The sequence below is a fragment of the Nocardia salmonicida genome (assembly GCF_036142455.1).
Taxonomy (GTDB): domain Bacteria; phylum Actinomycetota; class Actinomycetes; order Mycobacteriales; family Mycobacteriaceae; genus Nocardia; species Nocardia salmonicida.
The window spans coordinates 3,270,665-3,499,932 of record NZ_CP108014.1; the positions used below are offsets into that span (position 1 = coordinate 3,270,665).

Sequence of the window (229,268 nt, forward strand, 5' to 3'; positions counted from 1 at the left end):
GAACTCGGCGCCGGAGACGAACAGCTGCGTCACGACCTGTGACATCAGCTCGTCCTTGCCGTCGAAATGGTAGGAGATCACGCCCTTGGAGATCCCCGCGTGCTCGGCGATCCGGGCCAGGGACGCGTTGTTGTACCCGACCTCGGAGATCACTTCGACGGTGGAGGCGATGATCTGCCGCCGTCGCGCCTCCTCGATGAACGAGCGCTGCTGTCCATCCGGCTTATTTTCTGGCCGCATGGTCAGAATTTAGCACGTACGGCCTGGAGCCGCGCCCTAGATGACGTCAGCCTGGGCCGATACGGCACAATGAGGGGCTCCTCCCCCGGAAAGGCAGCAGTGGTGACGCTCGACATGGCACTCGGCGACGCAGTCGCGCGCGTTTCGACGCCGTAGCGACGGACCGAGAATCGGCGTCGCGTCCGACGTCGGCGTAGTCGAGTCACCAGTACCGTCGATCACCGGGAGCAGCCCGTGTCCACCATCACATGGACCGAAGACCACAGTCAGTACACCGCCGTCTGGCATTCGGAGAACGGCGCGACCGCACCGCGCCTCGTCACCACGGCCGACGACCGGCTCTCGGCCGATCACGCGTATCGCCGCATCAGGGCGGGTGAGGCGCTGCTGTGGCAGGGCGATTACAACAATGGTCGTCAACTGTTACAAGCGCTGGGCCGACGCGCCGATCGCAAGCCGGCGAAGAAGCCCGCTACCGGCGATCTCGGCGCGCTCTACGAGCACGAACGGATCAGAAGGCGGACGCGGGCGGGCATTCTCGGCAGTCTCCTGATCCGGCTCGGCCCGGGCTACGACCTCGACCTGCGCCGGGCTCCCGATGTGGCGGCGGCGTGTGCGGCGGCATACGGCCCGGCGGACGCCGAACGCGTGGTCACCTTCACCGAACTGCTCGGTGTGGTGAGCGCGTATCGCTGGCAACAGCAGGGTGTCGACGTGCCCGCGCTCGGCGCGCGCGTGTACCCCGGCTACGGCGTATTCTCGCCCACCCGAAGCGAATACGTCGATCTCGTCGCCGACGCGCCACTCGATCCCGAGATCCGCACCGCGTTCGATCTCGGCACCGGCACCGGTGTACTGGCCGCGCTGCTCGCCTCCCGCGGCGTCCCCGAGATCGTCGCCACCGATATCAACCCGCGGGCGTTGCGGTGCGCGAAGGACAACGCCGAACGGCTCGGCTTCGGCCGGACGATCGCCGTGACCGGGCCCGCACTGTACCCGCCCGGCCGCGCAGATCTCGTGGTGTGCAATCCGCCCTGGCTGCCCGGCATGCCGACCTCGGACCTGGAACGTGGTGTCTACGACCAGGATCAGTCGATGCTCACCGAGTTCGCCCGCGATCTGCGCGCGCACCTCACCCCCCACGGCGAAGGCTGGCTGGTGCTGTCCGACCTCGCCGAACTACTCGGCCTGCGCCCGGCCGACCACATACCGCGCCTGCTCGACGACTCGGGTCTCTATGTGCTCGGAAAGCTCACCACGCGTCCGCGTCATCCCCGCGCGACCGATCGCGACGACCCCCTCGCCGCGGCTCGCACCGCCGAGACGACCACACTGTGGCGATTGCGGGCCCGCTAGCGAACTCCCGATCGCCCGCCGAGCGGCCCGAAAGCACAGAATTCTGTGTCGATCACACGACGAGCGGACCGGATCCGGTGGTCTCTCCCCACGCGGGCCGGTGCGGCTGGCAGGATGCGCGGTACATCGTCCGGTAGCACCCGCTCTCGAGGAGATCCCGCCAAGGTGACCAGCATTTCGCAGGACCGACCCTTCATTCGCGCGCTCTTCGGTATCGGCATCGCCGCGGCCGCTCTGGTGGCACTGGCCCCCGCCGCGCAGCCCGTACCGAATCACCAGGCCGTGATCCCCGGCTGCGCCCCTGCCGCGGCGGGTCAGGCCAACGGCAAGCAGTGGCCCACCGAACCGGCGCTCACCATCGACACCGCCGCGAGCCACACCGCCACCCTCGAGACCACCTGCGGCACCGTCACGATCGCGCTCGACGCCGCCGCCGCTCCGCGCACGGTGAACTCGTTCGCCTTCCTCGCGAGCGAGGGCTACTTCGACCACACCCGCTGCCACCGGCTCACCACCCAGGGCATCTTCGTGCTCCAGTGCGGCGACCCCACCGCCACCGGCATGGGCGGGCCCGGCTACAAGTTCAGCGACGAGAACCTCGCGGGCGCGGTCTACCCGGCGGGCACCGTCGCGATGGCCAACGCGGGCCCCGCCACCAATGGCAGCCAGTTCTTCCTGGTCTACCGCGACACCCAGTTGCCCCCGAACTACACGCCCTTCGGCACGATCACCGAGGGTCTGGACGCGCTGACCACTGTCGCCGACGCGGGCGTCGCGGGTGGCGGCGCCGACGGCACCCCCGTGGCCGATGTGGTCTTCAATGCCGTGACCACCACACAGGGCTGATCAACGACCGAGGGCCGCGTCTCCGGGTTCGGGAGACGCGGCCCTCGTCGTGGGGCTGGTCGATCAGCCGGCGCTGATCGAACTGAACAGGTTCTGGATGGTCTGCAGGATGATCTCGGTCAGCAATTCAGCGGCGGAACCGGCCATGTCAACGCTCCTCGTATGTCCTCATCAGGTGAAACGAACAAGTGAAGCGTGCCCTATTCACTTGTTGTCGCGCAGCGTTTCGGCGAAAAAAGTGAACAGAAACGCGAAAACCGCGCCCCACCGGGACGCGGCCTTCGCAGATCGTGACTACAGGTACTGACCGGTGTTGGACTCGGTGTCGATCGCCCGGCTGGCCGAGGCGTTCTTGCCCGTGACGAGCGTGCGGATGTAGACGATCCGCTCACCCTTCTTGCCCGAGATCCGGGCCCAGTCATCCGGATTGGTGGTGTTGGGCAGGTCCTCGTTCTCGGCGAACTCGTCGACGATCGAGTCGAACAGGTGCTGGATCCGCAGACCCGGGTTACCCGTGTCGAGCACCGACTTGATCGCGTACTTCTTCGCCCGGTCCACGATGTTCTGGATCATCGCGCCGGAGTTGAAGTCCTTGAAGTACAGGACCTCCTTGTCACCGTTGGCGTAGGTGACCTCCAGGAACCGGTTGTCGTCGCTCTCGGCGTACATCCGCTCGACGACCTTCTCGATCATCGCCTCGACGCACGCCTGCTTGTCGCCGTCGAACTCGCGCAGATCGCTCTCGTGCAGCGGCAGCGTCTCGGTGAGGTACTTCGAGAAGATGTCCTGCGCCGATTCCGCGTCGGGACGCTCGATCTTGATCTTCACATCGAGACGGCCCGGCCGCAGGATCGCGGGGTCGATCATGTCCTCGCGGTTGGACGCGCCGATCACGATGACGTTCTCGAGCCCCTCCACACCGTCGATCTCCGAAAGCAGCTGCGGCACAACGGTGGTCTCCACATCGGAGGAGACACCGGAACCGCGGGTGCGGAAGATCGAGTCCATCTCGTCGAAGAACACGATCACCGGGGTGCCCTCGGAGGCCTTCTCGCGCGCCCGCTGGAAGATGATCCGAATGTGGCGCTCGGTCTCGCCGACGAACTTGTTGAGCAGCTCGGGGCCCTTGATGTTGAGGAAGAACGACTTGGCTTCCTTGGCATCCTGACCACGCGATTCGGCGATCTTCTTGGCGAGGGAGTTGGCCACCGCCTTGGCGATCAGCGTCTTACCGCACCCGGGCGGACCGTAGAGCAGCACACCCTTGGGCGGGCGGAGCGCGTACTCGCGGAACAGATCCTTGTGCAGAAACGGCAGTTCCACCGCGTCGCGGATCTGCTCGATCTGACGGCCGAGACCACCGATGTCGGTGTAGTCGACGTCGGGAACCTCTTCCAGCACAAGGTCTTCGACCTCGGCCTTGGGAACCCGCTCGAACGCGAAGCCCGCTTTGGTATCGACCAGCAGCGAATCACCTGGCCGCAGTTTGCGAATCGGCGAATCGGGGTCGGCCATGTCGTCGTATTCGGCGATCTTGGACAACGGACCCGACAGCCACACCACCCGCTCTTCGTCGGCGTGACCGACCACGAGGGCGCGCCTGCCGTCGTCGAGAATCTCACGCAGCGTACCGATTTCGCCGATGGCGTCGAAATTCCCGGCCTCGACGACGGTGAGCGCCTCGTTGAGGCGCACGGTCTGGCCGTATTCCAGCGCGTCGGCGTCGATGTTGGGCGAGCAGGTGAGGCGCATCTTGCGACCGGAGGTGAAGACGTCGACCGTCTGATCCTCGTAGGCGTGGATGATGATGCCGTATCCGCTCGGCGGTTGGCCGAGGCGATCGACTTCCTCGCGCAACGCGATCAGCTGTTGGCGCGCTTCTTTGAGCGTGTCCATCAACTTGCCGTTGCGGATGGTCAGCGAATCGATCCTGGCTTCCAATTCGCGTGCGCGATCCGGCGAATCGGCGAGTTGCCTGCGAAGAGCAGCCGACTCGGCGCGTACCGCCTCGAGCTCTCGCCAGGCCGCCGAATCCGAATTCTCGTTGGGGCTCATGATGCTGCTCCTCCCAGTCCCGGTCTATCAACGCTACCGGGCGCGGTCCGTTCTCGCTTTCCGACATGGTTTCGTCGTGATCACATCTTGTACGGTCGGTACGACATCAACCACACATTTGCACCTGTTAGGCTCCCCTAACACCCCGTACGGGGCACTCGCCATCGAGTCGAAAGGTTGCCGAACATGCTCCTTCCTCCCCGCACGATCCGGGTCGCCGTCGCCACCGCCGCAGCGGCGCTCGCCGTCACCGTCGGACTGACCGGTTGCGGCGACTCCGACGATTCCTCGACGAATGCCACCACGAGCAGTACCAGTATCGCCGCCGCTCCGTCCAGCGTTTCGGCAACTCCGGCACCTTCGGGTGACAACGCCGCCGCACCCACCGCCGATTCCCTGAAGGCGACGCTGCTCGAGTTCGCCGACCCCGCGGTATCCACCGACGACAAGGCGAAACTGATCGTCAACGGCGATTCGCACAAGTCCAACATCGATCAGATGAACGGCATGCTGGCCGGCTACACCCTGACTTTCGCCGTCGACAACGTCGCGACCAGCGGCGACACCGCCACCGCCGATGTGACGATCACCTCTCCCCACGGCACGGCCCCCGCGTTCCCGGTCACCTGGCAGAAGGAAGGCGGCACCTGGAAGCTGTCCGACGCCAGCGGCTGCTTGCTGCTCGGCTTCGCGCAGGCTCCCTGCACGCCCGCCTGATCGATCGGCACGACCGGATGACGGCGAAGCACCTTTGCGACAGCGCGGACGCCCTGCGAGCCGAGTAGGCCACCGAGATCACTCACGGTGAATGTCCTGTGGGTAGGACTTGCTAGCGGCGCGACGTGCGGGCGCACGCTCGAGTAGTTCCACCCGACGAACGGGTAGTTCCGCGCTGTGCCCGCGGGTGGTTTCCTGCGATCGTCGTGCCATGAGTGTTGTCCCCAGCGTCGCGGTGGTCGCCGCGAACACCCCGGCCGATCGTGATCGGTTCCTGGACCTGCTGCGCATTTCGTCGCTGGTGGTGGTCGTCGTCGGCCATTGCCTGATGCTGACCGTGACGGTGTCGGGCACCGAGGTGCATTTCGGCAACGTGCTCGCCGACCTGCCGATGCTGCAGCCGCTCACCTGGGTTCTGCAGGTACTTCCGCTGTTCTTCTTCGCGGGGGTCGCCGCGGGTGCGCGCGGCCTCGGGCCCGGGACATCGTGGGGCGCTTGGCTTTTCCGGCGCGCCCAGCGGCTGGTGCGACCGCTCGGATACTTCGTCGGCGCCTCGGCGATGCTGCTGGTGGCGGCCGATCCGGTGCTCGCGCCGGGATGGCAGCGTCCGCTCGCGGTGACGAGCGTGCAGCTGCTGTGGTTTCTCGGGATGTATCTGGCGGTACTGGCGTGTGTTCCGTTGCTCGCGGCGCGGGTCACCAGTGGTCGCCGGATGTTCGCTGTGGTCGCGGTGATCGTGGTGATCACGGCGGCCGTCGACGCGGTGCGGCTCACCGGTGGGCCGATGGAACTCGGCTACCTGAATCTGATCGTCTGGCTGGTGCCCGCGGTGCTCGGGATCGGCTATCTGCGCGATCTCCTGTCCCGGCGGACCGCGGCGGTGCTGGCCTGCGTGGCGCTGGCAGCCGATGTGCTGTTGGTGGCGCTCGGCCCGTACGAGACGAGCCTGGTCACCGTGCCGGGCCAGCGACTGTCGAATCTGGCGCCGCCGTCACTGCTGCTGGCCGGGCACGCGGTGGTGCTGTGCTGCGCCGCCGTCGCGGTAGCGCCCTGGTTGCGCCGTCTCGCCGCGCGCCCTCGGGTCTGGTGGGCGACGGTCATCGGCAACACCGGGGCTATGACGCTCTATCTGTGGCACATGCCCGCCCTGCTCACCGTGCTTGTGCTCAGTCATCTGGCGGGCGTTCACCGCACCGCACCGACCGAGTCCGGGTTCTGGCTGCTCACGACGGTGCAACTCACCGCGACCGCCGCGCTCACCGGCGCCTTGTTCCTCGCTTTGCGCGGCCTGGAGAACACTCCCCTGCGCTGGTGGGACGGGCCGGTTGCCGTGGTGCGTGGTGTCCGCTCGGCCGCCACCGTGTTCGCCGTGATCGCGGCCGGGCTAGCGATCCTGCAGGCCACCCGATGGGGCCTCACCGTGGACGGTGGGATCTGGTTCGCAGGCGCGGCGGCAGCGTTGCTGGCCGCGCGCCTGCTCACCCGTGCGTGATCAGCCCTTGGACGGGCGCCGCTGCGGCTTGGGCGTGACAGTGCCCTCGGCCAGGCGTCGCGCGCTCACCAGGAACGCGGTGTGACCCTGCATGCGATGCTCAGGCCGCACGGCCAGACCGACGACGTGCCAGCCACGCACCATCGACTCCCACGAGCGCGGTTCGGTCCAGCATTCCTGCTCACGCAGCGCCTCGACCACCTTGGACAGCTGGGTGACGGTGGCGACGTAGACCACGAGCACACCGCCGGGAACCAGCGCCTTCGACACCGCGGGCAACGCGTCCCACGGCGCGAGCATGTCGAGCACCACACGGTCTACCTGGGGGCCCTCGTACTCGGCCACGTCGGCGATGGTGATCGACCAGTTCGACGGGCGCTCACCGAAGAAGGTCTCCACATTGCGCACGGCGTGTTCGGCGTGGTCGTCGCGGATCTCGTAGGAGATCACCTCGCCCTCGGGCCCGACCGCGCGCAACAGCGAGCAGGTCAGCGCACCCGAACCGGCGCCGGCTTCCAGCACTCGCGCACCCGGGAACACATCACCCTCGTGCACGATCTGGGCGGCGTCCTTGGGATAGATGACAGCGGCGCCGCGCGGCATCGACAGGACGTAGTCGGTGAGCAGCGGGCGAAGGGCCAGATAAGGGGTGCCGTTGACCGACTTCACGACGGTGCCCTCGTCGTTGCCGATGAGGTCGTCGTGCTTGATGCCGCCGCGATGGGTATGGAATTCCTTACCCTCTTCGAGCACCACCGTGAAGAGGCGACCCTTGCCGTCGGTCAGCTGCACGCGGTCCCCGATAGCGAATGGGCCCGTTCGTCTGGCCGTCAATGTATCTCCGTTCTCCGTTGGAGTAACCAGCCTGCCAGGTCCGACGACCCCGACCCGAACAGGGTGACGGCTCCGAGCTACTTCGCGGCAGCCAGAACCCGCTGCTGCTCGCGTGCCGCCGCGTGAGTCTCGTCCTGGGTCTTGCCCCAGACCTCCGCGACGTAGCGTCCACCGGTCACCACGCAGACCCTGGTCCTCGGCGAACAACAGGGCGCCGTGCTGCCGATAGGCGCCCCGGCCGGAACTGTTGTCGCCGACCGACAGCTCGAAGATCGCGTCCGGGTCGTAGGGCAGTGTCGCCAGCTCGCGCTCCGGGGTCGGGGTGAACGAATCCAGCAGTGGCCGTTGCTGTTCCAGCGCCTTGACGATCGTCCGTTCGATATCGGGCCGACCACCCGCGCGCACCTTGGTGAACACGACGAACTCGCCCTGCGGCGTGAACCCCATCCCGGTGAGCCTGCCACGGTCCTCGAGCAGGACGAGCCGTGTGGAAGGCGAGCCGGGAAGTGTGGCGGGAGTCCACTCTCCGGATCGCAGCAGGCCGCGTTCCTCGGTGGCGGCGACCGCGAAACCGCATCACACCGTGGGTGAGCCAGTCGGTGTCGGCGGTCCCGCTGCCCCGTTGGACCGCTCGGAGACGAACCCGGTGATCAGACCGTGCCGGTCGGCAACTGCGGCGATCGCGTTGTGGTGCCCGGCCGAGACCTTCAATCGCGCGGAGTGGAGCACACTCGAGTTGCCGTGGCGACGGTAGGCGGGATCGATGTCGGCGGGCAGCGCCAACACCAGTTGCATGCCGCGATCCTGGCAGAACCAGCCCACGACCGCCGAATCCCGAGTCCGCCACCGCGCCTGAGCCGGATCGGGCAATCCTGTCAGTGGCTGCCGTTAACCTGCGAAATATGTCAGCGCCCTTGTCCGTGCCCCTTACCGATGTCACCGCCGCCGCGCCGGTACATCGGTCGCGTCCGGCGTTGTCGCCCTCGCGGGCAAGCGATTTCAAGCAGTGCCCGCTGAAGTACCGGTTGCGGGCGATCGATCGGGTACCGGAACCGCCGTCGCGCGCGGCGGTGCGCGGGACCGTGGTGCACGCGGTCCTCGAGGATCTGTTCGGGTTGCCCGCGGCCGAGCGTCAGCCGGAGCGCGCCGCGGAGCTGGTTCCCGACGCGTGGGAGCGGGTGCGCGCGGAGCGAGACGGGGTGGACGAGCTCGTCGCCGAAGGTGGGCCGCAGGCGCTGTTCGACGAGGTCCGCAAGCTGGTCGCGAGCTACTACGAGCTCGAGGACCCGCGGCGATTCGAGCCACACGCGCTGGAGGAGCGGGTCGAGGTCGACCTCGACGGCGATATTCCACTGCGCGGTTTCGTCGACCGGATCGATGTGGCGCCCAACGGCCTGCTGCGGGTGGTCGACTACAAGACCGGTCGCTCGCCCGGACCGATGCACGAAGCGCGCGCGCTGTTCCAGCTCAAGTTCTACGCACTGATGATCCTGCGCACTCGCGACATCGTCCCGGCCCAACTGCGCCTGATCTACCTGGCCGACAAGAACATCCTCACCTACACGCCCGAGCGCGAGGAATTGGATCGTTTCCAGCGCATTCTCACCGCTCTCTGGCAAGCCATCATCGACGCGGGCAAGACCGGGGACTTCCCGCCCACGCGCAATTCGATGTGCAAGTTCTGCGACTTCAAACCCCTGTGCCCCGAGTACGGCGGCACCCCGCCGCCGTATCCGGGTTGGCCGGTCCAGACCCCGATCCCCGCCGACCTGGTGACAGAACGCCTCCCCGAAGACGTGTGAGCGCGATCGGCCGCATCGGCTCGGGTCGTCCGGGTTAAGCTGCGAACACCCTATGCAACTCGTTGAATATGAGGTGAGCTGACAGATGCATCCTTTCCGCGCGGCGGTCGAAGCACGAGACGTTGCGGCCATCGAGGCACTGCTGGCCGAGAATGTGGTCTTCACCAGCCCCGTCGCCTTCCAGCCCTATCCCGGCAAGGCCATCACCGCGGCCATCTTGCGCGCCGTGATCCGCGTGTTCGAAGACTTCCGCTACGTGCGCGAGATCGGTGAGGGGCGCGATCACGCCCTGGTGTTCGAGGCGACCGTGGACGGCAAGCAACTCACCGGATGCGATTTCGTCCACCTCGACGAGGACGGCAAGATCGACGAATTGATGGTGATGGTCCGGCCGCTGTCAGCCGCGAACGCCCTGGCCGCGCGGATGGGCGCGCAGTTCGAACAGATCAAGGCCGAGGCGACCGCGAGCAGCCGGGCTGATTCCTGAGGCTGCCCGCGGCCGCCACTCAGACCGCGAAGTCGCGGAACAGCAGCACCGAAAGACCGAGGCCGACAGCGAGATTCACGATCGCCGCCGATCCGAAGACCACGATCGGCCGCCAGCCGGCTTCACGCAGCCCACGCAGCGAGAACTCCAGGCCGATGGAGACGAAGGCCAGGATCAGGAACCAGGTGCGCAGGTCGTTGATAATGGCGATGTGCGCGGCGCCGGTCAACTTGTCGACCGACTGCAGATACAGCGTGCCGATGATCGAGGCGGCGATGAACCCGAGCACGAATTTCGGGAACCTGGCCCAGAATTCGCCGATGCTCGGACGAGCGGCGCCCTCGGTGCGATCCACGCGGAACGCGAACCAGGCGGTGAGCGCGATCGCCACGAGACCGATGAGTGCGTTCTGAGTGGTCTTGACGATCGTCGCGATCTGCAACGACTGCTCACCCGCCAGCGCACCCGCGGCAGCCACCGCGGCCGTGGTGTCGATATTGCCACCGATCCACGCGCCTGCCACCGCATCGGAGAGCCCGAAAACATCAGCGAGCCAAGGCAACAGGAAGATCGACGGCAGCGCGAAGATGATCACCAGCGACGCCGCGTAGGCGATCTGCTCGCGCCGCGCCTGCACCGCCCCCGCCGCCGCGATGGCCGCGCTCACCCCACAGATCGACACCGCCGACGACAGCAGCGCCCGCAGCTTGTCGTCGAGCCCGAGCACCCCGCCGAACCACCAGGTGAATCCGAAGACGATGGTGATCAACGCCAACGCCTGCACGATCGACGGAGCGGCGGCGGTCACCAGGATCTTCAGATTGATCGACGCGCCGAGCAGCACCACGCCGGTCTTGATGAAGAACTCGGTGCGGAACCCGGCCGAAAGCCGTTCTCGCAGCCCCAGTTTGCTCGATACCACATTGCCGATCAAGCCGATCACGATCGCGTAGACCGGGTACTCGACCGTCTTCGCGACCCGCTTGAACGGCGTATCCGCCGCCCACTGCGGAACATGGGTGTCGAAGAACCGCGTCAACGCGCCCAGCACGAGCACGAGCGCGATCCCCGCCACGATATCGGCTACCGCGGGCCGCGAATTCCCCTGCAACGCCGCAGTTTCCGACGTCGTTCGTGTCTCCCCCATCACGGCACCAGCCAATCCGGGATCGCACCGACCAGCACGAGGCCGATCAGAACGAGCCCGACGACGGTAGCCAACCAGTCTTCGTTCCAGCTGAATGCGCTGCCCGGCCGCGGCTCGGGCTCTGTCTGCGACACGCCTGACTCCTTGCGTTCCTGTCGAGAAACGCAAGGTAGCAACGGGATAGCGCGAATACACCGATTGCACTCGCGCTGAATCAATCGTCGAGATCGCGACGGAGGCGCCGCGCGGAATCTACCGCAGTCGACGTTCCTCTTCGGCCTCCAGCCGGCGCCGCTCCTGTTCGCGCTCGACCTGCTCCTGCTCGATCTTTTCCTCGTGCTCGTCCTTGTTCGACATGTTCGCCCCGATCATGGATTGTCCGGACAAATCTGCCGTCCAGCCTACTCGCGGCAGTCTGCCCGGCCGCGGCGTCGACCGGCACACACTGTGGCGGCCACCTGCCCCGATATTCCGGGTCTCCCGGTAGCACCTCGCCCCCCGTAAAATGCAGGTCGCGGGCCTACAGCGAATCCCGCACGGCGAGGAGAACTGATGAACCGCAGCCTGTCCCGGACCGTCGCAGCCGCCGGAATCGCGCTGGCGATGGCAACCTTTCCAGCTGTCGCTTCCGCGAGCTCGGCCACAGCGCCGACCGTCGCCCAGCCCATCGTCAACGGTGCGCCGACACCACCGTTCGACCCGATCTGCCCGTTGTGTTTCGTGCGTGAGGCGCTCGAGAGTCTCTCGGCGCAGTAAGTTCAGGCACCGACAACACGAAACCCCTCACCGGAGTGAACACAGGTGAGGGGTTTCGGCGGTAACGGCTCAGAAGGCTCGGCAGGAGCGGATGTCGGTGGCGAGGATGGCCTTGGCGCCGAGGTCGGCCAGCTGGTCCATCAGTTCGTTGCCCTGCTTGCGCGGAACGAGCGCACGCACAGCCACCCAGTCGGGGTCGGTGAGGGGCGAAACGGTCGGCGACTCGAGGCCCGGGGTGATCGCGACGGCCTGGTCGAACAGCGACTTGGGGCAGTCGTAGTCGAGCATCAGGTACTGCTGGGCGAAGACGACGCCCTGGATGCGGTTGATGAGCTGGTTGCGGGCGCGGTCGTCGCGGTCGGAACCGGTGCGTTCGATCAAGACACCCTCGGAGTCGCACAAGGACTCGCCGAACGCGATCAGGTTGTGCTGACGCAGGGTGCGGCCGGAGCCGACCACATCGGCGATGGCGTCGGCGACGCCGAGCTGGATCGAGATCTCGACCGCGCCGTCGAGGCGGATCACCTCGGCCTCGATGCCGAAGCGGGCGAGGTCGGCGCGCACCAGGTTCGGGTAGGAGGTGGCGATGCGCTTGCCCGCCAGATCCTCGACCTTCCAGTCCTCGCCGGCCGGGGCCGCGTAGCGGAAGCTGGAGCGGCCGAAACCGAGCGAGAGCCGCTCGCTGACCGGGGAGCCGGAGTCCAGGGCCAGGTCGCGACCGGTGATGCCGAGGTCGAGCTCACCGGAGCCGACGTAGATGGCGATGTCCTTGGGACGCAGGAAGAAGAATTCGACCTGATTCGTGAGGTCGAGGACGGTGAGATCACGGGAATCGGTCCGCTTGCGGTATCCGGCCTCGCTCAGGATGGAGGTGGCGGATTCCGAGAGCGAGCCTTTGTTGGGAACGGCGACGCGCAACATGGGATGGGGGTCCTTTCGGGGGGAAGTGGAGGAAGTGTCGATCAGGACGGATCAGCCGTCACAGATGTCGGTACACGTCCTCGAGCTTCAGCCCACGACCCAGCATCATCACCTGGACCCAGTAGAGCAGCTGGGAGATCTCCTCGGCGAGCGCCTCATCACTCTCGTGCTCGGCGGCCAGCCAGATCTCGCCTGCCTCCTCCAGGACCTTCTTGCCCTGGAAATGAACGCCTGCGTCCAGCGCGGCCACGGTGCCGGACCCCTCGGGACGGGTCTGGGCACGCTCGGTCAGCTCGGCGAACAGGGATTCGAAGTTCTTCACGAGTAGAGATTGTTTCATACCCGACCCAGCGGTTTTCCCGGCGCACCGCGAGGTGCGGCACGCCGGGAAACGATCACACCGGTTCGGCGAGCAGTTGGCGCAGGTCGGCTACTGCCGTGCGGAGGTGGTCGGCGAAGGCGTACATCTGGTCGGCCACCGACTTCGGCGTGGCCAGGTAGATGTTCCACCGATCCGGCAGCAGCACGTAGGCGATGCCGATGCAACGCGGACTGGTCGAGCCGAAACCGAAGTAGCGGATGTACTTCGACGGCGCCGAGCTGGTCGAGAGGTAGTCGTCGCGCATGGTCGTCCAGCCGGGGCTGTCGAACAGCGCGATCCGCTCATCGGCGACCCCGAGCTGTTCGCCGCGACGACGCTGGATCCACTCCAGTTCCCACAGGTGCTGCTCGGGCGCCTGCCCGGCCTGGCATTCCTTCGCCCGCGCGACGTGGGCGGACGCGGCGGTGCGCGCCGCGGCCAGCTTGGTCGCGGTGTCGGCCTCCGCGGACACCATCGCGTCGACGAACGACACCATCTCCGGGGTCACCACGCGCATGGCCTCGGTGCGACCGTTGCGGAACTGCCGGGTGGCGATGGATTCGTAGGTCGCGCCGGTCAGGCCCTTGCTGCGCCGGTGGGCGAGCTGGTAGCTGAGCTGAGCGAAGGCATCGGGTGAGATGCCCAGCTTCTTGGCCTCGCCGGTGCCGAAGTCGTCGAACGACACCAGCGAGGTGGCGGTGTCGGCGGCGAAGCGGGCGAAGTCGGCGCCCGCCGCGGCGATGTCGGCGCGGGCGGCCGAGTCGAGCACGAACTCGATCGGCTCCACCGAGGGCAGCCCCTGCGATTGCGCCCCGCTGGTCGCCGCGTGGTCCTGGGTGGTCCGCTCGAGCAGCGCGTCGACGAACGACAGCACGGTGGTGCCGTCGAGCCCGCAGTGCTCGACGTTGATGCCGGCCTGACCGTCGGCGAAGACGATGAACGACACCGACTTGTCGAAGTAGCGGTTGCCGCTGTCGCCGTGCAGGAGCTGATCGCTGGCGTGCAGTTCGTCGCGGGGCGCGAAGTCCTCCAGGCACACCGAGAACAGCGCCGTCTCCACCGCATCGAACGCCACGACATTGGCGGGCTCGGTGCGCAGCACTTCCCGGCTGCGCGCCCATGCCGCACGGGCTTTCGTGGTGAGATGCCCGACCGAGGTGTCGGTCGCGGCGGGCTTGGTGCCGCCCTTGATCACCGCGCGCAGCCCGTCGACCACGTCGTCGAACGCGTACGGCGTACCGTCGGGTCCGACAACATCCATCCGGAAGATGTTGCCGCGGTAGAAGACCGCGATATGGCGCGCGTCCGAGGGACCCGGCCATTCCGGGCTGTAGGGCTTGCGGACGCTGTCCTGGATCTCGCCCGGAATCCGGGTTTCGGAGAACAGGTACTTGTTCTGCCACATCGACAGTGCCTGGCCGCGCTGGGTCACCGGCGGGATCTTCTCCGCGTCCAGCGCCAGCTTGTAATCGACAGCCGCGCCGATGATCGCGGCTGCCCGCTCGGCCTGCCCGGCGACGGTCGACGCCGCGAGGGGGGTGTCGTCCCGGAACAGGAACACGAAGTTGGCGTTGATCGCGATCCGGTCCCGACGGCCCAGATACCGTGACGGCCAGAATTCGTCGAGCCAGCTGCCGACGCCGGGGGTGGCGTCGTATTCGGCCAGTGCGGCATGCAGGGCGCGCCCCGCCCCACCGGGGCGCAGCAGCTCGGCTACCGCGCCCTCGGTGGTGGCGTATTCCTCGGCGCCGAGCAGTGGCTGACACCACTGCAGGAACCGCGCGCAACTGTCATCCAGTGTCGGCAGCGGTACCCGGGGCAGCGTGTCTTCGGCGGCGAACGTGGGTTGGTTCAATCCAAGTCCTCAGGTCTCGATGGGATGCGGGCGGGACAGGAACAGGTTGGCGTAGAGCCAGCCTTCGGCTTCGTGGTCGGTGGTGTCGATTCCCTTGGCCGCCAACGCATCCAGCACCTGTTCGCGTTCCTGTGCCGAGGCGAACCTCCGCTGCTGGAACATACCGGGACGCTGCTCGCTGCGATAGCCGAGCGCGGCCAGTTCCTCGGCGATGGGACCGAAATCGAACATCCGCAACACGAAATGTGCCATCCACGGTCGCTTGCGCGGATCGGCTTGGGCGACCCTGGACAGGGTTTTCTCGGTGATGTAGCCGACGCATCCGGTGGAGATCACCAGATCGGCGGAGGCCAGCACACGCCGCTGCGCCTCGGTGGGCTCGGTGGCCTCGAGGTCGGCGTGCACGTAGTCGTGCAGGAGTCCGGCGGCGTGGGCGTAGGTCAGCGCCGGGCGTGCGGCGTCCATCCCGATGAAGCGTACGTCGGGCATGAGATCGCCGCGCAACCGCTCCCGGTCCGCCGCGATCAGCCCGATCTTGTCGGTGTCGGCGTGATCGCGGTAGTGCCCGGCCAATTCGTCGACGGTGGTGTCGCTGCGCAGCAGTGCCGCGTTCACCCCGTAGGAACACCCGAGGTCGAGGACGGTCGGAATCCGGTCCGGCCGTGCGGCCCGCAGCTGACGCAGCTGTTCGGCGAAGTGCGGCTTTGCCAGTTCCGGGATCCGGTAGTCCAGATCGTTCATCCGCTCGAAATATGCTCGCGGATCTGGACTTTCGTAGATGTCGTCGAAGGATGCTTTGCCGGTGGTGTGCAACGGAACGGACATGGGCGGTTCCTCTCAGTCGAGCAGTCGGTCACCTCGGACGGCGTCGGCCGCGGCGGCCACATGGTCGGGCAGGACACGGCCGAACAACTGTCTGGTGCGTTCGACCGTGCCGATCACCCCTGGTCGGTCCGTGTAGGCGAAAATCGCCGAATGTCGTTGCCCCGCACCGGCTACCTCGGTGACTCGATGCAGGGAGAAGCGGCCCTTGAACAGCTGCAGGTCGCCGGGGCGCAGTTCCAGCGAGCGGATGAGCCGGGCGCCGTCACCGGTGAGCACGGCACGGACGTCGTCGAGATGCTCGGCGTAGGGATCGCGGATATTGGGGCAGTACTCGAACACGCCGCCGGCTTCGGGCTTGCGCGTGAGCATGCTGACGGTGAATTCGTTGGTGTCGAAATGCCACGGATGCGACATCCCCGGCTCGACGACGTTCAGGCACAAACCGGCCAGGGGGTCGGCGAATTCGTGCAGATCGTCGAGTTCGAAGCAGTCGGCGACGAACCGCTGGAACACCGGATCGGTGTAGAGACGCTGGATCAGCGCCTCGGCGGGAATGCGGTCGCGGGCCACGAAGGCATTGCCGCGGTCGAGCACGATCCGCGCCGGATGGTCGGCGGGCAGGTCGGCGTCGAGGGGAATGTTGTAGGCGTTGACCCGCTCCACTTTGTAGTGAGCGTGCGGTGCGATCGCCTCCCCCTCGGTGCGCAGCGTCTCCAGCAGCTGCGGCCGGATGAACTCACGCAGGACCGTGCAGCCGTCCTCGGCCAGCTCGGCACGAGCCGCCTCGATGGCCGCCTGCCTGCCCGAACCACCGAGATCGGTGAGTGGATACCGTGCGATGTCGACGATTTCGTCAAGCCCCCGCGTGCCCGTCATGTACTCAGTTTGCGGGAATATTCGGGCGCGCGCTCGCGGTTTCGACAAATCGGGCATATCCCGGGAAGATCACAATCGTGCGAATTCAACTGTGCGGCAACAGTTTTCGCAGATTCTACCCAGGTTTCGGTCTTATCACGGTAGACTATTACGCCCTATCACGGTGAGCCCTCATCTTTTTCAGACGCGGGCGTCGAGTGCGGCGCGCAGATCCGCTACCGACAGGCCCACCAGCGACTCCCGAAATACCCGCCCCGGCGCCTCGGGAACCGCGATCTCGCACGGAATCACGATCAGACCGCAGCCCGCGCCCTGCGCGGCGAGCGAACCGGTCGGCGAATCCTCGATCGCGACACAGTCACTCGGGTCGACCCCCAGCAGTTGCGCGGCGCGGCGGTAGATGGCCGGATCGGGCTTGCCGTGCGCCACCTCGTCGCCGCACACCGAGGTGTCGAAGTAGTCGCGGCCGAGGGTGTCGAGGCCGTATTCGGTGAGCGAGCGCTTGGTGTTGGTCACCAACGCGCACCGCATACCCGCCTCGCGCACCATCGCCAGCGCGTCCTTGGCGCCGGGACGCCACGGGATCGGGCCGAGCATCAACTCGGTGACCCGGCGCTCGAGGAACTCCCCCGCCTCGACGATCGTCTCCGGCGTCGGCACCACGCCGATACCGTCGAAGAGCATGCGCAGCGCGTTCGGCCCGGAGGCGCCGATCAGGGCGTGGCGAACCTCGTCGGTCAGCTCACGGCCGTGCTCGCGGGCCAGTTCACGAACCGCTATGTCCCACAGCTTCTCCGAATCGAGCAGCGTGCCGTCCATGTCCCACAGCACCGCGGCCGGTCGCGCGCTCACCTGTTCACTCGCCTCGTTCTCATCACATGTCACCCGGTGACCGGCAGTCGCCGAGCCCCGTTCAGCGTAACGGGTTCGCCTCAGACGCCCGATCCGGCGATCTGCAGGTTGCCCGCGTCGCCTGCGACCTGGATCCAGCGGTTCTCCGAGGTCACGGTGCCATTGGCGAGCTGGTAGGTGAGGGTGACCACCGCGCGGTTGGGCCCGCTGGGGGTGATCGAGCCGACAGTCACCGACCGCACCGACGACCAGAACGACGAGTACTGCCCGAACCCGCCGGTCTGCGCCTGGTACCCGGGAGCGAGCTGCGCCCACGCCCCGCCGATATTGCCGGGCAGCATGCCGTAGTACCCGGCGATGAACTGGTTGATCCGGTCCGGGGTGGGCGGGCCGAACGGTGTGGTGGTGACGGTCGTGCTGGTCGGTTTCGGCGTGGTGGGGGTGGGCTTTGCCGAGGTGCTGGTCGGGGTCGCGCCGGTGGTCGTCGCGCCGCCGGGCACGGCGGCGGGCGGAGCCGACACGGTGATCGTTTCCTGCTCCGGCACGATGACGACGGTGCTCACCTTGCCGTCGACCATCGTCGTGACGGTGACCGGCGATGCCGGGGCCTGTGCCTGCTGATCGGGCTCGCGGCCCCGGTCGCGGGTGACCACCAGCACGACGAGCATGACCGTGAAGGCAGCGACGGCCGCAGCCAACAGCAGGACGGCACGACTGTTGTTCGCGCGGTCGGTGCGCGACGGTGGGATGGGGAACGCCGGATGCAGGCCGGAACCGTCCGTCGGCCCGGCTGCCGCCTTGGCGCGCAACTGCGCCTGGGCACCGGCACGTTCGACACCGTCCGCGGCCGAGGACGCGGCGTCACGCGGCCGAACGAGGCCGGGATCGCCTGCCGCTGCCTGCCGCACCGCGCCTGCCTGCCCGACCCCGCCTGCCTCCGCTCGGCCGATTGCTCCGTCCGGTCGGCCCGCTACGTTGACGACCGCGCCCGATGCCGGGGTTCCGCTCGCGTCCGATGCCTGCGGCGCACCCGAGGACGCGCCGGTCGAATTTCGGCCCGAGATGGCCGAGCGGGCAGCCTTGGCCCTTGCGAGACCGCTGCCGAACAACGCGGCCGCACCCGACTTCGCCGCCGCTCCCCCGTTCGCGGGGGCGCCGGGCTGCGGAATCACGGTCGTCGCCGCCTCACCCACCGGCAGGATCTTCGTCGCGGAGGCAGGCAGTGCCGGAACCCGGCCCGCGGCAACGTCTTCCAGCGCGATGCGGGCCTGCGCCATCGTCGGCCGGTCATCGGCCGACGCGGTCAGCAGCCACATCAGGACCGGGGCCAGCGGGCCCGCGTTCTTCGGCGCGGGCACCACGCCGCGCGCGACGGCGTGCAGCACGGCCAGGGGGTTGTCGCCCTCACCGAACGGCGGGGCGCCTTCGGAGGCCGCGTACAGCGTCGAGCCGAGGGCGAACACATCGGCGGCGGGCTTCGGGCTGTCGCCGCGGGCGATCTCGGGCGCCAGGTAGGCAGGGGTGCCCGCGAGGAACCCCGTGGCGGTGACGGTGACGTCCCCGGTCGCGTGCGAGATCCCGAAGTCGGTGAGCTTGACCGTGCCGTCGTCGCCGACGAGCAGGTTGGCCGGTTTCACGTCGCGGTGCATGATCCCGGCGTCGTGGGCCGCCGACAGCGCCGCGGCGGCCTGGGCGCCGATCCCCGCCACCTCGATCGGGGGCAGCGTCACTCCGCCTGCCAGCTTCGCCGCTAGGCTCGGCGCGTTCATATACTCCATGACCAGCCACGGTTGGCCGTCCTCTTCGGCGACATCGAAGACGGTGATGGCGTTCGGGTGGTGCAGGCGGGCAGCGATCCGGCCCTCGCGCATCGCGCGCAGTTTGCCTTCCAGCGCTTGCGTACCGGTGAGACCGGGCGCGAGCAGAACCTGCTTCACCGCGACGGTGCGCCGCAGCCGGACGTCGGTGGCGCGCCACACGACCCCCATCGCGCCCGTGCCGATCGGGTCGGTGAGTCGATAGCGTCCCGCGATCAACCGATCCGATGTCATATCTGTGCCCCTCCTGCTTACCGCTGAGTCGTCTCGCCCTCCGCGCCACAGCGGGATGAAACTTTTCGAGAATTCTACGTGCTGAACTGCTTCGATCCTGTTGCGAGACAGCCCGGCCCGTGGACCCGGCGCCCCATCGTGACCATACTCACAAGCGCCACAACGACAAACGGACCGGCCCGCGGGACCGATCCGATCTGCCGACGCCTCTATCTCGTGCCTGCAGTGTGTCAGGCGTTGAAGTATTTCGCCTCCGGATGCAGCAGCACGAACGCGTCCGTCGACTGCTCGGGATGCAACTGCAGCTCTTCCGAGAGCGTCACCCCGACCCGGCCCGCGTCGAGCAGGTCGACCAGCTTGGCACGATCCTCCAGGTCAGGGCAGGCGCCGTAACCGAAGGAGTAGCGCGCGCCCCGGTAGCCGAGCTTGAAGTAGTCCTGCACGTCTGCGGGATCCTCGGCCGCCACGGACTTGCCGTCGACGGTCAGCTCTTCGCGCACCCGGCGATGCCAGTACTCGGCCAGCGCCTCGGTGAGCTGCACACCGACACCGTGCACCTCGAGATAGTCGCGGTAGTTGTCGGCGGCGAACAGCGCGTTCGCGAAGTCGGCGATCGGCTGACCCATGGTGACCAGCTGGAACGGCAGCACGTCGACCTGTCCGGTCTCACGGGCCTTCTCCCGCGAGCGGATGAAGTCCGAGATGCACAGGAACCGGTCGCGCTGCTGACGCGGGAAGGTGAACCGATACCGTTGTGGCGCATCGGGATTCGGCTCGGTCAACACGATGACCTCGTCGCCCTCGGACACCGCGGGGAAGTACCCGTAGACCAGGGCCGCGTGCTGGAGCACTCCCTCGGTGGCGAGTCGCTCGAGCCAGGCACGCAATCGCGGACGACCCTCGGTCTCCACCAGGTCCTCATAGGTCGGCCCTTCGCCGGCCTTCTGACCACGCAGACCCCACTGGCCCAGGAACAGCGCCCGCTCGTCGAGCAGACCCGAATACTCCGCCAGCGGCAGACCCTTCACCACCCGTGTGCCCCAGAACGGCGGCGTCGGCACCGGCAGGTCCGCGGCGACGTCGGAACGCTCGGGCACCACGATCGGCACCTCGGCGGCCTTGCGCTCGGCCGCGATCCGCTTGGACCGTTCGTGGCGGGCCTTGCGCTCGGCGGCCTTCTCCTTGGCCGCGATCGCCGCGGGGCTGTCGGGATCGAGGCCACCGCCGCGCTTGACGGTCATGATCTCGTCCATCAACCGCAGGCCCTCGAACGCGTCGCGGGCGTAGTACACGTCGCCGTCGTAGACCTCGGTCAGGTCGTTCTCCACGTAGGAACGGGTCAGCGCGGCGCCGCCGAGCAGCACCGGGAACTGTTCGGCGACACCCTTGGTGTTGAGTTCGCCGAGGTTCTCCTTCATCACCACCGTCGACTTCACCAGCAGCCCGGACATGCCGATCACGTCGGCCTTCTTGTCCTGGGCGGCGTCGAGGATGGTCGCGATCGGCTGCTTGATGCCCAGGTTCACGACCTCGTAGCCGTTGTTGGACAAGATGATGTCGACCAGGTTCTTGCCGATGTCGTGGACATCGCCCTTCACCGTCGCCAGCACGATGCGGCCCTTGCCCGCGTCGTCGGTGGCTTCCATGTGCGGTTCCAGGTGCGCGACAGCGGTTTTCATCACCTCGGCCGACTGCAGCACGAACGGCAGCTGCATCTGCCCCGAACCGAACAGCTCACCGACGGTCTTCATGCCCGACAGCAGCGTCTCGTTGATGATCTGCAGCGGCGGCACCGTCTGCATCGCCTCGTCCAGATCATCGCCCAGACCGTTGCGCTCACCGTCGACGATGCGCCGCTCGAGACGCTCGAACAACGGCAGCAGAGCCATCTCCTCCGCACGCGAGGCCCGCGACGATGCCGTCGAGACACCCTCGAACAGCGCCATCAGCTTCTGCAGCGGGTCGTAGTCCTCGCCGCGGCGGTCATAGATCAGGTCGAGGGCGACCTGCTGGTGCTCCTCGGGGATCCGGCTCATCGGCAGGATCTTCGAGGCGTGCACGATCGCCGAGTCCAGACCCGCCTGCACACATTCGTGCATGAACACCGAGTTCAGCACCTGCCGGGCGGCCGGGTTCAGACCGAAGGAGATATTCGACAGGCCAAGGGTGGTCTGCACCTGCGGGCGGCGGCGCTTGAGCTCGCGGATGGCCTTGATCGTCTCCTCACCATCCTTGCGCGACTCCTCCTGTCCGGTGCCGAGGGTGAAGGTCAGGGTGTCGATGATGATGTCGGACTCGGCCAGGCCCCAGTTGCCGGTGATGTCGTCGATGAGCCGCTCGGCGATCGCGACCTTGTGATCGGCGGTGCGCGCCTGACCCTCTTCGTCGATGGTCAACGCGACGACCGCGGCGCCGTGCTCGGAGACCAGGCGCATGATCTGCTGGAACCGCGAATCCGGGCCCGCGCCGTCCTCGTAGTTCACCGAGTTCACCGCGCACCGACCGCCCAGATGCTGCAGACCGGCCTGCAACACCGGCACTTCGGTGGAGTCGAGCATGATCGGCAACGTCGAGGCGGTCGCCAGCCGCGAAGCCAGCTCGTTCATGTCCTCGGCGCCGTCACGGCCCACGTAATCGACGCACAGGTCGAGCATGTGCGCGCCGTCGCGGGTCTGGTCCTTGGCGATCTCGAGGCAGCGCTGCCAGTCTGCGGCCAGCATCGCGTCACGGAAAGCCTTGGAGCCGTTGGCATTCGTACGCTCACCGATCATCATGATCGACGCGTCCTGCTCGAACGGGACAGCGGTGTACATGCTCGACACGGCAGGCTCGTGCTCGGGGTGGCGGCGATCCGCGATCGGGGGCAGCGTCTTCTCGACCTCGCGCACCGCCTCGGCGACCTGCCGGATGTGCTCGGGGGTGGTGCCACAGCAACCACCGACCAGCGACAGCCCGAACTCGGAGACGAACCCGCTCAGCGCGACGGCGAGCTCTTCGGGGTCGAGCGGGTACTCCGCGCCGTTGGCCCCGAGCACCGGCAGACCCGCGTTCGGCATCACCGACACCGGGATGTTCGCGTGCCGCGACAGGTGCCGCAGGTGCTCGCTCATCTCCGCGGGCCCGGTCGCGCAGTTCAGACCGATCATGTCGATACCGAGGGGTTCCAGCGCGGTCAGCGCCGCGCCGATCTCACTGCCGACCAGCATCGTGCCGGTGGTCTCCACGGTGACGTGGGTGATGATCGGGATCCGGCGACCGGCGGCGATCATCGCCCGGCGGCTGCCGGTGATCGCGGCCTTGACCTGCAGCAGGTCCTGGCAGGTCTCGATGAGGATGGCGTCGGCGCCGCCGTCGAGCATGCCGAGCGCCGCTTCGGTGTAGGCATCACGCAGCGACACGAACGGCGCGTGACCCAGGGTCGGCAGCTTGGTTCCCGGGCCCATCGAGCCCAGGACATAACGCGCAGTACCGTCGGCCGAGGGACCCATCTCGTCGGCGACATCGCGGGCGATGCGGGTGCCGCGCTCGGCCAGATCCCGAATCCGGTCCTGGATGTCGTAGTCGGCGAGGTTGGGCAGGTTGCAGCCGAAGGTGTTGGTCTCCACCGCGTCCGCGCCTGCGGCGAAGTAGGCACGGTGGATCTCGGCGAGCACATCAGGGCGGGTGTCGTTGAGGATCTCGTTGCAACCCTCGAGGCCACGGAAGTCGTCGAGCGACAGATCCGCGGCCTGCAACATCGTGCCCATCGCGCCGTCGCCGATGACGACACGCCGCCGCAGCGTGTCGAGGAGCGTGGTATCGAACCCGGTGGGCAAGGACGCAGACATGATTCAAGACTAGAGGGCGCCCCCGACGAACAAGACCACTGTGGGTGAATCAAGTGGCCTGCGCCACTGTCCGCGGCGGAAACACGCAACACCGTCGGTCACCGCAAAACAATTCGCACGAGACACTAGGCTGACCGGGTGGATGCCAGTGAGACCCCCGAGACGGAACTGCCGACCTTGCGCAATCCCGTCATGGTTGCCGCCTTCGAGGGCTGGAACGACGCCGGCGATGCCGCCAGTGGCGCCATCGAGCATCTGGAGTTGATCTGGGATGCCGAGCCGCTGGCCGAGCTCGATTCCGAGGATTACTACGACTACCAGGTGAACCGGCCCACGGTTCGCCAGGTCGACGGCGTGACCAGGGAGATCCAGTGGCCCTCGACGATGCTGTCGGTGTGTTCCCCGCCCGGCAGCGACCGTGACGTGGTGCTGCTGCGCGGCATCGAACCGAATATGAAATGGCGCAGCTTCTGCGACGACCTGCTCGAGTTCATCGAGCAACTGGGTGTGGAGACCGTGGTCATCCTCGGCGCGCTGCTGGCCGATACCCCGCATACCCGGCCGGTGCCGGTGACCGGTTCGGCCTACAGTCCCGAGGCCGCCGAGCGGTTCAGTCTGGAACAGACCAGGTACGAGGGCCCGACCGGGATCACCGGTGTGTTGCAGGACCAGTGTGTGAAGGCCGGTGTGCCCGCGGTGTCGTTCTGGGCCGCGGTCCCGCACTACGTGTCGCAACCGCCGAACCCGAAGGCGACCATCGCGCTGCTGCACCGGGTCGAAGACGTCCTCGATATCGAGGTCCCGCTCGGCGAGCTGCCGAAACAGGCCGAGGAGTGGGAAGCCGCGGTCAACGAGATGACCCTCGGCGACGAGGAGATCAGTGAGTACGTGCGCTCGCTCGAGGAGCGCGGTGACGCGGCGATCGACCTCAACGAGACCATGTCCAAGATCGACGGCGACGCCATCGCGGCGGAATTCGAGAAATACCTGCGCAGGCGCGGTCCGGGTAGCTTCGGCCTGTAGCCCTCGTACACCGGGAGTTCGTCGGAGCCCGCAGTTGTTCGTGATGGTCGGCCGCACCGAGGCTGCCGCCCGAATGGCCTACCTACCATCGAAATAGGCGGCCGAGTACTCTCACGGCAGCGAAATCCCCATTCCGGGCGGGCATTTCACCCTGACACCGCCGCGACGACAGCGCGGCACCCGGCTCATAGCGGCGACACTCCCCGATCGACATCGATTGCGATATCGATCGGGTGCACGCCGCGACGGCAGCGCGGCGGAACGCCGAGGTGTCGGTTCTGCCTGCCGGGCATCTCGGCAGGCCTGCCCGGCCGCTACCGAGATGGCGGATCGGCGCATGCGTCGGATCCCATGGCTAACGCTCCAGGGTCAGTACCTGAGCGGCCGCCTCGTGCGCCAGCTTCGCGATCAGCAGGTCACGCGGAATCGTCTGGCCCGCAAGGTGATCGAGTGACGGCACCACCACGTGGTGGGCATCGGCCCGCTTCAGTTCCTGGGTGAGTTCGGCGAACGCCGCACCGTCACCCGCGGGTGCTTCGTGGAACGTCGCGGCGAAGCACATGCCCGCGGTGCGCGCGAGGCTGCGTAGCGCATCCTCCAATTGGTCGCTCTGGCCATCGGCCAAATCGTCCCGCAAGTATCCATAGATCAACGCTTCCACCCGAACCTCCGTTGGATTGGGATCGCTGTTCTGTTGTCGGACCTGTTGTTTACCGGTCCCCCCGCGTCGCGCGGTGCGCCACGCGGGGGTACTGCGTTGCCCTGCAAGCTCTCCTGCACAGCGGGAACCCGGTTGTCATGCCGAGCACCTGCTTACATCATGAACACTCGCGGCCCCCGGCAGCAGATGTCAATCCGATGACATCTACATGCCCTATCCGGGACGCCGAACGTTAACTGGTGGAATACTACCGCCGTGACCGCAACTGATGATCGACCCGTATGGGCTGTTCGGATGCGCTCGGAACGTGACGCGAGGGGGTGGTCGCAAGGCGATGCCGTTCGCGCGATGCGTGCCAAGTCCTCCCACAACCTGCCGACGGACAGTACCTTGCTGCGCAACTGGCGCCGCTGGGAATCCGGGGAATCGCGACCTGACGAGTTCTACGCGCCGATCATCGCGGCCGCGTTCGACACCGTCCCCGCCGCGTTCTTCCCGAAGTCCCGTCCCAACCGCGATGACGAGCTGTTATCGGCAACCGGTATGGACACTTTGGAGTTCATCGGACGACTCAGGATGTCCGACGTCAACAGCGCCACACTGGACGCGGTGCGGATCACCGCCGAACGGTTGTGCTGTGAATACGCCTATGCCGACCCACATGCGCTGCATACCGAGGGGACCGCGTGGCTGCGCCGGATCACCTCGCTGCTCGACGGCAGACTGACGCTGAGCCAGCATCGAGAGATCCTCGTGCTGGCGGGCTGGGTGGCGTTGCTGGTCGGTTGCGTCGACTACGACCTCGGCCGCAGAGGCGGTGCCGAAGCCACCCGCCGGGCCGCCGATTCCCTCGGTCGGGAAGCGGGCAATCCGGAGATCGTCGGGTGGGCCGCGGAGATGTCGGCGTGGTTCGCGTTGACACAGGGCAACTTTCGTGGCGCGATCGATGTCTCGGAGAAGGCGATGGCCGGTACCACGTCGTCGAGTGTCGGGGTGCAGTTGGCCGCGCAGCGCGCCAAGGGCTGGGCTCGACTCGGTGACCGTCGCGCGATGCAGACCGCGCTCGACGAGGGCAAGGCGATTCTGTCGCGGATGGGTCACCCGGCCGATCTGGACAACCACTTCGTCGTCGACGCCACCAAATTCGACTTCTACGCGATGGACTGCTGCCGGGTGGCCGGCCAGGATCGACTGGCCGAACGCTACGCCCGGCAGGTGATCAGCGATTCGACCCGACCGGACGGTTCGGTCCGCAACCCCATGCGGGTCTCCGAGGCCCGGCTGACCCTGGCTGTCGTCGCGGTGCGCGACCGCGATCTCGAGCGCGCGGTCGAGGAGGGCGTCGCGGCGTTCTCCGCGGGTCGCAAGTCGCTGCCGTCGCTGGCGTGGATCGCGGGCGAGGCGGCCAGGGAGATCATCGAACGCTACCCAGGAGATCAGCGCACCCAATCGTTCCTCGAGCAGCTGCGATCGCTCAATGTCGGATGAGCTCGCCGGGCGATGCCACGCCGATCGGAGACGGGTCCGGCGGAGCACGGGAAGGCCACCACTAACCTGTCTACGGTGACCGACTCCGCCGACGGCCTGCCCAGCGCCGTACCCGCCCTGTGGGACGAACGTCTGCGGTTGTTCTCGTTCGCGACCGCCGAGAAACGCGCCGACTACCTGCGGGTGCTGCGCGCCTTCGACAGCGCTCGTGCCGCCTACGTGGTGTTGTTGCACGCCGACGACGTCGCGGAGTGGATTTCCCGGGTCGAGGCGGGCGGCCGGGTCGAGGCGGCCGCGGGTGTCCCACTGCCCGCGGTCGAGATCGGCCCCCTGCTCGAGCAGTTGCATCGCTGGGGCGTGCTCGAACGCAGCTACGACGGCACCCGGGCGGCGACGCTGGCCGAGTACCGCAACCGGCACTACGTCTACCAGTTCGCGCAGGCCGGTTTCCAGGCCTACCGAGCGGTGGCCGGGGTGCTCGCGGCCCGCATGGAGGACGCGTCGCTGTCGCGGCTCGTGCTCCCCGAGTTGCTCGCCGACCTGCGCACGCTCGCCGCCGCCAACCGCGACGGCGATGCCGAGCGGGTCTACACCACCCTGCGCAGGCTCGACGCCGCGCTCACCGACATGGCCGCACGGGCCGCGCATTTCTACCTGTCACTGGGCGATCTGGTACGCACGACCGAGATCACCCCGGAATCCTTTCTCGCGCACAAGGACGCGTTGCTGGCGCACATGCGGGAGTTCAGCATGGATCTGGCGCGGTTCGCGCCGCGGCTGGCCGCGGCGATCGGCGAGGTCGAGGAGACCGGAGTCGAGCAGTTGATCGGTCGCGCGGCCGGGTGTGACGAGCGGGTGTTGCTGAGCCTGGCCGAGCGCGAAGCGGATTGGCGTTCGCGGTGGGACGGGTTGCGCACCTGGTTCGTCGCCGCGGGCACCGAGTCGGCGGAAACGTGTGAAGCCGACCGGCTGCGCGAGGCGACGATGAGCGCGATCGCGGCGGTGCTGTCGCTGTTGCGCCGGGTCACCGAGACCCGCCGCGGCGGCATCAGTCGGGAATCGGCGTTGCGGCACCTGGCCGAATGGTTCGTCGCCACTCCCACCGCGGGCGGTGCGCACGCGCTCTACGACGCGGTGTTCGGGCTCGGCAAGCCGCGTCATCTGTCGCTGGAACATCCCGATGCGGAGCTGATCCCGACCAGCCGTTCCTGGTGGGACGCACCGCCGTTGGAGATCTCGCGCACCCTGGCCGAGACCGGGCGCGCACCCACCGCGGGCGCGCCCGCCCGGATCGCGCGCAACGACGCGGGCGTGCGGCGGTTGCGTGAGGCCCAACTGGCGGCGCAGCGGGACCGGGCCGCGGCCGCCGCCTCGCTGTCGAAGGGCAATGTGCACGAGCGGGTGCTCGATCAGCGTGAGACCGAGGTGCTGTTGCGCCTGCTCGACGCGGCTTCCACCGCCTGGGTGCCGGTGAGCGGAAACGTCGACGGCACAACAGGTTCCGACAACGGTGTGACGTTGACGGTGCGGCCGTGCGACGGGTCGACGGTGATCCGCACCGCGGTGGGACTGCTGCATCTGAACAATCGCCGCCTCGAGGTACGCAGTGGTTCGGCGCGACGGGGGGTTGCGCGATGAAGCGGCAACGGATCGACGCGCTGGCACTGGACAGCTATCAGCGGGCGGCGCGGGTGATGCTGGCCAATCACCTGGTCACCCGCGTCTACCCCGATCGGATCGCATTGCCGTTGATCCGCCGCTGGGCGACCGAGCTCCGCGAGGACCTGGCCGAATTGTTCGGCTACCGACTGGAAGTCACCGAGACCACGGCCCGGCTCTACCCGGTCCACGATCGACTCGACGATGCCCGGCCCGCTCGCAGCGTCAACGACCGCGTCTTCGACCGCCGCCGCTATGCCTACCTGTCGTTGGCGCTGGCCGCCCTCGGCCGGGCGGGCGACCAGATCACCCTCTCGGAATTGGCCGAGCACGTCGCCGATTACGCGAGCCGGATCGAGGGCATCGACCTGTCGACCGAGCGGGCCGCCGATCGCGACGCCTTCGTCGACGCCGTCGGCTGGCTCGGCGCACGTGGCGCGCTGACGTTGGCCGACGGCGACGCGGGGGGCTGGGCCAGCGACCCGGAGGCGGGCGAGGCGCTCTACGACATCGACCGACCGGTGGTGTTCGCCCTGTTCCGGCCGCCGCGAGCACTCCAACACCTGCACAGCGTGCGCGGTTTGCTGGCCGATGACGCCGACCAGGCATCGCCCGATCAGGCCCGCCGGGTTCGCCGGGCACTGGTCGAGCGCCCGGTCGTCTATCTCGACGAACTGTCGGACGCCGAGCGGGCGCTGCTGGGCCAGGACCGGCTGGTCGGCGAGGTCGAATACTGCACCGGCCTGCGGGCCGAACGCCGGGCCGAGGGTGTGGCGTTGATCGACACCTCGGGTCGGCTGTCCGATACCCGCTTCCCCGGCACCGGCACCCTGGCACAGGTGGCGCTGCTACTGATCGGTGAGATCGCCGACGCGGTTCTCGACATCGACAACCCGGTCGCCCGCCGTCCCGGAGCGCTCGCCCCTGACAACACGTTGCTCGAGCAACTCGATGCGTCCATCCCCACCGCGGGCGTGTTCGCTCCGCTCGCCGACGACATCGAAATAAATACTGCCGCAACAGATTTCGATGACGATGAGACCGATTCTCCCGAACCGGTTACCTATCCGTTCCTGGACGACGCCTGGGTGCGCGCCACGGTCGTCGCGCTCACCGACCGCTACGGCGCGACCTTCGCCGCGCAATGGCAGGCCGATGTCGGCGGGCTCACCACCGAGGTGCTCGCGCTGCTCGCCAAGCTGCGGCTGATCCGGCCGGTCGTCGACGGGCTGCTGGTATTGCCCGCACTGGCCAGATATCGGGGCGCGGTGGTCACCGTGCGAGTGCGCAAGGCCGAGGAATTGTTCGTCACCGCCGCCGATACCGACGGCAGCACCGGAGAGGCAGGGGTCTGAGCATGTCACTCATTCACGGCGGAGTGCGGTTCGTCCCGACCCGGGCGGGCATCGTCAATCTGTGGGACTACCGCGATCAGGAGTTCAGTTTCGCCGACGGCCGTCTGGTGCTGCGCGGACCCAACGGTTCCGGTAAGACCAAGGCGCTGGAGGTGCTGTTCCCGTTCGTGCTGGACGGGCGGATCGAACCGCGCAGGCTGAACCCGTTCGCCGGTGAAGAACGCACCATGAAGTCGAATCTGCTGTACCGCAAGCAGGAGTCGGCCTACTCGTATGTGTGGATGGAGTTCGCGCGCGGCAGCTGGGACGATCCCGAAACCGTCACCGTCGGTATCGGCATGCGCGCCACCCGCTCCTCGGACAAGGTGACCCGCTGGTACTTCGTCGCCGACGGCCGCGCCGGGGTGGACTTCTCCCTCATCGGCCCCGACGACCGTCCGCTCACCCGTAAGCAACTGGCCGAGCAGATCGGCAGCGACGCCATCGTCGACCGTCCCGTCGAGTACCGCGCGGCGATCGACGCGCGCATGTTCGGGCTCGGCGTGCAGCGCTACGACCAGCTGATCAACCTGATTCTCACCCTGCGAAGGCCCCAGCTCGCCAAGAACCTCGACCCACGTGGGCTCTCCCAGGCCCTCACCGACGGCCTTCGCCCTCTCGACGAGCAGTTGATCCTCGATGCCGCTCGCTCGTTCAGCGATATGGAAGAGGTGGGCCGGACCCTCGACGGCCTCGTCCAGGCCGACACCGCTACCCGCCGTTTCGTCGACGTGTACCGCAAATACCTCGCGGTACAGGCGAAAACCGATGTCGACCAGCTCCGCACCCGCCTCGACGCCGTCACCAACGCCTCCACCGCGCTCTTCGCCGCGACGGCCCTGCGGACCCGTCGCGAAACCGACCGCACCGAAGCCGAGACCAGAGCCGAAAACGCCGATCACGCCTACGAACAGGCCATCGCCGACCGCGAGAACCTCCAACGCTCCAGCGCCTACGAGGGCAAACAGCAACTCGACGACCTGGCCGACGCTGTCCGCCGCCTCGAAACCTCCGCCGCGGCCCACCGCGACAAGGCCGCCGAAGCCGCACATACTCTGCAACGCCGCGCCGAAGAAGCTTCCCGGGCCACCGAAGGGGTGCGCACCGCGGCAGCCGCCCTCGTCCGCGGCGAAGACGCGGTCCGCGCCGCCGCCGAAGAAGCAGGCATCGAATGGACTCCGCCCAGCGCCGAAGGCCGGGGCGACCAGTTCACCGCGGCGGTCCGCGGCCACGCCGAAGAACGCGACGCCGATGTCCGCGCCGTACGAAAGGCACTGGGCAAGTGGGAAACCGCCGCAGCGGACCGCACCCGTTCCGAGCGCCTCGCCGAACGCACGATCGAACTGCGTGACTCCGCCGCCGCGGAAGTTGCCCACGCCGAAGCGGCGGTTGCCCTGGCCCGCGGCGAATCCGCGGCTGCCCTGCGCACCTGGTGGAACACCAACACCGAGGTTTTCACACCGGTCACCGAACTCGAAGGTGTGCCCTTGGAAGCCTCCGGAAGCGCGCCGCACACCAGCGGGCCGGTCGACGCCGCGGCCGACCGAGGTCGTGCCGAGGGCTTGTTCGAGGCGCTCGACGCTGCCTTGGCCGGCGCGGGAGTGGCCGACATTCCCTCGGCATCAGAGGTTTTGGCCGAACGATGCGAGCCACTGCAGGAACAGATTCGCACCCGACGCCAGGAAGCCCGGTCCCACGCGAACGCTGCCGCTGCGCGCCGCGACGCGCTGACTGCCGAACGTAAACAGATCGCCGCCCAGCGCGACGACGCTCCCCCACCGCATCCCATCAGAACCGTTGCCCGAGAAGAACTTCCGGGTGCTCCGCTCTGGCAGCTGGTGCGGTTCGCCGACTCGGTGTCCGCTCAGGACGCGGCCGGCATCGAAGCGGCGCTGCAGTCCGGCGGCCTGCTCGACAGCTGGATTTGCGGCCCGACCCTGCCCGCCGACATCGACTCCGACCACTTCCTGCTCCCCTTGCCGGTAGACCAGCGGCCACCCGGCCGCACGCTCGCCGATGTCCTTGTCGTCGAAGAGGATTCCGCCGCGCTCACGGTTCCCACCGAGACGGTCGCCGCCGTGCTGGCCTCCATCGCTGTCCACGACGCCGGCCCGGACTCGACGACGCGCGCCACCGCGACCCCCGGCGCAGCGTCGTGCACCGGGGCAGCGCTCACCGCGCTGACCACCACCGACACCCCGCACGTCGTGGTCGGCCTCGCCGGATCCTTCCGACAGGGCGTTCTCGTCGGCCACCACCACAAGCCCGAGGCCGAGTTCATCGGGACGACCGCGCGAGCCCGCAGGCGTGAGTCCCGCCTCGCCGAGATCGAAGCGGCGATCGAGGCCGCCGCTGCCGAGCACGACGCCGCGCGGGCCGAAGACGCTTCGGCCACTGCGCAATTGGCCGCGTTGTCGGCAGCTGCCAAGGCTCTGCCGCGCCCGTCGGCGGTGACCTCCGCCTTGCGGGCCGTAGCCGAGACCGCCGGTCTGATGCGTTCACGGGTGGAGGCCGCGACGCAGGCCGAGCGCGAACTCGACCAGGCCGTCGCCGAAGTCGCGGCCCTGGACAAGAAGGTTCGCGCCGCCGCCGCGGCACACCGAACCCCCCGCGAGGCGCGCGAACTCGACGCGCTGGCCGCCGCTATCCGGCATTTCGAGAACACCGGCACCGGACTGCTCCGCCTGCGCGCCGAGCACGAGCGGGAACGCGAACGCGAACGCGAGGGCGCCGACCGGCACGACGAAGCGCGGGCCCTGGCCGAGGCGTTCGCCGAAGAGGCCGAGGCGGCCCGGCTCGGCTATACCGAACAGCAACGCAAACTCGAAACGCTGCGAGAGGCGTTGGGCGCCAGTGCTGCCGACATCGACCGCGACCTCGAGCTGGCCCGTGGCGCCATCGAGGCAGCCAAGGCCGAACAGCGGGCCGCGCGCAAGGCCGCCAATGCCGCCATCGAGGCGGTCGGCGACGCCGAGGCCGCCTATCGCACCGCCAACGAAGCGCTCGCCACCGCGCTCACCGAGGTGCTCGGCGAGGTGCGTTCGCTGGCCCCCTACGCCCGCCCCGACCTGCTGAGCCTGCTCGGCGCCTCGGTCGAACACCGTTGGCCCAGCAGCGATGCCGCGTGGTCCACCCCGGAACAGCTGCAGTACCGCATCGTCGCCGCAGGCCCGGAAACCGACCCGGTCGTCCTGCCCGACGAGGTGGCGGCCCTGTTCGCCGACCTCGACACCGCCACCAGCCAGGTGCGCGCCACCGAAGCCGGTCGCAAGTCCACCCGGTCCGCGGTGACCAGCGCACTCCAGGAGTTCGATGCCGCGCTCACTGCATCCGGTCGTGACTACCGTCTGAACTGGGACGCCGCCGACGGGCTCACCGTCGTCGCCGTCCACGACGAGAACGGCCAGGCCGCCCTCGCCGACTTCGCCGCCCGCATCGACGCCGCCCGCCGTGACCAGGAACTACTGCTCACCGACGCCGAACGCCGCATCCTCGAAGACGCGCTGCTCACGGGCCTGGCCCAGCAGATCCACGAACGCACCACCGACGCTCGCGAACTCATCTCCCGCATGGGCGCGGAGATGAAGCAGCGGCGGATGTCGTCGGGCAACACCATCGGCGTACACTGGATCCTCGCCGACGGACTGTCGGAGTCCGCGCGCTCGATATGCAAACTCCTCGACCGCGACACCACCGCCCTCAGTTCGGAAGACCTCGGCTCGGTCCGCGCCCATTTCGCGGCCGAGATCCGCGCCGCCCGCACCGCGCACCCGGAACGCTCGTACCCCGAAATCCTCGCCGCCACCCTCGATTACCGCACCTGGCGAGTCTTCTCGTTCACCCTCATCTCCGGCGACGGCACCGAGGACAAACTCACCGTCGCCCGCCACAGCGCCCTCTCCGGCGGCGAACAGTCGGTCTCGCTGCACCTTCCCCTCTTCGCCGCCGCCCACGTGATGCTCGACTCGGCCGATCCGCAGGCTCCGCGCCTGCTGGCCCTCGACGAAGCCTTCGCCGGCGTCGACGACAACGGTCGCAGCGAATTGCTCAGCCTCAGCGTGCAATTCGACCTCGACCTGTTCATGACCGGTTACGACCTGTGGATCACCTACGCCCACGTCCCCGGCTGCGCGCATTACGACCTGGCTCATTCCACCGCCGAGAATACTGTCAGCGCGACACTTCTCGTCTGGGACAGCGGTGAGCTCCTCGCCGAACACGACGGCGGCGACCTCACCACGGCACTGGGCTCCCCCAACCGCCGTCGCGTTGCCAACACCATCGAGGGCGGGTTGACGCTGGAGGGCATGCCCGGCGAACCGGCATCGGTGGGCTGAACTCGCGGGTCCCTGCGGCCCATCAACTGCCGGATGACGTTTCGTAGCACGTGGCGAGCGCGGCGGCTCGCTTGCGCAGGGAAGTGCGCAACCACGGTGGGGTCAGCACCTCCGCGTCAGTGGCGAGCTGCCACATCGCCCACTCGGCATGTCTGGAATCCTGGAAGGTGACCTCCAGCCGCAGCACGCCATCGTGGTCCGCTTCCTCGCTGTGGACGGCCAGCGCGGTGCCGACCAGTTCCTCGCGCCGCGTCGGGTTCACCCGAACCTGCACGGTGACCAGATCGCCACCGGCGCGGAACTGCTCGCTGCGTTGCTGCCATGCCTGATCCAGATCGACCCGGTCCGGTCGCTGTGCGGGTTCGTCGAGCTCCTCGGCGGCCACGATCCGCGACAGTCGGTAGGTGCGGTCCGCGCCGGATCTCGTCGCGAGCAAATAGCCCTGGCGTCGGACGGTGACCAGGCCGATCGGGTCCACCGTGCGCCATTCGGCGCCATGGCCGACGGCCTCGTAGTTGATGCGCAGCTTGTGTCCGGCGAGCACCGCGCGCCGGACCTCGGTCACGATCGTGTCGGACAGGTCCTCGGTGTCCAGCCGCCGCGACAGGAGGTCGGTCTCCGGGTCGATGAGCAATCGCTCGGCCGCGTCGCTCGCGATCTCCCGATAGTTCTCGGGCAGCGCGTCGACCACCTTGAGCATGGCCGACGCGAGCGCCGAGCCGAGCCCGAACGCCTGTGCGCCACGCCGTGATCCAGCGATCAGCAACGCCAGTGCCTCGTCGTGATTCAGCCCGGTGAGCTCGGTCCGGAACCCGGGCAACAACGCGAACCCGCCGTGCCTGCCGCGTTCGGCGTAGACAGGCACGCCGGCGGTGGACAGCGCCTCGATGTCGCGCAGCACGGTGCGGGTGGACACCTCCAGCTCGCGCGCGAGGGTTTCGGCCGACAGCCGACCGTGGCGACGCAGCAGGAGCACCAGGGAGACCAACCGGTCAGCTCGCATAGGAAAAACTATGCCAGGAATACACGACACAGGATGTCGTGTATTCCTGGCAGGTTCATCGGCATGACGAACACCGAGCACGCACCCCGCCCGACCCACACCGTCGTCAACCCCGACGGCCTACACGATCCGATTCCCTTCGGCTACAGCCACACCGCCGTCGTCCCCGCGGGAACGGAGCTGGTTCTCGTCTCGGGTCAGTACGGCTCCCGACCCGACGGCGCGGTCGTCTCCCCGGACTTCACCGACCAGGTCGACCAGACCTTCCGCAACATCGCCACCGCACTGGCCGCCCACGGCCTCGACCTCGGCCACGTCGTCCAGCTCCGGACCTACGTCGTGCATCACGACGTCACCAAACTCGGCCCCATCGCGGCCGCGGTACAGGCGAACTGGGGCACGACCCCACCCACTCAGACCCTCATCGGCGTCGCGAGCCTCGCCACTCCCGATGTGCTGTTCGAGGTCGAAGCCCTCGCCGCCCGCCCCTGACCCGGCTCGGGTGCCGTAGCGCGGGGAGCGCGTCACCGGACACCCGGGGTCGTTCGATCAGGAGTCGCCTCGTAGGCACACGGCCGCTTACGAGGCGCGGGCGACTGGTCGAGCCCACCCGAGGACATCGTGGATCTCGACGAGCAAGTCGAGCAGGTCGAGATCCACGGTCCGGTCGAATGCCGCGGTCACAGCTTCCATGGCAGACCCATCGCTGAGCCAGCCGACCAGTTCGTCGTACGCGACCCAGCCGCGGTCCCAGTAGGAGTTCGTCGGAATCACCCTGCTGTCCGCGAGCCGGCATCCGTGCACGACGAACTCGTGCAGATTCCGCACCGACAGCGCAGAATCGAGCAGCTCCCACTCCGCGAGCCGCGCGGCGATCGTGGACTCAGCCGCACCCAGTGCGCAGAGGACGACAGCGATGCCCGTTCGTGGATGCGCAGTGGTGAACATGCTGTGCCACCACGCGTCCAGCACCTCGGCGATCGCGTCGGCCTGTGGCCACGATTGCCAGCCGACGCTGCCGAGTTTGCAATACACGACCTCCATATCGGGCATGTGCGGATCGTCGGTGTGGAGCAGTTGCAGGATGCGACCGGTCAAGTAACGCAGATCCGCCTCCGACCCCACCGTGCCCAACACACGAAAGGCATAGACGCCCAGCTCGGTTCCGGTGAGCTGATGGCGCGGCTTGTTCAGCAGTACCGCGTAGTCCGCCGGATTCCGGCAGCACGAGCAAGCCTCGATAGCGGTCGGCGGACCTAGTGCTGCGAACGCGTCATCGAGTGCGAGCAGCGCTCCTGCGAGCGCGCGATCGACCCCGATGTAAGTCGACCTGCACGGCACTCGCGAGTCATCGACCACCCGCCTCACACTACAAGCGGTTCGGATTGGCCCCCGCTGATCTGGGCCGGCTGAGAGCTCGCTGGACAGCGGCGGCCGCAACGACTCAGGCGAGAGTGTCCTCGATGGTCGACGCGGTAAGAATCTGGTCGGCCCAGCGATGCAGATCGCCGGGGCTCGCCGCCCTGACCTGACGAATGGTCGATTCGGACAGTTCACCGAACTTACGCCCGAGCAGTCGGATCAGAAGGTTGGCTTCACCCTTGGCTTCGCCTTCAGCGCGAAGCATCTCCCCGGAAGTCACAATGACCTCCTTCGCCCGCTACCCGCCATAGCCATAACCTACTCTGCGGCCGGCTCGGCGAGGGCGCGATGGTGGCCGGGTTACCCGGTCGGCAAGGCGGCGGTCAGGCGGTGCACGAGGGTGCGCATACTCGCGGCCAGTTCTGGCGAATTGCGTACGTGGAAGGGGACACCGAGGGTGGTCAGCTGGGTGGCGAGCCACGCGGGGTCGTCGTCTCGGGTGGCGGTGAGACGGCACGTGGCGTCGCTGACGGGGTGCAGGGTGTTCGGTTCTTCGCCGAGGCGGCCCGCGATGCGACCGTGTGGTGCTTCGATGGTGACGTCGACGTGGTATTCGGGTGTGGCCCAGTCGGTTCGGCGGCCTGCGACGTAGTCGGCCGGATCAGCGGCGGGGAGGTCGCGGGGGGTGATGCGGGCGCCGGTGGGGTGGGGGGTTTCGATGCGGTCGGCGCGGTAGCTGCGCCAGGCGTCGCGGTCGAGATCGTAGGCGACGAGGTACCAGCGGCGGCCCGCTGCGACGACACCGGCGGGCTCGGTGTGGCGGCGGGATTCGGCGCCGGTGGCGTCACGGTAGGTGAAGCGCAGGCGTTCTCGGTTGGTGACAGCGGCGGCGAGGGTGGTGAGGACCTCGGGGTCGACGGTCGGGCCCTCGCCCGCGCGGACCGCGACCGCCGAACCGACCACGCGCACCCGTCTGCGCAGTTTCGCCGGCAGGACTTGCTCGAGTTTGGTCAAGGCCCGCACCGAGGCGTCCTCGATGCCCGCGACCGCTTGTCCCGCAGCGACTCTCAGCCCGACAGCCACCGCGACCGCCTCGTCCGCGTCGAGGATCAACGGCGGCAACGCCGAACCCGCGGTGAGCCGGTACCCACCGGCGGCACCCATCGCCGCGACCACCGGGTACCCCAGCTCCCGCAGCCGGTCGACGTCGCGTCGCACGGTCCGGTCGGTGACGCCGAGCCGATCGGCCAGTTCGCTGCCCGGCCACTCCCGTGGCATCTGCAACAGGGAGAGCAAACGGAGCAGGCGGGCGGCGGTGTCGGTCATGTTCTCGATTCTGCCGGATATCTAGGACCGAAGCTGTCCTAGATGGTTCGTAACGTCGGAATCACACCGACACCGAGGAGTTCCGATGAGCACCATTCGCCCGTTCCGCATCGACATCCCCCAGTCCGAGATCGACGACCTGCACGACCGGCTGAGCAGGGCGCGCTGGGCGGCTCAACTGCCGGGCGAAGGCTGGGAGCGCGGCATCCCCGCCGAGTACCTGCGCGAGCTCGCCCAGTACTGGGTGCACGAATTCGATTGGCGGGCACAAGAAGCCGCGCTGAATGCGTTTCCCCAGTTCCTCACCGAGATCGACGGCCTCGACGTCCATTTCGTGCACGTTCGCTCCCCCGAGCCCGACGCGGTGCCGCTGCTGCTGACCCACGGCTGGCCCAACTCGTTCGTGGAGTTCACCCGCACCATCGGCCCACTCACCGATCCGCGCGCCCATGGCCTCGACCCCGCGCTCGCCTTCGACGTGGTGATCCCGTCCGTCCCCGGCTTCGCCTTCTCGGCGGCGCCGCGCGAACCCGGAATGACCACCGCACGGGTCGCCGCGATGTGGGCCACTCTGATGGACCGCCTCGGCTATGACCGCTACGGCACGCAGGGCGGTGACCTCGGCGCCTACATCGCGCCGGAGATGGCGCTCGCCGCCCCGGAACACGTGATCGGCGTGCATCTCGACGGCGGGATCGGCATGCCGACCGAGGCAGACGTGCCCGCGATGTCGGCCGAGGATCGCGCGCAGTGGGCGGAAATGCAGCAGTGGATGACCGGCGGCGTCGACCACCACGCCCTGTTGCGGGCGGCGCCGCAAACCTTCGCCCTCGGCTGGAACGATTCGCCGGTCGCACTGCTGGCATGGATGATGCAGAAGTTCCAGGAGTTCGCCTACATGGCCGACCGCGCCGAAGACGTGATCGAGCGCGACCACCTGCTGACCAACATCGCCCTGTACTGGTTCACCCAGACCACCGGCACCTCGTCCTGGCCGATGTACGACGGACTGCGCGACGGTGGCGGATTCAGTTGGCCCACCGACCAGAACCTGGTGCCGACCGGCGTCTACGGCGGCGGTTCACCGCTCATGCGCACCCTCGCCGACCGGGGCAACAAGATCACCCACTGGCCGTCGGGAAATCCGGGCAACCATTTCGTCGCGATGGAGGAACCCGTCGCCCACGTCGCCGACATCCGGACATTCTTCGCCGCGCTGCGCTGAACTGGTTCCGCTCTAGCGTTGGCTCGCGTCCGGTACCCGAGGCGGACACGGTGTGCCGGGCGCGGTGACCAACTCGAAATGCCACCACTCGTTGTCGAAGGTGCGGCACAACCCCCACCGGTTGCCGTTGTTCTCGAGCCACTGCGCCCCCACCTGCGGGCCGACATCGACGGCGCGACCGGAGACATGGGTGGATTCCTCCGGCGGCAGCACCCAGCGGCGCGCTTCCTCGGGGCTGCCGTAGGTGGCGAGGCCGTCCTGCCAGAGCCATTGCTGCTGCTCGTAGGTGCGATGGCCGGAGGTGATCGACAGCGGCACATCCTCGGCATGGGCCTGCTTCTCGGCGAGGGTGTAGGCGGCGGCGAGCGGTGGGTCGAGGCCTTCGGTGCCCGCGGCCGATTGGAACTGTTCGCGCGGCTCGGGCTGGGCGCCGACGGTGCCGATGCCGACGGCGGTCACTGCGGCGGCGGCCGTCATCGTCACCAGGATCCGGTCGGCCGCGCGGCCGAGCACAGTTTTCATAGGCGGATTCTATCGACCCGCCCGGTCGCCGAGACCGAGGCGCCACTGCTGGATCACCCGGCCGGTTTCGGTCTGCGGAGGTTCGTCGTAGAGCCATTCGCGGGCGAGCTGATGCCAGTTGGCGGTGGCGCGCAGCTGACCGAGGGTGGCGAAGGTGAACAGGTCGGCGCGACGGGAGAACACGTGTTCGGGCGGCAACAGCTGTTTGTGCATGCCCTGGAAGTCCGACGAGCGCGGATCGATGGCGAGAAGCAGTGCGCCGGTCGCCAATTCGGGGGTGATCGTGACGGCCTCGTCGAGCAGGTGCCAGCCGGTGGCGGCCCAGACGTAGGCCAGACTCTCCTCCGCGGTGACCTCGGAATCGGGGTCGATGATCCCCCTACCCACCCACGCCGCGAACAGATCCTCGCCCCGGCCTTCCGCGGCTGCCCGCAGGACATCACGTTCGAATTCGACGTGATCGGGGTCCATCTCCTTGTAGAGACCGAAGTCGACGAAGGCGAGCTTGCCGTCGGCGGCCAGCAGCACATTGCCCGGATGCGGATCGCCACAGAACTCGTTGTCGGCGAACAGACCGGCGATATAGAAGCGATAGATCAGTTCACCGAGCCGGTCACGTTCGGCGGCGGGCAGGGTCTGGATATGCGAAAAGGGATGCCCCTCGACGAATTCGGTGACCAGCACGTTGTGCGTACAGAATTCCTCGATGCTGTCGGGCACGGTGATGAACGGATGGCCACGATAGCGCTGCGCGACCCGATGCTGAGTTCGAGCCTCGCGCTCGTAGTCGAGTTCGCTGCGCAGATTGCTGGCGACCTCCTCCAGCACGCCCGTATCGGCCAAGCTCGGCAGCGCCGTTCTCGCCATCTTGGCGAGGAACTCGAGATTGCTGATATCGGCGTGGACGGCGCGCTCGACCCCGGGATACTTCACCTTGACCGCGACGACACGCCCGTCGTGCAGACGTGCCCGGTGCACCTGGCCGATCGACGCCGCCGCGATCGCTGTCTCACCGAACTCGACGAAGGTCCGCGACAAGGGACCGAGATCGTCCTCGATCACCTGCCGCATCGTCGAGAACGGCATCGCGGGCGCCCGGTCCTGCAGGGCCGCGAGCTGGGCACGGAACTGCTCTCGATGGGCTTCGGGCACGAAGTCGAGATCGAGCACCGACCCCATCTGCCCGAGTTTCATCGCCGAGCCCTTCATGCTCCCCAGGACCGCGACGATCTGCTGGGCCTTCATCATCGCCGACCTCTCGGCCAGTACCTCCCGCGCCTCGTCGGTGCGGCCTATCATCGACAGCCGCCGCCCGACTTCCCGCATGGCCTGACCGGCGGCGAACTGCCCCAACTTCGCGCTGCGCGTCACCCGCCCCCTCGGCACTGAACCGCTCACCAATCCGCACCCCTGTCAGGCCCTGTCCGCCGTATGTCGGGCGTCACATTACACCGGGTGACGGGCACCGCCGAGCTCGCGAAACAGACGAAACCCCGGCACCCGCCGCAGCGGATACCGGGGTATCGGAGCCGGATGACTACACGCGTTCCTTGGAACGGGTGCGCACGCGCAGGGCGATGGGCTTGGAGGTCTCGGCGAAGAAGTCGTTGCCCTTGTCGTCGACGACGATGAACGCGGGGAAGTCTTCGACGTCGATCTTCCACACGGCTTCCATGCCGAGTTCGGCGTATTCCAGGACCTCGACGTTCTTGATGCAGTCGAGGGCGAGGCGGGCGGCGGGGCCGCCGATGGAACCGAGGTAGAAGCCGCCGTGTTCGTGGCATGCCTTGGTGACCTGGGCCGAGCGGTTGCCCTTGGCGAGCATGACCATGGAGCCGCCCGCGGCCTGGAACTGGTCGACGTAGGAGTCCATCCGCCCGGCGGTGGTGGGACCGAAGGAGCCCGAGGCATAGCCCTCGGGGGTCTTGGCCGGACCCGCGTAGTAGACGGCCATGTCGCGCAGGTACTGCGGCATGGGTTCGCCCGCGTCGAGGCGTTCCTTGATCTTGGCGTGGGCGATGTCGCGGGCCACGACCAAGGGACCGGTCAGCGAAAGACGGGTCTTCACCGGGTATTTCGACAACTCGGCGCGGATCTCGTCCATCGGGCGATTGAGATCGATCTTCACCACGTCGCCACCGAGGATGTCGGCGGTCTGCTCCGGAAGGTACTGGGCCGGTTCGGTTTCCAGCTGCTCCAGGAAGATGCCGTCCTTGGTGATCTTGGCCAGTGCCTGGCGATCGGCCGAGCAGGACACGGCGATCGCGACGGGGCAGGACGCGCCGTGGCGGGGCAGGCGGACCACGCGCACGTCGTGGCAGAAGTACTTGCCGCCGAACTGCGCGCCGATGCCGAACTCACGGGTGAGCTGAAAGACCTCTTCTTCGAGCTCGACGTCACGGAACGCGTGACCGGTGATGGAGCCCTCGGTGGGCAGGTTGTCCAGGTAGTGCGCCGAGGCGTATTTCGCTGTCTTCAAGGCGAATTCGGCGCTGGTACCGCCGATGACCACCGCGAGGTGGTACGGCGGGCAGGCCGCGGTGCCCAGCGAGCGGATCTTCTCGTCGAGGAACTCGAGCATGCGCTCGGGGTTCAGGACGGCCTTGGTCTCCTGGTACAGGAACGACTTGTTGGCCGAGCCGCCGCCCTTGGCCATGAACAGGAACTTGTACACCGGGTTGTCGGCGTCGCCCTCGGTCGAATACAGCTCGATCTGGGCGGGCAGGTTGGTGCCGGTGTTCTTCTCGTCCCACATGGTGATCGGAGCGAGCTGGGAGTAGCGCAGGTTCAGCTTGGTGTAGGCGTCGAAGATGCCGCGGCTGAGCCATTCGGCGTCGTCGACACCGGTGAGCACGCCCTCGCTCTTCTTGCCCATCACGATCGCGGTGCCGGTGTCCTGACACATCGGCAGCACGCCGCCGGCGGAGATGTTGAGGTTCTTGAGCAGGTCGAGCGCGACGAAACGGTCGTTGCCCGAGGACTCGGGGTCGTCGATGATCTTGCGCAGCTGGCGCAGGTGCGCGGGCCGCAGGTAGTGGCTGATGTCGTGGATCGCTGTCTCGGTCAGCAGCCGCAACGCCTCGGGCTCGACCTGCAAGAAGGTGCGCCCGTTGTGCTCGAAGGTACTGACCCCCTCGCTGGTGAGCAGGCGATAGGGCGTCTCGTCGGCGCCGATCGGAAGCAGATCGGAATAGCGGAACTCCGGCGCGGTCACGGATCGCACTCCTTCGGGCAGGGCGGGCACCGCAACACTGCGGAGCACCAGGCAGGGCTGGTCACAAAGCAATCCGCAGCCTAACGACCACCCACACCCGCACGGCGGTTAGGCAACCCTATGTGAGGTTCCTGACTGACCCTAACTAATATCGAGGTTGCACGTTCAACCCAAACGGTGCTACCCATTCTCCGGGCGGTGGCGGGAGTGCACCGTTCAATCCGAAGCCTGCACCTTCAGAATCTGGAGCTCGATCGTGACCGATCCACAGTGGCTCGATGATGTCGAAATGCGTGCCTGGCTGGGCTATGTCCGGACCCGCGACCTGATCGCCGCGGCGATCGGACGTGACGCAGGCAGGGCAGCCAACCTGAGCTATGTCGAGTATTCCGTCATGGTCTACCTAGCCGACGCACCGGGCCAGCGGCTCACCTTCGCCGATCTGGCCTGCGCGCTCGAATGGTCGCAGAGCAGGCTCTCGCACCAGATCACCCGCATGCAGAAGCGCGGCCTGGTCTCACGCGAGACGATGCCGCACGACCAACGCCGCACCGTGGCCAAGCTGACCCCGACCGGCGGACAACTGCTCACCACGGCCGCGCCCGCGCACGTGCGCAGCGTGCGCAAACACATGATCGACGTGTTGGATCGCGACCAGCTCGCCACCCTGGCGGAGATCTACGACGTGCTCGTCGACCATCATCGCGGCGCGAAGGCCGACGACCCGGTCGGTCGCCTGCAAACCGCCGCGCCCGGCGAGGACTAGGACCCGGCGCTGCCGCCGCCCCCGCCGGAGGAATCGGGGCGGGTCTTGCCCAGACCACCGCGCGCGACGGTGCCGCCCTTGGTCGGTGCGCCGCGATCGAAGATCTCACCGCTGGTCGGGCGCAGGAAACTGCCCGCCGCCAGCGCGACCGCGACGCCGATCGCCGGGTACACGAAGGTATCGGTGTGCTGGTACCAGAAGCGCGAGTACCTGGTGCCCGCGGTGTCGCACTGATCGTCGGCCACCCGGACGTCGGTCGTCGTGTCCACACAGACACCGACGGACGCCGGTTGGGCGGCGGCCGCGGTCGTGGTGGCCGTCCGGGAAGTCGTCGTCGGGGGCTTCGAGGTGGTCGTGAGCGTGGCCGACGCCGCGCGCGGTGCCGGTTTCGGGGTGGCGGTGCCACATCCGGCCGAGACCAGTGCCACCGCCACCACGGCGGGCAGCGTGTAGGACACGCTGCGCGACATCATGATTCGCCGACGCGAACCCTCGATATCCGAAACCACACTCACGAAATCCCCCTCCGGCGGTGCTGCCCAACCGCCGATACTAACGAGGCGCGGCGCCGCTGACGACCGTTGCGTCGGTCGTGAAATCCCGGTTGCCGGAATCGTTTTGCCCCGAACCCACCCCCAACGCGCGCTCGAAACCGGCCGGGATCACGATGTCGTCGCGCGTCAGGTCGGTGATCGAAGTCTTGCGCAGACCCAACAGCGCGGAATCGATGCCGCCACGCAGGACGTCGAGAACGTTCTCGACACCGGCCTGACCGTTGGCCGCCAGACCCCAGAGGTACGCGCGCCCGATCAGTACGGCACGCGCACCGAGCGCCACCGCCTTCACGACATCGCTGCCGCGCCGGATGCCGCCGTCGAGGAGCACCTCGATCTGGTCGCCCACCGCGTCGGCGAGCACCGGCAGCGCGCGGATGGCGGCGGGGGTCCCGTCGAGGTTGTTGCCGCCGTGGTTGGACACCGAGATGCCTGCGACGCCCGCGTCGACGGCGCGCAAGGCGTCGTCCACCCGCATCACGCCCTTGAGCAGCACAGGACCGTCCCATTGCGCGCAGATCCAGGCGACATCGTCCCAGTCGGGCGCCGGTGTCTGCATCCATTCGCCGTAGGCGCCGAAGAACCCGGGCGCCGCGCCGCCGCCGACCGCCATATTGGGTGCGGTGAGGTCGGGGATGCTGCCCGAGCGCAGGTAGGTCGCGAGCCAGCGCGGGCGCGCGAGGGTCTGCGGCGCGAATTTCATCATCGTGCGCAGGTTCAGCGATTCCGGGATCACCGGGCTGCCCCAGTCACGGCCGTGCGAGAACGACCAGTCCAGGGTGAGGATCAGGCCCACCGCGCCCGCCTTCTTCGCCCTGGCCATCCGCTCGAGGATCTGGTCTCTGTTGCCACACCAGTACAGCTGGAACAGGGTCGACGGGTTGGCGGCGATGACCTCCTCGACGGGCTTGCTCGCGAAAGAGCTGAGCCCCATGGCGATTCCGCGTGCCGCCGCGGCGCGCGCGACGGCGACCTCACCATCGGGATGCACCGCCTGCACGCCGGTCGGCGAGATCAGCACCGGCATGGAGACCTGCTGGCCCAGCACCGTGGTCGATTGGTCGCGTTCACCGATCGGGCCCGCGCAGTGCGGGGCGAAACCGAGTTCGGTGAACGCGGTCTGATTGTCTTCGATGGTCTGTCCGCGTTCCGAACCCGCGATCAGCGCGCCGTACACCGATTTCGGCAGGCGCTTGCGGGCGCGCCGTTGCGCCTCGGCAACGGTCTCGAACCAGGGATTCATCGGGGTCCTTCCTCATGATCCTGCGGCCACCATCGGCGCAGGTCTTCCAGCAATGCGGTCGTGGCGACCCGCAACAGATCGGCGCCTTCGTCGGCACTCGATCCGGTGGGGTCGCCGAGGATTCCATTGGGGCTGGCTGCCCGCACTCCGCCCGCGCGCAGCAGCGGCAGCAGTTCGGCCAGCGGGCGGCAGTCCCCCGGCTCGGCCAGTTCGGTGCGCACCAGTTCGGGACTCAGCGCGAGCTGGATCGAGGTTTCGGTGCGCCCGGCGTGCGGGTCGCCGCCGTAGCCGGGTGAGAACACCCGCACGTCGCGCGACTCCGACCGCAGCAAGGCGACGGCTCGGCGCAGTGTTTCCACATTGCCGCCGTGCCCGTTGACCAGCACGATTCGTGAGAAGGTGTCCGTCGCGGAGCGACACAGTTCGACGACGAGCAGTTCCAGCGCCGCCTGCCCGATCGACAAGGTGCCCGCGAACCCCGCGTGCTCGCCGCTTGCCCCGTAGGTCACGGCAGGCGCGATGAGCACGTCGGAACGCTCGGCGGCGGCCCGTCGGCACACCGCCGAGGCGATATCGCTGTCGGTCGACAGGGGCAGATGCGGGCCGTGCTGCTCGGTCGCACCGAGCGGAATGACCAGGATCACTCCCTCGGCGGCGCGCACACCTGCCTCGGGCGATGTGAGGTGCGCCACGAACATGGCGCCAACATTAACGTCAGTCACTGACATAATCAATAGCTCGTGCAGGTCGAAAGCTCGCGGAGTCCCTATCCTGTATCCATGTCCGCCCCGCCGCCGCGCGCACCGATGTCGATTCCGAAGCCGTCGGGGCATCGCGGGCGTCCGCCGCGCACCACCCGTCGCGAGCTGGAGGTGATCGCGATGAAGCTGTTCGCCGAACACGGGTTCGACGACGTCACCGTCGAACGCATCGCCGCCGAGGCCGGGGTGAGCGAGCGCACCTTCTTCCGCTACTTCCCCACCAAGGCCGAGGTGCTGTGGCACCAGTTCGACAACGAGGTCGACGACCTTCGCGCCGCGTTCGCCGCCGTCCCGGCCGACGAGCCGATGATGGCGGCGGTCCGTCGAATCGTGGTGGCGGCCAACAGGTATCGCGCCGAGGACATCCCCGAGTTGCGCACCAGGATGCGGCTGGTGTCCGGGGTCCCCGCGCTTTCGGCGGGCGCGGGGGCGCACTACGACGCGTGGGAACACGCCGTCGGCGAGTTCGCCGCGAGCCGCCTCGGGGCGGGTGCGGGCGACCTGATACCCCTCGCCATCGGGCGCACCACCCTGGCCGCCGCGCGTGCCGCGTTCGACGCGTGGCTCGAGCGCGGTGATACCGATCTCACCGTGTATCTGGATCAGGCGCTGCGCGCACTGGAACGCGGGTTCGCCCCGGAATAGCCGGGCGCGCCACGTTTGGGCAGCACCAGGAAGGGGGTATGAGTAGGCTCAGGCTCAACGCGCACTGTGCGCACCGAAAACGTCCGTCGTCGAAAGGGGCAGGGGTTTCCATGTCCGAGGTGTCCACGAGTCTTTCGGCGGATTCGCTGCCGGCGCAACCGCTCGACAACCTGCTGCCGCAGTTGGTCGAGCATCTGCGGCAGAACCGCACCGGGCTGCGGGAAGAGTGGGCACGGCGTATCACCGAGGCCGAACTGCTGACCGCGATGACCCCGGAGGAGATCTTCTCCGAGGCGACGTCGATGTACGACAACTACGTCGAGGTGCTCGTCACCGGTAGCGTCGAGGCACTGCAGGCCTATGCCCGCGACCTGTCCGAGCGCATCATTCCGCGAGGCGTCGAGACCGACGAGGTCATCGGCATCGTGCTGCTGCTGCGCGATGTGCTGGCGCGCAGCCTCTTCGAGAAGTACCAGTCCAACTTCGAGCTGCTCAACCGCGTGCTCGACGCCTACGAACCAGCCGCCAACCGCATCGCCAACACCGTGGCCGTGTCGTTCGTGCAGGAGCGCGAGCGCGTCATCAGCCGCCAGCAAGAGGCCATCCGCGAGCTGTCCACCCCGGTGCTGCAGGTGCGCGAGCAGCTGCTCATCCTGCCGATCATCGGTGTGCTCGACTCCCAGCGTGCCCGCCAGCTCACCGAACAGCTGCTGCGCGCCATCCGCGCCAATCGCGCCAAGGTGGTCGTCATCGACATCACCGGTGTGCCCGCGATCGACTCCGTGGTGGCCAACCACCTCGTGCAGACCGTCGACGCGTCCGGCCTGATGGGCGCCAGCGTGATCATCACCGGCCTGTCCTCGGAGATCGCGCTGACCCTGGTCACCATCGGCCTCGATCTGTCCAAGATGAATGCCGTCGGCGACCTGCAGGGCGGTATCGAAGAGGCCGAGCGTCTACTCGGGTACGAGGTCTCCCGGGTCACCGAACGCTTGAGCGAGCGGGACGGGCGCTGACCAAGCCACCATGCCGGTACCTATTCTCAAGCAGGGCACGTACCTGATCGCGTCCGTGCAGTCGGCGTTGACCGATGCCGACACCGAGCGGTTACAGGACGACCTGATGAAGCAGGTCAGTCGCTACCGCGCGACCGGCATCATCGTCGACGTCACCGCCATCGACGTGATGGATTCCTTCGCCGCGCGCTCGTTGCGCACCATCGCGCACATGACCCAGTTGCGCGGCGCGGAAACCGTCATCGTCGGGTTGCAGCCCGAGGTGGCCTTCGCCATGGTGCAACTGGGCCTTACATTCGAAGACATGCACACCGCGCTGGATCTCGAGGAAGGCCTCTCCTGGCTGAATCGGCACCCGCGGCGACGAGACGGTCGCGACAGTGGCCGCTGAGCAGGTGGCGATCGCGGTCAAGGTGTCCGAGGACATCGTCACCGCCCGGCAGGCCGGGAGCGAGTTGGCCGGTGACCTCGGTTTCACCCTCACCGACCGCACGATGATCTCCACCGCCATCTCCGAGATCGCCCGCAACATCACCAGTTACGCGGGCAGCGGCGAGATCAGGTTGCTCATCGACTTGCGCGAGGGTCGCCGCGCGCTCGTCATCCAAGCCGAGGACCAGGGCCCCGGCATCCGTGACATTCCCCGCGCGCTGGAAGACGGCTATTCCACCGGCCGCGGACTCGGACTCGGGCTGCCCGGCGCGCGCAGACTGATGGACCGCCTCACCATCGATTCCGCCCCGGGCCGCGGGACGTTGATCGAGATGTGGAAGTGGGTACCCGACGTTGCATGAGGACGGGATCATCGGGCGCATGGAGTGGTCGACGGCCGGCCGGGCTCTGCCCGGCCAGGACGTCTCCGGCGACCGCGCGCTCGTGCTCGACACCGGCGCCGGCGTGCTGTTCGCGGTGCTCGACGGGCTCGGTCACGGTGCTCCCGCGGCCGAGGCCGCCGATCGCGCGATGGCCATCCTCACCGAGAACTGCGGCGAACCGCTGGACGTGCTGATGGTGCTCTGCCATCGCGCGATGGTCGAAACCCGTGGCGCCGCAGTGTCATTGGCGCTGATCGAGCCGGGCGAGACGTTGCAATGGCTCGGCGTGGGCAACGTCGATTCGCGATTGCTCACTCTCGGCCCGGCCGGTCCGGAGCTGCGGGCGACGATGCTGCTCACCGGCGGCATCGTCGGGTACCGGTTGCCCTCGCACCTGCAGCCGCAGACCCTGCCGATCCGCCCCGGCGATCTGTTGCTGATGGCGACCGACGGGATCGTCGCGGTCGGCCCGGAATCGCTCGACCTGGCCAAAACCGCCACTGCCATCGCGGGCGATCTGCTCGCTCGCGATGCGAAGGACACCGACGACGCACTGGTGCTCGCGGCACGTTTCCGCGGGCCGTGCCCGTGAGGCCCCGACATCGCACCACTGCGTGCGCCCCTGTTCCGTGGACCTCTTTCCCGAGGCCACGACACCGCGGCCTGTTCCCCCGAACCGGGCCGATGAGAGGTTGCCGATGAGCGCGGTCCTGGTCGCATTTCTCGACGACTATTCGGCGGCGATGCGCCGCCACGTCGCCGCGCCAGGCCAGGCCGGCCTCTCGGAGGGATACGACCTCGGCAGACGGGCCCTCGTCGAAGGCATCAGCCTGCTCGATCTCACCGAGCATCACTTCCGCGCTGTTGCCAAGGACAGCGAAACGCAGGCCGATCCGCGCCGCGCCGAGGTAGCACTGGAATTCCTGCTGCAGACCATGGCGGCACTGGACATCGCCACCCGCGGTTACCTCGACGGCACCCGCCGCTACGAGCAACAGCGTTCCCGCGCCGAGGATCTCGAAGGCCGCGACGCCTTTCGCACCGCACTGGTCGAATCGTTGCAGGACGGGTTCTTCGTCGCCGACGACGACGGCACCATCGTCGAGGTGAACTCCGCGTTCGGGGTGCTCACCGGATACGGCGCCACCGAGGTGCCGTTCCGGCTGCCCCATCCGTGGGCACTGACCGATCGCGCCGGATACCCCCAGATCGGCACGGAGGCTTCACGATTCGTGATGCCGGTGCGTCATCGCGACGGCCGCGAACGCTGGCTGGCGGTGAGCGCCAGCTCGCTGGTGAAGCAGGAGAACGACGAACGGATCTTCGTCGGCACCGTGCGCGATGTGACCGCCGAACACGACGCGCAGGCCCGCGACCAGGCCGCCTCCCGCCTGGCCACCGCCGTCGGCGCGGCGACGAGCATGGTGGAGGTCCTCGCGGTCGGACTCGACGAACTGCGCCGGACCATGGGTGCCGAGACCGCGCTGGTCGCGATCTGGCCGAGCCGGACCGGACGCCCCGATGTCTACTCCTGTGGCGTGACACCGTCGAGCAAAGAAGCGGAGCCGACACCCGAAACCATCGGTATCGCATCACAATTCACCGTGGCGCCGATGCGGCAGAGCGGCCCGCGCGCCGACGGCCCCGTCGTGCTCGACGACGACACCCAGGCCCTGCTCGACCGCTCACGCAGGCAGTCCGCCCGTGGGCTCTCGGCCATCACCGGTGACGAGGGCGGGGTCGACGCGGTCGTCGCACCGCTCGGCGAGACCGGAGACGCGGCGCTGTGGGTGCGCTTCGGTGCGCCACGCGCGGTCAGCGCCGCCGACTGGGCTCTGTACTCACTGCTCGTCGGTCATCTCAGCGTCGCGCTCCAGCGCGCCCGCAACTTCGACCAGGCCCGCGCCACCTCGCTCACCCTGCAGCGGGCGATGCTCGGGCCGATCGAACTGCCGCCCCGGTTCTCGGTGCACTACGAACCCGCCTTGCCGCCGCTCGAGATCGGCGGCGACTGGTACGACGTGGTGCCGTTGCGCGACGGCACCATCGGCGTCGTCGTCGGTGACTGCGTCGGTCGTGGTCTGTCGGCCGCCGTGGTGATGGGCCAATTGCGTACCGCGGCAAGGGCTCTGCTGCTGCGTGGCGCCGGACCGGCACAGTTGCTCGCCGAACTCGACGCCGTGGCCTCCCGGATCCCCGGCGCCATGTGTACGACGGTGTGCGCGGCCGTGCTCGACCCCGAGCGCGGGATGGTGCGCTACTCGAACGCGGGCCACATGCCGCCCGTCCTCGCACCGCCCGGCGGACCGGGCCGCATCCTCGAAGGCGGACGCGCGGTCCCCCTGGCCACCTTCGATACCCCACGCAGGCCGGAAGCCACCACGGCGCTCCCACCGGGCGCCACCCTGGTGCTGTTCACCGACGGCCTCGTCGAACAGCGCGGGTACGACATCGCCGAGGGCTTCGTCAAGATCGCCGACGTGCTCAGCGAAACCGGTGCCGCACTCCCCCGCGATGTCGCCGACGCGGTGCTGTCGCGGCTGTGCCCGCCCGCGGGCTACGACGACGACGTCGCCATGGTCGTCTACCGGCAGCCCCCGGAGCCGCTGAGCCTCGACTTTCCCGCTGCCGCAACCGAACTGGCCGGTGTGCGCCGTGGTCTCTACCGCTGGTTCGCCACCGCCGCGGTCCCGCACGATCTGGCCGCCGACCTCGTCGCCGCGGCCAACGAGGCCTGCAGCAACAGCGTCGAACACGCCTACCGCGACACCGAACCCGGCCGCGTCGGTCTCACGGCCCGCTGCGACGGCGACCGGGTGGTCCTGGAGATCGCCGACCACGGCAGCTGGATCCCCACTCCCACCGACCCCGGCTACCGCGGTCGCGGCGTGGAGATGATGAGGGTACTCACCGAGGATCTCACCTTCGACCACGATGAGACCGGCACCCGGGTGCGCATGTGGGTGACCCTGCCCTCGATCACCTTCCCCACCGCGAACCCGCTGCGGGCCTCCTCGCGGCCGCCGACCGTCAGCTCGCGGCAGAATTCATTCTGACCGGGTCGTCTCGTAGGCCTCGACGTCGAAGGTCTTCAGCATCCGATGGAACCGGTAGCTGAAATCCGGCCACAGGGTGGCGTTATGGCCGTTCTCGTCGACGAACCAGCTGGTGCATTCGCCCGTGTTCCAGACGGTGCCGTCGAATTTCTTCTGCAGGTCCCGGTTGTAGGCGGCCTGCACGTCCTCGCGGACCTCGACGCTGCGCAGGCCACCGGTCGTCATCGTCGTGACGGCGTCGATGATGTAGTTGATCTGGGATTCGATGGTGAACACCGCCGAGGTGTAGCTCAACGCGGAGTTCGGGCCGATCATCACGAACAGATTCGGGAAGTTCGCGATGGTCGTGCCCTTGTACCCGCTGATGCCCTCGGCGCCGAATACCTCAGACAGGGTGCGCCCGTCACGCCCGCTGATCAGGTCGTAGGTCGGCGAGTCGGTGATCCGGAAGCCCGTGGCCAGCACGACGGCGTCGACTTCGCGTTCGGTGCCGTCGTCGGCGACGATCGAGTGTTCGCGGATCTCGGCGATGCCGTCGACGACGACCTCGACATTGTCGCGGGCCAGCGCGGGGTAGTAGACGTTCGAGATCAGCATGCGCTTGCACCCGAGACGGTAGCCGGGGGTGAGCTTGCGGCGCAGCTCCCGATCCCGGATCACCGACCACATCTTGATCCGCGCACCGAACGAGAAGAAGTCGGCGAGCGGTGGGTACTTGGACTGCCAGAGCACGAAAGACTCACGCACCCAGTACACCCCGAGCCGGGCCAGCCGCTGCGCACCCGGAACTCGCCGGTAGTACAGCCGCTCCAGCCAGGTGTACTTGCGGCCCATCCGCGGCAGCACCCACGGCGCGCTGCGCTGATAGAGGTCGAGCCGGGCGACCTCGCCCGCGATCGACGGCACGATCTGGATCGCGGACGCGCCGGTACCGATGACCGCGACGCGCTTTTCCGCGAGCTCGAACTCGTGATCCCAGCGCGCGGAGTGGAAGATCGGACCACGAAAAGTGTTGATGCCCTTGATATCGGGCAGATTCGGGGCACTCAGCGGGCCGGCCGCCGACACCATGATCTCGGCGGTGTAGGCGCCGTCGCCGGTCTGGATCTCCCACCGCGCGGTGGCGTCGTTCCACCGCGCGTCGGTGACCTCGCACTCGAGGACGACCGCATCGCGGACCCCGTGCCGGTCGACCACGTCCTGGATGTACTGCTGGATCTGCGGCTGTGTCGAGAACGAGTGCGTCCAGTCCGGATTGGGGGCGAACGAATACGAATACAGCTGCGAGGGCACATCGCACCCGGCGCCGGGATAGGTGTTGTCACGCCACGTACCGCCGACATCACTGCCGCGTTCGAAGACGACGAAGTCGGTGATACCCAACTGGCGCAAGCGAATAGCCACACCCAACCCGGCGAACCCGGCACCGATGATCGCGACGCGGGTGTGGCGCCCCTGCGATGCGGTCACAGTGTCTTCGTGGTGGTGTCGTAGGCGTCGATGTCGAACTTCCGCACCATGCGCCGATATTTGAAGCTGAAGTCCGGCCACAGCGCGGAGTTGTTGCCGTGGTTGTCGAGGAACCAGCTGGTGCAGCCGCCGTTGACCCACACGGTGCGGGCCATCTTCGGCTGGAGCTTGTTGTTGTATTCGACCTGTGCGTCCAGGCGGACCTCGAAGGACTGCAGGTTGCGCTGCTCCATCGTGGTGATCGCGTCGACGATGTAGTTGATCTGGGATTCGATGATGTAGATCAGCGAGGTGTAGTTCAACCCGGAGTTGGCGCCGAGCATGAAGAAGATGTTCGGGAAATTCGAGACGGTCGTGCCCTTGTACATCTGGTAGCCCTCGGCATCGGCCGCCTCAGACACGGTCCGGCCGTCGCGGCCGGTGTACAGGTTGAACGTCGGCGAATCGGCAACGTGGAAACCGGTGGCGAGCACGATGGCGTCCACCTCCCGCTCCGTGCCGTCCTCGGACACGATCGACCCGCTGCGAACCTCGGCGATGCCGTCGGTGACGACGTCGACGTTGTCGCGATCGAGCGCGCCGTAGAACTTGTTCGACACGAGCATGCGCTTACAGCCGATCCGGTGCTGGGGCAGCACTTTTCGCCGCAACTCCGGGTCCCGGATCTCGAAGCGCATCTTGAATCGCCCGACCGTTTCCAGCACGATGCCGGTCCACGGGTACTTCACCTGCGTGATCACGAACAGCTCACGCGTGATGTAGATCAGCGCCCGGATCAACCGTTGCAGACCCGGAATCCGCTTGAAGGCGAATCGTTCCAGCCCCAGGTACGGCCGCGAGATCTGCGGCATCACCCAGGTGGCGGTGCGCTGGTACACGTCCAGGTGCTCCACCTCGGGCGCGATCGACGGGACGATCTGCACCGCCGAGGATCCGGTGCCGATGACGGCGACCTTCTTGCCGGCCAGAGTAGCGTCGTGGTTCCAGCGCGCGGAGTGGAAGACCTCGCCCTCGAAGCTCGAGATGCCCTTGATATCCGGAAGCTTCGGCTCGGCGAGCACGCCCGCCGCCGAGACGATGAAGTCGGCGGTGAAGGTGCCCTTGCTGGTCTCGATATCCCACCGGCGGTCGGCATCGTTCCAGCGGGCCGCGGTCAGCGCGCAGTCGAAGATGTGCTTGTCGCGAACGCCGTAGCGTTCGGACACGGTGCGCAGGTACTGCTCGATCTCCGGCTGGGGCGAGAACGACCGGGACCAATCAGGATTGAGCGCGAACGAATACGAGTACAGGTGCGAGGGCACATCGCAGCCCGCACCCGGATAGGTGTTGTCGCGCCAGGTCCCGCCGACATCGGGGCCGCGTTCGATGACCACGAAGTCGGACAGGCCACGCTGGCTCAGCCGGATGGCGGTGCCGAGGCCGGACAGCCCACTGCCCACGATCATGACCTGGACGTGGCGTGTGTCGTTACTGCTCATGGGGCGACCTCAGCGGGATTCGTAGATGCGTTTGTGACCGGAGACGGCGGCGAGCCGGTACGGGCGGCGAGTCTCCTCGACCATGGCGTGGTAGGCGCCGTCGCTGGGCGAGGTGGCCTCGTGCAGGTCCCGGTAGCGCTCGTACCCGAGCAGCTCACGCGAGCTGATCGTCGCCAGGTTCGCCTCTGTCCGCAGGTGCGCGCGGTAGCCGGGCTGCACGGTGCCACTGAAGAATTCGGCGACGCTGCCCGACCCGTAGCTGATCATGGCCAGCGCCTTGTCGGTGAGGTCGTCGGCGTGGTCGAGCAGCGAGGCCAAGCCCAGATAGAGCGAGGCGGTGTAGCTGTTGCCGACCGTGCGGTTGTAGGTGGTCGTGGCGCCGATCGCGGCCTCGATGGCCTCGGCATCGGCGGTGTGGCCCTGGCTCTCGAGCAGGTGCCGGTGTGCCTTGTAGGCCATCTTGGTGAAGGGCTGGTGGTAGCAGAACGCGGCGAACTCACCGAGTTCACGACCGCCCTGGCGGCGGTAGTCGGTCCACGCCTCCTGGGCGGCCTTCTGGTAGGCGTTGACCGAGGTCTTGCCGTCCACGATGGCTTCGGTGCGGTAGTTCGGGCGCCAGAAGTCCATGATGTCGGCGCTGTAGAGCCCCGAGATCGGGTCGAGTGCCAGGATCGCCGGGTCCGCGGTGACCAGCATCGCGACGGCGGCGGCGCCCTGGGTCGGCTCACCCGGGGTGTCGAGTTCGTACTTGGCGATGTCGGCGGCGATGACCAGCACCCGCTGCGACGGGTCGCGGGCGATCAGGCCCGCCGCGAACTGCAGCCCGGCGGTGCCGCCGTAGCAGGCCTGCTTGAGCTCGACGACACGGGCGGCGTTGGGCAGCCCGATCAGCGAATGCAGGTACAGCGCGGCGGCTTTGGACTGGTCGACACCGGTCTCGGTAGCCAGCAGCACGGTGCGGATGTTGTCGGTGCCGTGCCGCTCCAGAATCGGCTTGGCGGCAGCCGCGGCGATGGTGACGATGTCCTCGTCGGCGGCGGCGACGCTCATCTTCTCCTGGCCGATGCCGAGGTAGAACTTGTCGCGATCCACGCCGAGTCGCTCGGCGAGGACGGCGTGATCGAGAGCGTAATGGGTGGTGGCGAACGAAAGGTCGTGGATACCGACCGGCGTAGTTGTCATCGTGAGATTCCGTTGCTCGTGGTGGACCGCTCGAATTGGGTATGGGCACGCATCAATTCACCGCGATTGGTCTGTGCCGCCATCAGCGACAGCTCCCCGCACAGCACGGTGGCCGCTCCGATCACCGCGAGGCGTCGGGCGTTCTCGCCGGGCTGCCGGTCTTCGCGGCAGCCGAGGCGTTCCAGGTTCTCGTCGACGAAACTCGCGTGCTTGCCGTTGCCGACCGTGCCCACGATCAGGTTGGGCAGGGTGCACGAGAAGTAGAGGTCGCCGTCGCGATCCTCGGCATGGGTGATGCCCTGGGATCCTTCGACGATATTGGCGGCGTCCTGACCGGTGGCCAGATAGAACGCGAGCAGCATGTTGGCGTAATGCGCGTTGGCGGAACGGATTCCACCCGCCAGCAGGGTGCCGATCAGGTTCTTGCGGATATTGAGCTGCACCACCTGCGCCGCGGTGGTGTGCAGCCGCTGCTCGACCACCTCGCGTGGGATGAGCAGTTCGGTGATCACGTTCTTACCGCGACCCAGGATGCCGTTGACCGCGGTGGCCTTCTTGTCGGTGCAATAGTTGCCCGAGATCGAGCCGTAGCGCACACCGGGCATGGTCGACAGGATGTGATCCATCAGGTGATCGCTGGCCAGGGTCGCCATGTTGTGGCCCGACGCGTCACCGGTGGTGAATTCGAAGCGCAGAAACAGTAGGTTGCCGGTGATCTGATGGTGCAGGTCGATGAGCCGGGCGAAACGACTACTGCCCGAGACCACCTCCTGGAGCTCGGCCATGCGGCCTTCTAACTGCTGGACCGTGGTGTAGGCGGTGTACGCGTCGTCGGCCTCCAACAGGATCGAGCGCGTCATCCGCTCGTCGATCAGCGTCGCGACGATGCCCTTCTCCGCCAGGGTGCTGATCCGCGCGCCGCGTCCGACCGAAGGCCACAGCGGGGTCTCGTAGGTGGCGAGAGGAACGTCGACGGCATCGTCGACGACATTTCCGGTAATGCGCACAGGTCCCACCCACTGCATCGGCACCGCCGCGTACGACATGTCATTCATGGGTGACTCCCTCTCGATGTTCGGATTCACGCCACCAGGGGCTCCGGTGGGCAAGTGCCGCGGCGTCGATACCGCGAAGTTGGCAGAAGCTCGCGACCTCGCCGGTGATGAGCAGGTCGGCGCCGACCAGATCCGCCGGCGTGCGGGCGCCGAGCACGGTGAGGATGGTGCGCAGTTGGTCGAGCCAGATCCCGATCTTGTCGACCAGGGCGGCGGTGTCGTGGCTCACCAGGGTTTCCAGGAACGCGCCCGCGACACCGGTCGCGTCGGCGCCCAACGCGAGTGCGCGCGCGATGTCCAGTGGCGAGCGGATGCCGCCGGACGCGGCGATATCGATGCCGGGGAGGTCGGCGCAGTCGAGCAGGCAGTTCGGGGTGGACTGGCCCCAGCTCTCGATGAACCCGAAGTCGCCGCCTACTCGCCGATCGTTCTCGATGCGCGCGAAATTGGTACCGCCGCGCCCACCCACGTCGGCCACGGCCACGCCCGCGTCGCGCAACCAGCTGACGGTCTGCCTGCTCAGTCCGAACCCGACTTCTTTGACGAAGACCGGCACGGCGGTAGCGGCGACGATTTCCTCGATCCGACGCGGCCACGACCCGAACGAGCGGTCACCCTCGGGCATGACCACTTCCTGCACGGCGTTGAGATGGATCTGCAACGCATCGGCTTCGAGGAGATCGACGGCGCTGCGCACCTGGTCGACGGTCGCGTTCGCATTCACATTGGCCATCACGAATCCGTGCGGATTCTCCTGCCGCAGCACGCGATAGGTGCCCGCGACCGACGGATCACGGAAGTAGGCGCTCATCGATCCGGAGGCGATCGGGATGCCGGTCTCGCGGGCGGCGATGGCGAGCTGGCGATTGATCTCGCCGGTCTTGGTACTGCCACCGGTCATCGCGTTGACGAACAGTGGTGTGGCCCACTGCTTTCCAGCGACGTCTACCGCGAGGGAGACCTCGTCGGCGTCGATGCCCGCGAGTGCGTGGTGAACGAAAGTGACGGAGTCGAAGTCACTGCTACCGGTGGCCTGGCGTTGGTGGTTCACCGCGTGGCGGACGTGGTCGTCCTTGCGATCGGCGATCATCGATGGTCCCCTTCGACTGGGTGGGTTCGCAGGGGCAGCGGACGGATTCCGGCGGTGATCCAACGGCCGGTGAGTTCGGCGATCGCGGCGGGACGGGTGCGCTCGATGAGCGCGATTCCGCAGTCCCCACCACCGGCACCCGAGGGTTTCGCGGCAGCGCCGACCGCGGCTCCCGCATCACACAACGCGTGCAGCCGAGGCGTCATGATGCCCAGGCCCGACATCGCGTCGAGGTCGACGAGCAGTGTTCGCGCGCTGTCGATTTCGAGGCGCACAGCCTGGGAGTCGTCGGCCTCGATGGCGGCGACGAGTCGTTCGACGCACTCGTTGCTGTGCGACCGGAAGGCGGTGCGGTCACCGTCGAGTCCGGCGACCAGGGCAGGCGTGGAGGCCGGGTTTCCGGTCCAGCCGACCTGCAGGGTGAGCTCGGTGGGGGTGGGCAGCGGGCGAACCGACAGGCCTGGCCACGGTGCGCGCAGGGTGGCCTCGACGCCGTCGCGGGCCAGTGACGCCGCCACCTGCGCGCGGTCCGGGGACCGGTAGGCGAGCCAGCCGCCCCAGGTGCTCACGGCGATGTCGCCGCCCGAGGCGCGGGGATTGACCGCGATGGTGGCGAGCATGGCCAACCGGTAGCGATCCATCGCATCGAGGCCGAGAGCGAAGTGTTGCCCGAGGGCGGCGACGGTGGCCACCGTGACGGCCGCGCTGGAACCCAAGCCGAACTTGCGACCGTCGGCGTCGCCGAGGTCGGCGGTGACGCTCAGGTGGAAAGACGATACGAGGATCGCACGCTCCACGAGCAGACGGTGCACTACCGAAGCCGCCGCGAAAACGTAGGAGAATTCCTCTGGCACCACAGCATCGGGAGTGGGTATCAACTCGTCACCGTGACGACGGCAGGACAGGGCGATCCCGCCGTCCAGATCCGAATACAGGGTGATGTCCTGGTCGGAATCCACTCCGGTCACCGTGGCGGTGGCATAACGATCGACCGCCGTGAGCACCGCGAGGTGTCCCGGCTCGACCACGGCGTATTCACCGGCGATGAAGAGCTTGCCGGGAGCGCGACAACTGGTCATCGATCACCACCCGTACCGGGCACCGTCAGGGATGCGCCGGGACCGATGTGCGCGGTCCGGGTGGTGACGAAGTCGCCGAGGCCGTCCAATACGGCGTCGACCCGTGGCGCGTCGGCACGGGTGCACAGCACTTTGACGTTCGGGCCCGCATCGATCGTGGCGTACGCCATGATCCCGTCGGCACGCAGTGCGAGCACCGCGTCGAGGATGGCGATCGAATGCGGTGACAGGTAACGGATTCCGGGCCGGGCGGTGAGCATGGTGGCGTGCATGCCGAGGGCATTGCGCTCGGCGATCTCCCCGATCGCGGGAAGATCCTGCCGCGCGACGGCCTTGCGCATCTCCGCCAGATCCAGCACCGACGATTCCGCCCATGGGCGATAGAACGGTGACGTGGCGGTGGTCTGCCGCATCGCGACACGGCTCGAGACCGCCTTCGCGCCCTGATTCACCACGGCGACCACCAGGGCCGGATCCAGCTCGTCGCCGCCGATGGGCTCCGCGTACGAACTCAGGTCCCCCGCTTCGCCCTCCCCCTCGCCGGCATGCCAGACGACGAATCCACCGAAGATCGAGCGCGAGGCGGAACCGGAACCGCGTCGGGCCAGTCGCGACAGGGCGCGCGGGTCGGCGTCGAGCGCGTAGGCGGCCGCCGCGGCGGTGGCCAGCGCCGCGAACCCGCTCGCCGAGGAGGCCAGACCGGCGCCGGTCGGCCCGGCGTTGGCGGTGACCACCATCGCACGGTCGTCACGATTTGCCTTGGCCCGCACCAGATCCAGGAACGATTCGATGCGGACGCGTGCGGCGCCGGTCGCCGTGACACCGTTGAACTCGACGACATCGGCCGGTCCGTCGATCAGCCGCACCGAGGTGGTGGTCGGGAAGATGTCGAGGGTCATCGACAGGCTGCCCGTGACGGGCAGGAACAGCTCTTCGTCCCGCTTACCCCAGTACTTCACCAGGGCGATATTCGGATACGCGACCGCGACAGCCTCGGCGGACGGCCCGGTCACGGCGCCACGTTCGGTAGCCGCGGGTGATGCGGGAGTGAAAGTCATGGGTTGGCACCGTGTTCCGATGTCGAGGCGGATAGGGACTGCGCGCCGGACCGCAGGCTGCGGGTGGGGACCGTCCAGGTCTGTACCGCGCCCGCGCGGCGCAATGCGGCGCTGACGGTGCGGGCGTCACCGGTCTCGGTGAGCGCGAGGACACAGCCGCCGAGGCCGGCGCCGGTGAGTTTGGCGCCGTACGCGCCCGCGTCGAGCGCCGCGGCGACGAGGGTATCGATGTGCGGAGTGCTGACGCCGAGTTCGGCGAGCAGGTCCTGGAAGTCGAGCATCACTCGCCCCAGCGAGTCGGCGTGCCCGGCCGAGAGGTCTGCCGCGGCACCGCTGATCAGCTCGTCCGCCCTCGCCAGGAGTCGGCGTGCGGAGCACGGATCGCGCTCGAGCGTGCGGCGTACTCCCCCGACCGCGTGCTGAGTGGACCCGGGCACCCCGGTATCGGCGATCACCAGGGCGGCGTCGAGACCGATGTCGAGCGCGGTAGCGGTTCCTTCGTGGAACCGGATCGGGCCGTCGGCCAGCACCGCGCTCGCGTCGATACCGCTGGCCCTGCCGTGCGCGACCTGTTCACCGCACTGCACGAGTTCGTAGAGCGTGACGGAATCGACGGTCCGGCCGTGCAGGTCGGCGACCGCGCGCACCGCCGCACCCGCGCAGGCCGCACTCGATCCGAGCCCACGAGCGAGTGGAATATCGCACTCCATCACCACATGGGCGATGTGACCGGTCAGGCCCCAGCGCCGCAACGCCTCCTCGACCGCGACGCGCGGACCGGACAGCGAGTTCTCCACGGCGTTCGGGTTGCCTGCGACGAACCCGAAATGTCCTTCGGGAACCTCGATGACAGAACCCGGCGTGCCGGGACGCGCGATCGCCCGCACCGACAGGGTCGGCAGCGGGAACGCGATGGCGGGCGTGCCGTGTACCACGGTGTGCTCGCCCAGCAGGATCGCCTTGGCGTGGGCCCGACCCACGCCACGGACCGGGCCGGTCGCTGTGGAGCTGTGTTCAGTACGTTCTCGAACGGGACTGTTCACGACGATTCCTCTCCAGACTCGGCCCGGCCGTGCCGGTTACCGAGACGATCGGCCGAAAATGGCGCGCACGGACGGGAAGAACGCGGGTACCTGCGCGGCGTAGGCACGATAGGACGCACCGAACCGAGCAATGAGATCGCGCTCCTCGAGGTAGGTTCCGAGCAGGATGTACCCGGTCAGCCCGAGAGCCCACACCAGATGCCCGACGGTGAACTCACTGGCGAACCAGAACGACACCAGCAATCCGGTCATCAGCGGATGACGAACCAGTTTGTAGACGCCGTTCACCTGCAGGCGGTCGACCGTCGCGTCCGGTACCTGGATCACGTACTGGCGGTAGGCCTGGCTGATGCCGAGCAGGTGAAAGTGGTTCAGCAACAGGGTAGCCGCGTAGACCAGCACGAAACCGATCCAGAATCCGGTGTCGAGTGCCACCCCGACCGCACCGTCGGCCGACCACAGCACCTGCGGCACCGGCTGCCACGCCAGCATGATCACCCACATCACCAGGCACACGCCGATGATGTAGACGGTCCGCTCGAGCGCCTCGGGCACCCAGCGGGTGATGAAGGCCTTGAACGAGGGCCGAGCCATCCCCGAGTGCTGCAGCGCGAACAGCGCGAGCAGCACGAGGTCGATCGCGATCGCCGAAACCGTGGACAGGTGCGGTCCCTTGTCCACCGTCTTCGGCAACCACCAGCCGCCGGCGAACAGCAGCATCAACGGCACCGTGATTCCGGCGACACCGTAGACGGCGAAGGAGAACAGGAACGGGACGAGCCGCGAGGGGGTTTTCACCACGCCCCGAACCTGTTGCGGTGTCATCAGATCCATGCGAACCACGGCAGGAAACGCGAACGAACGGTGCCCGCCTCCAAACGCGTCTCCAGACGCGCCTTCCACTTGTTGCCGTAGCCCTCGTTGAGGAAGCCGCCGGGCACGACCAGACGCCAACCCGACTGCGCCACCATCCAATACGGCACGATGACGCCGGGGTTCACGTCGCGCATGTAGTCGAGCTTGTCGGGGATCTGGCTCCAGTGGATGCCGGGGTAGCGGTGGTGCACGCTGTGGTAGCCCTGGTTGAAGATCAGGAAGTTGAGGATGTTGCCCGCGTTGTTCAGCGAGGTGCTCGGCTCATCGGTGAATCCACGCGCAGGAGCGTGGCTCAGCCAGGCGAAGTAGCCTGCGTTGACCTGGGTGATGAGGAACGGCACCCAGTAGAAGAGCACGAACTTCTCGAAGCCCGCGACGTACCAGACCGAACCGATCACGACCGCGTACACGGCCAGGTCGAAGATGAACTGGTGGCGCGTCTTCCGGCGACGCGGCGCCGGGTTCGCGGCGAAAACCGTACGCACCGTGTGGATCTTGACGACCATGCCGTAGCGGACCCAGTACCAGAGGGCACCGATGCCCTTGTCCAGACCGGTGGTCGCGGTGACATCACCCGGGCCGTCGTTGAACCGGTGATGGTTGAGGACATGCACCTCGCGCATCTCGGCCGCGGTCAGGTTGCCGGGCAGGCAGCACAGGATGTCGACCACCCGATTGGGGAACTTGGACACGAACAGCGGGCGATGGGTGTGCATGTGCATCACGCCGATGGTCAGCGAGAGGTTCAGCAGCGAGAGCACGATGATCAGTGGCACCGCGAGGTACCAGGCCGAGGTGCCTGGAATGAACAGCGCGGCCGAGGTCATGCCCATCCACAACGCGATGTGGAGCAGCGGGCCGACGTTGGATGCGTGCTCGAGTTTGAACACGCGCCGGCTGAACGGCGGTTTCTCTGTGGGCGCGACGGGCGTTCCGGTGCTCATAGGAGAGCTCCTTCGCTAGTAGTGACGATCATCGAGGAGGTGTTCCTCGATTACTGGTGGCTGCTGTTGTCGAGAGCGGCGAGCTGCAGCCGTGTGGCCAGCGCCCGGATCGCGTCGGGTTCGTGGTTCGGTACCCGCTCCATGGCACCGAAGGCGAGGTGATCGGCGATCATCATGGTGCGGATCGCCGAATCGGAGAGTTCGCCGGTCAAGCGACCTTCGGGCAGCGTGTGTACCAGCGCGAAGGTGGTGTCGACGATCAGCGGCATCAACGAGGTTTCCGTCGAGGCGAGGTCGCCCGCACCGAGCACCTGCGACGCCGAAGCCGAGCCGGTGGTGAAATCCGGTGAGGCATCCAGCATTTGATGGATCGCGGCGTCGCCGCTGCGGCGTACCCGCTCGAGCATCTTCGTCCAGTACACCGGTGAGGCGGCGGCCAGCGCGGCCGCGGCGACCGGGCGCCGGAAGGCAGGCGGCGCGTCGACGGCACGGCACAGGAATGCCGAGGTCGTGATCGTCATGTACGCCATCGCCGCTCGCGCGCCCACACTCGGCGTGCCGGGACCGAGCTTGGCCAGTAGCGCGAAGCCGCCGAGGGCGGGGGTGAGCTGGCGCAGCATCACCATCCGCGTGAGTTCGTCGCGGTCGGCGGCGCCGTAGATCGCGAGCTCGTTGTCGCGCAGGTCGTTGGCCGACTGGGCGATCACGGCGACGCAGCCGGTGAGCTCGCGCAGATCCGCTTCGGGCAGCACATCTTCGGCGACCAGGGCGCACGCGTAGTGGGTGATCCGGCCGAGCACGCCCTCGCTGTAGGCGACGCGGGTCAGCGGTGCGTCGATATTGCGGGCCATCACCCGGCCGACATCGGTGAGCACGTGGCCGACACGCTCACGGCCACGCTCGGACAATGCCGTGAGCAGTGCCCTGATGTCGGCGATGCGCTCGGCGAGTACCCGGTCGACGGCTTCGCTGTCGCGGATCTCGCCCTCGAGCGCGGGTAGCGGCGTCGGGAGGGTGTCGCTGACACCGTTGAGGTAATCCGCCGCCGCCAGCACGGCACCGCTGGCCACCGCACGGTCGCTGAGGTCTTCGAAAGCGTCGAGCACGCGACAGGCGAGCAGCGCGGCGGTGGCTTCGTCGCGCAACGTCGCGGGCAGCAGGGTGACGGCGATACCGAGGTTGCGCCCCGCCGGGATCAGGGCGAGCGCGGCCAGCTCCCGCGGTGTCCGCGCGGCTCGCAGTGCAGCCAGATCCGGTGCGCGACGCAGGTGCCGCAGGCCGCGGATCAGGAGGGGAAGGCGTGGTGTGTTCATCGGGATATCACCTGCTCGAGGAGCTCGCGCAGGTCGTCGCGCGCGAGGGAAGGCGGGAAGACGTCGAGGGCGCGGGTGGCCTTCTCGGTGGCGTCCATCGCGACCAGGCGGGCGGCTTTGGTCGCACCGCTCTCGACCAGGTCTTCTTGCAGGGTCGCGCTGGAAATCTCCGCGTCCAGCCACATTTCACGGGCTCCGGGTCGCGTGCCGAGCCATTCGATGACTGGCCAGGTCGGCACGCGGCGTTCGAGGTCACCGCCCGCGTCCTTGCCCAGGCCTGGTCCGCCCTCGATGTCGCGGACGTCGTCCATGATCTGGAAGGCGAGCGCGAGCTGGTCGGCGTACTCCATCAGGGCGTGCAGCCGATCGAGATCGACTCCGCCCGCGGTGCCGCCGTAGGCGCAGGACAGCCGGAACAGGGTGCCGGTCTTGGCCCCGGCCACGAGTTCGTAGTGACGGCGCAGCGCGAGCTCGTCGATCGAGGGCGGCAGGGTCTCGATGAGCTGGCCGTAGGACAGGTCGGAGAGCCGATCCGCGTAGGTGATGCCGGGTGCCTCACCGACCCGCGCGAAGGCCTCCGGATTGTCGGTGAGCACCCGCGCGACCACCTGCATCGCGGCGCCTGCCAGGTGAAACCCGGCCCGCGCGCTGGTGCGGACACCGAACGCGGCGGGCACCGACGGCGCGTCACGGCGCAGCAGCGAGCCGTCGCAGATGTCGTCGTGGACCAGCGAGGATTCGTGCAGCATCTCCATCGCGCAGGCGAGGTCGACGGCGTCGCGCAGCGGGGCCGCGGTATCGATGGCATCGGGCAGCAAGCCGGCGCAGGCCAGGACGAGCCGTGCCCGCACGCGTTTGCCGGGCGCGGCCAGGATGTGGGTGTAGATCGCGTCGAAGTCTTCACCGGTGATGAGCAGTTCCCGCAGCCGTTCGGTGACGAGCGCCAGTTGCTCGGCCGGTCCGGCCGGCCTTGGCATGACCACCACTCGGTCGCCTGAGTGCTGGTCACCGGAGTGTTGTGCTGCGGGTAGCGCGGGATTATCCATAGCGCTGAGCTCCTTTGGTGTGATCACGATGCGGAGAGGTTCCCCGGCGACTGCCGGACACGGGTTTACGGACATTTCCGGTGGGGCAGTCGTAGGGAGTCACCTCTCGCAGCCGACGGGGTCGAGCGTCCCGTTCGCTGGCTACCGACGGGTAGTTTTGTGGAGGAAGCTCGAGATGTCAAGCATTCCAACATGTTCCAGGTTTGGATTCGACAATTGTCCTGTACCACAATGGTTTACAAGATTCATGGGTGGGCAACACAGCAGTTGTGGACTGCCGACGTTTACCCCTGTGCGGCGTAATCGCCTGCACGACAAAGGCTTCCGCGTCGTCGCGGGGCATCCTGGCACGAACTCATGGCTCGCCGGGCACCCGAAGGCGAGACACCTCGGGATCGACCGGCTCGCGGTCGCTTCGGAGCCACAACGTCAATGTTGTTGATACACAGCAGATTCAGACCAGATTGACACGAACTGTCAGGTCGTCAACAGCTCCGGCGACGGGGGCAGCTCTGCCTGAACCATACAATCCGAAGTGCCTTCCCGCGAGCCGAGAAGCGATCGGGATGCGACTCGCCGCACGCACGACGATCCGAACTCACGGCGGCTGTCACATTGAAATACGCTGCAGCACTGTTAGTTTCGCTAGCAACGCACCAGGACGCGGAGGCATCGAAGCGAAAAGGCGCGAAAGCCGGCAGTCCGTCACCGACCACACGTAGGATCAGACACCGCGTGTCGCTCGGTCACGCAACTGGAACGGGTCAGCGGGCGGCGGTACTGCCGAGGTTGCCGAGGACCAGTTGGTCCGGCATCGGGTGGTCCACGAGCGGAGCCGTGGAACGAGCCGGGGGGCGCATGATCGTGCAGCGACGAGCCAGCAGAGTGCCGCAGGTTTTGACGGCGGTGGTGATCATGTCTTCGGCCAGGGGAAGGTCGTCTTCGCGGTAGGCGAACACCGAGAAGCGCACCGTGTGCTGATCGTTGAGCGGGTCGGCCTGCTGAACCGCTTCGGCGGGGCAGCTCGACAGGAGCATGACCGCGGCGGCGAGGTCGGCGCAGGGATCACCGCCGACCAGCGAACCCGAGGCGAAGGCGGCGAACAGCGTGCGCAGGCACGGCTGTTCCGGCCGTTGCTGGGAGTCCTGGATCTGCGACCAACGGCGCAGGGCCGGGTGATCGGCGATATCGGGTCTGCCCTGCCAGCGCCGACGGGCGCAGCCGAGCAGGCGGGCGGCGGTCGAGTCCCACAGGTCGGGCGACTCGATCCGGGCGACGATGCGCAGGCGGCGGCATTCGTTCGCAGCGGTGGCTGCGGGCGGTTCGATGAGCGGCGTCGCCGCTTGTCGTTGCGTCTGCATGTGTCGACCTCCTACCGCGCGAGAGAAGAACCGAACGAGTGCTGCCGCGCGGCGGCGGCGGAACCGCGCTGCCACGCGAGGCGGAATGCCCACACCGAAGCCAGTGCCGACATGACGACGACGGTCGCGATGGCCCCGAAGAGCACCCCGCCGGACCAGCCGACACCGTTACTTCGCGCGATCAACGCCAACGCGAGAATCGGCCCCGCCGTGATGAATACGGGAATCAGCAAGATCAACCCGAGAGTCACCAGACCCGACGGCGTCATCGCTGTTTTCGCTGCGGAGAAATCACGTCGGGAGATCATGGTGTGCGGCCCCGACGGCTGCGTGACTGTAGCCATTTCCGCCCTCTCCGTTACCTGAATGGAACCCAGCGAAACTCTCGAGCCCCAAACGTACAGCCCCTATCCGGCATTGCGCGTACATCGTCATGAAACAGTGATAACTCAAAACTGAACCCGATCGAATCATCCGACATACGCCCAGTTCAGACACCATTTTTTGGATAGCTTTCGATTTGCTACAGTCAGATTTCATTCAGATCGGGTAACAATTTCGGAGAACGATTGCGCACCCTCACCGCCTCATCGAGCAGGTCGAATCCCATCGAGAATGAACTCGACAAACGCACGGCTCCTCGACGAGGCCGTTGCCGCCGATAAGTAGCCGGTAATACAACTGCGCAGAGAACAGTTCGACTATCTCCCTGATCGAAATATCATTGCGCAATTACCCAGAGAATCCGGGTATTTCGAGTCTTGAGAATGGAATACCTTGCCGCCCATCATATTCGCGAGTCCTGATCACCGGACGCCTCCGACCACACGAACACCACCTCGGTGCGATGACGCAGTTGGGGCAGACGATGTACGGGCAGATGTGCAGGAAGGCTGACAAGCCCGGACAAGACGAGAGCCCCGGCATCGCCGGGGCTCTTTCCACTTTCACTGTATAGCGCATGTGGGGACTTGCGGCAAGGCCCCGTGGGTGCTGCACAATCATCCGGTCGCAGCCGAAAAAGTACAGTTAGGGGCCTATGTCAGCGCACGGGTACGAAGAGGAACGTCGGTCCGAGCGGAGCTATGTCGCCGGGTTGTACTCGCGCCTCGATGCCGAGCGGGCACGGGTGAAGGGCCGCTACGGCGCGGCCCTGCGCTCCAAGGGCGACTCCCCCATGGAGCGCGACAACGAGGTGCGGGCACTGGGCAAAGAAGTACAGCGCCTCGACGTGGCCGACAACGGACTGTGTTTCGGCCGACTCGACGCGGCATCGGGTGAGCGGTCCTATATCGGCCGGATCGGGCTGTTCGACGAGTCGAACGAGCTCGAACAGCTGCTGCTGGACTGGCGGGCCCCGGCGGCGCGCGCGTTCTACGTCGCTACCGCGGCCACTCCGGAGGGCATGCGCAGGCGTCGCCAGTTCCATACTCGCGGCCGTCAGGTGGTCGATTTCACCGACGAGGTGCTCGGCCGACCGGACGGGAGCGAGGGCGGAGCGGACGCCGCTCTGCTCGCCGCCGTCGACGCGCCCCGCGGGGACGGGATGCGCGATATCGTCGCGACGATCCAGGCCGAACAGGACGAGATCATCCGCCTCGAGCACCCCGGCGTGACCGTGATCGAGGGCGGTCCCGGCACCGGCAAGACCGTGGTGGCCCTGCACCGCGTCGCGTATCTGCTCTACACCCAGCGCAGGCGGATGGAGCGCCAGGGTGTGCTGGTGGTCGGCCCGAACCCGGCCTTCCTGAACCACATCGCCCATGTACTGCCCTCGCTGGGCGAGACGAATGTCGTGTTCGCGACCACCGCCGACCTCGTGCCCGGGTTGCACGCGAGCGCGGAGGACACCCCCGAAGCCGCCCGCCTCAAGGGCTCGCTGCCGATCCTGGACATCCTGGCGGCGACGATCGCGGATCGCCAGCGCCTGCCCGAGGCGCCGCTGACGATCGCGCTCACCGACGTGACGGTGCGGATCGACGCCGCGACCGCGGAGTGGGCCAGGCAGGAAGCGCGAGAGAGCGGCCGTCCGCACAACGAGGCGCGCGCGGTGTTCACCGAGATCATCACCTACGTCCTCACCGAACGCGCGATCGCTCGGATCGGCGAGGGGTGGCTGACTCGTGACGACACCGAGGCGTGGGAACAGCTGCGGGCCGACCTGCTCCGCGAGCTCGCCGAGACCGACGAGTTCACCGCGGCGATCGATCGGTGCTGGCCGGTCCTGCGCCCGGAAACCGTGCTGTCCGAGCTGTATTCGTCGCACGATCGTTTGCGCGCGGCGGGTGCGGACGAGGTGCTGTGGCGGGCCGACGGTGGCGCGTGGACGGTGTCGGACGTGCCGCTGCTCGACGAACTGGTGGACCTGCTCGGCCGCGACAAGGCCGCCGACGACTCCGCCGAGCGCGAACGCAAAGCCGAGGCCGAGTACGCGGCGGGCGTGCTGGACACCCTCATCAGCCGCGAAGACCTGATGGACGACGAAGACCATCTGCTCGCCCAGGACATGCTCTTCGGCGAAGACCTCGCCGAACGCTTCCTCGAGCGCGACACCCGCGAACTCGCCGACCGTGCCGCGGCGGACCGTGATTGGACCTACGGGCACGTGGTGGTCGACGAGGCCCAGGAACTGTCGGCGATGGATTGGCGGGTGCTGATGCGGCGCTGCCCGAGCCGCTCGTTCACGATCGTGGGCGATCTCGCGCAACGCCGGTCGGCGGCGGGCGCGACCTCGTGGGCCACGATGATGGAGCCCTATGTCCCCGGCCGGTGGATCTATCGCTCCCTCACGGTGAACTACCGCACCCCGGCGGAGATCATGGCGGTGGCCGCCGACGTGCTCGCCGAGTTCGCACCCGACGTCCGACCGCCGGATTCCGTGCGGTCCTGCGGTGTCGCACCCTGGTCCCGCCGGATCACCGCCGACGAGTTGCCCACGGCGATCGAGGAATTCGTGCGAAACGAGGCGGGCCGCGAGGGGACGAGCATCGTGATCGGCCCGCCGGGTGTACCCGGCACGGTGCCCGCGTCGGAGACGAAAGGCCTCGAGTTCGACGCCGTGCTCGTCGTGGATCCGCAGCGAATCCTCGCCGACGGACCACGGGGCGCCGCCGAACTCTATGTCGCGCTCACTCGCGCCACCCAGCGTCTCGGCGTCGTGCACCAGAGCCCGTTGCCCGAGTCGATGCGTGGACTCACCGCGGCCCAACCGGCAGAACAGCTGCAGGCGTAGCGATTTCAGCATGTTCGCCTCGTGTGAGAACCGTTGCGGGACAACGGCTCAGAAGTAGCGGATCCAGACGTAGAGCCAGGCGATGAAGCAACTGAGCATCGTGACCGACATGCCGTACTTCGTGAACTGCCAGAAGGTGATCCGCTGCCCAGCGCGAGCGGCGATCCCGAGTGCGACCACATTGGCGCTGGCCGCCACCGCCGTGCCGTTCCCACCGAAGTCGGCGCCCAAAGCGAAGGCCCACCACAGCGATCGGCCGGTAGCCGGATCCGGCGCACCCGCGACGATGTCTTCGACCACCGGCGCCATGGTCGCGGTGTAGGGGATGTTGTCGACGAACGCGCCCAGGATCGCCGAGCCGAAGACCAGGGCTGTCGCGGCCAGGAAGTAGTCGTCACCGACCCACCCGATCGCGGCGTCGCCGATCGTGGCGATCACCCCGGTGTGCACCAGGCCGGCCACCATCACGAACAGGCCCATGAAGAACACCAGCGTGGGCCACTCCACCTCCTGCAGGATGTCGCCGATGTCGAGGCCGGAGACCAGCACCATGATGCCCGCGCCGACCAGCGCGATCACCGACGGCGCGACATGCAGCACACTGTGCAGGCAGAAGCCGACGACCACGCCGGTGAGCACGACCATCGAGCGCACCAGCAGCTTCGGATCACGGATCGCGCGTCGTTCCTGCAACGCCATCACCGTGTCGACCGAGGTGGGATCGGTGCGCAGTGCCGAGCGGAACAACACCCGGGTGAGCGCGACGAACAGCACGAAGGTGATCACCACGATCGGCGCCATGTGCACGAGGAAGTCGTTGAACGTGAGCCCGGCCCGGCTGGCGATGATGATGTTGGGCGGGTCGCCGATCAGCGTCGCCGCGCCGCCGATATTGGACGCGAGCACCTCGGCGATCAGGAACGGTTGCGCGGCGAGGCCGAGGCGTCGGCACACCACCAGCGTCACCGGGGCGACCAGCATGATGATGGTGACGTTGTCGAGAAACGGTGACGCGACCGCGGTGATCAACATCAGCATCACCATCAGGCGATACGGGTTGCCCCGCGAGCGCTTGGCCGACCAGATCGCCAGGTAGTCGAACAGGCCGGTCTGCTTGATGACACCGACGATGATCATCATCCCGAGCAGCAGGAAGATGACATTCCAGTCGATGCCCTCGTGGGCGGAATAGAAGACTTCGTCACCGGGGATCAGGCCGAGCAGGGCCATCGCGCCCGCGGCGATCAGTACGGTCTTGACCTTGTCTGCCTTCTCCGTGGCGATGAAGAAGAAGGCGACCACGAAGATGACGACGGCAAGAGCTGCGGCCATGCGCGGCGTGGCGTTCAGTCGCCGGGGCCGACGACAGCGAGGCTGGTCAGCAACCGTTCCAGGGTGATCGCGCCGCGCAATGTGCGCGAGCGGTCGACCACGGCGATGAGCGGACTGTGCTTGCGCGCCATCAGGATCGCGATTTCCAGCAGGGTCGCGTCGGGCGTGACGGTGACCGGTTTGCTCGCGCCGTCGGGCAGACAGTCGCCGACGGTGAGGCTGCCCGGTTCCTGCCAGAACAGGTCGGCGTGCACCTCGTCGATCGTGCGGACCAGCGTCGGGTCGTCGTGGTAGGAGGCGGGAATCGCCAGGCGCAGCACCTGGGTTCCGGGCAGGACCGCCACCGGCCGGTCCAGCTCGTCGACGACGATCAGACCGGGCAACCGGTTGACGACCATCAGCCGGACCGCGCGGGCGACGGGGTCGCTGATACGGACGGTCGGCAGGTTCATCGCGATATCGCGTGCACGCATGGCATGACTCCGGGGGGATTCGACTGTGCTCACGGGTGTGCCTTCCGTCCGGTCAGGAGGTCGAGGCGTTGTTCGAGGCGAGTGAGCCGGTCGCCGAACGGCCGCGAATGCATGAGCTCGGCGACCTGATCGGCTTCGTCGGGTTCCAGCTCGATGTCGACCGTTGGTTCGTCGCTGCCGCTCGCGTAGGCGAGCAGGCGTCGCGCTCCCGACGAGTGCGTCAGCAGGGCGAAGCGGGTGCCGTGGCGGGTGTGGAAGCTGTGCAGCACACCTGCTCCCGGGATCGTCGTCCGGTCGATATCCATGGCCGGCGGTCCTTCCTCGGCTCGTCGAAAGCGTCTGATCCGAGTCTGGTTCGCGCAGGTCGCGGGCACTATCGGCGGTGACACCCATTTCGTGGACCGGTCCGGCGGGGTAAACGGGTGCGGGATGGGTGCGGGGCACCATGGACAGAAGGTGAAAGCGTCAGCATGCTGGTGTCATGAACCGTCTCGCAACGCTGCGAGCAGGACGCTCGCGGCGAATCCGAACGCCGGTGACGGCGTTGTTCTGGCGGATCTGCTTGCTCAACGGCGTGATCTTCACCCTCGGCACACTGATCCTGGCCTTCTCCCCGGCTACGGTGTCGGCCCGGCTGCGCCTGACCGAGGTACCGGTGCTGGTGATCGGACTCGCGGTGATCCTCACGGCGAACGCCGTGGCCCTTCGCACCTCGCTGGCTCCGCTCGACGAGCTGGTCGCCTCCATGCGCCGCGTCGACCCGCCCCGGCGCGCGGTCCGCCTCGAACGCGGTGCGAGCGGGGACTTCCATCAGCTGATCGAGACCTTCAACGCGATGCTCGACCGCTTGGAAGCCGAACGGTCGGTGGCCGGTGGTACCGCGCTGGCCGCGCAGGAGGGTGAGCGTCGGCGCATCGCCCGCGAACTGCACGACGAGATCGGCCAGAGCCTGACCGTGGCGCTGTTGCGTCTCAAACGCGTCGTCGACCGGGCGCCCGCCGAGCTGCGTGCGGAGGTCGAGGCGGCGCAGGAAACGGTGCGTGGTTGTCTGGACGAGGTCCGTGGGATCGCCTCGCGGCTGCGGCCCGATGTGCTCGAAGACCTCGGTCTGCACAGCGCGATCACCGCGCTGTGTCACGAATTCAGCCGCACGGCAGGCATTTCCGTGCGTCGAGAGGTCGATCCCGCGATCAGTCGCCTCGACCCCGATATCGAACTCGTCTGCTACCGGGTCGCGCAGGAGAGCCTGACGAACGTATTGCGCCACGCGGGCGCCGACGAGGTGACCCTGCTGATCGCGGCACGCGAGAACACCGTGATCCTCGAGGTCACCGACAACGGTCGCGGCGGCGCGGTCGAGGACGGGGCGGGCATCCGTGGAATGCGCGAGCGCGCCATGCTGATCGCCGCGACGCTGACCATCACCTCCCCGATGTCGGGCGGCACGGCGGTCGAGTTGGTCATCCCTGTGCTGTCCCGTGATGAGGTACCTGCATGAACGCGCCCACTCGGATCCTGCTGGCCGACGACCACGCGCTGGTGCGCAGCGGTTTGCGGATGATCCTGGACAACGAGCCGGACCTGCTCGTCGTCGCGGAAGCCGCCAACGGACTCGACGCGGTCACCGCGCTCGCCGACGACAGCATCGACCTGGTGATCCTCGACATCGCCATGCCGCGGATGACCGGCATCCAGGCCGCCCGCGAAATCACCAGGAACAACCATCCGGTACGCATCCTGATGCTGTCGATGTACGACAACGAGCAATACTTCTTCGAGTCGCTCAAGGCCGGCGCCTCCGGCTACGTCCTGAAGTCGGTGGCCGATCGCGACCTCATCGAGGCGTGCCGGGCGACGATGCGTGGTGAATCGTTCCTCTACCCCGGCGCGGTCACCGCCCTCGTGCGCGACTACCTCCAACTCGCCCGGCAGGGCTCGGCGCTGCCGGAAACGATCCTCACCCCCCGTGAGGAGGAAGTGCTCAAGCTGATCGCCGAGGGGCACTCCGCGCGCGAGATCGCCGCCGAGCTGGTGATCAGCGCGAAGACCGTCGACCGGCATCGCGCCAATATCCTGCAGAAACTGGGCCTGCGTGACCGGCTCGACCTGACCAGGTACGCCATTCGCGCCGGACTGATCGAGCCGTGAGAACGCCGAAGGCCCCCGCGAACGATCGCGAGGGCCTCGTCGAGGTCGGTCATTCCGCGAGCGGGTCGACCTGCACACGCTGCTTGCGACCGACCACCAGGCGCATCACCGGTTCCACGATGCGGGCGCCGATCGGGCCGATGATGGCCATCAGGAGCACGTACGTGGTGGCCAGGGCGGCGAATTCGTCGGGTACCGCGCCCGCGGCGACCGCGAGGCCCGCGATGACGATCGAGAATTCACCGCGCGCCACCAAGGCGGTACCGGCGCGAGCCCGGCCCAGTTGCGAGGCCCCCGCGCGCTTGGCCGCCCACCACCCGGTGGCGATCTTGGTGACCGTGGTGACCACCGCCAGCAGCACCGCCCAGCCGAGCACCGGCGGAATACTCGCCGGATCGGTGCTCAAACCGAACAGCACGAAGAACATCGCCGCGAACAGGTCGCGCAGCGGTTCGAGGATCTTGGTGGCGTCGTGCGCGGTCGAATCCGAGATCGCGATACCGAGCAGGAACGCGCCGACCGCCGCCGACACCTGCACCGCCGAGGCGATACCCGCCACCAGCAGCGCCGAACCGAGCAGCTTGAGCAGGAAGATCTCCCGATCCTCACTGGCCACGATCGCCGAGACATATCTGCCGTAACGCAGCGCGACGACGAGCACCACGGTCACCGCGACCAGCGCGATTCCCACGGTGGTCATCCCGGCCACGAACCCGACACCGGCCAGCACCGCGGTGAGCACCGGCAGATACACCGCCATCGCCAGGTCCTCGAACACCAGGATCGACAGAATCGTCGGCGTCTCCCGGTTGCCCAGTCGACCCAGGTCGTTGAGCACCTTGGCGACGATGCCCGACGAGGAGATGTAGGTGACGCCGGCCATCGCGATCGCCCCGGTGGGCCCGAGGCCGAGCATCAGCGCCACGATCACACCGGGTGTCGCGTTGAGCACCAGGTCGAGCAGACCCGCGGGCCACGATTTGCGCATGCCGGTGACCAATTCACCGGCGGTGTATTCCAACCCGAGCAGCAACAGCAGCAGCACGACGCCGATCTCGCTGGCGATGTGGATGAAGTCCTCCACCTCGTGCAGCTCGATCAGCCCGCCGGTACCGAAGACCAAACCCCCGAGCAGGTAGAGCGGGATCGGCGAGAGGCCGATGCGAGCCGCGATGCGCCCGAGTACGCCCAACCCGAAGAACACAGCCCCCAGCTGGATCAGTGCCAGCGCGGTTCCACTGATCTCCACCGGCTCAGCCGTCGGTGAGGATAGAAGCGGCGGCGTCCAACCCGGCATTCGTGCCGACCACGACGACCATATCGCCACTGGCGAACACGAACTCCGGTCCCGGCGAGGCCAGGACCTGCCCCGCGCGCAGGACCGCCACGATCGAGGCGCGCGTCTTGGTTCGCAGCTCGGTATCGCCCAACCGCCGCGACGCGTACGGCGAATTCGGCGGAACCAACATCGATCGCGTGCTCACTCCGTCGAGTTCGCGATGTTCTTCGCGCAGCTGCGCGACCAACTGGGGTGCGCCGAGCAGGCTCGCCAGCGTGCGGGCCTCGACAGCGGACAGTGGAATCTGGACGGTCGAATCGGGGTCGCCGACCTTGGTGAAAATCAGGTCGGTACCACCGTCGCGGTGGTCGACGATGCCGATGCGGCGGTCCACCTTCGACAGTGAAAACTCTTTGCGGACACCGATTCCCGGCAGGGACGTCACTTCTACATTCATGGGATCACCTAACCTCAGCTAGGGATACCTTACCTGCCCTTTACTATCCGTATGGATTCTCAGCCCGCGCCGAGCAGCCTTCCGGCGGCGTCGAGGCCCTCGTCGGTGCCGATCACGACGACCAGGTCACCGGAGACGAAGGTGAAATCGGTCCCCGGTGAAGGAGTTACCTCACCCGCGCGCACCACCGCGACGACCGAGGCCTTGGTGCGTGTGCGCATCTCGGTGTCACGCAGGGGGCGACCGTCGAAGGGGCTGCCGCGGTCGATCGCGAACTGCCTGGTCGACAGCTCGCCCGCGCTGTGGGTCTCCCGCGTCTTCTGCACCACCTGCGGCGCGCCGAGTAACCCGGCGAGCACGCCGATCTCGGTGTCCGACAGGGGAATCGACGTCGTCGAGTCGTAGTCACCGGCGCGCGAGACAACCAGGTCGACGGAGCCGTCACGATGCTCGATCACGCCGATCCGGCGACGCGCCTCCGCCAGCGGAAAGTCCTTGCATACGCCGATTCCCGGTAAAGGCGTCACATCGATGTTCACGCCCTCACAGTACGACGACATCGGAATAACACCAGCCCCTACCCTGCACACCCTCGTACACCGGCCACGTCCCCGACCTGACGCATAGTTAAGGTCAGCGATTGCCGGATCACCCGGCACCTGTCAGGGAACGGAGTTCGGGATGGCCGCGACGGCACCTCGATCACATCGAGACGACATCTCGGTGCTCGCGGCGCTACGCAGCCCGAGACGACTACGGACCGAAGTGCTGGGCGGACTGATCGTCGCGCTGGCCCTGATACCCGAGGCGATCTCGTTCTCGATCATCGCCGGGGTGGATCCGCGAGTGGGGCTGTTCGCCTCGTTCACCATGGCGGTGACGATCGCGTTCACCGGCGGCAGGCCCGCGATGATCTCGGCGGCGACGGGCGCGGTGGCGCTGGTGATCGCGCCGGTGGTGCGCGAGTACGGGATCGACTATCTGATCGCGACGGTGCTGCTGGCAGGGGTGTTCCAGATCGTGCTGAGCGTGGTCGGGGTGGCCAGGTTGATGCGCTTCATTCCGCGCAGCGTGATGGTCGGATTCGTCAACGCGCTGGCCATCTCGGTCTTTCTGACTCAGCTCCCGTACCTGATCGGGGTGCCGTGGCTGGTGTATCCGATGCTGGCGGTGAGCCTGGCGATTCTGGTGTTGCTGCCGAAACTGACCACCGCGGTGCCCGCGCCGCTCGTCGCGATCGTGGCACTCACGGCGGTGACGATGGCGTTGTCCCTGGATGTACCGAATGTCGGTGACGAGGGCGCACTACCGAAGAGTCTGCCCTCGCTCGGGATACCGGACGTGCCGTGGAATCTGGACACACTGCGGATCATCGCGCCGTTCGCGCTCGCGATGGCGCTGGTCGGGCTGCTCGAATCGCTGATGACGGCCAAGCTCGTCGACGACATCACCGATTCGCATTCGGACAAGACCCGCGAGGGCTGGGGCCAGGGCGTGGCCAATCTCGTCACCGGGTTCTTCGGCGGGATGGGCGGGTGCGCGATGATCGGCCAGACCATGATCAACGTCAAGGTCTCCGGAGCGCGGACCCGGATCTCGACGTTCCTGGCCGGTGTCTTCCTGCTCGGGTTGGTCGTCGGACTCGGTGGACTGGTGGCGCAGATACCGATGGCGGTGCTGGTCGCGGTGATGATCATGGTGTCGGTCGGGACCTTCGATTGGCATTCCATCGCACCGAAGACATTGCGGCGCATGCCCGTCGCGGAGACCACGGTGATGCTGGTGACCGTGCTCGTCACCGTCGTCACGCACAATCTGGCCTACGGCGTGATCGTCGGGGTGCTGGCCGCGATGGTGGCGTTCGCGCATCGGGTCGCGCACTTCACCGAGGTCGTGCCGGTGCCCACCGCCGACGACATCCGCGTCTACAAGGTGCGCGGCGAGCTGTTCTTCGCCTCCAGCAACGATCTCGTCTATCAGTTCGACTACGTCGACGATCCGGCGAACATCGTGATCGACCTGTCCGAGAGCCACATCTGGGACGCCTCCACCGTCGCCGCGCTCGACGCCATCACCACCAAATACGCGAGCAAGGGCAAGCAGGTGGAGATCATCGGGCTCAACGCCGCGTCCGAAGCTCGCCACGTTCGCCTGTCCGGCCTCGGCGGCGGCGGGGCCTGAGGACCCGACGCGCCATTTGCCGACGGGGTTCGGGCACCATCGGCGCACGTCCGACCGCGGTTCTGCCCGTAAAGGCGCTGGCCGAGCAGGTCGACGACGGTCGAACACGCGCGGTCGAGTACCTCGGCGCGACCGCGGCCGATCATGGCGATCGAGCGGCGAACACCCCTGTGGCTTGCGTATTCGGGCGAAGTTGTGTGTTGTTGAACAGTGACCAACTCTTCCGGAGACGCGTATCCACTCACGGACACGATGACCACCACGACGGCGGTACACGACGGCGTCACGGTGCTGACGGTGACCGGCGAGGTCGACCTGGCGACCGCACCCGCCCTCGACGCCACCATCGAGGCCATCCTGGCCGATAAACCGGCGGCGCTGGTGATCGACCTGACCGCGGTCGGGTTCCTGGCGTCGGCAGGCATGGCGACGCTGGTCGCCGCGCATCAGCGGGCAGGCGAGACCACCTCGATCGCGGTCGTGGCCGACGGACCTGCCACCAGTCGTCAGCTGAAGATGACGAGCCTTGACCAGGTGTTCGCCATGCACACCACCCTGGACGCCGCGTTGGCGTCGTTCACGTCCTGACACAACACAACGCGCCGCCGCCCGGGAATCTCCGGACGGCGGCGCGTTTGTCGTCGGTGGGTGTCAGCAGAGCGAGCGCAGCTGCTCGATCAGCTTCACCCGGCCTGCCGCGTTCTCGGCGATCGGCGTGACGTTGAGCGTGGTGACGCCCGCCTCGGCCATCGCCGCGATGCGCTCCTTCACGAAGCCCTCCGGACCGATCAGCGACACGTCGCGCACCAGTTCGTCGGGCACGGCCTGGGTGGCCCCCTGCTTGTCACCGGCCAGGTACAGCTCCTGGATGCGGTCGGCGGCTTCGCCGTAGCCGTACTTGGTGGCGAGGGTGTGATAGAAGTTCTTGCCTTTGGCGCCCATGCCGCCGATGTAGAGCGCCAGGTGCGGCTTCACGAACTCGAGCAGCGGAGTGACGTTCTCACCGATCGCCAGTGCGGGACCGGCGAAGATGTCGAGCTCGCCCAGCGCCGGATCACGCTTGGCCTTGCCCGCGGCGAGCGCGTCGCCCCACACGTCGTTCGCCTTCTCCGGCAGGAAGAAGATCGGCTGCCAGCCGTTGGCGACCTCGGCGGCCAGCTCCACGTTCTTCGGGCCGAGCGCGGCCAGCAGCACCGGAATGTCCGCGCGCACCGGGTGATTGATCAGCTTGAGCTCTTTGCCGAGGCCGGTGCCACGCTCGGCGGGCAGCGGGATCTGGTAGTACTTGCCCTGGTAGTTGAGCTTCTCGCGGCGCCACACCGTGCGGCAGATTTCGAGCAGTTCGCGGGTGCGGCCGATCGGGGCGTCGTAGGGAACACCGTGGAAGCCCTCGATGACCTGCGGGCCCGAGGCGCCGATGCCGAGGATGAACCGGCCGTCGGAGACGTAGTCCAGGCCCGCCGCGGTCATCGCGGTGAGGCTGGGGGTCCGGGTGTAGAGCTGCAGGATGCCCGAGGCCAGCTGCACTCGCTCGGTGCGGGCGGCCAGGAAGCCCAGCGCGCTCACCGCGTCGAACGAGTACGCCTCCGGCACGAAGACGATGTCGAGGCCGGCGCGTTCCAGGTCGGCGACCTCGGCCGCCGTCTCCTTGAAACCGTCCGTGTAGTTGATGCTCAATCCGATCCGCATGCACCCAACATAGCCCCGGACGACGCGCCGACCCCGACCGGTCGGTCTGTCGGCACAGGTGCTGGTCGAGCGGGGTGCGTGGGCGGGCACGCGGTAGCGTTGGGAGAAGATTCCACGCAATTCTCGCCGCATCGAAAGGCCACCCCGTCGTGTCGCAGCCCACCGTGTCGCCGCAGCAGATCGCCCCCTCCTTCGGTTCGGTGACCTTGGAGCACTACCTGTCGGAGCTGGCCGCGAAGGTGCCCGCCCCCGGTGGCGGGGCCGTGGCCGCGCTGCATGCCGCGCAGGCCGCCGCACTGGTGGCGATGGTGGCGCGCTACACCACTCGGGCCAAGGACGCGGACAACCGGCCGGTGATCGACCAGATCATCGTGGCCGCCGATGCCGCGGTGGCCAGGTCGCTCGCCCTCGCCGATGCCGACGCGGCCGCGTTCACCGCCGTCGGCGCCGCCTACAAGCTGCCAAAGGACACCGACGCCGAGATCGCCGCCCGCACCGCGGCGATCAACGCCGCCCTCGTCGAAGCCGCGCGCGTACCCGCCGCCGTGGTCGACGAGGCCGACGAGATCCTCTCCCTGGCGGCCGAACTGCTGCCGATCGGCAATCCGAACGTGGTCACCGATATCGGTGCCGCCGCCGACGCCGCCCGCGCCGCGGCGATGAGCTCGCAGCTCAATATCGAGATCAACGTCGGGTCCCTGCCCGCCGACCTCGGCGACCAGTTCGCCGCTGCCCTGCTGCACGTCGAGACCATCGCGGCCCGCGCCGACGCCCTGCACGGCGACGTGCTGCACGCCGTACGGGGCTGAGTCAGCGGTCCGCGGTGAGCACGAGCTTGCCGCGGACCCGGCCGGATTCGCTGCGCCGATGCGCGGCGGCGAGTTCGGTGATCGGCAGGATCTCAGCGATGTCGACGGTCAGCTCGCCGCGGTCGACCGCCGCCGCGAGCTCGTCGAGCGCGGCGGTCGTCGGTTCGACATAGAGCCGATGCACTCGCGAATCCGGATGTGTCGGCGGACCTTCGGCGGCCACCACCCGACCGGTATCGCTCAGCACGGTCAACGACCGGTCCGTGTAGTCGCCGCCGATCAGATCCAGCACCAGGTCGACCTCGCGCACCGCGGTGGTGAAATCGGTGGTCGGGTAATCGATCGGTTCGGTGACGCCGAGTCCACGGAGATAGGCATGGTTGCCGCTGCGCGCGGTGGCCGCGATCCACGTGCCGCGCCGGGCGGCGATCTGCACTGCCAGATGCCCGACCCCGCCGGCCGCAGCGTGCACGAGGACCCGCTCCCCCGACCGCACCGAAGCCAGTGCCTGCCAGGCGGTGACCCCGGCCACCGGAAGCGCGGCCGCGTGGACCGGGTCGATCGAGACGGGGACGCGCGCCAGCCGACTCTCCTGCGCCAGCACGTATTCCGCGTTGGCGCCGCCGAACACCATGCCGTACACGGCTTCTCCCGGCGCGAACAGCGTCGCGTCGTCGCCCACCTCCGCGACCACGCCGGACACATCGAGTCCGAGCACGAGCGGTGGCTCACCCAGGCTCCGGATCAGGCCGCTGCGCACCTTCCAATCCGCGGCGTTGACGCTGGTCGCCACGACCCGCACCACCACCTCCCCCGGACCTGGCGTCGGGCGCGGCGCCTGCACGCGCTCGAAGACGTCGGGTCCGCCGAATGATCTCTGCACGATCTGCCACATACCGTCGAGTCTGCGCCGACCGGTGTCCCAGCGGTAGTAGGCACCTTTCGGATACCGTGGTACCTCATGGATACCGTGGGTGAGCAGAGTTCGGTCGAGGCGTTCCTTCGTGACTGCCCCGCGCGGCAATTGCTGTCGGTACTCGCCGACAAATGGGTCCTACTGGTGCTCGGCAGCCTGCGCGAGGCCGGCGGGCCGGTGCGTTTCAACGAACTGCGCAGACGCCTGGACGGCATCACCCAGAAGGTGCTCACCCGCACACTGCGCGACCTGGAACGTGACGGCCTTGTCCGACGCGAGGTGTTCCCCACCATGCCGCCCCGAGTGGAATACGGCATCACCGCGCTCGGGGCCGATCTGGGGCGGATCAGCCAGGCGATGGGCGCCTGGGTGGTCGAACACCACGCAGAGATCACCGCCGCCAGAGCCGAATTCGATGCCGCGCGCAGCGCCGAACCGGCCCCGGTGCCGCAACCGGGGCGCTCGGCATCACCGATCTCGAAGTGAGAACGTTCCATCGGGGCCCCGACCTGCGCGAACGCAAGACGACACACCGGTGGACCCGACGGCCGTTACCACTTCGATAGGTCGAGTTGATCATGGCGGCCTAGACTTGGAATCCGCCTACGAGTGAGTGAAGGGGTGGCGTTTATGAGGAGCGCATTTCGTTTCCTGTTCGTCGCGATCATGGCGGCAGTATTAGCCGCGTCCTGGTCGGGAGCCGCGTCCGCGGACCTGATCGGAGGCCAGCGCACCCAGTACGGCGGTGGCACGTACGCAGAGGCGAATCTGTCGACGCACACCTTCACGGTGAGCCAGGGTGGACAGGTTGTGCGGGTGATGCCCGCGTCGATGGGCAAGCCCGGTTTCGAGACGCCCACCGGCACCTTCAGCGTGCTCGAGAAGGATCGGGCGGTGGTGTTCGACTCACGCACGATCGGCATTCCGCTCGACGACCCGGAGGGCTACATCGTCGACGGTGAATACGCCGTTCGCCTCACCTGGGGTGGCGTGATGGTGCACTCGGCGCCGTGGTCGGTGGACTCGCAGGGCAACGCCAATGTGAGCCACGGCTGCATCAACCTCGCCCCCGACGACGCCGCCTGGTACTTCGAGAATGTCGGCATCGGCGACGAGGTCTATATCCACTGGTAAACATTTTCCCTCGTGGCATTCGGCGAACGCGCCGTCAGGGCAGTATCGTGCCCGTAACGAAATCGTTGCGGGACATACCCTGACGGCGACGAGCCTGATGAAGGTGGGGCGATGGATCGACCGGATGCGCACAGACCGATCGGGGCTCGACAGCACGACCCGGGATCGGCAGGTGCTCCGCTCGCTGCTGTCACCCCGATTCGGCGCTCACGCGACCTCGGCGCGCCACGGCCTCGTCGGCTGAGCGAGCAGCCGACGAGCGGTGCACGTCATCGCATCGAAGGTGGACCCACGACACCGGCCGGTATTCCGGTCATCTCGGCGGCCGCCATTCGAGAGGCCGAGACCAGCGGGGTCGTTCCGGCGGACGCTACCGTCACCGATCGGCTGCCCGTTGTCGGCGGAAAATTCGATCCCGGTGCGCGTCACCGTCTCCCGGACACCCCGTTCTCGATGAGCGACAACGGACCCGACACCGATCAACTGCCGATCATCACCTCGCCGACCCCGGGGTGGGCGACCCTCGAACATCCCACACCCAGCTACGGCGCTGCGGTGACTCAGCATTCGCGTTCCACACCCGAGGACCGTGGTGCGGACACCTTCCCACCGCGACCGTCGTCCGATTACCGTGGTGCGGACACCTTCCTGCCGCGACCGGCCTCCCCGTACCGTGGCACGAACACCTTCCCACCACGCCCCGCACCCGATTACCCCGACACGGACGCCTTTTCGGCACCCGCCCCTTCCGAGGACCGCGGTGGCGAGAATGAGCCTTCGCGTACCGCACCCGACTACAACGGCAACGACGAAGTCTTCGCGCGGATGATCGATCGCTCCAAGCGACGGCGCGTGCCCCGATGGGTCGCACCGCTGGTCGCCTCGGTGGCAGGCGCCGTCCTTCTCGGCGGCACCTACGTCCAACTGCGCGGGCCCGCACCGGCATCCACGGCGGCGAGCACTCCCCTGGCCCCGAGTTCGGTGAGCCCGGTGACGGCCGAGTGCCCCACCGAACAGATCGGCGCCATGTCCCGGGGCAACGGCGCGGGCGGCACCGAGTCCGGCATCGCGGCGATCCTGGCCTTCCAATACGCCTATTACGTGGCGCGGTCCGGTGATCAGGCTCGGACCCTCGTGGCTTCCGATGCCGTCGCGCCCTCCGCGGCTGCCATCCAGGCCGGGATCGACTCCACCCCGGTGGGCACCACGCACTGCGTGGAGATCACCCCGGGCGCCTTCGCCGATCAATACCTCGTCAAGATCACCGCGTTCCGACCGGATTCGGCGCCGAGCACCTACACACCGCAGCTGGTGGGGACCGCCGAAATCGGCAACAAAACGTTGATCACCTCGTTCGGAGCGGCACCGCGCTAGACCCGGACGAGGGCCCGCCTCACGACGCGGCCTCGGCAGCCGAACCGTCAGCGGTGGGGCGGTACCACAGCTCTCTCGTGAAAAGTGTTCAGGCGCGGGCTTTTTCGGCGGCGACGACCACATGGCGCATGAGCAGCGCGGTGGTCACCGGGCCGACACCACCGGGAACGGGGCTCAGCGCCGCCGCCTTGCCGATGACCGACGCCGCGTCGACATCGCCCACGATGCCGCCGTCTTCGGCTTCGTTGGTGCCCACGTCGATCACCACCGCACCCTCGCCGATGTGCTTGCCGGTGACCAGGCCGATCCGGCCCGCCGCGGCGACAACGATGTCCGCGGGGGTGGTGACCGCGGCCAGGTCGGCGGTGCGTGAGTGCGCGACCGTGACGGTCGCGTTCTCGGCGAGCAGCAGCTGAGCCAGCGGCTTGCCGACGATATTGGAGCGGCCGACCACGGTGACGAGACGCCCCTGCAGCGCGATGCCGTGATGCTTCAGCAGCTCGACGACGGCTTCGGAGGTGGCGGGGACGAAACCGTCGAGGCCGGAGGCGAGCAGGCCGAGCGACAGCGGGCTGACGCCGTCGACGTCCTTGGTCGCGGCGATCGCGGAACTCACGTCGTCGAGGTTCACGCCGGCCGGCAGCGGGGTCTGCAGCATGATCGCGTCGGTGGCCGGGTCGGCGCTGCGCGCGCTCAGTTCGGCGCGAATCGTCTCGGCGCTCGCGTCGGCGCCGAGATCGATGCGCTCGCAGGCGATTCCGAGTCGTTCGGCGGCCTTGCGCAGGGAGTTCACGTACCAGGCGCTCGCCGGGTCGTCGTTGGCGACGATCAGCGCCAGCGTCGGCGCGGTGCCCGCGGCGGTGAGCGCGGCCGCGCGCTCCTTCGAGTCGGCGTTGATGGCGGCGGCGAGTTCCTTGCCGGTCAGCGAAGCGGTATCCACGGTGAGTCACCTTATCCGCCGCCGGGCCGACGGCCTGTCGCCGGGCCGCGACCCGCGCAAGCTGGTCGAGATCCACCGGGCGCCGGACGAACGGCCGTAGGGTGTCGGCAGCTCTGCTCTGCCAGCACGTACCGAACCGTTCGCGGGAAGGGTTGCGACTGACTTGAAGATCTCGAGGAACTGGAAACAACTGGCCGCCGCCGTCCTGGCGACCGCCGCATTGACGGGCGTCACCGTGGGCCCAGCCGCCGCGGAAGCCGATGTGACAGCGCTCTACAACTCGGCGCAACGGCATTTCACCGACGGTGACGACGCCGCCGGACGTGCCGACCTCCGCGCCCTCATCGCCGCCGATCCCCATGATGCCGACGCGCTCGCCCTCCAGGCGATCTGGTCGCACTACGCAGGCGATCCGGCCGCGGTCGGTGACGCACTGACCAGGCTCGGCGGAATCGACGCGGGCATGGCGGCGCGCACCAACCACGTGCTGCACGCGGTGACCGCTGCCGCCGCCACCCTGCCCAACCCGCTGCCCGCGCTGGTCGGTCCGCAGACCGGCATCGTGGTCCTGGGCTACGGCCTGCTGCCCGACGGCGCGCTGCGACCGGAGTTGGAGAACCGGCTCACCGCGGCGTGGATACAGGCGATCGCCGCGCCGTTCTCACCGGTCATCGTGACCGGCGGCAATCCGCAGAACGGCATCTCCGAGGCCGAGGCGATGCGGCGCTGGCTGACCGCGCGCGGGCTGCCAGGCGATCGGATCCATGTGGAGGATCGGGCCGGGTCGACGGTGCAGAACGCGCTGTTCAGCACCCGGCTGCTGCGCGATCTCGGTGCGACCAGCGCGGTGGTGGTGACCTCCCCGAACCACATTCGCCGCGCGGTCGCCGACTTCATCGTGGCGGGAACGCAGGTGGTCGGGGCGATGACCTCGCTCGAACAGCTGGTTTCCCAGTTGCCCCCGCCCGCGCGCAGCGCCCAGCGCGGGATCTACCTCGACGCGACCCGCACCTTCGAACTGGACACTTCGCGCTGAGCCGTCGCGTCGCGACCACCGCCTGCGGTGAAAATTCGTTTGCCAGGTCAGGAACAATCGGCGCATGAGCGGTTCCGGTTTTCCCGAGGTGGTCGTGACGTTGCGGCGTGCGGGATGCGTGTTCGCCGAGGACGAGGCCACGCTGTTGATCGAGGCGGCGGCAGGCGATCCTCGACGGCTGGACGCGTTGGTGGGACAACGGGTCTCGGGGACTCCGCTCGAATATCTGCTCGGCTGGGTGGAATTCCGGGGACTGCGGGTCGGCGTGCGACCGGGGGTTTTCGTGCCGCGTCAGCGCACCGCGTTCCTGGTGGAGCAGGCGGTCGACGGTGTCGCGCCCGGCACGAAGCGAGCCTGTGTGGTCGACCTGTGTTGTGGCTGTGGGGCGCTCGGGCTGAGCGCGGCGACCGAGCTCACCGCGCGGGGGTGCGATGTCGAGCTCGTCGCCGCTGATATCGACCCCGTGGCCGTCGCCTGCGCCCGCGAGAATCTCGCACCGATGAGCGCGCCGGTATTCGGCGGCGATCTGTTCGACGCGCTGCCGGGTGACCTGCGCGGGCGCATCGACGTCCTGCTCGCGAACACACCGTATGTGCCCAGTGCCCGGGTCGCGGACCTGCCGCCGGAGGCACGCGAGCACGAACCGCTCACCGCGCTCGACGGTGGCGAGGACGGGCTCGATATATTCCGGCGGGTCGCCGAGGGTGCGGCCGCATGGCTGGCGCCGGGCGGCACCGTGCTGGTGGAAACCGGTGCGGGACAGGTCGATATCGCGTGCTCGGTGCTCACCGCGCACGGTCTCGTACCCCATGTGGCGGAGTCCGAGGAGTATTACGCCACCGTGGTCATCGGTACCCGAGATCCTCGCTGATCACGACCCCACCACCGCCGCCGCCCGAAAAACGACGATGCCCCCGTCGAACGATCGCCTTGCGACCGGTCGACGCGGGCACCCGCACCGAATGTCTACTTGCGCCCGGTGAACTGATCCATCGAGTGGTACACGCCCACCGCGTTCAGGTAGAAGTCGCGAATCTTGATCGGCAGCAGACCGGTCAGTGCCCGGTTCATCCGCGAGGTCCACGGGAGCACCACCAGGGCGCCGCCCTTCTTCATCTCCGACCACGAGGTGTCGACGACCTCGTGCTGCTCGAGCATCGGCGTGAACAGAATGCCCTTCGCGCCGTCGAACATGCCGGTGTTGATGTAGGTCGGACAGACCGTGGTGACCTTCACGTGGTCGTGGCCCGCCTGCTCGAGCTCGAGGCGCACCGAATCCGACCAGCCCAGCGCCGCCCACTTCGACCCCGCGTAGACGGCCATGCGCGGGTTGGCGACCAGACCGGCCGACGACGCGATATTGAGCACGCGCGCCTGGCCCGCACCGGCGACCATGCCGGCCAGGAACTCCAGGGTGACGTACATCGGGGCCAACGAGTTGATCGCCATCGTCTTGTCGATGTCGGCGCGGTTCTCGGTTTCCCAGAAGTAGGTGTTGCCACGCACGATGCCCGCGTTGTTGACGAGGATGTCGATGCCGCCGACTTCCTTGCGCACCGCCTCGCCAGCTTCGCGGATCGAGTCCTGTGAGGACACATCCACCACATAGTGGTGCACCTTGCCGCCCGCGGCGGTCAGCTGCGCCGCTGTCTCGCGCAGCGCCAGCTCGTTGACATCCCACAGCACGACCGCGTCGGCGCCTTCGGCAACGGCCTTCTCGGCGAACAACTTCCCGAGCCCCATCGCCGCGCCGGTGATGAGAACCCGCTTGCCTGCGACCGTTTCCAACTTCATCTCTCGCTACCTACCCCTGCTCGTGTTCGGCTACTTCTGGCGCAGTGTCTTCATGACACCGAAAACCACCGTCATCGTCTTGGCCCACATCTGCTCGGACATGCCGGGCAGCGGCGCGATCGGCAGCAGCCGCTGGACCGCGATGGTCTGGGTGTCGATGTACTTCAGCAGGCCTTCCGGACCGTGGCGGCGCCCCTGACCGGAGATACCGAGACCACCCGAGGGCGCGTCGACGCTGCCCCAGGCGGCGCTGAAGCCCTCGTTCACGTTCACCGAACCGGCGTTGATCCGGGCGGCGACTTCCTTGCCACGGTTCACGTCCCGGCTCCACACACTGGCGTTGAGGCCGTAGGCGGTGTCGTTGGCTGCCTCGACGGCGGCCTCGTCGGAGTCGACCTTGTACACCGAGACGACCGGGCCGAAGGTCTCCTCGCGGAAGACCGTCATGCCGGGCGCCACGTCCGCGAGCACGGTGGGCTCGTAGAAGTACGGACCGAGATCCGGGCGGGCCCGGCCACCGGCGAGCACCTTGGCGCCCTTGGCGACCGCGTCGTCGACGTGCCCGCTGACGGTGTCGAGCTGACGCTGGAAGGTCAGCGAACCCATGTCCCGGCTGTAGTCGAGTTCGCCGCCGAGCGACATGTTCTTGACGTTGCCGACGAATTCCGCGACGAACTGGTCGTAGACCGAGGCGTCGACGTAGATGCGTTCCATCGACTCGCAGAGCTGACCGGCCGACGAGAAGCACGCGCGCACAGCCAGTTTCGCCGCCTTGGAGACATCGGCGTCGGCCAGCACGAGCAGCGGGTTCTTGCCGCCGAGTTCGAGGGAGTAGCCGATCAGACGTTCACCGGCCTGCTGGGCGATGGTCCGGCCGGTCGCGCTGGAACCGGTGTAGTCGACGTAGTCGGCGCGCGCGATCACGTCGCCGCCGATCTCGCGACCACGGCCGAGCACCGCCTGCCACAGACCGCGCGGCAGCCCGGCCCGCTCGGCGGCGTCGATGGCCCACAGGGCGGTGAGCGCCGTCTGGTTGTCGGGGCGCGCGATGACCGCGTTGCCCGCGAGCAGAGCGGGCAGCGCGTCGGAGGCCGCCAGCGCGAGGGGGTAGTTCCACGGCGAGATGACCGCGACGACGCCCTTGGGCCGATTGTGCACCTCGACCGAGGTGAGCACCGGCAGCACGCCGCGCGGCTTGCGCTCGGCGAGCAGTTTGGGGGCGACTGTGGCGTAGTAGCGCGCGTTCAGCGCCACGTCGGCGATCTCGTCGAAGGCGTGCGGACGGGACTTGCCGGTCTCGGTCTGCACGATGTCGAGGATGGTGTCCTGCTCGGCGAGCACGATGTCGTGGAAGCGGCGCACGATCTCGGCGCGCTGCTTGACGCCCACCTTGGCCCAGTCCCGCTGCGCGTGCCTGGCGACGGCGAAGGCGCGCTCGATATCGGCGACCGAGGACTGCGGCAGGTCGCCGATCTTGTGGCCGGTAGCCGGGGCGAAGACCGGAACCGACGGGGCGCCGCCGGCGACTCCGCGTTCGAACAGGGGCTTGACCAGCGCGGCGGGCAGCGCGGCGGGTTCGGCGGTCAGCTCTGGGGCTGTCGTCATTGTCGGCCCTTCTCCTCAACAGATGGATCGCGCGGAACAGGTCGCGCACGTTCAGGTTATTTACTGAACACTAGTGTTAGATTAATGCCAGCGCCAGGGTTCGTGTCAAGCTTTCAAGGTGTGTTCACCAGCGGTGAGGGAGGTGCGATGACCGAGGAATCGACGGCGGTGCGTCGCGGGCGCCCGCCGCAGACCCAGGAGCAGGCCGAGGAAGTGCGCGCCAGGATCGTCGAGGCGACCGCAGCGGTGTTCGCGCGCACCGGCTCGCGCGGGTTGAGCGTGGCCCAGATCATCGAAGAGGCCGGGCTGGCCAGACCCACTTTCTACCGCTATTTCGGCAACGCGTCCGAGCCGCTGCACGCGGTGCTCGACGCGTCCAACGACGGCCTCGTCGGCGGCATCCGCGAGGCACTCGCCGGGACCGACGAACCGGTTCAGCTGGGCATCCGGCTGATCGACGCGTATGTGGACTGGGCCCGTGGGCACGGCCCGATGCTGCGACCCTTGTTCGCCGAGCTGCACGATCCCGCTTCGGTCGTCTCGGGCTATCGCGAACGCGCGCTCGACGATATCCGCGATCTGGTGCGCAAGACCTTCGGCGACCTCGGCCGCCCGGTACCCGCACCGCTCGACCTGGACGCGGCGCTGCACGTGTGCGAATACATCGTCTACCGGCTCACCGCAGGCAGCGAGCCGGGCAGCGATCCCGATCCGGCGCTGGCGTCCGAGGCCAGGGTGACCATGATCCGGGTCCTGCTGGTCACCCTCGGCACCCGCGACGATCTCGCCTACGCGATGGAACTGCCCGGTCTCTTCCCGGATCCGTAGCGCCTCGGGTTCCGCGGCAGCGGGTGCACTCCACACAGAATCTCCACATTTGGCGTCGCAACCCTCCACACCCGCTCGCTAGGGTCGCACCATGGACAACAGTGGGGGCGGGACAGGACAGGCGGTACGCCGGATCCTGGTGGTCGATGACGAGGTGACGATCGCCGAGTCCGTGGCTGCCAGGTTGCGGGCCGAAGGGTTCACCGTCGACCTGGCACACGACGGGCCCGCCGCGGTGGCGGCGGCCCTCGCGGGGGAACCCGATCTGGTGGTCCTCGACGTGATGTTGCCGGGGTTCGACGGGCTGGAGGTGTGCCGTCGGATTCAGGCCGAGCGCCCGGTGCCCGTCCTCATGCTCACCGCGCGCACCGACGAGACCGATCAGCTCATCGGACTAGGTGTCGGCGCCGACGACTATCTCACCAAGCCGTTCTCGATGCGGGTACTCGCCGCCCGCGTGCACGCGCTGTTGCGGCGCGTGGAACGGGCCGCCGAGCGCGGCGACCACAGCATCATCGTCGGTGATCTGCGCATAGATCTCGCCGAGCGCCGGGTGTGGCGCGGCGACACCGAGGCACGGCTCACCCCACTGGAATTCGACCTGTTGACGCGACTCGCGCAACGTCCGCGGGCGGTACTCGCCAGGGAACGGTTGCTCGAAGACATCTGGGACTGGTCCGACGCGGCGGGCACCCGGGCGGTGGATTCGCATGTGAAAGCGTTGCGACGCAAGCTCGGCGCCGATCTCATCCGTACCGTGCACGGTGTCGGGTATGCCCTGGACGCCCGATGACGGCGCCGGAACGCACCACGGCGTTGATGGATCGGATCGCCGACGTGCTGCCGCGGCCACTGGACCGACTGCGGTCGATCAAGCTCAAACTGGCCGTGTTGATGTTGTGTTCGGGCGGTGTGGCGTTCGGGTACTTCCGGCTGAAGATCGGCTGGCTGCCGCCGCGCACCACCGTGGCCGCGATCGGGATCGCGCTGCTCACCTCCCAGTTCCTCGCGCACGGAATCACCCGGCCACTCCGCGAGATGACCGCAGCAGCGCGGCGGATGGCTCAGGGCGACTACAGCTTTCGCGTGCGGGCAACCTCGCAGGACGAAGTGGGTCAGCTGGCGACGGCGTTCAACCAGATGGCCGCCGACCTGGCCGCCGCTGACCGGCAACGTCGTGACCTCATCGCCAATGTGTCCCATGAGCTGCGCACCCCGGTGACCGCACTGCACGCCGTCCTGGAGAACTTGGTCGACGGCGTGAGCGAACCAGACCCGGCGACGCTGCGCACCGCGCTGGCCCAGACCGAACGCCTCGGTCTGCTCGTCTCCGAACTCCTCGACCTGTCCAGCATCGAAGCGGGGGCGTTCACGCTGGATCGCGAAGTCCTGCCGCTGACTCCGCTGTTGGCGGAGGTGATCGCCGAAGCCGAGGTGATGACCGCCGCGCTCGGCCGCGGTGTCCGGTTCACCACATCGATCGAACCGGCTTGCGCGACCGTGTTCGCCGACCGGGCGCGCCTGCACCAGGTGCTGTTCAACCTGCTCGACAACGCGGCCAGGCACGGTCCGTCCGGCGGTGAGGTCCGCGTCTCGGCGTCGACCGGACCCGAGGGGACCGTCCTCGAGATCCAGGACGACGGCCCCGGCATTCCGGAAGCCGAGCGCGCCACCGTCTTCGACCGTTTCACCCGTGGCGGGCGCACCGACGGCGGCGGCACCGGTCTCGGCCTGGCCATCGCCCGCTGGGTGATCGACCTGCACGGCGGCTCCATCGCCGTCGCCGACCCCGGCTCCCGCATGCGCGTCGTCCTCCCCACGGACTGACTCCTACATCCACATCACCCTCCCGGCACCTCGGTGCCGGGACGAATTCGCACACCTCCAGGAGGGGAAAACCATGTCCGACAAGCCGATAGCCGAGGGACCGATCCCGGCTGACAGCCGAAAAGCCGCAACACAGGCCGTTGCCGGTCAGCACGGCACCGAGACGACCACGACTGTTTCGCCTCCCGGCGCCGTCGAAGGTGGTGCCGTAACAGGCAGCGGCACAACGGGATCCGGAAAGTCGGCAAACGACCCAGCGAACAAGCCGAGCGTGCCCGACTCCGGCGTTCCATCCGATGCCGGGAGCGATCCGCAGGTGGGTGGCGGTGCGACAAGCCTCGGTACCCAGTCGACTGCTGTGCTCACCAAGACCGCGGCGCCGGACGGGACATCACCTGCGACGCAGAGCCCCGCCGACTCGGTGCCGTTCGCGACCCTGCTCGCCGCGAGCCGCGCCACCGTTCATCCGGGGCCCGACGCCGCACGAGCCGCCGCTTGGTCGACTATGTCGCCGGTCATCGCCATGCCACCGCCCATTCCGCCTGTCCCCCCACGCTGGCAGCGCGTAGCGCGCCCACCCGGTGTCCTCCCGGCCGCGGCCATCGCCGGAATCGTCGGGGCCACCGTGATCCCGCTCGATCGTCCCGGCATCGGCTGGCTGATCACGGGTGTCGCCATCACCGGGGCCCTCTGCGCGGTCGACTATCGCGCCCGGTCGCGCGGAACGCCCGAGGAGAGCGCAGCTGATTCGGCTCCGACGGACGGAGGGCTACCTGCGACCGCTCCGCCCGCGATGGTGCCGACCACGACCGAAGGTCCTGGCACGAAACCTGTTGAACCACTGCCACCTTCAGCATCCGATGACCCCGCAGCGCCGAACACCGAGGGGGCCGCGGCAGCCACTGAAGGTACCGAATCAGGCCGCACCGTGGACACCGGCACAGGCGACAGTGCCACGACTGCGAACGCCGCAACGAGCGACGGACGCACGCCCATCGATCGGTCGGCCGATTCCACCGGCGACCGACCCACGGTTGAGGTCGGTGCGGCCGACAATGACACGAAGTCCGCGAAACCCGCTGCGAAGACTGCTGATTCGGTTGCGACCGGCGACGACCCGTCTGCCGCAGCAGCACCTGGCACCGACCGCGCAACGTCGTCGAACGAGGTTGCTTCCCACTCCGTTTCGATCAGTGATCGGGCTTGGTGGGCGACGGCGGCGATTGTGCTGCTCGGCGTGGGGACGGTCCGGGCGGCGGGATGGCTGTTCGTGCTGTGCGTGATCGCGGCGTGTGTCGCCGGGTCGTTGGCGGTGCTGGGACGACGCAGTGTGCGTGGCATCGTGCACGACATGTTCGCGGTGCCGTTGGCCTCGTTCGGCGCTGTGCCGTGGGCGTTCTCGGGGTTGCGGGAGTCGCGGTCGACGGGGACCTCCACTGTCCGTCGGTACGGGGTGTCGGTAGCCGCGACCGCGGCGTTGCTGGTGGTGTTCGTGCCCTTGCTCGGCGGGGCGGACGCGACCTTCGCGAAGCTGTTGAACGGGCTCGTGCCGACCGTGGACGGTCCGGCGGCGTGGCAGTGGATCTTCCTGTTCGCGGTCGTCACGGTGGGCGTGCTGGCGGCGCTGTATCTGCTCGCGGGGCCGCCTGCGCACGCGGCGGATTCGGCGCGGCCGGTGCGGCTGTGGTCGCGCAGTGAGTGGATGCTGCCCGTCGGGGCGTTGACCGTGCTGTTCGCGGTGTTCGTCGGCGCGCAGTTCGTCGCGCTGTTCGGCGGCGATGGTTACGTGCAGCGCACCGCGGGTCTGACCTACGCCGAGTACGCGCGCAGCGGGTTCTGGCAGTTGTCAGCGGTGAGCATTCTGACGCTGGCCGTGATTCTGGCCGTCTTGCACTGGTCGGTGCAGGACACCGCCGCCGACCGCCGGTCGCTGCGCATCCTGTTGAGCGCGGTGAGCGTGCTGGCGCTGGTGATCGTGTGCTCCGCGCTCGGCCGGATGTGGACCTATCAGCAGGCCTACGGGTTCACTGTGCTGCGACTGCTGGTGACGACGTGCGAGCTCTGGGTCGGCCTCGTCTACGTCCTCGTGCTCATCGCCATCGGGCGACTGCGCTGGGGCTGGGTGCCGCGCGCCGCGATCGGCACCGCACTCGGCACCCTCATCGCCTTGGCGCTGCTGAACCCGGAACACCGTGTCGCCGAACGCAATATCGACCGTTGGCAGACCAGCGGCCGCTTGGACGCGGACTACCTGAGCAACCTCTCCCCCGATATCCTCCCCGCCCTCGACCCGCTGCCCGACAACCTCCGCACCCGGATCGAGACCCCCGTCCTCGACGACCTCGACGACGACCAGTGGTGGTCCTGGAACTGGTCGCGCAGCTCAGCACGCTGACCATCGCAGAGTACGGTCCGGTGAGCGACTATTCCTGTGGCGCAACGGTTCTGGACAGGCCGCTCGCGCGCAGAACGCGGCGGCCGATCGCGGCGCGGATGGAGTCCTCGGCGCCGATGATGCGGACGTGGGTACGGGCCCTGGTGATGGCTGTATAGAGGAGTTCCCTGGTCAGCAGCGTGGATTCCGGTTCGGGGAGCACAACCGAGACGGTGTCGTACTGGCTGCCCTGGCTGCGGTGGATGGTCATGGCGAACACCGTGACCACGGCGGGGAATTGAGTCGGGTGAACCAGATAGGGCTCGCTGCCGCGTTGCAGGGCCGCGCGCAGCGAGCCGTCGGGGCGGCGGATGATGACGCCGGTGTCACCGTTGTAGATCCGGGCCTCGTGGTCGTTGGCGGTGACGAGCAGCGGCTGGCCGGGGTACCAGACCGATTGCGGCCCTTCGGGTCCCGCGCCACCGGCCGCGGCCCACTCGGCCGCCATCCGGTCCCAGCGTTCCACGCCGAAGGGGCCCTGGCGATGGGCGCAGAGCAATCGGTGCGACTCCAGCGCGGTCAGCGCCCCGCTCGCGTCGCCTGCCTCGGCGGCGGCCGTGACGGCGAGGGCGGCGGTTGTCACATCCGCCCGGACAGCGCGGGTGTCGTCGGGGGCGCACAGCGACACATCGTCCCCGCCCGCCCGCAGAATGGCCAGCGCCGTGTCCGCGTCGCCCGCGCGAACGGCCACGGCCAGGTCGGCGATGCGCCCGCCGAACCGTCTGCCCCTGGTCAATCGAACGATCCCGCCTTGCAGACGCCGCTGTTCGAGGTCGGTGAGCGAGGGCGCCTGCGCACCGGGCACCGACGCCGCCGACGAACTCGGGTCGACCACCTCGGGCAGCTCCACCTCACCCAGCACCTCACGCAGCGCCTGGTTCGGCGCACCACTGACCGGCCCGGCCACGAGGTCGGCCAGCACCGCACCCGCATCGACCGAGGCGAGCTGGTCGGGATCGCCGACGAGCACCAGGCGGGTATCGGGGCGCAGGGCCGAGAACAGGTGACTCATCATCGTCAGCGACACCATCGAGGTCTCGTCGACCACCACGACGTCGTAGGGCAGGCGGTTGTGTTCGTGGTGGCGGAATCGGGTGGTGCGGCCACGTTGCCAGCCCAGCAGACGGTGCAGGGTCGAGGCGGTGAGTTCGGGCAGGCCGAGGGCGGCGGCTTGTTCGCGCACCGCTTCCTGCAGCCGGGCCGCCGCTTTGCCCGTGGGTGCGGCGAGGGCGATGCGCAGGGCCGGCAACTTCGGCGAGGCGTCGCGGTGGGCGGTGAGCAGGGCGAGGATGCGGGCGATGGTGTGGGTTTTGCCGGTGCCGGGACCACCGGCGACGACGGTGGTCCAGTGGGTCGCGGCAAGAGCCGCGGCCAGGCGTTGCCGGTCGGGACCGTCGCCGAGGGGGTCGGCGAAGAGCCGATCCAGTTGTGCGCGCACGAGTTCGGTATCGATCGCGGGGTGGTCGGCACTGCGTTCGGTGAGCACTCGTCGCAGGGTCTGTTCCTGCTGGTAGTACCGGTCGAGGTAGAGCAGCGCGCCGCCCTGGGCGTCGGCTTCGACGAGCCGCAACGGGCGCAGTGGACCGGACTGCCCGCCACAGATCAGCGGACTGCGACGCAGAGCGGTGAGCACCCGATCGATGTCAGGCCACGGCAGGGTCGCCGGGTCGATTCCCGTGGCGCCGTCACGAGTTTCGTCGGCGTCGATGCCGATCTCACGTATCCGAGCCAGCTCGAGGCACACCGATCCGGAGCGCACCGCGCGCACGGCCAGGGCCGCCACGAACAGCACGTCCTCGCTGTCCTCGCGCCCCATCCGACCCAACCGCACCGCCACGTGCACGTCGGCGGCGGACAGAACGCCCGCTTCGTTGAACACCCGCAGCAGTCCGGTCCCCCGCTGCGCCACCTGAATAGAGGTCATCGCTGCCCCGCGAGCAGATCCGACAGCGCGACAACGAGTCGCGCGGACGGGTACCAATCGAAAACACCGTGGCCCGGCGGTGTCGACGTGCCGATCATGCCGCGCACGAACAGATACCTGGCCCCACCCAGATGGCGGGCAGGATCGTAGTCCGGCAGCCGCCAGCGCAGATAACGGTGCAGCGCAACGGCATACAGCAGCGCCTGCAGCGGATAGTGGGAGCGGATCATCTCCGCGACCATGTGGTCGCGACGGTAGTGCTCGACGGTGAGGTCGCCGGTGCCGAGCCGGTTGGTCTTGTAGTCGACGATGAGATAGCGGAGCCCACCCGTTCCGTCGGGCACCCGCAGGACGGCGTCGATGCTGCCGGTGAGATAGCCACGTAGCACCGTATCGGGCAGTGCGGCAACATGATCGGCGTACCCGGCGAGATCGTCGTCGGCGGGCAGGTGGGTGCGCAGCAACGCGGCGATGGCGTGCATCCCCGCCGAGCGCGCACCGGGGGTATCGCCACCACCGAGCGGCAGTTCGAATTCCAGTTCGTTGAGCCGGTCCCGGGTCGCGACGGCGGCCAGGGAACCGAAATCGGCCGGGGTGCGCAGAACTTCGAGCAACGCTGACGACAGGACCTCGACGTCGAGCTCGGCCATCGTGTGCTCGACCGCCTCGACACACCGTCGGTGGACCTCGGCGGCGAGATCGGGCACCGACGTATCGACCGTTTCGAGGACGCCGTGGACCAGCGTGCCGAACTCGGCGCCATAGGGCAGATCGTTCATCAACGACGGAGCGGCCGTGCTGCCGGTGAGTGCGTCGACCGGCGCCTCGGTCGGCTCGTCGTCCGGACCCGGGCCGTCCTCGGGTTCCTCGTCGTTCACCCCTGGCGCGTCGTGCGCGCCGGCGGTGAGCGCCGAGTACGAGGTGCGCCGCCACTGCTGGTCGAGCGCGCGGGTGAACCCCGCGGCCGCCAGCTCACCGGTCGGCAGCTCGGTGCGCACCCGCCGGGGCGCGACATCCTCGGGGCGATCGACCATCGTCACCGAGATCACGTCCGTAGCCGAGGCCGCCCACTCGGAAATCCTCTGCGCCGCAGCGGTATCGGCCGGTATCTCCGCCCGGCGCGGTACCTGCGCCGAACCCGGCCGCCGGCCCAGCATCATGCGGTGCAGCGGGGCGGCGCCGGTGGTCACCGCGGGCGCCCACCACGCGACGACCTGACACATCGCACGGGTCAGCGCCACATACAGCAGCCGCAGCTCCTCCCCCGATTCCTCGGCCTCGCACCGCAATTGGCGCTCGCCGTAGCCGGGGGCCTCCTTGCCGCCGATATCGAGGACCCTGGTGCCGTTGTCGTCGTGGAACAGCAGCGTCGCGGGATAGGGGTTCTTGGCGCTGTCCCAGGTGAAAGGCAGGTAGACGATGGGGAATTCGAGGCCTTTGCTGGCGTGCACGGTGGCGATCTGCACTGCCGCCGCGTCCCGATCGAGCCTGCGGCTGCGGCCGCTGATACTGCCGGCCTCCGGGTCGCGCACGCGGTCGGCGAGCCAGCGGGTGAGCGCGGTCAGGCCCAGCCCCTCGGCCAGCGCGACCTCGTCGAGCAGCTGCGCGAGATGGCGCAGATCGGTGAGTTCGCGTTCGCCGCTGTCCACCGCGAGCAGGCGCGGCGCGAGATCGGTTTCGGTGGCGAGCTTGTCGAACACGGCGGCGAATCCGGCGCGCGCGAACAACCGGGCGGCGTCGCGCAATTGAGTCGAGACCCGGCCGACGAGATCGGCACCGCCCGAGTCGATCTCGGCAGCGGTCACGCCGAGGATCGGTGTGCACGCGGCCAGGCGCACCCGGTCACCGCGATGCGGCTGTTCCAGAGCCCGCAGCACCCACAACCAGTCGGTCGCGGCGACGGTCGCGAAGACACTGGTGCCACCGGCGAGGACGGAGGCGACCCCGACCCGGTCCAACGCCGCACGCACCACGTCGATCTGGGATCGGGTGCGGACCAGCACCGCGATATCGCCGGGTCCGATCGGCCTGCGCACCCGGCCGTCGCCGACCTCGCTGAGCGAATGATCGCCGCCGCGTAGGGGTTTGGCGTCGATGGCGGTGCCGGATTCGAGCAGGGTGACGATGTCGGCGGCCAGGTCGTCGGCGACCTTGGCGCGCTGCCTGCCCACCGACGGGAACCCCGACCGATTGCGCGGACCGGCCCCGGTCCGAGGCAGCACGCGCAGTCGCAGCGGACTGATCGTCTCGGGTTCACCGTGCAGGCGGGTCGTCGGGCGGGTCGGGGTGACCGGATACACACTGATCTCGGGGTGACCCAATTCCGCACCGCCACACAGGTGGTCGATGGCGCGCAGCAGTCCGGCATCGCTGCGCCAGTTGCGGGTGAGCTCGCTGCGGCGGTCCGCCAGTGCCACGGCGTCGAGGTAGCTGAGCACCTCGGCGCCGCGGAAGGCGTAGATGGCCTGCTTCGGGTCGCCGACCAGCACAAGGGTGGCGTGCTGGTGGAAGGCCAGGCGCAGGATGTCCCACTGCAGGGGATCGGTGTCCTGGAATTCGTCGACCAGCGCCACCCGGTACCGCTGCCTGATCCTGGCGCAGGCGCGTGGGCCGTGGTCCGGGTCGGCCAGCACATCGTGCAGCAGCACGAGCAGATCGTCGAAATCACGCAGTCCCGCACGGCGTTTGCGGCGTTCGGTTTCGGCACGCACGGCGCTCGCGAAGGCCACACGCTCCCCTGCCGCACCGTCGGTGCGCGGCGCGAGGTCGGCGTGGCGGTCGTGCACCGCCGCCAGGGCGAGGGTGTGGGCATCGCGCAATGTGAAGGGGGCGCGGTCGCGGGCGTAGCGGGCCAGATACAGGTCGTCGGCCACGGTGGCGACGAGTTCGTCCACCGATTCGACCAGCCGGGCGCCCGGATCGTGTTCACCGGCCAGACCGAGTTCGTCGAGCATCCGCTGACAGAACGAGTGGGTGGTGGCGATGGTGCCCGCGTCGAAATCGGCGAGTGCGATGAGCAAGCGGTGCCTGCGCAGCCGCACGGTCGCGGGGTCGGCATCGGCCATCGCCCGGACGAGTTCGTCCTGGTGGTGGCGTGCCGTGTCGGGCTCGGCCAGTGCGGTCGCCACCGTGACGAAACGATCCCTGGTGCGTTCACGCAGTTCCTGGGTGGCCGCCCGGCTGAACGTGACCAGGAGCAATTCGGTGATCGCGATACCCGCCTCGGCGACGTAGCGCACCGCGAGCCCGACGATGGCGTGCGTTTTGCCGGTGCCCGCGCTGGCCTCGAGCACGGTGGTGCCCTGGGGCAGCGGACCCGTGGCGTCGAACGCGGTCGGTGCCGATACGGTGCCCGTCACGGCTGTCCCTGACTCTCGGCGGCGAGTAGCGGCGCCCACCATCGGCGCGCGAGGGCTCCGAAGTGGGTGCTCTCCGGCTCACCCGGTCGGCTGGGTTCGGTGGCGAGACCGGCGAATCGGGGTGCGCGGCCCCACACATAGCGCAGGTAGCGGTCGGTGTGGTCACCGAACTTGTCGGGCCCGTTGGGGCCGCCGTCGAAGGAGTGTTCGGCCGCGAGCAGGGCGTCGGCCACGCTGTCACCGCGGAATCGGCGCTCGGCATAGGCGGCGGTGGCGGCGGGCGCGCAGGGCAGCGGTTCGCACAGCCCTTCGTCGCGCAACCGGACCAGGTCACGCAGGATCGCCAGTGCGGCAGGCGCTTCGGGTGCGGTGATCACCGATCTGGCCACCGGCCTGCTGCGGAATTGACCTCGTCCCGTACTGATCGCCTGCCACGAACGGTCTTCGGTGGCGGCGAGGGCCAGCAGCGAAACCCAGGACGCGAGGCGGTGTTTCGGCGCCAGACGCGAGTAGGTGGTGCGCACGAGGGTTTCCCCACGGACCTCGGGCACGGTGCCCGCGAGGGTGCGGCCGTTGCCGAGGTCGATGGCGATGTCGACGGCGCGCGGCGGCGCTTCGTAGTCGGGCAGTGCGGTGCGGACGAGAGTGTCGACGGTGCCCTCCACTTCGTCGAGCACCTTGGCCCCGAAACCGAAGGGGGGCAACGTTCCCCGACGCCATTCGGCGGCGCGCAGCCCCGCCGGGTCGGCGCCGGTGAGGCGGGCGGTCAGCATTCGTTCGCCGAGGTCCCATTTCGCCAGGCCGTCGAGTTCGATCGGGAGCTGATCGGCGATGTCCTCGGATTCCTCGGGCACCCGCAGGCCGAGCCGCTGCCACAGGAACGCGCGCACCGGATGCTCGGCGAACGAGATCAGTTCCGCCAGTGCGACATCCGTGGCGGGAGCGGGCGGCAACGGCGCGGTGAGCAACGGTGGCCGCGGCCGTGACGGGCGGGCGGCGGCGCGCGCACCGGCCAGGGCGACGGTGTCGAAGCTGCGCGGATTCTCGGGGGCGAAATTGCGGCGGTCGAAGGCCTGCAGGGGGTGACGGAGGTGGACCGCGTCCATGGCCGCCGGTCCCACGTGGCAGGCGAGCACGTCGAGGAGTTCGGCGACCGGGACGGCGGGCGGACGCGCGGCGCCGGTGACCGGGTCCGCGCCGGTGTGCAGGACCAGCAGAGTGTCGCCTGCCGCCATCACGGCGTCGAGGAGGAGTTGGCGGTCCTCGCTGCGCGCGTCGCGTTCGCCAACCAGCGGGTCGCGGGCCAGCAGGTCGTCGCCGTCGACACTGCCGGGCCGCGGGAAGACGTCGTCGTCGAGGCCGAGCAGCACCACCACGCGGTGCGGCACCGACCGCATCGGCACGAGGGTGCACACGGTGAGTTCACCGGTGCGGAAGTTCGCGCGGCCGGGGCCGCCTGCCAGACGACTGGTCAGCAGGACCGCCACGTCGGCCAGACGCAGCGGGGTGTCGCCCGCGTGTTCGGTGGCGGCGACGATCTCGCGGCGCGCTTCGGTGCGGATCCACGACTGCGCGTCGGGCACATCGGTGAGCAGTTCGACGGCCCGCAGCAGCACGGCGGTCCACTCGACGGCCGGGCGTGGACCGCGCAGGTCGCGCAGACAGACCGCGAGTCGGTCGATGAATTCGGCGAAGCGGCCCGCGAGGTCGACGTCGTTGGAGTCGACATCATCGAGTGGCAGCGCCAGATCGAGCCAGTCGTCACCGGATTCGTCGGCGGTGACGCCGAGCAGGATGCGGTCCACCGCGGCGTTGAGGGTGTTCTGGGCGAAATCGGCGAGGCCGAACGCCTCGCGTTGACGCTGCCCGATCCCCCACCGCGCGCCCGACTCGGCCGCCCACTCGCGCAGCCGTTCGATGTCGTCGTCGTCGAACCCGCAACGGCGGCGCACGGTTTCGCTCGCCGCCAGGTCGAGCACCTGCGTCACCGTGACGCGACCGTCGGCCAGGTCGAGTAGCTCGATCACCACGGCCAGCATCGGGTTGGTCACCGCCCGCCCGCGATCGGCCAGCCGCACCCGCAACTGGTGCGCCGGATGTTCACCCTCGACCGGCAGGTCCACCCCGGTGCCGCGCTGCCCGAACGCTGCCCGCACCAGCGGCGCGAACGCCTCCACGTCCGGGCACATGATCAGCACGTCGCGCGGCTCGAGCGTCGGATCCGCGGCGAACGTCGTGAGCAGCAGATCCCGCAGCACCTCCACCTGCCGCGCCGGGCCGTGACACGCGTGGACCTCGACGCTCCCGTCCGGCGACGCGCCCGGTTCGGGGGCGCGGTCGGCACGCACGGCAGTCTGCACGGCACCGAGCAGTGAATGCGTGGCCGTCTCACCGGGAAGGTGAGTGTCGCTGTCCGACAACGGATTCAGGCGCTGTTGCAGCTCCCGGACATCTCGGGCCAGTCCTGACAGCAAGGGGTGGGAGACCAGATCGGCGGTGTGGTCGCCGACGCGCGGACGAACCGCACTTCCGACCGTCCCCTCGTTGTTCGCCTCGACGTCGGCGACCGCGCGAGCATCACTGAGCGCGGTCCACATGGCCGGGCTCGGGTGTGCCATCCAGAGGTGGACGTCGCGGTGGGCGGCGAGGGCGGTGATGACAGCCAGTTGGTCGGCGGGGAGTCTGGTCAGGCCGAAAAGGGAGAGTCGCTCGGGCAGGTCGATCGAGTTCGGTTCGGCGCGGAGCCGGGCGCAGGCGTCAGCGAGTCGTTCGGCGGGACTCGGGGCATCGACCGCCGTGCGCAGCGCGCGCCACAGTTGCGGCTGCCACGCGAGATCGTCGGGCACCGGCCCGCCCGCACCGTCGGTGTCCGCGCCCTCGGTCCAGTCGAGCAGCACCTGCGGGCGTTGGGCGGTATAGGAGTCGAACAACGCGGCGAGGTGGGCGGCGGTGGCGTAGCGCCTGCCGACTCGGTGATCGGTCCCCGGAAGGCCGAGATGACGAGCCAGCACCGCGGCCCACGGCTGGTCGGCGACCTCGTCGATCACCCGCAGCAGGGTCCACACCAGTCGCTGCCCGGCCCACGGATCGTCGGCGGGCGCGATCCCGCTCGCACCGGCCAGCACCTCGGCCACCAGCGCGGTAGGCGCGGGAAAGGCGATATTCGCGGCTATCCCGTCACCGACCTGGCCACGCCCGCCATCCACTACACCGAGCACACCCGACAACCGTTGCGCCAACCAGCGCTCCACCCCTTTGGCAGGCACCGCGACCACATCCGCGACGAACGGATCGGCGGGCACCGCCCTCAGCAAACGCCCCAGTCCGTCGGCCAGCGCGTCGGCGCGTTCGGCGCGATGGAGGTGCAACGGCATCCGTTGTTTATACGCCCAGCGACCGACCCGCAATCGCGCGACCCCGCCACCGCCACTGGACCGGGCTAGTGAAATACGCCACACCCCAAGGCGTCCCGGCCACGCCTGCGGCAGCCTCGACGCCGACCGTGGGATCGTTGCCGTTCGGGTGGGACAGTACGGCCGCGGGCGAAAGGCTGGTTTCGTTTCATGATCGCGCAGGTGTTTCCCCTGGTTCCCGGCGGCGGCTTCGTCGTCCGCCGAGTGGGCGCGCGCTGGGAGTTGGTCAATTCCCGGCGCTACGGGCCTGATCAGGTACTGCATTCGTGGCCGCTGGACCGGCACGGCGAAGCGTTCGAGCACTGCCATCGCCTCAACGGCTGCACCATCGCCACACCGCACGCCGCGCATCACTGACACGCAATTCCCGTGCGCCGCAACAGCGCTGTCGCCGAGGGCCGGATTTGGGGTGAAGTAGTGCGCTCGGGCGTTCGGTGTGCGAGTGTGGTCCATCGTGCGTGACCGTTCTCCTTCCCCTCGTGCCGTTTCCCGAGTAGCAGCAACAGCCTGTCTCCTCGCCGCCGCCGCCGTCCTCACTCCGGGCGTCCCCGTACTCGTCACTCCGGCCTATGCCGCGCCACCCGCGCTGACCCAGGTGTCGGTGCCCGGGTTCGACGCCGACATGAGCTCCCGGATCGCGCGGGCCGACGCCTATCTAGCCGGTCGCCCCGGTGCCGTCGGCTATGTGCTGCGCGACCGTAAGACCGGCGGCATCTACGCCAACGAACACGCCGAGAACCAGGTCTGGACCGCTTCCACGATCAAACTGGCCATCGCCGCCGACCTGCTCAACCGGGCCCGCGTCGGCGCCATCGGCCTGTCCCCCGACGACCGCTTCAACATCGAAGCGATGCTGGCCACCTCCAACGACCACGCCACCGACGTGCTGTGGCAGAAGTACATCGGCTTCGACCGGATGGCCTACAACAACGCGTTCCGCGCCTACGGCATGGTCAGCCTGATCCCGCAGCCGACCACGACCGCGGTGTTCCCGGACTGGTCGTTCCAGAAGTGCACGGCCGCCGACCTGGATCGGCTGATGAACACCATCCTCGACACCATGCACCCCGACGATCTCGCCTACCTGCTCGACCGGATGCGCTCGGTCGACTCCAATCAGCACTGGGGCGTGTGGGGCGCGGGTTCGTCGATGCGGCCCGGCCTGAAGAACGGCTGGTCGGCCGAAGCCGATGGTTGGGTGGTCAACTCGGTCGGCGTCGCCGGGGCGGGCGAGCGGTACACGCTCTCGATCATGAACGCACTCGGCGCAGCGGGCGGCTACACCGACGGCGCCGAGACCGACACCCGGGTGGCCGAGCTCCTTCTCGCAGGTCGCTGACTCGGCGCGTCCCGTATCGTCGATCTTGTCTGTGATGAGACGCCGCATCACACGCCGCGATCGAGTTCTTGTTGCGACGTCACATCCGGAGCCGACTACGGTTAACCCTGTCACCACCACCGCGGGGCCCACCCCAGTCTGTCGAGGAGCGCGACGATGAGCACTGAGTCTGTCGAGAAGCGGCACCACGTTGTGGTGATCGGTTCCGGGTTCGGCGGTTTGTTCGGTACCCGGCATCTGCGCCGGGCCGATGTCGACATCACGCTCATCTCCAAGACGTCGACCCACCTGTTCCAGCCGCTGCTCTACCAGGTGGCCACCGGCATCCTCTCGACCGGCGAGATCGCCCCGGCCACGCGCCTGGTGCTGCGCAAGCAGAAGAACGCGCAGGTGCTGCTGGGCGACGTCGTCGACGTGGACCTGGCGAACAAGAAGGTCACCTCGCGACTACTCAACCGCGACACCGTGACCGGCTACGACAGCCTGATCGTCGCCACCGGCGCCCAGCAGTCGTACTTCGGCAACGACCACTTCGCCACCTACGCGCCCGGCATGAAGACCATCGACGACGCGCTCGAATTGCGCGCGCGCATCCTCGGCTCCTTCGAACAGGCCGAGCTGGCGACCACCCAGGAAGAGCGCGACCGGCTGATGACCTTCATCGTCGTCGGCGCGGGTCCCACCGGCGTGGAATTGGCCGGGCAGATCGCCGAACTCGCCGACCGCACCCTCGACGGGACCTTCCGCACCATCGATCCCCGCGACGCGCGCGTCATCCTGCTCGAGGGCGCGGGCGCGGTGCTCGGCCCGATGGGGCCCAAGCTGGGCGCCAAGGCGGCCAAGCGGCTCGAAAAGATGGGCGTGGAGATCCAGCTCAACGCCATGGTGACCGATGTCGACGCGCACGGCGTCATCGTCAAGGACGCCGACGGCAGCACCCGCCGGATCGAGGCCGTGTGCAAGGTGTGGTCGGCGGGCGTGCAGGCCAGCCCGCTGGGCAAGATGATCGCCGAGCGGTCCGAGGGCACCGAGGTCGATCGGGCGGGGCGCGTCATCGTGGAGCCCGACCTCACCGTCAAGGGTCATCCGAACGTGTTCGTGGTCGGCGACCTGATGTCGGTGCCCGGCGTGCCGGGGCAGGCACAGGGCGCCATCCAGGGTTCGGTGTATGCGGCCAAGGCGATCAAGGCCGGGCTGGGTGGTCAGACTCCGGAGGAACGCAAGCCGTTCAAGTACTTCAACAAGGGCTCGATGGCCACGATCTCGCGGTTCGATGCCGTCTGCCAGATCGGCAAGCTCGAGTTCAGCGGGTTCCTGGCCTGGCTCGCCTGGTTGGCCCTGCACCTGTACTACCTGGTCGGCTACCGCAGCCGAATCGTCACGGTGATCGGTTGGTTCGTGTCGTTCCTGGGCCGCAACCGCGGTCAGATGGCGGCGACCGAACAGTGGATCTTCGCGCGGCTCGCGATCGAAGAGGTCAACGCCGATCAGGCCGAGGCCAGGGAGCTCGCGGCCGAGGTGGGTGCGCCGCCCGCCACCGCCGAACCGCTCACCGCCGAACAGCGCAAGATCGGCTGATACAAGCTCGACGTAGGCCGGGTGGTTCCGTCGAACCGCCCGGCCTTCGTCGTGCCGGTCACCTTTCCGCGTACCGATATTTGCGGGTTGCCGACGTTTCGGACCCATCCGACTCGAGCACCGGTCCGAATGTCGGAGGTCATATGTGTGACCAAATCCCCAGGATGAAAGGTGATCTATGGCGACGGGGAAACACAGGGCGCCGAGTATGCAGCGACAGAAGGTAGGTTCGGTCGTCGCAGCCGGAGCGGTACCCCTGGTCATGGCCCTGATCGGCACGGGCACCGCGAATGCCGATCCCGCGCAAGCGGCGGTGACACAGCCCGAGCATCAGGCCGGACCGGAGTTCGACGCGGTGGCACCCAACGCCACCCCCTACGTGGGCCAGCCGATGCCCGCGAACACCCGCAGCGCGCTGCAGTGGTCGCGCACGGGGCCGGAAATGGACTACCTGTCCCCGGTGGGACCGCTGCACGCACCGACCGCGGTCGCGCCGGTGCCGCCGATCCTGCCGCCGCCGGGCCAGTTCCGCTTCGGTGACCAGCAGATTCCGGTACCGGACTTCGTGCCGGTGGACACCTCGATTCACATCAACGACGTCGCGGCCACTACCGAGGCCAACCTGGCGACGTTCCTCGACTCGGTCGGCCTCGAGCGCAGCCGCTCGGACCGGATCGCCGCCGAGACCCTGGGTTCGGCTGCCAGGGGCGCGGCGGTCGGTTCCACCGTGGCGATGCCGTTCGCGATGATGGCCAGCACGGGTGGTGCGTTGGCCGGGCTCGTCGCCGGACTCCCGCTGTTTCCGGTCGGCTTGGTCGCGGGCCCGATCCTGGGTGGCATGGCCGCGTACATGGCCGTGTCGATCCCCATCACCGTGGTCGGCGCCGGTATCGGTGCGGCGGTAGGCGCGGCAAGCGGATTTCTCGCACCGCCGCGTGCGGCGGCCCCCCAGTCCGTCGATACCGAAGCCGAGCTCGTCTCCGCTTGATCGAATTCCCAGCGGTGGGAGTCGGGCCATCGGCTCGGCTCCCACCACCATTTGTGCGGCTAGGCGTCGGCGATCGCGAGCGCGCGCAGTCGGCTGGTCGTCCGGGTGGCGAGTGAACCACCCGCGGCCAGCGGGAGCCGAACCTCGTCCACACTGCCCGACCAGACCGGACGGTCATCCGGATAGACCAGCTCGCTGTCGAGCGCACGCGGTGCGGTGAGCCGATCATCGGTCGACGCACCCGCGCCGAGTTCGAGCCGGTGCCGCAGCAACGGCACATCGCCGACGTCGGCCAGCAGGTCACCGCGCCACCCGCCGCCGTCCTCGCCACTGCGGCCCACCTGCACCCGCTCCCGCAGCCGCAGCCGCGCGTCGGGTGCCACCTGCACCGTGGTCACCGTGTGATGGCGTGCGCCCCCGGCCACGATCGTCGGTTCCGGGTCGAAGTCGAGTTCGGCGCCTTCGCCGATCTCGAAGCGCCAGTGCGCGTTCGACAACATGGTGGCCGCCCCCGGCAGGGCGATCGTCGCCGCCACCGAACGAACCACCAGCCGCGCACCAGGGTGCACGACGATGGTGATGTCGAGTTCGTCGCCACCGAGCGGGGTGGCCGCGGTACCGATCAGGTGCACGGTGTCGACGCCGGTGTGCCGCCCGGCCAGGCCCCCGACCGCATCGATGCGGGGCAGCCTGCCCGGTGCGGCGACAATGCTGAGTTCAGTGCGCAACGCCGGCGGCCGTGTCCTGTTCGGCGGCGACCCGCAGTTGCTCGCGCACCCAGGCCAGGACCGGGGTGGCGGCCGGGTCGTCGGTCAGCGAGACCAGCGCGGTGGGGCGGCCGTCGCGGACCTTGGCGGCGTCGCGCTCCATCACGCCCAGGTCGGCGCCGACCAGCGGGGCGAGGTCGGTCTTGTTCACCACGAGCAGGTCGGAGAAGGTGACGCCGGGGCCGCCCTTGCGCGGCACCTTGTCGCCACCTGCCACGTCGACGACGAAGATCTGCACGTCGATCAGGCCGGAAGAGAATGTGGCCGTGAGGTTGTCGCCGCCGGACTCCACCAGGATCAGATCCAGCGGCGGGTTGGCCGCGACGAGGTCGTCGATGGCGTCGAGGTTGGCGGTGATGTCGTCGCGGATGGCGGTGTGCGGGCAACCACCGGTCTGCACGGCGGTGATCCGCTCGTCGGGCAGCACGGCGTGGCGGCGCAGGAAGTCCGCGTCCTCGGTGGTGTAGATGTCGTTGGTCAGCACCGCGAGGGACAGTTCGTCGCGCAGTTGCCTGCACAGGGCGGCGACCAGCGCGGTCTTGCCGGAGCCGACCGGGCCACCGATGCCGATGCGCAGTGCCTCACCCGCGGCGCGGTCGCGCTTGGGTCGGTCGTGGCTGTGATCGTGCGGTTCGCCATCGATCAGATGGGGAGGCATGGGGGCTCCTTCTCGGGTTCGGGGTCAGGATGCGAACAACGGCATGTCGCGGTGGAGGTGACGTTCGGCGAGCGCGTCCTGCAGTGGATCCGACAGTGCGGCGAGCCCGGCGGCGGCCTCGGCGGCGATCCGGTCGCACAGCGGCGCCAAGCGCAGGGTGCACTCGGCGATGGCGGCGGGATCGAGGGCGAGCAGTCGTTGCGCGGCGGTGGCGGCGCCGGTGAGCGTCGTGTAGACGACGACGCCGGCCAGCTGGTCGGTGCTCGCTCCGCTCGCGGCGCCGACCATGCCGAACACCGTCGACAGATGGGGGCGCGGTCCTACCGCAGCCCAATCATGGTGCGGCCACAGTTGTTTGGCCAGGCGAAGCAGCCCACGGCCCTGCGCGCGCGATGCCGTGCGCGCGGCGGGCGACGGGGTGCGGGCGTCCGCCTCGAGCTCGGCGCGTTCGGGCGTGAGCGACCCGCCACACACCGCGGCGGCCAGCGATGCCGTGACGAGTCCCGACGTCGAGATCCGGCGCCGCAGATACAGCTCCACGCTCGCCTTGTCGCGCAGCAACCCCGACGACACAGCTTCCTCGACGCCGCCGGAGTGCACGTGCCCACCGATGGGCAGGCGCGAATCGGCCAGGGCGAGCAATGTCGCCAGTCCCGCCGCACCCTCGTTTCGCATCCGACGATCCTATGCAACGAACATGGACGTCCGCCCGGTGAGGCCGACCAGCACGGCACACCGTGGCGGCGATCACCCCGACCGGTGGTCGGGTGCGACCCGCCGATCGACCGCCGGACGATTCAGTGTGCCTCGACGGTCGCCGTCTCGGTGCGGGTCGAGCGCCAGGCCAGCACCGCCATCGCGATCAGCAACAGCGCGCCGCAGGTGGTCGCGATGTGCATTCCACTGACGAAGGATTCGCGGGCCGCGTGGATCAGCCCGTCGTCACCGGATGACTGCACAAGGGTGTCGCCCAGGGTCTCGCCGAAGTCCCCGCCGGAGCGGAACACCAACGCGGCCACCGAGCCGAGCAGGGCGAGACCGAGCGCGTTGCCGAGTTCGAAACTCGTTTCGGAGATACCGACCGCCGAACCCGCCCGCTCGACGGGCACCGCCGACACCGCGACATCCGAGACCAGCGTGAACGAGAAGCCGTAACCGATACCGGCGATCACCGAGCCCGCGATATACCAGCCGAGGCCGCCGTCGACACCGACGCCGAGCAGCATCAGGTTGCCGATCGCCGACAGCATCAGCGCGAGGGTGAAGGTGGCTCGCACGCCCAGCCGCATCCCGAGGCGCGCGCCGCTCATCGAGCACACGAACACCGCGATCGCCATCGGAACGCCGAGCAACGCGGCGGCCAACGGATCGCGACCGGTGACCGACTGCAGGTAGATGCTGGTCAGGTAGCTCAGCGCGGCCAGCGACATCATGCCCGCCATGCTCGCCCCGATCGCCACCCGGAACAGCGGCCGCGTGAACAACGACAGGTCGAGCAGCGGTTCGGCGAGATGACGCTGCCTGCGCACGAACAGCACGAGCAGTCCGACGCCGATCACGGCGATCACCGACGACACCGCGTCCAGCCCTTCGGCGGCGATGTGTTTGATCCCGTAGATCAACGGCAGGATGCCGCCTATGGACAGCGCGACGCTGGGCAGATCGATCGGCCCCAGCGCGGCGGAGCGATGTTCGGGCAGCAGGATCGGCCCGAAGATCAGCAGAATCGCCAGCACCGGAATGTTGATCAGGAACACCGAGCCCCACCAGAAGTGGTGCAGCAGTACACCGCCGATGATCGGCCCGACCGCCGAACCACCGGCGAAGAACGCGGTCCAGATGCCGATCGCGGTGGCCCGTTGCCGGGTGTCGGGGAACAGGGTGGAGATCAGCGCCAGGCTCGACGGCAGCAGCGTCGCACCACCGATGCCCATCAGGACTCGGGCCGCGATGAGGACCGGCGCGGTGGGCGCGAACGCGGCGAGCACCGACGCGACGCCGAAGATCGCGGCGCCGACGAGCAGGATATTGCGTCGGCCGATCCGGTCGCCGAGGTTGCCCATCGTGATGAGCAGACCCGCCAGCATGAACCCGTAGATGTCGAGGATCCAGAGCTGCTGGGAGGCAGTGGGGTCCAGGTCGGCCGTGAGGGTCGGCATGGCAAGGAAGAGAACCGAGATGTCCATCGACACCAGCAGCACCGGCAGCAGCAGCACGCCCAATCCGAGCCATGCGCGGCGTCCACCGGCGACTACGGTGGGCACCGCCGGTTCCAGCTTCGTCATTTTCCGACATCCTTCCACGGTGTGCGTACGCCGTACGCGGGAGCTGGGTACAGTGTACGCATGAAGGTTGTATTACGAAAGCGAGTCATGGGATGACCGAGGCGAAGCTCACCCGCACCGCGATCGTCGACGCCGCGATCACCCTCGCCGACGCCGACGGACTCGACGCGGTGTCGATGCGCCGCATCGCCGACCGCCTCGAGGTGGGCACCATGTCGCTGTACCGGCACGTGGCGAACAAGGACGAACTCATCGCGGCCATGACCGACGAGATCGCCGCCCGCCACCCCTATCCCGATCCGGCCGGTCGAGGGTGGACGTGGCGCGACCGGGTGCGCATCGCCGCCGAGGTCGATTGGCAGCTCTACCAGCAGCATCCCTGGGTACTGCTCACCTTCGCGGTCCCCCGCTACAGCTTCGGCCCGCAGGGCCTGACGAGCCTGGCCTGGCTGGTCGAGGGCCTGCGCGAACTCGACGTGACCGCCCGTGAGGCCACCACGATGGGGTTCTCCGTCTGGAACTACATCTCCGGCGCCAGCTTGCCGGTGGTCGGCGGCGCGCTACTCGCCGAAAAACGCACCGCGACCGACGACACCAATGGACTGCGCGACCTCCTCGAGGGCACACCCTCCTTCCCCGTGCCGCCGGCGCTGGCCGAACTGGAAGGCGCGGGGGTGAGCGATCTCACCTCTGAGGACCTGCTGTTCCTCGGCCTCGAGGCGCTCTGCGACGGCTTCGCCGCCCGCGCGGCCCGTCGAGCCCCGGAGTCGCCGAACCGGCCTTGACCTCGAGCACCATTCAGGTTGAAGACTGATTTCATGCATGCGATCCAGCTCCACGAATTCGGTCCCGCCGAGAACCTCCGCCACGAGTCGATCCCCGATCCGGAACCGGGCCCGGGCCAGGTGCGCATCGCGGTAGCGGCCGCGGGTGTCCATCTGGTCGACACCGCGTTGCGCCGCGGTGAGCCCGGCCCGTTCCCGGTGCCCGAGCTGCCGACCGTCCCCGGCCGCGAGGTCGCCGGGGTGGTGGACCGGGTAGGCGAGGGTGTCGACGACAGTCTGCTCGGCGCACGGGTGGTCGCTCATCTGGGAGCTGCCCCGGGCGGCTACGCCGAGCTCGCCGTCACCGAAGCCGAACGGCTGCTCGATATTCCGGAGGGCGTGAGCGTCTCCGCGGCGGTAGCGATGGTCGGCACCGGGCGCACCACGCTCGGCATCCTCCAATTCACCGAACTCGATGCCGACAGCGTCGCGGTGGTGACCGCGGCGGCCGGGGGAATCGGCACGCTGCTGGTCCAGTACGCCGCTGCCGTAGGCGCGACGGTGGTCGGGCTGGCCGGTGGGCCGGACAAGGTGGCGATGGTGCGCGACAACGGCGCCGATATCGCGGTCGACTACACGCTGGCGGATTGGCCGGAGAAGGTACGGGCCCAACTGGGCGGACGGACCGCGACCGTCGTCTTCGACGGCGTCGGCGGCCCGGTCGCCGACGCAGCCGTCGACCTACTCGGCCCCGGCGGCACCCACCTGGTCTTCGGCTGGTCCGCCGGGGCCCCGACGCACGTGGACACCGCCGCTCGCGGCATCACCTCCCCCAGCGTGCTCGGCCCGCCGATGATCGAGCGTGCGGGTGGCGACCTGCGCATCCTGTCCGAACGCGCCCTCGCCGCCGCGGGTACCGGCCTGTTCCGCCCCGCACTGACCGAATTCCCCCTCGCCGAGGCCGCTGCCGCCCACCACGCCCTCGAATCCCGTGCCACCACAGGCAAAGTCGTATTGGTCCCCTGAGGGCTTCGGACTCTGGTGATGCTGACTCGGCCGGAGTTTCCACCACCAGGGCCTAGTGATCAATCGACCAGATCGCTCACCGTCGGGCGAGTCGGGCGAATGTCGGACGACACGGTGGTCATCGGTGGTGAAGACTGGACCTATGACCGACGCGCAGCCGTCCGCCGATCGTCGCCTCGCCGCTCAGGCACTGGCCGCGAACGATCCGACCGGATGGTTCGAACCGCTCTACGCCGAGGCCGCGGCGGGGACCTCGGTCGTCCCGTGGGACCGCGCCGAGCCCAATCCGCTGCTGGTCGACTGGCTGCGTAGCGCCTCCCTCCCCCAGTGCGCGAGGGGCCTGGTGATCGGCTGTGGCTACGGTACCGACGCGGAATTCGTTGCTGCCCAAGGTATCCGAACCACCGCGTTCGACGTCTCTCCGAGTGCGATCCGCGGCGCCCGCGCCCGCTTCCCGAATTCGCCGGTCACCTACAAGGTCGCCGATCTGCTCAACCCACCGACGTCCTGGCGCCACTCCTTCGACCTGGTCATCGAGTCGATCACCGTCCAATCCCTCCCCCTGGACGTGCGAGCCCTCGCCATCACCGGCATCCGGGACCTCCTGGCCCCCGGCGCGACCCTGCTCGTCATCGCCGACATCAGCAAGACCCCCGCCACCGTCGGCCCACCATGGCCGCTCACCCGCGCCGACATCGACTCGTTCACCGCCCCCGACCTGACCCAGGTCGTCGTGGAAACAGTCCCTCGCGCCGACACGTCGGGCCTCAACCGCTGGCGGGCCGAATTCCATCGCCCGGCGCAGGCCGCCGACTGACACTGGCCGACGACGTCCGCCAGGCCGGGACGGTCCAGTACGTCGCCGCCCGCAGCACCCATTCCACCGGCCCGTACGGATGGCGGCTCAGCCACCAGGCGCTGAGCCAGAGCTGGGCGACAAAGGTGACCATGCCGACCGCGATCACCACTGCGGGCGACAGGTCATCGGCGAGGGCAAGGCCATAGCCGGTGTAGACGAGCATCAGCACGATCGACTGGCCGATGTAGTTGGTGGCGGCCATGCGCCCGGCCGGGGCGAGCAGGGCGGTGTAGCGGCCGAGGCGGGCGGACTGTGCTGCCAGCAGGATCGCGGCGACGTAGGCGAACGTCATGGCCGGGTTCACCAGTATCTGGAGGCCGTGGATCACGGCGGGCGCATGCCACCAGGTCATCGTCTCGGCGAAGGTCATCGCCGAGATCGGCAATCCGAGGCCGAAGCCGATCACGAGTGCGCGAAGAGACCAGCGGCGCAGTGTGTCCGGGTCCGCGAACAGGTTTCGTTTGCCCGCCGCCATGCCGATCAGGAACATCGCCAGGCTCGGCACGCCCTGGCTGAACCAGATCAGCAGCAGGAAAACCGGCGCGAGGGCGGTCTGCGCGGAGAACGTCGAGGCGAAGGTGTCGGTGTAGTCGGCGGAGATCGCGGGCAGGTCGACGAAGTCGCCGAACGCGAGAAGACTGTTTTCTCCTGGCAGAAAGCTCCATGCCGACCAGATCACATACAGCACCACTCCGACGATCACCGCCGTTCGCGGTCGCAATTTACGCAGCGCGATGAGGACCAGGCACAAGAACGCGTACAGGGTGAGGATGTCCCCGATCCACAGCAGGTAGACGTGTACGAGACCGATCACCATCAGCGCGGCGCACCGTCGGAGCAACCGCCCTACCGGCGAAGCCCCCGCGCGGTGGGCGGCCGCGATCTGCAGCGTGAACGAGTATCCGAACAGGAAGGCGAACAGCAGATAGAACCGCCCGGTGAACAGGGCGTCGACGGTGGCACGCACCAGCAGATCGACGGTGCCCCCGAAGCGCAGCACGGGGTCCTCGCGAGTGCCGACCACCGACCACAACGAGGTCGCCACGACCACATTGGTGATAAGGATCCCGAACAGGGCGAACCCGCGCAGGATGTCGACCTCGGCGATACGCGATCCGGATCGCACTGCGGGCGAACGTGTTCCGAGTGCGTCTGCCATGAACCGAGCGTACGCACGCCGACCGCCCGCATTCGTCCACCGTACGAGCTATTTTCGCCCCCGTACCGGGGTGATCCGCTGTCAGCCCTGCGGCGTATTGACAGCCGGGCCCGAACGACCACCTGAGCGGCCCATGACCGCCACGGTGCCACAATGGAGCACGATCACGCTCGGCAGGGACTCGCAACCACCACGGAGGCGGACATGCAGGCAGTTGTCATCGATGAATTCGGCGAACCGAAGGACGTGCTCACCGCACAGCAGGTGCCGACCCCCGAACCAGGGGAAGGTGAGGTGCGGATCGCGATGTCGCTGTCGCCGATCCACAACCACGATCTGGCGATCATCCGCGGCGTGTACGGCTACCGGCCGCCGCTGCCCGCGATCCCGGGGACCGAGGCCGCCGGTGTCGTCGAGGCGATCGGCCCCGGCGTCGACACCCTCCAGGTCGGGCAGCGGGTAGCGATCGCGGGCGTGCGTGGGGCCTGGGCGGATTCCTTCGTCGCCCGTGCCGCACAGGCGGTGCCGATGCCGGATTCCGTGCCCGACGAGACCGCCTGCCAGTTACTGGCCATGCCGCTGAGCGCGCTGATGCTGCTCGACGACCTGCAGGTGACGTCCGGTCAGTGGATCGTGGTGAACGCCGCCAACGGCGCGGTCGGTCGACTGCTCAACCTGTTCGCGAAGGAGCGCGGCGTGCGGGTGCTGAGCCTGGTCCGCGGCCAGTCCTCGGTGCAGGCGCTCGAACAACTCGGCTACGGTCCCGTGCTCGATACCGAGTCGGTGGGCTGGCTCGCCACGGGCGCCGACATCACCGGTGGTGAACCGATCGTGCGCGCCGTCGACCAGGTCAGTGGGCCCGCCGCGGGCGATCTGATGGCGTTGCTCGCCCCGCGCGGTGAGCTGATCTCCTTCGGCGCGCTGTCGGGCAAGCCGCTGATCATCGACACCGGCGCCGTCATCTTCAAACAGGCTGTGGTGAAAGGGTTCTGGGGCCAGCAGCGCAGCTCCGACATCGACCGCGCCGATTACGCCCGGTTGATCACCGAACTCGTCACCCTCGCCGCCGACGGCACCCTGCGCCTCGATGTCCAGGCCGATTTCGCGCTCGATCAGGCCGCCCAGGCCGCCGTGGTCTCCGAAACCCCCGGTCGTAACGGCAAAGTGGTCCTGCACGCCGGAACTCGCTGAGCTCTCGGCCGGGCGGTGCGACGAGGTCGCCCCGCCCGGCCGGACTCTTTCCAGACCCCCAACAGCAGGCGAAATCTCCGCGATCGGCTGTTCCCGCGCGGCGTCAGCGGGCAGGATTCGCCGCATGACGAGCAGCGACGGTCCACCGCCCAACCCCGACTTCGCACAGCTGGTTCCCAGCGTGGTGCTGTCCATGCCCGCCGCCGCCCACCTGGGTTTCCACTTCGGCAAGGTCGAGCTCGGCGATGTCGAGATCGTGCAACCCCACCGCCGCGAACTCACCCAGCACGACGGCTTCTTCCAGGGCGGAGTCCTGGGCTCGCTCGCCGATTTCGCCGCCGGTTCGGCCGCGGGAACGCTGTTGCCTGTCGGCTGGGTGAACATGACCATCGACTACACCGTGAAGATCCTCGCGCCCGCGAAAGGCCCGACGGTGGTCGCTCGCGGGCGGGTGATCAAGCCCGGCGCGCTGCTCACCATCGCCGCCGCCGACGTGTTCTCGGTGGAGGAATCCGGCGAAGTCCTCTGTGCCACAGCGCTGGTGACGATGCGCAACGTGCGTCTCGCGGCGGCCTGAGCACCGGGAGCGAGTGATCTCATGCCGATCATCCCCGTCAACGATGTTCCGATCGCCGTCACCGACACCGGCGTTCCCACGGGTCGACCCGATGCCGCCACCGTGGTCTTCGGCCACGGATTGTTGTTCGGCGGCTGGATGTTTCGCGCCCAACTCGAGGTACTGCGACGCGACTATCGATGCGTCACCCTCGACTGGCGCGGTCAGGGCGATACCCCACCCACGGCCGACGGCTACGACATGGACACGCTCACCGCCGACGCGGCGGGTGTGATCCGCGCTCTCGACGTGGGACCCGTGCATTGGGTGGGACTGTCCATGGGCGGCTTCGTCGGTCAGCGACTCGCCGCCAGGCACGGCGACCTGCTGCGGTCGCTGACCCTCCTCGATACCAGCGCGCGAGCCGAGGATCCCACCAAGATCGGCGAATATCACCGCCTCGCGTGGGCGCTGCGCTGGTTCGGCATCCGCCCCATCGCGGGCCAGGTGGCCACTCACCTGTTCGGCCCCTCCTTCCGAGCTTCCGGCACCGGCAAGGAAGTTGTCCGCGAGTGGTCGCGGCGCCTGGCCGGGATCGACCGCGTCGGTCTGCGCCACGCCGTCCACGGTGTCACCGAACGCCGCGCCGTCGACGACGAACTTCCGGCGATCACCGTCCCCACCCAGATCATCGTCGGCGCCGATGACGCGGCCACCCCGGTTCCGCACGCCCACCACATCGCTTCGCTCGTCCCCCACGCCCAGCTCCACACGATCCCCGCGTGTGGGCATTCGAGTTCGCTCGAACAACCACAGGCCGTCACCGACCTGCTCCACAGCTTTCTGGCGTCGATCGAGTCGAACACGTCGACGACGGAGCCGCACAACACCTGACACCCGGCCCGTGCAACGAATTCGCGCTTGCTACAAGGATTTCCGTGCTGTCGTTGTCCAACGTCGATGCGCATCCCGCCCGGCGCGAGTACCGTCGATTCGATGGCCGACCTCACCGCCTCCGCCCCTGTCGAGTCCATCGACGCCGACTTCTTCGACGATCCGCACGCGCAATACCGCCGGTGGCGCGCCGAGGGTCCCGTCCATCGGGTTCGCTTCCCCGACGACGTCGTCCGCTGGGTGGTCGTCGGCTATGCCGAAGCCAAGATCGCGCTCGCCGACCCGCGATTCCGCAAGGATGTCGTCCGGATCGACGCGATCCTGCACAGCAAGCGCGACACCACGGCGACGGACCCGAACATCGTCGCGCTGCTGAGCCATATGCTCGGCACCGATCCACCCGCGCACACCCGCCTGCGCAAGCTCGTGAACAAGGCTTTCACCAGCCGCCAGGTCGCGTTGCTGCGCCCACGCATCGAACAGATCACCGAGTCGCTGCTGGACGCGATGAGCGAGCGCGACGAGGTCGATCTGATGAGCGAGTTCGCCAATCCCCTTCCGGTGACGGTGATCTGCGAGCTGCTCGGCGTCCCGTTCGAAGATCGCGCGGACTTCCAGGCCTGGACGAAGGCTTTGGTCACCGTGGTCGGTGAGGGCGAGGAGGACGAGCGTCCGGCCGCGTCGGCCGCGATGGTCGGCTATCTCGCGAAACTGGTGCGTACCAAGCAGTCCGAGCCCGCCGAGGATCTGCTGTCCCAGCTGGTGCTCGCCGATGACGAGGGCGATCGGCTCACCGATCATGAACTGGTGTCGATGGCGTTCCTGCTGCTGGTCGCCGGCCACGAGACCACCGTGAACCTCATCGGCAACGGGGTGCTCGCCCTGCTCCGCAACCCCGAACAGTGGCAGGCTCTACGCGCCGACAGCACCGGGGTGCCCGCCGCCGTCGAGGAATTCCTGCGCTTCGACGGCCCCGTCGACATGTCCACCGCCCGCTTCACCGCGGAACCGGTCACCCTGGGCGAGGTCGAGATCCCCGAAGGCGAAATCGTCTACGTCGCCCTCTCGGCGGCCAACCGCGACCCCGCCCGCTTCCCCGCCCCCGACACCCTCGCCACCGACACCCCCACCGCGGGCCACCTCGCCTTCGGCCACGGCATCCACTTCTGCGTCGGCGCCCCCTTGGCCCGCGTAGAAGCCGAAATAGCCTTCACCGCCCTCCTCCACCGCTTCCCCCGCCTGACCCTGTCCCCCACCGCCGACCTCCACTGGCAGACCAGCACCCTCATCCGCGGCCTCCTCGAACTACCGGTCCGCCTGCGCTGAAGCAATCCGCGCTGCTGGACAACCAGCACTGACAGTGCCGTTCAGTCGTCTCGGTAGTGCCTAGACGATTGGACCGATCGACGTTCACTATCGCACCGGCGCGCGCGCCGTAGCGGGCTCGACACTGGGCGCATGGCACGACTGCAGATCGAAGCGGTGTCGAAGAAGTTCGATGCCGAGTACGCGGTGCGCGAGGTGAGTCTCGACATCGCCGATGGTGAATTCATGGTGTTGCTCGGCCCGAGTGGCTGCGGCAAATCCACGCTGTTGCGGATGATCGCGGGGCTGGAGGAGCCGAGCGCGGGGCGGATTCTGGTGGGTGGCACCGACGTGACGGACGAGGCGCCGCAGCGGCGGGATCTGGCGATGGTGTTCCAGAGCTACGCGCTGTATCCGCATCTCTCGGTGGCCAAGAACATCGGGTTTCCGTTGCGGGCCAGACGAAGGCCGCGGGCGGAGATCGCGCAACGGGTGGCCGAGGTGTCGACCACGCTGGAGATCTCGGCGCTGCTCGAGCGTCGCCCGGTCGCGCTGTCGGGCGGGCAGCGGCAACGAGTCGCGTTGGCGCGGGCCATGGTTCGCGATCCCGGCGCGTTCCTGATGGACGAACCGCTGTCGAACCTCGACGCGAAACTGCGCAGCGCGACCCGCGCCGAACTGATCGCGCTGCACCAGCGCCTCGGTGCGACATTCCTCTACGTCACCCACGACCAGGTCGAGGCGATGACGATGGCGACGCGCATCGCACTGCTCAACCAGGGCCGCATCGAACAGTGCGGTACCCCCGAGGAGCTCTACGACCGCCCGCGGTCGACCTTCGTCGCCGGCTTCCTCGGTTCGCCCCCGATGAACCTGTTCCCCGCCGTCGTCACCTCGAGCGACGGCCACATGAAGGTGATGGCCGACGGCATCGACGCCGCGCTGGACATCGCCGAGGATTCCGGCGGCGCCACCGCCGTCGTCGCCGGAATCCGTCCGGAACGCCTGCGGATCGACGACACCTCGACCGATGTCCGCGGCCGGGTACGGATGGTGGAGAACCTCGGCAGCGAGGAACTCGTGCACCTCGACTCCGGTCTGTGCGTGCGCGCGGCTCGTCCGGCCGGTGTCCGGGTGGGCGAGGACATCGCCTGCCGCGTCGACCCCGCCGACATCCACCTGTTCGACCCCGACACCGGCCTCCGGCTCACTTGGCAAGCGCCCCAAATCCATTCGGACGCGGCCATCGACGCGGCCGCTGTTCCCGTCCCCTGATTTCGGCACCACCCCGATGAGGAGTTCCATCATGAAACGCACACTGCCCGCACTGGGCGTGGCGATCACCACCGTCCTCGCCCTCACCGGCTGCGGCCTCGGCACCACCGGGTCCACCGAAAGCACGAGCACGGCGCAGATCCCCGAACTGGGTGCCGACCAGCAGGTTTCGATCGTGTTCGAGTCCTACAGCTACGGCGTGGCCGGCGCCTGGACCGACACGTTCAACGCCCTGATCGCCGACTTCAGCGCCAAGCACCCCAATATCAAGGTCACCGCGCAGAAGCCGCAGGGCAACAGCCCCAACCCGGCGACCGACACCGTCTCCAGCATCCAGAACCAGATGGTGGCGGGCACCCCGCCCGATGTCGCCCAGCTCGGCTTCTCCGACCTGGACTTCACCATCAACCAGCTCAAGGCCAAGCCCCTCGACCAGCTGGTCGGCGCGCCGGCGGTGAAGCAGAACTTCGACGGCGCCCGCCACGCGTACGCACCGCGCGCCCGCACGCTCGACGACTGGGACGGCCACACCTACGGCGTTCCGTTCGTGTTCTCCACGCCCGTGCTGTACCTGAACGCCTCGCTGTTCACCGAGGCCGGTCTCGATCCCGCCAAGCCCCCGACCACCTGGGACGAGGTCACCACCGCCGCGAAGGCGATCGCCGACCGCACCGGCAAGGGCGGGGTCTACATCGACTGCCTGACCAAGACCGCCAAGGACTGGTGCTTCCAGTCGCTGGTGCGCTCGAACGGTGGTCGCGTGATCTCCGAAGACCGCAACTCCCTCGCCTTCGCCGACGCGCCCGCCGTCGAGGTCACCAAGATGGCACAGAACCTCGTGAACACCGGCAGCATGCCCAAGCTCAATCAGAAACAGGGCTACGAGGCGTTCGGCCGCGGCGAGATCGGCATGATGCTCGAAACCAGCGCGCTGCAGAGCATTTTCGTCACCGGATCCAAGGGCAAGTGGGACCTGCGTTCGGCGCCGATGCCCGGCTTCGGCACCAAGCAGGCCGTTCCGACCAATTCCGGTGCGGGCCTGCACATCCTGTCCAACGATCCGGCCAAGCAGCGGGCCGCGTGGGAACTGATCAAGCACCTCACCAGCGAGGATTCCTACAAGAAGATCGCGCAGAACATCGGCTACCTGCCGCTGCGGACCGGCCTGCTCGAGGAAGCCGGTGGCCTCAAGGAATGGGCCGATCAGAACCCGCTGCTGCGCCCGAATGTGGCGCAGCTGGCCACCATGGAGCCGTGGGTTTCCATGCCGGGCAACAACTATCTGCAGATGCGTGACGGCATGATGGACGCCGTCGAAGCCGTCGTGTTCCAGGGCGCCGACCCGCAGTCGACGCTCACCGCGGCCCGTACCGCGGGCACCGAACTCATGCCGAAGTCATGAGCGAACTCACGATCGTCCAGATCACCGACACCCACCTGCGGCCCGAGGGCGAACTGCTCCACGGCGTCGACACCGCCGCCAACCTGACGGTGGTGCTCGACCGGCTGCGCGAATTCGGGCAGCACGTCGACGTGCTGATCTTCTCCGGCGATCTCAGCGACAACGGATCACCCGAGGCCTACCGGCGGCTGCGGGCCGCCGTCGAGCCCGTCGCCGCCGAGCTCGGTGCCGAGATCGTCTATGCGATGGGCAATCACGACGAACGCACCGCCTTCGGTGTCGAATTGCTCGACCGCGACACGGTGGACCCGGATCTCCCGCACGACCAGTGTGTCGAGGTCGCGGGAGTGCGGATCGTCGTGCTGGACAGCACCACGCCGTTCCAGCACGACGGCAAGCTCGAGCCGGAGCAACTAACCTGGCTGGCAGGCATTCTGCGCACGCCCGCCCCGCACGGCACCGTGCTGGTGGTGCACCATCCGCCGCTGCGCTCCCCACTGGCCACCCTCGACTTCCTCCGGCTCAAGGATGCCGAACAGCTGGCCGAGGTCGTCGCGGGCACCGATGTCCGGATGATCCTGTGCGGACACAACCACCTCACCGGCGCGTCGGCGCTGGCCGGGATCCCGGTGTGGATCGGTCCCGCGATGGCCTACCGGGTGGACGCGATGGCACCGGCAGGCAGGCACCGTGGATTCGTCGGATTCGGGTACAGCCGCATCGACGTCATGGCGTCAACGGTGCTGGCCACCGCGATCGACGCCGCCCCGGCACCGACGGTCTACGACCGGCCGGAAGCGGAGATGCTCGCGCAGATCGCCGCGATCGTCGCCGCCAGGGCGGCGGTGAAGTAGATGTTCGTCATCGATGCGCCTGCCTCGCCGACACCGCTGGTCGAGGCGAAGCCGGTACGCCGCCCGCTCACCCGACGCCGGGTGGCCCGGTTCGTCGCGCCGTATCTCTACCTGAGTCCGGCGCTGTTCCTGCTGGTCGTGTGGACCTATCAACCGCTGGTGCAGGCCCTGCAACTGTCCACGTACTCGTGGAACCTGCTGCCGACGGCTCCGATGACACCGGTCGGTACCGCGAATTATGAACGGCTACTGGATCTTCCGGCGTTCTGGGGCGCTCTCGGGCGCACCGGGACTCTGATCCTCGGTCTGCTGCCGTTCACGGTGGTCCTGCCGGTCGTCATCGCGATGGCGAGCAGGCGGGTCACCGGCCGGGCGCGCACGGTCTATCAGGCACTGGTGTTCGCGCCGTTCCTGGTCGCGCCGGTCGCGGCGGCCGCGGTGTGGCGCTGGTTGCTGCATCCGGGGACGGGTTTCCTCGCCCAGGTCACCGGATCCGACCGCAACTGGGTGTACGAGACCGCGACCGCGCAGGGTGTGATCATCGCGATCACCGCCTGGCACCTGATCGGCTTCGCGGTCCTCGTGGTGTGGGCGGGGCTGGCCGGAATCAGCGGCGACTACGACGAAGCGGCCAGGGTCGACGGCGCCTCACCCGGTCAGATCCGGCGCTGGATCACGCTGCCGCTGCTCTCGCCCACCGTGCTGTTTCTGGTCCTCACGACCGTATTGCTCAGTCCCACCCTGACTTTCCCGCTCATCGACTCGATGACCCAGGGCGGTCCGGCGCAGGCCACCACCAATATCTACTACCTGCTCTGGGACTACGCCTTCCACAGTTTCGACGCCGGTCTGAGCGCCGCGGCCGGTGTGCTGCTGTTCTTCGGCTTCGGTCTGGTGGCCGCACTGCTGGTCTGGATTTCGGAAAAGGTTGCTGTCCATGACGATTGAACGACTGCGCGGGGTGGGCAGCCATCTGCTGCTCGCCGCGACGGCACTGGTGTGCGTGTTCCCGATCTACTGGCTGTTCGCGACGTCGCTGCGCAGACCCGAAGACGTCACCTCGCTCTCCCCGATCCCGTGGCCGCTGTCGACGGCCAACTACCTCGACGCGGCGCAGAAGGTCGACATCGCCGGTCTGATCGCCAATACGTTCTTCGTCGCGGTGCTCTCGGCGGCGGGCCAGCTCCTCATCGCGCTGCTGGCGTCCTACGCGTTCGCCGTCTACACGTTCCCGCTGCAGAACCTGCTGTATCTGGCGTTCGTCGGGGTGTGGCTGGTGCCGTTCCAGGTGACGATGCTGCCCAACTACATCCTGCTCAACCAGCTGGGCCTGATCAACACCCTGATCGGCGTCGTGCTGCCGACGCTGTGTTCGGCGCTGGCGGTGCTGCTGCTGCGCCAGCACATGTCGGCGTTCCCGAAGGAACTCATCGCGGCCGCGAAGATCGACGGGCGTTCGTCGTGGTCGATCCTGTGGACCGTGGTGGTGCCGAATCTGCGGCCCGCGCTCGCCGCGCTCGGCATCCTGCTGTTCATCAACGCGTGGAACGAGTACTTCTGGCCCGCGGTCGTACTGCGTCAGTCCAACAGTGTCCTGCAGCTCGGGCTGCGCAGTTTCATGGGCTCCGAAGGTGATCAGTGGGGGCCGATGATGGCGCTGGCCGGCCTCGCCTGCCTGCCGGTGCTGCTGCTGTACCTGGTGCTGCAACGCCACATCGTCAACGCGTTCGTGCGGTCGGGATTGAAGTGACCGACGACCTCAGCTCGTCAAGACCTGGTCGTCGTCCAGGGCAGGTGCCGTGGACGCGAGGCAATCCAGAAACATCGCCACCGCCGGATTCTGCTCGTCGGCCCGCCACACCACGTGCAGATCCAGGGTCGGGACCGGATCGACCAGTTTCAGTGCCACCGCGTCGGTGCTCGCGGTACCCATACCCGCCGACACCGCCCGTGGCAGCGAGGCGAACCCGACCAGTGGGCGCACCGACACGATGTGGGCGGTGGCGCCCGGATCATCGGCGATATGGGTGATGTTCAACGAGATCCGGGTCTGCGCCGCCGATCGCAGGATCGTGTCGTACATCGCCGGGCACTGCTCACGCGCGAACAGCACGCACTCCTGATCGCGCAGCTCAGCGAACGGCACATGCGAGCGGTGGGCCCAACGGTGCTGTCGGCCGACCACCGCCACCAGCGGGATCCGGTGCAGCAGCCGGCGGTACCGGAAATCGGCGGTGCTCGGGTGGCCGTAGACCATGGCCAGGTCGAGGGACCCGTCAGCCAGGGCGGCCAGCTGCGGTCCGGTTCGCTTCTCCCACAACGACACCGAGATGCCGGGGTGGCGGTCGGTCAGCTGGGCCAGCGCGTCGGGCAGCACGTGTTTGCTGGCGGGCAGGTTGTAGCCGATGTTCAGGCTGCCCGCGCGCCCGGCGGCGGTGGCCTTCGCCGCCTTGGCGGCCCGGTCGAGCTGGGCGACGATCTGGCGGGCCTGCAGCTCGAACTCCCGGCCCGCGGGCGTCAGGCGCACCTCGTGCGAGTTGCGCGCGACCAGCTGCACTTCCAGGGATTTCTCCAGCTTCTGCAGCTGGGCGCTCAGGCTGGGCTGGGTCAGATGCAGACGTTGCGCCGCGCGCCCGAAATGCAATTCTTCGGCGAGCGCGATGAACGAGACGAGATGACGGATTTCCATGACGGCGGCTCCTGAAGTCGAACACTCCCACGCTAGCGGCAGCGAACAACACCCTCATGAATCCCGGACGCCCGGCAATGACCATCCGCATTGCCGGGCGGTGAAGTTCAGGAATTCGGACCGGTGACCACGGCGTAGGCGAAGCCGTCCCATCCTTTTGCGCCGACGGTCTGGATGACGGTCGCATCGACGCTCGGTTCGGCGGCGAGCAATTCGATCAGGTCGCGGCTGGCCCGCGCGTTCGGGTCCTCGGTCTGCTCGTCGGCCACCGCGCCCGCGCGTACCACGTTGTCGACGATGATCACCGAGCCCGGATGGGTCAGGCGCAGTGCCCACTGGACGTAGTTGGAGTTGTTGACCTTGTCGGCGTCGATGAAGACCAGATCGAACGGCTCGGTCAGATCCTCGGCGACGCCGGGCAAAGTGTCCAGAGCCGCGCCGACCAGGATCTCGACCCGATCGCCCACCCCCGCACGGTCCAGGTTCTCGCGTGCGACCTTCGCGTGACGTGGTTCGAATTCGAGAGTGACGACGAGGCCGCCGTCGCCGACCGCGCGCGCCAGCCACTCGGTGCTGTACCCGCCGAGCGTGCCGATCTCGAGCACCCGGCGTGCTTTCGCGGTGCGGGCCAACAGGTTCAGCAATTTGCCCTGGGGTGGGGAGACATCGATGGCGGGCAGTCCCGCGTCGGCGTTGGCGGTGAGCGCGGGCACGCCCTCGTCACCCACGAGGGTGGTGACGATATAGCTGTCGACATCGGTCCAATCGTTGGTCGTCATATCGGCAGTCTGCCACCGAGCGCGGCCCGACACCGGCAACGCCCGGGCGATGAGCGCCGGGGTGGCCTAGCCCACCCCGGCGCCGGTTCAGAAAAGGAAGTAGCGCTGGGCCATCGGGAGTTCGGTGGCGGGTTGTTCGGCCCAGACTTCGCCGTCGATGCGGACAGTGAAGGTGTCGGGGTCTACTTCGATGCGGGGCATGGCGTCGTTGTGGGGCATGTCGGCCTTGGTGACGCGGCGAGCGTTCTTGACCGGCACCAGCTTTCGGCGCACGTTCAAGCGGTTCGCGAGGCCGTCGTCGATGGCCTGCTCGGAGACGAAGTGCAGCGAGGTGGCCGCGGCGGCGGGGGCCGCGGCGCCGAACATCGGGCGCGGGAGTACCGGCTGCGGGGTGGGGATCGAGGCGTTGGCGTCGCCCATCGCGGCCCAGGCGATCATGCCGCCCTTGAGGACGGCATGCGGGCGGACGCCGAAGAACGCGGGCTCCCACAGCACCAGATCGGCGAGTTTGCCGACTTCGATCGAACCGATCTCGTCGTCGAGCCCGTGCGAAACCGCCGGGCAGATCGTGTATTTGGCGATGTAGCGCTGCACGCGGGCATTGTCGGCCGCGCCGTCGCCGGGCAGGGCGCCACGGCGGCGCTTCATCACGTGGGCGGTCTGCCAGGTGCGCATCACCACCTCGCCGATGCGGCCCATCGCCTGGGAGTCCGAGCCGATCATGGAGATGGCGCCGAGGTCGTGCAGGAGGTCTTCGGCGGCGATGGTGGACGGGCGGATCCGTGATTCGGCGAAGGCCAGGTCCTCGGGGATCGACGGACTCAGGTGGTGACACACCATCAGCATGTCGAGGTGCTCGTCGAGGGTGTTGACGGTGTGTGGCCTGGTGGGGTTGGTGGAGCTGGGCAGCACATTCAGATGTGAAGCGACAGTGATGATGTCGGGTGCGTGGCCGCCGCCCGCACCCTCGGTGTGGTAGGCGTGGATGCCGCGGCCCGCGATGGCGGCGAGGGTGTCCTCGACGAAGCCCGCCTCGTTCAGCGTGTCCGAGTGCAGCGCCACCTGCACGCCCGCCGCATCGGCGACAGTGAGGCAGGCATCGATCGCCGCGGGGGTGGAACCCCAGTCCTCGTGCAGCTTGAAACCCGATGCGCCGCCGCGCAATTGCTCCCACATCGATTCGTGGCTGACCGTGTTGCCCTTGCCGAGCAGCACGATGTTCATCGGCCAGTGATCCAGTGATTCCAGCATCCGCGCCAGATGCCAGGAGCCCGGCGTGACGGTGGTGGCCTTGGAACCCTCGGCGGGGCCGGTGCCGCCGCCGATGAGGGTGGTGATGCCGCCGCCGAGCGCTTCGTCCATCAGCTGCGGGCAGATGAAGTGGACGTGGCAGTCGATGGCGCCCGCCGTGAGAATACGGCCGTTACCCGCGATGATCTCGGTCGACGGACCGACGACCAGATCCCGGTGCACGCCCGACATCGTGTCGGGATTACCGGCTTTGCCGATGCCGCAGATCCGGCCGTCGCGGATGCCCACGTCGGCCTTGATGATGCCCCAGTGGTCGATGATGACGACACCGGTGATGACAGTGTCGGGGGCGCCGTCGGCACGAGTGGCGCGCGACTGACCCATCGACTCGCGCAGTACCTTGCCGCCGCCGAACACCGCTTCCTCACCGGCGAGACCCGGTCCGCCACTGCGGTCTTCGGTGATCTCGATGAGCAGGTCGGTGTCGGCCAGGCGAATACGGTCGCCGGTGGTCGGCCCGAACAGTTCGGCATAGCGGGCGCGGCTCAGTTCGGTCATCGACTCTCTTCCGGACGTCGCGGTGAATCATCTGCATCCAACTGCCCCGGCGGGTTCATGCTGATGCCGTGGACCTCACGGGTTCCGCCGAGCGGAACCAGCGAAATCCGCTGCGGCAGACCGGGTTCGAAACGAACTGCGGTACCTGCCGGAATATCGAGCCGGTGCCCGTAGGCAGCCTCGCGGTCGAACTCCAGCGCGGCGTTGGACTGCGGGAAATGCACATGACTGCCCACCTGAACGGGACGGTCACCGGTATTGACCACCTCGAGCTCGACACGCACCGCGCCCGCGTTCAACTCGATCGTGCCCTCGGCACAGAGATATTCACCGGGAATCATGCGCGTCGCCTATCCGATCGGGTGGTGCACGGTGACGAGCTTGGTCCCATCGGGAAACGTCGCCTCGACCTGCACGTCGTGAATCATCTCGGGCACCCCGTCCATCACGTCCGCACGGGTGAGCACCGACCGCCCCGAAGACATCAGTTCCGCCACGGTCCGCCCGTCCCGCGCCCCCTCGAGCACATGATCGGTGATCAACGCGATCGACTCGGGATGGTTCAGCTTCAGCCCCCGCGCCTGCCTCCGGCGCGCCAGCTCGGCCGCATAACTCAGCAGCAACCGTTCCTGCTCGTGCGGCGACAGGCGCATGCGTTCTCTCCTCGGCGGGTCCGTGGTCGGTGAGCGACATTCTGGCACGTCCCGCGTCCACACGGCGACCGCCGCCGAGCGCGACCGGGGACGACCCCGAGGTGGTTAACGAGATGTTAACGAATGGCCCATCACTCGACCAGGAAGCGGCCGCGTCACCGACCGAGCGGCAATCGCGCCCGCTCCGCCGGACCCACGCCCCCGCGAATATCCGCTGGAACGCACCATCGCGCGCCCGTACCGTCGCATCCATGAACGAATGGACCGGCCTGCTCAACGTGGTCGATGTGGAAGCCACCTGCTGGGCCGGCGACCCACCGGCCGGGCAGACCAACGAGATCATCGAGATCGGGATCACCGTGGTCGATCTCGCCACCCGAACCAGGGTGGGCAAACACGGGATCATCGTGCGGCCGACCCGGTCCACGGTGAGCGAATTCTGCACCGAGCTCACCACGCTCACCCAGGAGCAGGTCGATCAGGGTGTCGAGTTCGGCGAGGCGTGCCGTCTACTGGGGAGCGAGTTCGCGGCGGGCACGCGGCCGTGGGCGAGCTGGGGCGATTACGACCGCAAGCAGTTCCGCACCCAGTGCGCGGCGACCGGCGTCGAGTACCCCTTCGGCCCCGAGCACACCAACGCCAAACAGGTGTTCTCCGAGTCCTACGACCTGCGTCGACGACCGGGCATGGACCACGCGCTGCGAATCGCCGACATCCCCCTCGAAGGCACGCACCACCGTGGCGACGACGACGCGTGGAATATCGGCGCGCTGGTCGTGGATGTCCTCGGCCGTGGTGGGTGGCGGGTCACCACCGTCGACTGACGCGCAGTTCCGCCCTGTCGTGGACTGCGGCCCTCCACGAACGCCGAATCTGCCTTCACAGCCGAGCGAGCAGTCCGGACGTGTCGTCGAAAAGCCTCGCAGCCGCCGCGGTATCGAAGGCGGGTCCGGCGACATCGAGCCGTGCGCCCTGCACGATCGCGGTCAGCGCCTCCGTCGGCGGTTCATCCAGTACGCCCAGGATCGGACCGATCGCCTGGTCGATCGATTGCGCGGTAGCGCGCATCGTCTCGACTCTGGCTGCCATCTCGGCGTCGTAGTCGCCCGACAGCCCGGTATCGACCACGCCTGGATGCAGCAGGACATAGCGAACGCGGGAGGACGATCGGCGCGCGAACTCGATACCCAGGAGATCGTTGAGCTGTCCGCCCTGGGAGAGGGCGCGCAAGCCGTGATAGCCACGCTCGAAACCCCAATCGTCCCAGCGGATCTCGCTCGTCCCACTACCGGGGCCGGCCACGTTCAAGACGACCGGAGTCGCGGCGGAATCGAACAGGTCGAGGAGTTCGTAGCTCAGCACGAACCGACTCAGATAGAACAGGGCGAAGGTGTATTCGAACCCCTCAGCCGTGACCAGTCGTTCGGACCGGTAATGCCGCGCGCACAGCACCAGAGCGTCGATTCGGGTGAAGTAGCCCCGAACGGATTCGATCGCGGTGCGCGTCTCGGCGATCGAGCTCAGATCGGCCCGTACGAAGTGCGCGCGTCGGGCCGCGCCTACGGCCGCCGCAGCGGCAAGCAACTCCGCGCCTTTTGCCGGATCGCGCCCGATAACGATGACGGCATCACCCTTGGCCAGTCGATCCAGCGCGACTGCCCGCCCCAAACCGTCGGTCCCGCCCGCGACTACAACGTGCCTCACGGGAAGGATCCTATCGGCACGATTCACCGATGTCACGATAACGTTCAGTGAATTGAACCAGCGGGTTCACCAAGGATCGCCGGGCTCCCCTTGTTCCACAGAACGCTAGACGGCGAGGTTCTGGAGGCGGACCTGGCCGCGGGCGACAGTGCGACCGTCGGCGTCGGTGATGACGACGACCCAGAGCTGCTGGCTACGGCCGCGGTGGATCGGGGTGGCCTCGCCGGTGAGGACGCCCTCACGGACGGCGCGCAAAAAGTCGGTGTTGTTGTTGACGCCGACGACCGATCCACGCTCGCCGAACCAGACGCCGCCGCCGACGCTGGCGAGGGTTTCGATGATGGTGCAGTAGACGCCGCCGTTCTGGATACCGGCGGGCTGGTGCAGCTCGGGGCGCACTGTCCATTCACCGCGCACCCGATCAGGGGTGACCTCGGTGTAGCGCAGACCGATGAGGTCGGTGAAGGTGCCTTCGCTGGCCTTGGTCATCAACTCGGGGGTGACATCGGCCAGGGACAGGGGCGTTTCGCTCATACGGTCCGGTTTACACCATCCGAAAACGTGCGCGGCAGCCGGTAAGACGTAGCGGCGGGCTCCGCTCGAAAACGGAGCCCGCCGCGGCAGGATGGCGGAGTCGACCGCAGCCCTCGGGACCACCGGCTCATCCGTACGCCGAGATCAGAGTAGGTCAGGCTTACCTAAGTAGTCAAGTTCCTGTCGTTCCGTCTCATTAATGTCTCATAATGTGTCTCATAATTAGTCTTTCAAGTACCGATAAACCGTGGCCCGTGACACGCCGAGGACGGTGGCGATCTCCGTGGCGCTGCGCTGCTCGATCCGGCTCATCCTGCGCGCAGCGGCAACGCCCTCCTCGTCGAGCAGCGCGGGTCGCCCTCGTTGTGCGGCAACAGTATTCAACTCGGCGGGGTACAGCAGATCCACGCCGGCCAGCACTTCCGCGCGCAGAGCGGCCGGCGATTCGTCCGCGAACAACACCACCGGGTCGCTGAGTACGCCCAACGCCTGCACCGCGCGCACACGATCGGACAACGTCGGATTCGGGCCTGCGACGAGCACGTTCGCCGCCAACACCAGGTCGCGGAACCGCTCGAAGATGCTGCCCGACGCGGCCAGCGCGAGATCGTTGACATTGAGGCGCAGCAGGTACCGATGCTCGATGTACACATCGAGAATGCCTTCGAGAGCCCGTCTGCGGGCCACCCGAGGATCCGGATCGACTGCGGCGGCCATGGCGTCGGCGAGCGCGACGAGCAGCGGCTCGGCCAGTCCGGCGAGGATGTCGTACTTACTCGGAAAATGGTAGAGGACACCGGCTTTGGAGATTTCGAGCTGGTCGGCGATCGCCCGCACCGTCGTGCGGTGATAGCCGTGCGCGCTGAACAGATCCATCGCCACGGCAAGGATGCGCTCCCTGGTTCCGACCACCACGTCATCACTCATCGGCGCATTCTATCCCTTGACTGACCAACGGTCAGAGGCCTAGCGTAACTACTGACCAACGGTCAGTCACTGAGGAGTCGTCATGTCGACCAATCCCCGCATTCTCATCTCCGGCGCCAGCATCGCCGGACCCACCCTCGCCTTCTGGCTCGCCCGGCACGGCTGGCGTCCCACCGTCGTCGAGCAAGCTCCGACGCTGCGCGCGGGCGGCAACGGCGTCGATCTGCGCGGTGCGTCGGTCGGCATCGCCGCAGCCATGGGGGTGCTGCCCGCGTTGCGCGAGCGCGCCACCGATATCCGGGCGCTCACGTTCGTCGATGCCGATGGACAACGGGTCGCCTCGATGCCGACCAGCACCTTCGACGAGCCCGGCGACCTCGAGGTGATGCGCGGCGACCTGGCGCGCGTCCTCTACGACGCCACCGCGAACGATGTCGACTACTGCTTCGGGGATTCCGTCGACACGATCACCCAGGACGGCAGCGTGGTCCAGGTCGGTTTCACCGGTGGAACCAGTGCGGAATTCGATCTCGTGATCGGCGCCGACGGATTGCATTCGCGCGTGCGCAATCTCGCGGTGCTGTCCGAAAAGCAGGCGGCGTATCCGCTCGGGCTCGGATTCGCGAGCGCCACCGTCGACGTGGCCTTCGGCGCACCGCGAGCGGTGACCCTGCACAACGCCCCGGGCCGGGTCGCCGGTGTGTACCGATCCGGCAATCACACCGCGGCACAGGCGTTCTTCGCTTTCCGCACGTCGCGCGATGTCGAGTTCCCGCGCGATCGGCCGTCGCAAGTCGACCTGCTGCGCGACCAGTTCACCGGCGCCGGGTGGGAAATCCCCGCCCTTGTGGACGCGGCCACCGCCGACCCGACCTTCTACCTCGACGCGATGACCCAGATCCGCATGCCGACCTGGTCGCGCGGCCGAGTCGGCTTGGTCGGCGATGCCGCCTATTGCCCCACCGCGTTCTCCGGCGCGGGTGCCGCCCTGGCCGTCGAGGGCGCCCACCTCCTCGCCACCCGACTCGTCGCGGGTGATCACGAGGCGGCCTTCGCCCACTACGAGCGCACCTTGCGACCGATCGTCCGAGCTCGCCAGCGCTCGGTCGGCCCGGGCAGTGCCATGCTCGTCCCCGCGACGAACACCCGGATCTGGCTGCGCAACCAGCTCACCCGACTGATGGTGTTGCCGCCGTTGGCCGCCCGGGCGTTCCGGTCGGACCGCGCCGCCACGGCATGAATCGATCCTCGGCATGTGACGCGCCGGTAGCCGCGCCCAGGGCTTGCTCAACACGATCGTAATACTCCATGATCGCTGTACCTCCTATGTTTCCGAGGCTTGTGTCGATGGTGAAAGCTCATGTTCTGGGCGTACGACGACCAGGGGTGGGCGCGGCGAGAGAGGCAAGATTTCGTGAGTAGTAGTCGTATTCCCCGGTGGGCCGTGCAGGCGGCGATGTGTGTGGCCGTGGTCGGGGCCGCGGTCGCAGCACCTGTACAGGCCGAACCACTGTGGCCCGGCGGGCCCGATGTGCCCGGCGTGCCCGCCATCATTCCCGCGCCGCCGCCGGAGCCCGTGGTGGCACCGTGCAGCGAGAAAGCGCGTGCGTGCCTGCAACTGTCGACCAATAACGCGTGGTTGATGGACAACGGCAAGGTCACCTTCGGGCCCAGCCCGATGTCACACGGCCGTCCCGGCTACGAAACGCCCCCCGGAGTGTTCAAGGTGGCGTTCAAGAAGCCGTTCCACTGGAGCACCCTGCACAACGCCCCCATGGAATACGCGGTCTTCTTCAACGGCGACATCGCCTATCACATCGGACCCACCGAGGAGCAGTCCCACGGCTGCATCCGCCTGACCCCGGAAGGCGCGAAGGCGCACTACGAGTGGCTGGAACCGGGCGACATCGTCGAAGTTGTTCCCTGAGTTCTGCTTCGAGCAAGGGGAGGCCGGCCATCGGCCTCCCCTTTTCGCGTCACCGAGGCGGTCAGGGCGTCGAAGAGCCAGAGTTGGGCGGCGCCGGTAGTGACGGCGGAACCGGTGCAAGTTGTTGTCAGATACCAATATCGGCGGATTCGGCGATCTGCTCCCGCGGCGTCGGTGAGGAGTTGGCGGCGGAAGGTCGGGGTGTCGCGGCGGTCGCGGGCGGTGGCGTGGATGCCGACATAGTGGTCGAGTTCCGCACCGGGCTGGGGCGGGCGACCTTCGGCGACGAGGGGCGCGACGGCTACGCAGGCATCGGCTACCTCGAACAGTAGGCGGCGTTCGTCGCGGATTCCGGGGGTACCGCGGTGGCGGATGGTGTCGTACATGGCGGTGGCGACGTCCGGATTCGCTACGGCGGCAATCAGTTCCGCGTAGGCGATGAGCTGTTCGGGGTGAGCGTCGGCGGTCAGTTCCGGGACGTTCATGCTGAGGAATCCGTCGATGGCCGAGGTCGGTAGCGGCGCGAGTTGGCGGCGCCAGAACGCGACGAGCACGTCGTGAGCGGCCCGCGGATCGACCACGGCGGCAAGCAGATTCAAGTGTTCGCTGTGCCTGTCGGGGGCCGCCGATTCGACGGCGCGCAGTAGCGCCCGGCGACGGTTCAGTGCGTCGAGTTCGTCGTCGACGGCGACCCGTTCGGCGGCGATCACCTCCGCGATCGACCGGGTGCCGTCCAGAACGTCGTGGATCGCCGCAAGTCCGATGCCGAAGGAGCGCAACCGGCGCAACAGCACAAGTCGATCGACCGCACCGGGTTCGAACACCCGGTGACCGGTGGGCGAGCGCGCGGCATCCAGCAGGCCCGCGTCGCAGTAGTACCGGACCGTTCGCACCGCGACGCCGGTGCGGGCGGCGAGCTCGCCGATCGTCAGATACGTGATGTGGGTCACTTTTCCTGGCACCTCCACCTCGGTGGAACTCCTACGGTACCGAGGACGCCCACGCGAAGGAGACTCGACGATGACCGGACACGACACGATGAACGACACGATCTGGCAGGCGGTGGCCGAGGAGCGCACCACCCTGGTCGCTTTGCTGCGCGAGCTGCCCGAATCGGCGTGGGACACCGAGACATTGTGCGAGGGGTGGCGCGTCCGCGACGTCGTGGCCCATCTCGTGTTGGCCACCCGGGTCACGATCGCCTCCTTGGTGGTGAACCTGATCCGCGCTCGCGGCAATACCGACCGTCTCATCCACGACACCGCCGTCCGGCTCGCCGATCGAACATCGACCGCGGAGTTGCTCGCCGAACTGCACGCCACGATCGACTCCAGAGTCATCCCGATCGGCACCACACCGATCGACCGGCTGATGGATCTACTGGTACACGGGCAGGACATCGCCGTCCCGCTCGGAATCGAGCGGGTGATGCCGACGGCGGCAGCACAGCTGTCGCTGGAGCGGGTCTGGACGAGGGGTGCACCGTTTCACGCGCGGACTCGACTCACCGGATACGCCCTCGCCGCGACCGATACCGGATGGACGTCCGGTGCGGGTACGACGGTCAGCGGCACGGCCGCAGAACTACTCATGATCGTCACCGGCCGCACCACTCCCGGACGCTAGCGACCACTGAAATGCACTGCGGTACAACCGCACTCGGCAATGCAGTAGGCGATCCGCAGATGGATCCAAGCGCTGCGGCGCCGGGATCTGGTCAGCGGAATTCCGGCCCGTATCCGGTGCAGCCGACCTGAGGAGGATTGACAGCGTCGCGGACCGAATTGCGGAGGTACGTCACTCGGATGCAGAGCGGAAGAGTGAAACATCAGCTTGCCACACTTCCCCGGCGGGAGATAAGTTACCGGCATCACATCCGATACCGCCGGTAATGACCACCCGAACAGGCTCGCAACACGATGAAGAACGTAATGCTCCGCGCGATCATCTCGGCCGTCTGTGCCGTGGCGGTCGCCTCGACGCCCGTCTTCGTAGACGCCACGGCATCGGCCGCCCCCGGCGCGCGGCTGGTGAGCCGGACGCAGACCGACCGGGTCGCCGATATCAGCGTCTACTCCCCCGCGATGGATCGCACGATCGCGTTGCGGGTGCTGCGGCCGAGCGACACCTCGGCGCCCGCACCGACGTTGTATCTGCTCAACGGCGCGGGCGGCGGCGAGGATTCGGCCAATTGGCCGGGTCAGACCGATGCCGGCGGGTTCTTCGCCGACAAGCATGTCAATGTCGTCATCCCGATGGAAGGCGCGTTCAGCTATTACACCGACTGGCGGCGACCGGACGCGGGCCTGGCGAAGAACCTCGACAACAACGGCAACAACATGTGGACGACGTTCCTCACCGAGGAGCTGCCGCCCGTGATCGACGCGGCATTCGGTACGAACGGCGTCAATTCCCTGGCCGGCATCTCGATGGCGGGAACCTCGGTCCTCGACCTCGCGATCCAGGCGCCCGAGCTGTACCGCAGCGTCTCCGCCTACAGCGGCTGCGCGATGACCAGCGATCCGATCGGCCGAGCCTTCGTCTCCCTCGTGGTGCGGATGGGCGGCGGGAACACCGAGAACATGTGGGGTCCGGATAACGACGCCGCATGGCGCGAGCACGATCCCTACGTGCAAGCCCATCGGTTGCCGAATATTCCGATCTACATCTCCGCGGGCAGCGGATTGCCGGGTCCACACGACACGCTGTCGAATCCGCGCGTGCACATCAACGGCAAGAACCCGACGTCGATTCTGACGAATCAGATGCTCGTCGGCGGCGGCATCGAAGCCGCGACGGCGTATTGCACAACGAATCTGGCACAGCGGACGCGAGAACTCGGCCGCACGAACATCACCTACAGCATCCGCCCGACCGGCACTCATTCCTGGGGCTATTGGGAGGACGACCTCCACGCCTCATGGCCGATGATGGCGACAGCCCTCGGCCTACCATGAAACCCTGGTGATCGACTGTCCGAGTAGCGCTCTCGTCAGCGCTGCAGGCAACTGCTGCGGCGAACCGGGAGGCCCCGTTCCTCGAACGCGGCGAGCAGGAGTTGGCCACGCCGCGCCCCCGCGGACACGTCGGCGCGCGCCAGATCGGGGACGTAAGTCGCTGCGCCGATGATGGATTCACCGACCAGGGTCCAGAAACGGCGAGCGGGCAGACCGGAGCAGCGGGTGAGAACCGACTGCAACGGGATCAGCGAGGAGGCACAGCGGTGGGCGAGCCAGACCGCCATGGCGGCTTCGCAGGGGAAAGCGACCGCGCCGGGTTCGGGGTCGCAGTCGACGACGCGAATCCTGGTGTCGGTCAACCCCGCCCAGTCGATGCCGCCGTCGTTGTCGTGGTGGATCCACAGGTTGTCGCGGCCGGGGTCCCAGGCCTGCGCGTCCATGACGAACAGGGCGGTGACCCGACCCGCTACGGCGTGGATGAGCGCGGTGGCCACCACTTCGGCGGCGATCTCGTCATTGATCATTTCCGCGGCGTGACGTCGGTACATCAGTTCGACGCGGCCCTCCGAGAGCCCGTTGGGCACATGCCACCATCGCCGTTTGCCCTGCCCGCTCATCGCCGCGACGGCATACACCCGCGGATGCTCGGGTTGCAGCGATTGCAACCTGGCACAGGCGCGGTCGAACGCGGCGGTGGTGCGGGAAGTGGCGGTGGTGACGGGCTCGGACATCGAACCTCCTCGAACGTTGGTTCCCGTGACGATGATGTCTCGGAACATAGGTTAGGCTTACCAGACTTCACAAGTCATGTCCGGTTTCGAGGCAGGAGAAGTTCGTCGCCGTGATCCACCCTGGCACCGTCAGACGTCGTCGTCTGACCGGGCTTCTGCTGCTCGTTGTCTTGCTCACCGTGGCGGTGGTGGCGAGCATTGCCGTCGGCACCCGCTCGCTCGCACCCACCACGGTGTTCGACGCCGTCACACACGCCCTCGGCTGCGTCGGCGGCCCGTTCCACTGCCCGGCCCGCTCCACCGCCGAGGAAATCGTGCGTGAGCTGCGTCTGCCGCGCACCGCATTGGCCCTGTTCGCCGGAGTGGCGTTGGGCGTCGCGGGCGCGCTCATCCAGGGGTATACCCGGAATCCGCTCGCTGATGCCGGATTGTTAGGACTGAATGCGGGCGCCGGTTTTCTCGCGGCGCTGAGCATCTTCCTGTTCGGGTTCACCGCACCCGCGCAATACATCTGGTTCGCCTTCGCCGGGTCGGCGATCGCGGGGGTGATCGTGTTCGGGGTCTCCTCGATCGGCGGGGGTAAGGCGAGTCCGCTGAGCCTGATCCTGGCCGGCGCGGCGGTGACCGCCTTCCTCCAGGCGATGACGAACGCGATCATCGTGCTCGACAACGCGGCGCTCGACACCTATCGGTTCTGGGTGGTCGGCAATGTGGCCGGGCGCGAAGCGGAAGTGTTCTGGGAGGTGCTGCCGTTTCTGGTGGTCGGCGTCGGCATGGCCGTGGCCGCGGCACCCAGCCTGAATCTGCTGAGCCTCGGTGACGATGTCGCCCGCGGACTCGGCGTGGACGTGACCCGGGCGCGGGCCTTCGGTCTGTTCGCGGTGGTGCTGCTCAGCGGCGGGGCGACCGCGGCGATCGGGCCGATCGCGTTTCTGGGGCTGGTGGTTCCGCATATGGCGCGGACCATCACCGGACCGGACAACAAGTGGCTGATCCCTTATTCCGGGCTGCTCGGCGGCCTGCTGCTGCTCGTCGCCGACGTCGTCGGACGGGTGATCGCACGGCCCGGTGAACTCCAGGTCGGGGTGATGTTGGCCGCGATCGGCGCGCCGTTCTTCATCGCCCTGGTGCGTCGTAAGAAGTTGGTGTCGCTGTGAGTGAAGTGGAGATGGGCAAGGCCGTCGACCGGGTAGCCGCCGAACCCGCGCGCGCCGACCGAACGGATCGAGCGGTGACCGAGCTGCGCAGGGTGCGCCCCGCGCTGCGGGTCGGGCCGGTGTCGTTGGTGCTGCGGCCGGTCGTGTTCGGCATCGTGCTGGCGCTGGTGGTCACGGTGTTCGCACTGTTCTGCCTGGACATCGCGGTAGGCGATACCCATATCCCCCTGGGTCGCGTACTCGACGTGCTCGGCGGCGGCGGCACGCGATCGCAGCGCTTCATCATCATCGAATCGCGATTGCCGCGTGCGCTGACAGCCGTGGTCGTCGGAGCCGCGCTCGGCTTGTCGGGCGCGCTGATGCAGTCGATCCTGCACAACCCGCTGGCCGGGCCGGACGTGCTCGGCATCACCACCGGCGCGAGCGTCGGCGCCGTCGCGGTGCTGGTCGGCAGCGGTGGCGCGACCACCGGACTGCTCGCGACCGTCGGAGCCCCGATCGCCGCGCTCACCGGCGGCCTGCTGACCGCGGTCGTCATCTATCTGCTGGCCTGGGGTCGCGGGGGCAGCGGCGAACACGGCGTCACCGGATTCCGGCTCGTACTCATCGGCATCGGCGTGAACGCGGTCCTGTTGTCGGTGATCAGCTGGCTGCTCACCCGCGCCAGCCTGACCGATGCCGCCCGCGCCCAGCTCTGGCTCACCGGCTCGCTCAACGGAGCCGATATGTCGAGGGTCGTGCCCGCTGTCATCGCCCTGGCGGTGGTGACCGTGGTGTCGCTGGTGTCGGCGCGCACGCTGGCCGCGCTGCGCCTCGGCGAGGACTCGACCCGGGTGCTCGGTGTGCGGATCCAGTCGCAGCAGGCACTGCTCATCGGCGCGTCGGTCGTGGCCGCCTCGGTGGCCACCGCCGCCGTGGGGCCGGTCGGATTCGTCGCCCTCGCCGCACCGCAGATCGCGAGAATGGCGCTGCGGACCGCGGGCGAGCCCCTGATCGCCTCGGCGCTGACGGGCGCCGCCCTGGTCGCGGGCGCCGACGTCGTCTCGCGCGCGCTACTGCCCGTCGACCTGCCGGTCGGTATCGTCACAGCCGCGCTGGGTGGACCGTTCCTGCTCTACCTGCTCGTCCGCATGAATCGGAAGGCCACGCTCTCATGACCAGCCCCGTCCATCGCCTCGCCGCCGACGCCGTGTCCCTCGGCTACGGCGAACGGGTGATCGTCGACGAGCTCAGCCTCGACATCACGCCCGGCGTGGTCACCACCGTCATCGGACCCAACGGCTGCGGCAAGTCGACACTGTTGAAGTCACTGGGCAGGCTGCTTCGCCCGCGCGAGGGCCAGGTGGTGCTCGACGGCAAGGCCATCTCGTCGATGAAGACCAAGGACGTGGCCAGGGTGATCGGCATGCTGCCGCAGACACCGGTCGCGCCCGAGGGGCTCACGGTCGCCGATCTGGTCGCGCGCGGACGTCATCCGCATCAGTCCTGGTTGCGGCAGTGGTCGGCCGACGACGAGACCGAGGTCGCCGCCGCACTGGCCCAAACCGGCATCGGCGACCTGGCCGACCGCACCCTCGACGAACTCTCCGGCGGCCAACGTCAGCGGGCCTGGATCTCCATGGCGCTGGCCCAGGGCACCGATATCCTGCTGCTCGACGAACCCACCACCTACCTCGATCTCGCGCACTCGCTCGAGGTCCTCGACCTCGTCGACCGGCTGCACGCCGAGTACGGGCGCACGGTGGTGATGGTGCTGCACGATCTCAACCTCGCCATCCGCTACAGCGACGAGCTCGTGGTCATGCGCGCGGGCCGGATCGTCGCGCAAGGCAAGCCGGCCGACATCGTCACCGCCGACCTGCTGGCCGAGGTGTTCGGACTCGAGGCCACGGTGCTCACGGACCCGGTCTCGGGGCGGCCGATGGTCGTCCCGATCGGCACCCGACATGTGTACGGCGCGGCCGACTATGACGAATAACACACAGCAAACACTCCGTTACGACAATCTGTAGTACGCATGTTTGTCGTTGAGGCCGTAAAATCGGTGGGATGGCAGGTCTCGGCGAACTCGAAAAAGCGGTCATGGACCAGTTGTGGTCGGCCGATGAGCCACTCACGGTGCGGCAGGTACACGAAGCGCTGGCCGCGCGGCGCGAGCTCGCGTACACCACGGTGATGACGGTGCTCCAACGACTGGCGAAGAAAGATCTCGTCGTGCAGCGACGCGACGATCGCGCCCATCGATACGCACCGGTTCACACCCGCGACGAACTCGTCGCGAGCCTGATGGTCGACGCCTTGCAACAGGCCGACGCCGCAGGTAGTCGGGCTGCGGCGCTGGTGCATTTCGTGGAGCAGGTCGGCAAGGACGAGGCCGATGCCCTGCGCGAGGCACTCGCCAAGCTCGAATCCGACGAAAACAGCGGCTAGACTCCCTGGCGGCTCTCACAATGGAGTGAGCGCCCCTGGCCCCACAACGCAGTGAGCAGAGTCGATGAACGCAACCGCGGCAGTCTTTGCTGGTCTCGCCTTGCTTCTCGCAGGGCCGGTACCAGCGCTGCTCAGTCGCGCTACCTGGGTGCACCGCAGCCCGCGCGCGGCACTGGTGTTGTGGCAGGCGATCGCCTTGGCCGCCGTGCTCAGCGCCTTCGGATCCGGGCTCGCCATCGCCAGCCTGCTGCTCGTACCCGGCCCCGACGGTAGGCCGACCACCTCGCCCACCCAGGAGATCGACGCGCTCGGTCTGCCCCTGTGGACGCTGTATGTGCTGGTCTTCGCGCTGACTTTGATGGTCGGCGCCCGGCTGATGTTCTCTATCGTGCGAGTCGGTGTGCACACCCGACGCCGCCGTTCCCGCCATCGCATGCTGGTCGACCTGCTCGATCAGAGCGGCCCGGTGCGCCGCGCCGCCGATATCCGCGTGCTGGCCGCCACCGAACCCATCGCCTACTGCCTGCCTGGTCTACGCCAGCGGGTCGTGATCAGCGAAGGCACGCTCACCAACCTCGACGACTCCGAGGTCACCGCCATCGTGAGCCATGAGCGCTCGCATCTACGCGCACGCCATGATCTGGTGCTCGAGGCGTTCACGGCCGTCCACGAGGCGTTTCCCCGCGTGGTCCGCAGCAAGGCCGCGCTCGGCCAGGTGAAGCTGCTGATCGAACTACTCGCCGACGACTCCGCTGTGAAGGTGACCGGCCCCAAGCCTCTCGCCCGCGCCCTGATCGCCTGTGCCAAGTCCACCGCTCCGCAGGGCGCGCTCGCCGCGGGCGGACCGAGCACGCTCATCCGCATCCAACGGCTCGCAAGCACCACCGGAGACGTGAGAGTCGCCACCGCTGCCTACCTCGGCTCGGCCGCGATTCTGGTCGTACCGACACTGGCCGTGGCGGTGCCGTGGCTGCAGGAACTCAACCGGCTCTTCCACGGCTGACCTGGCGATCAACCACCACCGCCGCTGCCCGTTCGCGACGCGCCGACCACGCTGTCGGTCGGCGTCTCACAGCGGAACAAAGGTTGCCACAACCGCCGACCTGACCAGCCTGTTTACCCACCCGAGGCCGAACACGCCTATCCTGGGAGACCGGTCCTTCCTGCTGGGCCGCACCCCGCTCACGCCGAGGCGCGTATTCGGGTAATCGGCGCCGACCATCGTTCGGCGCGATTCGCAGCCCAACGAAAGGCCACCTTGACCAACTCTGCCGTGCCCAACGAACCGACCTTCGCCGAACTCGGCCTGCCCGTCGAACTGGTGCAGACCCTGCGCAACGCGGGCATCGACAAGCCCTTCCCCATCCAGGCCGCCACGATCGGCGACGCCCTCTCCGGGCGCGACGTGCTCGGCCGCGGCCCGACCGGCTCGGGCAAGACCCTGGCCTTCGGCCTGCCGATGCTGACCCGCCTGGCCCAGGGTTCGCCCTCCAAGCCGGGCCGCCCGCGCGGTCTCGTGCTGGTGCCGACCCGCGAACTCGCGACCCAGATCGAGAAGGCCCTCGAAGAGGCAGCCCGCGCGCTGGGCCTGCGAGTGGCCTCCGTCGTCGGTGGAGCGCCGATCAAGCGTCAGGCCGATCGGCTGGCACGTGGTGTCGACCTGCTCATCGCGACCCCCGGCCGCCTCGACGACCTGATCAAGCAGCGCAACGCCGACCTGTCGGACGTGTCGATCACCGCGCTCGACGAGGCCGACCACATGGCCGACATGGGCTTCCTGCCCCAGGTCACGCGCCTGCTGGACCGCACCCCCAAGCAGGGCCAGCGACTGCTGTTCTCGGCCACCCTCGACGGTGACGTGGACAAGCTGGTCAAGCGCTACATGCACAACCCGGTGACCCACTCGACCGCGCCCGCCGAGGCGTCGGTCAGCACCATGACCCACCACCTGCTCTACGTGCGCGACAAGAACATCAAGCGCACCGTGGCCACCGAGATCGCCGCGCGTGAGGGCCTGACCATCATGTTCGTGCGCACCAAGCACGGCGCCGACCGCCTGGCCAAGCAGCTGCGCGGCTCCGGAGTCGACGCGGGCTCGCTGCACGGCGGCAAGGCTCAGAACAACCGTGTGCGCACCCTGGCGGCCTTCGCCGACGGGTCGGTGCCGGTACTGGTCACCACCGATGTCGCCGCGCGCGGCATCCACATCGACGGCGTCTCGCTGGTCGTGCACTTCGACCCGCCCGCCGAGCACAAGGCCTACTTGCACCGCGCGGGCCGCACCGCGCGCGCCGGTGAAGACGGCGTCGTGGTCACCCTCGTCACCGACGAGGAGCGCAAGGATGTCGCCGCGATGACCCGCAAAGCGGGCGTGCGGACCGACGGTGTCGACGTGCGCCCCGGCGACCGGAACCTGGTGGAGATCACCGGCGCCCGCAAGCCCAGCGGTATCGCACTGGCTGCCCCGGTCGCACCCGCGCAGCCGACTCGATCGGCGACCGGCGGCGGGCGCACCCGTCGTCCGCGCGCCGGTGGCGCACCTGCCGCCGAGGCGGGACGTGGTGGCGCTCCGCGTCGCGAGCGTCCGGCACACGAGTCGCGTACCCGCAAGCCCGCGGGGGCCGGTGGACACGCCCGCAGTGGCGACACGCCGACGAATTCTCGTCGTCGCGCCGCGCGTCCGGCTTCTCCCGCCGTCTCCCGCAACCGCACGGCAAACTGAGTTATCGCGTGGCCGAACCGATTACGGTTCGGCCACGCGTCTGTTTCCAGGTGCGGCGAACACCGCGACTTCCCGTCGTGGATCAGCGCCCAGAAGGGCCGGATCCCGCACACTGAGCCCGTGACGAACCATGAGATCGCCACCATCGTGTGCGCGCTGATCGCGGCCATGTTGATCGCGGTGGGCGCCGTAGCCCAGCAGCGGGCGGCCGCGGCGGTGCCCGAAGACGCGTCCCTCGTCGGCGGTCTGCTCCGCAGCCCACGCTGGTGGTCCGGAATCGTCGGCGACGTCGGTGGTTACGGCATGCAGGTTCTCGCGCTGACCTTCGGCGCGGTGCTGGTGGTACAACCGATTCTGGTGAGCGCCTTGGTGTTCGCGCTCCCGCTGTCGGCGCGACTGAACGGGCAGCGGATCACCGCGCGTGCCGCCACGATCGCCCTGATCCTCGTCACGGCGCTCGTGCTGTTCCTGATCGTGGGCGATCCGACCGCGGGCGAGGACACCGCGCCCTTCCGAGAGTGGTTGGTGCCCTTGGTGATTCTGCTCGGCGTCGTCGCGGCCGCGACCGTCACCGGGCTGGTGATCAGCAGCCGATCGGGGCAGGCGCTCGCGCTCGGTCTCGCCGGTGGCGCCCTGTTCGGCATGGCCGCCGCACTCACCGACCGTGTGGTCACCCTGTTCGGCGACGGGATCGGCGCGGTGCTCGGCGGGTGGCAGACCTGGACGCTGGTCGCCGCGGGACTGCTCGGCGTATACCTGCAACAGCGCGCGTTCCAAGCCGGACCGCTGTCGGCCTCACTGCCCGCGGCGACCATCGCCGAACCGCTGGCCGCCGCGTTCCTCGGGCTCACTGCCCTCAACGAACACCTGCGCACCAACGGTTTCGGCCTTGTCGTCGTCGGTGTCTGCGTCATCGTGATGTGCGTGGCGACCGTGGCCCTGTGTCAGACCAGGGCGGTCGCCGCCGAGCCCGCGCGCTGACACATCGCCGACATTGCCCACCGCGGTGCTCACAGGGCTACTATCAATCAAGTGCGATTTCTTCCGGGACCCCAGCCGCCGTATGACCTGACCTACGACGACCTGTTCCTGGTCCCGAACCGGACCGAGGTCGCGTCCCGGTTCGATGTGGACCTGGCCAGTGTCGACGGGTCCGGTACTACCATCCCCCTCGTGGTCGCGAACATGACCGCGGTCGCGGGCAAGCGGATGGCCGAGACCGTCGCCCGCCGCGGCGGCATCGTGGTGCTCCCCCAGGACCTGCCGATCCCGGCGGCCGCCGACACCATCGCGTTCGTCAAGAGCCGCTCGCTCACCGCCGACACCCCTGTCACCCTCGATCCCGATCGTTCGGTGTCCGATGCGGTGGCGCTGATGCACAAGCGTGCGCACGGCGCCGTCGTGGTCGTCGAGGGCGGTAAGCCGGTCGGTGTGGTCACCGAGGCCGCCTGCGCCGATGTCGACCGGTTCGCGCGCCTGCGCGAGGTCGCCTTCACCGATGTCGACCGGTTCGCGCGCCTGCGCGAGGTCGCCTTCACCGATTTCGTCCAGGTGCCCGTCGAGGCGTCCCCGCGCGACATCTTCGACCGTCTCGCCGAAGCCCATGCCCAGCTCGCCGTGCTCACCAACCCCGACGGCACGCTCGCCGGCGTGATGACCCGCACCGGCACCGTCCGCGCGGGTATCTACACCCCCGCCGTCGACGAAGCGGGCAAGCTGCGCGTCGCCGCCGCCGTGGGCATCAACGGTGACGTCGCCGCCAAGGCGAAGGCGCTGGCGGAGGCGGGCGCCGACGTGCTCGTGCTCGATACCGCGCACGGCCACCAGACCAAGATGCTCGAATCATTGCGCACCGTCGCCGATCTCGGCCTCGGACTCCCCTTGGTCGCGGGCAACGTGGTCTCTGCCGAAGGCACCCGCGATCTGGCCGAGGCGGGCGCGACCATCATCAAGGTCGGTGTCGGCCCCGGCGCCATGTGCACCACCCGCATGATGACCGGCGTCGGTCGCCCGCAGTTCTCCGCCGTGGCCGAATGTGCTACCGCCGCAAAGGAACTCGGCGTGCACGTCTGGGCCGACGGTGGCGTTCGGCACCCTCGCGACGTGGCCCTCGCGCTGGCCGCGGGTGCGTCGAACGTGATGATCGGTTCCTGGTTCGCCGGCACCTACGAGTCCCCCGGCGACCTGCGCGTCGACCGCGACGGCAACAAGTACAAGGAGAGTTTCGGCATGGCGTCCAAGCGCGCTGTCGCCGCCCGCACCGCCGCCGACAGCAGCTTCGACCGCGCCCGCAAGGCGCTGTTCGAGGAGGGCATCTCCAGCTCGCGGATGCGCCTGGATCCCGAGCGCCCCGGTGTCGAGGACCTCATCGACCACATCTGCTCGGGTGTGCGCAGTTCCTGCACCTACGCCGGTGCTCGCTCACTGCCGGAATTCCACGACAAGGCCGTGCTCGGCGTGCAGTCCGCGGCAGGCTTCGCCGAAGGTCGGCCGCTGCCCAGCGGCTGGTGAACCCCGCGCACGGCGGCCGATCGAACCCTCGATCGGCCGCCGTCGCCGTGTCAGAGGCCGCGCCGCTGACACATCATGGGAGGGCACCGATTACTATGGAGTAGCCGATCACGGCACATGCTCGACTCCCGCCCCGAAAGGATCCAGTTGTCACCCGCGTCTCAGGGCGCCACACAGGAGGGCTCCTCTACGGAGCCGGGTGACAAACCCGGCGTCCTCCTTTCCGCAGCGTCCGTTCGATCTCCCGGTTTCCCTGTCGCGCCCCTCGGGTGGTGCTGAGGATGTCCATCGTTCTGACCGTGCTCAGCCTGCTCGGCTTCGTCGCCCTCACCCTCGGAACGGCCCTGTTCGTCGCCGCCGAGTTCTCCCTCACCGCCCTCGAACGCAGCACCGTCGAAGCGGCCGCCCGCGAAGGTGACACCCAGTCACGGTTGGTGAAACAGGCTCATCACACCCTGTCCTTCCAGCTCTCCGGCGCCCAGCTCGGCATCACCATCACCACCCTGATCACCGGCTACATCGCCGAACCCGTGCTGGCCCGACTGCTCGACCCCCTGCTCGACGGCATCGGATTGAGCGAAAGCGCTGCGCACGGTGTCTCGTTGGCGCTCGCCTTGATCATCGCGACATCGCTGTCGATGATCTACGGCGAATTGGTGCCGAAGAACATCGCGATCGCCGAGCCGATGATGGTGGCCCGGGTCACCGCGGGCCCGATGATCGGGTTCTCCGCCCTGTTCAAATGGCTCATCCGCTTTCTGAACGGCGCCGCCAACTGGGTGGTTCGCAGGCTGGGCATCGAACCCGCCGAGGAACTGCGCTCGGCCCGCTCACCCCAGGAACTCGGTTCGCTGGTACGCACCTCCGCCATGCGCGGCGCGATGGATCAGCGCACCGCGCAGGTGATGGACCGCTCGCTGGAATTCGGTGAGCGCAGTGCCGAGGACCTGATGACGCCACGGGTGAAGGTCGAATCGCTGGACCGCGACGACACCATCGCCGATCTCATCGCCGCCGCCGCGCGCACCGGTTACTCCCGGTTCCCGGTGGTCGACGGCGACCTCGACAACACCCTCGGAGTGGTGCACGTCAAGCAGGCGTTCACCCATCCGGGCGAGCTGCGCAAGCAGATCCCGCTCAGCAAGCTGGCCGTCGCGGTGCCGATCGTGCCCGCCAGCTTGGACGGTGACGAAGTCCTGGAGCGGGTCCGCGCCGACGGCATGCAGGTGGCACTGGTCGTCGACGAATACGGCGGCACCGCGGGCATGGTGACCATGGAGGACCTGATCGAGGAGATCCTCGGCGACGTGCGCGACGAGCACGACGAGGAGGAGCGCGATGTGCGCCGAGTCTCCGACGGCTGGGACTGCTCGGGCCTGATGCGCATCGACGAGGTGTCGCGCGCGACCGGCTACGACGCACCCGAGGGCGAATACGAGACCCTCGGCGGGCTGGTTCTGGCCCAGCTCGGCCGCATCCCGGTGACCGGTGACGACGTGGTACTGCCCGCATCCCGCGGTTCCGGCGGCGGCTGGATCGCCCGCGTGGAACGCATGGACGGACGGCGTATCGACCGTGTTCGGCTGATTCCCGTCGACGCGGCCAACCTCTCGGCACGGGAGAACACTCATGGGTGACCTGTTCGGAATCTTGCTCACCGTCGTACTCCTGGCAGGCAACGCGTTCTTCGTCGCCGCGGAGTTCGCGCTCATCTCGGCCCGCCGTGACCGCCTCGAAGCCCTTGTCGCACAAGGGAAGAAGAAGGCCCAAACAGTGATCGAAGCAGGCGAGAACCTGTCGATCATGCTGGCCGCGGCCCAACTCGGCATCACCATCTGCTCGATCCTGCTCGGCCGAGTGGGCGAACCCGCGATCGCGCACCTGATCGAGCGTCCGTTCGAATTGCTCGGTCTGCCGGAGCAATTGCTGCATCCGGTCGGCTTCACGCTGGCGCTGACCATCGTGGTGATCCTGCACATCCTGCTCGGCGAGATGGTGCCGAAGAACATCGCCCTCGCGGGCCCGGAACGGTCGGCGCTGCTGCTGGTGCCGATCCACCTGATGTGGTTGCGGATCGCCCGGCCGCTGATCGCGCTGTACAACCTCGCCGCGAACATGACGCTGCGAATGCTGCGGATCGAGCCCAAGGACGAGCTCGACGCCACGGTCTCGACGCTGGAACTGGCCGAGATGATCGGCGAATCCCGCTCCGAGGGACTGCTCGACGAGGAAGAACACCGCAGGCTCACCCAGGCCCTCGGTACCTCCGAACAGATCGTCGGCGATGTGATGGTCCCGTTGGCCCAAGCCAGATCGGTACCCCTGATCGGCAACGGAACCACCCTCGGCGAGGTGGAGGCGGCGGTCTCCGAAACCGGCTTCTCCCGCTATCCGGTCGCCGCCTCCGACGGCTCCCTGGTGGGCTACCTGCACATCAAGGATGTCCTCGACGAGGTCGCCGACGACAACGCGGGCCCCGACACCGTCATCCCCCGCACCGACATCCGCCCACTGCCCACCGTGAGCACCGGAACTCCGCTGTACGAAGCGCTGGCCCGGTTGCGCCGCACCAGCAGCCATCTGGGACGGGTGGTCGACAGTCGCGGCAACACCGTCGGCGTGGTCGCGTTGGAGGACCTGATCGAAGAGTTCGTCGGCACCGTACGCGACGGAACCCATCGCATCGCCGATTGAGTTCCGTGCTCGACGCCGCACTCTGACACCGGGCCGCGCGGGCGATCCGGTTCAGAGCCGAGCTTGGGAGCGGCGAACGGTGTCGGGATCGATCTCCTGGATCTGGATGACGACACCGTCGGGGTCGGTGACCCGGATACTGCGGCCGAAGTCTTCCTCGACAAGGGTGTGCTCGTAGCCGCCCGCCACCAGCCGGGCGGCGACCTCCTCGAGCGGCTCGTCGGTGGAGAAGCCGAGCTCGACCGTCCCGGGCGCTTTCCCCTTCGAGACAGCGGCGTCATGGATACCGACCGCGCCGGCGGCCGCGTCGAGCTGTGCCCAGACAGCGACGCTGCCGTCGGCGCGATAGGCGAGCCCCAGTCCTTCGTAGAAGCGGCGCGAAACGGCCACATCGGCAACGTAACGGATAGGCAGAACTGTCAGCACGGGGTCATCTCCTCAAAATCGAGCGGTCCGGCTCGGCCGGGCGACCCGTCGGTGGGCCACGAACTCACTGTGCTTCGTGCGCCGAAGATCGTCGTTCACGCGGCCTCCAGTCGGCGGATATTGCCACTAGATTGACGGCTTGTGGTGGAATCAGTCAGCCTGGACCCCGATGACCGGCGGGTGCTGCACGCGCTACAACTCGGCCCGCGCACATCGTTCGCCCGGATCGGCGCTGTACTCGGACTGTCAGAGCGCAGTGTGTCCCGCCGCTATCACCGGTTGCGTTCCGAGCTGATCCTGCGCGTCGTCGGCCTCACCCGCCACGACCAGCCGGACCAGGCCGACTGGATCCTCCAGATCGCCGCGCCGCCGGCCTCGGTGGATACGGTTGCCCGCACGCTGGCCGCACGCGCTGACACGTCCTGGATCGCCTCGCTGGCCGATACCGGCGGGCTTTTCTGCATCCTGCGGACCACGCAGGCCGACTGCCATCCGCTCGCCCAGCTCCGAAGAATGCCGAACGTCGACGTCGTGACGGCCCAACGGCTGCTCGCTCCTGTCGCCGGTGTCGGCGGGTGGCCGGGACGGCTGCAAGCCCTCACCCAGGAGGAACGGCAGGCACTGCTCGAACACCATCATCGCGACTACCCACAGCCGCTGTCGCCACGCACCGACGGTGACCAGCGCCTGCTGGCACTGCTGGCCATCGACGGCAGGATGAGCGTCGCACGGCTGGCCAGGGCGTCGGGCATCGCCGAATCGACTGTGCGCCGCCGGATCACCGAGCTCACCGCGCACGGTGTTCTGATGTTCGAAGTCGAAGTCGATCCCAAGCTGTACGGCCGCAGCATCGACGTCATCTGTCGGCTCGATGTTCGCCCGGCGTCGCTGCGGGCCGTCACCGACGCCCTCGGCGCACACGCCGAGGTGGCCTTCGCCGCCACCACAACCGGTGAAAGCACTGTGCTGGCGCTTCTCGAACTCACCGACACCGTGGCGCTGCACAACTATCTCGCCGACAGCATCGGCGCACTGTCCGGTGTGCATCGGGTGCACACCGAGATCGTCGCCGACTGGATCAAACGGGCAGGCCCCCTTCCCCTTCCCCGCCGCTGAGACCCGCCGTGCGGGGCTCGACTACGACTGTTCGGCGGGTAGGGGATCGAGGGTTCCGAGGCCGTGGATCAGGATGCTCACGGCGACGTCGATCAGATCGTCGAGCGGCAGCGGTGTGTCGGCCAGCGTCCAGTCCACCATCAGCTCGGTCATGCCGCCGGCGAACAGCATCGCCGCGATCGCCAGCCGCTCGGTGGCGGGAATGTGGAAGTAGGCTTCGGCGAAACCGGCTATCAGCTGGGCGAATTCGTGCATGACCGCGCGGCGGTGTACCTCGAGTGCGGAACTGACGCCGACGACCTCGATGAAGATGACGCGGGCGCGACGAGGGTCCGCGGCCACAGTTCGGACGAAGGCCTCGACACTGGCGTGCGCCTGGGGAGCCAGCTCGGGTTCAGCGCCCGCCAGCGCCGCCAGGGTGGCGGTGCGGACCTGGTCGATCTCACCGTCGTAGACCGCGCTCAGCAATGCCTCGCGATGGGTGAAGGACTCGTAGAAGTACCGTTCGGTCAAACCCGCTCGATCACAGATCTTCTTCACCGAGGACGCCGGGTAGCCGATGGTGCCGAAGAGTTCCAGGCCGGCCGCCAGGAGAGCGGCTCGACGCTCAGCGCTTCGACTCGCCTTGTCCCGCCCGCCGTAACGGCGCGACGCGGTCTCGGTCTCGGTCACAATCCTCCCGCATCCGTCTACCCGACTTCCGGAGCCTCCATCCTATCCAGGCACCCGATTCCGACATGAATCCTTACCAGAATCGGGCGAGGTAGCGAGCACCGCGTCAGACGGTGGCGCGCGGCGGTATCGTGATCGTCCCGTAGTCGAGTCCACCGTGAGTGAAGGTCGGCACGACCGGCCACTGACGCTTCCAGTTCGCGCATTCCGACGACGGAACAACCTGCAGCCAGCGCGAATCGCGCGGCGACCGGGAAGCCATGGTCTTCTCCTTGACCATGGAATCGTACTGATCGAGCGAGTCCTCGAGGGTATTCGCGTTGAGCACGACTTCGCGGCCGTAGAACGCGGCCTGCTGCCGGACCCCGGGAATCTTGGACAATTCCGGTTGCCAGCTGTCGGCCGCCATCCCGTTCTCCGAAGACACCCAGACACCGTCGGGCGTATTCACACACAGCGAGTGATTTCCGTCGGTGTGCCCGGGCGTCCACAACAGGCTGACCCCGACACCCAATTCGACGTCACCGTCGAGGATTTGCAGCCGCTCGGCGGGCACGCCGTCCATGCCGCCGTCGACGTACCAGGCCCACTGCATCGGGTGCACCGATTCCAGCGTGCCGAGTTCCTTGCGCTGCACGAGCATCCGCGCGTTCGGGAACAGCGAGTCACGCGGGCCCGCCTCACCGTCGATCGTCCGGTCGCTCCCCATGATCATGCGGACGTCCTGCACGTGCAGATGGTCGAAGCTGACGTAGTCGACGTCCCCGTCGCGCAAACCGAGTCGGGGCAGCACCGCCTCGGGATCGTTGTAGTACTTGACGAACAGCGAGTCCGCGCGCAGCGTGCGCGAGAGTTTCTGCAGCTTCGCGTAGAACGGGGCCTTGCCCGACCCGGCCGCGACGGTGGGCTCCCAGACCAGTGTCCGCAGCGCGCCGTCGAATCCCTCGAATTGGACCACGAACATCCGGTTGATGATCGAGATCATCGGGTTGGGGCCGATCGAATAGCCCTGGAACGCGAACCGCTGCGGATACGGGGCGGCGGCGATGTCGAAGCTCTTGATCGCGCGCACCTGCCCCTGCTGGAGGAACCGCTCGCGATAGCGGCCTGCGGCCTCACGCACGGCTTCGAGGCGGTCGCCGCGCGGCCACACGTCGTGGACACCGGCGAACTCCGGAATCGGCCGGACGTCGCCGCGTGCATCGGTTGTCGTCATCGTGAATTTCCTGACGTAGGAGTGGAGGCAGGGTCATAGACCCGGTGTTCATAGTCGGACCGGCTCGACGAATCATGAACGGCAGCAACCTGATCCGGCACCATGGCGAGCAGCACACGATCCCGCAGGAAGGCCGGGAGCACGTTGACCGCGCGCAGTAGCGGTCCGACGTAGCCGGGGACGGTCACCTCGAATCGGGGACGTTCGATCGCCCGCACGACCGCGCGAGCGACGTCGGCGGGCTGAAGCAGCGCTACCCCGCCATTGTCGGTGCCCGCCGCCAATTCGGTGTCCACCACCGTCGGCATGATCACCGAGAGGTCGACGCCACTGTCGCGCAATTCGGCGCGCACCCCGGTCAGGTAGCCGAGAATCGCGTGCTTGGTCGCGGCATAGGAAGACTCACCGGGCGGGGCGAGCTTCGACGCGGCCGACGCCACGGTGACGATGTGCCCGGCGCCGCGGGTGCGCATGGCCGGTGCGGCGAGGGTCACCCCGTTGACGACGCCGTGCACATTCACGTCGAACTGTCGCCGCCGCACGGCCTCGGGTTCCCGGTCGAACGGGCCGACCCACATGACCCCGGCATTGTTGACGAGCACATCGAGCGGACCCCACCCCTGCTCGGCCGCGGCCAGAAACGCCGCGAACGACGCCCGGTCGGCGACATCGAGGTCGAATCCCCGCACCTGCGCACCCAGTTCGGCGGCGGTGGCGCGGGCCGCCGATCCGTCGATATCGCCGATCGCCACGCGCGCGCCCGCCCGTGCGAGCTGCGCGGCGATCTCCCTTCCGATCCCGCGGGCACCGCCGGTCACCGCGATGACCCGCCCTGTTATCGGCCGTCGCACGTCAGCGATACCTCCGCGTCCTCGATTTGACATGGTTTCATGTCAGCAACGTACAGGATCGCGGGCAGTTTTGACATGACTTCTTGTCAGTTTCCCGGTTGTCTGCGCATGATGTACGCCATGGACCGATATCTCGACGCGACACCGTCGCGCGCCAGCCGGACCGTGGCCGCGGTCATGGTGCTGACAGTGCGCCGGCTGGGGTCGCTGCTTCCCGCCACTCGGGCAGGCGCCCGCATCGGACGATCGGCGATGCACGGGCTGCGCCTGGTCATGCCGTCGTGGACGGTGGCGCGCTTTCCCGTGCACGAACGGGCAGACACCGATGTCGCGTTGCGCGGCGAGTGGGTGAACGCGCGGCCCGAATCGCGGGAACCGATCGTCTACTACCTGCACGGCAGTGCGTACTTCTCGTGCTCGCCGGGCACCCACCGCGGTCTGATCTCGCGGGTGGGTCGCGCCTGCGGGCGCCCCGTCTTCGCCGTGCGATACCGGCTCGCACCCGAACACCCCTTCCCCGCAGCGCATCAGGACGCGGTGCGGGGCTACCTCTGGCTACTCGACCGCGGACATCGACCCGCCGATATCGTCGTCGCGGGAGATTCCGCGGGCGGACACCTGGCGCTGGCCCTCGTCGGCGAGCTCGCCCGGCGGGGACTTCCACAACCGTCGGGACTGGTGCTGTTCTCGCCGTTGGCCGACCTCACCATGGGACTGGCCGCCACGAAGGAACCGGCCCTGCGCGACCCGTACGCCTCGGCCACCACCGCCCACCGGCTGATCGGCATGTATCTCGCCGGAGCCGATATCACCGATCCCCGCCTGGATGTCGCGGCCGGGATCGTCCCCGGATTTCCGCCGATGCTCATCCAAGTCGGCGGCCTCGAGATCCTGCAGGCCGACGCCGAACACCTCGCGGCGACCGCCCGCCGCGTCGGCGTGCACTGCGACCTGCAGGTCTGGGCCGGCCAAGTGCACGTCTTCCAGGCGGGATACCTGGCCGTCCCGGAAGCTGTCGCCGCCTTGGCGCAGGTGCGCGCGTTCGTCGCCGCGCTCGATCGCGCCGACGGCCCGCCGCATCGGACGCTCGCGTGATCTCGGGGCCCGCCCTTACCCGAGAGTGTTCACCTGCGCGGAAGCGGCTGGGGCACTGTGCATGCCCGCCCGCCGCCCGGAGAAGACGCAGTCGGCCAGCGACAGTCCACTGACGTAGGAGTTCGAGCAGATGCCGACCGCCGCGCGCCCCGCCGCGAAGAGTCCCGGAACGACTCCCCCGGCCTCGCGGCGCACCGCGCCGGTGTCCTCGTCCACCAGCAGACCACCGAGAGTGAGCATCGGCATGGGGTAGGTCAGCCGCGCCTTGAACGAGATGTCGAGCAGGGTGAACGGTCCGGTACGAATCGGACGACGGATGTCGTCGGGCTTGCCGAACGGATCGGGCCGGTCCTGCTCGATAGCCCGGTTGTGCGCGTCGAGGGTTTCACGCAGCGCGGACTGGTCGATCCCGGCACGTGCGGCCACCTCCTCCACGGTGCTGCCGGAGACGCGCCCGAGCCGGAGCAAACGCTCGGTCTGCATGCGCTGGAACCACACCGACTGCGTGCCGATCTGCCTGCGAGCCTCGGCCTCGAGGTCGGAGTCGATGAGCAACCAGGCGCGGTGGCCCGGACTGGCGGCGATGGCCGCGCCCAGCGCCGCGCCGTAGCGGGACTCGTCGATCATGCGCCTGCCGAGGGAGTTCACCGCGACAGCGCCGAAGAAGGCGCTGGGCGGGGCGATGAAACGCCACGTCGACAGCGCGTCCATCTTGCCGCTCGCCGCGCCGATGTCGAGCGCCATGGTGATGCCGCTGCCGTCGTCGCCCGCGCTACCCAGCGGCAGTCCTTGCGACCACGGATATTCGGGAGCGTGCCGAGCGACCATCTCGCCATTGGCGATGAACCCACCCGTGGTGAGCACGACACCGGATCTCGCCTGGATCCTGACCGGCCGTCCGTACTTGCGCTCGATCCGGGCCAGCAGCACTTCCACCGCCCGGCGCAAACCCTGGTGGTACACACCGGGTTTCGCCGAGATGCGAGCGAGCGCGGCGAATCGGCGCCGTACCGCCGCGGGCGCACCGTCGATCGTGACGGCCTCGACGCCGGTCACCCGACCCTCCTCGACGACGAGCCGGGCCACCCTGGTGCCGGTCCGGACACGGACGTCATGCGCGGCCGCCGATTCGGCCAACGGTCCGAACAGCGCTTTGCCCGACACACCGGGACCGTGGACGCGGTGACCGCGCTGGCGCGGCTTCGCGAGATCCCGGTAGCGGCCGGAGTTTTCGCTGCCCGAGTAGTACAGGTAGTAGTCATCGGTGGGGTACGACGTCTTGTACGGGCACACCGACGCCTGGAAGGGCACGCCGTGCTCGGTCAGCCAGTCGATCATCGCCACGGACTGTTCGCAGAATCGGCGCAACGTCGAGGCGCTCACCGCGTCGCCGACCTCGGCCTCCAGGTACGCGAGCATGTTGTCGACGTCGTCATCGATGCCCGCTTCGCGCTGCACCCACGTACCGCCGCCCGCGTACACGATGCCACCCGACAGCGTCGTCGCGCCGCCGCCCAGATACCGGTCCAGGGCCAGGACCTCGGCGCCGGATTCCCGCGCGGCCAGCGCCGCGACCGCTCCCGCACCGCCGTATCCGACGACCACGACATCGGCTGCATCGTCCCAGGCCCGCACTTGTCTCACCTTCCGAGCAGAGGCCGACCGCATCGCCGCCGCCTATAACGTGTTCTAGAAGACGAACTATAACGTGTTCTAGATTGTGGCGCGGCGAGTCACCGGTCCGAGCCCCGCTACATCAGTCCGCGGCCGGTGGTGAGGGGAAGATCGGTGGCGGTCAGCAGGCCGGGGCGGGCTTCGACCACGGCGGCGACGGCGCTGACCAGGCGGGCGGCGGTACCGACCACGCCGGCGAGCGCGTGGTCGCCGTTGCTGGAGAGCTGTAGGTCCAGCTGATAATCCGGTTCGCCCTGGATCTCGACCCGGTAGCAACCCGTTCCAGTGGGCTGTGGCCAATCCGGAGCCAGGTCGGGGTGCAGGCGAGTGACGTGCTCGAGAGTCAGGACCTCGCGATCGGCACGGATGCCATGTACCTGGAAGCGCAGCGCCGCGGCGGCGCCCTGCGCGATGGTGCGGTTGCCCACGGTGAGTTCTTCGGTGGCCGGCAGCCGTTCGAAATGTTGTGTCACGGCGTCGAGTTCGATATCGAGGGCGGCGGCGAGCTGTCGGACGACACTGCCCCAGGCAAGGGTGAGGACGCCGGGTTGCAGCAGCATGGGCAGGGCGTCGAGATCGCTGCCGAAACCCATGATGTCGAAGACGACCTTGGGATTGTCGTAGGTGGAGTAGTCCATGATCTCCGAGCAGATGATGCGGTCGATCCGCTCGGAGCCGCTGGAGAGCAGCAGCGGAAGCCAGTCGTTGGCCCAGCCGGGATCGATGCCGTTGACCCACAGGGACGCGCCGCCCTCCTCGGCGGCCGCGATGATCGGGGCGATCGCCTCGTCAGGGAGGGTTCCGTACGGGTACTGCAGGAAGACTGGGCTGCTGGAGACCACGTTGATCCCGGCGCGCAGGAACCGTTTCAGGTCCTCGACCGATTCCATCAGCCGGTCGTCGGCCATGGCGGTGTGCACGATGCAGTCGGGTTTCATCGCCACCAGGGCATCGGCATCGGTGGTGGCGGTAATGCCGGTTTCGACAGACAGACCGGCGAGTTCGCCCGCGTCCTTACCCGCTTTGGCGGAGCTCGATACCCAGACGCCGACGAGTTCCAGTTCGGGCCGGGCGATGATGGAACGCAATGCTCGCGCACCGACATTTCCGGTGCTCCATTGGATGACGCGGTAGGTCATGTCAGATCCTTTGTGTGGGCGGGGATCACAGATCGGGCAGGCCGAGTTCGAAATTGGGGCTTTCGATGCCGCCGTCGATCTCCAGAATCTTGCCGGTGATGTAGCCGCCGGCGCGTGAACTGAGGTAGACGATGGCAGCCCCGATTTCCCAGGGTTCGCCGAGTCGACCCAGCGGGGTCGCGCCTTCCATGGCCGCCTTGATTTCCGGTTGCCGCGCCACGACATCCAGCGCGGAGGTGAGTACCGAACCGACCGCGATGGCATTGACGCGGATGCGTGGGGACAGGTCCGTGGCGGCCAGCCGGGTCCAATGCGCGAGGGCGGCTTTGGCGGTGCCGTAGGCGAGGAAACCACGGCCGGCGGTGCGCCCCATCATCGAGGAGATGTTGACGACCGATGCGCCGTCCGACTCCAGCAGGTACGGCACCGCCGCCTGGGTGAGGGCATGCGCGGTGGACACATTGAAGCGGAAGGCCTCCTCCAGAAACTCCGGGGAGGTGGTCATGAAGGTATTGGGCATGGTGCCGCCGACATTGTTGACCACGATGTCGATGCGGCCGAGTTCGGCGGCGGCAGTGTCGGCGAAGGCTTTCACCGCGGCCAGGTCGGACAGGTCCGCCGACACGGTGAGGGCTCGGCGGCCCAGGGCGCGGATCTTCCCGGCGACCTCGTCGAGTTGCTCGGTGGTGCGGGCGGCGATGGCGACGTCGGCGCCGGCTTCGGCCAGCGCGAGCGCGGTGGCCGCGCCGATTCCGCGGCCCGCTCCGGTGACGATGGCAACGCGACCGTCGAGCCGGAAGGTATCCAGGATCATGTCGAAAAGCTCCTCTCCGATATGGCCGCGTGTGGTCGCGGTCACAGGAATCTTTAAGAACTGGCGCTTAATTGTCAAGTACAAGTTCTCATACCTGCTGGTGAGCGACTATTGTGCGGACTGTGGCAGGGACAGCAGCGCGGGAACGCATCATCGTCGCGGCGGAGCGTCTGATCGCGGAACACGGACGGTCGGTACCGCTGCGCGATATCGCCGCTGCCGCAGGTCAGCGGAACAATTCAGCGATCCAGTATCACTTCGGCTCCCGCGACGGGCTGATCGAAGCGGTGGTCGAGTTCCGGCTGGCGACGCTGGAGGTGCGGCGGCTGGAACTACTCGCCGAACAAGCGGGGTCGGGTCGCCCGCCAGGGTTGCACGGGCTACTCGAAGCCCTGGTGGTGCCGATGTTCGAGCTCGGTGAGCGGCACGGGATTCGGCATTACGCGCGATTCCTCGAGCAGATCCACCCGCATCCCGCGGTCTCCGATGCGACCAATCTCGATAGTGCGCAACGCACTTCGGTGCGCGTCATCATGCAGGGCCTCGACCGGGAGCTCACCACCTTGCCACCACGGTTGCGGGTGCGGCGGTTGCGGGCGCTGACCACCATGCTTTTCGCGCTCCTGGCCGATCACGAACGCGCGGCGGAGGTCGGGGATGCGCGGGCGGGCGACGCGCGGGCATGGGGCGAGATCATCGACATGCTCGCCGGATCACTCGCCGCTCCCGTCAGCGCGCCCGGTGTGGTGTCGCGTGGAAGTAGCGGCGTCGAATCATGGCAGAGGACTTGACCGTGACTCGGGCGCTGGTGATTCCCGCGTCCGAGTTACGGGAGCGGTTCTCGCGGTCGTCGGGTCCGGGAGGCCAGCACGTCAACACCACCGACAGCCGAGTAGAGCTGTCGTTCGACCTCGCGAACTCGCCCTCGGTGCCGGAGTGGCTGCGCACCCGGATGCTCGAGCGCCTGGCCACCCGCCTGGTCAACGGGGTGCTCACGATCGCCGCGTCGGAACAACGCGCACAGCTGCAGAACCGCGCCGCCGCCCGCGAACGCCTGGTCTCGTTACTGCGTGACGCCGCAGCCGCCCCGCCACCCGTTCGCCGCGCTACCAAGCCCTCGCGCGGCGCGAAGGAGCGTCGCATCTCCGCGAAGAAGCGGCGCGGCGTCACCAAACGCAACCGCCGCGCCTCCCCCGACGACTGACCAGCGACCAGGCGTCGCCGGTACGACAGCGGCGCGATCAGACCTCTGTCGCGTAACGGCGGATCGTGATCGGGACCGCGACGGCGAACAGCACGGCGATCCAGGCGGTCGCCGCCGCGACCGGATGCTGCATGGGCCAGGCGCCACCGGCCGCGTCGGGCAGGTCGGCGCCGAGCAGCTCGCGCAGCGCGGCGACGATGGCGCTCACCGGATTCCACTCCGCGATCGCCGCCACCACCGGCGGCATGGTCGCGGTCGGGACGAAGACATTCGAGAACATGATCGTGCCGAAGATCAGCGGCGCCGTCTGCTGGAGCATCTGCTCGTCACGGATCGCCGCGCCCAGCGCGATGCCCAGCCACGACAGCGCGCAGCGGAAAGCGAGCAGCAGCGCGATCGCCACCGCCACATCACCGAGCGTGGCGTCGACCCGCCAGCCGAGCAGGTATCCGATGCCCGACATCAGCGCCAGCGCGACGACGCCGATCACCGTTTCGGCCATGGCGAATCCGGCCGGTGCGGCCGCGGGTGGGAGCGGCAACGCGCGAAGGCGATCGGTGAATCCGCTGTGCAGGTCGGCATTCGCGGTCGACGCGGTCGAGGTCAGGCCCATGGCCGCGACCAGGACCAGCACGCCGGGCACCAGGTAGGCGCGGTAGGCGGTGGCATCGCTGCCGCCGGCGAGCGCGCCACCGAAGACGAAACCGAACAGCAGCATCATGCCCAGCGGCGCGGCCAAGGTGATCGCGAACAGGCCGGGCGAGTTGCGGTAGTTCTGGAGCACGCGGCCGAACAGCACCGCCGCACCGGTGAACACGGACACCGATCGGGTGTCGACGGCACTCATGCCCGCACCTCCCGGTCACGACCGGTGAGCGCGAGGAAGGCATCGTCGAGAGTCGTCGCGCGGGTGCCGATATCGCGCACGGCGATATCGGCGGCCTCGAGTGCGCGCAGCACCGCGAGCAGGCCGGGGGCGTCCCCGGCGAAGGTGAACGACAGCTCCATCGGCGAAAGCCGCTGTGCCGGTGGGGAATCCGAGGGCGAGCCGCCGAATCCGGCCAGCACCGCGGCGACCTCGTCGTAGCGAAGCGGATCGTCGACGACCAGGTCGAGCCCGGCGGGCACGACCGCCAGGATCTGTTCGGGCGTGCCCGCCGCGACGACCCGACCCGCTTCCAGGATCGTGATCGCGTCGGCCAGGCGCTGCGCCTCGTCGAGATATTGGGTGGTGAGTAGCACGGTGGTCCCCTTGTCGACGAAATCGCGGATGTAGCTGTAGATCTCGTTGCGGCTGTGCGGGTCGAGTGCGGTCGTCGGCTCGTCGAGGAACAGCACGGCGGGGCGCACGATCATGCCCGCGACGATGTCGAGCCTGCGCCGCATACCGCCGGAGTAGGTGCGGACCACACGATCGGCGGCGTCGGCCAGGTCGAACCGGTCTAGCAGCTCACCCGCGTGCCGCCGGGCCTCGGCGGTGCGAAAGCCGTTGAGACGGGCCAGCAACACCAGATTCTGCCGTCCGGTCAGCCGCGGGTCGACGGCGTGGAACTGACCGACCAGGCCGAGCTGACGCTTCGCGCTGTCGGCCTGGCGGACGGTGTCGAAACCGCGGATCGCGGCGCGGCCCGAGGTGGGCCGCGCCAGGGTCGCCAACATGCGCACGGTGGTGGTCTTGCCCGAGCCGTTCGGGCCGAGCAAGGCGTGTACCTGACCGGGCGGAACCAGCAGGTCCACCCCGTCCACCACGGTGTTCTTGCCATAGGTCCTGGTCAGTGCAGCGGCTTCGATGGCATGCACGGCAATCTCCCTTCATTGAGAACAGTGTTCGCAATTACACGATACGCATCTGCTAACACTGTTCGCAACTAGGCAGGTGGGGCATGCTGGCAGGTATGACGCACACCGGATCCTCGTTGTGGTCGCGCGGCACGACGACGCGGCCGGGACCGCGCCCGGCCTACACGCTCGATCAGCTCGCTGACGCCTGTGTGCGGCGCGCCGATGCGGGTGGACTGCGCGCCGTGTCGATGCGCGGGGTGGCCGACGACCTCGGCACCGCAGCCGCCTCGCTGTATCGCTATGTCGACGGCAAGGACGACCTGATCGCCCTCATGGTCGACCGGGTCGCGGGGGAATACCGGTATCCGGAACCGACCGGCGACGTCCGCGCCGACGTCCTCGCGCTGGCGCAGCAGTCCCGCGCGCTACACCGCAGGCACCCGTGGCTGGTCGCGGCAACACCGTCGAGCATGGGCCCGAATTCGGTGCGCTACATGGACCGCATGGCGGGCGCGCTGGCGCCTGCCGGACTCGACGCGCGCGCCGTCATGATGGGTGTGGCGATGCTCTCGGGCTGGGGCGCGAGCTTCGCCGCCCAGGAAACCGCGGGCCTGTCCGCCGGCGATCTCGGAGGCGCACTGGTGGCCTCGACCAGCGATCCGGCGCGCGACTATCCGAACCTGACCACGCTGTTCGGTGCGGCTCCCGCTGGGGCGAGCGTCTCGGTCGACAACGACGCGGTGTTCGTCGCGGGCATCGATGCGCTGCTGTTCGGCATCCTGCCGCGCGCGTAATCGCCTCACAGGCCGCGAACACCCCAAGGCCCGATTCGGGGCGAATCCGTCACCTTCTGTAGCCCCTTAATCGAGATAGGCTTCGGCGATAGCCGAGGTGGTCATCGCAAGCACCTCGAGCATCCACTCGACCCCGCTCGCCAGGTTCGAGCTGTCGCTGATCGTCCAACCGCCGATGATTACGCTCGCGCCGGATTCGAATCCTTCGTGCACAGCGGCCATGACATTGTCGATCGGTACGCCTTCTCGCGCCCACTCCAAAGCTGCCCTGCGAATTCGCTGCGTCATTTCCGCAGCATCCCCGCCATCGATCATGCTTGTGACCAGCTCGCGGCAGATGTGGGCTATCTCGACCGGGTCGCTAGGTGGATGAGCGGGAAGAGATCCGCATGGAGCGCTGTTCCGAACCGAGCGTTTGAGGCGTTGCTCAGCAATGCTGAGCACATTTTCCCTCGGGTCCGACTTCGTTCCATCAGATACCGTCAGCGTCGGTCCGACCAGTTCGAGGTCTGCCGGCGGATCATTGCGTACGTCTTCGGTGTTCACCATGTAGGACGACTCATTTCATGGATATCCCGGTCTGACCAGGTGGCCGGTCTCGGCCCGTGGCAGGACTTCGATGCCGTCGACTCGACCCCGCTCGGTGTCCTCATCTCGGGTTGCGTGATTTGAGGTGGCGTGCGAGGTCAGCGGTCATGGCCGCGAACTGGCGCGTGAGTTCAGGTGTTGACAAGGCATCGAGGAGCAGCTGACGCACAACGCTGGTGTAATGCGGCACCGCGTCGGTAAATGCGTCGAGACCGGCGTCGGTAAGCTCGACGTACCTGCCGGTATCGTTGCCGCGGGTTACCAGTCCAGCACGTTCGAGTTTGGCGACGACGTGCGACATTCGCGAGATCGACGCATCGGTTGCTTCTGCTAACAGGATCATGCGCTGGCGTCGTCCAGGTCGGGCGTACAGCAGTTCCAGAACACGATATTGGAAGTGGTTGAGTCCGCACTTTCGTCGCAGCCGCGTTTCGAGCTCAGGTGCCATCAATGCCACTACGCTGGCCAAGGAATTCCAGGCGTCGACTTCGTCGTCTGTGAGGCGCTGGCTCATCGCAGCGCGATCTCGAAGCGAACGGCAACCCTGTCCAACATGTCTTCCGCTCCAGCCGAACTGCGGGGCTGCCAGGATCCGCGATGCCCTTTGAGGTGACGCCGGGCATGCCGAGTGGATGCCTGACGCCGATTCCCTGCAGGTTCGACGAGCCTCACGAGAACACCTGGCACCACTGCACGGAAACCGTCATGAATCAGCCGATTCGCGACGGTGGAGGACAAACGGCGCGCCGCTGGACGGGCCACCCGGGATTCCGAATGTCAGACCCAGCAGACCGCGGGAGCTGAAAGGACGGAGTTCGTCGGTGACGCGGTTCCAGGGAAACCGTGCGGTCGCCGGATAGCTGACGATCAACGCTGGCTCACCGTCGACGCGTGAGGCGCCGATCTGCGCGGTGATCGGGATCGATGGCTCGATGGTGCCGCGACGGCGTACGAGGTTTACGCCGCGCAGGTAGGCGTCGGAATCGTCCGGTTCGGTGAAGGACTTACCGCACCAGCCTCGCATTCCGGTCACCGCTACGGTCAACGGTCCGCAACCGCGCAACCAGAGCGGTCCGGCGAATCGTCCTTCGTGATCGCCGACAAGGTCGGACAGCTTTGGTTCGGGGGCGGCGCGGAACGCGGCATACACAGTGCGCAGTTTGCCGCGGGCGTTCACATCGGGGGACGTAGACATCAGTTCTGCTCCTGGTGACAAGGGGATTTGCCGCCGACTGCGGTGATGGGCAGCCGCAGCGCGGCGGGCGAATTCGCCGGCACGGTCGCAGCGGTGGGGGTCACCGCGGCGACCCGCCGGTAAGGCGAGCCGAGGTGCGGGCGGCTGTCGGTCTCGCCTCTGTTGGGCCACAACGACATCGCGCGTTCGGCCTGTGCGGTGATGGTCAATGACGGATTGACGCCGATGTTCGCCGATACCGCCGCGCCGTCCACCACATGCAGACCGGGATGGCCGTAGACGCGGTGGTAGGGGTCGATGACGCCGACTTCGGGAGACTCGCCGATGACACAGCCGCCGAGAAAATGGGCCGTGAGTGGAACGTCGAAGATCTCACCGACCGTGCCCATCGGAAACCCGTCGATCTTTTCGGCCGCGCGTCGCATCACTTCGTTGGCGACCGGAATCCAGGTCGGGTTCGGTTCGCCGTGGCCCTGGCGCGACGTTACCCGGGTCCGCCCGAAGCGCTTTTTGGTGTAGAGCGTCAGAGAGTTGTCGTGGGTCTGCATGACGAGCGCGATGATCGAGCGTTCCGACATGTGGCGGATCCCGAGATAGAGCGAGGCGAGGTGGCCTGGGTGACGCAGGACCTGTCCGATCCAGGTCACCCAGCGGGGGAATCGGCCTCCTCCGTCGGTCATCACTGTCGCCATCAATCCCATGGCGTTGGAGCCTTTGGCGTAGCGATTGGGTTCGATGTGGGTGTGCTCGTCCGGGTGGATGGACGAGGTGATCGTGACGCCTCGGGTGAAGTCGTACTTCTTCCGATTGCGCATTTTGGTCGTCACACCGACGAGCGCTTCGGAATTGGTACGGGTCAGAGTGCCCAGTCGATCCGAGATGCCCGGCAGCGTTCCATCGGCCTTGAGTCGGTGCAGCAATTGTTGTGTGCCCCAGGTGCCCGCGGCGAAGATCACCTGATCCGCGGTGAACGTGATGGCAGTGCGATCGGAAAACCACGCACCGGTTTCCACGGCGGTCACTTCATAGCCGCCCTGGGGCAAGGGCTTTACACGGGTCACGGTCCGTTCCGCGTACACCGCGGCCCCAGCTCGCTCGGCGAGGTAGAGATAATTCTTGACGAGGGTGTTCTTGGCGCCGTAGCGGCACCCGGTGAGGCAGCCTCCGCATTCGATACAGCCGGTTCGAGCGGGTCCGGCACCGCCGAAATACGGATCCGCGACCGTCACCGATGGTTCTTTCGCGTCACCGCGACCGAAGAACACCCCGAGCGGTGCCATGGAGAAGGTATCGCCGACGCCCATGTCGTCGGCGACCTCTCGCATCAGCTCGTCGGCGGGTGTGAGCGTGGGATTCGGCCGGACGCCGAGCATGCGCTCGGCCTGGTCGTAATAGGGGGCGAGTTCCGCGCGCCAGTCGGTGATGTGCGCCCACTGGAGGTCATCGTAGAAGTTGCTCGACTTGGGCTCGTAGAGGGTGTTCGCGTAGACGAGCGAACCACCGCCGACACCGGACCCGGCCAAAACGACGACATCGGGCAGCACATGGACACGTTGGATCCCTTTACACCCGAGCTTGGGCGCCCACAGAAATTTGCGGATATCCCACGATGTCCGAGGGAAATCCTCGTCGGCGAATCGGCGTCCCGCCTCGAGTACCGCGACCCGGTATCCCTTCTCGGTCAACCTCAGCGCCGAGACACTGCCACCGAAACCACTGCCGATGACAACGACGTCGTAGTCGGAACTCATGTGATGGAAGGCTCCTGCCGTGATATGCGCGAGCTCACCACGTTACGAAGGCAGTTTCGTCGACGACAGCGCTATCGCCGCCATGTGGTTGTCATTTTCTGCCACCTGTGGGTAGGTTCGCCGCGTGGCGAGTTTCGAGTTCGATCAGCACCTGCCGATCAGTGCGGCCAGTGTTCAGCTGATGGTCCAACTCGCCGCGCGTCGTGGATGGTCCGCGGATGGGTGCCTCGCCGGTTCGGGCATCGACCCCGGTGTGCTCGATGATCCGTTCGCTGAGATCACCGCCCGTCAAGAATTCGACGTGATGCGCAATCTCGACGAGTTACGTTGCGGCGAGCCCGGATTCTGGGTCGAGGTGGGGACGAACTATCACGCGGGGATGCACGGCTCGTGGGGAATGGCACTGCTCACCAGCCGGTCGCTGCGGGATGTCATCGAGTTGACCGCGGAGTTCGTCGAACTCGCCTGGGTGTTCACCACGATCACCGTCACCGAATATGTGGACACCGACGAGGTCGGCATCTTCATCGACGACGGCGACCTACCACCGGATATCGCTTCTATTCTCGTGGAACGGATTTCTGCGGCGATCACTTCGATCCTGCGCGACCTGACGAACACCGACGTGCCGGCGTCCTCGGTGCGCTTCCGTCACTCCGCGCCATCGAACACCGGCCGCTACGTCGACGCGTTCGGAACAGAACCGGATTTCGATGCCGATCGCAACGAGTTGGTCGGCGACTCGGCCTGGCTCGATACTCCCTTGCCGCAGGCCAATGACCTGGTCCGGCGTGGCTATGAGGCCGCGTGTCGCGACCTGCTCGGCAAGCGCCGTGCCCGAACCGGTTTCGCCGGTGCGGTGCGCGATGTCCTGACGCGCGAACCCGGCCGGATCCCCCCACTCGCCGAGGTGGCCGCTGTACTGAATGTGAGTCCACGCACGCTTGCACGGCGCCTCGCCGACGAAGGCGCGTCGTATCGCGCACTGGTCGATGAGCTGCGTCAGGCGTTGGCCGAGGAAATGCTGCGGAACTCACCGCTGACCACAGCCCAGATCGCGAATCGTCTCGGGTACACGGATTCGGCGAACTTCATCCGGGCGTTCAAGCGATGGCGAGATATGACACCGCGATCGTTTCGGTCGACGTCCCCTACGCGATGCTGAAAAGCGCTTGTCGACCCAGGTGGAGTGGCCACCGTAACACCCGATCGAGGGCGAATCCACCGAGCAAAACCGGTGCGCGAGAATAGCTGGGTGAGCGCGCGCGACAATCTCGACCACGCTCTCGACCTGCGGGTATTGTCGTCGGTCGAGTGGCGGGCCGCCGCGCGCGCACACCGTGATCGGCTCGATCGGCTGGTCGGTCCCTATCTCGAACGCCGTGCGGCAGGAACCACCCATCCGGTCGTGGATTTTCTCTTCACGTACTACGGCAACAAGCCTGCGCAGTTGCGGCGGTGGCATCCGGGGTTCGGGATAGCGCTGCGTGATGCGGGCGATTACCGGGGTGCGCGGGGATACCACGAGGTTGCGCACGATCGGGGCGTGTTCACGGCCGATCCGGCCTATCTGGCCAAGCGTCGGGACACGATCGAGTTCGTTTCGAAACTGCTCACCGCGACCGCGCGGCGCCCGGCGCACTTGTCGTGCTTCGGACTGCACGAGTGGGCCATGGTCTATCGCACCGACGAGGTGCGCCACCAGCAGATTCCGCTGCGTCTGGGCCACGCGGGCACCGACGAAGTGGTGGAGTCGATGTCGTTGCGGTGCACGCATTTCGACGCGTTCCGGTTCTTCACCCCGGAGGCGGTGGGTCGCAATGCCGAACCGCTCACCCGGGCGGACCAGGTGGAACGCGAACAGCCCGGTTGCCTGCACGCCAACATGGATTTGTACAAGTGGGGTTTCAAACTCGCCCCACTGATCTCCTCTGAACTACTGCTCGACTGCTTCGAACTCGCCTGCACCGCGCGCGAACTCGACATGCGAGCCAGTCCCTACGACCTCTCCGATTTCGGCTATGAGCCGGTCCGCATCGAAACCCCCACCGGCCGAGCCGAATACGTTCGCGCCCAGGCCGCGATCGCCGAATCCGCCGACGCACTGCGGGGCCGCATGGAACTGGCCTGCGCCGAGTTGTCCTCGGCGCAGGCCAGATCAGACGCTACGGCCTAGCCTCGATCGTCGGAGACGATGCGACGCTCGTTCTTGTCGAGGGCCGAAGGCTCGTCCACCGCCGGTTCGGTGACCAGCGCGAAATCGCCTTCGTGCAGTTCGGTGCCCTGGTCGACGGCGCCCTCGACCAGTTCGATGCCACGGTCCATCCGCAGAATCAGCGGGTCATCGCTCAGGTCCTTGTACAGCGACACGCACATCGCCACCATCACCACCAGGAACGGCAGTGACACCACCGTGGTCAAGGCTTGCAGGCCCGTGAGCGCTCCGCCGAGATTGTCGGAATCGGCGATGGCCAGCATGATCGCGGCGACAGCGCCGGTAGCCGCACCCCAGAAGATGACGACCCACTTCGACGGTTCGATACTGCCGCGTTCGGACAGGGTGCCCATCACGATGGAGGCCGCGTCGGCGCCGGAGACGAAGAAGATCGCGACGAGGATCATCACGACGACCGTGGTCACCGAGGTGATCGGGTACTGGTCGAGCAGGTGGAACAGGGCGAAATTGGAGTCGACCGAGCCGTCGGGTTCGGTGAGGTCACCGTTCTCCGTCTGCTCGAAGATGCCCGCTCCTCCGAAGATCGCGAACCACACCAGGCTGACCACGCTCGGCACCAGCAGCACGCCGGTGACGAACTGACGGATGGTGCGACCGCGGCTGATCCGCGCGATGAACATGCCGACGAACGGCGTCCACGAGATCCACCAGGCCCAGTAGAAGATCGTCCAGCTCGACAGCCACGCCTGCATCGCCTCGTCGCCCGCACCGGTACGCGAAGCCATGGTCGGCAGGGCCTCGATGTAGTCACCGATCGAGGTCGGCAGCATATTGAGGATGAACAGCGTCGGGCCTGCGATGAACACGAACGCCGCGATAGCCAGGGCCAGCACCATATTGATGTTGGACAGCCACTGGATGCCGCGTGCTACCCCGGAGACCGCCGACAGGACGAAGGCGACGGTCAGAGCCGAGATGATCGCCACCAGACCGAGCTTGCCGATCCCGTCGATCCATCCGTTGAACTCCATGCCCGCGCCGATCTGCAGGGCGCCAAGGCCGAGGGAGGCGGCGGAACCGAACAGGGTCGCGAAGATCGCCATCATGTCGATGACGCGACCACCGATTCCGTCGGCATGGTGGCCGAGCAGCGGCCGGAACACCGCGGAGATCAACTGCGAGCGGCCTTTTCGGAACGTGCCGTAGGCGATGGCCAGGCCGGTGACGGCGTAGATCGCCCACGGGTGCAGTGTCCAGTGGAACAGTGTGGTGGCCATGGCGAGCTCGGCGGCCGCCGGTGAGCCGGGCGCCGCAGTGTGCGGCGGCGGATTCACGAAGTGCGACAGCGGTTCCGCCACACCCCAGAACATCAGACCGATACCCATGCCCGCGCTGAACATCATCGCGATCCATGACACGGTGCGGAATTCGGGTTTCTCGTCGTCGGCGCCCAGCGGGATCCGGCCGAAGCGGCTGATTGCCAGCCAGATCACGAAGACGACGAACGCTGTCGCGGTGAGCACGAACAACCAGCCGGTATTGGTGATGACCCACTTCTGTGCGGTGCTCGCCGCGGAGGCGAGGCCCTCGTCGTCGAGGACACCCCAGGCGACGAAGGCGAGTGCGCCGATCGCGGTGGCGAAGAAGATGAGCAGATCCAGCCTGGGCTTGCCCGGCGATCCACCGGCTACCTCTCCGCCGGGCGGCGGTGCGGCGCCGGAACTTCCTACGACATCGTTCGACATGGATCCGAGTCCTCTCCGATCGCGGAAACTCCCCGCCTTTACAGACGCGCTTGTCGTGCAGAGCAACCGTACAGCGTATCGGCGGCGGCCCGAGGGAAGCACGAGCCCCGCCCAAACCCCTGTTCCCCGAAATACCCTTCGGCAACCATTCGTACGGCCTACTATTCGTGATGCGGCACAACTGTCTGAGCCAGTTGTGTTGTCCGCATCATTGATTCGGGAGGGCAACGATGCCACCAGGTCCGCACACCGACCCACGACCACACGCCGAGCCCGCGTCCGGGCAGAGCGATACCGGGACGGGTCCGCCGCACTCGATTCACCGGCGCCATTCGCCGATGCGGTACGTGGCGGCGGCCGCGATCACCGCACTCGTGGCGCTCGGACTGCCGTCGGGTGCGTCAGCGGATTTCGGCGCCGACCTGACCGGCACGGTGCAGGAATTCCTCGATGTGGGTCGAACGGCGGTGCCGCGCGCCGACTGTGGGCCCGGTTCGCTGCCGGAAACCGGATTGCAGGGCGATGTGCCCGCCGGTGACCGAGACAGTGGGCGCAGCACGCAGGGCTACCGCTGCAATATGTCGATGATCGGGGGCTACGCCGGCCGCGGAGCGGGCATCACCTCCACCAGTTTCGAACACTGCGCCTACATGGGCACGTTCTTCCCCGGCAACATGCTGAGCGAACACCCGGGCGTTCAGGTGCTCGATGTCTCCGATCCGGCGAATCCGCGACTGACCGCGACCCTCGCCGAACCCGCGATGCTGGCCGGGACCTGGGAGACGTTGAAGGTCAACACCACTCGCAAACTGCTCGTCGGGACGGGTGTGCCGGTGGGCATCGGGGCCGGATACCTGTCGGTGTACGACATCTCCGATTGCGCGCATCCACGTCTGCTCAATCCGGGAACCGGCTCGAATCTGCTGATGCCGCTGCCGATCACGACCCACGAGGGCGGCTTCTCCCCCGACGGTCGCACGTATTGGGCCTCGGGCCTGGTGCCCGGTTTCCTCAGTGCGATCGATCTCACCGATCCGGCGAATCCGCGGGTGATCTGGCAGGGGCTGACGGGAATCGAGGCACACGGACTCGGTGTGAGTCCCGACGGCGACCGGCTCTACATCTCCGCGCTCAGTGGATTCACCGTGCTCGATGTGAGCGCGGTGCAGCGGCGCGACCCGAATCCGCAGGTGCCGCATCTCGGCCGGACGTTCTGGACCGACGGCTGGGCCACCCAGCACAGCGTGCCCGTGACCTATGACGGCGTGCCCCATCTGTTCACCGTCGACGAGGGCGGTTCCGGCGGAGTGAAACTCATCGACGTGTCCGACGACAGCGCGCCGCGCATCACCGCGAAGATCAAACTCGAGATCAACCTGCCCGACAATATCGACGCGGGTGTCGGTTCCGCCATGGGTGGTTCGGCGTTCTCCTACGAATCGCACTACTGCGCCGCCGACCGTCCCGACAACCCGACCGCGCTGGCCTGCGGCTGGGTCTCCTCCGGAATCCGGGTGTTCGATGTCCGCGATCCCGGCGAGATCCGCGAGATCGCCTACTTCAATCCGCCTGCCCGCACCGGCCGCAACCTCGAGATCTGGAACTCGCCCCACGCCCTGGCCTCGATCATCGGAATTCCGGTGATGAGCGCTCCGGCGGCGCTGCGGTCGATGGCCGAGGGCCTGTTCGATCCGGCGCAGGTGCTCACCGCTCGGGCCGGCGACATCGCGTTCGGTGACCTGTCCACGGACTGGTGTCTCTCCCCGCCGGAGTGGCGGGGCGATCAGCTCTATGTCACCTGCTCCGACAACGGGTTCATGGTGTTGCAGCTCGACAACGAGGTGTACACACCGCCCGCGAATCAGCAGTCCACGGTCGGGTCGTGACCGTGGGTCGGGTGATCAGGCTGGCGTTCGCCGGTGCGGCCGCGCTGTTCCTGCTGGCACTGGGCGCGGCACTGCGACCGCTCTTCGTCACCGAGACAGCAACGCCCGCACCGGTTCTCACCACGACGGAGCTGGGTTTCGTCCAGGACATGACCGCCCACCACCAGCAGGCGCTCATCATCACCGAGCGCCTCGACCCGGCCGCCGATCCCACCGTGCGCAGACTGGCCGACCAGATCGCCGACACACAGCGCGTGGAAATCGGCACCCTGCTCGGCTGGACCCAACTCGCCGGCGCGGCCCCCACCGCCGACGTCCCGATGAGCTGGATGGCGCGAACCCACCACCACTCGACCACCGGGCCGGCCACGATGCCCGGCATGGCCACCACCGCCGACCTCGACACCCTCGCTGCGGCGCGCGCGGCCGACGCCGAAACCCTCTTCCTGCAACTGATGTACCGCCACCACGCGGGCGGCATCACGATGGCCCGCGCCGCCGACACCCTGCTCGCCTCGGGCCCCGTGAAACAGGCCGCCCGCGCGATGGCCCAGTCCCAGAGCCAGGAACTGGGCTACCTCGGCATGCTCCTCGACCTCCGAGGCGCCCGACCCACCTCCTGATCGAGATCACCGAGCGCGAACGAACGGCGCGTTCACCCGGCGCGGTCGGCGAAATGGGTGTTGAGAGCCGATTGGCTGAGTTGGGTGTCGCCGTAGGTGAAAGTGCCGTGTTCGGCGAGCTCGGTCGCCGCGTCGAGGAGGTGGCGGTAGAGCAGGCGGGCGATGCTGCCGCCAACCGTGACCCGGCGTACGCCGAGGTCGGCGAGCTCGGCCATCGACAGCGCACCACCGGTCAGTCCCATCACGACATTGAGTGGGCCGTCGAGCGCTTCGACCAGGGTGGCGATAGTGGCGGCGTCGGCGGCCCCGGGGACGAAGGCGCAGTCGGCACCCGCGGCGAGGTAGGAGTTGGCGCGGCGAATCGCCTCGTCGAGACCCGCGTCCACGAGCAGCGCGTCGGTGCGACCGACGAGTACGAACGGCTCGCCGCTGGCAGCCACCGCCGCGCGCGCCGCGCGGACCCGGTCCACCGCGTGCACCTCGTCGAACAGCGGGGTGGTGCGGTCGCCGGTGAAGTCCTCGATATTGCCGCCCGCCGCACCGGCGTCGATCGCGAGGGAGATCGTGGTCGCCACTTCCTGCGCGTCCGGCCCGTACCCCTCCTCGAGGTCGGCGCTGACCGGCACCCGCACGGCACCGGTGATCTCGTGGATCCGCCGCATCATCGTCGAGCGATCCACGCGCCCGTGCGCACCGTGCTCGGTGAAGAAGTCGTGATCAGGACGACCGAAGGAGAACGCGACCCCCGCGCTGGTGGTGGCGATCGCCGGAAATCCCACCGACTCGAGCATCCGCGCGCTGCCCGCGTCCCAGGCATTCGGCAACAGGAAGCAACCCGCGCGGTGTAGATCGACAAAAGACTGCGCGCGCGTCCGCTGTTCGCTGTCCACGAGAGCTCCTGGTGCGAGTCGGGGTGTCCGTACCGGGTCCATTCTGCCCCGAGACACACCCCTAGCGGTCGCCCAGGCGGCGGACCGCGTCGTCCATGTGTTCCACGAGAAGGGCGCGCGCACGCTCGGGTGAACCGGTGCCGATCGCCTCGTGGAGTTCGACGTGTTCGCGGGCTTGTTCGCGCAGGTCGGGGTAGGTGGTCTGGAGGGCGCCGAGGCACATGCGGGTTTCGATGAGCAGGGTGCGGGCGGCCCGGACGAGGCGTGGGCTGTTCGCGGCGGTGACGAGGGCTTCGTGGAAGGCCTGGTCGGCGTCGGAGACACCGGGTGCGTCACCCACTTCGGCGGCGAGTCGCATGGCGGCGACGCTGGATTGCAGTGCGGCATAGGCGATCTCGCGGCGACCGTCGAGGATGAGGTCGAGCGCGCCGCCTTCCAGCGCGGTGCGGGCGCGGTAGATGTCGACGACGTCGTCGGTGGTGAGTTCGATGACGAAGATGCCGCGGTTGCGGATGCTGAACAGCAGGCCCTCCTGGACGAGGCGCTGCATGGCCTCGCGCACGGGTCCGCGGGAGACGCCGAAACTGGTCGCCAGATCGGCCTCACCGAGTTGGGCGCCGGGGCCGAGCGCACCGCGCATGATCGCCTCGCGCAGCCGGTCGGCGATCATCTCCGCGGTGGACTGCTGGTTGACCGGCTCGAAATCAATGATCGACATGCCGACCCCCCTGCGCGAATAACGCGCCGAGCGCGGGGACGAACGGGGTGGCCCCGGCCAGTCGCAACCCTTCCCAGATGGTGACCTGGTTCGCCGTCAGCACCGGCTTGCCGAGCGCGGCTTCGAGTGTCGGAAGCACCTCGAGAGTATGCATGGCCGTATCCGGGATGAGCAGTGCCTGGGCGTCGGGATGGTCGTTGGTGACGGCCAGGGTCAAGACCTGGTCCGGTGTGAGGGTGCCGACCTCCGCGGCGGTGTCGATGCCCGCACTCGACATCGACACCACCTCGATCCCCGCGTCGGCGAGGAACTCGACGAACAACTTCGCCACGTCCTCGGGGTAACTCGCGACGACGGCCACTCGCCGCACACCGAGCGCCCGCGCCGCTTCGACGAACGCGAAACTCGTACTGGAGGCGGGCACTCCGGCCGCCTCGGCAAGGCGCTCGACCTGACCGCGAGCACCTTCGGGCCCGTAGACGAAACTGCCCGAGGTGCAGGCCCAGACGACGACGGCCGGCGCCTCGGGGGCGAGCAACGCGGCACCGTGGCTCAGCTTCTCCGGGCTGCCCAGGTCGAGCAGTTCGGGGACGGCGTGCAGGTCGGTGCCGTAGATGTGGGCCACCGGCAAGGCGGCGTCGAGCAGAGCCGCCGCGCGGGGGTAGTCGTCTTCGGCGGCGTGGTCGGGGTAGATGAATCCGATTGTCGGCGTGCGCATCTCGCTCCGTTCAGAAGACATTGACGAGCCATTTTCCTGGCCCCATCATGGGCAGTTTCATCCGGCCGAGGCAGGCCCACATGGTCAGTTGATTGGCGGTGAGGACGGGTTTGCCGAGTGCCTGTTCGAGTGGCTCGATCACGTCGTAGGTCGGCAGGTTGGTGCAGCTGACGAAGATCGCTTCGGAGCGGGGGTCGTCGGCGCCGAGAATCCGCTCGGCGATGGTGCGGTAGTTGACCTTCCAGATACCGCCGCCGAGCCCGAGGTGATCGGACTTGATCGTCGCGCAACCCGCTTCGTCGAGGAACTCGTGCAGTTTGCCGGTGAGGATCTCGTCGTAGGGCGTGATCACCGACATGCGGGTGATGTTGAGGTGCTTGATCGCTTCCACCAGGGCGCCGGAGGTGGTCACCGCGTCGGGTGCGCCCGCCAGGCAGATCGCTTCCCGCAGGGACCGTTCGTAGGCCAGGCCGTTGATGAAGCTGCCCGACGTACACAGGTAGGCCACGACTTCCGGCTCCACGTGCAGCACGTCGTGCGTCGCCGCGGTGAGGTGCAGCGGATTGGACACCAGTTCGGCCATGGCCAGCGACACCGGTACCGGTTCATAGGGGGTGCGGGCCAGGTGCAGACTCACCTCCAGGGGAGCCCACCGCCATAATTCCCGTTCGAGGGCAAGGTCGAACGGCGCGATCACGCCGATGCCTCGTTGGGCAACCGGCCCCTCGATGTCCGGGAAGCTGAACTCCACTGCGGCCCCTCTCGCGCTCAGCCGGGCAGACCTCCGAACACGATCGGATTGTTGACAATCATACGATCTGATCGTACGGTGTCAATGTGGAAAACGGGCCGATTGTCACCGTCCTACATCGTGACAGCGTGCCCGAATCGGACCTCATGGCCCCCGTTGCCGAGCGCGCCGACGTGCGCTACACCGAGGCCGACGGGCTCGCCGATGCGCTGCGCGGCGCCGATGTGCTGTTCGTCTACGACTTCCAGACTCGCGCCGTACCCGGTGCGTGGCACAGCGCCGATCGCCTGCGCTGGCTGCACATGGGCGGGGTCGGCGTGGACCCGGTGATGTTCCCGCAACTGCGCGCCTCCGATGTGGTGGTCACCAATACCCGCAATGTCTTCGACACCGCGATCGCCGAATACGTTCTCGGACAGATCATCTCGTTCGCCAAGGATCTCCCCGGATCGATCCGTCTGCAGCAGCGGCACGAGTGGCGCCACCGCGAATCCGAACGCGTGGCCGGGGCGACGGCGCTGATCGTCGGCACCGGCTCGATCGGCCGGACCATCGCGCGATTGCTGCGCGCCACCGGGATGACGGTGCGCGCGGTAGGACGTCGCGCCCGCACCGGCGACCCGGATTTCGGCACTGTCAGCGACGATCTGCATGCCGAACTGCCCGGAGCCGATTACGTGATCGCGATCGCGCCACTCACCGCCGAGACCAGACACATGTTCGACGCCGCCGCGTTCGCGGCGATGAAACCGCATGCGAGGTTTGTCAATGTCGGGCGCGGGGAACTAGTGGTTACCGACGATCTCGTCGCCGCGCTCGGCAACGGTTCGATCGCCGCGGCCGCACTGGACGTGGTGGACCCGGAGCCGCTACCTGCCGGTCATCCGCTGTGGGATCTGCCGAACGTGGTGCTCACGCCACACAATTCGGGCGATTTCCACGGCTGGCGCACCGAGATCGTCCGCGCATTCACCGACAATTTCGGCAGGTGGGCAGCCGGTCTGCCGCTGGACAACGTTGTCGACAAGACGCTCGGGTACGTGCCCGGCTGAAGGAGCCCCGCCATGACGCAGCCCGACCCCGGTCTTCCCACCGATCCCACCGCGATGACCGCGGTGCAGCTGGTCTCGGCCTACGCGGCCAGGCAGCTCTCCCCCGTCGAGGCCACGCAAGCCTGCTTGGACGCCATCGCCGCCCGCGACGGCGCGCTCAACGCCTTCTGCCTGGTCGATCCGGATCGGGCGTTGGTGCAGGCCAAGGACTCCGAGGCACGCTGGCAGTCCGGCAATCCGCGCGGGTTACTCGACGGCGTGCCGATATCCATCAAGGACATCTTTCTGACCGAGGGGTGGCCGACCCTGCGCGGTTCCACCTGTATCGACGCGAGCGGGCCGTGGTCGGTGGACAGTCCGGTCGCCGCGCGGCTGCGCGAGGACGGGATGGTGTTCGTCGGGAAGACGACCACGCCGGAGATCGCCTGGAAGGGTGTCACCGACAGTCCGCTGACCGGAATCACCCGCAATCCCGCCGATCCCACGACGACGGCGGGCGGGTCGTCGGGGGGCAGTGCGGCAGCGGTCGCGGGCGGGATGACGCCGGTGTCGGTCGGTACCGACGGGGGAGGCAGCATCCGGATTCCGGCGTCGTTCTGCGGGATCGTCGGTTTCAAACCGACGCACGGGCGGATTCCGCTCTACCCGGCCAGTCCGTTCGGCCCCCTCGCGCACGCCGGGCCGATGACGCACACCGTCGAGGACGCGGCGTTGCTGATGGACATCCTCTCGCTGCCCGATCCGCGGGACCCGACGGCGCTGGCGCCGACCCTCACGACCTTCCGCAGTCAGATGCAGCGGGATGTGCGTGGGCTGTCGGTCGGCTATTCCGCCACGCTCGGGTACGCCCAGGTCGATCCCGAGGTCGCCGAGATCGTCGAAGCCGCGGTCGCGCGGCTGGCCGAGGCCGATCTGACCATCGACGCGGTCGATCCCGGATTCGCCGACCCGCGTGCGGCTTTCGAAACGCTGTGGGCCGCGGGGGCGGCGACCATGCTGTCGAAGTTCCCGGCCGGCTCCCGCGAGAAGGTGGATGCCGGTTTGGGTGCGGCGTGGGCGCGTGGTGAATCCGTCAGCGCCGTCGATTATCTCGACGCCCGCCACGTCGCCGCCGAGGTCGGCATCACGATGGGCACCTTCCACATGTCCTACGACGTGCTGATCACCCCGACCATGCCGATCACCGCGTTCGAAGCCGGACACGACGTTCCGCCGGGCAGCGGGCTCGACGGCTGGCCCGACTGGACCCCGTTCACCTACCCGTTCAACATGACGCAGCAGCCCGCCATCAGCATTCCGGTCGGCACGACTCGCGCCGGGATGCCGGTGGGCATGCAGATCGTCGGACCACGGCACTCCGACGATTTGATCCTCGCGGTCGCCAGGCACGCCGAGTTCGTGCTGAACTCCTGAATCAGGTAGTCGCCGCCGCGACGCCGCCGGATCGTGCCGACGGCGTCGCGGCGACTATGCCGGATGGTCGTGCCGAACACGACCCCGGTGTCTGTTCATGCGCGGGCGAAAGCCAACGTCTCGCCCTCGACGCCGCGCAACCACAGCCCGTTGCAGGCTGCCGCCAAGTCCGCGAGGCCGTCCTCGATGGAGGCGAAGACGCTACCGGGCACCCACCCGAGGTCGCCGTTGATCAGCAGGTTGTTGCGGCCGTAGAACAGGGCAAGGTCGGTGGCGCCCTGGGCATGGTGGGCGGCGGAGCCGGGTTCGTAGCCGTAGGCGGGGTTGCCGATTTCCCACGGTTCGAAGTCGAAGAGGCAGACGTCGCCGGGAATCGGAGTGACAGTGGGGTTCTCGCGATGTGGCGCCGCGGTGATGCGCGGCACCAGCGTGTAGACCTCGTTGCGGGCGTACTTGGCGTGGAAGGCGTCGCCCTCCTGGGGCAGCGCATCCCAGACGGCGGCGCACGTGAGCGGGGCTTCGTCGTCGAGGAGGCGAGCACGGCAGGTGACGCCGGCTTTGGTGAGGGTGATGCTCATGTAGCGGGCCATCGGTCCTGCTTCCTGTGCGGTGCGAGCGGAGCTGCGTCGGTGCGTGGTCCCGCTCGAAACCCGAGCGGGACCACGGCGGACTACAGCTCGGCGAGGACCTCCGACCAGATGGCCAGGGCGTCCTCGACTTGACTGTCGGTGACGATCAGCGGCGGGATCATGCGCACGACATTCATGTGCGCGCCACAGGTGAGCAGCAGCAGGCCCTTGCCCACGGCCGACTTCTGCGCGGCAGTCGCGGTCGCGGTATCGGGTTCACCTGTCGCCGTGGTGAATTCGGCGCCGACGAGCAGGCCGAGACCGCGGACATCACCGATCGCCTTGGTGGCGAGCCCCCGGACACCGGCGAGCAACTGCGTGCCGCGCATAGCGGCGTTGTCGACCAGCCCCTCGGTCTGGATGACCTCGAGAGTCGCCACGGCGGCGGCACAGGCCACCGCGTTTCCGCCGTATGTCCCGCCCTGGGACCCCGGCCAGGCCTTCGCCATCAATTCCCGCGACGCCGCGATGCCCGACAGCGGGAAGCCGCTGGCCAGACCCTTGGCGATGGTGATCACGTCGGGGCGCACGTCGAAGTGCTGGTGGCCGAAGAACTTTCCGGTCCGGCCGAACCCGGTTTGGATCTCGTCGAAGACCAGCAGGATCCCGTGCCGGTCGGCGCGCTCGCGCAGGCCCTGGAAGAACCGGGTGTTGCCGGGGATGTAGCCGCCCTCGCCGAGCACCGGTTCGACGATGAACGCGGCGGTTTCCACGGGCGAGGTGAGGGTGGCGAGCAGATAGTCGAGCTCACGCAGGGCGAAGTCGGTGGCTTCCTCCTCGCTCCAGCCGTAGCGGAAAGCGGTCGGGAACGGGGCCACGTGCACACCCGACATCAGCGGGCTGAAGCCCGCCGAGAACCGGGTCCCCGAGGTCGTCATGGTCGCGGCGGCGACAGTACGGCCGTGAAATCCGCCGTGGAAGACGATCACGTTCGGGCGTCCGGTGGCCTGGCGGACCAGGCGCAGCGCCGCCTCGACCGCCTCGCTGCCGGAGTTGGCGAAGAACAGCGCGTCCAGGCCCTCGGGCAGCACGGCGCCGAGGCGCTCGGTGAGTTCCAGCAGCGGACGGTGCAGCACCGTCGTGTACTGCCCGTGGATCAGCTTGGCGACCTGGGCTTGCGCGGCCGCCACCACGGTGGGATGGCAGTGCCCGGTGCTGGTGACGCCGATCCCGGCGGTGAAATCCAGGTAGCGGCGACCGTCGGTGTCGTAGAGGTAGCAGCCTGCGCCGTGATCGACGTGAACGGGCGTGGCCTGCTTCAGGACGGGAGACAGCTCGGTCATCAAGGACTCCCCAGATTGTCTATTGTCGGATTGTTGACAATATGCATAACATGGCGGCAGGGGTCACAGCAATGGTTGATCCACCGCGTCGGGAGGCAGGGCAGGCGAATGAGCGAGGAACGAGGGCTCCTTACACACGAGTCCGGGGGCAGCGCACAGCTGCTCGACAACCTGAGCGCCGCCGAACGCGCCGCGATCGACAGCGTCCCGAAAGGGCTGTTCATCGGCGGCGGATGGCGCGACTCCCCCGCCACGCTGCCCGTCCTCGATCCCTCGACCGGCGTGCGGCTGTGCGCGGTGGCCGACGCGACCCCGGCCGACGGACTCGACGCGCTCACCGCCGCGGCCGAGGCGCAGGCGGACTGGGCGAACACCCCGGCACGCACCCGCAGCGACATCCTGATGCGCGCGCACCGCGCACTTCTCGCCGACGCCGAACGCCTCGCCCTGATCATGACTCTCGAGATGGGCAAGCCGGTGACAGAGGCGCGCGGCGAAGTCGCCTACGCCGCGGAGTTCTTCCGCTGGTTCGCCGAGGAAGCCGTCCGCCTCGACGGCGGGTACATGCCCGCGCCGACCGGGGGCTCACGGTTCCTGGTGACGAAACAGCCGGTGGGGCCGAGCCTGCTCATCACGCCGTGGAACTTCCCGATGGCCATGGGTGCCCGAAAGATCGCGCCCGCCTTGGCCGCCGGATGCACCTGCGTCGTGAAACCCGCCGAACAGACGCCTCTGTCGATGCTGGCGCTCGCGGCGATTCTGTCCGACGCGGGTGTGCCCGCCGGTGTGGTCAATGTGGTGACCACCGCCGACCCCGGCGCGGTGATGACACCGATCATCGCCGATCCCCGCTCCCGCAAACTCTCCTTCACCGGCTCGACCACCATCGGGAAACTCCTGCTGGAACAGTGCGCCCGCACCGTCATGCGCACCTCCATGGAACTCGGCGGCAACGCACCGCTGCTGGTGTTCGACGATGCCGATCTCGACGAAGCGGTCGAAGGCGCGCTGGCGGCCAAGATGCGCAATATCGGCCAGGCCTGTACGGCCGCGAACCGCATTCTGGTGCAGCGCGGCATCGCTGACGAGTTCGCCGAACGACTGGCCGCACGGATGGCGGCGTTGCCGATGGGCCGCGGCACCGAGCCGGGCGTTGTCGTGGGGCCGCTCATCGACGCCGACGCCGTCGCCAAGGTCGAGCATCTCGTGGCCGACGCACGCCGCCGCGGCGCGAAGGTGCTGCTGGGTGGCACGGCGATCGACGGACCGGGCACGTTCTACCCGGCGACCGTGCTCACCGACGTCCCCGACGACGCGGAGTTGTGCCACACCGAGATCTTCGGTCCGGTCGCCGCGATCGGCGTCTTCGACACCGAGGACGAAGCGATCACCCGTGCCAACGACACCCCCTACGGGCTGGTCGCGTACGTGTTCACCGAGAACCTGCGGCGCGGACTGCGCGTCTGCGAAGCTCTCGAGACGGGGATGGTCGGCCTGAATCAGGGCGTGGTCTCCAATCCGGCCGCACCGTTCGGCGGGGTGAAGGAATCGGGGCTCGGGCGCGAGGGCGGGTCCACCGGGATCGACGAATTCCTCGAGACCAAATACATCGGCGTCAAGGTTTAGGGAGACAGCGTGCGCACATACCGGATCGCGACCATTCCGGGTGACGGAATCGGCGTCGACGTGACCATCGAGGCGGTGAAGGTACTCGACCGGGTCCTGCCGGGGATCAGCTGGACCGAGTTCGACTGGTCCTGTGAGAACTATCTGCGGACCGGGGCGATGATGCCGCCCGATGGGCCCGAGCAGCTCGCGCAGTTCGATGCGATCCTGTTGGGCGCCGTCGGATTCCCCGGGGTGCCCGACCATATCTCGCTGTGGGGCTTGCTGATTCCGCTGCGGCGCGCCTTCGCTCAGTACGTCAACCTGCGGCCGGTGCGGCTGCTGCCCGGCACGGAATCGGCCCTGCGCGACCGTACTGCCGAGGACCTCGACATTCTCATCGTGCGGGAGAACTCCGAGGGCGAGTACTCCGAGATCGGCGGCATCCACAACCCGGGCAGGCCGGACGAATTCGTCCTGCAGGAATCGGTGTTCACCCGGACCGGCTGCGAACGGATCATCCGCTACGCCTTCGACCGTGCTGCCGAACGCTCGGGAAAGCTCTGCTCGGCGACGAAGTCGAACGGCCTGATCCACTCGATGCCCTACTGGGACAGCGTTTTCGAGCGCATCGCGGCCGAGTATCCGACGGTGCGTACGCGACAGATGCACGTCGACGCACTCGCCGCCGAAATCGTGCTCCACCCCGACCGCCTCGACGTGATCGTCGGCTCGAACCTGTTCGGCGACATCCTCTCCGACCTCGCAGCGGCCGTCACCGGCGGACTCGGGCTCGCCCCCTCGGGCAATATCAACCCCGCGGCGGACGCACCGTCGATGTTCGAGGCCGTGCACGGCAGCGCGCCCGACATCGCGGGCCTCGGCATCGCCGACCCGGTGGCCCAGATCCTCGCGGGCGCCATGCTGCTGTCACACCTCGGCGAGCACGCCGCGGCCGCCGCCGTCGACCGGGCGGTCTGCGATGTGCTCGCCGCGGGCACGGTCCGCACACCGGACCTGGGCGGCACCGCGACCACCGCCGAACTGGGCACTGCCATCGCCGACCGTGCCGCCGAACTCGCGAACGCCCTCACCGAGGCGTGACCCGGACACGACCGGCGGCGACGCAGCTGTCCGACACCCGAACGCGCGGGTCGCTTCGGCACCCCGCCGTCTGAGCGCCCAGGACCCCTCCCGCAGGCGACTCGAGACCGGCGGACGGGTACGTGACGCCGAACTACGCACCGAGCGGCCTCCGCTCACGTGAGCACAACGTCATCGCGAGGCAACTGCCCAGAAAATCGCAGGCAATCGCTGGTGCGCACCATGAGGTCGCAGTGTCGGTGTTGGGTCCTCGGAAGGCGAGACGTGGTGACGAGCGCACGGGTGGGCGTAGTTCCGGCAGTGCAGTGTGGGCTGGGTCGGGTGCGCGCGCAGATAGCCGCGGACCTCGAACCGATCGCGGTGCGCGAGCGCCCCGTGGCCGAGGCGGTCGGGGCGACCCTGGCCATGGCCTTGGCCGCGGGCACTCCCCTGCCACGCGTGGACAGCGCCGCCATGGACGGCTACGCGGTCGCGGGCCCGGGACCGTGGTGGCGGCTGCACCAGCAGGTCAGCTACGCCGGACGTGGCTGCTCGGTGGTGCTGGCGCCCGGCGAGGCGGTGCGGATCGCGACCGGCGCCGCCACCCCGCTCGGCACCACGGCGACCCTGCGCGACGAACACATCGTGACCACGACGGTGTCCGGTAAGCCGGTAGTGATGCGAGCGCCCGGTGCGCCGGTGCGCGACGACACCCGCCGCCAGGGCGAACACTGGGGCAGCGGAACCGAATTGGCTCGCGCCGGCGCCCGCGTCTCGGCGGCGCTGGCTTCGGCAGCGCTCAGCGCCGAGGCCGAAACCGTCACCGTACGTGGACCTTTGCGGGCCGACGTGGTGATGACCGGCGACGAGATCCGTGCCGTCGGCCCGCTCGGCCCCGGCGAAACCCGCGACTCGCTCGGCCCCGTGCTGCCGGAGTTCCTGCGCTGCTGCGATATCGAGAGCACCGGACTGTGGCACCTCGCCGACAGCCGTGACCTGATGCGCTCCTGGCTCACCCTGAAATCCCACGCCGACCTGGTCGTGATGGTCGGCGCCACCGGCCGCGGCGCCGCCGACCACCTGCGCACCCTGCTCGCCGACCTCGGCGCCCGCATCATCGTCGAACGCATCGCGATCCGCCCCGGCGGCTCCACGCTCGTCGCCCAACTCCCCGACGGCCGAGTCCTCCTCGGCCTACCCGGCAACCCCTTCGCCGCCGTCGCCGCCCTCTTGGCCGTCGGTCCGGCCATCGTCGACGCCCTCACCCTGCGCTCCCCCGGGCCCACCATGTGGGGCCGCCTCTCCGACGCGGGCGTCATGGAAGGCGAAGCCACCCGCATAGTCGGCGTCCAACAACACCCCGGCGGTGTCTGGCGCAGCACCGGCCCCGCGCACACCCCCCACCTGGCCGGACTCATAGCCTGCCAAGCCCTGGCCATCCTCCCACCCGGCACCGGCCGAGGCACCCTAGTCGAACTCCTCCCACTCCCCCGCTGAACTACAACCGTCACTTTTCACGGAGTCCTGGTCGTCCGATGAGCCGCCGGGGCACGCGAACCATCTCGGCGCGGCATGCGGTCAGTCACCCACAGCACGAGGTGGTACGCCAGCACAGTCGGCACCATAATCAGCAGCACGATGCGCAGTGACACCGTCAACGTCGCGACAATCGAGAAGCCGAGACCGACGCCGTCGGGCGAACCGAACCCCTGTCGGGCAGATATGACCGCCAAGACCCATCGCAGGGAGAAGTAGACCGCGATAAAGATTGTCGGCACACGGACAAGTCGCCAGACAGCGAACAGCCGGGCTGTGCTCATCGGGCCAGTTCCGGGCCGGAGGTGAGGAAGGCGAGCAGTAGGGCATTGCCGACCACCCCGCCGGTGGCGAAACGCAAGCGGGTCCCGCTGCGGAGCGACAGACCGAAGAGCTCCGTGGTGCGGAACAGGCGTGTGAAGCTGCCGCGATGACCGAAGGCGCGGGCCGGGGCGAGTGCGAAACCGGTGGCCGACACCGATATTCCGAGGATCAGGGGTCCACTGTCCATGTCGCCGACGCCGTCGTAGCCGTCGCCGTACTCCTCGATCGCACCGAAGCCGAGTACACGGCGCTCCTGCCGGAACAGCGCCGCCGCCAACTCCTCGGCGAGCGACCGGTCGGCGAAACCGGCGAAGTAGGCAGCCAATCCGGTTCCCGATGCGCGCGGAGCGTCGTGGGCCCGCCCGTCGACACCCATCCGTTGGATCACCAGCCCGGTGCCAGGATCGATCTGCACCGCACGTACCCGCTGTGCCCAGTGCGCGATCACCGCCGTGTGGTCGGCGCCGGTGACCCGCCCGTGGACCGCTATCGCCGCCGCGACCGCCGCCACATCGGTCGGGTAGGCCCGGCCGGGAAAGGTCTCGAGCAGCCCGGTCTGCGAGGCGAGCAGCCGCCGCGCGAAGGCGGCGATCAGCGCATCGTGCTGGACCGCGAGGTCGGCGGGAAACGCGGGATCGACCAAGCGCGCCATGCCGAGCGCGAGCGCGGGGTAGGAGAGGTAAGCGTGTCCGTCCGGACTGTCGAGATCCGCCAGTCCGTCCCTGTCGTGCCAGGCGGAGGTGAATTCGGCGCGCAACTGAGGCAACAGACTCTTGGTCGCCGCGCGGGTGACTACCGGCGCGTACCGTTCGCGCCACTCAGGATGCTCCAGCACGACCTGCGCCAATCCCAGCGCGGTCATCTGGTGCGCGAGCAGCCCCCACATCCCGACCAGCCGATCCCGCCCGCCGGTGGAACGCCACTGATCGTCGTCGGCTTCGAAAGCCACCACTTCCTCGGCGAGACCGCGTGCCCGTCCCGGATCACCTCGATACCACTCGTCGGCATCGCGGCCACACCACCACCGTGGCAGCGAGCCCGCGACCGTAACCGCCACCACGATCGCGATCACTATCGCGAACGGACGGCGAAACCCACGCAATCGCCGCGCTGTCGAGCTCCTCATCAACCGAAGATACCTGCAGGGCACGCGACGCCACCGGGCCGAAGGCCTTGGCGGACCGATATTTTCGGGATTCGGAGGGCGACAGAAACGGCCCCGACGCAGCCTTCGCGTCGGGGCCGTTCACTGGTTCGGATCGACAGGATCAGCCGTGATGGGGCGGCTGCCAGGGGCGACCGTACGGGTCGTCGGGGCGAGGCGCCGGCTGTTCCTGCGGGGCGATCGGGGGTGGGGTCGGCAGCTCCGGGTCGGCGGACTTGGCCACCGAGGTCTTCGGGCGCGGCACCGGTGTATCGAAACCTTCGACGGGGGTGCGCGCGGTGGCTTCCGCGGCGCGGACGGCCTCGGCGATCTTCGGGTCGGAGGCGGTTTCGAACCAGTCGGCTACGTCGGAGTCGTCCTCGATCTTCACCGGGGCTTCGTCGGTGGACGGCTCGTAGCGGAAGACACCGTCCTCGCCCTTGGTGGCGAAGTTCTGGGCGAAACCCTCCAGGGCCTTGCCGAAATCGCTGGGGACCAGCCAGACCTTGTTCGCGTCGCCCTTGGCCACCATCGGCAGGGTCTGCATGTATTGGTAGGCAAGCAGTTCCGGCGTCGGCTTGCCGTTCTTGATCGCGGCGAAGACCTTCTCGATCGCCTTCGCCTGACCCTGCGCCTGCAGGTAGGAGGCGGCGCGTTCACCCTGCGCGCGCAGGATGCGGCTCTGGCGTTCGCCCTCGGCCGACAGGATCGAGGACTGCTTACCGCCCTCGGCGGTCAGGATCGCCGCCTGCTTGGCGCCCTCGGCGGTCTTGATCTGCGCTTCACGATTGCCTTCGGCGGTGAGGATCGTCGCGCGCTTCTCGCGATCGGCCTTCATCTGCTTCTCCATCGATTCCTGGATCGACGGCGGCGGATCGATGGACTTGAGCTCCACCCGGGCCACCCGAAGGCCCCAGCGGCCGGTGGCCTCGTCGAGCACGCCGCGCAGCTGGTTGTTGATCTGATCGCGCGAGGTCAGCGTCTCTTCGAGGGTCATGCCACCGACCACGTTGCGCAGGGTGGTGACGGTGAGCTGCTCGACCGCGGCGATGTAGTTGCTGATCTCGTAGACAGCGGCCTGCGGGCTGGTGACCTGGAAATACACCACCGAGTCGATCTGCAGGGTGAGGTTGTCCTGGGTGATCACCGGCTGCGGCGGGAACGACACGACCCGCTCACGCAGGTCGACCTTCGCGCGGACGCGATCGGCGAACGGGACGAGGAACGTCAGCTGACCGGACACGGTGCGCGAATACCGCCCGAGCCGTTCGATCACCGCCGCCTCGGCCTGTGGGACGAGCGCGATCGATTTGAAAACCACCACCACGACCAACAGGACGAGGACGGCGGCCACGATCAAGGCAACCATGTTCTAGGGACCCTTCCAGACGACGGCTGTCGCGCCATCGATCTTCATCACATAGACAGTCACACCGGCTTCGTACACGTCACTCGGGTCGAGCGGACGCGCGGTCCAGACCTCGCCACCGAGCTTGACCTGCCCCGAATATTCCGCGACCTGCTCGAGCACCAGGGCCGACTTGCCCGGCAGCGCATCGGCGTTCGTCGGAGTGGGTGGCGGGGTACCGAACTTGCGGCGCAGTAGCGGGCGCACCCCGACGAACAGCACACCGGCCATCGCGGCGAACACCAGCGCGTCGCCCCACACGGGTAGGTCGGTGGCGGCGCTCACGCCCGCCGTGCCGAGTGCGGCCACGCCCAGTGTGAGCAGCGTGAGATCCCCGGTGAGCATTTCCGCCGCCGCGAGAACGATGCCCGCGATCAGCCAGACTATTGCGGCCACATTGCCAGCCTAGCCCCGATGACCGGTTTGCGGGCGGCCTCGCGTGATCGCTTCGACCGGTGCGGCGGTGCAGCGCACTACGTTGCGAGCGCGGTAGTTTCGGGGCGTGAGCGCAGGAGACAGTTACGGCGATATCTATTCCGGACACGATCGGACCAAGAAGAAGCCGGTGCCGACAGTGCGGGCCGAGCGCGACCTGGTGGTGGAGGACGCGGCGAGCGGATTCTGCGGTGCCGTAGTCGGTTTCGATCGCAGCTACGACGGCGAGTTCGTGAAGCTGGAGGACGCGCGCGGTGCGGTGCGGTTGTTCGCGATGCGGGAAGCGGCCTTCCTGATCGACGGCAAACCGGTGACGCTGACCAAGCCCACCGCCGCCGCCGCCGCGCCGAAACAGCCCACCCGGTCGGCGTCGGGTTCCACCCGCGTCGACGGCCTGCGCGCGCGGGTCGCGCGGACCAGCCGGATCTGGGTGGAGGGCGTGCACGACGCGGCGCTCGTGGAACGGGTGTGGGGCCACGATCTGCGGGTAGAGGGCGTGGTCGTCGAGCACCTGGAGGGTCTCGACAATCTCGGCGCCCGGCTCACCGAATTCGAACCGGGTCCCGGCGCGCGGGTGGGGGTGCTGGTCGACCACCTGGTGACCGGTTCCAAGGAGACGCACCTGACCACCGGGCTCGGACCGCATGTACTGGTGACCGGCCATCCGTATATCGATGTCTGGCAGGCGGTCCGTCCCGCCGCACTGGGCATCGACGCCTGGCCGACGGTGCCGCGCGGCGAGGATTGGAAGACCGGAATCTGCGCGCGCCTGGGCTGGGGAACACCCCAGCAGGGGTGGCGCCGTGTCTACGATGCGGTCGACTCGTTCCGGGATCTGGAAGCCCCGCTCATCGGGGCCGTCGAACGGCTCATCGACTTCGTGACCGAGCCCGAGTGAACGCACAGCAGGTCAGGCGGGTCCTCGCGCCGAATACCGCGACCTGCGTAGGCAACATCGACGAGCTCGGTGCGCGCACGCGATTGTCGCGGAACCTTTATGCTCGATGATTATGTGCTCTCCCAGTGCCACGCTGACGCTGTGGGCCGGCTCCTGGCTGGCCGGTACCAGCGCGCCCGACGACGTGCTGGAGGCACTGCATGCCTGGGCGCCGCGCCACACCATCGCGGCGGGCGACCCGGTCACCGGCGGACGCACCGATCTGCCGTGGACCTCACGCGGCGAAGCGGGCACCGGCGCCATGCCGTTGCTCAAGGTGATCCGCGAGGCGATGGCGCCGGCCGGGGCGCACTTGCGCCTTGTCCTGCCCGCGGCGGGTGATGTGCGCGGGCTGCCGGTCGGCACCGCGTTCGCGGCCGACGCGATCGACGCCGAGGAAGGCCTGCTGCTCGGTGTTCCCGGCGAGCCGGGCACCGGCCTGATCCCACAGTGGGACGACGACGAAACCCTGCAGTGGACCGTCTACGGCGTCGACCTCCCCCGCATCGTGGGTCACGACATGTCGCTCGGCGAGGCCGAGTACACGATGCGCGAATCGGTCCGCGACGCCGCCGACGCCCTCATGCAACTGCACACCACCTCGGTCGGCAACGGCGACGACGATCCGCGCGAGCAGATCGAAGCTCAGCTCGCGGCCTACTCACGTCACGCCTATCCCGACTCGATCCCGCTGCGCGCCAAGCGGATTCTCGATACTGCCGATCACGTGGCCGCGATTCTCACCGTCGCCCAGCACGAACCGGCGTCCTCGCCCACCTCGGCCACCGCGATCGGCGCGCACGAATCCCTGCTGCGCCCGCTGTGGAACACGATCCGTGAGGCCCGCCTCGTCGCGGTCCACGCCGCCGCCCGCCGCGACGGCTAGACCTACCGCGTTCGCCGACGTCCGGGGGCGCCCGCCGGACCCCGATTCGTCAGCGACGGTACGGCTGCTGGTACTGCGGCTGCTGGGGGTACGGCATCTGCTGGGGGTACGGGTACGCCTGCTGCTGTGGGTACGGCATCGGCTGCTGTTGCGGATACGGCTGGGGGTAGTGACCCTGCGGATACTGCGGCGGGTACTGGGCCTGCGGGTAGCCGGGGCCGGACAGGTGCTGCTGCGGGTAGGGCTGCTGATACTGGGCCGGATACGGCTGGGGCGCCATCTGCTGCGGTGGCGGCATCTGGTGTGGCGCAGCCTGATTCGAGGAACCACTGAACGCGCGGATCACCACGATCAAGACGATGAGCACGACCGCGGCGATGATCAGATACCAGACCCACTCCGGGACCCCGCCGCCGCCGACGCTCACGCTGCTACCGCCGCCACGACGGGCCAGCACCGCCTCCGCATCGCCCGCGCGGACGCGATCGCCTGTGAGAAGACCGCCTCCCCGCGATAGTGCGGTCACCGTCATCTCGGCATAGTTCATCGGACCCTCCCCGTAGCGTCACGCAGACCTCCGGGCGAAGGTCTGCGGGCGATGCTAACGCAGAGCCGACGCGAAGTGGGAAGTGCCAGTTCAGAATCCGCCGAGGGCGACCTTCAGATCGGGGACATCGAGCGACTCCAGCGTGGCGTCGCGCACCTGCGGACAGGTGCGGATGGTGACGGTGTCGACGATGCGGCGGTTGTAGGCGATGGCGGCATTGGCCACGGTGTCGTTCACTGTCCACAACCTCACCGCGCCGGTGAACGCCACCCGCGCGACCGGCGGGCCCAGTGCCTTCCACGTGCCCTTCTGTCCATCGAGAATGCCGCAGAGATCCTGCACCGAGGCCTGCGAAATCAAGGGTTCGGTGGGCTGTGGGGGCTGGGTTTGATAGCCGGAGTCGTTGCCACACCCGGTCAGGCCGAGCGCGGCGGCGGTCAGCACCAGGGCTAGCCCGGCGGCGCGGCGCGGCGGTGTCGAAATCATCGGAAATCCTCCGATCAGTCGAGCGCAACTGTGAAAAGGCTACTCCTCGAACCGGGGGCTACCGGTGAATGGTTATCCGGTTGTGTTCAGCGACGAGCCGGGCGCGCGGGCAGTTCGCAGCAACCGGGCGCGCACAGGGCACCGTCGACGGTACAGCCGTAACCCGGGACTTCGCCGAGTTCGCGCACCGGACCGCCGCTCACCCGTTCGGCGATCAGTTCGACGATCATCCGGGAGAACCGTGGGTCGGTGCCGGGAGTCCCCGCGCGGGCGAAAGCCATCCCGAGTTCGTCGGCCCTGGCCGACGCTTCGTTGTCGAGGTCCCAGATCACTTCGAGGTGATCGGAGACGAAACCGACCGGGCACACCACCACCGCGTCGATGCCCTTACCGTGCAGCACATCCAGGTGGTCGACGATGTCGGGTTCGAGCCACGGCACCTGCGGTGGGCCCGAACGCGATTGCCACACCACGTCGTACTCGGCGAAACCGGTTGCCGCGGCACACAATCGGGCGGCTTCGGCGACCTGCCTGCTGTAGAGGCGGCCACCGTCGGCGGGTGGGCCCGCCGTGGTGTCGGCGGAGACGGGAATGGAGTGCGCGGTGAAAACCAGGCGCGTGCCGCTGCGGCGATCGGCCGGAATCTGTTGCACCGCAGCGGCGATCGCGTCGGCGAAGGACTCGATCAGCAGCGGGTGGTCGAAGTACTGGCGCAGTTTCACCAACTCCGGGGCACCGGCACCGACGGCCGCGCGGGCCCGGGTGATGTCCTCGTCGTACTGGCGGCAACCGGAATACCCGCCCCACGCGGAGGTGGTGAAGACCAGCGCCGAGCGCACGCCGTCGGCGGTCATCCGCGCGACGGTGTCCTCGACCATGGGATGCCAGTTGCGATTGCCGAAGTAGACCGGCAGATCCAGCCCGGCATCGGCGAGGTCGGCCTCGAGCGCGGTGATGATCTGCCGATTCAACGCGTTGATCGGCGAGATCCCGCCGAAATGCAGGTAGTGCTGCGCGACCTCGGCGAGGCGTTCCGGAGGCACCCCGCGGCCCCGAGTGACGTTCTCCAGGAAGGGGATCACGTCCTCGGGACCTTCGGGGCCACCGAAGGACAGCAGCAGCAGGGCGTCCGGCATCAGCTCAGCGACATGTTCTCCGGGAACCACATGTTGTGGCTGGCGCCGCCGTCGACGTAGATGATCGAGCCGGTGGTGGCGGGCAGCCAATCCGAGAGCAGCGCCACGATCGACTTGCCGACCGCGCGCGGGTCGTTGCCGTCCCAGCCGATCGGCGACGCGCCGTCCCAGTACTCGTCGAGCTGGACGAGCTGCTTGGCATCGTCGGTGGCGGTACCCGCGATGGCCTTGGCGGCGAGGGTCTTGATCGGGCCCGCGGCGATCAGGTTGGAACGGATCTTCTTGGCGGCACCCACCTCGCGCGCCACGTAACGGTTCACCGACTCGAGCGCGGCCTTGGACACGCCCATCCAGTTGTAGTACGGCATGGCCACGCGCGGATCGAAGTCCATGCCGACGATCGAGCCACCCTCGTTCATCACGGGGAGCACGGCGCGAGCCAGCGAGGCGTAGCTCCAGGCCGAGATCTCGAACGACTTGGAGACGTCGGGGCCGGGGCCCTCGAGGAACGGCAGCGCGCCGGGGCCCATGATCGAACGGGGCGCGAACGCGATCGAGTGCAGCACGCCGTCGACGCCCTCGGGCGCGATCTCACGCAGCTTCTCGGTGAGTGCGGCCAGGTCCTCTTCGTTGGTCACGTCGAGGCCGATGGCAGGCGGCACTTCCTGCGGCAGCCGCTTGGCGATGCGGTCGATGAGCCGCAGGCGGTCGGGAATACCGGTGATGATCACCCTCGCGCCCTGCTCCTGCGCGATCGCGGCCGCGTGGAACGCGATCGACGAGTCGGTGATGATGCCGGTGACCAGGATGGTCTTGCCTTCGAGCAGTCCGCCCATGAGTTTTCGGTTCTCCTGAAATCAGTGTGGGTTGCTGCCACCTTGTCGGTGGCGCGGTGCGGTCTGTTAGCGGATCAGTGACCCATGCAATAGCGACCGTCGACGTGGACAACAGCGCCTTGTCGGATCAGTGACCCATGCAATAGCGACCGTCGACGTGGACAACAGCGCCATGTCGGATCAGTGACCCATGCCCATGCCGCCGTCGACCGGGATGACCGCACCGGAGACATAGCGAGAGTCCTCAGAAGCGAGGAAGCTGACCACAGCGGCGATGTCTTCCGGCTGGCCGAGACGCTGCAGCGGAATGTACTTCTTCGCCATGGTCTTCAGATCTTCGGGCAGGTCCGCGGTCATATCGGTCTCGATGAAGCCCGGGGCGACCACGTTGGAGGTGATCGAACGCGAGCCCAGCTCCCGAGTGAGCGACCGCGCCATACCGATGACGCCGGCCTTGGACGCGGCGTAGTTGAGCTGACCGGCCTGGCCGGCCATTCCGACCACCGAGCCGAGGAAGATCAGCCGGCCCCAGCGACCCTTGAGCATGGCTCGATTGGCCCGCTTGGCACAGCGGAACGCGCCGGTGAGGTTGGCGTCGATGACCCGTTCGAACTGGTCCTCGGTCATGCGCATCAGCAGGGTGTCGTCGGTGATGCCCGCATTGGCGACCAGCACCTCGACCGGACCCTGGTGCTCCTCGACTTCGGTGAACGCACGATCGACCGAATCACTGTCGGTGACATCGCACTTCACACCGAAAAGACCCTCGGGAACCCCCGATCCGCGATGGGTGACGGCGACCTTGTGGCCGTCGGCCTGCAGGCGCTGCGCGACAGCGAGACCGATACCGCGGTTACCGCCGGTGACCAGGACCGACCGGGATGTGACGTTCGACATAGGGTTCAACCTATCTGTTCCGATTCGTGCGCCCCGCGTCAGGGTCGCGCCGTTGCGACAGCTCACAACGCGGGGGCGGTGGGAGCTAGGGCAGACGTTGACGATAGAGCAAACTGACCACGACTCCCGCCGCGACGGCCAGCATGCCGAGCAGCAGCCACGGCCTGCTCGCATCGCCGCGCGTGGTCTCGTAGCCGATCTGTTCCTCGAGGGTGTCGTAGACCGCGGTGAGTTCGGCCAGCGACGAGGCGGTGTAGAAGTCACCGCCCGACAGCTCGGCGATCTCGCGCAACGAGTCGTTGTCCACGGGCACCTTCACCCGCTGCGAACCCTTGCCGTCGGAGTCCGGGATCTCGACCGTGCCCCACTCGGTGCCGAAGGAGATCGTCGAGACCGGGATGCCCTTGTTCTTGGCCAGGCGCGCGGCGGTGAAACCGTGCCGCGGGTTGTCGACGTCCTTGTCGTCGGGCACGGTCTGCTTACCGTCCGACATCAGCACCACGCGCGCGGGCGGGGGCGTCTCGGCGCCACCGAGCACGGCGGCGAGGGTGTCGATCGACTGCAGCGCGGTGAGGACGCCCTCGCCGGTGGCGGTGCGCTCGGCCAGCTTGATGTTGTCGATCGAGTGCTTGACCGCCTCGCGGTTGGTCGTCGGCGACACCATCACCGAGGCCGTGCCCGCGAACGTGACGAAACCCAGGTTGATGCCCGGCGTCAGACCGTCGACGAAATCCTTACCGGCCTTCTGCGCGACCTGCAGCCGGTTCGGCGGCACGTCGGTGGCCTCCATCGACAGCGAAACATCCATCACCAGAACAACTGTCGCGCGGTTGCGCGGCACCTTCTGCACGGCGGTGGGGCCCGCGGCGGCGATGGTCAGCAGCACCAGGCCGACCAGGATGAGCGCGATCGGCGCATGGCGCATCGGACTCGGGCGCGAGGGCGCGACCCGCTCCAGGATGGCCATGTTGCCGAACTGCAGCATCCGCTTGTGCCTGGCGCGCTGCACCAGCACGTAGCCGAGCACGAGCAGGGCGACGACCGCGAGGAAACCGAGCCAGACGACGGCCGTGAAATGCGAAATACTCACTGGCGAGGCACCCGCCCGCTCGGGGCGCCGAGGCTGTGGCGCCGGGTGGACACGAACCGGACCACGTCGGCGATCCAGTCCCGATCGGTCTGCAGGGTGAGCACCGGCGCGCCGCAGCTGCGCAGCGCCTGCGCCACCTGCTCACGCTGGGCTCCGGCCGCGGCCGCGAAATCGGCACGCAACGTGGGGGTCACGCTGAACTCGCGGGTGCGGCCCGATTCGGGATCGTGCAGCACCACGTCGCCGCCGTCGGGCAGCGCGATGTCCAGGGGATCGAGCACTTCCACGGCCAGCAGGTCGTGGCGGGCGGAGATCGCGCGCAGGGAGCGCTGCCAGTCGACATCACCGAGGAAATCGCTGATCACCACGGCCAGACCGCGTTTGCGTTGCGGACGGCGCAGCGACTCGATCCCGGCCTTGAGATCACCGCGCACGCCGTCGCGGGCGTGCGGGGTGGTCGCGATGCCGCGCAACAGCGTCTGGGCGTGCATGCGTCCGCTGCGCGCGGGGATGCGAACCAGGTCCTGACCGGTCGCCACGACGGCGCCGATCCGGTTGCCGCCGCCCGAGGTGAGGTGGGTGATCGCCGCGGCCGCCGCGATCGCGAGATCGCGCTTGTGCACCCGCCCGGTACCGAAGTCCAGGCTCGACGACAGGTCGACGACGAGCCAGGTCTCCAGCTCGCGGTCGGCGATCATCTGCCGCACGTGCGGATGGGTGGTGCGGGCGGTGACCGACCAATCCATCTGTCGCACATCGTCACCCGGCTGGTACAGCCGCGCCTCCCCCGGTTCCGAACCCGGACCGGGGATCAGCCCCTGGTGATCACCGTGCAGCACGCCGTCGAGGCGGCGCCGCACGGTCAACTCGAGGGTCTTGAGCGCGGCCGACAGCTTCGGGTCGGTCAGTTCACCGGCACGGAACGACGGCGGGGCGTGAGACGAGGTGGGCACGCGGACAACGGGTTCCGGCGCACTCACTGGGGCGCGACGGAGCCGGCGGGCTGGGACTGCTGCCCGTTCACCGCCTGCGGCACAGGCTGGGGCTGGGGCGGCTGGGGCACCGGCGGCTGCTGCGGGGCAGCCTGACCGTTGGCCTGCGGGGCGACCTGCGGCAGGCCGACGGTCTGCAGCACGCGCTTGATGACGTCCTCGGGCGAAACCTCGTCGGCCAGCGCGTCGTACGACAGCACCAGACGGTGGCGCAGCACGTCCGGGATCACCTCGACGACGTCCTGGGGCACCACGTAGTCACGGCCACGGATCAGTGCGACCGAGCGGGCCGCGGCGATGATGCCGAGGCTCGCGCGCGGGGACGCGCCGTAGGAGATCCAGCTCGCCACATCGTCCATGCCGAAGTCGGCGGGCGTGCGGGTCGCGGTGATCACGCGGACCACGTAGTCGACGAGCGCGTGGTGCACGAAGACGTTGGCGGCCACCTTCTGCAGGCGGATGATGTCTTCGGGGTCGAGAATCTGGTTCGGCTCTGGCGCGCTCACACCCATCCGGTAGATGATCTCGCGCTCTTCCTCGACCGAGGGGTAGTCCACGACGACCTTGAACAGGAAGCGGTCGCGCTGTGCCTCCGGCAGCGGGTACACGCCTTCGCTCTCGATCGGGTTCTGGGTCGCCATGACCAGGAACGGATCGGGCATCGGGTAGGTCTTGCCGCCGATCGACAGCTTGCGCTCGGCCATCACCTCGAGCAGTGCCGACTGCACCTTGGCCGGTGCGCGGTTGATCTCGTCGGCGAGCACGAAGTTCGCGACCACCGGGCCGAGCTCGGTGTCGAACTCTTCGCGGCCCTGCCGGTAGATGCGGGTACCGATGAGGTCAGTGGGCACGAGGTCCGGGGTGAACTGCACCCGGGAGAACGAGCCGCCGATGACCTTGGCGAAGGTTTCCACCGCAAGAGTCTTCGCGACGCCCGGCACACCTTCGAGCAGCACGTGTCCGCGTGCCAGCACGGCGACGAGCAAACGCTCGACCAGCCGGTCCTGACCGACGATAACCCGCTTGACCTCGTAGATCGCCTTCTCGAGAGTCTGGACGTCACGCTCCAGGGTGCTCGGCGTGGCCGTACCGGCGTCCTTCGCCAGCTTCGGCCCGCTCACACCTTCCGTCGAAGTCACCAACATCCCCGCTTTCGCTTTGGTCCTGTGCGTGCGGCACCAACTATTCCATTGAATCGCCCGGTGCGCCGCAACCGGCCAGTACTAGACGGGGATTCGTCATCCTCGTGACGGCACTCACGTGCGGCGGTCGGTGTGGCGCACGCCGCACCGATTTCGCCCCTACCAGCGGCGATACGCAATCAGTCGGTGACGATGCGCACCGCGTACGGCATGATGCCGTCTTCACGGACCGGGGAAATCTTCACGACATCCCCGGATTCAGGAGCCTCGATCATCTTGCCGTTGCCCAGATACATCGCCACGTGCACGCTGCCGCCGGGGCCCCAGAACAGCATGTCGCCGCGTTCGCGGTCCTCGACGTCGACCCGGGTGCCCGCGTTGTACTGGTAGCCGCTGTAGTGCGGCAGCGAGACGCCGATACCGGCGAAGGCGTAGAGCATCAGGCCGGAGCAGTCGAAGCCGACCTTCTCGAAGTCGCCGTGGGCGTCACCGGTGCCGCCGTCACGGATGCCGAGGGTGGGTCCGTCCTCGTCGCCGCCGCCCCAGGCGTAGGTGACGCCGAGCTGCGACATCGCGCGGTCGACCACGGTTTCGATCGCCGCCGAACCGGTGACCTGTGGTTGTGACGGGCGCGGCTTGGTTTTGCGTGGCGAGGCCGGGGTCGACTCGAGGTCGGCGTGCGGGCGCTGGCCCTCGTTGAGCTGGGCGGCACGGTCGCGGGCGGCCTTGTCGGCCGCGGCGCGGGAGGCGGCGGCGTTGGCCGCGGCCAGCAGGGCGAGCACCTCGGCTTCACGTTGGTCGTCCCAGGTCAGGAAGATCTCGCGTTGGCTCTGGAGCCCGGCGACGGTCGAGCGGGCTACGTCGAGGGCGGATTGGGCGGCGCTGCGATCGCGGCTCAGGGTGTCGCGGGCCACGGCCTGGGTGTCGAACTCGGATTTCGCGATGTTCACCGCGTGCTGGGCGGCGTCGCGCTTCTGTTCCGCGCCCGCCGCGGCGGTATCGGCATCGGCCTTGGCCTGGCGCGCGGCGGAATTCTGATTGGCCTGGGCGACCTGGGCGCGGCGCAGACCGTCGAGCACCTGTCGCTGGTTCTTCGACACCATGCCGAGCACCTGCGCGCGGTCCATCGCGGCATCGGGGGTCGAGGAGGCCAGGTAGGTGACGACCGAACTGTTGGCGGGACGCACGTAGGCCTGGGTGGCGACCTGATCGAAATCCTGGCGTGCCACATCGACTTTCACGCCCGCGTCGGCCAGTTGGGTCTGGCTGTCGGAGACGGCGGCCGCGGCCGCGTCGGCCGCGTCGCGTGCGGTCTGCAGGTCGACGAGCGCCTGGTTGACCGCTTCGCGTTTGCCCGCGAGTTGGTCGTCGAGTGCGCGCAACTGCTGATCGGCCGCGGCGACGCGATTGATCAGCACGCCGATCTCGCTGACCCGCGCGTCGACCTGGGCGCCCGCGCCTGCGATCTCACCGTCGGACGGATTAGGTGGAGGGGGTGGTACAGCAGCGACCGGTCCCGCGGTGAGCAGCACTGCCACCACCGCCAGCAAACCGATCGCTATTCGTAATAGACCTGGTTCGTCCCGCCTGCCCGCACTGCGCACGGTACCTCCGAGCATCTCGACTCGACATACGCCACCGGCGCATCAGCCGAAACACCGACCACAAGAGTCGACCAATGCCCCCTGTACCACTGCATTCACGATCGCGTTCATCGCAACCGTACGACACATGGTTCCCAAAGGAAACATCCGTCACAGTGGCGCGCGGCAACAATTCATCGATTGCTCGGAATTTGCGCGACGCGGGACAGTTTTCTACCCCAGAAAACAGACCGCTGGTCTGGAAATGTGACTGGAGTGAAACCAGTTAGTTGGTGGAACTCGCGTCGACGCGTGGTGGCACGACGGCCGTTGCGTCCGCATCGGGACCGCGGCGGACCTTCACCAGGTACAGCCCGGCGATCACCAGCACCATGAGGCTGATCAACACCGCGGTGATGGCGCCCCAGGAGACGCCCTCCGGCTGCTCGAGCCGGTCGACGAAGGCCTGCACGGCCTCTTCGGGATGGTTGCCCTTGTACTTTGCCGAGTCCTCGGCCCACTCGAGCCGAACCCGGCTGATGGTGTCGCTGTAGGTACCGAGCCAGTCGTCGCTGAAGACCGCGACGGTGCCGTGCGTGCTCTCGCCGACCTCGGTGGCCAGATCACGTAGGCTCGAGTCGTGGCCGGGATTACCGGGAACGACGACGACGCTGAGCGGGATCCCCTCGGATCGCGCCTGCGCGACGATCGCCGCCAGTTTCTCCTGATCCTGACCCTTGGGGGCCGCGACGTGATTGTCGGCGAGGTCGGACGCGACGCTGCTCAGCACGGTGTTCGGCGGCAGCTCGGCCGCCATCGGCGCAAAAGTGGTCATCTTCCATCCGGTCTGTCGAGCCACAGTCGCCGGTGTCGCGACGGGCGTCCAACACTGCCAAGGTGAGCGTCACTGCGTCTTCCCCGACTTCGCTCGTCAGGCACAGTACGCGACGCGGCGCTCGACTACGCCTGCACGGCACCACCGACGGCCCCCGCGTATTTCATAGGACAAGCGTACTGTTAGGCTCGTACGGCGAGGAATTCGGCATCTCACGGCGCCGGATACCCCCTCCGAAGACGCGAGCCGCCGGCACAGCCCCGCCGGCGGCACACCCTCACACATGAGTGGAGCTGACGTGACGAAGATTGATACCTTCGGCGCCAAAGGCACGCTCGAGGTCGGAAGCAACTCCTACGAGATCTTCCGTCTCTCGGCTGTTCCCGGCACCGAGAAGCTGCCCTACGCCCTGAAGGTGCTGGCAGAGAACCTGCTGCGCACCGAGGACGGCGCGAACATCACCGCCGACCACATCCGCGAGATCGCGAACTGGGACCCCTCGGCACAGCCGAGCGTCGAGATCCAGTTCACCCCCGCGCGCGTGATCATGCAGGACTTCACCGGCGTGCCCTGCATCGTCGACCTCGCCACCATGCGTGAGGCCGTCACCGTCCTCGGTGGCGATCCGAGCAAGGTCAACCCGCTCTCGCCCGCCGACATGGTCATCGACCACTCGGTGATCCTCGACGTCTTCGGCCGCGCCGACGCGCTCGAGCGCAACGTCGACCTCGAGTACGAGCGCAACGGCGAGCGTTACCAGTTCCTGCGCTGGGGCCAGGGCGCCTTCGACGACTTCAAGGTCGTCCCCCCGGGCATGGGCATCGTCCACCAGGTCAACATCGAGTACCTGGCCCCCACGGTCATGGTCCGCAACGGCCAGGCCTACCCCGACACCTGTGTCGGCACCGACTCGCACACCACCATGGTCAACGGCCTCGGCGTGCTGGGCTGGGGCGTCGGCGGCATCGAGGCCGAGGCCGCGATGCTCGGCCAGCCCGTCTCCATGCTGATCCCGCGCGTCGTCGGCTTCAAGCTGACCGGTGAGATCAAGCCGGGCGTCACCGCTACCGACGTGGTGCTCACCGTCACCGAGCAGCTGCGTAAGCACGGCGTCGTCGGCAAGTTCGTCGAGTTCTACGGCAAGGGCGTCTCCGAGGTCCCCCTCGCGAACCGCGCCACCCTGGGCAACATGAGCCCCGAGTTCGGTTCCACCGCCGCGATCTTCCCGATCGACGAGGAGACCATCAACTACCTGCGCCTGACCGGCCGCAGCGACGAGCAGCTCGCGCTCGTCGAGGCGTACGCCAAGGAACAGGGCATGTGGCACGACGCCGAGCGCGAGCCGGTGTACTCGGAGTACCTCGAGCTCGATCTGGCCAGCGTCGTGCCCTCGATCGCGGGCCCGAAGCGTCCCCAGGACCGCATCCTGCTCAGCGACTCCAAGAACGCGTTCCGCTCCGACATCGTCAACTACGTCGGCGAAGGTGAGCTCACCGCGCTGGACGAGGGCGTCGACGAGTCCTTCCCGGCCTCGGACTCGACCGCGGTGTCCGCCGCCGCCGCCGACGACACCTACACCCCCGCGCACTCCGCGGCCAACGGTGCCAAGGGTCGGCCCTCCAAGCCGATCGAGGTCGTCGGCGAGGACGGCAACAAGTTCGTCCTCGATCACGGCGCGGTGGTCGTCGCGGGTATCACCTCGTGCACCAACACCTCCAACCCGTCGGTCATGCTCGGCGCCGCCCTGCTCGCCCGCAACGCGGTGGAGAAGGGTCTCGCGACCAAGCCGTGGGTGAAGACCAACATGGCCCCGGGCTCGCAGGTCGTCACCGACTACTACGAGAAGGCCGGCCTGTGGCCCTACCTGGAGAAGCTGGGCTTCTTCGTCGGTGGCTACGGCTGCACCACCTGCATCGGTAACACCGGTCCGCTGCCCGAGGCGATCTCGGCCGCGATCAACGACAACGACCTCTCGGTCACCGCGGTGCTCTCGGGTAACCGCAACTTCGAGGGTCGCATCTCCCCCGACGTGAAGATGAACTACCTGGCCTCCCCGCCGTTGGTCATCGCCTACGCACTCGCGGGCACGATGGACTTCGACTTCGAGACCGACGCGCTCGGCCAGGACACCGACGGCAACGATGTCTTCCTGAAGGACATCTGGCCCTCGGCCCAGGAGATCGACGACACCATCAAGACGTCGATCAGCCAGGACATGTTCCGCAACTCCTACGCCACCATCTTCGACGGTGACAAGCGTTGGCAGGGTCTGGCGACCCCGGAGGGCGACACCTTCGCGTGGGACGAGAAGTCCACCTACGTGCGCAAGGCGCCGTACTTCGACGGCATGTCGATGGATCCCTCCCCCGTCACCGACATCTCCGGCGCTCGCGTGCTGGCGCTGCTGGGCGACTCGGTCACCACCGACCACATCTCCCCGGCGGGCCCGATCAAGCCCGGCACCCCGGCCGCGCAGTACCTCGACGCCAACGGTGTGGCCCGCAAGGACTACAACTCGCTGGGCTCGCGTCGCGGTAACCACGAGGTCATGATCCGTGGCACCTTCGCCAACATCCGGCTGCGCAACCAGCTGCTCGACGACGTCTCGGGTGGTTACACCCGCGACTTCACCCAGGACGGCGGCCCGCAGGCGTTCATCTACGACGCCTCGCAGAACTACCAGGCCGCGGGCATCCCGCTGGTCGTGCTCGGCGGCAAGGAATACGGTTCGGGCTCCTCGCGTGACTGGGCCGCCAAGGGCACCAGCCTGCTGGGCGTGAAGGCCGTCATCACCGAGTCGTTCGAGCGCATCCACCGCTCCAACCTGATCGGCATGGGCGTTGTGCCGCTGCAGTTCCCGGCCGGGCAGTCCGCTGCCTCGCTGGGCCTGACCGGCACCGAGACCTTCGACATCGCGGGGATCACCGCCCTCAACGAGGGTGTCACCCCCGAGACCGTCAAGGTCACCGCCACCGCGGAAGACGGCAAGGTCACCGAGTTCGACGCGGTCGTCCGCATCGACACCCCCGGTGAGGCCGACTACTACCGCAACGGCGGCATCCTGCAGTACGTGCTGCGCAACATGATCCGCGGCTGATTGTTCGACCCGGTGATGCAACGCCGTAAGGTGTTGCGTCACAAGGGCATTCGCTTGCCCCATGAATAATGCGACAGCCCCCGCCTCGGTTCGCCGGGGCGGGGGTCCGTGTATCCGCTAGCTGGAGGAATCATGCCCAAGGTCAGCGACGACCACCTCGCCGCCCGCCGCAGCCAGATCCTCGACGGTGCACGACGCTGCTTCGCCGAATACGGCTACGACGGCGCCACCGTGCGCCGCCTGGAAGAGGCCATCGGCCTGTCCCGCGGCGCGATCTTCCATCATTTCCGCGACAAGGACGCCCTGTTCTTCGCCTTGGCCAAAGACGACGCCGAACGCATGGCCGAAGTCGCCGCCAATCAGGGCCTGGTCCAGGTGATGCGCGATATGCTCGCCCGCCCGGAGGAATTCAACTGGCTGGGCACCCGCCTGGAAATCGCGCGCCGAGTCCGCACCGACCCCGAGTTCCGCGCGGGCTGGACCCAACGCTCGGCCGAACTGACCGCCGCGACCCTGGCCCGCCTCGAGCGCCGCAAAGCAGCGGGCGCCCTCCGAGACGATGTCCCCACCGATGTCCTACTCGGCTACCTCGACTTGGTCCTCGACGGGTTGATCGCCCGCATCGCCTCGGGTCACACCAACGAAAACCTTTCCGCCGTACTGGATCTCGTCGAAGCCTCGGTGCGACGCAAGGAATCCTGAGTCAGGCTCGACGCGGCCATGGAGTAGCCCATGGCCGCCGAGCCCTCGCCGATTGCGCGCGGCGGGAAATTCTCCGGAGGTCATTTCCCCGACCGGGATCGGCGGGTCAGCTCGCCCAACCGCTGAGCAAGGTTCGCGAGATGCGGTCCAGGGCGACACGATCGGCCGGCTTCAGTACCGCCAGCATCGCCGTCTCGTTCTCGGTGTGCGCCACGACCACCGTGTCGACGAGCGCCCTGCCCTGATCGGTGAGCGCCACCCGCACGGCGCGTCGATCCTCGCGATCGGCGACGCGGCGAACCAGGCCTGCCGTTTCGAGTCGGTCGATACGCCCGGTCATCCCCGCCCGCGACAGCATCAAGGTATCGGCGAGCACCGACGGGTTGAGTTCGAAGGGTGCGCCCGAACGACGCAGTGCCGCAAGCACATCGAACTCGCCGCGCTGCAAACCGTGTGCGGTGAACACACTTTCGATCCGCGCCGTGGCGATGTTCATCAGCCTGCCGAGTCTGCCGAAGACCGCCATCGCCTCTAGCTCCAGATCGGGTCGCTCCCGCTGCCACTGCGCCGTGATCGCGTCGACCACATCCGGCTCACGTTCATCCATAGACAGCATTCTATTCGCTGGGATATAGTTCGGTACCGAACTATTAACCGACGAACGGAATGGTCATGACGAACACCCGCGAGATCGCCCTCTGCCTGCCCGAGGACGCCGAGACCCTGGGTACCGAGAATGTGCGCATGCGTCTGCTCACCGACGCGAACGCCAGCGACGGCGCGGTCAGCACGCTCGAAGTCACCATGACCCAGGGCGCCGACGGCGCCGCCCCGCACTTCCACACCCGCTCCGACGAGCTGTTCTACGTCGCCGACGGCGAGCTCCAGGTCATGGCGGGCGACCGCATCCTCACCGTCGGCGCGGGCGGCTCGCTGGTCGTCCCGCGGCAGATGCCGCACGCCTTCGGCGCCACTCCGGACAGCGGCGCGCGCATCCTGATCGCACTGATGCCCGGCGTGCAACGCTTCGAGTACTTCCGCCTGCTCGACCGGCTCCTCCGCGACGACGCCACCCATGACGAATTCGTCGCCGCCCAAGAGGAATTCGACAACCACTTCGTCGACGCGCCCGCCTGGTGGGCCGAGCGCACCGCCCAACGCGGCTGAACCGTCATGCGACCCCCGGTCGCACTGTGGCCGAGATTGCACGCCGATCGGGAACAACGAGTCGGACGTAGCCGGTTATACGCCGTATGACGTTCTCCGTACCGGTCCTCGTCCGCGGCTACGAGCTCGACACCCAGGGCCACCTCAATCACGCCGTCTACCACCAGTACGGCGAGCACGCCCGGTGGGAGCTGATGCGCGCGGCGGGGATCGCGCAGGACAAGTTCATCGCCAGCGGCGTCGGCGCGGTGGTGCTCGAGTCCACCATCAAGTACAAGCGCGAGCTCCGCGGTGGCGACGAGGTCACGGTGACGTGTGCGTTCGACTGGAAGGAAAACGAGAAGGTCTTCCGCTTCCACCACCAGATCATCAAGCTCGACGGTACGGTCGCCGCAGAGATCACCGTCGTGGCGGGCGCGATGGATCTGACGACCCGTCGGCTCGTCGCGAAACCGGCCGAACACTTCCGCGAGCTCGCCGAGAATCCCGAACTGCTCGGACTCTAGAGACCGCACGCGGCGCGGCGGGCGACCTCCGGCACAGACCCGGGGCGCCCGCCGCGTCGTTGTCATATATGTTTGCTGTCGGATTGCCCGTGAGAACACAGTTGCAACATCCGAGTTGTCCGAAATTCTTTCCCGGCAAAGCGATCACGCGCCGCTCGGCGGTTTGCCCGGCGCTCCGCAAATCTCGCGAACCCGCTCGGCATGCCGCCTGTTCACGCTATGATCCGAAGCACCTTTTGGGGTTCTGGCAAATCGCGAGCAGACGAGAAAAGATCGGAGTGAGCGCCCATGACCGACGCCATCCACCTCCCCGCTACCGCGTCGTCCCGAGATCGGGGCCCCGCCTTGCGCGGATTGCTGGTGGCCGAGTCCGATCGCGACATCTCGGTGCGCGTCGACGGCGGAACCTGGACTTTCGACCGCAACGACGTCGTACGACTCACCGAAGACCGCGTGGGCGCGGGTGAACGTCAGGTACGGGTCGATATCCGCCCTGGCGCCACCGCCGATTTCACCCGACGGATGCGCGTCGATCTGGTCGACCGACCGATCACCCTCGCACCGGAACCGTCGGAGGCCCTGGACGACGAGCAGTTGGCCCGCGCCACCCGCAGCTGGGCGACGAAACTGCGCATCGCCGAACGAGGTGGTGCCAGCGGGGCGACGTTCACCTTCCGCGACGGCATCAACTGCGACAGCCTCGACTGAAACGGCGCGGAAGTCATGGAAGGCGCGACCGATGCCGTGCTCATCGTCTCCGAAACCGACGACCTGCACGCCGATGCGCTGGCGTCGACCTTGCGAGAACACCACGGCCTCGACCCGATCCGACTCGACTTGCGCGACTTTCCGTCCGAGACAGGGAGTTTCCGGCTCGACAAAGCGGGCACCAACCGCGCGATGTCGCATATTCACGGTCTCGACGACGTGCGCGCGGTGTGGTGGCGCAGGCCGCACCCGTGCAAAGTTCCCACCGGCGTGCGCGCCGCCGACGACGAGTTCCGCCAGGCCGAGTGCGACGGATTCCTGCAGGGCATGCTGTGGTCGATCCCGGCGTACTGGGTCAACGATCCGGCCGCCGAACGCACCGCCTCGCGCAAGATCGTGCAGCTCGAAACCGCCCAGCGGGCGGGTTTCGCGATCCCGGAGACGCTGATCACCAACGACCCGGACGAGGCGCGCAGTTTCGTCGAATCCCGGTGTGGCCCAGTCGTGTACAAACGCACCGGCACCGGCCGTGGCGAGTTCTCCGAGACGAGGATCATCACCAGTTCCGAGCTGAACCGGCTCGACTCGATCCGTTCGACGCCGACCACGTTCCAGGATTACGTGGAGGCCAGCTGCGATCTGCGGGTGGTGTGGGTCGACGGTGTCGAGTGGAGTGTGCGCATCGATTCACAGTCGGGGGTCGGCCGCATCGATTCCCGTCTCGACACCTCCGTCGCCTTCGCACCGGAACGGCTACCCGCCTCGGTGAGCAAGTCCCTCGCGACCCTGATGGGCGCGCTCGGACTCAGCTTCGGGGTGGTCGACCTCCGCCTCGGCAGCGATGGCGAGTACTACTTCCTCGAGGTGAACCCACAGGGGCAGTTCGCGTACCTCGAGATCAAGACGGGACTGCCGCTGTTCGCCAGCCTGGCGAATCTGCTGGCCCGCGGCGACGGAGCCGTCGCAGGCTGGTAGCGGCTCCGTCGACGACGCCCCGCTCAGTCGGCCGGATTCTTGCGCCGATTGGCGCCGCCGCGCCCACGCAGTTCGACGTGTGACTCGACCAGCACATTGTGGATGAAGCCGTACGAGCGGCCGGTGGACCTGGCCAGGGAGCGAATGGACGCGCCCGCCTCGTACTGCTTCTTCAACTGGGACTGCAACCGGTCGCGGGACTTGCCCGTGACCCGGGTTCCCTTGCCCAATGCGGCCTTGCCGATCGTCGATTTACCCTTGGCCGACCTAGCGGCCTGTCTGGAACTGTCGCTCATGGCTTCCTCCGAGTCGCCGAGCACTTCCTCCAGGCTAGACACTCCACACTCGGTGATCAACGGAAACAGTGATCGAACTCACGCGATCCCCGCGAGTTCCTCCCTGCCACCGCGATTCATGCGCGACACACCGGCCCTGCCGCGCTACCGCCTCCGGGCCCTGACGGATCAAGCGAGATCGATGAGCTCCGCGTACTCCGCCGACCAGTGGTCCTCGGTGCCGTCAGGAAGCAGGATGACCCGCTCCGGGTTGAGCGCCTCGGCCGCGCCGGGATCGTGCGTCACCAGCACCACGGCGCCCGCGTAGGTGCGCAGCGCCTCGAGGACCTGCTCACGCGAGACCGGGTCGAGGTTGTTGGTCGGCTCGTCGAGCAGCAGCACGTTCGCCGCCGAGGACACCAGCCCGGCCAGCGCCAGCCGGGTCTTCTCACCGCCGGACAGCGTGCCGGCCGGCTGGTCGAGCTGCGGACCGGTGAACATGAACGCGCCGAGCAGACTGCGCAGCTCCTGCTCCCCCGCGTCCGGGGAGGCATGGCGGATGTTCTCCCACACCGAGGCCTGGTCGTCGAGAGTGTCGTGCTCCTGGGCGAAGTAGCCGACCTTGAGCCCGCGCCCCTGCTCGACGCCGCCCGCGGTAGGCGTCTCGACACCGGCGAGCAGTTTCAGCATGGTCGTCTTACCGGCGCCGTTGAGCCCGAGCACCACCACGCGACTGCCCTTGTCGACGGCGAAGTTCACGCCGGTGAAGATCTCGAGCGAACCGTAGAGCTTGGTCAGGTCCTTCACCATCAGCGGAGTCTTGCTGCAGGCCGCGGGCTCGGGGAACCGGATGCGGGCGACCTTGTCGCTCACGCGCACGTCGTCGAGGTCGTTGATCAACCGTTCGGCGCGACGCACCATCTGGTGTGCCGCAGCGGCTTTGGTGGCCTTCGCGCCGAGCTTGGCGGCCTGCTGACGCAGCGCACCCGCCTTCTTCTCGGCATTGGCGCGCTCGCGGACGCGGCGCTGCTCGTCGGTGGCGCGCGCGTCGAGGTACTTCTTCCAGCCCATGTTGTAGACGTCGGGCTCACCGCGCACGGCGTCGAGGAACCACACCTTGTTGACCACGTCGCCGAGCAGTTCCACGTCGTGGCTGATCACGATCAGGCCGCCGTCGTGGCTCTGCAGGAACCCGCGCAGCCAGGTGATGGAGTCGGCGTCGAGGTGGTTGGTCGGCTCGTCGAGCAGCAGGATGCGGTCGGAGCGCCCGCCCGAGCCGTCGGAGGCGGAGAACAGGATGCGAGCCAGCTCGATGCGGCGACGCTGACCACCGGAGAGGGTGCGCAGCTGCTGATCGAGGACGCGGTCGGGCAGGCCGAGGCTGTTGCAGATGCGGGCCGCCTCGCTTTCGGCGACGTAGCCACCGAGCGAGGAGAACTGGTCCTCGAGGCGTCCGTACCGGCGAATCGCCTTGTCGCGGGCCGCATCGTCGGCGACCTCGGCCATCTCGACCTGGGCCTTCTCCATATCGCGCAGCAGGATGTCGAGCCCGCGCGCCGAGAGCACCCGGTCTTTGGCGATCACATCGAGATCGCCTTCCTTCGGGTCCTGCGGCAGGTAGCCGATATCGGTGGAACGCGTGATCTTGCCGGCGTATGGCTCACCCTCACCCGCGAGGATGCGCAGGGTGGTGGTCTTCCCGGCACCGTTACGACCGACCAGTCCGATCCGGTCGCCGGACTGCACCCGCAGCGCCGGCCCAGGAGCGGAGAGCAGGGTGCGGACTCCGGCCCGGACCTCCAGGTCGGTCGCCGTGATCACAGAGTTCTCCTCAGAGTAAGACAAACGGGAAAGGCATATCGGCAAGAACCACTTATTTTACCGTCGACACCTCAGGAAGCCGCACCCGGCGCTGCCCGATGTGAGCGTGGTTACTCTCATGCCATGACTACCGATCTCCTTGGCCGTACCGCTCTCGTCACCGGAGCCAGTCGCGGCATCGGCCTCGCGACCGCGGCCGAACTGATGCGCCGGGGCGCGAACGTGCTGATCACCGCGCGTAAACCCGAACCACTGGAGGCAGCCGCCACCGAGCTGCGCGCGCTGGGCCACCAAGGCCAGGTGAGCTTTCTCGCCGGCAACGCGGGCGATGCCGACGCGCGCGCGGAGGCCGTGGAAAGGGCCGTCACCGAGTACGGCTCGCTCGACATCCTGATCAACAACACCGGCATCAACCCCGTCTACGGTCCGCTGATGGACGCCGATCTGGGTGGCGTCAGCAAGATCTTCGATGTGAACGTGGTGGCCTCGCTCGGCTATGTGCAGCAGGCTTACCGCGCGTGGATGGCCGAGCACGGCGGCGCCGTGGTGAACGTGGCCAGCGTCGCGGGTATCCGGTCGTCCGGGGTCATCTCGGCCTACGGCGCGTCGAAGGCGGCGCTGATCCGGCTCACCGAGGAGCTGGCCTGGCAGCTGGGCCCCAAGATCCGTGTCAACGCGGTGGCGCCGGGAGTGGTCAAGACCAAGTTCGCCGACGCGCTGTACTCCGACGACGAGGAGCGTGCCGCGAGCGTGTACCCGATGAAGCGACTCGGCGTGCCCGAGGATGTGGCCCGGCTGATCGCCTTCCTGGTGTCCGACGAGGCCGCGTGGATCACCGGTGATTGCGTGCGGGTCGACGGCGGGTTCCTGTCCACCGGCGGCATCTGACACTCGCAGGGGCGGGCAGCGATTCCGCGTTGCCCGCCCTGCGATGTCTGGTCAGACCGAGGTCTCGCGGCTTCCCGTCGAGACCGAAATACTCTCCTGCGCCCGCGAGTTCTCGCGCGCACCTTCCTCGGCCCGCGCCGCGTCGGCACGCTCGGCCTCGGCTCGGGCCGCTTGCGCCCGCGCCGCCTCCGCCCGCGCGAGTGGATCCGCGACGACGATCTCCTCCGGCCTGGCGGCGAGCGGATCACGCACCACCACTTCACGTTTCGGCGAGCGCGCCGCACCGCTGTCGTCCAGGCCCCACCGGTCGTGCAGGCGACGCAGGAATTCCGGTGCGTACCAGTTCGCGTCGCCGAGCACCTTCATCGTGGCGGGCAGCAGGAACCCGCGCACGAGGGTGGCGTCGACGATCACGGCCAACGGCAGGCCGATGCCGAACGCCTTCATGAAGGTGATGTCGGAGGCCAGGAAGCCGAGGAACACCAGCGAGATGAGGATCGCGGCGGCGGTGACGATGCGCCCGACCCGTTCCAGGCCGAGCGCGACCGCTGTCTCGTTCTTGCCGGTGCGGTCGTATTCCTCCCGAATCCGCGACAGCAGGAACACCTGGTAGTCCATCGCGAGCCCGAAGGCGGCGGCGAACAACATCACCGGGACCGTAGCGGACAGATCCCCGGTGACGGTGAAGCCGAGCACCCCGGACAGGTGCCCGTCCTGGAAGATCCATACCAGCGCACCGAATGTCGCGGTCAGGCTCAGCGCGCTGAGGATCACCGCCAGCACCGGCAGCACCACGCTGCCGGTGAGCGCGAACAGCACGATCAGCATCATGATCGCCACGAAGCCGAGCGCCCACGGCAGTTCGTTCTCGATGGCGGCGACCGAGTCGGCATTGGCCGCGGCCACGCCGCCGACCAGCAGTTCGCTCGGCGTCCGCACCGCGCGCACCTGCTCGACCAGGTCGGCGAGGGCATCGCTGTCGCCGGTGCTCGACACGATCGACAGGTAGACCGCCTTCTCGACCCGGAATCGCGAGTTCGCCGCGGTGGGCTCGAGCAGCAGCCCGCCCTGGGCGTAGCTGCCGGTGGCGGTGTCGACGCGACGGACATTGTCCAGGTCGGACATATCGCGGGCGATGGTGTCGAGTCCCGCGGCGCTGTACGCGCTGTCGGGAAGCACCGCGACGAGTGTGTGCTGGTCGCTCTCGCCGAAGTCGCGCGCGACGATCTCGGTGACCTGACGGGAGTTCATCGATTCCGGCAGCGTGCGTTCGTCCGGGAAACCGAGGTTCACGCCGAGGAACGGCGCGCCGAGCAGGAGCAGCAGCGCGGTGACAGCGAGTCCGATCGAGATCGGCTTACGCATCACGGCGGTGGCGAGCTTGTGCCAGGCGCCCTCCCCCGGCGCGGGGCGCGGGGCACGCAGGAACCACCAGCCGAGCTGACCCTTGTCGATGCGCGTGCCGATCAGCAACAGCGCGGCGGGCAGCACCGTGAGTGAGACCAGCGCGGCCAGCGCCGCGACGACGATGCCCGCGTAGCCCATCGACCGGATCGCCAGCAGCGGGAAGAACAGCAACCCGGCCAGCGCCACCGCGACGGTGAGCGCGGAGAACGCGACGGTGCGACCCGCCGTGCGCAGAGTGGTGGCCACCGCACCGGCCGGGGTGCGGCCTTCGGAGAGTTCGTCGCGGTAGCGGTTGACGATCAACAGGCTGTAATCGATGGCCAGACCGAGGCCGAGCAGCGTCGCCACATTGGTGGCGGTCACCGACAGCGGGGTGAACAGGGTGAGCAACCACAGCGCGCCCATGGTGGTGAGCACGGTGCCGACCGCGACGAGCAGCGGCAGGCTCGCGGCGACCAGACCGCCGAAGACGAACAACAGCGCGATCAGCGTGAGCGGGAAGGCGATGGCCTCACCCTTGGCGATATCGGTCTTGCTCTGCTGCACCGTCTCGTGCATGAGCATGGCGAAGCCGCCCGCCCTGACCTGCAACGATCCCTGTTCGCCCGTCAGCTCTTCGGAGATGGCGGTGACGCGTTCGTCGATCTCGCGTTCGCTGCCGAGCACGCTCGCGACGATCAGGCCCTGCTTGCCGTCGACACTGCGCAGCGCGGGCTGGTGGGAGGTCCAGTACGACATCACCTCGGTGACGCCGGCGCGTTCCTGCAGGTTGGCGACCAATGCCGTTGCCGCCGCGGTGGATTCGGGGTCCTCGACCGAGGACTCGGTCTCCACCAGCAACAGCAGGTTCGGCGGCGCCTGCCCGAACTCCTCGCGCAACACCTCGAGCGCACGGCTGGATTCACTGCCGGAGTCGGTGTATCCGCCGCCCTCCACCCGCTCGAACAGCGTGGCTCCCAGCGCGCCGAGCACCACCGCGAGCACCGCGAAAACGCCGAGCACCCAGCAGCTGCGCCGCCTGGTGAATTCGAACACCGGATTGTCCCCTAACTCGTCACGCCATTGCGCGGCACGCACATCGACGTGTGGGAGCTGGAAATACTTCCGGCCGGTCCGCCTCGTCGGCCCGATCCTGTTGGCGGGTCGGCGCGTTCGCTGAGCGATCGTAGCAACTTCGTGGCGGTACCGCCGGGCCTCCGTCACACCCCTGTTCGTCCCGGTCAGCTACCGGTCTCGGCCACCGCGCCACGACGACGATTCCGATCCCTCCACCGACGGCCGCGGGAGCTGTCCGGGCCGAGCGCGATGAACGCCGAGGAGCCTCTGCCGCACCGTTTCGCGCCGGGGCACCAGCACGCTTCGACTACCGACCGACCGCACCGACGACCGAGGTCATGACAGTGCGGCGCAGAGCCGGAGGCAGGTCGGCGAACAGCGCGCGCATCGCGGCTAGGGTGCCGCGAAGGTCGTCGTGGCCGGACAGATAGCAACGCTGGAGCGGGGCGGGCAAACCGAAGAACACCTCGAAGAACACCGGGACCTCGCCGGGCGGGAGAGCCAGCAGCGCACGCAGTCCCGCGCGACGCAGGGCAGCTACGGCCCGCGCCTGCGGAGTCCACACCGTGCCACCCGTGACCACGGTGTCCGCCGCGGCGAGTGCGGCGGCGACGCTGTATCCGGTCGCGGGATGGATCAGGCCACCGGCGGCACCGAATCGACTACCTCCCGGCTTGCCTCCCTGCACCGGAAAGCGCACTCGCTCAACAGGTTCTGCTCCCGTGAGCGCGATCCCCCGCGCGTGTAACCGATGTTCGAGTCTGCGCCGCAACACCTCCGGCGCGAGCGCTGGCCGGCCCGCGAGGCAGGTCTCCTCGAGGAGCACGGTGTCGGCACCGAGCGGGATGGCGTACAGGAACGACGGCGGGTCGACGGGGTCCGCGCCGTTGTCGAGACGCCAGTCCATGAACAGCGTCGGCTCGAGTCCCGTCCGGGCCACGACTACGCCGTAGGCGGTCTGCTCCGCCCGGCGCGACGACCGAGGCAATCCTCGCGCATCGACCACCTGACCGGTACGGGTCAGCCCACCCGCCGTCCGCACCGATCGCGCCTCCACCTCGACGACCCGGTCCGCGATCACGGTCGCCCCGTCGACCGTCAACGAGGACTGCAGTGCCGCCGTATCGAACACCTGATAGACGCGGTCGATCCGATGCTCGCCCACCGCCCATGCCGTCGGCGCGTCCACCGTCGCCGCCACTACGCCGGGATCGAACCACCCGGGCAATTCATCGGCCCATGCCGCATAGGTCGGCGTCCACACCCGATCCGGATACGGATCGATCACCGTGACATCGCGGCCCGCCGCCAGCGCACGATGAGCAACAGCCCGTCCTGCCGGACCGAGCCCACAGACGATCACTTCCGCACTCACCCGTTGATTGGATCAGACACGACGATTTCAAGCACCGCCGGATCACGGGCCCGCACCTATTCGGGAGCGCTTTCTCACCAGGGCGCTACCTATCGACAATGATGGGTTGCATGAGGTCGATCTGGAAGGGCTCGATCGCTTTCGGGCTGGTGAATGTCCCGGTCAAGGTTTATACCGCGACCGAGGACCACGACATTCGGTTCCATCAGGTCCACGCCAAGGACGGGGGCCGGATCAAATATGACCGGGTCTGTCAGGTGTGCGGCAATTCCGTGCAGTTCGCCGATATCGACAAGGCCTATACCTCGCCGGATGGTGAGCAGGTGGTGCTCACCGACGCCGATTTCTCGAAACTCCCCGCCGCGGAGAAGCACGAGATTCCGGTGCTGGAATTCGTGCCGTCCGATCAGATCGACCCGGTGCTGTTCGAGAAGAGCTACTACCTCGAACCGGATTCCACGACGCCGAAGGCCTATCAGTTGCTGGCGGCGACCCTCGAACGCATCGACAAGACCGCGCTCGTGCATTTCACGCTGCGCCAGAAGACTCGCCTGGCCGCATTGCGCGTGCGTGACGGCGTGCTGGTCCTGCAGACGCTGCTCTGGCCCGACGAGGTGCGCGCCGTGGAATTCCCCTCGCTCGACGAAGCGCCTGCCCCGCGCCCGCAGGAACTGAAGATGGCCGAAACTCTCGTGGAGTCGATGTCGGGCGATTTCGACCCTTCCGAATACACCGACGAATACCAGATCGAACTACAGAAGCTTCTCGACGAGGCCATTGCCAGCGGCACCGGCAAGGTCGAACCCGCCGCCGAAACCGCGCCCGCCGAGCAGGCCGACGCCGAAGTCGTGGATCTGGTCGCCGCGCTGCAACGCAGCCTCGAGGCCAGCGGTCGCCGGGAAGCCGCCCCCGCCGCGCCCGCGAAAAAGGCCGCGAAGAAGGCGGCCAAGAAAGCCGCGCCACGCAAGGCCGCCGCGAGCAAATCCACCGCGTCCAAGACCGCGACCCGCAAGGGCGCGTAGGGCACACTGGCGACCATGGACACCGCCATCGCTGTCGTGCCGATGGGATTGGGACACCTGCGTCAAGTCCTCGACCTCGGCCATCAGGTCTTCGACACCACCATCAAGCCGTACACGTCGTGGTCGCTCACGGCCGTCGCCGAGCACCTCGACAGCCCCGACAACGCCTGCTGGGTGGCCCTGGATTCCGACCGGGTGGTCGGTTTCGTCCTCGGGTCGATGGAGTTCGAGCATCGCGACGACTGGGCGTATCTGGAGTGGATCGCGGTCGCCCCCGATATGCAGGGCCACGGGATCGCGCGGCGGCTGGTGAACGTGTGTTCGGAGGCGCTGTTCGCGCGCGGTGCCCGCCATATCGTCACCGATGTCGAGGACCGCAACAGCGCTTCGGCCGCACTGATGACCAGCAGCGGATTCGTGCCCGCCGCGACCGTCACCCTGCTGGTGCGACCCAACCCCGCCGCCCCGGACGACGACGCCACGCTGCCGCCGATCACCAAACGCGACCTCGTCCGCCGCGGGCGACTCTCGATAGAACGCCCGCTGAGCTGATCCCCGGGGCCGGACACGGCGCAGGATTTGCATTGTCCGCAAGTTAGACGGGCGTCCCACTATTTGCGAGGATTTCGCTCATGGCAAGTCAAACCGTTGTCGGCGGGTCGCGCCGACAGCTTGGATGACCGAGTTCATCTTCTGCGAGCGATTCGGGAGTACAAGTGAAATTCCGTCGGACACTGGCGATCCCAGTGCTGATAGCAACCGCGGCCCTCACCCTGACCGCGTGCGGTTCCGATGACGAGTCGGGCACGGTCGTGCGGATCGGCACCACCGACAAGGACAAGGCTTTCGAGGTCTTCGAACAGAAGGCGAAAGAGCAGGGCATCACGCTGAAGGTCACCAACTTCTCCGATTACAAGCAGCCGAATACGGCGCTGTCGCAGAAACAGATCGACCTCAACCTGTTCCAGCATCTACAGTTCCTCGGCCAGTACAACGTCGCGAGCTCGGATACGCTCACCCCGATCGGCTCGACCTACATCGTTCCGCTGGGTCTGTACTCGAAGAAGCACAAGGCCCTCGCCGACATCCCGGCCGGCAGTGAGATCGCGATCCCCAACGATCCGACCAACCAGGCGCGCGCGCTGTTCGTACTACAAGCCGCCGGCTTGCTGAAGATCACCGGCACCTCGGTCCAGCCGACCCCCGCCGACATCGACAAGGCGGCCTCCAAGGTACGCGTCACCCCGGTCGACGCCGCCCAGACCGCGCTGTCGCTGCCCTCCGTAGACGGCTCGGTGATCAACAACACCTTCCTCGATCGGTCGGGTGTCGACCCGAAATCGGCGCTGTACAAAGATGATCCGAACAATCCGGCGGCGGAGCCGTATATCAATGTGATCGTCAGCCGCGCCGAGGACAAGACGAATCCGACGTATCTGAAGCTGGTCGAGATCTGGAAGGACCCGGCCGTGGCCACCGCCCACGCCGAGGTCACCAAGGGCACCGCGGTCGCGGTGAACCGTCCCGGCGCCGAGCTCGAACAGATCCTGGACCGGGTGCAGCAGGGCATCCGCACGACCAAGTGAGTGGACAACCCGCCGCCGTCGAATTTCGTTCCGTCACCAAGGTTTTCGGCAGCGGCGGCGATCGGCACACCGCACTCGAGAATATCGACCTGCGGATCGAATCGGGTGAGATCTTCGGCGTCATCGGCTATTCCGGGGCGGGCAAGTCCACGCTGGTACGGCTGATCAACGCGCTGGACAAGCCGACTTCGGGCACCGTCACGATTTCCGGCACCCCCATCACCGGGGTGCCGGAGTCGGCGGTGCGCACGCTGCGCCGCGATATCGGCATGGTGTTCCAGCAGTTCAACCTGTTCCGATCACGCACTGCCGCGGGCAATATCGAATATCCGCTGAAGGTGGCGGGCTGGAAGCGAGCCGAGCGCAAGGCGCGGGTGGCCGAGCTGCTCGACTTCGTCGGACTCACCGACAAGGCGCGTGCCTACCCCGATCAGCTCTCCGGCGGGCAGAAGCAGCGTGTCGGAATCGCCAGGGCGCTGGCCACCTCGCCCTCGCTGTTGCTGGCCGACGAGGCCACCTCCGCGCTGGACCCGGAAACCACCGGTGAGGTGCTGCGACTGCTGAAGAAGATCAACGCCGAACTCGGGGTGACCATCGTGGTGATCACCCACGAGATGGATGTGATCCGCGCGGTCGCCGACCGGGTGGCGGTGCTCGCCGAAGGCCGGATCGTCGAATTGGCCGCCACCTTCGATGTCTTCGCCGCACCCCAGGCCGCGCCGACGCGCTCCTTCGTGGCGACGGTGCTGCACAACCGGCCCGACGCGACGGAACTGGATCGCTTGCGGGAGCTGCACGGCGGCCGATTGGTGACCGTCGACATCGACGATCACAGCGGAATCGGGGCGGCACTGGCCGCCGCTACCGCCGCCGACGTGCGTTTCGAGATCGTCTACGGCGGGGTGAGCACGTTGCAGGACAAGACATTCGGCAGCGTCACCCTGGCGCTGCACGGGCCCGATGCCGCGCTGGATCGCGTGGTCGCCGACCTGGAACGGAAGGCGGGCTGATGGAGACCAACTGGGAGAAGTTGCGGCCCACGCTGTTCGAGGCGATCGGGACCACGATCTACCTGGTCGGCGTGACGTTCGTTGTCGCGGGCCTGATCGGACTGATACTCGGGACCGCGCTCTACACCACCCGCAAGGGTGGGCTGCTGGCGAACGCGCCGATCTATTTCGTGCTCAATGTGTTCGTCAATGTGGTGCGCCCGATTCCGTTCATCATCCTGCTGGCCGCGCTCGGCCCGGTCACCCTGGAGGTGGTCGGCACTACGATCGGGTCCGAGGCGGCGCTGTTCGTGATGATCGTCGCGGCCTCGTTCGGGATCGCCCGGATCGTGGAGCAGAACCTGGTGACGGTCGATCCCGGCGTGATCGAGGCCGCGCGTGCGGTCGGTGCGGGACCGCTGCGGATCATTTTCACGCTGCTCATCCCGGAAGCGTTGGGGCCGTTGATCCTCGGCTATACCTTCGTGGTGATCTCGATCGTCGATATCTCGGCGATGGCGGGCACGGTGGGTGGCGGCGGACTCGGTGACTTCGCCATCGTCTACGGGTATCAGCAGTTCCAGTGGCAGGTCACGATCGTGGCGGTGCTGATCATCATCGTCGGCGTGCAGGGTGTGCAGTTCTTCGGCAACTGGCTCGCCAGGAAGGTGCTGCGCCGCTGAAATCAGTAGTGGCACGGACCGGATCGGTCCGTGCCACTGCTTTCGGAGATTTCCTAGATGTTGGCCGTACAGGCCGACAGGATGACGCTCGCCGCACGCGGTGAGGCCGAGCCCGGATCCGGGAACGGCGCCGCGCTGATGCCGAGTACATCCACCGCTGAGCGCTCGGCCGCGGCCAGGGAGTGATCCCACGCCCAGCCGAAGCGGTAGTCCGCGCCCTGCGCCACCGCACCGCAGGCATTGCGGAACTCGACGACGACCTGGCAGTCGCGCACACCGCACTCATCGAGCGCGGCCTGGCTCGCCGCCGCCCAGCTGCCGTAATTCACCGCCGAGGCCACCACGGCCTGGCCCGCCGACAAGGCAAGCGCCCCATAGAGGTCGCCCGCCGCGGCCTGGAAGCCACCATCGCGCGACACCGCCGTGTACCCCGGCACCTCGGCGATCGCCACACCGCTGGCCCCCGCGGAAGCAGCCCCCGCGTTCACCACGGTGAACGCGGCCACCGCGGACATGGCAGCCACACCGAGGGCATATTTGCCCACAACAGACATCAGAGATTCTCCCCGTCGAAATGTCGACTCCGCACCTCGAAGCCGAACCCATCATGAACGGCCCGCCCACTCCCCCGGAAATAGCTTTCCGGCATCGCGACGACAACCATTCGGCGAAACCGGTCATAGCGCCGAAACATAGTCGGCGACAACAGTTCTCGCGTGTCGTGACGCCCGATTCCTCCCGAACCGCTCGTCCGCCACAGCGTAACAACACCCTCCGACAAGTAGCGGCGGGCCGAAACCCCTACTGGCGAACCAACTCCTCCCTCGCCCGCATCAACGCGAATCCGAGCAGGTTGAGCCCCCGCCACCGCAGCGGATCTGTCGCACCCGGATCGTCGGCCGCCAACCCGATCCCCCAGATCCGGTCCACCGGACTGGCTTCGACGAGCACTCGCGATCCGGTACCGACCAGATATCGCCGCAGCGCGTCATCCTGGCCGAACTCGGCCACACTCCCCGCGACCACGATGTCGAACCGCGCGCGCTCCCACACGTTGTCGTCGAAGTTCCGAATCTGCCTGCCGAGCTTCTTCGCCTGACCCAGGCGCTGTCCACTCGGGTGGTCGGGTCAGGCCGTGCGGATGCCGTCCAGGTCGGGGTAGGGGTGAGGGGCGGGGCGGCGGGGGATTCGGGTTTCGGCGACGGTGGATCGGTCGCCGGCGCCGGTGTGGAAGCTGCGGGCGATCATCGAGGAGCGCAGCTGCCACAGGCCCGAGGACTGGGCCGGGTCGAGGCCGGTGAGTTGGGCTACTCGGCGCAGGCGGTAATCGACGGTGTTGGTGTGGATGTGCAGCAGGCGAGCGGTGCGCTGGCGGTTCATGTTGTTGGCGATGTGCACGCGCAGGGTTTCGTAGAGCTCGGGGTGGTTGTCGAGGGGAGCGAGCAGCTCGCCGAGACGGGCGCGGCCGGGGCCGGGGCGAGTGAGCTGGTATTCCAAGGCCAGGTCACCGAAGCGGTAGAGGCCGGGGGTGCTGTCGAGACGCTCCACCATGTCCAGCAGTTCGTGGGCACGCTGTGCCGCGTCGGGGATCTCCTCGGTCGTGGCGGGCACCAGCGCCGCCGTGACGTCGACGTGCGCGGCCCGCGACAGCACCTCGACCAGCGCGTCGAGCTGGTCGTCGACCAACAGATCGGCCGGGATCAGCAGGGTACCGCCGTCGACCGACAGCAGTGACAGCACCTGCTCACCACATCGGTGCGCCAGCGCCGTTTGTACCCGCCGCAGCTTACGCCGCGCCACCACCGCGCCGTTCACCCGCGGATCGCGCTCGTCGGGATGCTGCCCGATCGACAGGGCGAGTACCGAATACGCGTCGGCGACGGTGATGCCGACCTCGCGCGCCATGGTGACGGTCGACTGGCCGGCCAGCAGAGCCGAGGTGAGAGTGTGCACGGCCGTGTGATGCTCACCGACCGCCTCGCGATGCTCGCGGATATAGGAGCGGGTCACGGTGGTACACAGCAGGTCCGAGATCTCGACCACCCGCCGGAAGCCGTGGATCAGGCTCGCCCGGTCGGCGTCGGCTACCTCGTCGTAGACCGCGTCGAAGGAGAGCCGGAAACCCTCGTGGAAGGCGTGCAGGATCGTGTCGATCGGCACGCCTTCGCGCGCCCACCCCGCCGCCGCAACCGCGAGCCGGTTCAGTTTCACTTCCTCGTCGCGGCCGTCCAGCATTCCGCCGACGATTTCCAGACACATCCGGGTGACCGAGGTGACATCGCCGGAGATCACATCGCCGGGTAGCGTCCGGCAGGTCGCGACATTGTCGACGAAGTGGCCCACCAATCGGCTGGTCATCGTCCGCACATCACGCAAGGGTTGCCACAGGGCCGTCTCGTCCAGTGAGATCGTCATCGTCGACTCCTCCTTCTACACCCCGGCGCCGCCGGTAGTGGTTGTGCCTCCGTCGTGTTGGCCCATGTGATGGCCCGCACTTCGGTTTCTCTGTGATCATGACTGTAGGGTGAGCGACAGCTCACCTTCTACTCTTCTTTCCGTCGAGGTCCGAAAATGCCCCCGCAAGCCGATAAGCAGCGTAAACGACCCAAGCAAGACCGTGCGAAGGAAACCAGAACCCGCATTCTCACGGTGTCCGCTCATCTTTTCGGCACCCGCGGGATCGGCAACACATCGACCAATCGGATCGCGACCGAGGCGGGCATGAGCATCGGCACGCTCTACCGGTATTTCAACGATCGCGACGAGATCGTCAAAGAGCTCAACGACAGCCTGTTTCTGCAGGTAGAGGAGCGCTACAGCCAGCTGCTGACCGCTAGCGCGAACCAATCCCCCCGCGATGCCGTGGTCGACCTGATCCGCTCGGCCGTGGACATCCTCGTCGCGAACGGGCCGCTCGTGCGGGCCCTGGTCGCCGATCTACAGTTCCACGGCAGCGGCATCCCCGAATTCGAACCCCGACTGCGGATGCTCATCAAGCTCTACATCCTCCAGATCATCGGCCCGATCAAGCACGTCGACATCGACGTGATGGCCTTCGTCGTACTCAACGCCGGTTTCGCCACCGCGTTGCGTTCGGTCGAGTTGGACGACGTCGAACTCGAGGCCATCATCGCCGGCACTGCCGACATGATCAGCGCCTGGATCGACGCCGTCTCCGCAGCTGAAAACGCCTAGTACACAACGAAACGGGCCCGAACCCTTCGAGAGGATTCAGGCCCGTTCGCTACGCGATTGATCAGCGCGCGTTCACCGTGCAGATCGCGTCGACAACGTGGGCACCGCTCAGGTTCGCCGAGCCGGTGTTGGCCAGCACCGCGGTCGGCGTCCACGTCGACAGCTGGTCGAAGGCCTTGCGCTCGGCCTCTGCCCGATTCGCACCCGACGCCCACGCGAGGGCCTTGTTGCTCTCGACCAGGACGCCACAGCCGTTGGCCCAGGTCAGCACAGCTTGGCAATCCGCCAAGTAGCAGTCGGCGACGGCGGCGGACTCGGCGGACTCGACGTCGGCCTGGTTGACACTGGTGCCATAGATCGCTTGGCCGTCGCTCACAGCGATCGATGCCCACTGGTCGCCCGCCGCGCTTGCCGAACCGGCGCCGAACACCGACCCGGCCGCAAGACCCAGCGCCGCAACGGCGAAGCCGGCCTTACCCATGAAACTCATTCGAAAGATCTCCTCTGACAACAGTTCCGAAAGTCCGGAACCTTCAAGATCATCACTGATCGCCCGGTCATAGCCAACCGAACCGAGAAAGATCACACTGCGACCTGTCGGCGCATGATCACACCGAAACGCCGAGGGCCCGGATCCATCAAGGATCCGGGCCCGAAAAGCGCAGTGCTACACCGTGAAGCCGAGGGCGCGCAGCTGTTCGCGGCCGTCATCGGTGATCTTGTCCGGGCCCCACGGGGGCATCCAGACCCAGTTGATCTTCAGGTCCTCGACCAGACCGCTGCGCACCAGCGCGTTGCGGGACTGGTCCTCGATGACGTCGGTCAGCGGACAGGCCGCCGAGGTGAGCGTCATGTCGAGGGTGCAGATGTTCTCCGCGTCGACCGAAAGGCCGTAGACCAGGCCGAGATCGACGACATTGATGCCGAGTTCGGGGTCGACGACGTCACGCATCGCCTCTTCGAGGTCTTCGACGTGCTGGATCTGTTCGGCCGTCAACTCGACCTCGACAGCCTCGACGGCTTTGTCGACCTCGACTGCCTCGGCGGCTTCCGGGATCTGTGCGGTATCGGTGCTCTCACTCATGTGGCAGACTCCCCATTTCCCATCGGTGCCTTGGTTTCCTCGGCCGAACTGATCTGCACGACAGCGTCTTTGAACGCCATCCACCCGAGCAGCGCGCACTTGACCCGCGCCGGGTATTTGCTGACACCGGCGAGGGCGATGCCGTCGCCGATCATGTCCTCGTCGCCTTCGACGGTGCCGCGGCTGGAGATCATCTCGCTGAACGAGTCGACGACCTTCAGCGCCTGCTGCACCGGCAGCCCGATCACCTGATCGGTGAGGATCGACGTGGCGGCCTGGCTGATCGAGCAGCCCTGGCCGTCGTAGGAGACGTCGGCGACCTCGCCGGCGTCGTCGATCTGCACCCGCATCGTCACTTCGTCACCGCAGGTCGGGTTCACGTGGTGCACCTGCGCACCGAACGGTTCCCGCAGCCCGCGGTGGTGCGGGTGCTTGTAGTGATCCAGGATCACTTCCTGGTACATCTGTTCCATACGCATGATCTAGGCAACTCCGAAGAAGGTCTTGGCCTTCCGCACGGCCGCGACCAGTGCGTCGACCTCATCGAGGGTGTTGTAGACGGCGAACGAGGCACGCGCGGTGGCGGCGACACCGAACTTGCGGTGCAGCGGCCAGGCGCAGTGGTGTCCGACCCGGATGGCGACACCCTGGTCGTCGAGGATCTGGCCCACGTCGTGGGCGTGGATCCCGTCGACCACGAACGACACCGCGCCACCGCGATCGACGTTCTCGACCGGCCCGACGATCCGCACACCGTCGATACCGGACAGACCCTCGAGCGCGGCGCCGGTGAGCGCGTGCTCGTGGGCCGCGATCGCGTCCATGCCGAGTTCCTCGAGATAGCGCACCGCGGCGGCCAGCCCGACGACCTGCGAGGTCATCGGCGTGCCCGCCTCGAAGCGCTGCGGCGGCGGCGCGTAGGTGGTCTTCTCCATGGTGACGGTCTCGATCATCGACCCACCGGTGATGAACGGCGGCGTCTCCTCGAGCAGCGCGCGCCGACCGTACAGTCCGCCCACGCCCATCGGGCCGAGCATCTTGTGACCGGAGAACGCGGCGAAGTCGACACCGAGCTCGTGGAAGTCCACCGCCATGTGCGGCACCGACTGGCAGGCGTCGAGCACGACGAGCGCACCGACAGCCTTCGCCCGGCGGATCAGCTCGTCCACCGGAGCGACGGCGCCGGTCACGTTCGACTGATGACTGAACGCGAGAACCTTTGTCGCGGACGACAGTTCGAGCGAGTCCAGATCGATGCGGCCGTCGTCGGTGATGCCGTACCACGTGAGGGTGGCGCCGGTGCGACGCGCGAGCTCCTGCCACGGAACGAGATTCGCGTGGTGTTCGAGCTCGGTGATGACGATCTCGTCGCCGGGGCCGACCTTGTAGGGGAACCGGTCGTCACCGAACGCGTTGGCCACCAGGTTCAGCGACTCGGTCGCGTTCTTGGTGAACACGATCTCGCCGGGATCCGCGCCGACGAACCGGGCGATATCGGCACGCGCCTGCTCGTAGGAGTCGGTCGCCTCCTCCGCCAGCTGATGCGCACCGCGGTGCACCGCGGAGTTCCGGGTGAGCAAGAACTCGCGCTCGGCGTCCAGCACCTGCAGCGGACGCTGCGAGGTGGCACCGGAATCCAGGTACACCAACGGTTTCCCGTCCCGCACCGTGCGGTGCAGGATCGGGAAGTCGGCCCTGATCCGGGCCACGTCGAGGGCGGGCACCGTAGCGGTCATATCAGGCTCCAGCGGTCGCGGACGTGAAGCGCTCGTACCCGTTCGCGTCGAGTTCGTCGGCCAGCTCGGAGCCACCCTCGGCCACGATCTTGCCGTTGACGAACACATGCACGAAGTCAGGCTTGATGTAGCGCAGGATGCGGGTGTAGTGGGTGATCAGCAGCACGCCGCCGTCCGTACGCTCCTTGTAGCGGTTGACGCCCTCGGAGACGATGCGCAGCGCGTCGACGTCCAGACCGGAGTCGGTCTCGTCGAGGATCGCGATCTTCGGCTTGAGCAGACCCAGCTGCAGGACCTCGTGACGCTTCTTCTCGCCACCGGAGAAGCCCTCGTTCACCGAGCGGTCGGCGAAGGCCGAGTCGATATCGAGCTCCTTCATCGACTCCTTCACCTCCTTGACCCAGGTGCGCAGCTTGGGGGCCTCGCCGCGGACGGCGGTGGCGGCGGTGCGCAGGAAGTTCGACATCGAGACGCCGGGGACCTCGACCGGGTACTGCATGGCCAGGAACAGGCCGGCGCGGGCGCGCTCGTCGACCGACATGTCGAGGACGTTCTCACCGTCGAGGGTGATGGTGCCCTGGGTGACGGTGTACTTCGGGTGGCCCGCGATCACGTAGGACAGCGTGGACTTGCCCGAGCCGTTGGGGCCCATGATGGCGTGCGTCTCGCCCGACTTCACAGTCAGGTCGACGCCGTTGAGGATCTGCTTCGACTCACCCTCGGGGGTGGTGATCTCGGCGTGCAGGTCCTTGATTTCCAAGGTGGTCATCGAATTCGAATCCTTCGTTGCAGTAAGTGGTGTCAGATACCGACAGTGGCGAGCTCGGCCTCGATGGCCGCCTCGAGCCGCTCCCGGACCTCGGGGACCGTGACCTTCTGGATGATCTCGAAGAAGAAGCCACGCACCACCAGGCGGCGGGCGACGTCTTCGGGAATGCCGCGAGCGCGCAGGTAGAACAGCTGCTCGTCGTCGAAACGGCCGGTGGCACTCGCGTGTCCGGCACCGGCGATCTCGCCGGTCTCGATCTCCAGGTTCGGCACCGAGTCGGCGCGCGCGCCGTCGGTGAGCACCAGGTTGCGGTTCGCCTCGTAGGTGTCGGTGCCCTCGGCGGCCGCGCGGATCAGCACATCGCCGATCCAGACCGTGCGAGCGTCGCCCTTGTGCGAGGACGGATCGCCTTGCAGCGCACCCTTGTACAGCACATTGGACTTGCAGTTGGGCTCGGAGTGATCGACCAGCAGACGCTGCTCGAAATGCTGGCCCGCGTCGGCGAAGTACAGACCGAACAGCTCCGCTTCGCCACCGGGACCGGCGTAGCGCACGGTGCCCGACAGCCGAACCAGGTCGCCGCCCAGCGTGGCCGACACGTGGCGCAGGTTCGCGTCACGGCCGAGCTTCAGGTGATGCGCGGTGACGTGCACGGCGTCTTCGTTCCATTCCTGGACCGCGACGACGGTGAGCTTGGCGCTGTCACCGAGCACGAATTCGACGTTCTCGGCGTAGGTTCCGCTGCCGCGCTGGTCGATGACCACGGTGGCGACGGCGAAGTTGTCCAGGCGTACCTGCAGGTGACCGTAGGCAGTCTTGCCCTCACCGGGACCGGTGATGGTGACCGTCACCGGGTCCGACACCTCGGTTTCCGGGCCGACGGTGATCACGGTCGCCTCGGAGAAACCCGAATAGGCCTGAGCGGCGACACGATCGGCGGGGGTACCGGCCTGGCCGAGACGAGAGTCGGTGCGGCCCACCGTTTCCACGGTGACTCCGGCGACCTCGCTCACCTCGACCACTGCCTGACCATCGGCAACGGCGGTGCCGTCGTGCAGGCCGCGCAGCCGACGCAGCGGGGTGAACCGCCACGCCTCGTCGCGACCCGAGGGGATCTCGAACTGGTCGACGTCGAACGAGGTGAAGACCTCGCCCTTGTTGACCGCGGCGCCCGCGCCAGGATTCTGGATCGGCGTCTCGAGCGTCGACATCAGCCCACGGCCCCTTCCATCTGCAGCTCGATGAGCCGGTTCAGTTCCAATGCGTATTCCATCGGCAATTCCTTGGCGATCGGCTCCACGAAGCCACGCACGATCATCGCCATCGCCTCGTCCTCGGTGAGGCCGCGGCTCATCAGGTAGAACAGCTGCTCCTCGGAGACCTTGGAGACGGTCGCCTCGTGACCCATCGTCACGTCGTCCTCGCGGATGTCGACGTAGGGGTAGGTGTCGGAGCGGCTGATGGTGTCGACCAGCAGCGCGTCACACTTCACGGTCGACTTGGAACCGTGGGCGCCCTTGTTGATCTGGACCAGACCGCGGTACGACGCGCGACCGCCGCCACGCGCTACCGACTTCGACACGATGGTCGAGGAGGTGTGCGGGGCCAGGTGCAGCATCTTGGCGCCGGTGTCCTGGTGCTGGCCGGGGCCGGCGAACGCGACGGAGAGGACCTCGCCGTGCGCGTGCTCGCCGGTCATCCAGACCGCCGGGTACTTCATGGTGACCTTGGAGCCGATGTTGCCGTCGACCCACTCCATGGTGGCGCCCGCTTCGGCCTTGGCGCGCTTGGTGACCAGGTTGAACACGTTGTTCGACCAGTTCTGGATGGTCGTGTAGCGGCAGCGGCCGCCCTTCTTCACGATGATCTCGACGACCGCGGAGTGCAGCGAGTCGGACTTGTAGATCGGAGCTGTACAACCCTCGACGTAGTGGACGTAGGCGTCCTCGTCGACGATGATCAGCGTCCGCTCGAACTGGCCCATGTTCTCGGTGTTGATCCGGAAGTAGGCCTGCAGCGGGATGTCGACGTGCACGCCCGGCGGCACGTAGATGAACGAGCCACCCGACCAGACGGCGGTGTTGAGCGCGGAGAACTTGTTGTCACCGGCGGGGATGACCGAACCGAAGTACTTGTGGAAGATCTCCGGGTGCTCCTTCAACGCCGTATCGGTGTCGAGGAAGATGACGCCCTGCTTCTCCAGGTCCTCGCGGATGGAGTGGTAGACGACCTCGGACTCGTACTGCGCCGCGACACCGGAGACCAGACGCTGCTTCTCCGCTTCCGGGATGCCCAGCTTGTCGTAGGTGTTCTTGATGTCCTCGGGCAGGTCTTCCCAGCTCTCGGCCTGCTTCTCGGACGAGCGCACGAAGTACTTGATGTTGTCGAAGTCGATGCCCTCGAGGTTGGAACCCCAGTTCGGCATGGGCTTGCGGTCGAAGATGCGCAGCGCCTTGAGGCGCAGGTCGAGCATCCACTCCTCTTCGCTCTTCTTGGCCGAGATGTCGCGAACGACAGCCTCCGACAGGCCACGTTGGGCGCTGGCGCCTGCCACATCGGAGTCGGACCAGCCGTAACCGTAGGTGCCCAGCGAGGCGATGGTTTCGTCCTGGGTAAGCGGTTGTACCTGGTCGGTCGAGGTCGTCATTCGGCACTCCTTCCGGAGTCGTTCGTTCGTCCCGCCGCGGGCTGTGCGGCGGTTGGGATCTTCGGCACCGCGACCAGCGGTACGTGGGTGGTGCAGGCGCAATCACCGTTGGCGATCGTCGCAAGGCGCTGCACGTGGGTACCGAGCAGGTCGCGGAAAGCGTCCAATTCGGCGGCGCACAACTGCGGGAACTCCTCGGCGACATGGGCCACCGGGCAGTGGTGCTGACAGATCTGCACACCGGCGCCGACCTGACGGGTGGTGGCGGCGAAACCGGCCTCGGCGAACGCTTCCGCGATCTCCTCCACCTTCGCTTCGATCACCGGTGCGGTGTGGTCGGCGACGGGCTCGATGCCGTCGACGATCACGCGAACCCGCTTGCGCGCGAATTCGGCGATCGCGGCGTCGCCACCGATCTCACCGAGCTGACGAATCGCCGCCCCGGCCAGATCGTCGTAGGCGTGACCGAGATTGCCCCGGCCTGCCGCGGTGAGCTGGTACTGCTTGGCCGGCCTGCCGCGCCCCTTCTGCTGCCACGGCGCCGAGCGGCTCGCCCGAGCCTGACCCGCGTCGATGAGCGCGTCGAGGTGCCTGCGCACCCCGGCGGGCGCGAGGCCGAGTTCGGTGCCGATCGCCGTCGCGGTGATGGGCCCCTGCTCGAGCAGCAACTGGACGATGGCCGCCCTGGTCTGCCCTTCGTGCGCGGTCGCCGTGGGGACAGCGGACGACCGAGCGCCGGTCGTCTTACGACCGTCACTTTCCACGCCTGTCCGCAAACCCACGGTTTTCACAACACCAGTGTGGCGGAATTACTTCCTTAAATCTAATAAGGGTCGCCTGACAAAGGGTGCCCTGACCTGCGATGAAGATCATCGGGGAACTCTCCCGCCCGGCAAAACCCCAGGTGCGGCCCCTGTGGACCGATCGACGACGCATGACCAGGTGACCCATCGCACAGGTCTTCGACCGCGATCACCCGCTGCGCACCTGGTGCCGGAGAGTGCTTCACCACGCTCTCACGGCGTTGCTCGACGACGATATTCCCACCACAACCGAAGTGATCGACGGTCCAGGTGCGCTGTGGCGAACGAGGCGGGCGAGCGGCGTGGTCTGGCACGATGACAGGGTGTCGAACCCGCTCACACCCACGTGTGTCCGTCATCCCGATCGGCCTACCGGACTCGCGTGTACGCGATGCGGGCGGCCCGCCTGTCCTGAATGTCTGCGCCCGGCCGCGGTCGGGCAGCACTGCGTCGACTGCGTGCGGCAGGGGCAGCAGGATGTGCGTCCGGTGCGGACCGTCGGTGGGGCGCGTGCGGGCGCGGCGGTTCCGTACGTGACCTACGGGTTGATAGCGGTCAATGTGTTGCTCTATCTCGTCACCGCGGCCCAGGCCGGTAGTCCGATGGACAATTATCGCGGGTCGTCGGTATTCCGCGAGTTCGTCCTGGTGCCGCTGTTGGTCGCCGACGGCGAGTGGTGGCGACTGCTCGGGTCGGGGTTCCTGCACTACGGCGCGATCCATCTGCTGGTCAATATGTTCGCGCTCTATGTCGTGGGGCGCGATCTCGAGCAGGTCCTCGGCCGGGTCAGGTACGGGTGCGTCTATCTGGTCTCCCTGCTGGGCGGATCGGCCGCGGTGATGGCGCTGTCGGACTCGGTGACGGCGACCGCCGGTGCCTCCGGTGCGGTGTACGGCCTGTTCGGCGCCGTCACCGTGACGCTGATCCGATTGCGCCAGAGCCCGACTCCGATGCTGGTGGTCATCGGCGTGAACGTGCTGATCAGCTTCTCGATCCCGGGGATCTCGCTATGGGGTCACCTGGGTGGTCTGGCCGCGGGCACATTGAGCGCGCTCGGCATCCTGTTCGTGCCCGGCTGGCTGTCGGCCCGTGATCAGCGGTCCGCGCAGCGCATCGGCTGGGCGGCGCTCGGCGCGGTCGTGGTGGTCTGCGTGGCCGTGATCATCGCCTCGGTGCTCTCGTTGCGTCAGCAGCCGGTGTTCGTCGGACCACCGGCCGTCACCGCACCGACCCCCGCCGAAGCGCCCAGGTAGTCCACTCCGACATTGCACGACCGGCCGAGGGCCGTTGTAAGCGTTCGGACCGAGTCGTTCGGTGCGGCGGCCTTCTGTAATGATCACGAATGACCAGTGACCGCCTGGTGCTGCCGATATCGCGCGGTGACCTCAACGATCGGGCTCCGATGATAAAAAGAAGCTTCGCCGCAGGTTGCCTAGCGGTCAGTGCGACAGCGTTGGTTGCGTGTACGGGAAACTCCACCGAGGACCGCGCGAACACGGTCGTTTCGGCGACGACCGCACCCACGACCTCCACTTCGGTGCAGGTGCAGGTCCCGCCTGCACCGGTACAGACAGGCGCCATCCAGGTTCGGTTCGACCCCTGTGTCGGCGTGGGCGACGATCTGGTGACCCGGGCGGGATTCGACCCGGCCACTCGCGAAAGAGCTGCGGACGAAACCACATCCAGCCTCTTGACGACAATCGGTTGCCAATTCTGGCGTGAGGAATTCGTCGATGGTGAGAAGTATCCGACCGGCGGGTTAGGGGTGACGTCGAGCGACATGACGCTGGACGAAATCAGGCGCAACCCGGGCCACAGCATTTTCCACTCCGACCTGATCGGCGGGCGCGAGGCCGTGCTGTACCGGACTCCACAGGTCCCCAGCTCATGCACGGCGTCCCTCGAAGCCCCCGATGGCACCTTCACTGTGCGCCTTACCGTGCCTCCCGGTCCGGTTGCCGTGCCAGAGCCGTGTGACCAGATCCGCCAGCTTGCCGAAATCTTCAGCGAAGCCCTCGGCGGCAACTGATTCGGCGGTGTTGACACCCAATAGCCGTGCCCCTACAGTCCGACCACGACCGGAGCGGGAGTCCGGCGGTGGGGAAACGGCATTCGGCTCCGCCTAGTTGAGCAGCGCAGAGTGAGGGCGTAACACGGATGGCTGAAACATTCGCGGCGAATCCCAGCGAGATTGCTGGTCTCGGCAACCTCATCACCTCGATAGCTGAGGATGCCCAGGCGGTCTCAGCCTTCGTAGCGAAGGAGGGCAAGGCTGCTGATTGGCTCCACGGACCGATCATCGACACGCTGGTAAACCCCATCAATGACGCCGCCGATTGGATGTCCAAGCGCCACGGCGTGCTGGCGACTACCACCGCGAGCACCGGTACCGAACTCAACAAGGCCGCCTGGATGTATCACAGCCAGGATCAGAAAACCTACGCAGCGCTGAACGCACACACTGAATCCGGTGTCGCAGTGGGCGACAACGTCGAAGAGACCGGCGCCACGGCCGCCTACGAGGGTGCCGCTACGTACCCGAAGCCGAAGGAAGTCAAACTCGAACCACCATCGGCGAATAAAGATGACGTCATCGGTCTCATCGCAGATATCTTCCCCACGCTCGGCAGCGTGAACGAATCGATCAAGAGCATGACTCGGGCCGCAGGTAACGAACAAGATCCACTGGGCAAATGTTTGTCGCCGATTCCCGGCAACTGGTCCGAGATCCGCAGGCTCGGTGACGTCTACAAATCGGCTGGCAACGGACTCGAAGCATGCGGTGAGAACCTCGAATCCGGAGTCAAGCGAATCGACGGGAACACTGGCAACAGCCCGAACTGGGACGGTCAAGCCTCGGCAACGTTCACGGACTGGGTAACAAAGCAGATCGCCGCGATGAAGTGGGAAGGCCCTGTCGGTCGTGTTGTGAGCGACTGTGCGGGCGTGGTCGCCGATTTGATCAGGGACGGGATCAAAGCGATCATCGAAGGCCTGTGGGGGATGCTCAACAAGTATGTCGATTTCGACGACATCAAAGGTGCTCTAAAATCGGTCGCCAACATCTTGTCCGCGGCCGTCCCGGGGATGGGAGCTGCCCGGATCGCCAAACTCGTCGTTGACATCGCGACCATAGTCACCAACGCCATCAACACGGTTCTCAAGATCAAAGAGCTCGTCGAGGCTTTTCAGAAACTACTCGACTACATCAAGGATCCGGTAGGCAAGTTGACGGACAACGCGAAACAAAAGCTGGAGGATGCGGTCGCACCCGTCACCAAGCGGGTCGACCAGGCGACCCGAGCAACCGCTATCGGACAGGATCTCACGCGCATCGCCAACTACGGCGACACCACAAACCGGCCGACCGAGGGCTATGACACCGGTGCCGCACCGTGGGAGAACGCGAAATGACCCGGCCGCAGTGGGGCAGCATGCGGGAGCCGAACCTCGACGCCGAGGTGGAGGCTTTCGCGCGGAAGGTCATGGACGCGGCAGACGATCTACGCACGGCCACTATCCGCCTGACCAGCATAGATGTCGAAGAACTCTTCGACAGTGCCACCGAGGTGACCGAGGAGTTCATCTCGATGGTCGCCGGGATGGACACAGCGTCACCGGCACTGAAGGCCTACGCCGACAGAGTCGCCGCCGGCGAATGCCGATGGTGTGACATCGAAACACTCGCGCGTCCGGTTCCACCGGAGGTCGCCGAGATGAAAAGCTTGCCACAGGAGTTCACCTGGAAATGGACACCGGAACCCCCGCAAGCGCCGCCACCGCCACCGCCGCCTGCGTGGCCGCCCACCCCGCCGCCCACCGGCCGATTCCGACCAGGGGAGACCGTGGTCGGACCCAGCGACTGGTCGGATGAATTCGAGGATTACCCCGACGATCGGCGTTGGCGCTGAAACGCACCATGCCATTAATTCGTGTTCCGAGGCGCCGCTACCGTTGGCTCTTCAAATTTTTCGCTTGCTCGAGGAGTTCATATGGCG

At 67.8% G+C, this 229,268-nt stretch carries 216 protein-coding genes and 2 pseudogenes (2 of these 218 running past the window's edge); 101 read left to right on the forward strand and 117 right to left on the reverse strand.

Annotated features, from left to right (window positions below):
• A protein-coding gene (locus OHS03_RS15525) for a TetR/AcrR family transcriptional regulator (RefSeq protein WP_062983379.1) crosses the window boundary here: on the reverse strand, positions 1–240 show its beginning. The gene continues 399 nt to the left of window position 1, outside the view; 240 of the gene's 639 nt are visible here — the first part of the coding sequence; the start codon lies at positions 238–240; its stop codon lies beyond the left edge, outside the window.
• A gap of 234 nt (positions 241–474) precedes the next feature.
• On the opposite strand from OHS03_RS15525, the gene OHS03_RS15530 reads away from it, so the two are divergent.
• Together OHS03_RS15530 and OHS03_RS15535 are read left to right on the forward strand one after the other, a co-directional pair.
• Entirely contained in the window at positions 475–1,596 is a 1,122-nt protein-coding gene (locus tag OHS03_RS15530) for a methyltransferase (RefSeq protein WP_328663522.1), read from the forward strand.
• Between the two features lie 165 nt (positions 1,597–1,761).
• Positions 1,762–2,442, forward strand: a complete 681-nt coding sequence (locus OHS03_RS15535) for a peptidylprolyl isomerase (protein ID WP_328663524.1) — start codon at positions 1,762–1,764, stop codon at positions 2,440–2,442.
• A gap of 294 nt (positions 2,443–2,736) precedes the next feature.
• Here OHS03_RS15535 and arc read toward each other — a convergent pair whose 3' ends face one another.
• Positions 2,737–4,497, reverse strand: coding sequence for a proteasome ATPase (arc, locus tag OHS03_RS15540; protein ID WP_328663526.1), 1,761 nt, complete (start codon positions 4,495–4,497; stop codon positions 2,737–2,739).
• Positions 4,498–4,683: 186 nt separating this feature from the next.
• On the opposite strand from arc, the gene OHS03_RS15545 reads away from it, so the two are divergent.
• Both OHS03_RS15545 and OHS03_RS15550 read left to right on the forward strand, forming a co-directional pair.
• Complete coding sequence (locus OHS03_RS15545; RefSeq protein WP_062983375.1) at positions 4,684–5,214, forward strand: WKL family lipoprotein; 531 nt, start codon at positions 4,684–4,686, stop codon at positions 5,212–5,214.
• Positions 5,215–5,425: 211 nt separating this feature from the next.
• Complete coding sequence (locus OHS03_RS15550) at positions 5,426–6,706, forward strand: acyltransferase family protein (RefSeq protein ID WP_328663528.1); 1,281 nt, start codon at positions 5,426–5,428, stop codon at positions 6,704–6,706.
• On the opposite strand, the gene OHS03_RS15555 is transcribed toward OHS03_RS15550, so the two are convergent.
• Positions 6,707–7,540: a tRNA (adenine-N1)-methyltransferase gene (locus OHS03_RS15555; protein ID WP_062983372.1), complete on the reverse strand. Its 834-nt coding sequence runs from the start codon at positions 7,538–7,540 to the stop codon at positions 6,707–6,709.
• A gap of 297 nt (positions 7,541–7,837) precedes the next feature.
• Positions 7,838–8,335 (reverse strand): annotated as a pseudogene (locus OHS03_RS34780) (DUF7373 family lipoprotein); the annotation flags it as partial.
• A 107-nt stretch (positions 8,336–8,442) separates the two neighbouring features.
• Here OHS03_RS34780 and OHS03_RS15565 point away from each other — a divergent pair.
• Both OHS03_RS15565 and OHS03_RS15570 read left to right on the forward strand, forming a co-directional pair.
• Positions 8,443–9,342, forward strand: coding sequence for a RecB family exonuclease (locus OHS03_RS15565; RefSeq protein WP_328663532.1), 900 nt, complete (start codon positions 8,443–8,445; stop codon positions 9,340–9,342).
• 85 nt (positions 9,343–9,427) lie between these two features.
• A complete protein-coding gene (locus OHS03_RS15570) occupies positions 9,428–9,829 on the forward strand; it encodes a nuclear transport factor 2 family protein (protein WP_328663534.1) in 402 nt (133 codons plus the stop codon).
• 19 nt (positions 9,830–9,848) lie between these two features.
• Here OHS03_RS15570 and OHS03_RS15575 read toward each other — a convergent pair whose 3' ends face one another.
• Complete coding sequence (locus OHS03_RS15575) at positions 9,849–10,976, reverse strand: YeiH family protein (protein WP_328663536.1); 1,128 nt, start codon at positions 10,974–10,976, stop codon at positions 9,849–9,851.
• Complete coding sequence (locus OHS03_RS15580) at positions 10,976–11,110, reverse strand: hypothetical protein (protein ID WP_255532827.1); 135 nt, start codon at positions 11,108–11,110, stop codon at positions 10,976–10,978. Before OHS03_RS15580 ends, OHS03_RS15575 begins: the two co-directional genes overlap by 1 nt.
• Before the next feature lie 418 nt (positions 11,111–11,528).
• Between OHS03_RS15580 and OHS03_RS15585 the strand changes: the two genes are divergently transcribed.
• The gene (locus OHS03_RS15585) at positions 11,529–11,732 is read left to right on the forward strand and encodes a hypothetical protein (RefSeq protein WP_328663538.1); all 204 of its coding nucleotides are present in this window, start codon (positions 11,529–11,531) and stop codon (positions 11,730–11,732) included.
• Positions 11,733–11,801: 69 nt separating this feature from the next.
• Here the strand turns inward: OHS03_RS15585 and hisG are convergent, their stop codons facing one another.
• The 8 genes from hisG to metH all read right to left on the reverse strand — a co-directional run bounded on the left by hisG (position 11,802) and on the right by metH (position 23,300).
• Complete coding sequence (gene hisG / locus OHS03_RS15590; protein ID WP_194824797.1) at positions 11,802–12,653, reverse strand: ATP phosphoribosyltransferase; 852 nt, start codon at positions 12,651–12,653, stop codon at positions 11,802–11,804.
• 58 nt (positions 12,654–12,711) lie between these two features.
• Positions 12,712–12,993, reverse strand: coding sequence for a phosphoribosyl-ATP diphosphatase (locus OHS03_RS15595; protein WP_174562637.1), 282 nt, complete (start codon positions 12,991–12,993; stop codon positions 12,712–12,714).
• 55 nt (positions 12,994–13,048) lie between these two features.
• Positions 13,049–14,869 carry a choline/carnitine O-acyltransferase gene (locus OHS03_RS15600; RefSeq protein WP_328663541.1) on the reverse strand — a complete coding sequence of 607 codons (1,821 nt, stop codon included), beginning with the start codon at positions 14,867–14,869 and terminating at the stop codon, positions 13,049–13,051.
• A 9-nt stretch (positions 14,870–14,878) separates the two neighbouring features.
• A complete protein-coding gene (locus tag OHS03_RS15605; protein WP_328663544.1) occupies positions 14,879–15,694 on the reverse strand; it encodes a class I SAM-dependent methyltransferase in 816 nt (271 codons plus the stop codon).
• 12 nt (positions 15,695–15,706) lie between these two features.
• The gene (locus OHS03_RS15610; RefSeq protein ID WP_056809952.1) at positions 15,707–16,570 is read right to left on the reverse strand and encodes a HalD/BesD family halogenase; all 864 of its coding nucleotides are present in this window, start codon (positions 16,568–16,570) and stop codon (positions 15,707–15,709) included.
• Positions 16,571–16,750: 180 nt separating this feature from the next.
• Complete coding sequence (locus OHS03_RS15615; RefSeq protein WP_328663546.1) at positions 16,751–17,422, reverse strand: HAD family hydrolase; 672 nt, start codon at positions 17,420–17,422, stop codon at positions 16,751–16,753.
• Positions 17,423–17,502: 80 nt separating this feature from the next.
• The gene (locus tag OHS03_RS15620; RefSeq protein ID WP_328663548.1) at positions 17,503–19,473 is read right to left on the reverse strand and encodes a serine/threonine-protein kinase; all 1,971 of its coding nucleotides are present in this window, start codon (positions 19,471–19,473) and stop codon (positions 17,503–17,505) included.
• Positions 19,474–19,703: 230 nt separating this feature from the next.
• Entirely contained in the window at positions 19,704–23,300 is a 3,597-nt protein-coding gene (gene metH / locus OHS03_RS15625; RefSeq protein ID WP_062983348.1) for a methionine synthase, read from the reverse strand.
• A gap of 192 nt (positions 23,301–23,492) precedes the next feature.
• On the opposite strand from metH, the gene OHS03_RS15630 reads away from it, so the two are divergent.
• On the forward strand, positions 23,493–24,323 hold the full coding sequence (locus tag OHS03_RS15630; protein ID WP_235569430.1) for a PAC2 family protein: 831 nt from the start codon (positions 23,493–23,495) through the stop codon (positions 24,321–24,323).
• A 355-nt stretch (positions 24,324–24,678) separates the two neighbouring features.
• Here OHS03_RS15630 and OHS03_RS15635 read toward each other — a convergent pair whose 3' ends face one another.
• A complete protein-coding gene (locus OHS03_RS15635) occupies positions 24,679–24,984 on the reverse strand; it encodes a hypothetical protein (protein WP_056809962.1) in 306 nt (101 codons plus the stop codon).
• Between the two features lie 348 nt (positions 24,985–25,332).
• Here OHS03_RS15635 and OHS03_RS15640 point away from each other — a divergent pair, with 348 nt between their 5' ends.
• The 4 genes from OHS03_RS15640 to OHS03_RS15655 all read left to right on the forward strand — a co-directional run bounded on the left by OHS03_RS15640 (position 25,333) and on the right by OHS03_RS15655 (position 33,862).
• Complete coding sequence (locus OHS03_RS15640; RefSeq protein WP_062983552.1) at positions 25,333–26,472, forward strand: NsdA family TPR-like regulatory protein; 1,140 nt, start codon at positions 25,333–25,335, stop codon at positions 26,470–26,472.
• Between the two features lie 132 nt (positions 26,473–26,604).
• Positions 26,605–28,110: a TIGR02677 family protein gene (locus OHS03_RS15645; protein ID WP_407942514.1), complete on the forward strand. Its 1,506-nt coding sequence runs from the start codon at positions 26,605–26,607 to the stop codon at positions 28,108–28,110.
• Positions 28,107–29,486, forward strand: coding sequence for a TIGR02678 family protein (locus OHS03_RS15650; RefSeq protein ID WP_328663553.1), 1,380 nt, complete (start codon positions 28,107–28,109; stop codon positions 29,484–29,486). The genes OHS03_RS15645 and OHS03_RS15650 overlap by 4 nt, the downstream gene beginning before the upstream one ends.
• Positions 29,487–29,488: 2 nt before the next feature.
• Positions 29,489–33,862: an SbcC/MukB-like Walker B domain-containing protein gene (locus OHS03_RS15655; RefSeq protein WP_328663555.1), complete on the forward strand. Its 4,374-nt coding sequence runs from the start codon at positions 29,489–29,491 to the stop codon at positions 33,860–33,862.
• 22 nt (positions 33,863–33,884) lie between these two features.
• Here OHS03_RS15655 and OHS03_RS15660 read toward each other — a convergent pair whose 3' ends face one another.
• On the reverse strand, positions 33,885–34,865 hold the full coding sequence (locus tag OHS03_RS15660) for a helix-turn-helix transcriptional regulator (protein ID WP_328663557.1): 981 nt from the start codon (positions 34,863–34,865) through the stop codon (positions 33,885–33,887).
• A gap of 63 nt (positions 34,866–34,928) precedes the next feature.
• Between OHS03_RS15660 and OHS03_RS15665 the strand changes: the two genes are divergently transcribed.
• A complete protein-coding gene (locus tag OHS03_RS15665) occupies positions 34,929–35,357 on the forward strand; it encodes a RidA family protein (RefSeq protein ID WP_328663559.1) in 429 nt (142 codons plus the stop codon).
• Positions 35,358–35,444: 87 nt separating this feature from the next.
• Here OHS03_RS15665 and OHS03_RS15670 read toward each other — a convergent pair whose 3' ends face one another.
• From OHS03_RS15670 to OHS03_RS15680, 3 genes are all read right to left on the reverse strand, one after another.
• Positions 35,445–36,224 (reverse strand): hypothetical protein, encoded by a 780-nt coding sequence (locus OHS03_RS15670; protein ID WP_328663561.1) that lies wholly within the window; start codon positions 36,222–36,224, stop codon positions 35,445–35,447.
• Between the two features lie 85 nt (positions 36,225–36,309).
• Positions 36,310–36,507, reverse strand: a complete 198-nt coding sequence (locus OHS03_RS15675; protein ID WP_328663563.1) for a DUF4351 domain-containing protein — start codon at positions 36,505–36,507, stop codon at positions 36,310–36,312.
• Between the two features lie 80 nt (positions 36,508–36,587).
• On the reverse strand, positions 36,588–37,553 hold the full coding sequence (locus OHS03_RS15680; RefSeq protein WP_328663565.1) for a helix-turn-helix transcriptional regulator: 966 nt from the start codon (positions 37,551–37,553) through the stop codon (positions 36,588–36,590).
• Between the two features lie 85 nt (positions 37,554–37,638).
• Here OHS03_RS15680 and OHS03_RS15685 point away from each other — a divergent pair, with 85 nt between their 5' ends.
• A complete protein-coding gene (locus OHS03_RS15685; protein WP_328663567.1) occupies positions 37,639–38,778 on the forward strand; it encodes an epoxide hydrolase family protein in 1,140 nt (379 codons plus the stop codon).
• A 12-nt stretch (positions 38,779–38,790) separates the two neighbouring features.
• On the opposite strand, the gene OHS03_RS15690 is transcribed toward OHS03_RS15685, so the two are convergent.
• The 3 genes from OHS03_RS15690 to OHS03_RS15700 form a co-directional block, all read right to left on the reverse strand.
• Entirely contained in the window at positions 38,791–39,300 is a 510-nt protein-coding gene (locus tag OHS03_RS15690) for a M15 family metallopeptidase (RefSeq protein WP_255284472.1), read from the reverse strand.
• Positions 39,301–39,309: 9 nt separating this feature from the next.
• Positions 39,310–40,698 (reverse strand): ABC1 kinase family protein, encoded by a 1,389-nt coding sequence (locus OHS03_RS15695; protein WP_328663569.1) that lies wholly within the window; start codon positions 40,696–40,698, stop codon positions 39,310–39,312.
• 139 nt (positions 40,699–40,837) lie between these two features.
• Positions 40,838–42,514, reverse strand: coding sequence for a fumarate hydratase (locus tag OHS03_RS15700; protein ID WP_174552038.1), 1,677 nt, complete (start codon positions 42,512–42,514; stop codon positions 40,838–40,840).
• Positions 42,515–42,770: 256 nt separating this feature from the next.
• Here OHS03_RS15700 and OHS03_RS15705 point away from each other — a divergent pair, with 256 nt between their 5' ends.
• Complete coding sequence (locus tag OHS03_RS15705) at positions 42,771–43,280, forward strand: MarR family winged helix-turn-helix transcriptional regulator (RefSeq protein ID WP_056809980.1); 510 nt, start codon at positions 42,771–42,773, stop codon at positions 43,278–43,280.
• Here the strand turns inward: OHS03_RS15705 and OHS03_RS15710 are convergent.
• The 3 genes from OHS03_RS15710 to mftE are packed head-to-tail and all read right to left on the reverse strand — an operon-like array spanning position 43,277 to position 45,775.
• On the reverse strand, positions 43,277–43,795 hold the full coding sequence (locus OHS03_RS15710) for a hypothetical protein (protein WP_328663571.1): 519 nt from the start codon (positions 43,793–43,795) through the stop codon (positions 43,277–43,279). The genes OHS03_RS15705 and OHS03_RS15710 overlap by 4 nt on opposite strands.
• A gap of 37 nt (positions 43,796–43,832) precedes the next feature.
• Positions 43,833–45,077: a pre-mycofactocin synthase MftD gene (mftD, locus tag OHS03_RS15715; RefSeq protein WP_328663573.1), complete on the reverse strand. Its 1,245-nt coding sequence runs from the start codon at positions 45,075–45,077 to the stop codon at positions 43,833–43,835.
• A complete protein-coding gene (gene mftE, locus OHS03_RS15720) occupies positions 45,074–45,775 on the reverse strand; it encodes a mycofactocin biosynthesis peptidyl-dipeptidase MftE (protein WP_328663576.1) in 702 nt (233 codons plus the stop codon). The genes mftD and mftE overlap by 4 nt, the downstream gene beginning before the upstream one ends.
• Positions 45,776–45,856: 81 nt before the next feature.
• Between mftE and mftR the strand changes: the two genes are divergently transcribed.
• The 6 genes from mftR to OHS03_RS15750 all read left to right on the forward strand — a co-directional run bounded on the left by mftR (position 45,857) and on the right by OHS03_RS15750 (position 51,370).
• On the forward strand, positions 45,857–46,483 hold the full coding sequence (gene mftR / locus OHS03_RS15725) for a mycofactocin system transcriptional regulator MftR (RefSeq protein ID WP_328663577.1): 627 nt from the start codon (positions 45,857–45,859) through the stop codon (positions 46,481–46,483).
• Between the two features lie 110 nt (positions 46,484–46,593).
• Positions 46,594–47,499, forward strand: coding sequence for an STAS domain-containing protein (locus tag OHS03_RS15730; protein ID WP_056809988.1), 906 nt, complete (start codon positions 46,594–46,596; stop codon positions 47,497–47,499).
• Positions 47,500–47,509: 10 nt separating this feature from the next.
• Entirely contained in the window at positions 47,510–47,890 is a 381-nt protein-coding gene (locus OHS03_RS15735; protein WP_056809990.1) for an STAS domain-containing protein, read from the forward strand.
• Positions 47,880–48,293: an ATP-binding protein gene (locus OHS03_RS15740; protein ID WP_056809992.1), complete on the forward strand. Its 414-nt coding sequence runs from the start codon at positions 47,880–47,882 to the stop codon at positions 48,291–48,293. The genes OHS03_RS15735 and OHS03_RS15740 overlap by 11 nt, the downstream gene beginning before the upstream one ends.
• Before the next feature lie 19 nt (positions 48,294–48,312).
• Positions 48,313–48,906 (forward strand): SpoIIE family protein phosphatase, encoded by a 594-nt coding sequence (locus tag OHS03_RS15745; protein WP_165610319.1) that lies wholly within the window; start codon positions 48,313–48,315, stop codon positions 48,904–48,906.
• A gap of 106 nt (positions 48,907–49,012) precedes the next feature.
• A complete protein-coding gene (locus OHS03_RS15750; RefSeq protein ID WP_328663579.1) occupies positions 49,013–51,370 on the forward strand; it encodes a SpoIIE family protein phosphatase in 2,358 nt (785 codons plus the stop codon).
• Here OHS03_RS15750 and OHS03_RS15755 read toward each other — a convergent pair.
• From OHS03_RS15755 to OHS03_RS15820, 14 genes are all read right to left on the reverse strand, one after another.
• On the reverse strand, positions 51,362–52,840 hold the full coding sequence (locus OHS03_RS15755) for a flavin-containing monooxygenase (RefSeq protein WP_328663581.1): 1,479 nt from the start codon (positions 52,838–52,840) through the stop codon (positions 51,362–51,364). The two genes, OHS03_RS15750 and OHS03_RS15755, sit on opposite strands and share 9 nt — an antisense overlap.
• Positions 52,837–54,318, reverse strand: coding sequence for a flavin-containing monooxygenase (locus OHS03_RS15760; protein ID WP_328663583.1), 1,482 nt, complete (start codon positions 54,316–54,318; stop codon positions 52,837–52,839). The genes OHS03_RS15755 and OHS03_RS15760 overlap by 4 nt, the downstream gene beginning before the upstream one ends.
• A 9-nt stretch (positions 54,319–54,327) precedes the next feature.
• Positions 54,328–55,500 (reverse strand): hydroxymethylglutaryl-CoA synthase, encoded by a 1,173-nt coding sequence (locus OHS03_RS15765; RefSeq protein ID WP_062983321.1) that lies wholly within the window; start codon positions 55,498–55,500, stop codon positions 54,328–54,330.
• The gene (locus OHS03_RS15770) at positions 55,497–56,555 is read right to left on the reverse strand and encodes a hydroxymethylglutaryl-coenzyme A reductase family protein (RefSeq protein WP_218019143.1); all 1,059 of its coding nucleotides are present in this window, start codon (positions 56,553–56,555) and stop codon (positions 55,497–55,499) included. Before OHS03_RS15770 ends, OHS03_RS15765 begins: the two co-directional genes overlap by 4 nt.
• Positions 56,548–57,645: a type 2 isopentenyl-diphosphate Delta-isomerase gene (gene fni / locus OHS03_RS15775; protein ID WP_328663585.1), complete on the reverse strand. Its 1,098-nt coding sequence runs from the start codon at positions 57,643–57,645 to the stop codon at positions 56,548–56,550. Before fni ends, OHS03_RS15770 begins: the two co-directional genes overlap by 8 nt.
• Positions 57,642–58,724, reverse strand: coding sequence for a phosphomevalonate kinase (locus tag OHS03_RS15780; protein WP_328663587.1), 1,083 nt, complete (start codon positions 58,722–58,724; stop codon positions 57,642–57,644). The genes fni and OHS03_RS15780 overlap by 4 nt, the downstream gene beginning before the upstream one ends.
• Positions 58,721–59,782 (reverse strand): diphosphomevalonate decarboxylase, encoded by a 1,062-nt coding sequence (gene mvaD, locus OHS03_RS15785; RefSeq protein ID WP_328663589.1) that lies wholly within the window; start codon positions 59,780–59,782, stop codon positions 58,721–58,723. The genes OHS03_RS15780 and mvaD overlap by 4 nt, the downstream gene beginning before the upstream one ends.
• Positions 59,779–60,825, reverse strand: a complete 1,047-nt coding sequence (mvk, locus tag OHS03_RS15790) for a mevalonate kinase (RefSeq protein ID WP_062983307.1) — start codon at positions 60,823–60,825, stop codon at positions 59,779–59,781. The genes mvaD and mvk overlap by 4 nt, the downstream gene beginning before the upstream one ends.
• A 36-nt stretch (positions 60,826–60,861) precedes the next feature.
• On the reverse strand, positions 60,862–61,659 hold the full coding sequence (locus OHS03_RS15795; RefSeq protein WP_328663591.1) for a methyltransferase family protein: 798 nt from the start codon (positions 61,657–61,659) through the stop codon (positions 60,862–60,864).
• Positions 61,650–62,645 (reverse strand): fatty acid desaturase, encoded by a 996-nt coding sequence (locus OHS03_RS15800; protein WP_062983302.1) that lies wholly within the window; start codon positions 62,643–62,645, stop codon positions 61,650–61,652. The genes OHS03_RS15795 and OHS03_RS15800 overlap by 10 nt, the downstream gene beginning before the upstream one ends.
• 50 nt (positions 62,646–62,695) lie before the next feature.
• Positions 62,696–63,958 (reverse strand): hypothetical protein, encoded by a 1,263-nt coding sequence (locus OHS03_RS15805; protein WP_062983300.1) that lies wholly within the window; start codon positions 63,956–63,958, stop codon positions 62,696–62,698.
• A complete protein-coding gene (locus OHS03_RS15810) occupies positions 63,955–65,004 on the reverse strand; it encodes a polyprenyl synthetase family protein (RefSeq protein ID WP_255284468.1) in 1,050 nt (349 codons plus the stop codon). The genes OHS03_RS15805 and OHS03_RS15810 overlap by 4 nt, the downstream gene beginning before the upstream one ends.
• Positions 65,005–65,768: 764 nt before the next feature.
• A complete protein-coding gene (locus OHS03_RS15815) occupies positions 65,769–66,365 on the reverse strand; it encodes a hypothetical protein (protein WP_062983297.1) in 597 nt (198 codons plus the stop codon).
• An 11-nt stretch (positions 66,366–66,376) separates the two neighbouring features.
• The gene (locus tag OHS03_RS15820) at positions 66,377–66,709 is read right to left on the reverse strand and encodes a hypothetical protein (RefSeq protein WP_328663594.1); all 333 of its coding nucleotides are present in this window, start codon (positions 66,707–66,709) and stop codon (positions 66,377–66,379) included.
• Positions 66,710–67,404: 695 nt separating this feature from the next.
• Between OHS03_RS15820 and helR the strand changes: the two genes are divergently transcribed.
• Positions 67,405–69,597, forward strand: coding sequence for an RNA polymerase recycling motor ATPase HelR (gene helR / locus OHS03_RS15825; protein WP_328663596.1), 2,193 nt, complete (start codon positions 67,405–67,407; stop codon positions 69,595–69,597).
• A gap of 48 nt (positions 69,598–69,645) precedes the next feature.
• Here helR and OHS03_RS15830 read toward each other — a convergent pair whose 3' ends face one another.
• The 3 genes from OHS03_RS15830 to OHS03_RS15840 are packed head-to-tail and all read right to left on the reverse strand — an operon-like array spanning position 69,646 to position 71,707.
• Positions 69,646–70,929 (reverse strand): ArsB/NhaD family transporter, encoded by a 1,284-nt coding sequence (locus OHS03_RS15830; protein ID WP_328663597.1) that lies wholly within the window; start codon positions 70,927–70,929, stop codon positions 69,646–69,648.
• A 14-nt stretch (positions 70,930–70,943) separates the two neighbouring features.
• Positions 70,944–71,402 (reverse strand): CBS domain-containing protein, encoded by a 459-nt coding sequence (locus OHS03_RS15835; RefSeq protein ID WP_056810038.1) that lies wholly within the window; start codon positions 71,400–71,402, stop codon positions 70,944–70,946.
• Positions 71,403–71,431: 29 nt separating this feature from the next.
• Positions 71,432–71,707, reverse strand: a complete 276-nt coding sequence (locus OHS03_RS15840; RefSeq protein WP_328663598.1) for a cation:proton antiporter regulatory subunit — start codon at positions 71,705–71,707, stop codon at positions 71,432–71,434.
• 176 nt (positions 71,708–71,883) lie between these two features.
• On the opposite strand from OHS03_RS15840, the gene OHS03_RS15845 reads away from it, so the two are divergent.
• Both OHS03_RS15845 and OHS03_RS15850 read left to right on the forward strand, forming a co-directional pair.
• Positions 71,884–72,900: a sensor histidine kinase gene (locus OHS03_RS15845; RefSeq protein WP_328663600.1), complete on the forward strand. Its 1,017-nt coding sequence runs from the start codon at positions 71,884–71,886 to the stop codon at positions 72,898–72,900.
• Complete coding sequence (locus tag OHS03_RS15850; protein ID WP_328663604.1) at positions 72,897–73,550, forward strand: response regulator; 654 nt, start codon at positions 72,897–72,899, stop codon at positions 73,548–73,550. The genes OHS03_RS15845 and OHS03_RS15850 overlap by 4 nt, the downstream gene beginning before the upstream one ends.
• A gap of 49 nt (positions 73,551–73,599) precedes the next feature.
• Here OHS03_RS15850 and OHS03_RS15855 read toward each other — a convergent pair whose 3' ends face one another.
• From OHS03_RS15855 to OHS03_RS15865, 3 genes are read right to left on the reverse strand one after another with little or no spacing between them, the layout of a single operon-like run.
• On the reverse strand, positions 73,600–74,793 hold the full coding sequence (locus tag OHS03_RS15855; protein WP_328664252.1) for a cation:proton antiporter: 1,194 nt from the start codon (positions 74,791–74,793) through the stop codon (positions 73,600–73,602).
• 10 nt (positions 74,794–74,803) lie between these two features.
• Positions 74,804–75,286, reverse strand: a complete 483-nt coding sequence (locus OHS03_RS15860) for a cation:proton antiporter regulatory subunit (protein ID WP_062983281.1) — start codon at positions 75,284–75,286, stop codon at positions 74,804–74,806.
• A gap of 59 nt (positions 75,287–75,345) precedes the next feature.
• Positions 75,346–75,825, reverse strand: coding sequence for a cation:proton antiporter regulatory subunit (locus OHS03_RS15865; protein ID WP_056810056.1), 480 nt, complete (start codon positions 75,823–75,825; stop codon positions 75,346–75,348).
• A gap of 142 nt (positions 75,826–75,967) precedes the next feature.
• On the opposite strand from OHS03_RS15865, the gene OHS03_RS15870 reads away from it, so the two are divergent.
• Together OHS03_RS15870 and OHS03_RS15875 are read left to right on the forward strand one after the other, a co-directional pair.
• Entirely contained in the window at positions 75,968–77,467 is a 1,500-nt protein-coding gene (locus OHS03_RS15870; protein ID WP_328663606.1) for a SulP family inorganic anion transporter, read from the forward strand.
• Positions 77,468–77,719: 252 nt separating this feature from the next.
• Complete coding sequence (locus OHS03_RS15875; protein ID WP_062983277.1) at positions 77,720–78,055, forward strand: STAS domain-containing protein; 336 nt, start codon at positions 77,720–77,722, stop codon at positions 78,053–78,055.
• 63 nt (positions 78,056–78,118) lie between these two features.
• Here the strand turns inward: OHS03_RS15875 and OHS03_RS15880 are convergent, their stop codons facing one another.
• Entirely contained in the window at positions 78,119–79,156 is a 1,038-nt protein-coding gene (locus OHS03_RS15880) for an LLM class F420-dependent oxidoreductase (protein ID WP_328663608.1), read from the reverse strand.
• A gap of 149 nt (positions 79,157–79,305) precedes the next feature.
• On the opposite strand from OHS03_RS15880, the gene OHS03_RS15885 reads away from it, so the two are divergent.
• Positions 79,306–79,965, forward strand: a complete 660-nt coding sequence (locus OHS03_RS15885) for a cyclodeaminase/cyclohydrolase family protein (protein WP_328663611.1) — start codon at positions 79,306–79,308, stop codon at positions 79,963–79,965.
• Between the two features lies 1 nt (position 79,966).
• Here OHS03_RS15885 and OHS03_RS15890 read toward each other — a convergent pair whose 3' ends face one another.
• Positions 79,967–80,848 (reverse strand): NADP-dependent oxidoreductase, encoded by an 882-nt coding sequence (locus OHS03_RS15890; RefSeq protein WP_328663613.1) that lies wholly within the window; start codon positions 80,846–80,848, stop codon positions 79,967–79,969.
• Between the two features lie 78 nt (positions 80,849–80,926).
• Between OHS03_RS15890 and OHS03_RS15895 the strand changes: the two genes are divergently transcribed.
• From OHS03_RS15895 to OHS03_RS15905, 3 genes and pseudogenes are all read left to right on the forward strand, one after another.
• Positions 80,927–81,367: a winged helix-turn-helix transcriptional regulator gene (locus tag OHS03_RS15895; protein WP_328663616.1), complete on the forward strand. Its 441-nt coding sequence runs from the start codon at positions 80,927–80,929 to the stop codon at positions 81,365–81,367.
• A gap of 276 nt (positions 81,368–81,643) precedes the next feature.
• Positions 81,644–82,015: pseudogene (locus OHS03_RS15900) on the forward strand (L,D-transpeptidase); the annotation flags it as partial.
• Between the two features lie 111 nt (positions 82,016–82,126).
• Positions 82,127–83,389: a DUF8176 domain-containing protein gene (locus tag OHS03_RS15905; protein WP_328663619.1), complete on the forward strand. Its 1,263-nt coding sequence runs from the start codon at positions 82,127–82,129 to the stop codon at positions 83,387–83,389.
• A gap of 88 nt (positions 83,390–83,477) precedes the next feature.
• Here the strand turns inward: OHS03_RS15905 and OHS03_RS15910 are convergent, their stop codons facing one another.
• Positions 83,478–84,329 carry a bifunctional 5,10-methylenetetrahydrofolate dehydrogenase/5,10-methenyltetrahydrofolate cyclohydrolase gene (locus OHS03_RS15910; RefSeq protein ID WP_301901153.1) on the reverse strand — a complete coding sequence of 284 codons (852 nt, stop codon included), beginning with the start codon at positions 84,327–84,329 and terminating at the stop codon, positions 83,478–83,480.
• Positions 84,330–84,492: 163 nt separating this feature from the next.
• Here OHS03_RS15910 and OHS03_RS15915 point away from each other — a divergent pair, with 163 nt between their 5' ends.
• Together OHS03_RS15915 and OHS03_RS15920 are read left to right on the forward strand one after the other, a co-directional pair.
• Complete coding sequence (locus OHS03_RS15915) at positions 84,493–85,365, forward strand: YdcF family protein (protein WP_328663620.1); 873 nt, start codon at positions 84,493–84,495, stop codon at positions 85,363–85,365.
• Positions 85,366–85,429: 64 nt separating this feature from the next.
• On the forward strand, positions 85,430–86,236 hold the full coding sequence (locus OHS03_RS15920; protein ID WP_328663623.1) for a putative protein N(5)-glutamine methyltransferase: 807 nt from the start codon (positions 85,430–85,432) through the stop codon (positions 86,234–86,236).
• Positions 86,237–86,331: 95 nt separating this feature from the next.
• Here the strand turns inward: OHS03_RS15920 and OHS03_RS15925 are convergent, their stop codons facing one another.
• Positions 86,332–87,159: an SDR family NAD(P)-dependent oxidoreductase gene (locus OHS03_RS15925; RefSeq protein WP_328663624.1), complete on the reverse strand. Its 828-nt coding sequence runs from the start codon at positions 87,157–87,159 to the stop codon at positions 86,332–86,334.
• Positions 87,160–87,189: 30 nt separating this feature from the next.
• Positions 87,190–88,764, reverse strand: a complete 1,575-nt coding sequence (locus tag OHS03_RS15930; protein ID WP_328663626.1) for a succinic semialdehyde dehydrogenase — start codon at positions 88,762–88,764, stop codon at positions 87,190–87,192.
• Between the two features lie 147 nt (positions 88,765–88,911).
• On the opposite strand from OHS03_RS15930, the gene OHS03_RS15935 reads away from it, so the two are divergent.
• From OHS03_RS15935 to OHS03_RS15950, 4 genes are all read left to right on the forward strand, one after another.
• Positions 88,912–89,592, forward strand: coding sequence for a TetR/AcrR family transcriptional regulator (locus OHS03_RS15935; RefSeq protein ID WP_328663627.1), 681 nt, complete (start codon positions 88,912–88,914; stop codon positions 89,590–89,592).
• A 91-nt stretch (positions 89,593–89,683) separates the two neighbouring features.
• On the forward strand, positions 89,684–90,385 hold the full coding sequence (locus tag OHS03_RS15940; protein WP_328663629.1) for a response regulator: 702 nt from the start codon (positions 89,684–89,686) through the stop codon (positions 90,383–90,385).
• Positions 90,382–91,419, forward strand: coding sequence for a HAMP domain-containing sensor histidine kinase (locus OHS03_RS15945; protein WP_407942486.1), 1,038 nt, complete (start codon positions 90,382–90,384; stop codon positions 91,417–91,419). The genes OHS03_RS15940 and OHS03_RS15945 overlap by 4 nt, the downstream gene beginning before the upstream one ends.
• Before the next feature lie 73 nt (positions 91,420–91,492).
• Positions 91,493–93,814: a DUF4153 domain-containing protein gene (locus OHS03_RS15950; protein ID WP_328663631.1), complete on the forward strand. Its 2,322-nt coding sequence runs from the start codon at positions 91,493–91,495 to the stop codon at positions 93,812–93,814.
• Positions 93,815–93,842: 28 nt separating this feature from the next.
• On the opposite strand, the gene recD is transcribed toward OHS03_RS15950, so the two are convergent.
• From recD to recC, 3 genes are read right to left on the reverse strand one after another with little or no spacing between them, the layout of a single operon-like run.
• Positions 93,843–95,777, reverse strand: a complete 1,935-nt coding sequence (recD, locus tag OHS03_RS15955; protein WP_328663633.1) for an exodeoxyribonuclease V subunit alpha — start codon at positions 95,775–95,777, stop codon at positions 93,843–93,845.
• Complete coding sequence (locus OHS03_RS15960) at positions 95,774–99,178, reverse strand: UvrD-helicase domain-containing protein (RefSeq protein ID WP_328663635.1); 3,405 nt, start codon at positions 99,176–99,178, stop codon at positions 95,774–95,776. The genes recD and OHS03_RS15960 overlap by 4 nt, the downstream gene beginning before the upstream one ends.
• Positions 99,133–102,510, reverse strand: coding sequence for an exodeoxyribonuclease V subunit gamma (gene recC, locus OHS03_RS15965; protein WP_328663637.1), 3,378 nt, complete (start codon positions 102,508–102,510; stop codon positions 99,133–99,135). The genes OHS03_RS15960 and recC overlap by 46 nt, the downstream gene beginning before the upstream one ends.
• Positions 102,511–102,699: 189 nt before the next feature.
• Between recC and OHS03_RS15970 the strand changes: the two genes are divergently transcribed.
• The 4 genes from OHS03_RS15970 (at position 102,700) to OHS03_RS15985 (ending at position 106,454) form a co-directional block, all read left to right on the forward strand.
• A complete protein-coding gene (locus OHS03_RS15970; protein ID WP_056810106.1) occupies positions 102,700–102,906 on the forward strand; it encodes a hypothetical protein in 207 nt (68 codons plus the stop codon).
• Positions 102,907–103,003: 97 nt separating this feature from the next.
• Positions 103,004–103,888 (forward strand): serine hydrolase, encoded by an 885-nt coding sequence (locus tag OHS03_RS15975; RefSeq protein WP_328663639.1) that lies wholly within the window; start codon positions 103,004–103,006, stop codon positions 103,886–103,888.
• A gap of 156 nt (positions 103,889–104,044) precedes the next feature.
• Positions 104,045–105,466 (forward strand): NAD(P)/FAD-dependent oxidoreductase, encoded by a 1,422-nt coding sequence (locus OHS03_RS15980; protein WP_328663641.1) that lies wholly within the window; start codon positions 104,045–104,047, stop codon positions 105,464–105,466.
• A gap of 208 nt (positions 105,467–105,674) precedes the next feature.
• Positions 105,675–106,454, forward strand: a complete 780-nt coding sequence (locus OHS03_RS15985) for a hypothetical protein (protein WP_328663643.1) — start codon at positions 105,675–105,677, stop codon at positions 106,452–106,454.
• Between the two features lie 59 nt (positions 106,455–106,513).
• On the opposite strand, the gene OHS03_RS15990 is transcribed toward OHS03_RS15985, so the two are convergent.
• The 4 genes from OHS03_RS15990 to OHS03_RS16005 form a co-directional block, all read right to left on the reverse strand.
• Positions 106,514–107,182: an urease accessory protein UreD gene (locus tag OHS03_RS15990; RefSeq protein WP_328663646.1), complete on the reverse strand. Its 669-nt coding sequence runs from the start codon at positions 107,180–107,182 to the stop codon at positions 106,514–106,516.
• Positions 107,172–107,879, reverse strand: a complete 708-nt coding sequence (gene ureG, locus OHS03_RS15995; protein ID WP_056810116.1) for an urease accessory protein UreG — start codon at positions 107,877–107,879, stop codon at positions 107,172–107,174. Before ureG ends, OHS03_RS15990 begins: the two co-directional genes overlap by 11 nt.
• Positions 107,880–107,903: 24 nt before the next feature.
• Complete coding sequence (locus OHS03_RS16000; protein WP_328663648.1) at positions 107,904–108,554, reverse strand: urease accessory protein UreF; 651 nt, start codon at positions 108,552–108,554, stop codon at positions 107,904–107,906.
• 122 nt (positions 108,555–108,676) lie between these two features.
• Entirely contained in the window at positions 108,677–110,164 is a 1,488-nt protein-coding gene (locus OHS03_RS16005) for an MFS transporter (protein WP_328663650.1), read from the reverse strand.
• Between the two features lie 92 nt (positions 110,165–110,256).
• On the opposite strand from OHS03_RS16005, the gene OHS03_RS16010 reads away from it, so the two are divergent.
• The 3 genes from OHS03_RS16010 to OHS03_RS16020 all read left to right on the forward strand — a co-directional run bounded on the left by OHS03_RS16010 (position 110,257) and on the right by OHS03_RS16020 (position 112,771).
• Positions 110,257–110,949, forward strand: coding sequence for a TetR/AcrR family transcriptional regulator (locus tag OHS03_RS16010; RefSeq protein ID WP_328663652.1), 693 nt, complete (start codon positions 110,257–110,259; stop codon positions 110,947–110,949).
• 33 nt (positions 110,950–110,982) lie between these two features.
• On the forward strand, positions 110,983–111,954 hold the full coding sequence (locus OHS03_RS16015; protein ID WP_328663654.1) for a zinc-binding dehydrogenase: 972 nt from the start codon (positions 110,983–110,985) through the stop codon (positions 111,952–111,954).
• 142 nt (positions 111,955–112,096) lie between these two features.
• Complete coding sequence (locus OHS03_RS16020) at positions 112,097–112,771, forward strand: class I SAM-dependent methyltransferase (protein ID WP_328663656.1); 675 nt, start codon at positions 112,097–112,099, stop codon at positions 112,769–112,771.
• Here OHS03_RS16020 and OHS03_RS16025 read toward each other — a convergent pair.
• Positions 112,722–113,972 carry a DUF418 domain-containing protein gene (locus OHS03_RS16025; protein ID WP_328663657.1) on the reverse strand — a complete coding sequence of 417 codons (1,251 nt, stop codon included), beginning with the start codon at positions 113,970–113,972 and terminating at the stop codon, positions 112,722–112,724. The two genes, OHS03_RS16020 and OHS03_RS16025, sit on opposite strands and share 50 nt — an antisense overlap.
• A gap of 204 nt (positions 113,973–114,176) precedes the next feature.
• Here OHS03_RS16025 and OHS03_RS16030 point away from each other — a divergent pair, with 204 nt between their 5' ends.
• The 9 genes from OHS03_RS16030 (at position 114,177) to OHS03_RS16070 (ending at position 123,199) form a co-directional block, all read left to right on the forward strand.
• Positions 114,177–115,163 carry a zinc-binding dehydrogenase gene (locus OHS03_RS16030; RefSeq protein WP_063006556.1) on the forward strand — a complete coding sequence of 329 codons (987 nt, stop codon included), beginning with the start codon at positions 114,177–114,179 and terminating at the stop codon, positions 115,161–115,163.
• A gap of 124 nt (positions 115,164–115,287) precedes the next feature.
• The gene (locus OHS03_RS16035; RefSeq protein WP_056810137.1) at positions 115,288–115,740 is read left to right on the forward strand and encodes a PaaI family thioesterase; all 453 of its coding nucleotides are present in this window, start codon (positions 115,288–115,290) and stop codon (positions 115,738–115,740) included.
• A 21-nt stretch (positions 115,741–115,761) separates the two neighbouring features.
• On the forward strand, positions 115,762–116,613 hold the full coding sequence (locus OHS03_RS16040) for an alpha/beta fold hydrolase (protein WP_328663660.1): 852 nt from the start codon (positions 115,762–115,764) through the stop codon (positions 116,611–116,613).
• 102 nt (positions 116,614–116,715) lie between these two features.
• Complete coding sequence (locus tag OHS03_RS16045; RefSeq protein ID WP_328663661.1) at positions 116,716–117,939, forward strand: cytochrome P450 family protein; 1,224 nt, start codon at positions 116,716–116,718, stop codon at positions 117,937–117,939.
• A 132-nt stretch (positions 117,940–118,071) separates the two neighbouring features.
• Complete coding sequence (locus OHS03_RS16050; protein WP_328663664.1) at positions 118,072–119,193, forward strand: ABC transporter ATP-binding protein; 1,122 nt, start codon at positions 118,072–118,074, stop codon at positions 119,191–119,193.
• A gap of 31 nt (positions 119,194–119,224) precedes the next feature.
• Positions 119,225–120,595 (forward strand): ABC transporter substrate-binding protein, encoded by a 1,371-nt coding sequence (locus tag OHS03_RS16055; protein WP_328663666.1) that lies wholly within the window; start codon positions 119,225–119,227, stop codon positions 120,593–120,595.
• Positions 120,592–121,449, forward strand: a complete 858-nt coding sequence (locus OHS03_RS16060) for a metallophosphoesterase family protein (protein WP_328663667.1) — start codon at positions 120,592–120,594, stop codon at positions 121,447–121,449. The genes OHS03_RS16055 and OHS03_RS16060 overlap by 4 nt, the downstream gene beginning before the upstream one ends.
• Complete coding sequence (locus OHS03_RS16065; protein WP_328663669.1) at positions 121,450–122,397, forward strand: carbohydrate ABC transporter permease; 948 nt, start codon at positions 121,450–121,452, stop codon at positions 122,395–122,397.
• Entirely contained in the window at positions 122,387–123,199 is an 813-nt protein-coding gene (locus tag OHS03_RS16070) for a carbohydrate ABC transporter permease (RefSeq protein WP_328663671.1), read from the forward strand. The genes OHS03_RS16065 and OHS03_RS16070 overlap by 11 nt, the downstream gene beginning before the upstream one ends.
• A gap of 9 nt (positions 123,200–123,208) precedes the next feature.
• Here the strand turns inward: OHS03_RS16070 and OHS03_RS16075 are convergent, their stop codons facing one another.
• The 5 genes from OHS03_RS16075 to OHS03_RS16095 form a co-directional block, all read right to left on the reverse strand.
• On the reverse strand, positions 123,209–124,138 hold the full coding sequence (locus OHS03_RS16075; protein ID WP_328663673.1) for a LysR family transcriptional regulator: 930 nt from the start codon (positions 124,136–124,138) through the stop codon (positions 123,209–123,211).
• A 107-nt stretch (positions 124,139–124,245) separates the two neighbouring features.
• The gene (locus OHS03_RS16080; protein WP_056810160.1) at positions 124,246–124,917 is read right to left on the reverse strand and encodes an O-methyltransferase; all 672 of its coding nucleotides are present in this window, start codon (positions 124,915–124,917) and stop codon (positions 124,246–124,248) included.
• An 87-nt stretch (positions 124,918–125,004) separates the two neighbouring features.
• Positions 125,005–126,726 carry an urease subunit alpha gene (locus OHS03_RS16085; protein ID WP_056810170.1) on the reverse strand — a complete coding sequence of 574 codons (1,722 nt, stop codon included), beginning with the start codon at positions 126,724–126,726 and terminating at the stop codon, positions 125,005–125,007.
• Complete coding sequence (locus OHS03_RS16090; RefSeq protein ID WP_328663675.1) at positions 126,723–127,067, reverse strand: urease subunit beta; 345 nt, start codon at positions 127,065–127,067, stop codon at positions 126,723–126,725. Before OHS03_RS16090 ends, OHS03_RS16085 begins: the two co-directional genes overlap by 4 nt.
• A 9-nt stretch (positions 127,068–127,076) precedes the next feature.
• Complete coding sequence (locus tag OHS03_RS16095; protein ID WP_056810177.1) at positions 127,077–127,379, reverse strand: urease subunit gamma; 303 nt, start codon at positions 127,377–127,379, stop codon at positions 127,077–127,079.
• A 251-nt stretch (positions 127,380–127,630) separates the two neighbouring features.
• Between OHS03_RS16095 and OHS03_RS16100 the strand changes: the two genes are divergently transcribed.
• Positions 127,631–128,203 carry a 3'-5' exonuclease gene (locus OHS03_RS16100; RefSeq protein ID WP_328663677.1) on the forward strand — a complete coding sequence of 191 codons (573 nt, stop codon included), beginning with the start codon at positions 127,631–127,633 and terminating at the stop codon, positions 128,201–128,203.
• Positions 128,204–128,258: 55 nt separating this feature from the next.
• On the opposite strand, the gene OHS03_RS16105 is transcribed toward OHS03_RS16100, so the two are convergent.
• From OHS03_RS16105 to OHS03_RS16115, 3 genes are all read right to left on the reverse strand, one after another.
• Positions 128,259–129,083 (reverse strand): SDR family NAD(P)-dependent oxidoreductase, encoded by an 825-nt coding sequence (locus OHS03_RS16105; protein WP_328663679.1) that lies wholly within the window; start codon positions 129,081–129,083, stop codon positions 128,259–128,261.
• Positions 129,084–129,188: 105 nt separating this feature from the next.
• On the reverse strand, positions 129,189–129,572 hold the full coding sequence (locus OHS03_RS16110) for a PaaI family thioesterase (protein WP_328664254.1): 384 nt from the start codon (positions 129,570–129,572) through the stop codon (positions 129,189–129,191).
• A gap of 267 nt (positions 129,573–129,839) precedes the next feature.
• Positions 129,840–130,544: a TetR family transcriptional regulator gene (locus OHS03_RS16115; protein WP_328663681.1), complete on the reverse strand. Its 705-nt coding sequence runs from the start codon at positions 130,542–130,544 to the stop codon at positions 129,840–129,842.
• 82 nt (positions 130,545–130,626) lie between these two features.
• Between OHS03_RS16115 and OHS03_RS16120 the strand changes: the two genes are divergently transcribed.
• Entirely contained in the window at positions 130,627–131,784 is a 1,158-nt protein-coding gene (locus OHS03_RS16120; protein WP_328663683.1) for an FAD-dependent monooxygenase, read from the forward strand.
• 174 nt (positions 131,785–131,958) lie between these two features.
• Positions 131,959–132,471, forward strand: a complete 513-nt coding sequence (locus OHS03_RS16125) for a L,D-transpeptidase (protein WP_328663685.1) — start codon at positions 131,959–131,961, stop codon at positions 132,469–132,471.
• On the opposite strand, the gene OHS03_RS16130 is transcribed toward OHS03_RS16125, so the two are convergent.
• Positions 132,426–133,421, reverse strand: coding sequence for a MerR family transcriptional regulator (locus OHS03_RS16130; RefSeq protein WP_328663687.1), 996 nt, complete (start codon positions 133,419–133,421; stop codon positions 132,426–132,428). The genes OHS03_RS16125 and OHS03_RS16130 overlap by 46 nt on opposite strands.
• Positions 133,422–133,491: 70 nt before the next feature.
• Here OHS03_RS16130 and OHS03_RS16135 point away from each other — a divergent pair, with 70 nt between their 5' ends.
• Positions 133,492–134,097: a maleylpyruvate isomerase family mycothiol-dependent enzyme gene (locus tag OHS03_RS16135; protein ID WP_328663688.1), complete on the forward strand. Its 606-nt coding sequence runs from the start codon at positions 133,492–133,494 to the stop codon at positions 134,095–134,097.
• 293 nt (positions 134,098–134,390) lie between these two features.
• Positions 134,391–135,428 carry an alpha/beta hydrolase gene (locus tag OHS03_RS16140; RefSeq protein WP_328663691.1) on the forward strand — a complete coding sequence of 346 codons (1,038 nt, stop codon included), beginning with the start codon at positions 134,391–134,393 and terminating at the stop codon, positions 135,426–135,428.
• Between the two features lie 35 nt (positions 135,429–135,463).
• Here the strand turns inward: OHS03_RS16140 and OHS03_RS16145 are convergent, their stop codons facing one another.
• The gene (locus OHS03_RS16145; RefSeq protein ID WP_328663694.1) at positions 135,464–136,162 is read right to left on the reverse strand and encodes a hypothetical protein; all 699 of its coding nucleotides are present in this window, start codon (positions 136,160–136,162) and stop codon (positions 135,464–135,466) included.
• 110 nt (positions 136,163–136,272) lie between these two features.
• Here OHS03_RS16145 and OHS03_RS16150 point away from each other — a divergent pair, with 110 nt between their 5' ends.
• The 10 genes from OHS03_RS16150 to OHS03_RS16195 all read left to right on the forward strand — a co-directional run bounded on the left by OHS03_RS16150 (position 136,273) and on the right by OHS03_RS16195 (position 147,676).
• A complete protein-coding gene (locus tag OHS03_RS16150; protein ID WP_328663697.1) occupies positions 136,273–137,319 on the forward strand; it encodes a FecCD family ABC transporter permease in 1,047 nt (348 codons plus the stop codon).
• An 11-nt stretch (positions 137,320–137,330) separates the two neighbouring features.
• A complete protein-coding gene (locus OHS03_RS16155; protein ID WP_405151705.1) occupies positions 137,331–138,476 on the forward strand; it encodes a FecCD family ABC transporter permease in 1,146 nt (381 codons plus the stop codon).
• Positions 138,473–139,297: an ABC transporter ATP-binding protein gene (locus OHS03_RS16160; RefSeq protein WP_328663701.1), complete on the forward strand. Its 825-nt coding sequence runs from the start codon at positions 138,473–138,475 to the stop codon at positions 139,295–139,297. The genes OHS03_RS16155 and OHS03_RS16160 overlap by 4 nt, the downstream gene beginning before the upstream one ends.
• Before the next feature lie 62 nt (positions 139,298–139,359).
• Positions 139,360–139,749 carry a BlaI/MecI/CopY family transcriptional regulator gene (locus OHS03_RS16165; RefSeq protein ID WP_281220972.1) on the forward strand — a complete coding sequence of 130 codons (390 nt, stop codon included), beginning with the start codon at positions 139,360–139,362 and terminating at the stop codon, positions 139,747–139,749.
• 64 nt (positions 139,750–139,813) lie between these two features.
• Entirely contained in the window at positions 139,814–140,752 is a 939-nt protein-coding gene (locus OHS03_RS16170; RefSeq protein WP_062983202.1) for a M56 family metallopeptidase, read from the forward strand.
• A gap of 255 nt (positions 140,753–141,007) precedes the next feature.
• Positions 141,008–142,471: a DEAD/DEAH box helicase gene (locus OHS03_RS16175; RefSeq protein WP_407942487.1), complete on the forward strand. Its 1,464-nt coding sequence runs from the start codon at positions 141,008–141,010 to the stop codon at positions 142,469–142,471.
• 120 nt (positions 142,472–142,591) lie between these two features.
• Positions 142,592–143,452, forward strand: a complete 861-nt coding sequence (locus tag OHS03_RS16180; protein WP_328663703.1) for a DMT family transporter — start codon at positions 142,592–142,594, stop codon at positions 143,450–143,452.
• A gap of 51 nt (positions 143,453–143,503) precedes the next feature.
• Complete coding sequence (locus OHS03_RS16185) at positions 143,504–144,982, forward strand: GuaB1 family IMP dehydrogenase-related protein (RefSeq protein ID WP_328663705.1); 1,479 nt, start codon at positions 143,504–143,506, stop codon at positions 144,980–144,982.
• Between the two features lie 281 nt (positions 144,983–145,263).
• Positions 145,264–146,619, forward strand: a complete 1,356-nt coding sequence (locus OHS03_RS16190) for a hemolysin family protein (protein WP_328663707.1) — start codon at positions 145,264–145,266, stop codon at positions 146,617–146,619.
• Positions 146,612–147,676, forward strand: coding sequence for a hemolysin family protein (locus OHS03_RS16195; RefSeq protein WP_328663709.1), 1,065 nt, complete (start codon positions 146,612–146,614; stop codon positions 147,674–147,676). The genes OHS03_RS16190 and OHS03_RS16195 overlap by 8 nt, the downstream gene beginning before the upstream one ends.
• Before the next feature lie 51 nt (positions 147,677–147,727).
• On the opposite strand, the gene OHS03_RS16200 is transcribed toward OHS03_RS16195, so the two are convergent.
• Positions 147,728–148,102, reverse strand: coding sequence for a VOC family protein (locus OHS03_RS16200; RefSeq protein WP_328663711.1), 375 nt, complete (start codon positions 148,100–148,102; stop codon positions 147,728–147,730).
• 141 nt (positions 148,103–148,243) lie between these two features.
• Between OHS03_RS16200 and OHS03_RS16205 the strand changes: the two genes are divergently transcribed.
• Positions 148,244–149,218, forward strand: a complete 975-nt coding sequence (locus tag OHS03_RS16205; protein ID WP_328663713.1) for an Lrp/AsnC family transcriptional regulator — start codon at positions 148,244–148,246, stop codon at positions 149,216–149,218.
• 21 nt (positions 149,219–149,239) lie between these two features.
• Here the strand turns inward: OHS03_RS16205 and OHS03_RS16210 are convergent, their stop codons facing one another.
• The 3 genes from OHS03_RS16210 to OHS03_RS16220 form a co-directional block, all read right to left on the reverse strand.
• Positions 149,240–149,890 carry a TetR/AcrR family transcriptional regulator gene (locus tag OHS03_RS16210; RefSeq protein WP_328663716.1) on the reverse strand — a complete coding sequence of 217 codons (651 nt, stop codon included), beginning with the start codon at positions 149,888–149,890 and terminating at the stop codon, positions 149,240–149,242.
• A gap of 106 nt (positions 149,891–149,996) precedes the next feature.
• Positions 149,997–151,106: an MBL fold metallo-hydrolase gene (locus tag OHS03_RS16215; RefSeq protein WP_328663719.1), complete on the reverse strand. Its 1,110-nt coding sequence runs from the start codon at positions 151,104–151,106 to the stop codon at positions 149,997–149,999.
• A complete protein-coding gene (locus OHS03_RS16220; protein WP_407942488.1) occupies positions 151,103–151,990 on the reverse strand; it encodes an SDR family oxidoreductase in 888 nt (295 codons plus the stop codon). The genes OHS03_RS16215 and OHS03_RS16220 overlap by 4 nt, the downstream gene beginning before the upstream one ends.
• Positions 151,991–152,032: 42 nt before the next feature.
• Here OHS03_RS16220 and OHS03_RS16225 point away from each other — a divergent pair, with 42 nt between their 5' ends.
• Positions 152,033–153,052, forward strand: coding sequence for an alpha/beta hydrolase (locus OHS03_RS16225; protein ID WP_328663723.1), 1,020 nt, complete (start codon positions 152,033–152,035; stop codon positions 153,050–153,052).
• A gap of 15 nt (positions 153,053–153,067) precedes the next feature.
• On the opposite strand, the gene OHS03_RS16230 is transcribed toward OHS03_RS16225, so the two are convergent.
• The 3 genes from OHS03_RS16230 to OHS03_RS16240 form a co-directional block, all read right to left on the reverse strand.
• Positions 153,068–154,720, reverse strand: a complete 1,653-nt coding sequence (locus OHS03_RS16230; RefSeq protein ID WP_407942489.1) for an FAD-binding protein — start codon at positions 154,718–154,720, stop codon at positions 153,068–153,070.
• 83 nt (positions 154,721–154,803) lie between these two features.
• Positions 154,804–155,865: an NAD(P)H-dependent amine dehydrogenase family protein gene (locus OHS03_RS16235; RefSeq protein WP_328663728.1), complete on the reverse strand. Its 1,062-nt coding sequence runs from the start codon at positions 155,863–155,865 to the stop codon at positions 154,804–154,806.
• A 25-nt stretch (positions 155,866–155,890) separates the two neighbouring features.
• Positions 155,891–156,679: an SDR family oxidoreductase gene (locus OHS03_RS16240; RefSeq protein ID WP_328664256.1), complete on the reverse strand. Its 789-nt coding sequence runs from the start codon at positions 156,677–156,679 to the stop codon at positions 155,891–155,893.
• Between the two features lie 122 nt (positions 156,680–156,801).
• On the opposite strand from OHS03_RS16240, the gene OHS03_RS16245 reads away from it, so the two are divergent.
• The gene (locus OHS03_RS16245; protein ID WP_328663730.1) at positions 156,802–157,470 is read left to right on the forward strand and encodes a TetR family transcriptional regulator; all 669 of its coding nucleotides are present in this window, start codon (positions 156,802–156,804) and stop codon (positions 157,468–157,470) included.
• On the forward strand, positions 157,455–157,883 hold the full coding sequence (arfB, locus tag OHS03_RS16250) for an alternative ribosome rescue aminoacyl-tRNA hydrolase ArfB (RefSeq protein ID WP_328663731.1): 429 nt from the start codon (positions 157,455–157,457) through the stop codon (positions 157,881–157,883). Before OHS03_RS16245 ends, arfB begins: the two co-directional genes overlap by 16 nt.
• Before the next feature lie 37 nt (positions 157,884–157,920).
• On the opposite strand, the gene OHS03_RS16255 is transcribed toward arfB, so the two are convergent.
• Complete coding sequence (locus OHS03_RS16255) at positions 157,921–158,730, reverse strand: ABC transporter permease (protein WP_328663734.1); 810 nt, start codon at positions 158,728–158,730, stop codon at positions 157,921–157,923.
• Positions 158,727–159,683, reverse strand: coding sequence for an ATP-binding cassette domain-containing protein (locus tag OHS03_RS16260; protein ID WP_328663736.1), 957 nt, complete (start codon positions 159,681–159,683; stop codon positions 158,727–158,729). The genes OHS03_RS16255 and OHS03_RS16260 overlap by 4 nt, the downstream gene beginning before the upstream one ends.
• 95 nt (positions 159,684–159,778) lie before the next feature.
• On the opposite strand from OHS03_RS16260, the gene OHS03_RS16265 reads away from it, so the two are divergent.
• Complete coding sequence (locus OHS03_RS16265; protein ID WP_328663737.1) at positions 159,779–160,459, forward strand: TetR/AcrR family transcriptional regulator; 681 nt, start codon at positions 159,779–159,781, stop codon at positions 160,457–160,459.
• A gap of 66 nt (positions 160,460–160,525) precedes the next feature.
• Here OHS03_RS16265 and OHS03_RS16270 read toward each other — a convergent pair whose 3' ends face one another.
• The 4 genes from OHS03_RS16270 to OHS03_RS16285 all read right to left on the reverse strand — a co-directional run bounded on the left by OHS03_RS16270 (position 160,526) and on the right by OHS03_RS16285 (position 163,993).
• Positions 160,526–161,008, reverse strand: a complete 483-nt coding sequence (locus tag OHS03_RS16270; protein ID WP_328663739.1) for an RsbRD N-terminal domain-containing protein — start codon at positions 161,006–161,008, stop codon at positions 160,526–160,528.
• Positions 161,009–161,108: 100 nt separating this feature from the next.
• Entirely contained in the window at positions 161,109–161,561 is a 453-nt protein-coding gene (locus tag OHS03_RS16275) for a MarR family winged helix-turn-helix transcriptional regulator (RefSeq protein ID WP_328663741.1), read from the reverse strand.
• A 189-nt stretch (positions 161,562–161,750) separates the two neighbouring features.
• Positions 161,751–162,242: a hypothetical protein gene (locus OHS03_RS16280; protein ID WP_328663743.1), complete on the reverse strand. Its 492-nt coding sequence runs from the start codon at positions 162,240–162,242 to the stop codon at positions 161,751–161,753.
• Positions 162,242–163,993, reverse strand: coding sequence for a GMC oxidoreductase (locus tag OHS03_RS16285; RefSeq protein WP_328663746.1), 1,752 nt, complete (start codon positions 163,991–163,993; stop codon positions 162,242–162,244). The genes OHS03_RS16280 and OHS03_RS16285 overlap by 1 nt, the downstream gene beginning before the upstream one ends.
• Before the next feature lie 124 nt (positions 163,994–164,117).
• Between OHS03_RS16285 and OHS03_RS16290 the strand changes: the two genes are divergently transcribed.
• A complete protein-coding gene (locus OHS03_RS16290; RefSeq protein ID WP_328663747.1) occupies positions 164,118–165,158 on the forward strand; it encodes an AraC family transcriptional regulator in 1,041 nt (346 codons plus the stop codon).
• Positions 165,159–165,248: 90 nt separating this feature from the next.
• On the forward strand, positions 165,249–166,169 hold the full coding sequence (locus OHS03_RS16295) for a 3-methyladenine DNA glycosylase (protein ID WP_407942490.1): 921 nt from the start codon (positions 165,249–165,251) through the stop codon (positions 166,167–166,169).
• Here OHS03_RS16295 and OHS03_RS16300 read toward each other — a convergent pair.
• On the reverse strand, positions 166,166–167,914 hold the full coding sequence (locus tag OHS03_RS16300) for a BCCT family transporter (RefSeq protein WP_328663749.1): 1,749 nt from the start codon (positions 167,912–167,914) through the stop codon (positions 166,166–166,168). The genes OHS03_RS16295 and OHS03_RS16300 overlap by 4 nt on opposite strands.
• Positions 167,915–168,252: 338 nt before the next feature.
• On the opposite strand from OHS03_RS16300, the gene OHS03_RS16305 reads away from it, so the two are divergent.
• Together OHS03_RS16305 and OHS03_RS16310 are read left to right on the forward strand one after the other, a co-directional pair.
• Positions 168,253–169,800, forward strand: coding sequence for an LVIVD repeat-containing protein (locus OHS03_RS16305; protein WP_062983183.1), 1,548 nt, complete (start codon positions 168,253–168,255; stop codon positions 169,798–169,800).
• Positions 169,797–170,423, forward strand: coding sequence for a DUF305 domain-containing protein (locus OHS03_RS16310; protein ID WP_328663751.1), 627 nt, complete (start codon positions 169,797–169,799; stop codon positions 170,421–170,423). Before OHS03_RS16305 ends, OHS03_RS16310 begins: the two co-directional genes overlap by 4 nt.
• 32 nt (positions 170,424–170,455) lie before the next feature.
• Here OHS03_RS16310 and OHS03_RS16315 read toward each other — a convergent pair whose 3' ends face one another.
• From OHS03_RS16315 to OHS03_RS16330, 4 genes are all read right to left on the reverse strand, one after another.
• A complete protein-coding gene (locus tag OHS03_RS16315) occupies positions 170,456–171,313 on the reverse strand; it encodes an isocitrate lyase/PEP mutase family protein (protein ID WP_328663753.1) in 858 nt (285 codons plus the stop codon).
• Positions 171,314–171,374: 61 nt separating this feature from the next.
• The gene (locus tag OHS03_RS16320) at positions 171,375–172,031 is read right to left on the reverse strand and encodes a GntR family transcriptional regulator (protein WP_056810261.1); all 657 of its coding nucleotides are present in this window, start codon (positions 172,029–172,031) and stop codon (positions 171,375–171,377) included.
• Positions 172,018–172,749 (reverse strand): maleate cis-trans isomerase family protein, encoded by a 732-nt coding sequence (locus OHS03_RS16325; RefSeq protein WP_328663755.1) that lies wholly within the window; start codon positions 172,747–172,749, stop codon positions 172,018–172,020. The genes OHS03_RS16320 and OHS03_RS16325 overlap by 14 nt, the downstream gene beginning before the upstream one ends.
• Before the next feature lie 10 nt (positions 172,750–172,759).
• A complete protein-coding gene (locus tag OHS03_RS16330; RefSeq protein WP_328663757.1) occupies positions 172,760–173,500 on the reverse strand; it encodes a maleate cis-trans isomerase family protein in 741 nt (246 codons plus the stop codon).
• Between the two features lie 86 nt (positions 173,501–173,586).
• On the opposite strand from OHS03_RS16330, the gene OHS03_RS16335 reads away from it, so the two are divergent.
• Positions 173,587–174,552 carry a D-2-hydroxyacid dehydrogenase gene (locus OHS03_RS16335; protein ID WP_328663759.1) on the forward strand — a complete coding sequence of 322 codons (966 nt, stop codon included), beginning with the start codon at positions 173,587–173,589 and terminating at the stop codon, positions 174,550–174,552.
• Positions 174,553–174,564: 12 nt separating this feature from the next.
• A complete protein-coding gene (locus OHS03_RS16340) occupies positions 174,565–175,965 on the forward strand; it encodes an amidase (protein ID WP_328663760.1) in 1,401 nt (466 codons plus the stop codon).
• A 95-nt stretch (positions 175,966–176,060) separates the two neighbouring features.
• Here the strand turns inward: OHS03_RS16340 and OHS03_RS16345 are convergent, their stop codons facing one another.
• Both OHS03_RS16345 and OHS03_RS16350 read right to left on the reverse strand, forming a co-directional pair.
• Positions 176,061–176,555 carry a DUF3830 family protein gene (locus tag OHS03_RS16345; protein WP_328663762.1) on the reverse strand — a complete coding sequence of 165 codons (495 nt, stop codon included), beginning with the start codon at positions 176,553–176,555 and terminating at the stop codon, positions 176,061–176,063.
• 80 nt (positions 176,556–176,635) lie between these two features.
• On the reverse strand, positions 176,636–177,877 hold the full coding sequence (locus OHS03_RS16350; protein WP_328663764.1) for an aspartate aminotransferase family protein: 1,242 nt from the start codon (positions 177,875–177,877) through the stop codon (positions 176,636–176,638).
• A gap of 108 nt (positions 177,878–177,985) precedes the next feature.
• Here OHS03_RS16350 and OHS03_RS16355 point away from each other — a divergent pair, with 108 nt between their 5' ends.
• The 3 genes from OHS03_RS16355 to OHS03_RS16365 all read left to right on the forward strand — a co-directional run bounded on the left by OHS03_RS16355 (position 177,986) and on the right by OHS03_RS16365 (position 182,062).
• Positions 177,986–179,503 (forward strand): NAD-dependent succinate-semialdehyde dehydrogenase, encoded by a 1,518-nt coding sequence (locus OHS03_RS16355; protein ID WP_328663765.1) that lies wholly within the window; start codon positions 177,986–177,988, stop codon positions 179,501–179,503.
• 9 nt (positions 179,504–179,512) lie between these two features.
• A complete protein-coding gene (locus OHS03_RS16360) occupies positions 179,513–180,586 on the forward strand; it encodes a tartrate dehydrogenase (protein WP_328663767.1) in 1,074 nt (357 codons plus the stop codon).
• Positions 180,587–180,853: 267 nt separating this feature from the next.
• Complete coding sequence (locus OHS03_RS16365) at positions 180,854–182,062, forward strand: molybdopterin-binding protein (RefSeq protein WP_328663769.1); 1,209 nt, start codon at positions 180,854–180,856, stop codon at positions 182,060–182,062.
• 319 nt (positions 182,063–182,381) lie between these two features.
• Here the strand turns inward: OHS03_RS16365 and OHS03_RS16370 are convergent, their stop codons facing one another.
• From OHS03_RS16370 to OHS03_RS16380, 3 genes are all read right to left on the reverse strand, one after another.
• Positions 182,382–183,551: a hypothetical protein gene (locus OHS03_RS16370; protein WP_328663772.1), complete on the reverse strand. Its 1,170-nt coding sequence runs from the start codon at positions 183,549–183,551 to the stop codon at positions 182,382–182,384.
• 142 nt (positions 183,552–183,693) lie between these two features.
• On the reverse strand, positions 183,694–184,938 hold the full coding sequence (locus tag OHS03_RS16375) for an SPFH domain-containing protein (protein WP_194824664.1): 1,245 nt from the start codon (positions 184,936–184,938) through the stop codon (positions 183,694–183,696).
• Between the two features lie 3 nt (positions 184,939–184,941).
• A complete protein-coding gene (locus tag OHS03_RS16380; protein ID WP_056810288.1) occupies positions 184,942–185,373 on the reverse strand; it encodes an NfeD family protein in 432 nt (143 codons plus the stop codon).
• Positions 185,374–185,479: 106 nt separating this feature from the next.
• On the opposite strand from OHS03_RS16380, the gene OHS03_RS16385 reads away from it, so the two are divergent.
• A complete protein-coding gene (locus OHS03_RS16385; protein ID WP_328663773.1) occupies positions 185,480–186,310 on the forward strand; it encodes a DUF3097 domain-containing protein in 831 nt (276 codons plus the stop codon).
• A 112-nt stretch (positions 186,311–186,422) separates the two neighbouring features.
• Complete coding sequence (locus OHS03_RS16390) at positions 186,423–187,235, forward strand: Rv1486c family protein (protein ID WP_056810293.1); 813 nt, start codon at positions 186,423–186,425, stop codon at positions 187,233–187,235.
• Between the two features lie 49 nt (positions 187,236–187,284).
• Here OHS03_RS16390 and OHS03_RS16395 read toward each other — a convergent pair whose 3' ends face one another.
• The 10 genes from OHS03_RS16395 to OHS03_RS16440 all read right to left on the reverse strand — a co-directional run bounded on the left by OHS03_RS16395 (position 187,285) and on the right by OHS03_RS16440 (position 196,779).
• A complete protein-coding gene (locus tag OHS03_RS16395) occupies positions 187,285–187,782 on the reverse strand; it encodes a hypothetical protein (protein ID WP_328663775.1) in 498 nt (165 codons plus the stop codon).
• A 90-nt stretch (positions 187,783–187,872) separates the two neighbouring features.
• Positions 187,873–188,268 (reverse strand): hypothetical protein, encoded by a 396-nt coding sequence (locus tag OHS03_RS16400; protein ID WP_328663777.1) that lies wholly within the window; start codon positions 188,266–188,268, stop codon positions 187,873–187,875.
• A gap of 86 nt (positions 188,269–188,354) precedes the next feature.
• Positions 188,355–189,404 (reverse strand): ferrochelatase, encoded by a 1,050-nt coding sequence (locus tag OHS03_RS16405; protein ID WP_328663779.1) that lies wholly within the window; start codon positions 189,402–189,404, stop codon positions 188,355–188,357.
• Positions 189,404–190,240 carry an NADH-dependent enoyl-ACP reductase InhA gene (gene inhA / locus OHS03_RS16410; RefSeq protein ID WP_056810305.1) on the reverse strand — a complete coding sequence of 279 codons (837 nt, stop codon included), beginning with the start codon at positions 190,238–190,240 and terminating at the stop codon, positions 189,404–189,406. Before inhA ends, OHS03_RS16405 begins: the two co-directional genes overlap by 1 nt.
• A gap of 180 nt (positions 190,241–190,420) precedes the next feature.
• Complete coding sequence (fabG1, locus tag OHS03_RS16415; protein ID WP_056810308.1) at positions 190,421–191,137, reverse strand: 3-oxoacyl-ACP reductase FabG1; 717 nt, start codon at positions 191,135–191,137, stop codon at positions 190,421–190,423.
• An 85-nt stretch (positions 191,138–191,222) separates the two neighbouring features.
• Positions 191,223–192,227 carry a VWA domain-containing protein gene (locus tag OHS03_RS16420; RefSeq protein ID WP_328663781.1) on the reverse strand — a complete coding sequence of 335 codons (1,005 nt, stop codon included), beginning with the start codon at positions 192,225–192,227 and terminating at the stop codon, positions 191,223–191,225.
• Positions 192,224–193,180, reverse strand: coding sequence for a DUF58 domain-containing protein (locus tag OHS03_RS16425; RefSeq protein ID WP_056810314.1), 957 nt, complete (start codon positions 193,178–193,180; stop codon positions 192,224–192,226). Before OHS03_RS16425 ends, OHS03_RS16420 begins: the two co-directional genes overlap by 4 nt.
• Positions 193,181–193,203: 23 nt before the next feature.
• A complete protein-coding gene (locus OHS03_RS16430; protein ID WP_328663783.1) occupies positions 193,204–194,364 on the reverse strand; it encodes an AAA family ATPase in 1,161 nt (386 codons plus the stop codon).
• Between the two features lie 176 nt (positions 194,365–194,540).
• The gene (locus OHS03_RS16435) at positions 194,541–195,980 is read right to left on the reverse strand and encodes an NlpC/P60 family protein (protein WP_328663785.1); all 1,440 of its coding nucleotides are present in this window, start codon (positions 195,978–195,980) and stop codon (positions 194,541–194,543) included.
• A gap of 250 nt (positions 195,981–196,230) precedes the next feature.
• Positions 196,231–196,779, reverse strand: a complete 549-nt coding sequence (locus OHS03_RS16440; protein ID WP_328663786.1) for an Rv1476 family membrane protein — start codon at positions 196,777–196,779, stop codon at positions 196,231–196,233.
• 283 nt (positions 196,780–197,062) lie between these two features.
• Here OHS03_RS16440 and acnA point away from each other — a divergent pair, with 283 nt between their 5' ends.
• Positions 197,063–199,876, forward strand: coding sequence for an aconitate hydratase AcnA (gene acnA / locus OHS03_RS16445; RefSeq protein ID WP_405147237.1), 2,814 nt, complete (start codon positions 197,063–197,065; stop codon positions 199,874–199,876).
• 132 nt (positions 199,877–200,008) lie between these two features.
• A complete protein-coding gene (locus tag OHS03_RS16450) occupies positions 200,009–200,578 on the forward strand; it encodes a TetR/AcrR family transcriptional regulator (RefSeq protein WP_056810327.1) in 570 nt (189 codons plus the stop codon).
• Between the two features lie 106 nt (positions 200,579–200,684).
• On the opposite strand, the gene OHS03_RS16455 is transcribed toward OHS03_RS16450, so the two are convergent.
• On the reverse strand, positions 200,685–201,185 hold the full coding sequence (locus OHS03_RS16455) for a MarR family winged helix-turn-helix transcriptional regulator (RefSeq protein WP_328663790.1): 501 nt from the start codon (positions 201,183–201,185) through the stop codon (positions 200,685–200,687).
• Positions 201,186–201,250: 65 nt separating this feature from the next.
• On the opposite strand from OHS03_RS16455, the gene OHS03_RS16460 reads away from it, so the two are divergent.
• The 4 genes from OHS03_RS16460 to OHS03_RS16475 all read left to right on the forward strand — a co-directional run bounded on the left by OHS03_RS16460 (position 201,251) and on the right by OHS03_RS16475 (position 203,934).
• Positions 201,251–201,745: a cupin domain-containing protein gene (locus OHS03_RS16460; protein WP_407942491.1), complete on the forward strand. Its 495-nt coding sequence runs from the start codon at positions 201,251–201,253 to the stop codon at positions 201,743–201,745.
• An 86-nt stretch (positions 201,746–201,831) separates the two neighbouring features.
• The gene (locus OHS03_RS16465; RefSeq protein ID WP_328663794.1) at positions 201,832–202,251 is read left to right on the forward strand and encodes an acyl-CoA thioesterase; all 420 of its coding nucleotides are present in this window, start codon (positions 201,832–201,834) and stop codon (positions 202,249–202,251) included.
• Between the two features lie 288 nt (positions 202,252–202,539).
• Positions 202,540–202,959, forward strand: a complete 420-nt coding sequence (locus tag OHS03_RS16470) for a hypothetical protein (RefSeq protein WP_328663796.1) — start codon at positions 202,540–202,542, stop codon at positions 202,957–202,959.
• Positions 202,960–202,974: 15 nt separating this feature from the next.
• Complete coding sequence (locus tag OHS03_RS16475) at positions 202,975–203,934, forward strand: MvdC/MvdD family ATP grasp protein (protein ID WP_328663797.1); 960 nt, start codon at positions 202,975–202,977, stop codon at positions 203,932–203,934.
• A 23-nt stretch (positions 203,935–203,957) separates the two neighbouring features.
• Here the strand turns inward: OHS03_RS16475 and OHS03_RS16480 are convergent, their stop codons facing one another.
• Together OHS03_RS16480 and OHS03_RS16485 are read right to left on the reverse strand one after the other, a co-directional pair.
• On the reverse strand, positions 203,958–204,230 hold the full coding sequence (locus tag OHS03_RS16480; RefSeq protein WP_056815384.1) for a helix-turn-helix domain-containing protein: 273 nt from the start codon (positions 204,228–204,230) through the stop codon (positions 203,958–203,960).
• Between the two features lie 168 nt (positions 204,231–204,398).
• The gene (locus OHS03_RS16485) at positions 204,399–206,030 is read right to left on the reverse strand and encodes an ABC-F family ATP-binding cassette domain-containing protein (RefSeq protein ID WP_056810334.1); all 1,632 of its coding nucleotides are present in this window, start codon (positions 206,028–206,030) and stop codon (positions 204,399–204,401) included.
• A 123-nt stretch (positions 206,031–206,153) separates the two neighbouring features.
• Here OHS03_RS16485 and OHS03_RS16490 point away from each other — a divergent pair, with 123 nt between their 5' ends.
• A complete protein-coding gene (locus tag OHS03_RS16490) occupies positions 206,154–206,918 on the forward strand; it encodes an SDR family oxidoreductase (RefSeq protein WP_328663800.1) in 765 nt (254 codons plus the stop codon).
• Positions 206,919–206,969: 51 nt separating this feature from the next.
• Here the strand turns inward: OHS03_RS16490 and OHS03_RS16495 are convergent, their stop codons facing one another.
• A complete protein-coding gene (locus OHS03_RS16495; protein ID WP_328663802.1) occupies positions 206,970–209,360 on the reverse strand; it encodes an MMPL family transporter in 2,391 nt (796 codons plus the stop codon).
• Between the two features lie 328 nt (positions 209,361–209,688).
• Positions 209,689–210,756, reverse strand: coding sequence for a lycopene cyclase family protein (locus OHS03_RS16500; protein WP_328663803.1), 1,068 nt, complete (start codon positions 210,754–210,756; stop codon positions 209,689–209,691).
• Between the two features lie 110 nt (positions 210,757–210,866).
• Between OHS03_RS16500 and ku the strand changes: the two genes are divergently transcribed.
• From ku to OHS03_RS16525, 5 genes are all read left to right on the forward strand, one after another.
• Complete coding sequence (gene ku / locus OHS03_RS16505; RefSeq protein WP_328663805.1) at positions 210,867–211,778, forward strand: non-homologous end joining protein Ku; 912 nt, start codon at positions 210,867–210,869, stop codon at positions 211,776–211,778.
• Between the two features lie 15 nt (positions 211,779–211,793).
• A complete protein-coding gene (locus OHS03_RS16510; RefSeq protein WP_328663807.1) occupies positions 211,794–212,330 on the forward strand; it encodes a GNAT family N-acetyltransferase in 537 nt (178 codons plus the stop codon).
• 164 nt (positions 212,331–212,494) lie between these two features.
• Positions 212,495–213,364 carry a MetQ/NlpA family ABC transporter substrate-binding protein gene (locus tag OHS03_RS16515; protein ID WP_407942492.1) on the forward strand — a complete coding sequence of 290 codons (870 nt, stop codon included), beginning with the start codon at positions 212,495–212,497 and terminating at the stop codon, positions 213,362–213,364.
• On the forward strand, positions 213,361–214,374 hold the full coding sequence (locus OHS03_RS16520) for a methionine ABC transporter ATP-binding protein (RefSeq protein ID WP_328663812.1): 1,014 nt from the start codon (positions 213,361–213,363) through the stop codon (positions 214,372–214,374). Before OHS03_RS16515 ends, OHS03_RS16520 begins: the two co-directional genes overlap by 4 nt.
• The gene (locus OHS03_RS16525; protein ID WP_328663813.1) at positions 214,374–215,036 is read left to right on the forward strand and encodes a methionine ABC transporter permease; all 663 of its coding nucleotides are present in this window, start codon (positions 214,374–214,376) and stop codon (positions 215,034–215,036) included. The genes OHS03_RS16520 and OHS03_RS16525 overlap by 1 nt, the downstream gene beginning before the upstream one ends.
• 53 nt (positions 215,037–215,089) lie before the next feature.
• Here the strand turns inward: OHS03_RS16525 and OHS03_RS16530 are convergent, their stop codons facing one another.
• The 3 genes from OHS03_RS16530 to OHS03_RS16540 all read right to left on the reverse strand — a co-directional run bounded on the left by OHS03_RS16530 (position 215,090) and on the right by OHS03_RS16540 (position 217,451).
• The gene (locus OHS03_RS16530; RefSeq protein ID WP_328663814.1) at positions 215,090–215,590 is read right to left on the reverse strand and encodes a DUF4189 domain-containing protein; all 501 of its coding nucleotides are present in this window, start codon (positions 215,588–215,590) and stop codon (positions 215,090–215,092) included.
• Between the two features lie 247 nt (positions 215,591–215,837).
• Positions 215,838–216,140 (reverse strand): riboflavin biosynthesis intermediates N-glycosidase, encoded by a 303-nt coding sequence (gene ybiA, locus OHS03_RS16535; protein ID WP_328664261.1) that lies wholly within the window; start codon positions 216,138–216,140, stop codon positions 215,838–215,840.
• Between the two features lie 24 nt (positions 216,141–216,164).
• Positions 216,165–217,451, reverse strand: coding sequence for a PucR family transcriptional regulator (locus OHS03_RS16540; protein ID WP_328663816.1), 1,287 nt, complete (start codon positions 217,449–217,451; stop codon positions 216,165–216,167).
• 156 nt (positions 217,452–217,607) lie between these two features.
• Between OHS03_RS16540 and OHS03_RS16545 the strand changes: the two genes are divergently transcribed.
• Positions 217,608–218,231, forward strand: coding sequence for a TetR/AcrR family transcriptional regulator (locus OHS03_RS16545; protein ID WP_056810377.1), 624 nt, complete (start codon positions 217,608–217,610; stop codon positions 218,229–218,231).
• Between the two features lie 61 nt (positions 218,232–218,292).
• Here OHS03_RS16545 and OHS03_RS16550 read toward each other — a convergent pair whose 3' ends face one another.
• The 8 genes from OHS03_RS16550 to OHS03_RS16585 form a co-directional block, all read right to left on the reverse strand.
• Positions 218,293–218,721, reverse strand: a complete 429-nt coding sequence (locus tag OHS03_RS16550) for a DUF4189 domain-containing protein (RefSeq protein WP_328663818.1) — start codon at positions 218,719–218,721, stop codon at positions 218,293–218,295.
• Positions 218,722–218,898: 177 nt separating this feature from the next.
• On the reverse strand, positions 218,899–219,315 hold the full coding sequence (locus OHS03_RS16555; RefSeq protein ID WP_056810383.1) for a metal-sulfur cluster assembly factor: 417 nt from the start codon (positions 219,313–219,315) through the stop codon (positions 218,899–218,901).
• A complete protein-coding gene (gene sufU / locus OHS03_RS16560) occupies positions 219,312–219,794 on the reverse strand; it encodes a Fe-S cluster assembly sulfur transfer protein SufU (RefSeq protein ID WP_056810385.1) in 483 nt (160 codons plus the stop codon). The genes OHS03_RS16555 and sufU overlap by 4 nt, the downstream gene beginning before the upstream one ends.
• A 3-nt stretch (positions 219,795–219,797) precedes the next feature.
• Complete coding sequence (locus OHS03_RS16565) at positions 219,798–221,051, reverse strand: cysteine desulfurase (protein WP_328663820.1); 1,254 nt, start codon at positions 221,049–221,051, stop codon at positions 219,798–219,800.
• A 1-nt stretch (position 221,052) separates the two neighbouring features.
• A complete protein-coding gene (sufC, locus tag OHS03_RS16570; RefSeq protein ID WP_056810390.1) occupies positions 221,053–221,820 on the reverse strand; it encodes a Fe-S cluster assembly ATPase SufC in 768 nt (255 codons plus the stop codon).
• 32 nt (positions 221,821–221,852) lie between these two features.
• A complete protein-coding gene (sufD, locus tag OHS03_RS16575) occupies positions 221,853–223,031 on the reverse strand; it encodes a Fe-S cluster assembly protein SufD (protein WP_056810393.1) in 1,179 nt (392 codons plus the stop codon).
• On the reverse strand, positions 223,031–224,467 hold the full coding sequence (gene sufB, locus OHS03_RS16580; protein WP_062983114.1) for a Fe-S cluster assembly protein SufB: 1,437 nt from the start codon (positions 224,465–224,467) through the stop codon (positions 223,031–223,033). The genes sufD and sufB overlap by 1 nt, the downstream gene beginning before the upstream one ends.
• Complete coding sequence (locus OHS03_RS16585; RefSeq protein WP_328663821.1) at positions 224,464–225,258, reverse strand: helix-turn-helix transcriptional regulator; 795 nt, start codon at positions 225,256–225,258, stop codon at positions 224,464–224,466. The genes sufB and OHS03_RS16585 overlap by 4 nt, the downstream gene beginning before the upstream one ends.
• Positions 225,259–225,572: 314 nt before the next feature.
• Here OHS03_RS16585 and OHS03_RS16590 point away from each other — a divergent pair, with 314 nt between their 5' ends.
• The 5 genes from OHS03_RS16590 to OHS03_RS16610 all read left to right on the forward strand — a co-directional run.
• Entirely contained in the window at positions 225,573–226,523 is a 951-nt protein-coding gene (locus tag OHS03_RS16590) for a rhomboid family intramembrane serine protease (RefSeq protein ID WP_328664263.1), read from the forward strand.
• A gap of 89 nt (positions 226,524–226,612) precedes the next feature.
• Positions 226,613–227,299, forward strand: a complete 687-nt coding sequence (locus tag OHS03_RS16595) for a DUF3558 domain-containing protein (protein ID WP_328663823.1) — start codon at positions 226,613–226,615, stop codon at positions 227,297–227,299.
• 128 nt (positions 227,300–227,427) lie between these two features.
• On the forward strand, positions 227,428–228,684 hold the full coding sequence (locus OHS03_RS16600; RefSeq protein ID WP_328663825.1) for a hypothetical protein: 1,257 nt from the start codon (positions 227,428–227,430) through the stop codon (positions 228,682–228,684).
• Positions 228,681–229,181 (forward strand): hypothetical protein, encoded by a 501-nt coding sequence (locus OHS03_RS16605; RefSeq protein WP_328663827.1) that lies wholly within the window; start codon positions 228,681–228,683, stop codon positions 229,179–229,181. Before OHS03_RS16600 ends, OHS03_RS16605 begins: the two co-directional genes overlap by 4 nt.
• Positions 229,182–229,262: 81 nt before the next feature.
• On the forward strand, positions 229,263–229,268 hold the beginning of the coding sequence (locus tag OHS03_RS16610; protein WP_328663828.1) for a hypothetical protein. It continues 525 nt past the right edge of the window; the window shows 6 of its 531 coding nt (coding positions 1–6); the start codon lies at positions 229,263–229,265; the stop codon falls past the right edge of the window.

Excerpts from the sequence above, each read along its gene's own strand:
- mvaD (WP_328663589.1), bottom strand. The coding sequence starts at position 59,782 with ATGACTTTCACTCCCGCATCACCCGCGGCTACCGAACGTGGCGCCGTG.
- OHS03_RS15925 (WP_328663624.1), bottom strand. The coding sequence starts at position 87,159 with ATGAAGTTGGAAACGGTCGCAGGCAAGCGGGTTCTCATCACCGGCGCG.
- recC (WP_328663637.1), bottom strand. The coding sequence starts at position 102,510 with ATGCCGTTGCACCTCCATCGCGCCGAACGCGCCGACGCGCTGGCCGAC.
- OHS03_RS16405 (WP_328663779.1), bottom strand. The coding sequence starts at position 189,404 with ATGCCGGACGCCCTGCTGCTGCTGTCCTTCGGTGGCCCCGAAGGTCCC.
- OHS03_RS15765 (WP_062983321.1), bottom strand. The coding sequence starts at position 55,500 with ATGACAACTACGCCGGTCGGTATCCACGACCTTTCGTTCGCCACCACC.
- OHS03_RS16465 (WP_328663794.1), top strand. The coding sequence starts at position 201,832 with ATGACGTTCTCCGTACCGGTCCTCGTCCGCGGCTACGAGCTCGACACC.
- OHS03_RS16160 (WP_328663701.1), top strand. The coding sequence starts at position 138,473 with ATGACCAGCCCCGTCCATCGCCTCGCCGCCGACGCCGTGTCCCTCGGC.
- inhA (WP_056810305.1), bottom strand. The coding sequence starts at position 190,240 with ATGGGCGGACTGCTCGAAGGCAAGACCATCCTGGTCACCGGCATCATC.
- OHS03_RS15905 (WP_328663619.1), top strand. The coding sequence starts at position 82,127 with ATGGATCGACCGGATGCGCACAGACCGATCGGGGCTCGACAGCACGAC.
- OHS03_RS16070 (WP_328663671.1), top strand. The coding sequence starts at position 122,387 with ATGACGATTGAACGACTGCGCGGGGTGGGCAGCCATCTGCTGCTCGCC.
- OHS03_RS16275 (WP_328663741.1), bottom strand. The coding sequence starts at position 161,561 with ATGAGCCAGCGCCTCACAGACGACGAAGTCGACGCCTGGAATTCCTTG.
- OHS03_RS15690 (WP_255284472.1), bottom strand. The coding sequence starts at position 39,300 with ATGAAAACTGTGCTCGGCCGCGCGGCCGACCGGATCCTGGTGACGATG.
- hisG (WP_194824797.1), bottom strand. The coding sequence starts at position 12,653 with ATGTTGCGCGTCGCCGTTCCCAACAAAGGCTCGCTCTCGGAATCCGCC.
- OHS03_RS16050 (WP_328663664.1), top strand. The coding sequence starts at position 118,072 with ATGGCACGACTGCAGATCGAAGCGGTGTCGAAGAAGTTCGATGCCGAG.
- arfB (WP_328663731.1), top strand. The coding sequence starts at position 157,455 with ATGGCAGAGGACTTGACCGTGACTCGGGCGCTGGTGATTCCCGCGTCC.
- OHS03_RS16015 (WP_328663654.1), top strand. The coding sequence starts at position 110,983 with ATGCATGCGATCCAGCTCCACGAATTCGGTCCCGCCGAGAACCTCCGC.
- OHS03_RS16345 (WP_328663762.1), bottom strand. The coding sequence starts at position 176,555 with ATGGCCCGCTACATGAGCATCACCCTCACCAAAGCCGGCGTCACCTGC.
- fabG1 (WP_056810308.1), bottom strand. The coding sequence starts at position 191,137 with ATGTCGAACGTCACATCCCGGTCGGTCCTGGTCACCGGCGGTAACCGC.
- OHS03_RS16100 (WP_328663677.1), top strand. The coding sequence starts at position 127,631 with ATGAACGAATGGACCGGCCTGCTCAACGTGGTCGATGTGGAAGCCACC.
- sufB (WP_062983114.1), bottom strand. The coding sequence starts at position 224,467 with ATGACGACCTCGACCGACCAGGTACAACCGCTTACCCAGGACGAAACC.
- ku (WP_328663805.1), top strand. The coding sequence starts at position 210,867 with ATGAGGTCGATCTGGAAGGGCTCGATCGCTTTCGGGCTGGTGAATGTC.
- OHS03_RS16030 (WP_063006556.1), top strand. The coding sequence starts at position 114,177 with ATGCAGGCAGTTGTCATCGATGAATTCGGCGAACCGAAGGACGTGCTC.
- OHS03_RS16265 (WP_328663737.1), top strand. The coding sequence starts at position 159,779 with ATGACGCACACCGGATCCTCGTTGTGGTCGCGCGGCACGACGACGCGG.
- OHS03_RS16010 (WP_328663652.1), top strand. The coding sequence starts at position 110,257 with ATGACCGAGGCGAAGCTCACCCGCACCGCGATCGTCGACGCCGCGATC.
- OHS03_RS15770 (WP_218019143.1), bottom strand. The coding sequence starts at position 56,555 with ATGAATGACATGTCGTACGCGGCGGTGCCGATGCAGTGGGTGGGACCT.
- OHS03_RS16090 (WP_328663675.1), bottom strand. The coding sequence starts at position 127,067 with ATGATTCCCGGTGAATATCTCTGTGCCGAGGGCACGATCGAGTTGAAC.
- OHS03_RS16400 (WP_328663777.1), bottom strand. The coding sequence starts at position 188,268 with ATGATTTCGACACCGCCGCGCCGCGCCGCCGGGCTAGCCCTGGTGCTG.
- OHS03_RS16240 (WP_328664256.1), bottom strand. The coding sequence starts at position 156,679 with ATGATCCTGGATACCTTCCGGCTCGACGGTCGCGTTGCCATCGTCACC.
- OHS03_RS15575 (WP_328663536.1), bottom strand. The coding sequence starts at position 10,976 with ATGGGGGAGACACGAACGACGTCGGAAACTGCGGCGTTGCAGGGGAAT.
- OHS03_RS16280 (WP_328663743.1), bottom strand. The coding sequence starts at position 162,242 with ATGTCTACGTCCCCCGATGTGAACGCCCGCGGCAAACTGCGCACTGTG.
- OHS03_RS16350 (WP_328663764.1), bottom strand. The coding sequence starts at position 177,877 with ATGACCGAGCTGTCTCCCGTCCTGAAGCAGGCCACGCCCGTTCACGTC.
- ureG (WP_056810116.1), bottom strand. The coding sequence starts at position 107,879 with ATGCCTCCCCATCTGATCGATGGCGAACCGCACGATCACAGCCACGAC.
- OHS03_RS16270 (WP_328663739.1), bottom strand. The coding sequence starts at position 161,008 with ATGGTGAACACCGAAGACGTACGCAATGATCCGCCGGCAGACCTCGAA.
- arc (WP_328663526.1), bottom strand. The coding sequence starts at position 4,497 with ATGAGCCCCAACGAGAATTCGGATTCGGCGGCCTGGCGAGAGCTCGAG.
- mftR (WP_328663577.1), top strand. The coding sequence starts at position 45,857 with ATGTCCGCCCCGCCGCCGCGCGCACCGATGTCGATTCCGAAGCCGTCG.
- OHS03_RS15845 (WP_328663600.1), top strand. The coding sequence starts at position 71,884 with ATGAACCGTCTCGCAACGCTGCGAGCAGGACGCTCGCGGCGAATCCGA.
- OHS03_RS16170 (WP_062983202.1), top strand. The coding sequence starts at position 139,814 with ATGAACGCAACCGCGGCAGTCTTTGCTGGTCTCGCCTTGCTTCTCGCA.
- OHS03_RS16450 (WP_056810327.1), top strand. The coding sequence starts at position 200,009 with ATGCCCAAGGTCAGCGACGACCACCTCGCCGCCCGCCGCAGCCAGATC.
- OHS03_RS16595 (WP_328663823.1), top strand. The coding sequence starts at position 226,613 with ATGACCAGTGACCGCCTGGTGCTGCCGATATCGCGCGGTGACCTCAAC.
- OHS03_RS16190 (WP_328663707.1), top strand. The coding sequence starts at position 145,264 with ATGTCCATCGTTCTGACCGTGCTCAGCCTGCTCGGCTTCGTCGCCCTC.
- OHS03_RS16155 (WP_405151705.1), top strand. The coding sequence starts at position 137,331 with ATGGGCAAGGCCGTCGACCGGGTAGCCGCCGAACCCGCGCGCGCCGAC.
- OHS03_RS16370 (WP_328663772.1), bottom strand. The coding sequence starts at position 183,551 with ATGAGGAGCTCGACAGCGCGGCGATTGCGTGGGTTTCGCCGTCCGTTC.
- OHS03_RS15610 (WP_056809952.1), bottom strand. The coding sequence starts at position 16,570 with ATGACGGGCACGCGGGGGCTTGACGAAATCGTCGACATCGCACGGTAT.
- recD (WP_328663633.1), bottom strand. The coding sequence starts at position 95,777 with ATGACCTCTATTCAGGTGGCGCAGCGGGGGACCGGACTGCTGCGGGTG.
- OHS03_RS15630 (WP_235569430.1), top strand. The coding sequence starts at position 23,493 with ATGGTTGCCGCCTTCGAGGGCTGGAACGACGCCGGCGATGCCGCCAGT.
- OHS03_RS16110 (WP_328664254.1), bottom strand. The coding sequence starts at position 129,572 with ATGACCAAGGCCAGCGAAGGCACCTTCACCGACCTCATCGGTCTGCGC.
- OHS03_RS16145 (WP_328663694.1), bottom strand. The coding sequence starts at position 136,162 with ATGTCCGAGCCCGTCACCACCGCCACTTCCCGCACCACCGCCGCGTTC.
- OHS03_RS16055 (WP_328663666.1), top strand. The coding sequence starts at position 119,225 with ATGAAACGCACACTGCCCGCACTGGGCGTGGCGATCACCACCGTCCTC.
- OHS03_RS15830 (WP_328663597.1), bottom strand. The coding sequence starts at position 70,929 with ATGGCCGCAGCTCTTGCCGTCGTCATCTTCGTGGTCGCCTTCTTCTTC.
- OHS03_RS15820 (WP_328663594.1), bottom strand. The coding sequence starts at position 66,709 with ATGGCTACAGTCACGCAGCCGTCGGGGCCGCACACCATGATCTCCCGA.
- OHS03_RS15640 (WP_062983552.1), top strand. The coding sequence starts at position 25,333 with ATGCGTGCCAAGTCCTCCCACAACCTGCCGACGGACAGTACCTTGCTG.
- OHS03_RS15680 (WP_328663565.1), bottom strand. The coding sequence starts at position 37,553 with ATGACCGACACCGCCGCCCGCCTGCTCCGTTTGCTCTCCCTGTTGCAG.
- OHS03_RS16430 (WP_328663783.1), bottom strand. The coding sequence starts at position 194,364 with ATGTTGGTGACTTCGACGGAAGGTGTGAGCGGGCCGAAGCTGGCGAAG.
- OHS03_RS16235 (WP_328663728.1), bottom strand. The coding sequence starts at position 155,865 with ATGACCTACCGCGTCATCCAATGGAGCACCGGAAATGTCGGTGCGCGA.
- OHS03_RS15875 (WP_062983277.1), top strand. The coding sequence starts at position 77,720 with ATGACCACCACGACGGCGGTACACGACGGCGTCACGGTGCTGACGGTG.
- OHS03_RS15665 (WP_328663559.1), top strand. The coding sequence starts at position 34,929 with ATGACGAACACCGAGCACGCACCCCGCCCGACCCACACCGTCGTCAAC.
- sufU (WP_056810385.1), bottom strand. The coding sequence starts at position 219,794 with ATGCGTATGGAACAGATGTACCAGGAAGTGATCCTGGATCACTACAAG.
- mftD (WP_328663573.1), bottom strand. The coding sequence starts at position 45,077 with ATGAATCCCTGGTTCGAGACCGTTGCCGAGGCGCAACGGCGCGCCCGC.
- OHS03_RS15870 (WP_328663606.1), top strand. The coding sequence starts at position 75,968 with ATGGCCGCGACGGCACCTCGATCACATCGAGACGACATCTCGGTGCTC.
- OHS03_RS16285 (WP_328663746.1), bottom strand. The coding sequence starts at position 163,993 with ATGAGTTCCGACTACGACGTCGTTGTCATCGGCAGTGGTTTCGGTGGC.
- OHS03_RS15810 (WP_255284468.1), bottom strand. The coding sequence starts at position 65,004 with ATGGATAATCCCGCGCTACCCGCAGCACAACACTCCGGTGACCAGCAC.
- OHS03_RS15920 (WP_328663623.1), top strand. The coding sequence starts at position 85,430 with ATGAGCGGTTCCGGTTTTCCCGAGGTGGTCGTGACGTTGCGGCGTGCG.
- OHS03_RS16550 (WP_328663818.1), bottom strand. The coding sequence starts at position 218,721 with ATGAGTTTCATGGGTAAGGCCGGCTTCGCCGTTGCGGCGCTGGGTCTT.
- OHS03_RS16230 (WP_407942489.1), bottom strand. The coding sequence starts at position 154,720 with ATGCGGTCGGCCTCTGCTCGGAAGGTGAGACAAGTGCGGGCCTGGGAC.
- OHS03_RS15985 (WP_328663643.1), top strand. The coding sequence starts at position 105,675 with ATGCAGCGACAGAAGGTAGGTTCGGTCGTCGCAGCCGGAGCGGTACCC.
- OHS03_RS15605 (WP_328663544.1), bottom strand. The coding sequence starts at position 15,694 with ATGTCCGTTCCGTTGCACACCACCGGCAAAGCATCCTTCGACGACATC.
- OHS03_RS16040 (WP_328663660.1), top strand. The coding sequence starts at position 115,762 with ATGCCGATCATCCCCGTCAACGATGTTCCGATCGCCGTCACCGACACC.
- OHS03_RS16215 (WP_328663719.1), bottom strand. The coding sequence starts at position 151,106 with ATGACGACAACCGATGCACGCGGCGACGTCCGGCCGATTCCGGAGTTC.
- OHS03_RS16045 (WP_328663661.1), top strand. The coding sequence starts at position 116,716 with ATGGCCGACCTCACCGCCTCCGCCCCTGTCGAGTCCATCGACGCCGAC.
- OHS03_RS15585 (WP_328663538.1), top strand. The coding sequence starts at position 11,529 with ATGAACCGCAGCCTGTCCCGGACCGTCGCAGCCGCCGGAATCGCGCTG.
- OHS03_RS16305 (WP_062983183.1), top strand. The coding sequence starts at position 168,253 with ATGCGGTACGTGGCGGCGGCCGCGATCACCGCACTCGTGGCGCTCGGA.
- OHS03_RS15570 (WP_328663534.1), top strand. The coding sequence starts at position 9,428 with ATGCATCCTTTCCGCGCGGCGGTCGAAGCACGAGACGTTGCGGCCATC.
- OHS03_RS16005 (WP_328663650.1), bottom strand. The coding sequence starts at position 110,164 with ATGACGAAGCTGGAACCGGCGGTGCCCACCGTAGTCGCCGGTGGACGC.
- sufD (WP_056810393.1), bottom strand. The coding sequence starts at position 223,031 with ATGTCGACGCTCGAGACGCCGATCCAGAATCCTGGCGCGGGCGCCGCG.
- OHS03_RS16355 (WP_328663765.1), top strand. The coding sequence starts at position 177,986 with ATGAGCGAGGAACGAGGGCTCCTTACACACGAGTCCGGGGGCAGCGCA.
- OHS03_RS16255 (WP_328663734.1), bottom strand. The coding sequence starts at position 158,730 with ATGAGTGCCGTCGACACCCGATCGGTGTCCGTGTTCACCGGTGCGGCG.
- OHS03_RS16135 (WP_328663688.1), top strand. The coding sequence starts at position 133,492 with ATGACCGGACACGACACGATGAACGACACGATCTGGCAGGCGGTGGCC.
- OHS03_RS15970 (WP_056810106.1), top strand. The coding sequence starts at position 102,700 with ATGATCGCGCAGGTGTTTCCCCTGGTTCCCGGCGGCGGCTTCGTCGTC.
- OHS03_RS16195 (WP_328663709.1), top strand. The coding sequence starts at position 146,612 with ATGGGTGACCTGTTCGGAATCTTGCTCACCGTCGTACTCCTGGCAGGC.
- fni (WP_328663585.1), bottom strand. The coding sequence starts at position 57,645 with ATGATCGCCGATCGCAAGGACGACCACGTCCGCCACGCGGTGAACCAC.
- acnA (WP_405147237.1), top strand. The coding sequence starts at position 197,063 with ATGAGTGGAGCTGACGTGACGAAGATTGATACCTTCGGCGCCAAAGGC.
- OHS03_RS15840 (WP_328663598.1), bottom strand. The coding sequence starts at position 71,707 with ATGGATATCGACCGGACGACGATCCCGGGAGCAGGTGTGCTGCACAGC.
- OHS03_RS15850 (WP_328663604.1), top strand. The coding sequence starts at position 72,897 with ATGAACGCGCCCACTCGGATCCTGCTGGCCGACGACCACGCGCTGGTG.
- OHS03_RS15880 (WP_328663608.1), bottom strand. The coding sequence starts at position 79,156 with ATGCGGATCGGATTGAGCATCAACTACACGGACGGTTTCAAGGAGACG.
- OHS03_RS16115 (WP_328663681.1), bottom strand. The coding sequence starts at position 130,544 with ATGAGTGATGACGTGGTGGTCGGAACCAGGGAGCGCATCCTTGCCGTG.
- OHS03_RS15685 (WP_328663567.1), top strand. The coding sequence starts at position 37,639 with ATGAGCACCATTCGCCCGTTCCGCATCGACATCCCCCAGTCCGAGATC.
- OHS03_RS16065 (WP_328663669.1), top strand. The coding sequence starts at position 121,450 with ATGTTCGTCATCGATGCGCCTGCCTCGCCGACACCGCTGGTCGAGGCG.
- OHS03_RS16220 (WP_407942488.1), bottom strand. The coding sequence starts at position 151,990 with ATGTCAAATCGAGGACGCGGAGGTATCGCTGACGTGCGACGGCCGATA.
- OHS03_RS16390 (WP_056810293.1), top strand. The coding sequence starts at position 186,423 with ATGTGCTCTCCCAGTGCCACGCTGACGCTGTGGGCCGGCTCCTGGCTG.
- OHS03_RS16340 (WP_328663760.1), top strand. The coding sequence starts at position 174,565 with ATGACGCAGCCCGACCCCGGTCTTCCCACCGATCCCACCGCGATGACC.
- OHS03_RS16060 (WP_328663667.1), top strand. The coding sequence starts at position 120,592 with ATGAGCGAACTCACGATCGTCCAGATCACCGACACCCACCTGCGGCCC.
- OHS03_RS16460 (WP_407942491.1), top strand. The coding sequence starts at position 201,251 with ATGACGAACACCCGCGAGATCGCCCTCTGCCTGCCCGAGGACGCCGAG.
- OHS03_RS15550 (WP_328663528.1), top strand. The coding sequence starts at position 5,426 with ATGAGTGTTGTCCCCAGCGTCGCGGTGGTCGCCGCGAACACCCCGGCC.
- sufC (WP_056810390.1), bottom strand. The coding sequence starts at position 221,820 with ATGACCACCTTGGAAATCAAGGACCTGCACGCCGAGATCACCACCCCC.
- OHS03_RS16000 (WP_328663648.1), bottom strand. The coding sequence starts at position 108,554 with ATGCGAAACGAGGGTGCGGCGGGACTGGCGACATTGCTCGCCCTGGCC.
- OHS03_RS16510 (WP_328663807.1), top strand. The coding sequence starts at position 211,794 with ATGGACACCGCCATCGCTGTCGTGCCGATGGGATTGGGACACCTGCGT.
- OHS03_RS15930 (WP_328663626.1), bottom strand. The coding sequence starts at position 88,764 with ATGACGACAGCCCCAGAGCTGACCGCCGAACCCGCCGCGCTGCCCGCC.
- OHS03_RS15780 (WP_328663587.1), bottom strand. The coding sequence starts at position 58,724 with ATGACCAGTTGTCGCGCTCCCGGCAAGCTCTTCATCGCCGGTGAATAC.
- OHS03_RS15760 (WP_328663583.1), bottom strand. The coding sequence starts at position 54,318 with ATGAGCAGTAACGACACACGCCACGTCCAGGTCATGATCGTGGGCAGT.
- OHS03_RS15660 (WP_328663557.1), bottom strand. The coding sequence starts at position 34,865 with ATGCGAGCTGACCGGTTGGTCTCCCTGGTGCTCCTGCTGCGTCGCCAC.
- OHS03_RS15735 (WP_056809990.1), top strand. The coding sequence starts at position 47,510 with ATGCCGGTACCTATTCTCAAGCAGGGCACGTACCTGATCGCGTCCGTG.
- OHS03_RS15940 (WP_328663629.1), top strand. The coding sequence starts at position 89,684 with ATGGACAACAGTGGGGGCGGGACAGGACAGGCGGTACGCCGGATCCTG.
- OHS03_RS16300 (WP_328663749.1), bottom strand. The coding sequence starts at position 167,914 with ATGTCGAACGATGTCGTAGGAAGTTCCGGCGCCGCACCGCCGCCCGGC.
- metH (WP_062983348.1), bottom strand. The coding sequence starts at position 23,300 with ATGTCTGCGTCCTTGCCCACCGGGTTCGATACCACGCTCCTCGACACG.
- OHS03_RS16440 (WP_328663786.1), bottom strand. The coding sequence starts at position 196,779 with ATGACCACTTTTGCGCCGATGGCGGCCGAGCTGCCGCCGAACACCGTG.
- OHS03_RS16480 (WP_056815384.1), bottom strand. The coding sequence starts at position 204,230 with ATGAGCGACAGTTCCAGACAGGCCGCTAGGTCGGCCAAGGGTAAATCG.
- OHS03_RS15935 (WP_328663627.1), top strand. The coding sequence starts at position 88,912 with ATGACCGAGGAATCGACGGCGGTGCGTCGCGGGCGCCCGCCGCAGACC.
- OHS03_RS16470 (WP_328663796.1), top strand. The coding sequence starts at position 202,540 with ATGACCGACGCCATCCACCTCCCCGCTACCGCGTCGTCCCGAGATCGG.
- OHS03_RS16605 (WP_328663827.1), top strand. The coding sequence starts at position 228,681 with ATGACCCGGCCGCAGTGGGGCAGCATGCGGGAGCCGAACCTCGACGCC.
- OHS03_RS16140 (WP_328663691.1), top strand. The coding sequence starts at position 134,391 with ATGAAGAACGTAATGCTCCGCGCGATCATCTCGGCCGTCTGTGCCGTG.
- OHS03_RS15950 (WP_328663631.1), top strand. The coding sequence starts at position 91,493 with ATGTCCGACAAGCCGATAGCCGAGGGACCGATCCCGGCTGACAGCCGA.
- OHS03_RS16025 (WP_328663657.1), bottom strand. The coding sequence starts at position 113,972 with ATGGCAGACGCACTCGGAACACGTTCGCCCGCAGTGCGATCCGGATCG.
- OHS03_RS15655 (WP_328663555.1), top strand. The coding sequence starts at position 29,489 with ATGTCACTCATTCACGGCGGAGTGCGGTTCGTCCCGACCCGGGCGGGC.
- OHS03_RS16530 (WP_328663814.1), bottom strand. The coding sequence starts at position 215,590 with ATGTCTGTTGTGGGCAAATATGCCCTCGGTGTGGCTGCCATGTCCGCG.
- OHS03_RS15650 (WP_328663553.1), top strand. The coding sequence starts at position 28,107 with ATGAAGCGGCAACGGATCGACGCGCTGGCACTGGACAGCTATCAGCGG.
- OHS03_RS15835 (WP_056810038.1), bottom strand. The coding sequence starts at position 71,402 with ATGCGTGCACGCGATATCGCGATGAACCTGCCGACCGTCCGTATCAGC.
- mftE (WP_328663576.1), bottom strand. The coding sequence starts at position 45,775 with ATGTTCGTGGCGCACCTCACATCGCCCGAGGCAGGTGTGCGCGCCGCC.
- OHS03_RS15980 (WP_328663641.1), top strand. The coding sequence starts at position 104,045 with ATGAGCACTGAGTCTGTCGAGAAGCGGCACCACGTTGTGGTGATCGGT.
- OHS03_RS16555 (WP_056810383.1), bottom strand. The coding sequence starts at position 219,315 with ATGAGTGAGAGCACCGATACCGCACAGATCCCGGAAGCCGCCGAGGCA.
- OHS03_RS16600 (WP_328663825.1), top strand. The coding sequence starts at position 227,428 with ATGGCTGAAACATTCGCGGCGAATCCCAGCGAGATTGCTGGTCTCGGC.
- OHS03_RS15745 (WP_165610319.1), top strand. The coding sequence starts at position 48,313 with ATGGAGTGGTCGACGGCCGGCCGGGCTCTGCCCGGCCAGGACGTCTCC.
- OHS03_RS16075 (WP_328663673.1), bottom strand. The coding sequence starts at position 124,138 with ATGGAAATCCGTCATCTCGTCTCGTTCATCGCGCTCGCCGAAGAATTG.
- OHS03_RS16375 (WP_194824664.1), bottom strand. The coding sequence starts at position 184,938 with ATGGTTGCCTTGATCGTGGCCGCCGTCCTCGTCCTGTTGGTCGTGGTG.
- OHS03_RS15620 (WP_328663548.1), bottom strand. The coding sequence starts at position 19,473 with ATGACATCGGATCGGTTGATCGCGGGACGCTATCGACTCACCGACCCG.
- OHS03_RS15565 (WP_328663532.1), top strand. The coding sequence starts at position 8,443 with ATGTCAGCGCCCTTGTCCGTGCCCCTTACCGATGTCACCGCCGCCGCG.
- OHS03_RS16545 (WP_056810377.1), top strand. The coding sequence starts at position 217,608 with ATGCCCCCGCAAGCCGATAAGCAGCGTAAACGACCCAAGCAAGACCGT.
- OHS03_RS16565 (WP_328663820.1), bottom strand. The coding sequence starts at position 221,051 with ATGACCGCTACGGTGCCCGCCCTCGACGTGGCCCGGATCAGGGCCGAC.
- helR (WP_328663596.1), top strand. The coding sequence starts at position 67,405 with ATGTCAGCGCACGGGTACGAAGAGGAACGTCGGTCCGAGCGGAGCTAT.
- OHS03_RS16490 (WP_328663800.1), top strand. The coding sequence starts at position 206,154 with ATGACTACCGATCTCCTTGGCCGTACCGCTCTCGTCACCGGAGCCAGT.
- OHS03_RS16020 (WP_328663656.1), top strand. The coding sequence starts at position 112,097 with ATGACCGACGCGCAGCCGTCCGCCGATCGTCGCCTCGCCGCTCAGGCA.
- OHS03_RS16085 (WP_056810170.1), bottom strand. The coding sequence starts at position 126,726 with ATGACCGAACTGAGCCGCGCCCGCTATGCCGAACTGTTCGGGCCGACC.
- OHS03_RS16325 (WP_328663755.1), bottom strand. The coding sequence starts at position 172,749 with ATGCGCACGCCGACAATCGGATTCATCTACCCCGACCACGCCGCCGAA.
- OHS03_RS15545 (WP_062983375.1), top strand. The coding sequence starts at position 4,684 with ATGCTCCTTCCTCCCCGCACGATCCGGGTCGCCGTCGCCACCGCCGCA.
- OHS03_RS16225 (WP_328663723.1), top strand. The coding sequence starts at position 152,033 with ATGACTTCTTGTCAGTTTCCCGGTTGTCTGCGCATGATGTACGCCATG.
- OHS03_RS15815 (WP_062983297.1), bottom strand. The coding sequence starts at position 66,365 with ATGCAGACGCAACGACAAGCGGCGACGCCGCTCATCGAACCGCCCGCA.
- OHS03_RS15595 (WP_174562637.1), bottom strand. The coding sequence starts at position 12,993 with ATGAAACAATCTCTACTCGTGAAGAACTTCGAATCCCTGTTCGCCGAG.
- OHS03_RS16395 (WP_328663775.1), bottom strand. The coding sequence starts at position 187,782 with ATGAACTATGCCGAGATGACGGTGACCGCACTATCGCGGGGAGGCGGT.
- OHS03_RS16455 (WP_328663790.1), bottom strand. The coding sequence starts at position 201,185 with ATGGATGAACGTGAGCCGGATGTGGTCGACGCGATCACGGCGCAGTGG.
- OHS03_RS16095 (WP_056810177.1), bottom strand. The coding sequence starts at position 127,379 with ATGCGCCTGTCGCCGCACGAGCAGGAACGGTTGCTGCTGAGTTATGCG.
- OHS03_RS16540 (WP_328663816.1), bottom strand. The coding sequence starts at position 217,451 with ATGACGATCTCACTGGACGAGACGGCCCTGTGGCAACCCTTGCGTGAT.
- OHS03_RS16525 (WP_328663813.1), top strand. The coding sequence starts at position 214,374 with ATGGAGACCAACTGGGAGAAGTTGCGGCCCACGCTGTTCGAGGCGATC.
- OHS03_RS15945 (WP_407942486.1), top strand. The coding sequence starts at position 90,382 with ATGACGGCGCCGGAACGCACCACGGCGTTGATGGATCGGATCGCCGAC.
- OHS03_RS15730 (WP_056809988.1), top strand. The coding sequence starts at position 46,594 with ATGTCCGAGGTGTCCACGAGTCTTTCGGCGGATTCGCTGCCGGCGCAA.
- OHS03_RS15795 (WP_328663591.1), bottom strand. The coding sequence starts at position 61,659 with ATGGATCTGATGACACCGCAACAGGTTCGGGGCGTGGTGAAAACCCCC.
- OHS03_RS15750 (WP_328663579.1), top strand. The coding sequence starts at position 49,013 with ATGAGCGCGGTCCTGGTCGCATTTCTCGACGACTATTCGGCGGCGATG.
- OHS03_RS16320 (WP_056810261.1), bottom strand. The coding sequence starts at position 172,031 with ATGTCGATCATTGATTTCGAGCCGGTCAACCAGCAGTCCACCGCGGAG.
- OHS03_RS16080 (WP_056810160.1), bottom strand. The coding sequence starts at position 124,917 with ATGACGACCAACGATTGGACCGATGTCGACAGCTATATCGTCACCACC.
- OHS03_RS16120 (WP_328663683.1), top strand. The coding sequence starts at position 130,627 with ATGTCGACCAATCCCCGCATTCTCATCTCCGGCGCCAGCATCGCCGGA.
- OHS03_RS15860 (WP_062983281.1), bottom strand. The coding sequence starts at position 75,286 with ATGAATGTAGAAGTGACGTCCCTGCCGGGAATCGGTGTCCGCAAAGAG.
- OHS03_RS15805 (WP_062983300.1), bottom strand. The coding sequence starts at position 63,958 with ATGAACACACCACGCCTTCCCCTCCTGATCCGCGGCCTGCGGCACCTG.
- OHS03_RS16035 (WP_056810137.1), top strand. The coding sequence starts at position 115,288 with ATGACGAGCAGCGACGGTCCACCGCCCAACCCCGACTTCGCACAGCTG.
- OHS03_RS16475 (WP_328663797.1), top strand. The coding sequence starts at position 202,975 with ATGGAAGGCGCGACCGATGCCGTGCTCATCGTCTCCGAAACCGACGAC.
- OHS03_RS15800 (WP_062983302.1), bottom strand. The coding sequence starts at position 62,645 with ATGAGCACCGGAACGCCCGTCGCGCCCACAGAGAAACCGCCGTTCAGC.
- OHS03_RS15895 (WP_328663616.1), top strand. The coding sequence starts at position 80,927 with ATGGATACCGTGGGTGAGCAGAGTTCGGTCGAGGCGTTCCTTCGTGAC.
- OHS03_RS16435 (WP_328663785.1), bottom strand. The coding sequence starts at position 195,980 with ATGCTCGGAGGTACCGTGCGCAGTGCGGGCAGGCGGGACGAACCAGGT.
- OHS03_RS15960 (WP_328663635.1), bottom strand. The coding sequence starts at position 99,178 with ATGGTGGGCGCCGCTACTCGCCGCCGAGAGTCAGGGACAGCCGTGACG.